A 230,686-nucleotide genomic window follows, 5' to 3' on the forward strand; every position below is an offset into this window, starting at 1 on the left:
GAAGCAGAAAGCTTAGAAAATCTGCCAATGGTCTGTTCTTTAGCGTTTTTTTATTATTTCTTTTTCCTTCTAATGCAATTGCCATGTCCCAGCTGCGATCAAAGGTGAGATTTCGCGACAGCACTAAAAGCCGGTAGCAGGTATTTTGTTCTGAATCCTTATACTTGATGAGCCAAATCTTGGGATGAAAGGAATGATCATTCGTTAAGGCCACTTCAAACACGCTGTTTTCCAATAACGCAAATACATGACTCCCATTTTGCGGAACTTTGATTTGCCCTGCTTCGCAAAAAATCACGAACTTGTCGGCGCTTTTCCTTAACCCTTCGAGGATATAAATCGGATTGTTTTGGTATGTGCGATCCATTTCTTCGGATAAACAGAGCGCCAAGGGAACACCAACAAGCGCTTCTAAGTCCAATGAATAGGTCGTCCCGATGGCGAACTCCACCTCATAGCCAGCCGGCGGCGTCAGTAAATCACTATAGTTGAGTCTATCCTCTGCTGGTTTAAGCATGATGTTCCTCCAATCCATCCATGATATCTGAGACCAACCCTCTAGCATTTCGAAACCGGTAATGGAGATTTTCCGTTCCTACCCAAACTCCTTCTTGATAGGAATAAATTTTCGTATTATGTAGTTTCGCCCTGTCTTTAGATTTCATTTCTATTTCTCGGTTGACAATAAGACGGTCGATTGTATCTTCATCTCCAGAAAGGACTGCTTTTTGCCACCCATCTAAGAATCTTTTAAGCCTGGGGTTTCTAAGCTTCAACTTTTCCATAATAGTCATGGACGAAAAAGACTGAAACTCCTTTTGAACAAACGAACTATTGAGCCAATTTGTCCATTTCTCCAGCGCCTCTTCATTGGTATTGTTAGAGAGAATGACATTATAACGAATATTGGCTCCAGATATAAACTGGGCGAATTTCTTTGCTAATCTATAGTCCTCTGATAAGTGCTCAGGCAATGGAAAATTTTTTTCAATTGCTTCAAAGTTTTCAATAGCAACCACCTTTTCGAGGTCCTGATTTAATAAAAAGGCAAACAAGCTGTCTTTCGATTTTTCAGCCTTTGTGATTCGGTCCTTTAAAAACAAGGCTTCATTATGTAACAGATTGATAGTTAGGTGGTTTTTCCAGTCGGGATCAGGGATAAGGCATCGCCAAAAAGTACCGGCAAATTCCCCATGGGCCTGTTCGTGATCCATTTCCTCATGGGCAAAAGCCATAGCCGCATTCTTATTCTGCTGCATGCTAATATGAGCTTTTGCGTAGTTATCTAAAGAAAGTGTGTCATATCGGAAAATTCCAAATGTCCGAAGTCCGTTCCAATAGATACTGGATGGTTTTCTTTTCAGCTTATTCCCTGCCCTTGCCCCAATGACTCCGCTGGATCCGTCTTTATTTAATAACTGTATTAAGGCGAGCTCTTCTTGGAACAGTTTATCGAGGAATCGATCCGGGGAAGAGAAACGTTCACTTTCGAGTTCCATAAAAAGGTATGGTACGAGTAAAAAGTATTTGGCTCTGGTCTGGATGGTCGATGTACCAGGAAACAGGATGTCGGCAAAACTATCCCTTATCAATCCAATTCCCAATTCATCCACGGCTTCTGGAGCGGACAGCGCATCAAGGACAGCCAAGACCTTGTCTCTATGTTCGCTAGAATAATCAATCCAGCCAAACTTAAGTGTATTCAATTTGGGCACTCCTTTTCTAAAATCGGTATTCATTGTTGAAGAAAACGTAGTATTTACGTTTTCATTCCACCATATACCAGTCTCTTTCGACAAAGTTTGGAAAATTTCCTCTCTAAGGAAAAAAATCCCCCATGTTGATGTGAACTGGGGGAATAAAAATGGGGCCATACATTAACAATTCTTCTACTGGTTAATAATTACATAAATTACATTTTTAACTAAAAATTCCCCCTGGCCCTCTTGATTCACTTATTCTATCTCTTAACAAGTTGTTTATAATAATCTTTTATTTCTGCGGGAAATCCTTGCTCTCCATATACAAACTTTTCTAATTCAGTGACGTGTTCCCCGTCTAACTGATGCGTTACTCCAAACGTTTCTCCTTTGCCATTTTTATTGAAGGCAACGTCAAGGTCATTCAGGACATGTTTGATGTATTCAAACGTATCTTTCACCGTCTGCTTACTCTCTGATGTGTCAATCCCTTGTTGTTCTTCAACCGATATCACATAGTCATAGTGTTGTCCCCATGTTAACAAGGCTCTCAAGTTTTCATAATCGTAAGCGGCTTCCAGGTTATAAGTAAAAGTGGACTGTTTGCCAAACTCTTGGTCTAATTGCTTAATCTTTGCCGTATATTCATTGACGTCCGTCGTATTTTTAAAGATTTCGGCCTGCTCTGCAATTAGTTGTTTCATTCTTGGGTCAATTCGATTTGATTCAACCTCGGCCTTTTTATAGTTCGCCCTATCATATTCCTTCAGTTCAGCAGGGAGTCCTTGTTCGCCATAGGCAAACTGTTCTAATTCGGTCACGTTTTCTCCGTTTAACTGGTGCAGCACACCATACGTTTGGCCTTTGCCATTTTTGTTCATGACCACGTCAAGGTCGTTCAATACTTCTTTCACGTATTCTGGCACACGTTTCGCCCGAACAATCAGTTCATCTGTTTCATTCCCTTGTTCTTGGAGTTGTTCCGAAGAAAAGTTAATCGGTGCCCCCATCAAAATCAACGTCCGCAAATTTTCCATATCGTATGCAGCTTCGACAGTCGGATATCCAGTGGACTGTTTGGCAAAATCGGATACCAATTGATTGAACTTCGCCTTGTATTCCTTCATGTCGGTGGTATTATTAAAAGCTTCGGCTTGTTCGGCAATAAATTTTTTCAATTTTGGATTGGATCCATTTGATTCCACTTCCGAGTTTGCTGTATCTCCCGCTTGCTTTTCCTGCTTTACCGTTGGACCATCTGCGTGTGCATTTAGTAATGACAGTGATGAAACAATCACTATTGCAGCGATCCCCAGTATCGACCAGCCATATGATTTCTTTTGGAATTTTTTAATCATGAGAATTCTCCTCTTTAACATCCTTTTATTTCTGCTTAAATTGGCCAAACTTGGCGTTTGATAATAATGGGAGTAGTGTTCTAAGAGACTGATGATGGTATGTCCATATGAAATTTTTTCTTCTTCCTCCATAAACGAGAGAGCATAAGCATCACATGCCAGTTCCTGATCCTCCCTCATGCAAACATAGGCAAACCATAAAATCGGGTTAAACCAATTGATGACTAGTAAACTATGCATCAGCCAGTTCACAGCAACGTCTCTTCGCTTGATGTGAGCTAATTCATGATAAAAAATATGTCGCAGCTGCTGCTCATTTAGTTGGCTCAAATAAACATTTGAAAGCAGGATTCTTGGGTGTAAAAATCCCAGAACGGTCGGACTTGATATCTTGCCCGCTTGAAGCAATGGGATCCTTTTTCGCACAGCCATCGATTGCTTACAATTCTCGAATAGGTCAACAATCCTTTGATCCGTTATCACTGGCTGCCGTTGTATGTATCGGTGCAATTGCCGGTTTACTAGATAGGTTATGAAGCCAAATCCAATCACACCCGTTAACCATATGTATAATGCAATGGTATAGAAGGAGAAGGAAATGGGTTCCTCCTTTTGCTTCTTCATCGAAATGGTGGTTTCTTCCGTATTACTTTCTTTGCTGGTTTGAAGTATACCAGCAGCAGGATATAGTTCCTCTTCAGTGACTTCCCTTATCCCAGACATACCTGAAGTTGTTTCTTGCATCGGTTCGATTTTTGGAGAAACTTCAGACTGGCTTTGTACAGATATGGCTTTTTCATAACCTCTTGAAAGAAGGGAATAAATACTATACGAACTATCTGGTGACCACGGGAGCATGAGCCGCACGATTAAAATCATCCAAAGCAGATAGTGCCACTTTGGGGTTAGCTTGTTTGAGAGTAAGGTTTTCACAACCAAGATGAGTGCGACAAGTATGCTTGCCATAATCGACGTGTTAATCACCCAGTCAAATAATCGCGGAAGATAGCTGCCGACTAATTCATTATGTAACATTCTACCTACCCTTCCTTTGATCCTCTTCTGTCTTCTCATCAAGTATGCGTTTGAGTTCGTTAATGTCTTCTGAAGATAGTTTTTCTTCTTTCAAGAAATTGACAAGTAACGGTTTAAAGGCCGCACCATAAAAACGTTTGAGGAAAGATTTTGTTTCTACTTGTAAATAGCTCTCCTGGGAAATCAATGGAAAGTATTCATACATGCGCCCTTTTTCTTGATGATAAGAAACAGCTTCTTTTTGAACCAATCTGTTAATAAGGGTTCGAATCGTTTTGGGTTTCCAGTCCATCGTGATTTCCAATTTCTCTATGACCTCGTTCGCTGTTTGTGGGGATTTTTCCCAAAGTACTTTCATGATTTCCAATTCAGCTTCCGATATTTTCGGTAATTCTTTCATGATTCTATTTGGCACCTCCTGTATTACAAATGTAATCTATGGGTCTATATTACATTTGTAATCTATTCGTGTCAACCAAGTTGTTTCAGCCGAAATAGAGAAAAAGCCGATTTTCCATTATGGAAAATCGGCTTTTTTCTGTTGACTTTCAGGTTAGGTGCTTCCACTTAGTTTTTTTATCCCTATGATCCTTTAATGGAAAATCCTAATGCCCCATAAAACTGTACCCTTCCATTCAGTAATTATTGAAGACTTTGTATGGTGAAATAATCAAATGTCATGGGTACCAGTTTACCACTAACCGTACTTGTTCCATAAAATCCCACTTTGCTAATATTAATATCCGTGATCATCGGATCGGCAGCTTTTTGCCAGTCCCCATTCGCCCAGAAGAAGGTGGAAATGACATTTCCGGTTTTCTTGATTTTCAAGTAAACCGTATCATCACCAGGATGCTGCGCCATGTTTTGAGCTTTCGTATACTTTGCCTTCTCTTCCTTAGCCGTTTCAAGCTTTAAGCCATTATCCCATACATGGCCCAATCGGACATAGTTATCTACATCCTGCCAGAGATATAACCCGCCTTGCTCATAGTTATTTCGAACAGCAGCATTTAGTTTGGTCGTTATTTCAAAATCGCCGGCAGGGGCATCCTGAAGGAAAACATTTTTCAGCGCATTGCTTCCCTCATGGGAATCGCCTTGTTGTCCTGTAATGACCAGATGGCCTTGATTTTCGGTTAAGCTCCATTTAGAAGCATCTTCCTGGAAAATCGACCATGCGGGTGACAAGGCAGCGCTATCAAACTGGTCGACTTGAGCTCCTGCTGCAATTGGCGGGTTCACCTTATCTTTAAATTCGGTTACCTGTTTTTTCAATGTGTTTGCCGCAGTATATTGCTCATCGGACGTAGCGCGCGGATCGTGGTACACCTTGTTTGCTGCTTTGATGGCATCCTTCAAAAATTCAATCGCCTCTTTTGAATATTCTCCAGGCTGGTCGCCTTGCTTAGCACCTTGTTGAGCAGCCTTTGCCTCGTCAAGCTTTTCACCTAACACCACTTTTGCAGATGATAAAGCAATGAGGGACTGATTGGCTTTACGGACCCGGTCTTCATCTAACTTCACTACTTTCCTGTCATAGGTGAGAAGCCCATTTAATTCCCCTTCGACGTCAGTCGTTTGCGTGTAAACGGCTGCGCTTAGACCATTCGCATACATAAAGCGTTTTAACGATTCAATATAGTCGACATACGTGTTGGTGACTTCTTCTTTATCCTTCATCATCACGTAATTCCAGCCGGTTGTGCCCCACTCATGACCCGGTGTCGCCAACCCAAGTCCGCCAAATTCCCCAATGACCGCTATCCGTTTTTCTTCTACTTTTGGTGAATTAGGCGCGGTGTAGGTATGCCAGTCTAACACATCTCCTGCTCCTGCATCGGTCCAACCGCTGGCATTGGAGACCAGCCGCGTTGGATCCAGACTTTTTACCCAGTTTGTCATCCGTACCGTATCATATTGGCCCCAGCCTTCATTAAAGACCGTCCATAAGAAAATCGATGGATGATTGTATCTTTCTTGAATCATTTCATTAAATTCGACTTCATATTGCTTCCGATCGGCAGCTGTCGCTCTAGCTCCGGCACCCGAGCCTTCCATGCTCGGCATATCCTGCCACACGATCATGCCTAATTTGTCTGCCCAATAATACCAGCGCTCTGGCTCGACTTTGATGTGTTTCCGAATCATATTGAATCCAAGATCTTTGGTTTTTTCAATATCAAATTTTAACGCCTCATCTGTTGGTGCAGTTAAACCACTCTCCGGCCAGTATCCTTGATCTAATGGCCCCATTTGGAAAATAAATTCTCCATTTAATAGTGGACGAAGCTGGCCATTTACTTTTCCAAGCGAAATTTCCCTCATGCCAAAATAACTTTGGACGGTATCAAGGACACCCGTATTATCCTCTACATTGACTTGCAAGTCATATAAATACGGATCCGTTGTTGTCCAAAGGTGAGGGTTCGGTACAGACACCGCAAAGCTTTCCCCTGCTTTCCCAACCGCTGTTCCTACTTTCTTTCCTTTTTCGTAGACAACGGCTTCAATCGTTTTGTTTTCCAGATTCTCGCCGTTTACCGTTACATTCACTTGATCCTGATGAATATCCGCCACTGTTTTGATGGATTCAATATGCGCTTTGCCCACTGGTTCCAGCCAAACGGATTGCCAAATTCCCGAAGTAGATTCATACCAGATGCCTTCCGGATTCGTGGTCTGCTTGCCTCTTGCCTGCCCGCCTGAAGTCTCATCATACACTTCCACAATCAATTCGTTGTCGCCTTTCACTAGCTGATCGGTAATATCAAAGCTGAAGGCATCATAACCGCCAGTATGCTCTCCTGCTTTTGTTCCGTTCACATAGACAACCGCCTTATAATCCACGGCATCAAAATTCAATTGGACTCTTTGGCCGTCCCAATCGGACGGTACGGTAAAGCTGCGCTTATACCACATATGTTTTTCTTGCCGGTCAATTCCGGATAGCTGGGATTCAGCCGCAAATGGAACAAGGATCTTCTCATTTAGGTTTTTACCCGTAGGAACCGCTTCTCCTTGTGCTGCCCGCTGAAACTCCCACTCGCCATTCAGGTTCATCCATTTGTCGCGGACTAATTGAGGACGCGGATATTCCGGCAAAACATTCGTGGAGTCTACTTTTTCAGCCCAAGGTGATGCAATGTTATATTGCGACAGGTTTTCCGCTCTGTTAATAAATTGAGCTACTTCTTTCCCCTGTTTTGTTGTGATACTCCCTTTCCCATCATAACTGACTAACACGTTATTGGCCGATCTTTCATAAATTTCCGCGGTGGTCTTAAGTATGATCGTCGAGGGATCACCTTTTTTTAACGAAACACTATCAATTGCCCATTGCCGTCCATTTAAGTTCACCTTAAAATGTTCCTGAAGATCCTTTGGCAACGCAGCAAGTTCATCTTTAAAGGCTAATTCCACCTGTTTCCCATCTTCTAGAACTTTAATCGTTTTAACATCATCACTGACACTGTACCCATCAGGAAGGTAAAAGGCACTGTTGGGAACAATTTGTTTTTCGGTACTTGAACTAGACCAATAGAGTCGAAGATTGGATCCACCATAGTTTTCAAAGTATTCGACTTTTATATCATATTCTTTCCCAGCTTCGAGCTTGATGGGTGCACTTTTTTGCTCAATATCCCATTTATCCTGCCAAAAATCGATGGCCAATTTGCCGTCAATCCAAACCCTAAATCCATTGTCCCCAATCATATAAAACGTGTAATCTTCGCTGTGCTCTGGAACAATTTTACCTGTCCACCTTACATTTACGTCGTCCTGCTGCCCCGTAAACAAATTTAGCGTTGGTTCTAAATCAGGAAAATTAATATTGTAGTCGACAATGGTAGTTTTTAGTTCGTTAAAGTCAAATTTTCCAGGACCGGAGGAGGTATAATATTCTCCTTTTAGCCCATGGGCTTTTTCAATTGTTTCCGCTTTTACAGATGAGGGTGCTGCCCCATTTAGTCCGATTGCCTGTGTAAGAGTGATAGCCATGATAGATGAAAAGACGAATAGCTTTTTTTTCATTTTCTGCTCCCTACCTCCATTTATAAACTCTTTCAAAATGAACCCGCTTACATTTTTGTGTTCACGATCTCCCCCTCTTCCTTGATTACACTAACCACTTTATCAAGAATTTGGAAAAAAATATTTGCAATATGACGCTAAGATTTGCACTTTTTTGGTATTGGCAATTTTTAATCCAATAGTACTAGAACAAAAAAAAGGGTCCATTAAGGGGTCTGACTCCACGCCATAAATAGTAGTCCTATATTTAGTGGAGTGGTGTCTGACCCCTTTGCTTTGTGGACAGCCCTTTCAATTCTGTAACTCTAGTATTTTTTCTAATCGCTGCTTCACCTCTAGCATCGAACGTCCTGAATGATAGCAAGCCTTCCACGGGTTTCCGAGGTCGCCAATCAGAATCTTCCCTTTCCTATCCACTAATTGGCGCCATTCACCTTGCTCCCAATGAATAAGATATTTCTTGGCAAATTCCCATGTTTTCTGAAAGGCCATGAAGAGTTTCTCATCCTGCGTAATTTCATAGGCATCTAAGAAACCTACTAATACCTCTTGGTTTTGCCAGAATTCCTTATCGGTTATATACGCAGGGCCATGATGTGGTCCGTCTCTGTACACCCCGCCAAAATCCTCATCGAACCCATAGGTTAAAGTGTGATCCGCTATTTTTCTAGTAAGCTCATAAAAGGTCGGTTTAGGCAGGCCAAGGACTTCAGCGGCTCGGTTTAACAGCCAGACCAATTCAAGATTATGTCCGTAGGAAGTGGTATCTCTTGGCTCTTCGATGGTTTGCGAGCCCTGTCTTTCCGCATTCCAAGTCCTTCGGATGGAGATCGCCGGGATTGGTTCAAATTCCCGGTTAAACTGATTTCTTCCGCAGCCATCCTCATGATTAATCATGTGTTTTAAAATGAGGTCGATGATTTCCTGCAATTTTCTTTTGTGATGTTCCTTTTGGGTGCATTGGGCAAGAACCGTATACGCCTCGAGGAGGTGCATATGGACATCAAGTGATTTACGGTCACCCCCGCAAAAGCCTTCAGGCGAGATGTGCCAATCGCTTTCCAAGTTTTCAAAATATCCGCCATTTACGGTATCCGTACAATAGATTTGCAACAGATTGAAGGTTTTTTCCGCACACTTTAAAGCAATCGGTTCCTTTGTCGCTTGGTAGAACTGGGATAAGGCGTAAATGGCAAAGCTTTGTCCATAGACTACTTTTCCGGCGTCAAGGAGGGTTCCATCTCGTTTCACCTTCCAATACCAGCCGCCGTGGGCATGATCCCAAAAATGGTCTAACAAAAAGTTCACGCCTTGCTCGGCAAAAGCCAGAAGGTTTTTTTCCTCCGGATACAATTGATAAAAAGCTGAAAACCCCCAAATCATCCGGCATTGGGTGACTAAATATTTGTCCATATCATCATCTAAAGTGCCTTCTGAATCAAAACAGGTGAAATACCCGCCATATTCTTTGTCGTATCCTTTGGTTAGCCAAAAAGGGATAATGCCCTTTTTTAAATGGTCGGTCACCTCATGTAGGATTTTTTTCGATTCCAGTAACAGATGTCTTCACTTCTTTCCTCTCCTTATTCAGATAAAAGGGACAGCAGCACTCCGCTATCCCTTTTAATCTAGTATTCTACTTTCCTAAGCTACTCCCATAAACGGATGAGCGACTCTGCATCTTCATTGAGAATCCGTTTAGCATCCTCGGTAATAAATTTACTCATCGCTTCGTTGTTTAGATGCATGAGAAAATCCTTCATTTTCTTAATTGCTTGCTGTTTATCACCTAGCTTCAGTTGATGGGCAGCTTGATCTAGACTGTTCGTTAATTGAGCGGCCAATGGCTGACTGATGTCTTTCGCCTTTTCATATCCTTCCACCAGTTGTTTGATGGACTCCGTACTAGTGGTTACCTCAACCGTTAAAACGTTCGATATTACAGTACGGCCGTTTATTTTTACCTTCACAAAAATGTCTGCGGTTCCTGTGTGATGTGCCACCAACTTTCCTTCCTGGATGCTGATGACCTCTTCGTTGCTAGAAACATAGGTGATGGAAGCTTTGGCCAAGTCTGCCGATGTCCCATTTCGAAGTGTGCCGCTTACCTCAAGGCTAGCTGTTTGATTACGAGTTAAGGTTGTAAGATCAGCTTTCAGGTTAACCGACTCTAGTAAAAATTTATCCGATGGCATTGGCTGCGGGGTGATCGTCGGGCCCCAAACCTCCATGATGTCCGGTCCATTAGCCTGTGGAACAAAATGGACTCGGTCAATCGCCAGTTTTCTCGGTTCTGTTGCTTTCGTACTGTTATGGGTATGGTAAACCATAAACAATTCGGACCCATCTGGAGACTGGATGAACGAGTGATGACCTGCACCCGGTACGATGATGTTCGATTTCATAATCGGGTTGTATTCGTACTTTGTCCATGGCCCCGTTGGCGTTGGAGCGGTCGCATAACCAACTCCATAATCCGGACTTTCAAAGTGATTCCCGGAGTAGGTTAAATAATAGGTACCATTATGCTTGATGACAAATGCTCCTTCATTGATAAAAGCGGAAGGCGGTTTTGGGCTCTTTTCCCAGTCCTGAGTAGCCCGCATCACAAATTTGACGGTATCTTCTTTGATGGACTTCATATCGTCATTTAACTCTGCCACATAAATCACATTTCCATTCTCAAAGCGGACAAAATACATGTACTGCTTTCCATCATCATCGGTGAAAATATGGGCATCAATTTCTTTCGTATTGGGATGAATAGGTTCCATATTTTCCTGAACAAAAGGCCCTAATGGCGAGTCGCTGGTCGCTACCGCTAAATGTTCTTCTACGGCATAATACATGTAGAATTTCCCGTTTTTCTCTACAACTTCTGGAGCCCAGAATTGTTTTTCTCCCCATGAATTATCTCGATGCAGCGCCCACTGGTCATGTTCTTTCCAGTTCACCAGATCCGTGGAGGTATACACCTTGATCCCATTTTGCATCGATGGCCAATCCGCCGTATGGGTGCCGTATAAGTAATACGTGCCTTCATAATACAGCACATACGGATCGGCGACTCCTGGCATGACGGAATTCGTATAAGTCGGGCCAGTGATTTTCTCCACATACGGAGTCACCTTTAAGTTATCGAATGTGGCATCGGCGTTGAATGTCCTAAAACCGACTTTTGCCGTACTCAAATGGGTATTGCTGACTAAATCGAATTTCGGATATGGATCTGTATTTAATGGATTGTCATTGATAAACGCCTGGATATGGCCTTCTGATATCACCACTTTCAAGTGATACGTTTCCTTGTATTTAACTGGGATTTTTCTTTGGGCAATCTCCGTCCACTTGCCTTCCTTGAATTGGCCAAGAATTGCATATTGGTTTTGTGGATTGATTCCCAGAAAATATCCTTCGAGCGCATCGGCTCCGACAGCTAAATCGGATGCTCTGAAAATCAGTCCTGCCTCCGTCCCGCTGGTAACTTGGACATCAGCCTCTAAAATATAATCTGTGAATTCGGGGTTTTCTAAAACCGCTTTATAGCCTGGGCCGCTTTTCACCGTATATTTTCCGTCATTGACAGACCAGGTGCCGCCGTAAGTCTTCCAACCGTCCGCTTCTTGGTCATTAAAATTATCTTCGAATGCAGGCGGCTGTTTGTCACTCGCAACGGTGACCACGACTTCATCCGTATAGGTGCCTGATTCATCTGTTGCCTTAATCACCGTTCTTCCTGCGGCTTTGGCTTGAACCAAACCATTTTCCGATACGGTCGCAATGGAAGGATTTTTCGAGCTCCATTTGACCTTTTCACTTGGACCTACATTCTTTAATTGCTTTGATTCCGATACGTTTAAAGTAAGCTTCTCATCTTCTAACTCTACTCCCCCAGCCATGGTCCGGACGGCAAAGTATTCAAATACCGCATCGATTCGGTCATTCGTGGCTACGATATTGTTGGCATAAAAACCGACTTTGATATTTTTAAGATCCGCCGTTAGGGAATCAGCCGCTGAAATCCATTCATACCCATTCCAATAATAGGTCGTATACAGGCTGCCTACCTTCCTTATTTTCAAGGTCATGGTATTGCCGCCAGGATGGGCCGCAAAGTTACCAGGCTTTTGATATACCCTCTTAATTTCGTAAGCCGTTTCAATGGTTGGTCCATCCACCCAAACGTGTGCAAGCTTGACTAAGTTATCCGCATCCTGCCAAACGAACAGGCCTGCCTGCTGGTGGTTTTTCGCAATTGGAAGTGTCACTTTGGTGACAATCTCAAAATCTTTCCCCTGTTCGATATTTTGGAGAAATACATTGTTCTGGCTGTTATTATCTTGATAAATGTCTGTCGGTGTCGTGCGAATCGTCATCTTGCCAGGGTTCTTCGTTAAACTCCAGTCCTGCTTATTTTCCTGGAAGATGCTCCAACGATTATCTAATGTGGTTTGATCAAATTGGTCGACTGTAAAGGCAGATAGATCGGGTTCGCCTGGTTCTCCACGGACGGTTACCATCAGCTCTGCTGCCACTTTTCCATCTGCTGTTTCTGCCTTAATGACAGCGGTGCCAGCCGCTTCTCCTTTAATCGCCAGTGAAACCGTTCCTGTAGCGGAATCTCTCCCCAATTCAGATACGGTGGCAACCTTTGCATCGGAGGTTGAAAGCTTCAGATTTTTATCTGTACCGGCAATTGGCCTAATGCTGGCTTTAACGGTAACGGTTTCTCCCTGTTTAATAGCCGTTTCTTTATTTGTAAAATTGACAGTTTCGACTGCTGCCTTGGTATCCGTCGTCTCCACCGGCTGCAGGACAATCCGATCGAGCTCGGCAAAGTTCGTTTTCTTGGAAAGTTTGATGGTGTTTTTTCCAGCATTCAGACTAACATCCATTGATGTCGGATTATAATTTTCCCAGCCATAATTCTGGTATTCGATGACTTGAGCGGGTCCGCCGTTGACCGTTACGTTATGCTGTGCCGCTGCACCTGCTGCTGTGCCGTTCGCTGCCATTACCACGAGCGTGTATAGACCTGATTCGGCCACCTCGACATCAAATTGAACAAAATCGGTTTCATTATCGATCCTGCCAACTACTTTACCACCTGATGCATTCGCAGAATTACGGACAAAAGCAATGCCTCCTACTTTTGCGTTTTCAGCTTCGTACTCATACCTTACTATATCTGGTGTACCTGAAGGTTCCAGTATGTCTGCTCCATAAGCCACTGGGGTACCAAGGTTCGGTGTTCCATCTTCATTCCACGTGAATTTCTGGGCTCTCACACTGCGGTTCGCCCAACCGCCATTGGAATTTTTAAATGCATGATAAACAATCCAATCCTCTTTTCCATCCGGTGACTTTATAAAACTGTGATGTCCTGGTCCATACACTTCACCTTGTGGATTCTTCACAAATACAGGTGTTTTCTTCTTGACCCAAGAAGCTGGGTTCAACACATTGCCGTCTGTATTGGTTAATTGTCCTAACACATAATCATCCATCCAGCTTGCATTGGCTGAATAAATCAGGTTTATCGTTCCGTTCTTGATGATGACTTCCGGTCCTTCCTGTAACGTCCCTTCCCACGGTTCCGTTGGCGATGAGATTTCCACTCTCGGTCCGCTGATGGTCCAAGGATTGCTCATCGGGGCAATATAGGTGCGCTGCGGCATGCCATCATTGGCGTTACCCCAGCCGGACCAGACAAAATACAACGAACCATCATCCTTCTGGAAAGCCATCCCATCAATTGCCCAACTGTCAGACGAATCGCTGACTTTCCCTTTAAAGGTGTAGGTGCCTTGCGGGTCTTGCGAATTCCCTTCAAGAACATACATCCGATGATTCTCATTTCGTCCATCATCGGCTGCAAAATAGATATACCATTTTCCATTGAGATATTGTATTTCAGGGGCCCAAATCTCTTTGGAGTACTGAGTCCCACTTGGCGGCGTGTACACCGTCACGCGCGGTGCACTTCCAATATCTTGAAGACGTTTGGCTTTTGCCACAATAATCGAGGCATCTTTATTCGACTTCACGTAATAATAATATCCATCCTTATAAACCAGACTTGGGTCAGCCGAACCCCCACTTCCGGAAACCTGTACAATCGGGTTTTTAAAGGTGCTTGGTGTATCCTTTTCCTCGACAGCCGCCGCCCCCGCTTTTTCCCGGGAGAACGAAGGGAGAATGGTAAAAACAACGAGAACAAACACTAAAATCCTGTGAAACATGGATTTCCTCTTTGGCTTTTTTCTCAATATGAACACCCCTATTATCTACTGAATGAACTCTATGAAACGATGAAACGAGAATATTTTAATCAGGCTCAGCTCCTTTCAATTCGAACATGGTTCAGGACTTATAATCAGTTGGTGCTGGCTGCGGATGAACAGGAAGGGGCTTCCTCACTTTATCGAGTCGAATGACTTTCTTTCTACTCCTTCTCATCACAATCAGACGCTGCAACAGGATGAATAGAAACAGCAGAAATCCGACCGCAATCTTCGTCCACCAGGAACTAAGGGTTCCTTGAAACATAATCAAGGTTTGAATGATCCCCATACTTAGGACGCCCAGTGTTGGCCCAATTAAATAGCCAAATCCGCCTGTCAACAAAATCCCGCCAATAACACAGGCAGCGATGGCATCCATCTCCATCCCCATTAAATGCAATCCATATCCTGACAGCATATACAAGGTAAAGACCAAACCACCTAAGGCAGAACAAAATCCGGATAGTGTATAAACCATGATGATGGTCCGTTTGACCGGCAATCCCATTAACTTCGCTGATTTGACGTTCCCGCCGATGGCATAGACATTGCGCCCAAATTTCGTAAACTTTGCCATATAAATCGCTATGATGACCACCACAATGGCCACAATAGAACCTATCGAAACATAACTATCTCCCGCCAGATAGACTTTGATCCCCGAGATGCTGCTATAGGTTTCATTAGAAATCACGATACTGTCTGTGCTAATCAGAAAGCTTGCCCCTCTTGCTAAAAACATGCCTGCAAGCGTGACAATCCAAGGATGTAAATCAAAACGATCAATCATATAGCCTTGAAAGGCACCAAAAAGGATTCCAATCAACAATGTCAACAGGATTACCAGATAGGCATTGACCCCCTGCTCCAATAAGGATGCGGAAACCATGCTGATAAAAGCTACTAATGCTCCGACCGATAAATCAATTCCACCTGTAATAATGACAAAGGCCAAACCAGTGGCAACGATGATTAAATAGGCATTGTCAATGAATAGATTCAAGAATACCTGGGTGCTGAAAAACCCAGTGAATGAAAAGGAACCATATCCATATAACAGAAGGATGAGCAAGGTGGTGGCAATGATGAAAATATGATTCTCTTTTAAACCAAACTTCACTGATTTCATGAGAAGGACACCTTCTTCTTTTTTAACTTTAAAAATACTTTTCTAAATTCTTGGGATTGGAATAAACAGACTAAGATGACCACGATGGCTTTTACCACCATGACAATTTGCGGATTAATCCCTAACGAATAAATCGTGGTGGATAGCGTTTGTATAAAAAAGGCGCCTATGATGGTTCCTCCAAGAAAGAATCGGCCGCCACGCATGGACGTTCCCCCAATCACAACGGCTAAAATCGCATCCAACTCGATCCATAATCCGGCATTATTGGCATCCGCGCTGCTCACGTTTGCACTCACCACAATTCCGGCAAGTGCCGCACATATACCAGAGATGGTATAAACCAATAGAATCATTTTCCTTGGCTGGATGCCTGCAAACTTACTGGCTGTCATGTTGTTACCAATCGATTCCAGGAACAGACCCATCGCGGTTCGTTTCTTTAAATACATCATGATGAGAAAAATCACCGCACCAATATAAATCGGAAACGGTAATCCTAATAAAAACCCTGATCCAAGGTATTGATAGAGGTCGTTGTCAATCGTTAGAATTTGTCCGCCCGTAATTAATTGGGCAATTCCCCGGCCAACAGTCAACAGAATCAATGTCGCAATCATCGGCTGGATTTCAAAAACGGATACTAACAGCCCATTCCAAAAGCCGCAAATGATCCCCACCGCAACTGCTGCCAGAAGCGCTGTCCAAACAGATGAGTTTTCCATCATGGATGCAGCGAGTGCACCCGAGATGGCTAAGACCGAGCCTACGGAGATATCAATTCCTTCCATCGCAATCACAAGCGTCATCCCGAGCGAAATGATTAATAGCGGCATGACCCGATTTAAAATGTCTATTAAACTTCCAAATAAATGTCCGTTTTTTACCTGGATGGAAAAGAATCCTGGTATTAAAAAAAAATTAAACAGAAGGAGGATGACGAGAGCCACCAGCGGCCAAAATATTTTCATCTGAGAAAACAGGTAAAGTTTATGCTTCATGTATCCGGTCTCCTTCCGCAATCATATCCATGATTCTAGATTCGCTCATCTCAGCGCGGCTCAATTCCCCAATTTTATTTCGATCACGAAGAACGATCACTCGGTCACAGCAGGCAACCATTTCCTCGAGTTCTGCAGAAATAAACAGTATGGAAATCCCTTGGGCGGCCAAATCCATAATCAACCTGCGGATTTCCACCTTAGACCCGACATCGATTCCCCTGGTGGGTTCATCTAAGATTAATAGTTTAGGATTGGTTGCCAGCCATCTTGCCAGGATGACCTTTTGCTGGTTTCCGCCACTCAGATTTTCAATTCTTTGCTCCATATTCGGTGTTTTAATATTTAACAACTTAATGTATTTTTGAGCGATTTCCCGCTGCTCTTTCATGGGGATATACTTCATCAATCCCCTCTTTGTTTGCAGGCCTAGAATAATATTTTCCCGGATTGATAAATCATTGACAATTCCCTCCACTTTCCGGTCTTCCGGACAGAAGCTTAATCCATTATCTACAGCTGCCTTTGGTGTCATGGAGCGGATTTGCTGGTTATCGATCATCAGCACTCCTTGGTCGGCCTTTTCAATCCCGAAAAGAACTTTGGCAAGCTCCGTTCTTCCTGAGCCTAATAACCCGGCCAACCCCAAAATTTCCCCTTTCTTCAAGTTAAAATCAATCGGGTTAATCATCCCTCTTCTGCCTACTTGTTGTGCTGAAACTAATATCGATTGAGCTTCCTTCCCTGCCCTCGCATGCTCTTGGAGAGAGTCTCCTCCCCATTCCCTGCCGATCATTTTTGACACTAGTTCGGTTCTGGAAATCTCGCTGGTCAAATATTCACCGATTTGCTCCCCGTTTCTCAAGATGGTGATTCGATCGGTAATCTCAAAGATTTGATCTAAGAAATGACTAATGAAGACAATCCCCATTCCCTCATTTTTTAGTTTCTTCATCACTTCGAATAATTGCTTGACTTCGTTTTTATCTAAGCTGGAAGTCGGCTCATCCAGTATCAGGACACCACTTGAAATATCCACAGCCCTGGCAATCGCGACCATTTGTTGGATGGCAGTGGAATAAGATGATAAGATTTTCGTTACATCAATATTGATTTTGAGCCGTTCGGATAGAATGGTCTCCGCCCTTCGATTCATTTCTTTCCAATCAATTCTTCCACGTTTCTTTGGTTCTCTGCCGATAAAGATATTTTCCGCTACCGAGAGGTTTTCACATAAGTTGATTTCTTGATACACAGTACTAATCCCTAAGCGTTGGGCATCTTGGGGCGAAACCGGATTGATTTCTTGATCATCCAAATAGAAAGTACCCTCGTCTTTTTCATAGACACCCGTTAATACTTTGATTAACGTCGATTTTCCCGCTCCATTTTCCCCCATGAGCGAGTGAATTTCCCCTCTCCGTAAATGGAAATGGACGTTCGACAATGCTTTTACCCCTGGGAACCTTTTCGATATTCCTTCCGCCCTTAGTAATATTTCAGAACTCATTCGCAACACCTGCTTTATCTCAATTTCATAGCATAAATCCAAGTCAATGAAAGCTTAGATTTAGTATAAATAAGCCATTTCTATTTGTATTTAAAATAAAGAGTCTTTTTTTATAATTTTCAGTTAAATGGAATAATAAAAAGCCAAGTACTTCACCATACTTGGCCTTTCGTCCTTTTAATAGCTTCTTTTTTTAATTTCTTTTCTTGCTTCCTCTTGCGTAAACGTTCGTTCAGCGGTGATGATTTTCATGGGAATTTCTTTTCCCAGCATTAAATCTTTTGCGGATTTCATAATCTGCGGCCCTAATAAGGGATTACATTCGACGGCGAAGTTTAATTTTCCGGTGCTCAAGGCACTGAAAGCTTTTTTCGTTGCATCGATGCTGATGACCTTAATATCGACGCCAGGCTTTAGACCAAATTCCTCTATGGCTTCAATCGCTCCAATGGCCATATCGTCATTATGAGCATAAACGACATCTATTTCTTTCCCGTACTTTTTAAGCACCTTTTCCATCATTTTTTTCCCTTTTTCCAGGGTAAAATCCCCTGGCAGTGATTCAAGGAAAGTAAAGTTTGGATTCTCATCCAGCACTTCTTCAAAACCTTGTTTTCTTCCTTCTGCCGGAGCAGAATTACGAGTCCCTTCAATTTCGATAATATGAACCGCTTCTTTCTCCTGTCCGGATTCGCCGATTAACCATCTGGCCGCTCTTCTCCCTTCTTCTACAAAATCGGAGCCAATAAACGAGGTCCATAAGGAGGAATCTCTTACCTTAATTTCCCGGTCTGAAAGAATGACGGGAATACCTGCGTCCTTCGCTTCTTGCAGTACCTCTTCCCAGCCATTCTCTATTTTCGGGGCAAAGGCAATGACATCCACTTTTTGCTTAATAAACTCTCGAATGATTTCGATTTGCTTTTCTTGATCGTTATCCGCGTTTTTTAAAATGAGTTTAACTCCTGCTTCTTTTGCTGCATTGACTATGGACTGAGTATTCGCAGCCCGAAATTCACTTTCATTCCCAACCTGGGCAAATCCAAGCGTTAGTTTTATGTTCTTCTCATTTTTGGTACTTGTTCGTATCTCCTTTTCATCGAGATATTCATCAATATTGGTTTCATTCACCTCATGGTTTCTTAAGATGATTTTTTTCGGAATCACTTCTTTATTCTCGAGAATCTCAATCGCATACTGGATGGCCTCCTTGCCGCCAGTTGGTGTAATGAAGGTGGTATTGATTTTTTTCTCTTTTACTAATTGCAGCCCGCCATTTGGCTTATTTACGCCATCACTTCCAATGATGATGATATCCTGAAGTCCTAATGATTGGATGGCGCGATAGGCTCCTAATGCCATGGCATCATTATGGGCGTACACCAAGTCTGGTGGATCTTGCCGCCGCATGAGAACTTCCTTTAATTTGTCTTCGGCAAAATCTTTTTGCCAGTTGGCAACTAGGACATCACTGATTTTATAAGCTGAATTTTGAAGCAGGGTCTCTTGAAACCCTTTACTCCTCTCCTCTGCCTGAAAAGCATTGGTTAAACCTTGGATTTCAACAATCTTCCCACCGTCTTTACCCAGCAAATCCATTGCCACTTCGGCCGCCATTTCTCCAATAAAATAATAATCCGATCCTATGTAGAGAGTATAATCGTAACCTGTAACCCCTCTTCCTAGAACAATGACCGGAATATCTTTGTACATTTCCGAAATGACGGGAGTTAAGTCGGAGGAATCATCAATCGAAACAATTAATAAATCAATGCCGTATGTTTTTAACGTTTGAATGTCTTTAATTTGTTGTTTGGTACTTTGGGCAGCATCGGTATAAATTACCCTGATGTTATCGTGCTTGGCTACTTCGGTTTTTAATTCCTCATTCATAAGGACCTGCCATGGTTCAAGCAAATTTGGTTGAGATACCCCAATCACATAATCTACTTCTTGATTTTCTGATGCACTGCCACTGGACCCCGTTTGAGTTAACATATAGAAAATGAACAAACACATGCTCGTCCCAATGAATACGGTTCCATAAATGATTTTTTTATTCATACGTTTTTGCACCGCTCCTATACACGGTGGGAGAAATACCGGTTACTTTTTTAAAGGCGTTACAAAAATAGTGCTGGGTGCTGTATCCGACCAGATCCGCAATTTCATAGATTTTGAGATAAGGGTCTTTCATTAACATCAGTGACTTATTGATTCGCACTTTGGTTAAGTAGTTAATAAATGAAACGCCTAGCTCTGTTTTGATTTTCTTACTTAAATAGGTGGGACTTACTTGAACCTTCTCAGCCACCTCATCTAATGAAAGGCTATGCTCGGAATAATGATGATCGATATAGTCTTTCGCCAAGATGACCATTGGCGATAAACTATGGTAGGCGGTGATCTCATCTTTTAACCTTTTGTACAGTGAGGGAAACTCCCTATCATTGGTCATCATTTTCTCGATGCAGATAATCATTTTACCAAAAAACTTTTGGGTGTACTCCTTAATCTCCCGGTTTACACGAATCAGTTCTTCCATTTCAATATTTGGCACAAGGAGGATCATATTCCCCAGTTGGTCTTCGAAGCATTCAGATGATGGATACGCTTTCAAGTAGTCTCGAATGATATTTTTAAATGAAAAGGTTAGCAGTGCCTCACTCCATTGTTCCTGGGTTGCACTTTCATCAATTTCGCTGACCACTTTGAACAGGCTCATTCCTACATGGTTTCCTAAATGAATATTTAGTAATTGGCTGCGTCTGGCCACTTCTTCGACCGAAACCTTACCTGCTGCCCATTCTTGTAAAAATTTTTCCTTCAGTAGAAGTTTATTATCTTCTAACTGTAAATCTAGTTGTTTACTTCTAGTATTCTTCTCGAGCATGGTGATAGCCCTCTGAACGGTCTTTACCAATTCTTCTTTATTCACAGGCTTTAATAAGTAGTCAAATGCATCCATTTTAATGGCTTGCTGTGCATAACTAAATTCATCGTACCCGCTGATGACAATAAAAATAGATTCTGGAAGATGTTCTTTTAACTTTTTCATCAAATCCAGCCCATTTAAAAAAGGCATATTAATATCCACAAATAAGATATGAGGCTTGCGTTCGATTGCCATTTCTAATGCAATCTCTCCGTCTTCGGCCTCCCCTACTATTTGAATATAGTAATCCTCCCAGTTCGCTGCAGACTTCAACCCTCTTCTTATCGTTGTCTCATCCTCGGCAATCAATAAGTTCCACAAGATGAACCCACCCCTTCATTTATCAACAAAATTGGAAACGCTTTATATTATTACAGGGAGTAATACAATGATTTCTGTCCCAACTTGGTATTCACTTTCTACCCTTATCCCAAAAGGTGCTCCATGTGTCAACTTAATTCGTTCGTTCACATTGTATAAACCATAGCCTTTTTTATGTTCATCACCCATGGTTTCTAACGATTGATTTAATTGATGGAGTTTCTCTTTATCTATCCCCATCCCGGTATCTTTGACAGATAATACAATCCCCTCATTTTCCTGCCTAATCGTAATCGTTATTTTCCCTTTCCCCCGTTTATTTCTAATCCGTGATAAATAGCATTTTCTACAAGCGGCTGCAGCGTAAGTTTCAGAATTTGGTAATGTTTCACTTTTTCATCGAGGTCCATTTCATATTCAATTTTGGATTCATAACGGGTCATCTGAATAATCAAGTAGCTTTTGACATGTTCCATTTCTTCTTCTAAGGTGATAAATTCGTTTCCTTTATTTAAGCCGATCCGGAACAAGGTGGTCAGTGCATTCACCAATTCTACAATTTTATTGGCTTTGTATTCCTGTGCCATCCATTGGATTGTATCGAGTGTATTGTACAAAAAGTGAGGTTTGATTTGCGCCTGCAAAATTTTAAGTTCTGCTTCCCTTTTGCTCTTTTGTTCCTGATAGACCATTTCAATGAGCTTTTCCACTTGCTGGATCATCTTATTGTAACTGATGCCCAGCTGGCCAATTTCATCTTTATATTTTGCCTCGAATCTTAGGTCGAATCTGCCTTCTTCCACTTTTCCCATTAAATTCATGAGTTTCTTTACTGGTTTTGTAATGCTGCTTGCAAAAAACAAGGACATTACAGAGCCCACAATCAAGGTCACAATGGCGATGATGAATGTATAGCCTTGAACTTTTGACACAACCTCCGTTGTTTCGTCTAGCGAGAACACACCCACAATCTTCCAATTGATATCTGGAATGGTGTTATAAATGATTTGGAACTTATGATTATCAATCTCTTTTTCTATCGGCGGTGACTTTTTTTGTGCAATCCAAGAGGGATGAATGTGGTAAACCGTTGAGTTGACAGGAGAGTAGACAACGTTTCCATCTTTGTCTGTTATAAAAATAAATCCACTTTTTCCAATCTTGATCGATTCAATGACGTTTTTAATGAAGTCTAACTTTAAATCAATTAAGATGACCCCAACCACTTCTTTGGTTATTGGATGTTCAACTGCTTTTACAAGGGATAGTACATTATTCACTTGATAGCTATTCTGATTTTTAAGGTTTCTGCCAATCGGATTACTAATGAGATGTAATTTTCCAGGAGCATTGACAGCCTTTTTGTACCATGACTCTTCTGTTAGTGGATCTCTCGAAACTCGAACCATTTCATTACTAACAAATTCGTCATATTGATTCACTAAAGCCGTGCCAGCTATTTCTGGATGGCGTTCCTGATATACTCGTATTTGTTCTTTTACAGCCGTCAACGTATTGGCCGTGTCATTTGGCTGTTCCATAAACTGTTTTACAGAATCTTCGTTTGCTAAATAATACATAATATTATCATTTTCTTGAATCGTCGTTTCAATGGTATTCCATACATGCTCAAGCATCTGGTCCGTATAGGAATTTGCTTGGTCTTCCAATGATTGCTTATAAATATTTCCGCCTAATATATTTAAGGTTGAAATACATAAAATAATGATGACGATAAAGTAGAATAATAGCTTATAGCGGATGCTAACGTTCTTCAAATGGGATAGCATGTTGAATTCTATACGTCTATACCTCCTTTCTGTTCATTCATTAATAATATTAACAAAATTGAATTAATTTTTAAATATTTTTAATATTATAAAATCTCTTTTGCTTGTATTCTGTAAATGTGGCTGTTGATTTCCGTTTCAATCAACAAAGTAAATAAAATCAACATGAGTCTTTATTAAAAAAAAATCGAAATTGTGGGTTCACAATTTCGATTTCTCCGAATCTATTAATATTTTCGTGAAGGTAATGCTTTTTCAGCTGCCTCTTTTCCCGCAAAGAACGTTTCTTCTGTCTTAATCCATTTCTCGATTTCTTTTCCATCTTGTAAATCCAGGGCCGCTTGCACTAGCTGCGGTCCAAGTAATGGATTGCATTCCACGATAATATTCGATTTGCCTGCTGCCACTGCTTCAAATATATCTTTGATACCATCGACTGAGACAATTTTGATGTCTTCTCCAGGTTTTAATCCATACTCTTCAATGGCTTGAATCGCACCGAGTGCCATGTCATCATTGTGTGCATAAACGGCATCGATATTCTTTCCATCTGATTTCAAAAAGGCTTCCATGACTTCTTTTCCTTTTGCCCGGGTAAAATCTCCACTTTGTGTTTTAATAATCTTATAGCTTGGGTTTTCCTTTAGGACATTCGCAAAACCTTTCATCCGGTCATTGGCCGCACTAGACCCAACCGTTCCCTGTAATTCTACGATATTCACTTCTTGATCTTTCCCCATGAGTTTGATTAATTCGTTGGCAGCGGTTTCACCTTCAAGAATAAAATCAGAACCAATAAAGCTTGTATACAGTGACTCATCTTTTACATTAATGGTGCGGTCTAATAAGATAACAGGAATTTTGGCATCCTTCGCTTCCTTCAATACAGTTTCCCATCCAGATTCGACTACAGGAGCTAAGGCAATAACATCTACTTTTTGAGCAATAAAGCTTCTAAGCGCTTTAATTTGATTTTCCTGTTTTTGCTGGGCGTCGGAGAATTTCAATTCAAATCGGGGATCTTTCCCTAAAGTATCTTTGACGGATTCTGTTTCTGCTGTTCTCCAGCCGCTCTCAGCCCCTATTTGCGAGAAGCCTACCACAATTTTTTCATCTTTTTTCCCCTCATCGCTGCTGCCATTACTGCTAGTACTGCTTGAATTACTGTTACAGGCAGCGAGTAATAGAATGAGCATGATGGATGTTATGAAGTACTTAAAATATCTTTTTGTTTTCCTCATTTTTTTCCCTCCAAATGGTTTTATCTCCTTAAGGATACAAAGAAAAGAAATAAATGTATTTATAATAAAACAGTATTATTTGTAATTTTCAGTTTTTACTTTTTAGAAATTTCAAAGGCTCTTTTTTCTTGGCTCTGTTAAATTTTGCTGTTGATATCCGCTCCAGTCGCTCGCTTTCCGCGGGCGTGCCGGGGAGCCTCCTCGGCACTTTTAGCGCCTGCGGGGTTCTCCCCAGCCCCATACTCCCGCAGGAGTCGAGCGCCTTCCGCTCCAATCAACAGAGTTAAAAAAATCAACATTATCGTTTAACAGAGCCTTTTTCTAAAGGATTGTTGCTTTGACTGCTAGGAAGATGTAATAGTGATAAACGACCGTTCGCTTGGAAAAATGACCGGTCCAGTCATTAATAGCCTTTATTAGCGACTGTTCACTCAGAAAAATACCCAGTCCGGTCGTTAATAACCCTTATTAGCTACTGTTCACTCAGAAAAATCACCAGTTCGGTCGTTAATAGCGATTTATTACCGACTGTTCGCTCAAAGAATGTGCCTGAACGGTCGCTTATACATCTTACGGAATCCCCATTATTAGAAGCTACGCTTTATCTTTTATTGGGTATTATTCTTTGATAAACGTGAGTAGGAAAATAACAATATCTACGAAAACAGCCTTTCAAAAAGATTAGTTATTATTTCATAGAAAAATTTTACAATGTAAAAAGTATTTGACATTTTTGAAGCTAATGTTACAATAAAAAGTGTCAAATACTTTTGACATCTTTTATAAGGAGGGAACAAAAATGGATTGGGTTAAAATTGTGTATTCAGGCATATTGTTGGTTTGCGGAATTTTGATGTTTTTTGCACCCTTTTCTCAAAAGGGTGATGAAAGAAGGAAGTTTATCAACACGAAAGCTCAATCATATGCCTTTATCGTCGTTATAGGTATGCTGATTTTAGAAGTGGCAGAGTCAATTTATCTCACTATTCAGGGGAATACTTCTTATAATGGTAATGGATTTTCGCCGATATCGTTTCTGACGGTGATTTCCATTATATATCTGGTAACCTTACTCTTTTACAGGAAAAGATATGGCGATTAAATGAAAAATCAAATTAAGGAATTAAGAAAATCAGCGAAGTTATCCCAGGAAGAGCTGGCTAAACTCTGTAAGGTATCCAGACAAACCATCAATGCAATTGAAAATGATAAATACGACCCTACTTTACAATTAGCGTTTGACATCGCCTCTGCATTGGGTACCACAGTAGATGAGCTTTTCATCAGAGGTTCTGCTAAAAAGTGATAAATTGACCTCCTATCGAGGTCTTTTTTATGCACTCCTCAACAATTTTACACGCTAAATTAGGCATTGGTTCCACCTGATTATTGCAAAAAGAAAAGGTGCTCCAAAAGCTCTGCTTTTGAAACACCTTCCGACGGGAATCTTGGCTCCTAAACCTAGCCTAACAGTCAGTTCATCTTTAATCCAATGACTCTAGCAATGCCTTCATATCCGTATTAAGGATTTCCTTTACATCAGCTGTAATAAATTTATCCATGGCCGGATTGTTTAAATGCTCTTGGAAATCCTTCAATTTCTTAATTGCTTGCTTATCGTGGCCCAAATCGTGCTGATGTTTGGCTTCTTCTAAAGAATTGGTTAATTGACTTGCTAATGGGTGTTGGATGGCACCACTCCCTGTATACTCTCTAACCAGTTGCTGGATTGTTTCCATGCTCGTTGTCACCTCTACTATTAACCTATTAGATTCAATAGTTAAGCCATCTAAGGTAACCTTAACAGAGACCGTTGCCGTTCCAGGATTATGGGCTGTCAATTTACCATCAGCAATCGAGATGACATTGGTGTTGCTGCTCACATATTCGATGCTGGCTTCGCTTAGATCCACTGGCTTTCCATTGCTATCTGTACCGCTAATGGTAAGGGCGGATTGATCGTTTCGATGCAGGGATAATGGCTCCGCCTCCAAGGTAACAGATGCCAAAGCTTGTTTTGTTCGAACGGTTACCAGTGTAGAAACTTTTAGGCCATCAATGGCTGCCGTGATGGTAGCGGTTCCTTCACTTTTGCCCGTTACAACGCCATTCGAATTAATAATGGCCACAGCTGGATTATCGGATTTCCATACGATTGTATTGGTAAAATTCGCTGGCTCGACTGCTGCATGGAGCTGCTTTGTTTCACCTAAATAGACCGTGTGTTTAGGGGCAAGACTTATATTGGCTGCCTTAACAGTTGGAGCAACCGGATTAGGCACATCTGCTTTATACATAGTGATATAATCTACATTCACATTCCCTATGGACCCATTGTCAATACGATAGCTGATCACATTTTTCCCTGCTTGCAAGTTCAACCGTTCCGAAGCGGTAAACCATTCCTCCCAGCTAATCGACGTTTTATCTGGTGTAATAGTTTTTACAAATACCCCATTTACATAAACATTGACTTTGGCTCTTGCAGGCAGCTGAGTCGAAGGATTGTTAGTATATTCACCATTCACTGCTTCCCCGTAGGCATATCTCACCCCGACGATATAATCGCCCGCTTCTTTTGCATTCACCACAAAACTTGCTTCTGCCCCGGATGATTTCGGTAGATTAATATACCCATTTCCTTGATAGTTTTTATACGTTTGTCCTTTTGTGATTCCACCGTAGTGTATCGCGTCTTCTGCCTGATACATGTCTCCTTGCCCTGGATCACCTGAAGGCAGTTCCTGCCAAGCATAAGGAGAAACCGGTTCACCAAAATTAGGTGTCCCATCTTGATTCCAACCAAATTTCTTTATATTGACCTGTCGCCACCAGTTACGTCCTGTATCTTTGTAGACACGTGAATGATAAATCATCCAGTCTTCCATGCCATCAGCCGATTTTACAAACCCAGCTCTAGCAGGTCCCGATACATCACTAGTGGCCACAAAAACATTATTGGTACGGTTCCAAGAGTTTGAATTCAAGATATCTCCGTCTGTATTCATAAAATAGGATAACCGATACCCATTGGATTGATAGTCCCCTTCTGATACCGTGATAAACACCTTTCCATCCCGTTGCAATACTCGAGGACCTTCTCCGCCTCCGCCTGGCAATAACGAACGGTCCGCTTTGATCGTATAAGGGTTTTCCATTGGCGCAATGGCCGGCCCGACTGGTTCTCCGGCGCCTAAAGTACCCCAAACAGCGTATAATTGTCCATTATACTCAAATACGGTAAAGTCGTTCGCTTGTTTAAACTCACCTTTTTCCCCTGTGTAGAGGGCTCCTTTACTCACATACTCACCAAGTGGGTCATCTGAAATGGATTCCAAAACCGTTGCCATATGCCGGTAACCATAATCTTTTAAATCGGCGCAGTAATAGATATACCATTTTCCGTCAAAAAAGAAAATTTCCGGAGCGAAAATACGGGTTTGGGTTCCTTTTGAATCATACACCATTACCTTTTCTCCCTGATCTGTAAGGGTGCGGGATCTCGAGACGTAAACTTTATTATTCGAATCTAAGTTGCTGGAGGAGACAAAGTAATAATAACCATCCTTGTACGTGATAAATGGATCTTGCCCTTGGTATAAGGGGTTGTTAAATTTATCAAAAACTGAAGAGCTGGTGACGCCCATTTCTTTCATGAATTCGGAACGGGTGATGGATAGCGTTTCAGCCTCTTTTATTAATAGGTCTGCCTTATCCCTATCCTCTACATTTTTGTCATCAATCGTGCGAATTAATTCCTCTGCTTTTGCTTTTGCATGATTTAAAGTCTCGATAACACTTCCTGATACTTTGTCAGCGAAGTTCTCTGTCAAATAATCGGCCTTCTGGATTTCAGCTGTTAAATCCCCCTTTTTCTCCTCTATTACCCGATTGATGGGCAAATACAGTGCAGATTCCGGGACAATTTCTCTTTTCTGGCTTGCACTTTCCCATTCCATCCGAAGCCAGGCTCCGCCCCAGCCTTGTAAATATTCGACTTTAATGTCGTAATGTTTTCCGGCTTCTAAATGAATGGGTGCACTGTCCTGTTGGATTTCCCATTTTTGCTGCCAAAAATCAATGACTAATTCCCCATTAATCCATAGTCTAAAACCGTCATCTCCAATCATGTAGAAGGTATAGTCTTCGGAATATTTCGGTACAATCGTACCCGTAAACCGTGCGGTGTTATAATCCGGCGTACCTGAAAACTGATTAAAAATGCTTAAAAAAGAATCACCGTTTAAGTTTGCAATCCTTCTTTCTCCTCGAAAGTCATTGAAATTAAATACGTTGATATCTTCGCGATTATCAGGATTTCGTTCCACTTTAAAAAATTCACCCAGTAACCCATGGCCATCCGTGGTGGGGTCTGCTGCATGACTCTTGATGGGCTGACTAAACATGCCAGCTATGAGAAAAATAGTCATGAAGATACCTAACACTCTTTTCATATCTGTTCCTCCTTAAGATATTGGACTATCTTAAGCTTACAGATATTGAAAAAGATTGTATTTATAATAAAAAGGAAATATTTATAATTTTCAGGTTTGAATTCCAAATGAATGAAGAGCCTATCTGGTATACCCCCAAGGGCCACCCTGTATTCACCAGCCTTTGATTTAAAAAGAGGCTCTTTCATCCATTTGAAGCGATTTTTGCAAGGATATCAACTCATGCTGGATGTTTGGAAACCCGTTAATTTCGGGAACGGGTTTTATGGCGGGTGACTTTTTTCGATTGGCGGCATTCGCCATCGTTTCACAAACGTAAAGCAGTTGAGAAAGAGTTTGATCTGATAAAATTGGGCGATCTTCATTTCTTGAACAATTTTCCAGCAAATATCCTAAATGCTCTATGGAAAATACGACTGGCCAGTAATATTCTAGTGCTTGTTTATCTACTGGAATCTCACCAGAAGCTGTAGCATAAAGTGTTTTTAAATTATTGATGTTCGTCCGCATTTTCATGACTTCTCTGCTTTTTCTTGCCTGAAATCCTGTTCCTTGGTCAGAAAAAAGAATGAATAAAAGCTGCGCCTGACTTCGAATCGTTTTGGTTATTAGATGCGGGAGCCGACTAGAGGCAGACTGTCTTCCTACGAAAAATACTCCTATTAAACCAATGATACTACCGATTATGATATCCATTAATCTGGCGGATGCAAAATACGTAAAGGTAAAGCTTCCATGACTCGTGCTTTCCGCCATAAGCAAGGCATTCGGCGTAAAGAACAGCGCAGCAAGCCCATAATTTTTTACAATAAACAGCTCTGTTATAAACGTTAAAAGCATTATAAAGACAACAATCTTGTATCCTGAAGGGTGAGCCATCAGAATTAGACTTGCAATCAATATCCCTAGGATGGTACCAAATGCTCGTTGAATCGCACGATGATAGGTAGCGACAATCGTAGAGCCTGACATCACCGCTACACAGGATAACGGTACCCAAAACGGCCGGGTGAATTCAAACTGATACGCAATCATCGCAGCGATAATGGTGACAAAACCAAACCGAATAGCTGTAATAAAAACAATGGAGTTTTTATCAAAGGCCCCCATAAATATAGTACTAAGTGATCGTTTGGAAATGAGAATCTCTTGATTAATCTTTGATGTAGGTTCATTCATGATCGCATCCGCATCGGTCATTTGTTTGAATAACTGTAGAACGGATTCATCCATCTCTTCCGGTAAAAGGTTTTGTATGGAACAGTTACATTCATATTTTTTAAATCAAGCGAATGAGCGATTCCCTGAAAAAAACCCCTTAATTGTGATGGCAATTTTACGTTGGTTTTTGAAAAGTTTTCAAGGACATACAAAAAAATGGTATTGGCATGATTATTTAAAAGGACTAACCGGTTAAAAATGTCCGTATTTTTCCAAGGTATATATCCCACTGCCAGTGTTTCTTCTGCTTCCTTCAAGCTTGACATGACTTTATGTCTTGACTCATGATAGTTTTCTGTACCAACAGATTCAAGAAACTCAGCAAATTCTGCATATACTTTTTTCACTACACCTGTTTCCGGCCCATAAGGATTAAAAAAACAACCAATCATGGCAACCCCAAACGAAAATGTCCCTCCTAGAAATACGAGGCCGGCACGCAGCCAAACCAGTTCTGGATGAACCGGCATACCCGTTGTCATGGCAAAAACTAATACGAAAAAAATCGCAGAAGGCCCGGTAATTTTTAAAGCTCCAAAAATAAAAATAGCTACTGCTCCAATAATTCCCATTAAAATCGCGACTGCAAACGGGTAAGGGGCAGCAAGGGTCCCTAAACAAGAGACCAACATCATTCCTAGTATGACAAAAAATAGCTTTTTGGCTCTTTGGGCATAAGGGATATTAAATACATAAAGATAGGTAAAGCCCCCCATTCCAGCGATCAACCCATATTCGAGATTCCCTAATACTAATCCAATCATGACCGGCAAAGAAGCAGCTATTCCAGCACAAAACGCCTTTACCCACGGAAACGGCTTTCTATTAACCATCAATGCCTGTTTGATAATGGATGGAGATTTGTGGGTGACGGATTTAGGTGTTTCATTCATTCCAATTGCTCCTTTTTAACATCATTTGAATGGTGCCATGGGGATGGTTCTTCTGGCGTATGAGGAGCCGTGAAAACTGCAGCCATGATTTACATTCCCTTCTTACCTTGTCTTCATATTTTTTCCGTGCAGATTCTATTTTACAACTACTTTATTCTTCCCCATTTTTTAAAAAATCAGGGCTCACTACCTTTATCTTTACGTCCTCAATATCTTCGGTGATTAGATTACTTGAAGGTATGCTTATTTGTTATTTAGGGTTTACACTTTCATGCTGAATGTAACAAAAAAAATAGCTCACACTGATCCTTTCAATAGAGTAGGTGTGAGCTATTTTTAAAGTTTTTTATTTGACTGTTAAAATAACCCGTTGGTAATGTTTCAACCCATGTGCTCCGTTATCTTGTACTTCTGCAATGATATGGATGGTATCCCCTGATTTCGCATCTTTTGGAACGGTAAAGCTAACGGTATTGGTATCGCTGCCTTCCAAAGGAATACTATCGGTCACTTCACCGTCTGCCAATTCTCGGTGAAGCCCCAGAAAACTTGAAGTGGTTTCTTTCGGAGGAACCTTTGAATCTTCATACGTATCGGCTTCAAAGTATCTCCACCATTTATACATTAATTCATCTCCATCTGGATCTTTGCCTTTCGCGTGAAGGGTTATTTTTTCTCCTTTTTTCACCTTTAGGTCTAAGCCCTCTTTTATTGAAAGAGTAGGGTTATGGTTGGCATCTTTGTATTTTGATGCCGTCACCCAATCCGCACGGGCGGCAAAATCATCTTGCATATCATCAAACCAGCGCATTAAGGAATATTCTGATTCATAGCGGTTTTTATAAGGATCAAAATCGAGAACGGTATTTTGGGAAAGGTTATTATTTACCTCGCCAAACCGTCCGCCCCAACCTCCATAGGATGGGTTTTCCATACTTCTTAATCCATTATCGACCAAGTATAAAAAGGATGGTGAATCCCCCTCGGAAATAAAATCATACCGGTTATATTGTGTATGGCTATTTAAGTAATCCTCACTTCCGCGTTGTTCATTGGGTAACTCACCAGCGAGGATTTTACCATCTCCCATTAAAGCATATAAATCCATCAAGGTGCCATGGCCGTGTTGGATATTTTCATAATTCCATGCACCTTGAAGCCTGCTGTTTACTTGGCTGGGATTCGACGTCCATGCATAAGCGAAATGCCAAAAATTTGAACGGTCATTGATTATTCTTATACCCGGCCAGTTCTGGGCAATATACGATTCATAACTAGTATCTTGGTTCAAGATAATATAAATGACTAATTTATCGCTGACTCTTTTCTTAATATCCGCCCATTGAGGAGTATTTTCGTATTCTTCTTGTATCGACTTTAAGGCCCGGGCTGTCGTATTGGTGCCGCCCCATGTTTGGACATATAAATCAGAATCATCTTTATCTAAAAATAGTTTCTTTAAAAATTCCGATCCATCCGTTACTTTTTCCATTTCCCCCGGAGATGAAATATTTCCAATTTTGGTGACGCTGCGGAGATATTCTGCGGATGGAAAACCCTTAGCATGCTTAATTAGGTTGGGATAGGCTTCCTTATAAGCGTTCAGATAATTTGTTAACCATTCAGTCCCTGTCCATCTAAAGGGTTCAATCCCCTTTTCTGCATCCCCCGCATAATGGTACACCGAACTGCTAAGGACAATTCCTTTGATGTCCATTTCATTGGAATACAAAAGGGCCCGGATCATCGAGTTCATATCATCCACTTCACCGTCTGTTGTAATGACCGTTCTGGCTTTAGAGGTTTTGTTATTCTGGCTTACCTCAGCCTTTTCACTTTTATCATTCACAACTGCATCCTGATTTTGATTAGAAAAACCTGTTCCGAAAAATACACTTCCTAACAAAAAAGCGCTAACAACCAACGGCCTTTTTTTCATCTAATTGCCTCCTCGAATATTAAGAATAGAAAATTATCCTGGTACCATTCCGAACATGATGTACATTTTTAATCGTAATATTTATTAAAACTAGTTTACTGCGGCCAGTTGAATAAAAATTTCTTCTTCCATATCGTCTTCGGAAACGATATCTCCATTTTCAACATTCTCAATATAACCCGCTATACCACTATGAATATTGGTTTCCCATTGGAACTCAGGAAAATCGCTGCTGAATGTTTCTAGTGAATACACCAATTGAAATCTAGTGAGTTCAAAAAAGAGACTGGATTGGATGTCCACATCGGTTAAACCTAGCAACGTTTCGGCAGGAATATGAACGATATTAGCCTTCTTTCCAAGTGCCTTGGCAATCAATTGAACATATTCATCCTGATTCATCACATTTGGGCTTCCGCAGTTATAGATTTTTCCATAAGACCGCTTTTCTCCAGCAAGATAGGCAATCATTCGCCCGGTATCTCTAGCATCACTTGGCTGCATGAGTGTAGTTCCATCACCCGGGACGATCACAGGTTGATCTGCTTTGATTCTATTAATCATTGAGGCTGCGTTTCGGCTAAAGATGGAAAGTAAAAAATGTGGTCCAAGGGAGTAAAGGGGTCTTACAATCGTAACAGGGAATTTCTCTTCATCATGATAAGATAGAAAGAGTTCTTCACATTCCTGTTTCTGCTTCGCATATTCCGATACTGCTGGATTATTTGGTTCTTCTTCAGATGCTGGGAGTTTTTTTAAAGGATAACCATACGTATCTACTGTGCTGACAAAAATAAAGTGTTTGACTTTAGAGTGGGAGAGTTCAATCATTTGTTTTGCTTGCTCTTTCGTAAAGCAAAAGTAATCGATTATGACTTCCGGGGTAAATTCATCCATCACCTCCTTTAAAGATTGCTCATTATTGCGATCCCCTATATAATTCTTTATCCCATGCTTTGGTTGTAAATTCGTTTTCCTTCTATTAAATATGGCCACTTCATGCTTTCTCGAAAGCAATTCATCAACCGTATGGGAAGAAATGGTGCCGGTACCACCTATGATTAGAATCTTTGTCAACATCATCATATCCTTTCATATTAAATAAAGGCAGTGTAAAACTTGGCTGTTGATTTCCCCTCCAGGCGCTTCGCTTTCCGCGGGCGTGCCGGGGAGCCTCCTCGGCGCTTTTAGCGCCTGCGGGGTCTCCCCAGCCCCGTACTCCCGCAGGAGTCTTCGCGCCTTCCGCTCCAATCAACAGGTTACAAAATTCAACATTCCCCTTTAACACAATTTAAATAATAGAAAGAGATACTAGCTTACCAAAAAGGCAAATGAACACTTTTTAGTTTTGACGCTAGTATCCCTTCTAATGGTTTGTTATCGGTTATACTAAAATGCTATTCACGGCATTTTTCCATGCTGTATAATACCCACTTCTTTCCTCTTTAGCCATAGTAGGTTCATATTCAATTGCGTTTTGATTAAGCTTGGAAATATCCTCAAAGGAATTCCAGATCCCGAATCCCAAGCCAGCTAAATAAACGGATCCCAAAGCGGATAATTCCGATACCTCGGAAACCCTGACCTTTGTTTCCAGCATATCCGCTAAAAATTGCATAAGGAACCGATTGGACGTTGCTCCGCCATCCACATTTAATACAGATATTTTATTTTGGGTTTCCGCTTCAATCAGTTCTATGACATCTTTTACCTGATAAACCATACTTTCCAATGCCGCTCTAACAATATGGGCCTTTTTCGTGCTGCGATTCATTCCCACAATGGCAGCACGTGTATCCGGACTCCAATACGGGGCTCCCAATCCGACGAAGGCCGGAATTAAATAAACCCCGCCATTATCATTTACAGAAACGGCTAATGGCTCGAGCTGCTCCACATATCGAATGAGTTCCAGATCGTCCTGAAGCCATTTGATAATATCCCCCGTCGTTCGAATGATCCCCTCAAGGGCAAATGCGGCCTTTCCGCCAATCCCCCAAGCTAAGGAGGTTACTAACCCATGGGAGCCTTCTACAAGTTCCTCCGTTTGCACTAATACAGAAGTTCCTGTGCCAAAAGTGGCTTTGGCCATCCCTTTATGAAAGCATTTTTGCCCAAATAAGGCCCCTTGAGAATCCCCAATCACACCGGAAATAGGCAGACTGATTGACAGTTCCTCAAAGTCTGTATGTCCAAAAATATCCGCTGAATTTTTCACCTCCGGCAGCATCCCTTTACTGACACTGAACAGCTCTACTAGCTCCTCATCCCAAGTTAAGGAATGAATATTATAAAGAAGCGTCCGGCTTGCATTCGTATAATCGGTGGCGTGGACTTTTTTCCCTGTCAACTTCCAAATTAACCAGCTGTCGATCGTGCCTAGAAGGAGCTTTCCCTCTTTCGCCTTCTCCGCTGCCCCTTGCACATTTTCGAAAATCCATTTCACTTTTGTGGCAGAAAAATAGGGATCAAGCGTCAATCCAGTTTTTGATTCTATGATTTTTTCATAGCCTTGACCTTTGAGCTCCTTACACAGTTGGGCGGTTCTTTGACATTGCCATACAATGGCATTATAAACAGGCTCACCCGTCTGTTGATCCCAAACAACAATGGTTTCCCTTTGATTGGTGATCGATAAACCCTTTAGTTCGTTCCGGCTCACCCCAGAAAACTGAATTGCATTGTCAATCAGTTCTTTGACGTTTTGGTAGATTTCCATCGGGTCATGTTCCACCCATCCCGGCTGCGGGTAAATTTGCCGATGGGATTTTGATTTTTTATATATGATGTTCCCTTCCGAATTCACCATTAATACCTTGGTTCCAGACGTGCTTTGGTCTATTGATAAGATATACTCGGACATAAAGGCACCTCTTCCACTAGAGGCCCAGCTGTTTGGCTATCTTGATCACGTTCTTCACACTTAGACCATAATGTTCAAATACTTCGGCGCTTTTTCCTGTGATGGCCGGTTCATCGGGAATCCCTAAAATTTTTACCCGTACCGGACAATGCTGGGATACCACTTCCGCCACGGCAGAACCCAATCCACCGTAAATACTATGTTCTTCCATCGTAATGATGCGGCCGGTCTCTTCTGCCGCCTTTATGATTGCTTCTTCATCCAATGGTTTAATGGTGTGCATATTCAAGACCCTGCAGCGAATCCCCCCGTTATCTAATGCTTCTGCCGCATCTAACGCAACCCTTACTGTTTCGCCTGTTGCAATAATGGTTAAATCACTGCCTTCCCGCATCGTGACTGCCTTGCCAATCTCAAAATCATAATCACTAGATAAATAGGAATCTTCCACAGGATTGCGTCCGATTCGAAGATACACCGGGACATCATAATCCACAAGGGCTTCGATCATGTTTTTCGTTTCATGACGATCAGCGGGCATCATCACATGCAAACCAGGAATGGCCCGCGTTACCGCAAGGTCCTGCAACGAATGGTGGGACATCCCCAACGCACCATAGCTTACACCGCCGCTAATGCCAATTAATTTGACATTGGTCCTTGAATAGGCGACATCGACTTTTATTTGCTCGATACTTCTCATACTTAAAAAACAGGCAGGTGAAGCCACAAATGGGATTTTTCCGGACGCCGCTAAACCGGCGGCAATCCCAACGAGATTTTGTTCCGCAATCCCTACTTCCACTAATTGTTGAGGCAGTTCTTTTCCAAAAGGAACTAACGAAGCAGAACCCCGGGAATCACTTGTCAGCACGATAATGTCTTTATTATGTTTGGCCATATCTAATAATGTTTCGCTCATCACCGTCCGATTCGCCACTTTATTGCCGGCTACCTTTTTCAGAGCCACATTGTTCATGCTAAAACCTCCAATTGCTTTGAAAGTTCCTCGATAGCAAGGTCATATTCTTCCTTTGTGGGGACCCGATGATGCCAGCCGACCATGTTCTCTGCGAAGGGGATTCCCTTCCCTTTCACCGTATTGGCTAAAATCAGGGTAGGCTTATCAGGAGTTTGGGGAATATTTTTCAAAGCATGGACCAATTCCTCCATGTTATTCCCGTCCACTACTACAACTTCCCACCCGAAACTTTTCCATTTTTCATCCAATGGCTCGTTAGACATGACATCCATGGTGCTTCCCGTAATCTGTAAATGGTTACAATCCACAATTCCCACTAGATTGTCTAACTTATAGTGAGCTGCCGACATCGCCGCTTCCCAAATCGACCCTTCTGCCTGCTCACCGTCTCCCATAAGGGTATACACCTTATACGATTTGCCGTCCATTTTCGCGGCCAAAGCCATTCCAACGGAAATCGATAATCCATGCCCCAATGCGCCCGTATTCATTTCAACACCTGGAACCTTGTTATTGGGATGCCCAATTAAACGTGATTGAAATTGCGAAAAGGTTTTTAACTCTTCTTTTGGAAAAAACCCTTTATCCGCCAAAACCGCCCAATACGATTCCACCGCATGACCTTTACTCTGAATATACCGGTCGCGATCTTCCCATTTGGGATTGCTAGGGTCGACATTCATGACGTCGTAATAGAGGGCTGTCAGGATATCGGTGTTCGACAAGGAGGAACCGGTATGACCAGTTCCTGCTTCAACGACCATTTTTAACAAATCCATCCGGATCTCAATTGCTTTTCTTTTTAAAAAAGTAATGTCTGCCACCATAAACTCCTCCTTGGGTTTATTGATTCACATCACTGCCGCGCAGCCAGGCCCTTATTTCACTTTCAGTCGGGTCAACAGGGTCAGGATTTAAGCCGGGAATATACTGGCATGCTTCGTATAATACAGGAATCACATTCGCATGAATGCCGACGGAATGATGGATATACGGTCCTTTGACCAAAGTTTCTTCCCATAATGGCCAGTCATTGACTTCAATCCATACATATGAGCCTCTTGAATACGGGCCTTCAATCCCCTTTGCCTGCCCAAGGAAAAGGGAATATTCCCCATGATCTCCGTCAAAACGGGCAATCGTCATTTTACCGCCCTTGATTTCCCCCTCATGAGTTCCGGGAGAATGATCTTCAAATAAAAAGTGCTTTCTGAGTTTTGGCTTATTTTCAACACTTAATGACACCGGAAAGTTGCCACAGTGGAATAAAAGCTCGCCATTGGGATTTTCCGGATGCCGAATGGTGATATCCGCAAAAAAGGTTGGCATCGTGTTTAGCGTTGCTGCTTGAACCATAATAGAAGTGATAGCCCCATGGATATCGGTTTCACATGTGACAGGTATTTGTTCATCCGTTAAAATGGCGTTGGCCAAACAAGGCATAATCCCAATAATATCCTGCAACGACGACCAGCATTGGATGGCAATGGCCGTACTTCCGGTTTCTTTCGCATATTGCTTCATCGCCACTTTTAAGGAAGCAATCCTCCTGATATGCTCTTCCCCGACTTCACTCCAGTCAAGCGTATCTTTGATATATTGAATCGCATCCAACAGTTCCTTGGAATCTGTTTTTTCTACTTTTAACGTGACCTTCTTGAGTTCATCGAGAGTAATTGGATGAATCTGAATCCCGAATCTTTCTAACAGCTCGCCTTCATTACAAATGACGGACCAGAAGTCAGAGGGCCTAGTGGAAATTTGCAGGATCCGCAAATTTTTAAAATGCTTCACCACATTCGCTGCCCCGATAAAATTCTTAAAGCCTCTTTCAAAAACGACAGAATCTACTGAACTATTGGTTATATAGGTAAACGGAACATTGAATCTCCTTAAAACTTTCCCTGTGGCAAATAACCCGCATTGGGTATCGCGTAAACGCATGCCATTTTCTAATGGGGCCTCATCTCTAGGTCCCCAAAGTAAAACCGGCTTCCCGATTGCCTTTGCGACTCTGGCAACCAAGTCCTCCGTCCCAAAGTTCACATGGGGGAAAAACAGCGCATCTACGTTCGCATCTTGGAACCTTTTAATGACCGCCGCTTCTTCCAATCTCTCAAAGAGAAGGCCTTCCTCATTGATTCCATCTAAATCAACGATTTCGATATCCATATCAAAACTATCGATTTTCTCTTTAATTAAATTCTTATATTTATACGCGTCCTCCTTACTAAAAACAAAGCGTCTTGTTGGAGCAAATCCTAGTTTCAAACGATCCATCCTCATTTCCTCCCTTTTTCATTGAAAGCTAATCTAATACCCAATCCACCGGCATATAAAAATATTTATCTGACAAACTAAATTTGTTTATTGATTTCTCAAAAAAAATATGAGAAATAAAATGTTTTAGAACTCCTTTTTACTATAGTTATTTCTTAAGCATGTTGTTGGAGTGCCATCTTATTTTGAGTTCTACCTTGTATTTGGTCCACAATGACAGCTAAGACAATGACCGCTCCTGTAATCACCATTTGCCAAAATTCCGATACGCCCATCATGACCATTCCATCACTTAATACACCGATAACAAATGCACCCATAATCGTTCCGCCAATACTGCCTCTGCCTCCAGAAAGTGATGTTCCTCCTAATACGGTCGCAGCAATTGCATTCAGTTCCCAACTTTCCCCCGTTGCAGGGTGGGCAGCACCTAACTGTGAAGCCACAATCAGCCCTACCATGGCCGCACAAAGTCCCGAAATCATATAAACAATCAATTTAATCCGCTTAACTCGGATACCCGAAATTTCTGCCGCTTTTTCATTGCCGCCTACGGCAAAAATATGCCCGCCTAGAGGAGTCTTTTTAAAAATGTAGATGGCGATGACCCCGACAATAATCATGGCCCAAATAGAAAACGGTATGCCTAAGATACTGCCAGATCCGAGGTAAGAAAAGCCTGTGTTTCCAAGTTCGGGGCTTCCACTTAAATCAGGAAACGTTTTTCCATCCGATCGTAATAAGGCCATTCCCCGGGCCACATACAGTAACCCTAATGTTGCAATAAAGGGCGGGACATTAAACTTTGTAATTAAAAAGCCATTAATGAAGCCTATGAAAACGCCAAATAAAAGCGTTAATACGATGACGTTAAAGATGTTAAAATAAATCGTCACTCCTAATGGATTGATCACGAGCCCCTGATAAATCAGACCTCCGGCAATCATTCCCGATAGACCTACGATGGAACCTACTGATAAATCAATCCCGCCCGTTACAATCACGAATGTCATGCCAATTCCTAAAAGAGCATATAAAACCACATGCTTTGTCACAATGGTTAAATTGGCAGGCTCCATAAACTCCGGCATCAGAATACCAAACACGATCAGCAGTACGATTAAAGCGATAAAAGTCCTCGCCTTTAGGAAAATCATTTTAAAGGATAAACTTTTATCTACTTTCACTTTTTCCGTGTTTTTTACGATTTCCATCTCTCTCCACCTCCTAGAACACTTCTTTCATTTCTTGAGCACAGGCTGTTGCACTAGTCGTCGCTGCTTTCATTAACGATTCCTCTGTTACTTCTTCCGCTTGAAATTCCCCTGTTAATCTCCCTTTGGAGAGCACGATGACTCGATCGGATGCCCCAATGATCTCATTTAATTCCGAAGAGACTAAGATGACCCCAAGACCTTGTTCCGCCAAATTGTTGATAATCTCAAACACATCACTTTTTGCTGAGACATCAATCCCTCTTGTTGGTTCATCTAAAAGTAAGATTTTGGGATTCGTCAGGACTGCTTTTCCAATTACGACCTTCTGTTGATTCCCGCCACTTAGGGAGCCAATGGGCAATTTCGGGTTCGACACTTTGATATAAAAGTCGTTGATAGTCTTCTTTACAGCACTATCCGTTCTTTTCTTTTCAAGGTGAAACCATTTGGCATAATTTTTTAAACTCGATAGGGTTAGATTTTTCTCTACCGAAAGCGTTTGGACCAGTCCTTCTCGCTGACGGTCTTCAGGGATATGGGCGAAGCCTAATTCAATTTGCTTCGCGGCAGATTTAGGATGGATGGGTCTTCCTTCAAATTCCACCCCGCCCTTAAGGCCCTTGTGTAAGCCCATTAAACATTCTAAAAGTTCTGTTCGGCCGGAACCTAGTAAGCCAAAGATGCCCAGTACTTCCCCTTTGCGAAGGGAAAAGGAAATATTTTCAAGTATATTTTCCGGCTCCCCAGGAAGCATGAGATCCGTTACTTCAAGAATTTTGTCTCCAATTTTTTTACTTTTTGATTTTATGATTTTCTTACCTTCATGTCCGACCATATTTCTTACAATCCATGGGAGATCAATGGAGTTCACTTCTGCATTTGCCACAATATGTCCGTCTCTTAATATCGTGACATGGTCTCCTATTTCCATAATTTCTTCCATTCGGTGGGAGATGTAAACAATCGCAATCCCCTGTTGTTTTAATTCTTGTATCAGCTTGAATAACACTCTTACTTCCGCACCACTTAGTGATGAGGTGGGCTCATCCATGATTAAAATATGTAATTCTTTTTGTACCATCGTTTTGGCAATTTCGATAATTTGCTGCTGCCCAACCCTTAGGTCCCCCACAATCGTGCTTGGGTCGATCGACTGCTCTAGTTTTTTTAAGATTTCACTGGTGTGTTTCACCTGTTCTTTCGAATCCACCATTCCATATTTCGTTTTTTCTCTCGCCATAAAGATGTTCTGTGCAACGGTTAGATTGGGAAACAAATTTAGTTCCTGGTGAATAATCGCAATTCCTTGATCGGCAGCCTCTCTGGTATTCGCAAATCTTACTTCTTCACCATTAAGAAGAATCGTCCCTTCTGTAGGCTGTTCCACACCCGCGATAATTTTCATTAAGGTAGACTTCCCTGCCCCGTTCTCGCCAATCAATACATTGACTTTTCCACGGTGTAATTGGAAATCAACATGGTTAAGGGCGATCGTCCCAGGATATATTTTGGTAATATTTCTAGCCTCAAGACATATGTCCGTTTTGGTAGGTGTCGTCATGGTATTCCCTCCTGTCTACTTTTGCTGCGCAATCACAGGCGTGAGAATTTTAGCTGAATCATTGGCTGTCATGACTCCGGTGAAGTCAATGGTTGCACCTGGAGTGAATTGCAGGGATTTAAGCTGTGTATTATAGCTTTTTTGATTGTAAGCGTCCGCTACTTGTGACCATTCGATCTGGTTTTTGAAATCGTCAAATTTCATATAATCAAGAACATCTCTTATGGCCGTTCCATTAATGACAGGGCCGATTTGCATAAAGATATCTTCTTTTCCGTCGAAAGGTTCAATATCTAGCGTAACCCGGCCTGTCCTTGATTGATTCTGGACTTGTATCACCTTTCCTGAACCTTTGACAATAAAACTCCAAGAAACGGTATTTTTCTTGCCTAAGGTTCCCCCAGCCGTTTCGACGCCATCTTTCGTAATCGCTTCTATTACGGTTGTGACATCTTTGGCGTTATCTTGTATAAAAGGAAGAACTTTGCTATCCCATGATTCATCCGCATAGTTACTTGCGTTAAAGTCAGTCGTGACACTGCTTTTACCAGCCAATTTATTTTTTAAATTCTCATCAATTTTTACGACCTTGCTTCCCAATAGCAAGGAAATGGCAAACAAAATAACCAATAAGCCCGAAAGGATCACCGAAAGTTTATTCTTAACGACTGGCTGTTTTACGTTCATCCCTTTCAACTCCGTGAACTAAATTTTTCGCTATTGTTTTACCAGAAGACCCTTTAGCTTTTCGGTAAAGGGTCTTTTGGATGATATGACTATAGAAATCTATTTGCTTAGAGCAAAGTTGTTAAGCTTATCGGCATTGTCTTTTGTAATCAGCACACAGTCGATTAATTGTTTTTCATCCTCACCGGTTTTACCGTCTTTTAAATATTTATCAGCTTGAGTGACAGCAAGTTGTGCGATATCAAAAGCAGGCTGTAATCCGGTAGCCTTAATTTCTCCTGCTTTAATGGAATCCCTTACATCATTGCTTCCATCGAACCCTGCCACAATCACGTTCGTTTTTCCTGCGGCTTTTAAGGCAGCCATAGCCCCCATTGCCATTGTGTCATTACCTGCAATCACACCATTAATATCAGGATTTGCTTGAATAATAGATTCCATTTTTGAGAAAGCTTCGGTTTGACTCCAGTTGGCGCTCTGGCTAGCTACCATTTCCATATTCGGATACTGGTCAATCACTCCATGAAATCCAGTCGAACGAACATTGGCATTCGTATCTGATTCTTTACCAAGCAGCTCCACATATTTTCCCTTTTCACCCATTTGTTTCACAAATTCCTGGGCAACCAGTTGGGCACCTTGTGAATTGTTAGCCACAATTTGGGAAACGGCAAGGCCCGTTTCATTAATTTCCCTGTCAATCAGGAACGAAGGGATACCGGCGTCTTTTGCCTTTTTAATCGGTGCGATCGATGCATCTGCACCTGCATTATCAAGAATGATAGCCGCTGCCTTTTTAGCTATAGCTGTATCAAATAGTTCATTTTGTTTGTTTGGGTCATCATCGTGGGTGAGTACTAAAGTCTCGTAGCCAAGCTCTTTCGCTTTTGCTTCTGCTGCATCTGCTTCAGTTTTAAAGAATGGATTGTCATGAGATGGTGTAATAATTACTATCAAATTGGAGTTTTTACTTGAAGTGTCCGTATTACCTTTGTTATCGCTTTCATTTTTACTGCTTGATGAAGTTTCTTTCTGAGAGGAACAGCCAACCAGGATCATGCTAAACGCTAAAAAAATCCCTACTAAAAAAATCAAACCTTTTTTCATTTGTACTTCCTCCTTTTTAATAAATCCCCTTCTCCCTAACCATTTGATTCTCATAACCTTATTGAAAACGCCGCTCTAATAAGCTATGATTTTAGGTGTTTATGTAATGGGTTAAAGCGTTTACAATAGGTACTAAAAAAACAGTTAAGCGCTTTTAAAAAACCACCTTTAAGGAAAATAGCCATAAATGATTAGGGCAACATCCTCTTTTCCATCAAATGGTTATGCAGGATATTGGGCCTAATTTTTTTGAATATTCCCATTTGAGTGGTTCCTCGTATGTATATTAGCAACATTTCCAATTTTAGTCAATGAACTTTTTTAGCATTCTACAACTTTATTAATAAATATTTTTACTAGGGATATTTAGAAATCCTAAATATTAGCTAAAATTGGGTCATTTTACTATTTTTACAGCTAGTACAACAAGGAAAAAGCAGTTTGAACAATGAAAATTCAAAATAATTTACTTTTCACCCTACTAAACATAACTAAATTTATTCGCTTTATGTTATAATTAGTCTACTTAATTTGGTAAAAATAACTCTTGATATAAGATTGGCAGGTGTATTTGTTCATGAAAATAGATGATATTGCGAAATTAGCTAATGTTTCTAAATCTGCTGTATCATTAGCCTTAAATGGCAAAAAGGGCGTCAGTAAAGCAACTAGAGATACCATTTTAAAAATTGCTCAGGATCATGGATATATTTCGCGGCCCATTGTAAAGGCCGAACAACTTTTTCAAAATAACTCAAAAATCTTAAGGTTTGTGGCATGTACAAATGCAGGGATTGTCACAGAACAATATGAATCCCTTCCTTTCTTTATGGAACTTATTCGTAATCTGGATAAACATACGGGAGATAGCGGATATTCCTTAATGGTTTCTTCCATTAATATCGAAGAACTTGAAAATGAGATTAATCGTATTGAGCAAGAACATAAATCAACAGGAATTTTATTATTAGGGACTAACCTGACACCGGAACATATTAACCTAGTATCAAAGATTCAACCCAATTTAGTTGTCCTAGATACCTGTTATGACCACTTGGATGTGAATTTTATTGTCATGAATAATGTCCAAGGTGCCTACAAAGCGGGAAAACATTTAGTCGAACTTGGACACACCGATATCGGCTATGTAGAATCTAATACAAGAATGTATAATTTCAATAAAAGAAAGGAAGGTTTTTTCCAAGCTTTAGAGGAACATAATATTAGCGTTGCTGACCATAACCTTTTTTCGCTCTCCCCTACTTTTGTTACGAAGCAAGAAGAGTTGATTGAAAAAATAAGTTCACGGATCGACTCTCTGCCAAGTGCTCTGTTTTGCGAGTGTGATTATATGGCCATCAGTGTGATTAAGTCCTTATCCGCTTTGGGAATAAAAGTACCAGAAGATATTTCGGTGGTGGGATTTGACGATATTCTAGAAGCACAAGTGATTACTCCCGAATTAACAACCATACAGGTTAAGAAGGATCGAATTGCTTCACTTGCCGTTAGAACCCTCATTAATCAGATTGAAGAAAATGATTATGATCAAATAAAACTGATGGTGGATACGGAATTAATCATTAGGGATTCTTCCATGTGTGCAGTAAATAAAGCGCTTTCTACACTAATAACCAAATAAGCTTCACTTCAGGCTAATAAAAAGAGGGGAAATTCTATGAATCTACTCGTTGTAGGGAGTATAAACATGGATATCGTAAACTATGTCCATACCTATCCTTCTCCAGGACAAACGATAAATAGTACGAATACGCTTTATTATCCAGGCGGCAAGGGCGCCAACCAAGCAGTGGCTGCCTCTTTGTCAGGGGCCAATGTAAAAATGGTAGGTGCCATTGGAACGGATGTATTCGCCAAAGAATTAACCACTTCCTTGAATAGCTTTCGGGTTCAAACTGGGACTATAACATGTAAAGAAGGGGCAACTGGAATTGCCTTCATTACTGTAGTCGACCAAGGTGAAAATTCTATCATTCTTTCCAGCGGAGCAAACGGCAAACTGCTGCCGGATGATATTAAAAAACATCAAGAGTTATTTGCTGAAACTAATGCCGTGCTTTTACAAAATGAAATACCATGGGAAACGACGCGGCATGCGATGGAATTAGCCAAACAATCAGGAGCAGTTGTCTTTTTTAATCCTGCTCCCGCCAGAGCATTGCCTGATGACGTCTTGGCTTATATTGATTGGCTTGTTATAAATGAAACAGAAGCCGAAGTGATTTCGGGTCAACCCGTGAACTATCAAAACTCCGCCCTGCATGCAGCGGAATTATTACTAGAAAAGGGAGTTAGAAAGATCGTTATTACGCTGGGAACTAACGGACTGATTTATTTAGATAACCAGGGGCAATTCATCCAAGTCCCCGCTTTTCGTGTTTCTCCAGTTGATACCACAGGGGCTGGAGATACCTTTATAGGAAGTTTGGCTACATCCATAATGGAAGAAAATGATATACAAAAGGCCCTCACATTTGCTTCTGCAGCAGCGGCCATAAGCGTGACTCGTCATGGCGCACAAAATTCGATGCCCAATCGGGAAGAAATCGAACGATTTCTTAAACAACAATCATAGTAAGGCTATTACCCGACGGTTTGGTTTTTACCATCGAATCTATTAATATACTATCTTTTTATGATATGGAAATGATTTCTAGTGGAGACAAAAAACCTTCCTCAATGATGAGAAAGGTTTTTTGTTATTCTCCTTAGGTTAGTTAGGAGGGTTTGCAATATTATCCACCATGTTCGTTAACATAGGAAGTTCGTTGTCTGCAATATAATCATATGATGCAACAACACCATCTAATGTTGCACCATTATCTCCTTCTGCCAAGGAAGAGTCTTTTGCTTGCGCTTTTCCAATAAATTCCCTCGCTGCATGTAGGTGATCCATAGCCAATTTTACCCTGCGATTAGATTCTTCCAGATACGCTTTTGCTGCTGGATTTGCCATAATATTCTCCCTCCTTTCATTTTAGGATACTCTTATTTTTATGTATATTTATTAACAATTGATTGGACAAGCGTTGAAAAAGTAAGCCTATTTTTCTCCTCTATCGAAAAAACATTCCAATGTGTTGTAGCTGTTACTGTATATAAGCCCCCCTTTAACTTCATAAAGACAATTCTGGATTATAATTTCCTCCAATCATAATCTCGTAAAGTACTAATTTACTATCACGTTTGGTTGTCGTCTTCAAGAAAAATCACATTTATTATTCATATTCCCGGGGTGTCTTGATTGCACAAAAAACAATCATGATTTAACACTCCCAACCCAGGCATGAAAATAGTTCTTCACTGACCATAATGATAGTGACACAAACAGTATGTTATACGTGGCTCTTTTTGGTGGCTCGACCCTGTACAAAAAACTGTTTGAGTGAGCTTGGTGTTCAACCCTTTGTTAGCTTCGTTGGAGGGATGACTACGTACAGAAAAATGCTTATGTTCAATCTCACTCACTGTTTGTGATCCTATTTAAGAAGGGGATTTTTATGGAGGTATTTATTGAAAGGTGTGCTGGTTTGGACGTTCATTCGGAAATGATTGTGGCTTGTGTCATGACTGGAAATCAAAATGAAGAATTATTCAAGGAGATTGAGACATTTCCTACTTTAACAAAGGATTTATATCGTCTCTTAAAATGGCTTGAAAACCATGAGGTTTCCCATATTGCAATGGAGAGTACCGGAGTATATTGGAAGCCTGTATTCAATATTTTAGAAGGCTTTTTTGATATAACACTGGCTAACGCACAACGTATCAAGAATGTTCCAGGTAGGAAAACAGATGTATCGGATGCAGAATGGATTGCTAAATTATTACGACATGGTTTAATCGAAAAGAGTTTTGTTCCACCAGTCGATCTTCGAGAGCTTCGTGATTTAACTAGACTTAGAAAGAAATGGATTGGTCACTTAACTTCTGAAAAGAATCGAATTCAAAAGGTATTGGAGTGTTCGAATGTAAAATTAAGCACGGTCATTTCTGATGTGTTTGGCGTTTCAGGAAGAAAACTTCTTGAACGACTTATAGAACAAGGATATGTGGACGCCTCCGATGTAGAAGAAAGAATTCACGGCAGAATGGCGATGAAAAAGCAGAGGATTACGGATTCTTTGTTTGGCACACTAAATGATCATCAGCGTTTTCTAATCCGTCAATCCTGGTCGCATATTGAATACTTAGAAAAGCTTATTAAAGAAATTGAAGATCGAGTCGATATCATATTACAAAACTACCAAGACGAACTCCAGTTACTTACAACGATACCCGGCATTAAAAAAGATACTGCAGCGATCATTATTGCCGAAATTGGTGTAGATATGAGTCAGTTTCCAACACCGCACCACCTAGCTTCTTGGGCTGGTGTTTCACCAGGAAACAAAGAAAGTGCAGGGAAACGGTATAGTACAAAGACTGTAAAGGGAAATCCTCATATTAAATCGGCAATGTGCGAAGCTGCATGGGCTGTTTCAAGGTGTAGGAATCGCTGGTTAGCAACGAAATACTGGTCAATAGCTGCAAGAAGAGGAAAGAAAAAAGCACTCGTAGCTTTATCGCATCGAATGCTTCGAATTATTTACTCCATGCTTATCAACAAGGAGCCATTTAGAGAAATGCAAATTAATTAGTATAACCAAAACCAAATAGATATATACAAAGTTACCCTCCTACAGGTAGCTCTGCTTTCTTATTGGCTTTTTAGGTTATTTACAGGGTTTCCAACCTCGATCAATAGTATACGGGAGCCCCGGAGGATATTTATTTTCACAGAAAAGTGCCAAGCACCTCCAGAAGTGATGGGCACTTGTTTAAAAGTGATAATTTAAAGTTGAGTTTGATTGCTAATTTCCTCCATATACTCTTTACGTATTTCTGACAATGTCTTTCCTGTTTCCTCATGTATGGTAAATGCATAGGTTTCAACGGATGACCAGCCAGTTACTTCTCTTAACCATTGCTGTATCGATTTTTCTTCGTCGTTTATTTTGACATTCCCGTTTTTCATTAATATGGCTGTATCATCATGATTTTTGGCCCGCAAAAGGTCGCCTTCTTTTACCACTCCCCATTCCAACATGGAATCGATTCTTGGCAATTGTCTCCGGATAGTTTGTCTTTTCCGTTTAATTTTTGAGGTCGACGTCTTATCAGAAAGTCCTACATAATAATCTTCATAATGGTCTAATGGCAGAATTTTTTGAGTTTCAATATAAATTTCATCCTTTATTTTGTAAGGAATCAATTTATAACAATACATTTCTACTCCATTACTGTTAAGCCAAGCAACCGCTGACTTTGTTTGGTCATCGAAATCCGAAGCAACCAATATGATTTGCTGCCGTTGATTAAAATCCTCTATGGCAATATTGTTATCTCGGAAGAAAGAGACAATATTCCGATTAGCCAGCTCGGCAATCGTTAACGAGCTATCCCTTTGACTTGATTTATTTCTTTCCAAAAATGGTGCATAGATCTTACTTATTAAATCATCGATGTCTTTTATCGTGGCAAATCCTGCAGCATACCGAATGGCTTGAAATTCAAAAGCTTCTCTTCTGGATTCAATATCTCTTCGGTCACGCTTAATCTCAATTAGTACCAGATCACCATTTTGGTTAAGGCCGACTAAATCACAGATCCCATTACTTGAGTTTCTCACCTGTTGGCCAACAATTAACATCGATTCATCTTCAGCAATTAAATTGGTATTATTCTTGATTAATTCCTCTACATCATGCTCATTCATAGCTAAATCAGAAAAACTGGTAGGCTCAATAGGCAATGCCTCATTGTTCTTTATATAAAACAATTGTCTTCCTCCATCCATTAAGAGGTGTCCGTAATGGCAATTCTTTAAGACACTCGTAATTAAATCATCCCTTATTTTAGCTTTTCCAAATGATGGTCTAAATTACTTTTTCCCCGCTCTAAATTTTCTTCCCGTAAATTAAATTCCATCTTGCGTAACCGGTATGTTTCTTGTGGCGGAACATCTTTTAGTTTTATCTTTTCTTCATTTAAAATCATTAGTAAATCTGCTTCTGACGATAATAGGTCAATATCTATTAAAGACTTCCCGGAATTTTTATAACCCCGAATAGTAAAGACATATTTTTGAAATTCTCCGCTTATGAAAGATGTTTGATAGTTCGCTGGTCGAAAATCAGGGATATCATGTCCATCGGCATTTGGATTATATGAAAATTCATATGCATCACATTCTCTATATTCCAATGTTAAAGGCCTGTTACCTTTACCATTTCGCGCGATGGCAATGATAAAGAAGTACGGCAAATTTAAATAATCCGCTGACCCGCAGTCACCATTACTCGGATTGGCCCAGCCTTCAAACGGTTCATCATACGGATGACTATGATAGGTCCCCAAACAGTTTGAGGTAGAAAATAATTGTTTAGCCGATTGAATGGCTATATCTACCTTGGAATCAGGCATCACCGAAACATCATCCCGCCCGGCTACACTTCCTACAGGAAAGGCATAATCACATTCCATCGATTTTTCTTTTTCTATCCCAAAGATGAGCCCGTGTGCCTCAGAGTGAACCGTTTTCTTATTTTGCGGGAAAAACTGAACTGCATCTAAGATAATCGTAGATAGGACATGGTGAATGAATTCTACTGGTTTTTTATTCCTCATTATATAGTGACTCCTTCTTTAACTTATCTCATAAGTTACCAATTTTGTTAAAACATTCGGTTCTTCTTCTGATATATATACCTCTTTACAAGGAACCCCAAGTAAACGGTCCGCCAAGTACATAAATCGTAATTGCGGTTCACGCAAAACATCTTTTCCTTTTTTGACTTCGGCGAAAAAACATGAGTGGGTATTAAAAACAAATAAATCTAGATTCTCAATTTTATAGCCCTGGTCATAGAAGCTTTTCCCTTTATGGGTAAAAGAATCATATTTTTCATTACCAATCATCAGACGAATCAGCTCATTATACCGTTTATATTTGGACGTCTTGGAAAATAAATCGAATTCATTATTCATGACATAATATCCTAGTGAACGGAAGTATTTCTCTGCCATCCACTCTCCAAAACCGTACCCATTCGCCACACCATTTCCTTTCCAGGCTAAAGCAAATTCTGGCACTATTTTTGGATCTCGCTCTTTCCAGCGTAGCAATGAATCTTTGTCCGTTGAAATAATCATTTGCTCAATTTCAATCTGCATTACCACTACCCCCTTAAAAAAAACGGGGAACTTCCCATTTATAAAATCATCGGAGCCCCCAGCCGTTTATAGAATTAAAATATACTTTTTGATTCCGCTTGAAACTTCTGGCGCAAAATATGTTTTACTTCACAAAAACTTACGCTTGGTTACCATTTTCGCTTCTTCTCAAATTGACATTTTACGGTGTTATAGATGGGGCAAAGCTTCAATAAACTTGCACCAGTACATGGCATTATCATATTTTTTCCTATATCCCGAACTCTCCCGCTCTACACCATTACTATTTTGAATAATGACTATTTTAATATACGGGTTCTGTAAATCTAACGTTGATATGGATAACTGCATATGTTTCACAACACTAATTCCTTTTTTTCTGCCGGTCGCACCACCAATTATTGCCCCTACTCCTCCTGCAATCATTCCGCCTAAAACTGCTCTCCCTGCGGTACTGGTAATAGATGTACTGAAATTTGTTTCACCGTCTATGTTAAGCTCGCAACCGGTAATCAGGTTAATGGGCACCCCAATTTGTTTTGCAGCTAGTGGTTTATATATCCATAGCATTCTTTTATTTTGGTCAAAAATAATCCTTTTTCCATCCTGAAATGGCTTACTCTCTTTTGTTACCGTGATATTATTGTCTTTTAGGAATTTTTCGTATTCAGCCTTTTTATCAGGTGCAAAATAGCCAATTATAGCAAGAATGATTATGAAGGTAACGATTCCCGACATTGTGTCCTTTCCCCCTTCACCCTATCTTCCGCTTAATCTCTTTGAATAATGACCTTCTCCACCATTTCCCATAACCAATTCCTTTTTCAATTGAACTTGCCTAACATGTGCTTCTTTTACCGAAGCATTGGCATGAGTGTATGGATTTAATTTATAGTAAAGCCGCTCTATTTCCTGATGTGACATCCGTTTTTCATTACTACTAATCTCTTTCTTCATCGCGGGTATTAATGCATCTCTTTTCATAACTTTCACAGTAGGAGAAGTTACGTTAATTTTCTTAAGGGAGCAGCGCTCACTGAAGACAAGATAAGACTTAAACAAGTGATCGTTTTCCGTTCCTAATACGGATTTCAGCGCGGTAATATGGGCCTTACTTTGCCAAACTGGATTGAAAAACTTTTTCTTTTGTTTATTCGGCAATGATTGCGTCCAATTTTTATTTTTCTCATCACCAAAAATCCAGCCGCTGTAGTTCTTGGATTCAAACACATACAAACCTGTTTCATGCAGCATAATTAAATCTACTTCTGTCGTGGTGCCATCTTTTTTGGGCAAATATAAATTGGTCATGAGCCGGTAAGGACCCGGCAGCTTTGCCAGCTTGGTAAAGGTTAAAAATTCACCATAATTTCCGGTATCAAGCACTGTTTTTAAGAAAGAATTGCCACTTGCTTGTTGGTATTCTGATCTTGTAAATAGCCAATATTTCGGGAACAACAAGAAAAACATTCCCAGCAGAAAACACAGTACTAAAATGCCCACCATTAAAGCCATACCTTCCTTTTCGAGGATAAAATATCTATTAATTCGACAAATCTTTCAAAAATCCCTTTATAACATAGGCTGAAACTCCTATAATTTCTCTTAGAACTAGAATATTTTAAAACTAGAGGTTGAAATGATATGAAATCACTGAAAGAAAGAGCGTTAGAATGGCTTACCCACCAATGCGAACATCATGGTATTAATGAACGAGCGAAAGTCTTCCTGAATGTTCCGGTTTATATACAGATAATCGGATTTGCTGACGAGCCTAAAATCTATATACTTCCGACAAATCTCGGTTTGGAATTTGGCTATGAGGCGGTTCAATGGGACGGGCCTATCCCCTCTCCCTATCCAGGTATGTTCAAGAAACATTTTGTAAACTGGGAAACGATTGAATCCATGAATAAGGAAAAGCAGAAACAGACATTGTTTGAACTGTTATTGAAGACGATTAACTTAAGAAAAAGACAATACCGGAAATGCAAATTTTGCGGAGAAAAGGTGGCAATCGAACATCGATTTAATCAAGATACATGCCATGGCTGCGCCACCGAGCAATATGGGGTTGTTTATTAAATAGCTGCGGTAAAATTCAGAAAAAGAATTTATCATATTAATATTTATATACTGCTCCTCAATTCAGAAATATACACCAATCGTTTCAGATGTAATATAAAGAGCAATGCTAAAGCATTGCTCTTTACTCTCGGGTAATGTGGGAAATAACGGAATGATAGAAATCCTTTAAAATAGTAACTTACCCACTTCCCTCATATTTAGTTATGGCAGTTTCCAAGCTACATTATAGTCATCGTATCCGCCATAGTACTGCCAAACTTCTGCCTTTTCATTTGTACCCGGAAAATTATCCCAATCTGGATTGCTCGTTGTTAAATCTGCAGGGATATCGCCTGGGTAATAGGCAAGCCAATATGCCCCTGGAGTGTTTGGAGCAAAGGTACCCATCGTTCGGTCCCAGTTGCCTTTCGACGAATAAGTACCTGGTTTTACACCTTGTCCATATTGATTTAGATAATTTACGAATGAGTTATAAATTGTTTGATTATTGGCATAGTCATAGTCACCCATACCGGTAATCGCCGATTCTACATCAATAAAGATAACAGGTCTGACTTTTTCACCATATACACTTTTCATAGATTCATAGGTTTCTAGTGCCAATTGTGCCTGCTGCACCCCCCAATCGCTTGGAGAAGTCCCTGCTGGCGCATATTGGATTCCGGATAAAAACCAATAACCGTACACATTGCTGGCATTTTGTGCTCTTTCACTACTAAAATAAATCGCACCGCCCGTGTTTTGATCAAATTGTACCCTGTTGCCATACCCTAACTTCCCTATATAAAAATCTTCCCCTTCAGGATTAGCTGACGAAGCGGAATCTGAACCGAATAAATAACTCGCTGTAACGTCCGTTTCAGTCGATTCTGCAGGTGAGGTTTGGGCTGCAGGTGGAGATTGAGAAAAAATGGCCGAGTTTTCTGAAGCATGCATTTTGGCTGTTTCACTGGCATGTGCACTTGCCTGCGAATTCCCGATGCTTCCTTCTGCCTTATCAGGGACCTCAGCATTGACCTCTGCATGAGGCTGAGCAGTAACCTCCAGTTGCTCAGGAACTGCAGGAGTTATTTGTTCGCTGGTTTGTACATTCGGGGTACTATTTGCTTGTACAGCATGAACCGCTTCTCCTTTTGCTTTATCCAGTCCCGCCGCTTCCGTGAAATGGCCTCCTGCCATAAGTCCAAAAGACAGAACTCCGGTTAATACGAAAGATTTCACTAGTTTATATGGTTTAAGGTAATGTTTCATTTCATTTTGCTCCTTTATCGGTAGTTACCATTGGCTAAATTAGCGGTAAACAATAAGATAAAAGGAGCTGCTTTTGGCGGTGGTGATGGCGGGGCATTGATCCATTGATGGCAAAACTTTCTCTGACGAGAAATATAAATCTGGCCAAGGGTAAGACACATATCATCCCCCCAGTGAACCCGATTGGCAATAAAGCTCATTGTGCCTGTCCCAGAACTGAACTGAGCATCGGATTGCCCTCCAAAGGATGTTGTTCGTTGTGGAGGGGTATTGATCATTTCATCGTCCCATGAAATTCTCTTGTCGTTAGACGGCCCCTTGTTTGCTTCCTCTCTATTCGGAAACTGCTGCACGGACAAGGAACTGCTCGTCTTTATGGACTCGGAGGAGTCTCCATCCTCGATAACCTTTTCTAAATTCCCATTCCTATTTGGAGGTTTGTCCATTTTGACTTCAAGATCCGTTTGATTTGAGGTGTTGGGCGCGGAAACCTCCGGAACCTTGTTCTCGACAACATCCGGCTTTGCCGGTTCCATATGTTCTGTATTTTTCACCTTTGCCGCCTGTTCTGCCGATTCATCAGCCATACTTTTCTTTTCCAAAGAAGGTGGTGCCTTTTCATTGCCGGTATTCACCTTATTAGGTAAATTTGAAACAGGCTTATTTGGTATCGATTGTTGATGACTAGGGTTCGCAGCTGGATTCTCCACCACTCCATCTTGACCCTTATGTACGTTTTCATTCGAAACGGGCATTGCTTTTTCCGAAGCGACTGGATTCTTGATTTTCTCTGAAACGAGAGTTTGCACTGGTGAATTTTTTGGTTCCGATGGATTTTCGGCTCCATTTGCTAAAGCATAACTTGGAAAGAATGCTGAAGCACCTAAAAAAATACCCATCAGAATGACATGTCGGAAGTGCATTATTTCACCTCCTTCCAAAAAAAAGTAGCTTAACTTCCAGTGACAACATTCGACATTGACGATAAGTTTTTGTCGGTTCGTCGATTCTTTAGCAAAGAAAGAGTTCTTTTAACCCACGGTGGACTTAAGAGGAATGATTCAAATCTCCTCACACACAGAAAATTGACCCATGTACCCTTGAGGACTTCTAAACTATTAAATTTAGGTGCATTCGAAACGCTTTTTTCAAAGAAGTCAGGGTGTTTTTAACACTCTATAAATGCAAAAAAACACACTAAATAAATGAGATGTTTTCATCAGCAAATAATAACATTGTATTAAAACACATTTCATATATGATGCTAATTTAACAAAAATCGTGAAATATAACCTTCAATAATAGCGGCTACAAAGATAAATGGGGTAATGACAAAGATAAAAGCATAAAAAGTTTCTTTTAATTGCTCACAAAATAATAGAAGGTTTTTTTTATTGCGGCGGTATCTATTAAGATTTTTCCCTGCGATAATTTGATTGATTTTACCATCATAAATGTATGTTGTATGTATTATTAATTATCGTTAATAAAAAGCTATCCCCTGAATGAGGATAGCTAAAGAGAATTATTCTACATTAAAATGATTTAGTTTACATAATATAATTATTATCGTTGTGTGTTCTATTTAGGAAATTTTATGTTCGAAACCATTTCAAAAGTCTCCATCACTTTGTGCTAAATAAGCACGTCACCCACTCGTTGCTTCGTTTCCTTTCCATCAGCATAAATCCAGCCTCTTTCAATAAAGTCTCGACACGATGGGAATTCCATTCAAGCATTCCGGATAATAAAAAAGTTGTCCCCTTGCATGCTAATAGTCTTTGGGAGTAAAGGATATCCATATTTTCCTGGGTTCCGATATTCAGAAAGATCCAATCATACTCTTTGTCGATTCGATTTTTATTCTTGATTAAGTCACTTTGGATTACATTGACCGGCTTTACCGCATTTAATCCGCACTGATAGAGAATTTCCCGTTCCACCGGTTGGATGTCATATGTATCAATCCAATTTGCTCCCCTAAGGGCTGCCGCGACACTTAAGACCCCTGAACCAGCCCCAATGTCTGCCACACTCATTCCTGTCAAATCGTGTTCTAATATAAAGTACAAACAATCTCTTGTGGTTTCATGATAGCCTGTACCAAAATTCCCTTGGGAGTCCAGGACAATCCGCTTTTCTTTATCGTACTGGTTCTTTCTCTCCGGTGTCGTAATGACCCAGCCATTTTCAAGGAAAATATCATCAAATGTTTGCTGGTAATTCAGCTCATTTATTTCCTTAATCATCAGACTAGCTTCATCAATGGCTAATATGTCTAATAACGTGCGTTGTTCTTTTGCTTCGATATAATCATTCAGATAGATATTAAGTTCTGTCGTTTCATTTCTCTTCTCCACAAACGCATAGCCGTTGGCATCGGTCACTACATCTAACGGTACCTCGTAATAGGTCTGGTAATAGCCTTTTTGATATAAATGAGTGATAAGTCTGTCGATTTTTTTACTTGGAAGTCTTACCGTAATTTCATACATCGCCATTTCCCCTAGCGGTTGGCCTCATCGAGGAGGAGATCACGCCAACACCATCATACTTTTTATCATTATCGCCAGTTGATTTTGAATGGAAACGGCTTCTATTGAAAAAATTAGTTCATTCTGATTATGTCACATTATCTGTTCACCCTTGCCATCTTCTTTACCAATGTACGCCAAGGGATTTACCACAACCATTGAATAAAAAGCTTAAGAAATGATAAAAAGCCAAAATATGCATTTGAATGAATAAAATACTGCATACTTTGGCTTCGTTGAAATTTAAAGTTGCTCTACTAACACACCCATATTAGGAAGGATTCCCCTTCGATAATAGTGTATCCGGCACTTTGTTTATTTGCTATACATTTTAGCGGGACGCTTTTGGCGGTTGACACACGTCACATTTACGTTGATGATTATTTTTAAATTTCGTAAAGGTTTTCTCAAAATTGTTCCCACATGAACATTTAAATAGTAACTTTTGCGAAAAACCGTGATATTCAGTGGTTAGCAACGTACTTTCCGAATTGTTCTCAACAAATTCTTTAATTTTACCGATTGTCCATCGTTTATTCATTCTCTTACACCTCGATACTTAATAAATCTGTCATCACTATTGTTAGCGATCATTTTCACCATCCGCTTTTTTTGTTCCTTTACTAACATAGGGTTTGGCACTCTTTAATTTGTTGGCACTAGCTTGCCACCGATTCCAACCCTTCTTGCCTGTTCCTCTGCCTGTTCCGCCCTTACTCTTAGCTTTACTCATATAATCCCCCCATTATTTTCTAGGTTGAGTATCTATCTTTATAGTTTTAGTCATTTTACACGGCTACTAACCAAGCTATGGCAATAAATAAAATCATATTTACTGTTTTCATGTACCCTAGTCATTTTAGAATGAAATTATTTGTTTTTCTAGGAAAAATAAATAACAGACTCTCTAAAAAAGAGTCTGTCCAAGTTTGGCATCTTCATTAAGCTTTACGAACGTTAGCTGCTTGTGCTCCACGTTGACCTTGCTCAACATCAAAAGTCACTTCTTGACCTTCTTCTAAGGTTTTGTACCCTTCGCCTTGGATCGCTGAGAAATGAACGAATACGTCTTCTCCACCTTCGCGTTCGATGAATCCGAAGCCTTTTTCGCTGTTAAACCATTTTACCTTACCATTTTCCATGCTTGTTGCCTCCTAGTGTGCTAAGCACACTCAATGTATTACTATTCCTGCTCTTTAGTGATCATCAAGACGAAAAGTTTTTACTCATACGATCCTTTACTCCGAACAAAAATAATTCTTCTTTAAAATAGCATTTTTTAAAATTATTTGCAAGGCACCCTCATTCTTTTACTATTGCCCCTTTAACTTAATTATTTTTCACATACCTTAGAAACTAAAATTGACATATCTAAAAATCTCGATATAATTGAAACTATGGAACTGATTGATGTATTTAAGGCGTTATCAAATGAAACAAGACTTAATATTTTAAAGTGGTTGAAGGAACCAGAGAAACATTTCCCTAAACAAGGCGCTCATCTACCAAAGGAGGTCAGTATCAAAGGGGGAGTATGTGTAGGGGATATTCAGGAAAAAGCTAAAGCTTCTCAATCTACCGTTTCTCAATACTTAAATATGATGCAAAAAGCAGGACTGTTGGAATCTGTTCGTTATGGACAATGGACCTATTATAGGCGAAACGAAGAATTCATTTCTCAGTTAGCTGAATATTTTAAAACGGAAATCTAAGTAGATTGTAGATTTCTGTTTTTTTCACGCCTTATATCGATTATTCTAGATATTTAATTATAAGAATGAAGGAGATTATCATTTAATGCGTTACTTATCATATATCTTAGCAGTTTTAGCAGGATCAGCGCTTAGCTTTGAAGGCGCCATATACGGTCAACTTGGAAAAACAATTGGACAGCTAGAAACCAGTTTTTATAACTTCTTTATGGGATCGATAATCATGGGATTATTATGGATATTCTTTGGGAAAGGTAAACTTTCCTATGCGGTTGAAGCACCTAAATGGTCACTACTCGGAGGTGTTTTAGGGGTTGTATATTTAACAGCTATCGTTATTAGCGTTCCTTTTGTTGGTGTTGGAATATCAATGGTTGCAGTCATTATTGGTCAATTGGTCATGAGTATGGTTATAGAACATTATGGTTGGCTTGGTAGTAAGCAAATAAGAATCAATAAAGAAAAAGTATTTGCAGTTATTTCAATGATGATTGCACTTCTATTAATTAACTAGGGGGTCTAAAAATGAATATATTAATGATTTTATTTACCTTATTAGGTGGTATCACATTAAGCGCACAGTCATCCATCAATGGAACATTTAGCCGCAAAGCTGGAACAATCGAAACTACACTATTAACCTTTTTAACTGGTTTAATGTTTCTTACCGTTATGATTCTATTTTTTGGTCATGGCAATGTACTAGGGATCCTAGGAGCACCTAAATGGCAGTTAAGTGCCGCATTTTTAGGCACTATGTACTTACTTCTCACCGTCATAGCTGTTCCTAGAATTGGAGTTATAGCAACTAATATTGCCGGTATCATTGGACAGCTTGTAATTGGTATGCTAATTGATCATTTTGGTTGGTTCGATAGTTTAGTCATACCTTTAGACTGGAAGCGTCTTGTTGCTCTACTATTTATGATTATTGCTCTTCATTTCATTTACCAAGGAAATAAACGCTCTAATCATGAAACCAATTCGCAACATATTTAATAAATATAAAAACGCTGCAAACAAAATGAGCTTGCAGTGTTTTTTTATGGGTAAATAAAGTTGTTTGTTCAACAAATTTGCACAGTTAGTGAAAGAAGTACAAATAGTATTCGACTTTAAGATATAAAGGGCGCATTAAGACTATTTAGCTGAAATCAAAATCAATCACGAACACCTCATCGGACGGATCGGTTTCTTCTAGGCAGTGCAAAGTCTCAATGTCACTCTCCAATTGCTTGCCCGAAGTCTTGATGAGAAGGAAAATGGTTTCGTTCCTTACTTCCAAACGCAGACGACGTCCCGGGAACAACTCTGCAGCCCGTTTATGTGCCTTAACGATGCGATTTTTGAGTTTTGATACATACTCCTCCATGGTTTCCCTCCTCTTCTTCCACAAAAGCACCCATTCATAATATATGAACCTTCATATCGAGGAAATGAATTTATTTTTCCTGTTCGTTTTCTCTAATAAACCTGTTGCAGTGGCTATGCCTATGCCAAACCAATCAGCTAAAATTAATTTCATTCCACTCATGAGGATGAACGTTTCCTTTTAGTATTTATACGCTATAAAAATGCAAAGTTTCATCAAATGTAATTTTGTATACCCATTTTGAGGAGTGGGTGTTTATAGCTTCCATATCTAACTATGGCGAAGGCCGCTATACATAATGAAAATGATTAGCTCCCTGCGGAGGCATTTTTTAGTGACTAAAAATTGCAACGTGGAACCTCACTGGACATTTCTTACTCAAAAAAAAGTGACCGTTAGTTGAAGAACAAACATAAAGGCAGCCTCAACATGAGACTGCCTTCATGTTTATTCTGTTATTTAAAGGGTCTATAGTTAGGGGGTTAAATCCATAACTATAATAATCATATTTATAAATACTATTTAGCTTTACGGCATTTTGCTCATATCCATATACAAAGCGTTCCACCGATGACCGTCCGGATCCGAAAACCCGCAGCCGTACATCCAGCCACCGTTTTCGCCAGGCTTGCTGAATACAGTTCCGCCAGCACGTTCCACTTTCAAGGCGAGTTCATCAACTTCATCCCTGGAGTTAGCCCCCAGAGAGAATAACACTTCAGTACCTTGCCATGGTTCTGCAACCGTATTACCAGCAAAACCGCGAAACACGGATTCCGGGAAGAGCATCAAAACAATCTGATTGTCACCGACTATCAAGCTGAATGAACCGTCTTGACTCACATACCGCTCATTCAGCCGAAAACCAAGCTGCGTATAAAACGCCTTTGCCCGTTCTGGCTCTCGCACTGGCAGGTTCAACCATAATTCTCTCGACATACTAATAACCTCCTGATAGAGATGCAATAATTACTCACGCTTAATTAAATTCAATTTTTATGATCATCTTTCCTTCTAGTCTGGAAATAAAGCCTTGTTAACTATCCGACAAATAAACACAATAAGGAAAAGTGTTCCTACGTTTTTGAAGCATCGCACCTGAATTATTTCAGTCTGTATCTATGTTGCCAAGAGAGTTTTTTTCCTAGAAAAATAAAAGGAATTAGGAGATCTACCATTTATATGGTACACTTGGTTTACCATTTGATTTACTGTTTTCATGTACCCTGCTCATTTTTGAGTGGGGTTCTTTTTTTAAAGAAAAATAAAAAACAGACTCTAAAAAAGAGTCTGTCCAGGTTTAGATTATATTAAGCCTTACGAACGTTAGCTGCTTGAGGTCCACGTTGTCCTTGCTCAACATCGAAAGTCACAGATTGACCTTCTTCTAGAGATTTGTAACCTTCGCCTTGAATCGCTGAGAAATGAACGAATACGTCTTCTCCACCTTCACGTTCGATGAACCCGAAGCCTTTTTCGCTGTTAAACCATTTTACTTTACCATTTTCCATAATTGTTGCCTCCTAGTGTGCTTAGCACACAATGTATTACTATCCTTGCTCACAGTGATCATCAAGACGAAAAGTTTTTACTCATACGATCCTTTACACCGAACAAAAATAATTCTTCTTTAAAATAGCATTTTTTAAAATTTTTTGCAAGGGAACTTCATCCTTTTACGGCAAATCCTATAATTTAAGTACAATTCATTACTATCTTCTTTCCGAATACAGGTTATGTTATAAGGAAATTAACGCAATTGGTCATGATTTTCCGATATAATTTAGGAGACGCGGACTACCTCTTTCCATTTCAACGGAGAGATAATAGTCCGCCCTCTTGGATAACCCCCACGAGGTTCTTGTTCATTTCATTTCTTTTTTTCGTGAGGTCATGGAAGTTTTTTTACCTTTACCTTGGCTCCCTTTCTTCCCTGATTCCCTATTCCCTTTATAATTTTTCCTGGATTTATCTTGTACCTTTATTTTAGATTTTCTCGCATATCTCGGCGCCTCTGAAGTTAACTGAACTGGAACATCGCTCTTATCCTTAGCCAACAATTTCAAGGCAACTGAAACTAATGCGATTGAATCGTACTGATCGAGCAATTCACCTGCAGCACGTTTAAACTGGGAGTACTGCTCCTCTTCAACCAATTCAATCATCTTTTCCACTGCCGCTTGCTGTATGGATTCCTTTGCCTCTGCTACCGTCGGTATTGGTTTTCTCTGGATCTTTCCTTTAGAGGCATTTTCAATACTGCGGATTTGTCCAGTTTCCCTTGGTGTAGCAAATGTAATAGCTAACCCTGTCTTCCCTGCTCTACCGGTTCTGCCGATTCGGTGAACATAACTTTCCGGGTCTTGAGGAATATCAAAATTATAGACGTGAGTCACTCCTGAAACATCAATACCCCTTGCAGCCACATCGGTCGCCACTAAAATATCAATGTTTCCCTCACGAAATTTATTCATCACCACATCTCGCTGTCGTTGATTTAAATCTCCGTGCAATCCATCAGCAAGATACCCTCTTTTATTCAATGCATCACTTAATTCATCTACGCGTCTTTTTGTTCTCCCAAAAATCACGGCCAATTCCGGGTTATCCACGTCTAGCAGACGGCAAAGCACTTCAAATTTATCTCGTTCATTTACCTCATAATAAATTTGTTTCACCGTTGGGGAGGTAACTTCCTTCGCTTTGATCTTTACTAACTCTGGATTGTTCATAAACCTTTCCGCAAGATTTTGAATTTGTTTAGGCATGGTTGCGGAGAACAGCAAGGTTTGTTTTTCTTCAGGAGTCTCTTTTAGAATTCGTTCGATATCCTCCAAAAAGCCCATATCTAACATTTCATCCGCTTCATCCAAAACCACTACTGAAACCCGGTCTAACTTGAGGGTTTTACGTTTAATGTGGTCCAACAATCTTCCGGGTGTTCCCGTAATAATGTGAGGTTCCTTTTTTAAGGCCTTAATTTGGCGATCAATCGACTGCCCTCCATAAATAGGAAGAGCGGTTATGCCCATGTACTTTGACAGGCGATTGATCTCTTCTGAAACCTGAATAGCCAACTCTCTTGTAGGCGCAATGGCAATCGCTTGAACAAATTTTTTGCTTGTATCCACTTTTTCCAAAATCGGTATGGAGAAGGCAGCCGTCTTTCCTGTCCCAGTTTGTGCTTGACCAATAATGTCCCTTCCAGTCAATGCTATAGGAATGGCTTTCTCTTGAATAGGAGATGCTTCTTCAAATCCCATATCTGTAATGGCTCTTTTTATAGGATCACTAATTCCCATTTCCTGAAATGTTGTCATACTCAAAAACCCCTTTTTTGTACTTCCTATTTTTTATATTGGACTAATCTCCTTGATTGAATGCACCATCTTTCTGTGAACTTTTATTATTGATTTGGGGGATTGGGTTTAAAAAATAAAAAAACAGACTCTGAAATAAGAGTCTGCCTTATTTGTTCTTCTTATTATTAGGCTTTATGAACGTTTGTAGCTTGGGGCCCGCGTTGACCTTGCTCTACGTCAAAAGTAACATCTTGACCTTCTTCAAGTGTTTTATAGCCTTCTCCTTGAATCGCAGAGAAATGAACGAAAACATCGTCTCCACCTTCACGTTCGATGAATCCGAAACCTTTTTCGCTGTTAAACCATTTTACTTTACCTTTTTCCACTTTCTATTGCCTCCTATTATGTAACATCCACACACAATTATGATGGATTGTAAAATGACCAAGATGTTATAAAATCTTGGTGGTTATATTATTATTACCTAGATGATTGAAAGTTTATTCAGATATATTTTAGCTTTATGAGAATTATACTCTATTTGGATGCTGGGTGGGGTGTTTAGTGGCCGGTCCTATTTATACCATATAGCCCATTTTTTGCTTTCAGGGGCATTTGGAGGTGCTCCTTTTTACCGTAGAGCTCCTTTTGGAGTGGACCGGGGCGTTAGGAGCCTGTCCTATTTACCCTAAACCTCATTTTTGCCTTGGTTGGAGCAATAGGAGAAGTTCTCTTAATGTTCCAATTGTTGGCTGGTAGTCTTTAAAATGATCATCATATTTAATATGGCGACCTATAAAAGGTCGCCTGGGGTTGAAGATTGCTGAACAGTGAACATCCGACCACCTAAAATCATATTTACTACTTGAATTGAGATAAGAGCAAATGTGTCCAATCTTATGAACAACATGAAGAAGAGGTTTTACTTACAACACTTATTGGTTGAATAGTGCAGCATGTCGAATCAGTCTTCATTGTCTCTACGTCAGCTTTTGTATAAAAGAACTCCCACTCGTTCCCATCTGGATCGGTTACCCAAAATTTGTCTTGAGTCGCATAACAGCAGGTAACATCCATCTCTTCCCTTGCAAAGAAACCTAGTTTTTCTAAACGGTCTTTATGTTGCCTAACCTCCTCTTGATTTTCAACTTGAAAGCCGAAATGCCCAACCTGATTTCCAAATACCTCAACTTTTAGGTTCAAAGTGAAATTAAGAGCTGGGACTTCAAGTAAGAACTTGGCATAGTCTGTTTTTACCTTTACTGGTTCCGTGTGAAAAACCTTCTTGTAGAATTGAATGGATTTTTCTAGATCCGTAACATTTACTCCAACATGCATTTTCATCACGAACAACTCCCTCATGATTATCTTATAAATCAATTTTTTTGATTTATAAGATATAGTATATTAACAAATTTTTCTAATTACAATTCTTTTATCAAAAAAATTTGACTCTTTTTTTTTATACCATTTTAGCACCTGCTTAAATCAAATTTTTTTGATTTAAATAATTGACACATGAAAATTTTGTATATAATGATTAATGTATCAAGTTAATTTGATTAATGAAGCAGGTGATAAAGATGAAAGAAGAAATTCAATTACAAGATATCTCCTTAGATAAAGTGTTTGTACAATATGAACAGAAATTTAAAGCTATTGCAGATAAAAAAAGACTTCAAATCATGAACATCTTGACTCAAAATGGTTCAATGTGTGTGTGCGATCTGGCTCCCATGATGGATATGGCTCAATCGAAATTATCTTATCATTTAAAGATTTTATTAGATGCAAACATAATCAAAAAAGAAACAAAGGGCACTTGGAGTTATTATGAATTGAATCAAGAGGAACTTAATCACTTATTGTCCCATGAACTTTGCTGTATCTTTAAACCCACTTGCTGCTAAATTTATTAATGCTTATAATCAATTTTTTTGATTAATACATCAATATTATTTGATTAATAGGAGGAAATCAGTATGTTTAATGAGTATGGAGAATATCAATTGATGAAATTTCGCAAAAAAGAGGTGGAAAGAAACGCACGAACTGCCTGGAAAGTGGATGCGTATCAAAGCGAAACATTCGTTCAAAAGTTAGTTAAGAAATATATACCGGAACAACCATTAACGATTGTAGAATCAAACGGCAATTGCATGTGCTGTTGTTAAGTTCTCGTACTTTGGGGAGGTTGCTATTTTGACTGTTAATCATGCTAGTACCCTGAAAAAGGAATATTTCCTTTCCTATCTAAATTTAGTCATGATTTCTAGAAATTGCTCGCTGCAACAGGCTAAAGATTTAACAATAGAACTGTTCTTTAAAAACAACATCGAACAATATGGTAAACAGACGTACGAAAGATTCTTAATTGCCTTTAATCAATTAAACAAGGCCAAAAATTGACAGCCTACGTCCTTTGATAAGCAGCAAAAAAGGGAAGTTACTCACTAACTTCCCTTTAGATTCGTTTTTTAACAACAGTTACTTTCGTTCCCTAATAACACGAGCCCATTGGCCTCTTTATTAAATTCAAGAGTAAGCTCCTCAGTAAATGGTTCAATATCAGGATCGATAGCCACTTTTATTTCATTCACGATTACTACTTTATCATTATTTTCTGGCTCATCCAGAGCCAGTCCCATATTTGGTCCGCCTCAGCCATAGCCTGCAAAATATACACGAATGTTTTTAGCATCGTGTTGTTGAAACAATTGCTTCAATACATCACGAGCTTGATCTGTGATAATCAAATAGTCCATCACCTTTCAAAGAATTTACTAATCTATTTTACTTGGTTTTCTTCACTCTAGAAATACAAATGCTAATAAAGTGAAAATTGGTGCTTTTCCATCTTAAACGCCTTGCTTAACATTTAAAAAATTTTTTAAGCTTTCATATCCTTTATTCTCTTCACTCAAAAGAGGAACAATGGCACTCCTTTTTGCCAATTCAGTGGTGACTTTGTTAATCCAATCCCTTTCAGCCTGTGCTCGTCCCTTTAAGATTGGATCATTCGTTTCTTTCGCATAGAGGCTTTGGTTAATTACCCACCATTTAGGTGTGATGCCAGCACGTTTTAAATCGTTTTGTAGACGGCTAGCCTCTAAAACAGGTGTTGCTTCAGCTAAAGATACAATGACCACGCCTGTTTCTTTTGGATTTCTTAGACGTGGCAGCAGTGTTTTCACACTTTCTGGTATTTCTCCTGTGGAACGAGCTAATTCTTTGTGGTAAGACTGTGCTGCATCCAAAAGAAGTAATGTATGTCCAGTTGGAGCAGTATCAATCACAACGAATTCGTCCTCTGACCTTGCCACAACCTCTGCAAAAGCACGAAACACGGCAATCTCCTCAGTGCAGGGAGAGTTTAAATCTTCTTCGATATAAGCCATTGCTTCTTCATCCAGTTCATTGCTTACTTTCGATAAAACTTCAGTTTTATACTCCTCAACTACTTCTTTTGGATTTATCCGGCTGATCGTTAATAGATGATTCAGTTGGCTATTTTGGAAAACAAACTCTAAATGTGCCGCTGGATCTGTGGTGGTTAGATGTACTTTATGACCTTTTTCCACCAATCCGATGGCGATGACAGAGGCCATAGTAGTCTTTCCAACGCCACCCTTTCCCATCGTAAAAATCACTCTAGTATTGTGTTTAGAAAAATCCTCCACCACTTCACGAAGACCTGGTAGAGATAGGGTCTTGCCTTCCACCATTGTTTCTGCAGATGGATTAGTATACTGTTTAAATAAATTTCGTAAATTCTCAATACCTGTCAATGAATACGAAACAAAAGGCAATGAATAAGTGGCAACATGTTTTAGGTACTTTGGCATTCCCTTTAATGCATTGCGTTGTCTTTCATAAAATGAAGAGGAAACTTTATCTTCGGGAAGATAGGAATGCATTAATCCATTAATAATCAATACTTGATTGGAAATCCCAATCTCTTTTAATTCTTTTGATGCACGGCTTGCCTCAAATAAAGAGGACTCATCAGGTCTTACCACTAGGATCATAGTCGTCTGAGATGAGTCAGATAATGCATCCATGGTAATGGAATAGACCTGTTTCTTTTCAGATAATCCAGATAATGGACCCAAACATGACGCCCCATGCGTATTTCCTTCTAAAAAGCCATTCCAGGCTGTTGGTAACTGAAGAAGCCGTAGTGTATGACCTGTCGGCGCTGTATCAAAGAGGATATGATCGTACGCATCAACCACAGAAGGATTTGCCAGTAAGTTTGTAAATTTATCAAATGCTGCCATTTCCACTGTACAGGCCCCTGACAATTGTTCTTCCATCGTCGCTACGACTGTGTCAGGAAGCTTTCCACGATATGGTCCAATGATTCTATCTCGGTATGCTCTTGCGGCTTCTTCAGGGTCAAGATTACAGGCATAAAGGTTAGGGACATTTGGAATTGCGATTGGCAGATTTGTTAACTCAACCTCTAATACATCCTGTAAGTTTGAAGCAGGATCTGTGCTCACAAGCAAGACCTTTTCTCCCTCGTCCGCTAACGTGACAGCCGTGGCACAAGCCGTCGAAGTTTTTCCTACTCCACCTTTTCCTGTGAAAAATAAAAACTTGGTGTTCACCATCAACTTTGGTTCGAAAGATTGAAACATTTTTTTCACTTCTTCCTACTAAATCAATTTGTGTTGAACTTTTGTATTTTTGACAAGCTCGTCAGCTTTAACTCCAAACCACTCAGCAAATTCTTCGTTGGTTGGGTAAGTTCCCATTTTAGCCATTTTGCCTTCCACTAAAGTTATAGGAAGTGAATCTGGGCCTTTTTCGTTAAGAACTTTGTTAACCTCTTCGTTCTCAACAAATTTTGCTGGTTCAAATCCAAGGTTAAATCGTTTAATGTCGCTCCCTTTCTTCTCTAATAAAAAGATTGCTGTTGCTACTCTTACAAGTTCGGGATCTACACTAGGACCACAAACTCCCGTAGCACAACATAAGGCTGGGTCAAAAATTTCCACTTTACGCATGTAACACACTCCCAATATAAGTATTTGCTTATATAAGCAACTTAAGGAAGGCCAAGAGCAAAACTCTTGGCTTTATCATTTTACTCGCCTGTTTCAGCAAAGCGTTTAATACGATTTCCGATTTCGTCACGAACACGTTGGAAAAAAGCCCATTTCTCTTCTTCTGTTCCTTGAGCTTTTGCCGGATCATCGAATCCCCAGTGAACTCGTTTTACACTCGGAGGTGTAACCGGACATTTATCAGCCGCATCACCACATAAGGTTACAACTAAATCGGAACTGTTTAAATATTCAGGGTCAATTAGGTCAGATGTATGGTTTGAAATGTCCATTCCAGCTTCCTTCATTGCTTTTACAGCATTAGGGTTCAACCCATGAGTTTCAATGCCCGCACTGCGGACTTCCCACTTATCCCCTAAGTATTTCTTGGCCCATCCTTCGGCCATTTGGCTGCGGCAAGAGTTTCCTGTACATAAGAAGTAAATTTTCTTTTTGCTTTTCATGTTGAATTCCACCTTTCATCATTCATTTTTAGGCTGCATTTTCTTTAAAGCACTTGCGTTTTAACCAAAATGCTACGTTTACCAATCCAATCATGACAGGCACTTCTACAAGGGGTCCAATGACTGCGGCAAAGGCCGTACCAGAATGGATTCCAAACACTCCAACAGCCACCGCAATCGCTAACTCGAAGTTATTGCTTCCGGCAGTAAATGAAAGGGTTGTGGTAACAGCATAGCCTGCCCCAATTTTTCTTCCCATGAAGAAGGAAACGAAAAACATCAGGACAAAGTAAACCAATAATGGAATGGCTACACGAACTACATCCAAAGGTAAACTGACAATCATATTTCCTTTTAAAGAGAACATGAAGATGATGGTAAAGAGTAAGGCAACTAAGGTAATGGGGCTTATTTTAGGAACAAATACTTTTTCATACCATTGTCTGCCTTTTGCTTTTACCAATGTAAATCGTGTTATCATTCCGGCTAAAAAGGGTATACCCAGGTAGATGAAAACCGATTTTGCCACTTCTGCCATTGTAATGTTCACGACTGCACCCTGGATGCCCAACCATCCAGGGATGATCGTCACAAATAAATAAGCATACACAGAGAAGAAGATCACTTGAAAAATCGCATTGAATGCCACTAATCCAGCAGCATATTCCGTATCTCCTTTAGCCAGGTCATTCCAAACAATAACCATTGCAATACACCTGGCTAATCCAATCATAATGAGACCAACCATATATTCTGGTTTATCAGGAAGAAAGATAATGGCTAACAAAAACATAAGAATGGGCCCTATGATCCAGTTTTGGACAAGTGATAAGACCAGGACTTTTACATCTTTAAAAACTCGCCCAATTTCCTCATATCTAACTTTGGCTAACGGAGGATACATCATTAAAATTAACCCTATAGCCAGTGGAATCGATGTAGTTCCAACTTGCAGTTTGTTCATACTGTCTACGAAACCTGGAAAGACGAAACCTAGGCCTATCCCTACTGCCATAGCAAGAAAAATCCATAAGGTTAGGAACCGATCCAGAAACGAAAGACGTTTTTTTCCAGTATTCCTCATTTTTTTCTTTACTCCCCTTTTATATGAAGTTAACAACCACAACGAAGTGTAGGGTTACTTTTTTCTATTTGTTTGATTTTTTCTACTTGATCAGGTACATGTTCCAGAATATCTTGAATAAGTTCATAAAGTTCATTTTGTGGATTCAAGGAATAATAAATCCATTGACCTCTTCGTTCTTCCTTCACTACCCCTGCATCTTTTAATTTCCGCAGATGCTGGCTAATGGACGGTTGACTCATATCAAATACCTCTAAAAATTCACAAACACAACACTCTCGCTTCTTTAAAATCCCAACGATGGATAATCGTGTTTTATCCCCTAATAGTTTTAGAATGCTCGCTGTTCGTTGCATCTCAACAGTAGATTTTATCATTAAAACACTTCCTCTTATTGTTAAATAAATTTGCTTATATGTTTAATAGAAATAATTTTTACTTATGTAGAAGAAGTAAAAAATTTAATTATATGCATCAACATATAACTATTCGCTTATATATTAGACCAATGCACGATGAAGTTCAAGTCATTTCATGTATAGTGCTTGAAAAAAAAAGACTGATAACAAAAGTTATCAATCCCATCTTTAGTATAATTTTTATTCATTGCCAAAAAACTATAGCCCGTTGTCCACTGATTTCTATAGTTAACTTATTTTAAGTTCAATTCGGTATTGATTGCTTGGATCACTGGATCTATCGGTTTCCGATAGAATCATCCACTGACGGCAAATCATGGACGATAACAATTGATATTCTGGATTCTCTAAAGTCAAGGAACTGATAACTAGCCCATCTTGCACGTAATCAAGTTCAGCTATTTTTTTAAATCGATACCGAAGGAGTTTTTTTAGTCCATTCATGTGCAGCCACTTTAATTCATAGCCGTCTCTAATGGCAGCTTCCCATTTTTCTCCTAATTCCTCTGCTGTTTGGAACCTTTCTTGAAAGTCCATATCTTTATCCTGGACCATCTCTTTAATAAACGAAAATTGGTGATTCTTCAAGGAATCAATGATTGTTTCAATAGGTAAACCACTCGTTAGGCAATTTTCAATCAAAAAGGCTACTGGCATAGATAATCTTATTTTTTCCATTTCGTACTCCTTACGCTAAATATATTCTTCAAACCAAGAAACGACTTCTTCTAACAGATGAACCCGATAGGAAGGTTTCCCATTTTTAGCCAACGAATGATTCGATTTTGGAAAACGTACAAGTTTTGTCTCCCGATTGCGCTTCTTTAAGGCGGTATATAATTGGTCGCCCTGCTCCACCGGACAACGCAAGTCTTCTTCACCATGGATGATAAGCAAAGGAGTTTCTATATCTCGTACATGTGCTAGCGGTGATTTCTCCCATAGTAAAGTGGTATCGTCCCAAGGATTTCCGCCTACCATGGCTTCCGTATAGGATGCGCCAATGTCACTCATCCCATAGAACGAAAGCCAATTGGAGATGCACCTCTGAGTGATGGCTGCCTTAAACCGATTGGAATGAGAAACGATCCAATTGGTCATTAATCCCCCATAACTTCCGCCTGCCACACCTAGCCTTTTAGGATCTATAAAGGAATAGTGGTTTAGCACATATTCCAATCCACAGATAATGTCTTGGTAATCTCCTCCGCAAATATCCCCTCGACAAGCAGTGGCAAACTCCTGTCCATAACCGAAACTTCCTCTTGGATTCAAAAACATGACACTGTATCCTTTTGATACCAATACCTGAAATTCATGATTGAAAGTACCGGTATACATGGCATGAGGACCGCCATGTATTTGTATAATTAACGGCGTTTTATCTGTTTCGACAACTTGTGTTGGACCCATGATCCAACCTTGTATTTTCGTATCGTCGAAAGAGTTAAACCAAAATTCTTCGATTTTAGCTGGATGTAAGGAATGGAGCAGTTCGTCGTGATAGTTTGTCAGTTTGATTTCCTCACCCGATAACAAATCCCTTTTGTATAGCTCTCCTGGACAATCACTCGTCACAGCCAAAAATAGTATGTATCTGCCATCCTCTGTCAGGGTGTAATGATAAACATCTTTGTCCCCTTCTGTAATGGGGCTACATGTTCCATCTTGGGAAAAGCCATAAATGTTAACACTCCCATGTTTCGTACCCAGGACGGTCCAATCACCTCGTGAATTTTCGATTGGAGCGGGATAACCACCGGCAAATTTCATATCACTTAAGGCGTAATTCCCAATCTGCAAATTAGGGAACGAGGAGGATAATGACTTTGGAGTTGGGTCATCACTTGAAACCACATAAAGTTGGTTTTGTGTTCCACTCCCGAACTCCTGATTGTTGGCAATCAAATAATATGAATTTCCGTCTGACGAAAAGTTAAATTGGTGAATCAATAAACCTGAATCTGTTCGTTTTTCTATCTGTTTTGTCGCAAGGTTGATAGAATGTATGTCATTCGTGTTCCCTTTTTTCTCAGAACCTGTTGATTCTTTAACATTGTTGAGAAGAAAGACTATTCTTTCCCCCTCTGGGGACCATCTGGGGTTCGAAACATCATAGCGGCCTGATGTTAATTGGGTTACCTGCTGATTCTTCCTATTAAAAAGGAAGAGATGATGATATCGATTATCTTTGAGACCGGTTCCCTCACTTTTGAAAGGGAGATCCTGGTAAACGTTACCCTTGTCACTTTTAGGGCTTTCCTCTTCCCTTATTTTGGAGGTAAAAAGGAAAAGATCTCCCTTCGGAGACCATTTGTAGCTGCCAATTCCATATTTAAAATGAGTTAACTGGATGGCGTGACTGCCGTCCTCTTTCACCACAAAGATTTGCTTAACCCCGTCCACTTCTCTTAAAAAGGCTAGTTCCTTTCCGTCAGGCGACCAGGCCGGCAAGAAATCCTTCCCTCCATCTGAAAGCTTGCTAATTTCGCCTCCATCAACGGATAGGAAGCCAATAGTGGTAGAATAATTATTTTTGGTCTTATCTATTCTTCTTTCTACGAAAGCAATGGTCCCTTGAGCGTTCACCACTGCATCACTGATCCAAGTGTATTGATAAAGATCCTCTGGTACAAGCCTGCGTTTTTCCACTTGTTTCAACCCCTTCCCTAAAGTAAATTTATTTCAACTGATATACCCCGCGGCGGTTCTTTTAAGTCAGAGGGAAATGACAGGCAACAAAATGGCCATCTTGTTCTTTCAGAGCCGGTTTCTCCACCTTGCATCGATCTTGCGCATAAGGGCATCTGGTATGAAATGTACAGCCGCTTGGAGGATTAGCTGGGTTTGGGATTTCACCTTTTAAGACAATCCTTTCCTTTTTTTCCTCCGGATTCAGGACAGGGATTGCTGAAAGTAAAGCCTCCGTATAAGGATGTCTGACATTTTCAAATAACTCATTTTTATCGGCCAGTTCCACAATTTTCCCCATATACATGACTGCGATTCTATCACTGATATGCTTGACGGATGGCAGCCCATGGGCAATGAATATATAGGTCAAATTAAACTGAGTTTGAAGATCCTTTAACAAGTTCAAGATTTGGGCTTGAACCGAAACATCAAGAGCGGAAACCGGTTCATCACAAACGATTAATTTTGGCTTCAAAGCGAGCGCTCTGGCAATTCCGATCCGCTGACGCTGTCCGCCACTGAACTCATGCGGGTGCCGATCCGCGTGGTGTTCACCCAGTCCCACTACTTTTAGCAGGTACATGACTTCTTCTCGTAACTTCTCACCTTTGGCAATCCCATGAACTTTTAGGGGTTCTGCAATAAGATCAAATACCTTCATCCTAGGATTTAAGGAGGAGAAAGGATCTTGAAAAACAATTTGTAAGTCTTTTCTTATTTGCCTCTTTGTTTTATCATTCATATCATTTAAGTTTTGACCATCAAACCAAATTTCACCCTCGGTTTGATCTAACAGCTGGGTAATCATTAATCCCATTGTCGATTTGCCGCAACCTGATTCTCCCACGACCCCAAACGTTTCTCCGGCCTTCACTTCAAAATCCACACCGTCCACGGCCCTAAAATAACTCTGTTTGCCCATGATTCCTTTTTTCAATGGGAAGTGTTTTTTTAGATTAACCACCTTTAAAAGGGTTTGATTATTGTGCTGCTCTTGATTCATAACGAACCTCCTCTGCCCGAATGCATCTTACTAGGTGACCTTGGGATTTTTCCATTAAATCCGGTTTGAATGATTGGCATTCTTCAACAGCAAAAGGACATCTAGGGTGAAAAGGACAACCGCTAGGCATTTCCAAAAGGTTAGGAACATTTCCTGGAATGGAGTCAAGTTTATCTGTATTAACATCCATTCTAGGGATGGATCCTAGTAAACCGATGGTGTATGGATGGGAGGGGTTCTTGAATAATTCTTTCACGGAAGCTTCTTCGACAATTTCCCCAGCATACATGACCACCACTTTATCTGCCATTTCGGCCACCACGCCAAGGTCATGGGTTATTAAGATGACACCTGTATTTTCCTCTTTACTCAATGAATCTATTAACTCTAAGATTTGGGCTTGGATGGTGACATCAAGGGCCGTGGTAGGTTCGTCTGCTATTAATAGTTTTGGCACACAGGCTAAAGCCATCGCGATCATGACTCTTTGCCGCATGCCCCCTGATAATTGATGAGGAAAGTTGCTGGCCACTTTGGCCGCATTGGGGATTCCAACCCGTTCTAACATTTCTATGCTTTTTTCTTTTGCTTCCCGCTTATTCAGCCCTTTATGCTTCCTAATGACCTCACCTATTTGATTTCCTATGGTAAAGACAGGGTTTAATGAAGTCATAGGTTCTTGAAAAATCATCGAAATTTCGTTTCCACGATATTTATTCAGTTCTTTTTTACTTAGCTTTAAAAGGTCACATTGATTAAAGTCGACTTCCCCGCCAATCACCTCACCTGGCTCGCTCAGTAAACCCATGATGGAAAGGGAGGTCACACTTTTGCCGCAGCCCGATTCCCCTACGATGGCTAAAGTTTCACCCGCTTTAACGGAGAAGCTAATTCCATTTACGGCAGGTACCACTCCGTCTTCTGTATGAAAGACTGTTGTTAACTCTTTCACTTCGAGTAAGTTCGAGGACATCCTTTTCACACTCCTTCCTTATCATTTTTTTGCTTTTAATCTAGGATCCAGCATGTCCCGCAGCCAATCGCCTAAAAAGATGACACCTAATACCGTAATGGTAATCGCAAGACCAGGAAACGTCGCTACCCACCAAGCCGTAGCAACATACTGCCTCCCGTCACTTAACATGCCACCCCATGAAATAGCAGGCGATTTAATCCCTAAACCGAGAAAGCTCAAAGACGCTTCTAAAACTATGGTTGTGGCTACATTCATCCCAGAAATAATGATGAAAGAAGAAATGACATTAGGCAGAATATGCAAAAATAAGATTCTACTTTTCTTTGCTCCAATCGCAATGGCCGATTTGACAAATTCACGCTCTTTTATACTCAAAACTTCCCCGCGCACGACACGTGCATAAGAGACCCAGTTGGTAATCCCGATGACAAATATTAACGTTGTTAATCCAGGACCGACAACGGCTAAAACAACGAGCATCAATAAGATGGTAGGTATCGCTAAAAAGGCATCCGCTGTTCTCATGATGACCGCATTCACCCATCCGCCAAAATAACCGGCAAGAAGTCCAAGGACCGCTCCAATCAATCCCGAAACAAGGACCGCTCCGATCCCGACAATGAGAGAAACTCTAGAACCATATACGATCCGACTGAAAATATCTCTCCCTAAGTTATCCGTGCCGAGTATATGTTCGGCAGAGCCCCCTTCCATCCACATTGGCGGATGAAGTCTTAATAATGGTGCCACTTTTCCAGGATCATAGGGAGCTAACCACGGTGCAAATATCGCAATAAAGCATGTGACCAATACAATAACCGCTCCCACAATCCCTGTTTTACTTTTAAACAGTTGTTTGATCCAACGCTTTGGCTCACTTCTTTTCGGACGGCCAGGATGGATCGTCGTTTCTGGCCCTTCCATACTTAGTTTAGAAACAGCAGACAATTTCACCCCTCCTTAGCTATATTTGATTCTTGGATCCAATAACCGATAAACGATATCGGTTAAAATATTGATGGAGATGACTAAGATAGCAATAATAAACACGGCAGCTTGAATGATTGCCATATCTTTAGTGTTTACGGCCGTCACGAGCAATTGGCCCAGCCCCGGCCACGCAAAAACCGTCTCCGTAATGAGAGCCCCGGATATTAAGCTAGTAAACTGTAAACTCATCACGGTGACAACAGAGATTAAACCATTTCGAAAGGCATGTTTACCTACTACTATTAATTCTATGATTCCTTTACTCCTAGCCGTTCGAATATAATCCTGGCTTAATATCTCAAGCATATTCGCTCTTATTAATCGTGTCATTTGGGCAAACAAACCTATCCCTAAAGTAAAAGCAGGTAAAATGATATGACTGACCCCACCCATTCCGGAAACAGGAAATACTCCGAGAATAACGGAAAAAAACAGGATTAACATGATCCCGACCCAAAAATTGGGCATGGCTTTCCCTAGTACGGAAATTCCCGAAATCAACAAATCCAAATAGGAGTTTCTTTTCAATGCCGACAAAATCCCCAGTGGAATGGCCATTAGTGTAGAAAATATCATGGCAACAAAAGCCAACTCAAAACTTGCTGGTATCCGCTCAAGGACCAAAGGAAGTGCTTGTTGTCCGTAGTGATAAGAAATACCAAAATCACCCTTCACGGCATTGACGATAAAAATGCCATACTGAACATAAAGGGGTTTATCAAGTCCCAGTGCTTTCGTTAACTCGATACGATCCTGTTGAGTAGCCGTTTCTGGGAGCATTAGGGCTACAGGATCACCAGTTACACGGACTAATATGAAAACTATTATCGTGATTAAGAATAATACTGGTATCATCTGCAGAAGTGACTTGATAATATACTTACCCAAAATCCTCATCCTTTCATAAAAATTTAGACAAAGGGGAAGAATTCTTCCCCTTTGTCTCTTTTCGGCCTACTTGGAAGTTGGAGTAACCTCTTGCACATAATACATCTCATCTTCTCTAGGAGCATATTTGACCTTATCATTTACTCCGTAGACACCTTCCATTTGGAATAAATAAATGGCTGGTCTTTCTTTGGCGAAAATTTGCTGTACTTTTTGATATTGACTCTCACGAGATTTTGGATCCATATTCACAAGTGCTGATTGCAGTAATTCTTCCACTTCTGGGTTATTATAATCCGTCTCTCCAGCTGCCTGATCAGCTAGATAACGCCCGTAGTTATTCGATGCATCATTTAACGAGTTGCCGATTCCAATCATGAATAATTCACCAAACTTTTTGGCATTGAACTGCTCGTAAAAAGCAGTAGATTCTAGAATATTCAAATTCACATCAAAGCCTACCTCATTTAACATGGAAGCAACTACCTCAGCATACTCTCCATATTGAGTAGCAACTGACAAACTGATCTTCAAATCTTCTTTAGAATAGCCTGCATCTTTTAATAATTTCTTAGCTTTTTCTGGATCGTATAATGACTTCTTATAAAGGGATGGATCAGAACCGAAGTTCCCTGGAGTTACAGAGGTCCTTGTCAATACACCTGCACCACCTGCAATGCTTTCGATAATCCCTTTCTTATCAATGGCTAAATCAATGGCTTCCCTTACGACTGGGTCAGAAGTAACGGTCCCTTCGGTATGGCGTACAATCATCTGTAAAACCCGTCTTGTTGGTGCTTTTTCAATTGATTTACCTTCTGCATCTTTAATACGTGCCACGTCTGTTGATGGAATGGAGGATGCAATATCCACGCCGCCGGCCAACAATTCAGACACTCTAGTAGAAGCCTCAGGAATCGTGCGGAATACAACTTTATCCCACTTTACTTTCCCGCCAAAATAATTTTCGTTCTTCACTAACTCTAAGCGATCGTCTTTTTTCCAACTGCTAAATTTGTATGGACCTGTTCCCACTGGTTTTTGCAAAAATGCTTCCATTCCGTTCTCTTGAATGTATTTAGAAGGAAGCATGCCTGAACCCATTCTTGATAGTCTATTGAGCAATAATGGATCGGGTACTTCTGTCACGATATTCACTGTATAATCATCGACAATTTGTACCTCTTTAATCTGCTTATACAGGTAATTCTGTTTAAGTGAACTGTCCTTTGCTGCTCTCTCTAATGTAAATTTAACATCGGCAGCCGTAAAAGGATCTCCATTATGGAAGGTAACATCGTTGCGTAATTTGAACTGCCAAGTGGTATCATTTACTTTCTTCCACTCTGTAGCAAGTACAGGTATTTTATTTCCTTCGCTATCATTTTGGATAAGGTAATCAAACATATTAACAAGAACGGCTTCACTCATCGTATTGTTATTATTATGAATATCAAAGCTCTCGATATCTGTTGGATTGGCTATTGTTAATACTTTTTCTTCGTTACTGCTAGACGTTTCGCCTGATTTTGCAGTTTTTTCGCCACTCGTCTTGGTGGAATTGCTGCTGCAAGAAGCCAGCATCAGTACTGCAATCAAGGAAATTACCAAAGTTAACATCATATTTTTTTTATTTTTCATTGTCCCCACTCCCCTTTAGCTGTTAATCAAATTGTTGTTATGCATCTCTAAATACCTAATGGCTGTTGCCGCTAACATGGCCACGCCATAATGCAGCCCAGATTCGTCTAAATCAAACTTAGGATGATGAAGCGGATACGAAGTTGCCTGCGTTCCATTGCCAACCCCTAACCGGAAAAAAGCACCAGGTATTTTTTCGGCATAAAAACTAAAATCTTCTCCCCCAGTGGATGCTCCCATGATCTCGTATTTTTCTTTCCCCAATACCAGTTCACTCGTTTCCGATATGAAATCCAGGAGATCTTTATCATTGTTTAAAGAAGGATAGTTCAGTTCGTAATCTAATTCATAATCTGCATCAAATGCACTTACTACCCCCTTTATCACCTGGTCCATCAGATGAGGGATTTTCTCTCTAATCTTTGGTGATAAGGTTCGAACGGTTCCCTCCATCTCTACACTTGTGGCAAGCGCTGTTCCAATGGAACCCCCTTGGATTTTCCCAATGGAAACAACTACAGGCTGCAGCGGGTCTATCATTCTACTACTTATGTTCTGTAGTGCCACTACTACCTGAGACGCAATTAAGATCGAATCTCTTCCCTCATGGGGCCGTGCTCCATGTCCACCCTTTCCAATGATTTTAATTTTAATATTATCAACAGAAGCACACGCCACACCGTATGTAACACCAATTTTTCCCACAGGCAAACTCGGGTTTACATGCAAACCAATAATCGCATCTACTTTTGGCTCCTCTAACACCCCATCTGCAATCATGGCTGCTGCCCCAGCTAATAATTCCTCAGCTGGCTGAAAAATGAATTTAATATTCCCTTTCTTTGGCTTGCCAAGACTCGTTAATAGTTCTGCAGCTGCCATCAACATACTTGTATGGGCATCATGTCCACACAGATGAGCTACATTAGAATTTGACGAACGATACGATACTTCTTTTTCATCTTGAATCGGCAGTGCATCCATATCGGCACGAATCGCAATGGTTGGACCGGGTTCTTCTCCTCTCAACAGGCCAATAACCCCTGTTTTTCCAACCTTCGTTTTGACTTCTAAGCCCAATCCTTTCAGATGATTGGCGACAATTTCTGAAGTACGAAACTCTTGATAGCCCAACTCCGGATTTTGGTGAAAGTCCCTTCGCCAGTCAATTAGTCTTTCACTGCTTTTTTCTGCTTTGATCAGTAAATCACTTAATTCCAAGTGCTCTCCTCCTTTGTTTTTCTATCTATTCATCCTTTTCAGATGTAAACACTTTTGAAAAAATGGATTTTTCTGAACTTGAAATATGTAATCTCATAATCTCTCTGGATTGTTCGCCGTCTCTTTGCTCTAGTGCCTCCAATAATTTTACGTGGCCTTCATAATTGACTGTTTTCACTCTGTCGTTATAAGGCACTAAATCTAATGCCGGGTTAATCTTCGTTCTAATCAGTCTGACAGCCTTTTCGAAGTATGAATTTCCTGATGCTTTCGCAACCGTCAAATGAAACTTTACATCTAATGAACGAAAAAGTTCCCTAGTACAGTCCGGTTCAATACTTTGATTTAGATAATCTCTTAGTCTATTTAACTCTTGTTCAGATATCCTTTCAGCTGCTAGATAGGCTGCTTCCGGCTCAATAATCGATCTAAATTCAAATACCTTTGTCATTTCGTCCCACTGTTTTCTGATTTCGAGCCTATTTCGCATGTGTGAATTAATGGTTAGCGGCAAAACGAAGGTTCCCCCTTTTGCCCCAACTCTTTTCTCAATCAGCCCCCTTTCTTCTAAAATGGATAGTGCCTCCCGAATGGCTAAACGACTTGTTTTAAAGATAGTCGCAAGTTCTCGTTCTGTTGGCAATTGTTCACCAGATAAGAGTTCTTTTAAGATAATCGCTTCTTCCAACTGATCGAATATGAAATCGCTCACCTTTTTAGGTGAAACGGTCTCAAATTGAAATTTTGGTTCCGCAAACATTTTGCTTCTCCTTTCTTAGCCATACGCTCTGTTAAAGGATATTGTTGATTTTTATAGCACTCTGTTGATTGGAGCCGAAGGCGTTCGACTCCTGCGGGAGTACGGGGCTGGGAAGACCCCGCAGGCGCTTCCAGCGCCGAGGAGGCTCCCCGGCACGCCTGCGGAAAGCGAACGACTGGAGCAGAAATCAACAGCCATGTTTAACAGAGCCAAGCCATAAAACATTAAGGTATAAACCTTAAACCTTTCAGGACAAATAAAACATTAAGGTATAAACCTTAAACCTTTATGTTCCGAGTATATTTTATTACTATCCACAAGTCAATTATGTTAATTGGAATATTCAAAATACGTTGTGAAAAATTTTTACATATATGAATATAGTAATCATCTGTAATTCCTTTTGACTTGTCTAGTAGTTTAGCGGGACCCGAATCGATCATCGTAATAGGAATGATTATCTTCCATTTCATCTTCTACTGATTCTCCATTCCTCCCTTCAGGCCAAGTCCACACAAAAAAAGTACTCTAAAATTCAGAGCATTCGCAAAATGAATGTTGAATGTATAGGTACCTTTGGTCGTCCAATCGGCTATTAGGTATTCAGTTTTGAAAGTTGTATAATATAGCATTTTTTTCTAATCAAATATTAATCCTTAAATTCTTATATGTCAACTTGGAATTCAACAAAACGAAAAAATTTATTCATTAAAATCTACATCATATGATGACAAAAAAGTATGGGCGAACAGTGTGCCACTATTCGCCATCCTTTGGACCGCTCATGTTTTTAAGTAAGGGGCAAATAGAGTGAAAAAACCTCTCAGGGAATACGCGAAGGATCAATTCAGAAGCTTCTTAATAGAAAAATATCCTGAATACAACATTTTTATAAAATAGCCGGAATAAACCTGGATATTCATCCCGGAAGCATGAATCTCACGATGCTTCCGGGTATCATTGTTAGTTATCATGATATTTTGGATGTTCATCACGTTATCGAAGGCAAAAGAATGATAAATTCTGTCCCAACATTCTTCTCACTTTTCACTTGTATTTTCCCTTTAAAAGAATGGATAATTTGATAACTTACCATCATTCCTAGTCCCGTTCCCTTTTCCTTTAAAGAATAAAACGGAGATCCAAGCCGATCGATTTGCTGTTTCGTCATGCCGATTCCTTGGTCTTTAACCGTGATTTTAATACTACCTTCCTCCGTTGAAGTACAGGAAATCCATAGTATACCACCGTTCGGCATCGATTCTACTGCATTTTTCAAAAAATTAATCAACGATTGGTTTAATTTTTGAGGGTTTGCAAATATCCAGCAATGATCATGGATATCTGTTTTGATTTCAACATTTTGGTTCAAGGTATAACTTCGGATCATATTGACAACGCGCTCGAGATGGTACCCAGCATCGATTTTTTGATTGTTATCCATCGACGGTTTTCCGAAAGACAAGAAATCCGTGATAATATCGTTGGCCCGATCTAATTCTTCAATGGACAATTGGATATAATCCTTCTTTTGTTCCGGCAAGCCTGGTTCATTTAAAAGCTGTAGGAAGCCGCGAGTTACCTGCATTGGATTTCGAATTTCATGGGCGAAAACACTTGTCAACTCACTTATCACTCGTAGTTTCTCCGTTTGTTGAAGCTCTTCCCGCAGCTGGTGGATCTCCCCAATTGTTTCATATAATCTAATGAAGAACCAAGTGCCTGCCACCGCAAAGATAAGATGGATCAATTGTACTTTTAAATTAGGGATGGAAAAACCATTTAAAATACCAAATAGCGCAATCCCTATGAGACAGTAATAATGGGAAAGAACCGCTGCTAGTTGAACCTTTTTATCTTTTTTCGATTGGACAAACCTTTTTTGAAAAAGCAAGATGACAGGCAACGAAAATAATAAAACAAGAACTGTATTGTAAAATCCTGCACCGATGCCAAAGTATAGACGATAAAAGATGATTAGGGCTGATAGAAAAATGCCAGGCCAAAAACCACCATATAAGGTCCCAAACATTAACGGAATAATCCTTAATTCCAAGCGGGCATGCTGGCCAAAAGTCACCGGAAAAGACATGCAAAGTACAATGGAAATTCCCCACAAAATGGACATGATGGCCCTCGTATTTTTATCGCTCTTTACTCTGTCCGCAATAAAGGTAAAGTAAATAAATATAGGTATTGCCAAAAGTGTCAATTGCAGCAAAAAGTCCTTAATGATACTCATCTTCGTTACCTTTCATATTGGCTGTTAGTATTCGTTCCCCTGCAAAATGGCCAATGCCTACTTTAAGAGACAGACGATTTCATAGGTATTTACTCACATTATACTTGAAAACCCTCAAAAAATGTCGTCTTTTGTAATAAAATGCAACTGTTTTCATCACTTTAAATCTATAAAAGAAACCGTCTACTATTAAGTAGCATATTTCCAAATAAAAAGTCTTCATTCAGAATGAAGACCCAACTGCTTTCTTATTTATAATCAGTCATATCACGTACTACCACCCGGCTCAAATACTTCATGCTAATTAAGCTGACCCTCACCCACAGCCAGCTAAAAACAACCGAGAATGCAAGAATACCCAGAAATAGGTTCATGCTCATCTTTGTAAACTCTGGTCCAAGGATGGGAAAATGAAATAGAGTGAGGAGCAGGAAAAGCCCAACCGTTAAGCTAATGCCGCCAATGCCTGTTACTAGGGCCCGTTTTTCAAAATACTTAAACCCAAGGCCAATACCAATGCCAAGCAAGCCAGTAGTAAAAAGGAACACCAGTATTTCCGTTGGCTGGATGATGGAAAGCAGCAGGGCCGTTAACACATACGTCAGCGAACCTATTCGGACAGACAAGATGGTCGCTAATATGATGGGACCTGTAGCCAACGTACTAAAAACGAACCCTACACCTGCAATTAATCCCGCTGATTGTAAAATGGCGGCAATCGCACCCAATATGCTTCCCATTACTAACTTGTTTGTCTGCGAGAAATGGTCTGTATTGATTTCATGGTGCCTGCTCAATAAGCGAATCACTCTGTTCATACACATCCCTCCATTATAAGGTTAGTGTGAACCCTCGGCCATTATTCCATTTAGACTTCTTCTTTATATAGAATAGAGATAGGGGCCATTTCTAGCATGTACTCCTGCAATAAAAGCTGGTGCATCGTTTTTTCATGCGTGATGGAAAAACTTATTCCGAAGATTTCTTTGATTCCCAGAGAAAGTCCCAGCTGTTCACAAACAGCGAAAGCCCCCATTGCTTGCTGATTGATGAGTAATAATTGGTGGATATTTTTCCATGAGCCAACCGCTCCCCCCATCACATCTTGGAAGCTCACTAAACCGGCTTCCAGTTTCCCCACTACCGAACCAAGGACACAATCCAAGGTTACGCTGGGTTCCCTTTGGATTATGTCAAACAGTTCCCCCACCACTTTCGTGTGGTGTTGATTCGCCTCCACTATCTTTTTCATGGCTTCTCTAATATGTGGTTCAAGGATGTCGGGTACCGTCTTTTGCAACTTTCCCTCGAGAGCATACTGAATCGTCAGTGTGTGGTTAAACCACTTCTCTACCTCTACATACTGTTTCAACAAATATTGTTCATCTACTTCAATTAAAATTGTTTCGTTTTCCATCTTTTTTACTCCCCCTCCTCTATTTTCGATATTTTCCAAAGGACCCCGGTATGGCCATAAGCTTGGACGAGCCCCTCCGTAACTGGAGAGTGTCCAAAGTCTAATACGTAAAGACTTTTACCATCTGGGTGAAACTTACAATCCACTGGTCTTTCAATCCCGCCAGTCTCATGATAGGAGGAGGCACCCGGTTGTTTATTTTTTAAAAATACTTGGGACTCTCCTGTTTCGGTATTGATCCGAACAATTTGATAGCCGTTGTTCCTATCCTTTTCATGCGGAGAGTTCAGTGGAGCGTAGGTGCCAAATTCTGCGACGAATAATTCGCCACGGAATCCGAATTCTTCTGAACGAGAAAAGTCCATTTTTGTCATACACGAATGAGGTTTTTCCAAATACATGGGAGGGCCGGCCCATTCTGGCAGATTCTCAATCAATTGTTCAGCCCGCAGTCCTTTGGCAGGCTTCGCTTTTTCATCCCAAACCGGAACACCGTCTGCTCTCATTTCAGGGAAGCCATACCAATCTGGTTTCTTGACGCTTCCATGGGCTGTTGCTGCATTCCGAATATGCCAAATGCGGTCCGGATCGCCGCCAATCGATCGCTCCCCTTTTTCTTCCAAGCAATTGTCAGAAGCAAATAATTCACCGTTTTCGTCAAACGCTAATCCATACGGGTTACGCAATCCCCAGGCAAGCAATTCGACCTCCGTTCCGTCCGGCTTAGACCTCCATAATCCGGACGTACACCATAATTCCCCTTTGATGACTTCCCCTTTTCTGGCAGGAGTCCCAAATGGCTTGAATGGTCCCGTCTCTGTTAAAAACGGAAACGGCATCAGTGGGTTTCTAGTCGACACATTGTTTCCTGTTAACGTAACGTCTTCTCCAGGGATATCATGGGCATGGGGATGCTTCGCTAAATCGACTGTAAACCCGGAAGGTAAACATACCCCATTTTGTGACACGGATCCATTGGCAAAATACATCAGACCGTCTTTCGGACTAAAAACTGGCCCTCCCGGTTCATGCCAGCCGCCGCTGGGAATGGTTTCAATGAGCACTTCCCTTTTCCGTGTCTTCACGTCGTACCGGACAATCCGTGCCAAATAACCACCTTTACAGCTAACATAGATAGATCCCTCATGGTAGGTAACCCCTCTTGGTCCCCCTAAGGTTTCCACTGCAAACACATCAAGATTTCCATTTGAATCTAATTGTAAAATACGTGGAGGAAGGGTCGGTCGAGTCGGCCAGGTGCTCCCTCCTTCAAGAATGTATAAAGTTCCATCATCAGCGAATCCCATCCCGGTGGGAAACGATAAACCCGCTGCCACTACCTCCACTTTATAGCCCTCTGGTACCCATACATCCTCTGGGTTGATGAGAGGCCTTGCACTAATGGGCAATCGAATGATTTGCCCCTTCACCTTTTTCGTTACGATCTTTTTCAGTGTGATTCCTCCCTTTTACAAATCGTAAGCCCATATTATCGGACTAGTTGTCCTTTATAGACCATTCCTTGTATCAGTATAGGCGGGGAAATTATGAACTATTCTTCCACGAATGCCCATTTTCTCCCGGACAGCCTACGATAAAAGCCTATTGTGAATATGGTATAGAAACTTTTGTGGAGGTGATCTTTATCAAAGGTTTATACAAACATGAAGCCCATACACAACATCTATTAAATGAATGGGAAAAATCGATTTTGGCATCATTTGAAGCAAAGATGACGGACAAAAAGAAACCCTTCCCCTGCATCCCGGCCACCATCGGGTTTTCAATGAATCAATTAAGATATGGATTTATCAGCGACCCTAGAGACGATTCTTCTATTATCGAGCTGGGCGAATTGCTGGAGAGGTTCACGAAAGAGGCGAAAGGTTTTGGTCCCTATACCTCTCTCATCATTTTTTATCATGTACCAGAGGAGGTGAAAGAGGATTACACCGTGGAGGAGTTTGAACAGCTTTTTTGGAAACAATTAGCTGGTCTCTCTTCCATCGATGGAATGGAGTGGCCGGAGGATATTCCAAACGATCCGCATGATCCAGTTTGGGAATTTTGTTTCCAAGGGGAAAAGTATTTTATGTATTGTGCGACCCCCGCCCATGAAAACCGCCAAAGCCGTCACTTTGATACGATGGTGCTTGCGATTACTCCTAGATGGGTATTAAAACAGTTCAACAAAAACGAATCGTTTGCTAAAAATATCAAAAAGCAGATAAGGAACCGTTTGTCCGATTACGATTCCATTCCGATTCATCCTGACTTGAACAGCTATGGGTCAGACGATAATTTTGAATGGCGCCAATATTTTTTACGGGATGATGATACTTCCTTGTCCAAATGCCCCTATCACCGTTTTCTAAATTTGTTAAAGTTAAACAAATAGCGCAGGCTAACTACCTGTGCTCTACATATTGACCACTTTCATTCAATACAAAATGATGCAGTGCCGATCAACCTTTGATGGAGATTTACAAACAATGGAAGACTTAATGAAATAGGATAATAGAATCCCCGAAATAAAATGAATAAAACCAGTGACAAATTATGGACACCATGGCAAAAAGTATAGTATTTTTATTTTGTATAACGAAATTATTGGGAGGGATCCATACTATGCAATATCGCCGTTTAGGAAATACCGGTTTAAAAGTCAGTGAAATTAGTTTAGGTAGCTGGCTTACATATGGTGGTTATGTGGAAGAGCAAAATGCCACTGCCTCGATTGATAAGGCTTACGAACTTGGCATTAACTTTTTTGATACAGCCAATGTCTATATGCGCGGGGAAGCTGAAATTGTGGTCGGCAAAGCGCTTAACAAATATCAGCGGGATTCTTATGTATTAGCCACAAAGGTATTTGGCGTGATGGGTGAGGGCCCTAATGACCGTGGACTTTCACGCAAACATATTATCGAACAATGCCATGCAAGCCTAAAGAGACTAAATACGGATTATGTCGATCTCTATTATTGCCATCGCTTTGATAAAGAAACACCACTTGAAGAAACCTTGCGGGCGCTTGATGATCTTGTCCGTCAGGGAAAGGTCCTATATGTTGGCGTCAGTGAGTGGACGGCTGAACAAATGACCGAAGCCATCCATCTTGCCGATAAAAAATTACTGGACCGAATTGTTGTCAACCAACCTCAATACAGCATGCTCGAGCGCTATATTGAAAAAGAAGTCATTCCTGTCAGTGAAAAGCACGGTATCGGACAAGTGGTATGGTCACCACTAGCCCAAGGGGTGTTAACTGGCAAGTATAAAAAAGGCGAAAAAGCTCCTGAAGGCAGCCGCGCGGCACAGGAAAACCTTAAAGGCATGATTCGTTTGTTAACAGATGAAAACCTTGATAAAGTTGAACAATTAAAAGTTGTTGCGGAAGATCACAATCTTTCTCTTTCGACCCTTGCGCTTGCCTGGATCTTGCGTCAGCCAAATGTGTCCAGTGCCCTCGTCGGTGCAAGCCGCCCAGAACAGCTGGAAGAAAATGTGAAAGCATCCGGAGTGAAGTTAAGCGACGAAACTTTAGCTAGAATTGAAGATATTCTAAGATAATAGAATGCCTCTGGTTTTTCTCGCCAGAGGCATTTTTCGTTATAGATTATTCCATAAGCAGAGGGAAAAAAATCCTACAAAAGGGAGTTTAATTTTGTGGACTAATTCATTATTGGTTATCTTTTTCATTGGGATACCACGCCACTGCTCCTAATAAAGCTGCAATGATTAATATGATCCATTTTATTGCCCTTTTCATCTTTTGCACCCCTTAGTTTCATCCGTTTACCCGATTCACATATTGCCGCAACTATTCTGTCCCAAAGGAAAACCATTTATCGCAGCCCGTTCTTTAGAAAAAATTACATTCTCTTTTTATATAGGCTTACCTTTCATACGAATTTATCCAGCAAAATGTTTCATGATGTGCTAATTATATTGTTCTTTTTCCATTGCACTTGAAAACCAACCCCGGTGACCTTTTCGCTTTTTTCTTCGGGATACAAAATATTCAGAATATAGTATAATATAATAAATTCCACGTATCCTTAAATTAGGAATTTAACACGAAAAGGATGAGTTTTATAGTGCGGGATTTTGGCAGTTTAATATCCAAATTAAATGAATTGACCTTTTCCATCTTATTAGCAGGCTACAAAACCTTTCCGCCAGGTTGGAGTAAAAGAGGAAAAAAAACCCTCTACCATTCCCTATGGTTTATTGTAAAAGGGTCTGGTGAAATCGTCATAAATGGAATAAAAAGCGAGCTTTCACCGGGAAAACTCGTCGTTTTTACTCCTGGGATGATTTGCGACAAAAAATCCTATTGCTCCGAGCCTCTTGAGTTTTATTTTATCCGGTTCACCCCTGCGGGTGCATTTGAAAGGAAAGAGCAATGGCACTTTAAAAATCCGGAGGAAATCCATTTTCCTTTGCAAGGCGTGTATACCATCAAGAACAGCCCGGGGGTTGCTTTTTTAATAGAAGAAATCATGACATTATCCAAACGAAGAGGGGCAGAGATTGCCTTTAAGAAAAAAATCTTATTCCAAGAACTGCTCCTTACGTTTACCCAAGACTTCTATTCGCAAACCATTTCCAAGGATACCAAACAAGTCATTGAAGAAACGATTGACTACATCACTCATCACTATCATCGGGCGATTACCCTATCCGATTTGGCCAAGATGGCCGGGCTAAGCAATAGCCATTATTCGAGGCTATTTAAGAAATATATTGGCTATAGTCCCATCGAATATTTAACGCATTTGCGGATTGACCGGGCGAAAGAACTCCTCGCCCATTCAGAAATCCGGATCAAGGAAGTCAGCCAAAGTGTCGGTTATGAAGATGAACTCTATTTCAGCCGCATTTTTAAAAAAATTGTCGGCGTCTCCCCTACTCAGTTTAGCGATGAAAAAAAGATGGCTAATCAATAGGTAAAGCCGTTCTCTTTTGAGAAACTAGCGGATAGAAAAAGCAGTGCATTTCATAACCGAAATTTCACTGTTTTTTCATGTTGAGATAGCTGAATGCAGCAGTGAGTAGAATAATAAAAAATGAGTGTCAATAACATTGAAAAATGATATTCTAGATAACGTGATTAATTTTTGGAAAAGAAGTGAAAGTAGTGAGAATAGGTTTTTTTGATTCTGGAATAGGCGGAATGACTGTACTTCATCAAGCATTGAGGTTTTTACCGAATGAAGATTACATATTTTATGCAGATACCCTTCACGTTCCATATGGAGAAAAACCAAAAGAAGAGGTCAGGGAATATATCTTTCATGCTGTTGACTTTATGGCTAATCAAGGAATCAAAGCATTAGTGATTGCTTGCAATACAGCAACCAGTATTGCAGTAGATGACCTTCGACAAAAGTATGATTTCCCTATTTTGGGTATTGAACCAGCCGTAAAACCTGCTGTTCAAAGCTGTGAGGGAAAACGAAAAAAGGTATTGGTGTTGGCTACTAATTTGACTCTTAGAGAGGAAAAGTTTCACAAACTTGTGGAAAGAATAGATCATCACGATCTTGTGGATAGTCTCCCTCTTCCTGGTCTTGTCCAATTCGCTGAGAGGTTTGAATTTAAGGAAGAGAAAGTGGTTCCCTATTTAAAAGAGCAACTATCTTCGTTTGATTTAAAGCAATACGGTACGATTGTTCTTGGATGTACCCATTTTCCCTATTTTGAAAATAGTATAAGGAAAGTATTTCCTGAAGAAGTGGACATCATTTCTGGAAGTATCGGCACTGCCAAAAACTTAAAACGGATTCTCGAAGCAAGAAATCAAATAAACGATGGATCCGGGGATATTTTATATTATCAATCTGGTTTTAAAGTGGAAGATCAAGAAACATTATCCCATTATAAAAAGTTGTTGGAAATGTTAAATCGTGAAGGTTCTCTATCAACAAATTAAATGAGAAGTTGATAAAGAGTTTGTGAAATTTTATAGCAAGAGGACCATTTTTTGTCCTCTTGCTATTCAGAATGTCAATGTATATTCTTTTATACTTTCTCCTTCACAACTTTCTCTTTGTTTTGATTCAAACACAATTGATAATAAGACGAGCGATTTTTGATGAGCTGCTGATGATTGCCCATTTCTATGATCCTGCCTTTATCCAAAACAATGATTTTATCCGCATGCTGGATGGTGGAAAGCCGGTGGGCAATGATAATCGTGGTCCGGTCCTTGGACATTTCCCTTAAGACGTCTTGTACAGCCTGCTCGGTTTCGGTATCGATATTCGCCGTCGCTTCATCCAGGATTAGGACATCCGTATTGGCCATCATCGCTCTTAAAAAAGATATCAGCTGTCTTTGCCCCGCCGACAAGACGGTTCCTTCTTCGCCAAGCATCGTTTCATAGGCTTGCGGCAGCATTCGGAAAAATGCATCAATGTTCAAAGACTTTGCCGCATGAATGATTTCCTCATCCGTCACATGATCATGATTTAAGCGGATATTGTCAAATACGGTCCCGGAAAACACAAACGGATCTTGTTGAATGATGCCAATGTGCTTCCTGAGGTCATCTAGAGGAACCTCTTTTATATTGACGCCATCTAGCGTAATCGTCCCTTTTTGGTTATCATAAAACCGGTTCATCAGTTGAATAATCGAGCTTTTGCCAGCCCCGGTCGCTCCCACAATCCCAACCGTTTCCCCTTGATTGATCCGAAAATTGAGGCCATTCAGTACCCATTCTTCCTGTTGGTAGGCGAACCAAACGTTTTGAAACACAATGTTTCCGCTTACTTTTTCCGGAAGCTGCTTTGGCTGTTCAGGGTTTACAATGGTTGGCTCCGTTTCCAGGGTTTCAAAGATCCGCTCAGCCGATGCCAATGCCGCCTGGATTTGGTTGAATCGGTCCGCGATGCCTCGAAGCGGTTCAAAAAACTGCCTGACATAAGAGGTAAAGGCATAAACGGTACCAAAGGTAATCGTACTTTCCAGGACACTTCTTCCCCCATACCACACCAAAAGCGCCAACGATATATTTCCAAAGAACCCGATAGATGGGTTAAAAATCGAATTGACAACGGTTTGCTTCATTCCCGCCCGGTAATGCTCTTCGTTTAACTCATTGAATTGCTCGAGCTGTTTTCCTTCCCGGGCGAACAATTGAATCACACTCATACCGGAAAGATTTTCCGCCAGATAAGAAAGAAGCCGGGAAAGAATCGTCCGAAGATGCCTTTGCGTTGTCCGCAGCACGCTTTTAAAATAAAACGTCACGACGGCGATAATCGGGATGACCAAGAAGCACACCAGCGTGAGCTTGACACTCATATAGAGCATAAGAAAAATGATTCCGATGAGAATCAGCACTTCTTTTACCAAATTGACAATCACCTGGGAATAGAGCTGGTTGAGTGATTCCACATCATGGGTAATCCTTGTGACCAATCGACCGGTCGGATTACGCCGATAAAATGCCATCTCCATTTTGGAAAAGTGCTGAAAGATGGCCTGCCGGAAATCATAAATGACATACTGTCCGGTGAATTGCAGGGCATTATTTTGAAAATAAGTACTGACCGCAGAAACCAAAATCAACAGGAAATACACAATTCCCAAATTCATGAGTCCTTGATAATCGTTCTTCATGATGTGGGAGTCAATGGCTAGTTTGATGATATAAGGCTGGGCCAGGCTTGCAATGACAATAAATCCCGTTAACGCAAGCGAAAATAAAAGGAGTTTCCAGTAAGGTTTGGCAAACGTGAGCATTCCCTTGGCCAGTTGACGGTCACCCATTTTGGGAAGTTTCCCCGCTGTTACCTTTTGTTGAATCATGTCCTCCTCCTTCTTTTTATGAGGATCTTTTGCATGTGGATGAATGGCATGGGCGGCGTCTCCAAAGATAGTTGCGTGGTCTGCTGTTGGAACATTTTTTTATATATGCCTTCATTCTTTACCAGTTCTTGATGGGTGCCTCTTTCCACGATTTTCCCTTCATTCAGCACGATGATTTGGTCCGCATGTTGGATAGTGGAAATCCGGTGGCTAATGATGATGGTTGTTCGGCCACTATTCATCTCGCTTCTGAGTGTTTCTAATATATTGGTTTCCGTCTTGGAATCAACCGCTGACAGGCTGTCATCAAAAATGATAACCGGAGACGGTTTGATCAAGGCCCTGGCAATGCTGACACGTTGCCGCTGTCCCCCTGATAAGGAGAGCCCTCTTTCCACCAACACAGTATCAAATTTTTGCGGAAGTTCCGAAATATCATGATAAACATGTGCCTGCGTTGCCGCGTGAAAGACTTGCGGTTCCTCATATGGATTCGGGTCAAAGGCAATATTTTCTTTAATCGTAGAGGAAAATAAAAAATTCTCTTGTGGGACATAAGCAACGGATGTGCGCAACGTTTTTAATGGAATGTCCCGGATATCTTGTTTATCAATAAAGATTGTATTTTTTGGAGGATTGTAGATTCTGAGGAGTAAGTTGACTAAAGTTGATTTCCCGCTTCCCACTTTCCCGACAATCGCCAAACTGGTTCCTTTAGGGATGGAAATATCAATATTTTGCAAAGCGTAACGTTTGCTTTTTCCATACTTGAAGGAGAGATCTTTGATTTCGATATCACCGTTAATGTCATTGATTGGTTGAACCCCTTCCTCGTCTTGAATTTCCGGTTCGGTCGATAAGACCTGGCGAATCCGGTTATCGGCTGCTTTCCCCTGCTGCAGCAGATTTATCACTTTTCCAATGTTCTCAATCGGGGCAATCAGCATGGACAAATACGTGTTAAAGGCGACAAATTCCCCGAGGGATATGGTGTTGCGCATGACTAAAACCGAGCCGAGCAGGATGGAGAGCAGATAACTGAGACCGACTATTCCTTGACTTAACGAAGTGAACAATGAGTTGGTGCGAATTAACCGTTTATTCACCTCCACATTGGAATCATTGTCTGCCGTAAACTTTTTAAATTGTTCTTGTTCTTGCACATACGTTTTAATGACTCCAATGCCCGAACAAAATTCCTGGACCCTGCTGGTCAAAACCCCGATAGCTTCTTGGACTTGCAACGAATACGCTTGGGTCTTGGAGCGGAAGCGATAGGCAATATAGGTTAATCCAGGCAGGGGGATTAAGACGAGTAACGTTAAAGAAAGATTAATCGTGCTGGCCATCATGAAAACCGCGATGGTAATCAGGACGGCCGCTTCCACGGTTTGAAAATATCCCTGCATGACAATTTGTCTCATGATGTTGACATCGTTGACGGCATGCGCCATCAAATTGCCAATCCGCTGATTGTGAAAATAACTCGCCTGCATTTGTTCCCAATGGGAAAACAAGGACGTCCTTAAGTCCCGCTCGAGGGTTCTGGACATCTTGAAGATATAAATGCGCCCGGATGATCGGAAAACGAAAGTCCCAAATCCTGTAACGACAAACCATAGAGCCAAGTTCCATAAACCAGACGAGGTGATCGTATCGTTTTGCAGTCCATCGGCAAACTCCTTTAAAAGATTAGGGACCACTAATTGCAACAGGAGTGAGACCGCTAACAGGGAGGTTCCAAGCAAATATGTCCATTTATGTAAAATGAAATGCTCCCGAAAAATTGATCCGTTTTTCATCCGTTCCCCCGCCTTCATAAAGGAATATGCTTAGAATACCCCAGCGATTATCCAATCACAATGGATTTCCCCATCATCTTTCATGGATTATCTTGCTCTTGGGCAAAAAACGGGCATGTTTCTATTTTTCCGCTTTTTGAGTAATAAAGAAGGTTCACCGTTATGGTGAACCTTCAATCCTACTTTGTATCATTTCTTAACGGCTTGCTAAAGATAGTTTTTAAATCCCATTTCAGTGAGCCCGTTTTTTTGTCCTTTTATAAGGTTTCGCCATTAGTTTTGATTACGTTTTTATACCAATCGAAACTCTTCTTCTTCATTCTTTGAAGTGTTCCGTTTCCATCGTTATCGCGGTCCACATAAATGAAACCATACCGTTTCTTTAATTCACCCGTTCCAGCACTTACAATATCAATTGGGCCCCAATAAGTATAACCCATTAAATCCACACCATCGCCTACTGCTTCCTTCATTTCCTCGACGTGTTTTCTCACATAATCAATTCGATAATCGTCATTGATTTCTCCGTTAACTACTTCATCGTTCGTACCCATTCCGTTTTCTACAATAAATAGGGGTTTTTGATAACGATCGTATAATTCATTACATACATAACGGAAGCCCTTTGCATCAATTTGCCAACCCCAAGGAGTAGATTCTAGATAAGGATTGGGAGTTCCCAGGACTCCGCCTGTGTGCCCGATAAATGGAGTACCCGCTTTGTGTGTTGTTGTACGATAATAAGAGAATCCTAGATAATCAGCCGGATAATTTTTGATCAATTCTAAATCTCCATCTTCCATCTGAACATTAACATTATGTTCATCCCAAATACGGTTAATATATTTTGGATATTCCCCGCGTAGAAGAACGTCGCTATAAAATAGGGAACGGCGTCTTAATTCATAGGCTTCAAATACATCATCAGGGTGACAAGTATTTGGATACACCCCACTAAGTGATAGCATCGCACCCATTTTAGCATCAGGAATGATTTCATGACATAATTTTGTGGCAATCGCACTTGCTACAAACATGTTGTGACTAGCTTGATAGATTGCTTGCAGTCGGTTTTCATTTTCTCTTATCACGATGCCAGCAGCTGCCGTTGTTATCGTATGGGCATTGTTAATTTCATTAAATCCCATCCAATATTTCACCTTGTCTTTGTATCGGTTAAAGATGGTTTCGCAGTATCGAGTGAAAAATTCGATCATTTTTCGGTTTTTCCAACCGTCGTATTCTTTTACTAAATGCCATGGTGTTTCATAGTGGGAAATGGTCACTACCGGTTGGATTCCATATTTTAATAATTCATCAAACAGATTATCATAGAACTCGAGTCCCTTTTCGTTCGGAGTTAGTTCGTCGCCATTCGGGAAAATTCGGCTCCAGGCGATGGACGTTCTGAATGCTTTAAAACCCATTTCAGCCATTAAAGCAATGTCTTCTTTGTAACGGTGGTAAAAGTCGATGGCTTCATGGTAAAGATTTAAATCACTGCTATTTTCTTGAATCCCTTTCATAAGACCGCCAGGCATAAGGTCAGCAATGCATAACCCTTTTCCATCTTCTCGGTAGGCACCTTCTGCTTGGTTAGCAGCAATTGCTCCGCCCCATAAGAAATTTTCTGGAAAACTTGTCCTACTGTTAGTCATTTTCATTTCCTCCTAAAAATTATTTTAATACATAATTTTCAATCACATAGGCAACACCGTTTTCATCGTTGGTCAATGTCACCTTGTCGCTATGTTTTTTTACTTCTTCTTCTGCATTTCCCATCGCAAAGGAAAGCCCAGCAGCTTTTAGCATGGAAATGTCATTCCGTTCATCGCCGATTGCGATGGTATCTTCTTTTGGAATACCGAAATGTTGAGCCATGTTTATGAGCCCATGCCCTTTACTCCCATTTAAATGTGTTAATTCAAGATTAAATGGAGTAGACGATGTGATGGAAATTTCGTCAATACTTTCTAATTTTTTGTACAATCGGTCTTTTTGTTCAGGAATAAGGGTCAAGACCAACATTTTTTGTATGGAAACTGTATCATTCACAATTTCATGGTGATGGTCGAAAAGCGAATACCCTCGTTCTTTGGGATGAAGCGTGAACATGTTGTAATCTCTATGTTGGAGATTGATATCCGGAACACATCCAGAATTTTCAGCTTTTTCTATGCGTTCACCCCAATCGGATGGTGCAAAAGTTCCTTTGTCTGTGATGATTTTATAGGGCGCATATTCCTGTTCGATTTCAAGAGCGATCTTCTGACATTGAGATAGATGCAAGGAGGTCCGGTTTATGATTTCATCATTTACGAATAACTCGGTTCCATTATTCGCTCCATACGGACAAACCAAATCGTATTTGGAAAGTTCCCCCAAAATGGATTCGCGGACGCGGCCGGACATGATCATCACGATATGGCCTTGGTGCTGTGCTTCCTTGATGGCTCGTATGTTTTCTTCGCTAATTACTCTTTTGGAATTTAAAGTCGTCCCATCTAAATCAAGAGCGATTAATTTCATTCTAGTTTTTCTCCATTATTTTAAAAATTTAGTACATATTTCTCAATTGCATATGCAACGCCATTATCATCGTTTGTCAATGTAACCACATCGCTATGTTCTTTGACTTCTTCGTCTGCATTTCCCATCGCAATCGATAAGCCAGCTGCCCGAAACATTGCTATATCGTTTCGTTCATCTCCAATTGCCACTGTTTCTTCTATTGGAATTTGAAAATGGTTAGCCATTGTTTGAAGACCATATCCTTTGTGTCCATTTATACTGGATACTTCAAGAACGTAAGCAGTGGAATACGTAATTGTGATGTCTTTCACTTTTTCCAATCTTTTTTCCAATCGATGTTTTTGCTCTGGTAAGGCGCAAATAACAAGGAATTTTTGTACAGAATGAACGTCAAACATATCATCTTGAAATTTGAAGCCAGGTTGTCCAAAAGCACTAGCTGGTCTGGTATACATATGAAAATCTTTATGTTCATAATTTTCCTTTGGTATTTTCCCTGAAGACTTCACATTTTGTAATCGAACATCCCAATCTTCTTGCACAAAGATGCCCTCGTTGGTTGCGATCTTGAAAGGAAGACATTCCTTTTCAATTTCTTCTGCCACAATGCGGCATTGTGATGGTGTCAATGAAGTTTGGTTTATCAAATTTCCATTTATATACAAAGAAGCTCCATTATCGGCACCAATAGGACAATTTAGTCCATAATCATCAAGTACAGCCTTTATAGATTTATAATATCGCCCTGATAATGCCATGACGATATGTCCTTCTTTTTGTGCATTTTTGATTGCCAGTAAATTTTCCCTGCTCATTTCTTTTTTTGAATTTAACGTTGTTCCATCTAAATCAAGGGCTATCAGTTTCATTAAAGAATCTCTCCATTGCTTTCGATAACTTTTCGCACCCAATCGAATCTTACACTCAAGTGTTTAATGGCTCTTCCGTGATTACGTTATGTTTTTGTAAACTGATTTGCTAAGATTCCCATAAAACCTAGATTAATAGAATGATCCTTCTATTAATCTAGATATTGCCTGATATCAAATAGTAAAGAAAATTAATCTAACTTCCCGCCATTTGTTTCGATTACTTTTTTGTACCAATCAAACGATTTTTTCTTCATTCGATTCAATGTACCACTTCCGTCGTCATGCTTATCCACATAGATAAAACCATAACGCTTAGACATCTGACCGGTCCCTGCACTGACCAAATCAATACATCCCCATGGGGTATAGCCGATTAACTCGACGCCGTCTTCAATCGCTTCTCCCATCGCCTCAATATGTTCACGAAGATATGCGATCCGATAATCATCGATGATGCTTCCATCTTCTTCTACCTGATCGTATGCACCTAATCCGTTCTCCACAATCATCAACGGAAGACGATAACGGTCAAATAACTCGTTTAACGAGATGCGAAGACCTGTCGGGTCGATCTCCCAACCCCAATCACTTGCCTTTAGATATGGATTTTTCATCCCGCCAAACACATTCCCAGCTATTTCATCATTGGCAGCTTTTACTTTCTTTTCAGTAAGAGACATATAGTAACTAAATGAAATGAAATCCACTTTTCCTTGTTTCAATAATTCCAGATCTCCGTCTTGCATTTGGACTTGAACATTATTTTCTTTCCAATGTCTTTGAATAAATCTTGGATATTCACCAAATACATGAATATCTCCACAGAAGTTATTTAATAAACGGCTGGTTTCAAGAGCGTACATCATGTTTTCTGGGTTGCAATCATAAGCGTAAACAGGAGCATAAATCAGCATGCAACCAATTTGTGAATCAGGGATAATTTCGTGACCCCATTTAACCGCTAATGCACTTGCTAAAAATTGGTGGTGGAAGGCTTGGAAAGTTGCCTGCGCGTTTTCTTCTTTATCTTTTAACGGAAGAAAACCTAAACCGAATAATGGTCGTCTTACCCCGCTATTAATCTCGTTAAATGTTAACCAATATTTCACTTTATCTTTATAGCGATTGAACACAACTCTTGCATACCGTTCGAAGAATGTGATTACCTCTCGGCTTCTCCAACCGCCATATTCTTTCACTAAGTATAGTGGCATTTCATAATGAGAAAGTGTGACAACAGGTTCGATTCCGTATTTTACTAGTTCGTCAAACACATTATCATAGAATGCCAAACCTGCTTCGTTAGGTTCCGTTTCGTTCCCATTAGGGAAAATCCGGCTCCATGAAATACTCATTCGATATGTTTTAAATCCCATTTCAGCAAAAAGAGCAATATCTTCTTTATAGCGATGGTAAAAATCAATTCCATCACGATTCGGATAAACATACTTTGATTCATCGACTACTAAATCAAAATCAGGGTTATTTCTTAAAGAATCTCTGATTTTTCCTCCTGGCAGCACATCTGCAATATTTAGCCCTTTTCCGCCTTCAAGATAAGCTCCTTCTAACTGGTTAGCAGCGGTTGCTCCGCCCCATAAAAAACCTTCTGGAAATTGATATTTTTTCGTCATACTAGTTCCTCCTCCTTAGTTAAAAAAGAAAAAACCTAAATTACCAGAAAAGGACATACAAATCCTTCTTCTAGATAATTTAGGTTTTGCCTGATTGAACAGTAACAACCCTAATGAATCATCTTCTATACTATATCATTATTTGAAAATTGGTTATATTACTTACACTCACTTTTTAAAAAATCAGTCTAAATCCTCACCATTGCTCGCAATTACCTTTTTATACCAGTGGAACGACTCTTTCTTCGTACGCTTTAATGTTCCACTGCCATCATCATGCTTATCCACATAGATATAGCCATAGCGTTTGGACATCTGACTCGTTGAAGCACTGATCATGTCAATGCAGCCCCAAGATGTATAACCAAGCACATCGACGCCGTCCTGAATGGCTTCTTTGATTTGCTTGATATGCGCCCGCAGATAATCAATACGGTAATCGTCATGGATCGAACCGTCTTCCTCAACCACATCAACAGCGCCAAGACCATTCTCTGCGACAAACAACGGCTTTTGGTAACGATCATACAACTGATTTAATGCTGCTCTCAGACCCTTAGGGTCAATTTGCCATCCCCATTCGCTTGCCGGGAGATATGGATTTTTTATTCCACCGGTGATTAAGTTTCCGACCGCACCTTCTAGTTCTTCTGGATGCGCACTGACAGCACTTGACATATAGTAACTGAATGAAATGAAATCCACCGGGTTTTCTCTCATGATTTGTTCATCTTCTGGCTCTGTTTCAAGTACTACATTCTTTTCTGCCAAAATTCTGGCCGTGTAAGCTGGATAATATCCTCTTGCTTGAACATCGGTAAAGAACAGTGATTCACGTTGTTTTTCGACTGTCTTTTGGATATCGTCCGGGTCACAGCTGTAAGGCACAAGTAACTGGTAACTAATCATTGTTCCTACTTTAACGTTTGGATTCATCTCTTTCCATGCTTTTGTCGCCAGTGCACTAGCAACAAATTGATGGTGGGCACCCTGGAACTTTGCTTGTTCAAGATGCGGGTGGTTCTCTTCAACAACTCCTATGCTTGTCCAAGGATGGTGTTTCACACAGTTGATTTCATTAAATGTAATCCAATATTTCACTTTATCTTTATATCGATTAAATACTGTGGTGGCGAACCGAACATAAAACTCAATTACTTTTCGATTGACCCACCCACCGTATTCTGTTGCAAGGTGTAAAGGCATTTCATAATGGGATAAGGACACAAGTGGTTCGATTCCATATTTATTCAACTCATCGAATACTCGATCATAAAATGCCAGTCCCTCTTCATTCGGCTCTAATTCATCGCCATTTGGGAAAATACGAGTCCATGCAAGCGACATGCGATACACTTTAAATCCCATTTCAGCAAATAAGGCAATATCTTCCTTATAATGATGATAAAAATCGATTCCATGACGTTTTGGGTAATATTTTTGGCTAGAAGGGTCCTGTGCTTCCTCTACTTGTTTGTGAGTCATCATATGCCATTGGTCGGTCCAGCGTTCTTTTGGCAAACTTTCGTCAAATGTATACACATCGGCAACAGAAAGCCCCTTGCCCCCAACATCACTACCGCCTTCAATTTGATTGGCAGCAGTGGCCCCGCCCCAAAGAAAATTTTCAGGGAATTTTTTTAAGTCAGAATAACTCTTCATTATACAAACCTCCCGTTTGGGAAAGACAAAATGATCCTTTTTATCGGACCAAAGTGTCTTTCGTATTTCACTAAACAGCTCGAATTAAAACTTGTTTTTCATTTACATTTTTTTCTTTTATCGTATCGATTTGACTGTAATCTGCACTGTTTGTAATAATAACAGGCGTAACGACTTGGTAACCCGCTTTTTTGATATTTTCGATATCAAATTCTACTAACAAATCACCAACACTCACTTTATCGCCTTGTTTTACATGCGCTGTAAAGTGTTTGCCTTCCAACTGGACAGTATCCATTCCGATATGAATAAGGATTTCAGCCCCATTATCAGATGTAATTCCGACAGCATGTTTTGTATTGAAAAGTGTGGTGACAACACCGTTTACAGGAGATACGGCACGTCCAACTGAAGGTACAATACCTACACCCTTACCCATAGCCTCTGATGCAAAAACTTGATCTGGAACTTCAGTAAGAGAGATGATTTGGCCGGCAATTGGGCTTACGATTTCTTCGCTATAAGCTGCTTTCGTTACCTTCTTTTTTTGATCATCAGTTACCGGTGCTTTTTTATTCACTCCGCCAAACACTAAAGTAAGAACAAAAGCAACAAGGAATGCTACAACCATTGCAATAATGGAACCCCAGAAACCTGTTGTAAGACCATTTTTTGGATCGATGAACAAAGGAATCTTAAATATTCCAAGGGGACCTGCACCGTAAAGTTTTGAGCCCATCACTGCTAAAATGGCGCCACCGACACCACCACCGATACAGCTCATGATAAACGGCTTTTTAAGTGGCAGCGTTACACCATAGATAGCTGGTTCTGTTACACCAAAAATACCAGAGATAAAAGCTGGAAGACTTAAAGATTTTAATTTTTTGTCTTTTGTTTTTAACCAAACACCTAATACTGCACCAATTTGGGCGAAAGATGCGGCGAATGTTAACGCGATGAATGAGTCATAACCCATTACAGACAAGTTATTGTAATAAATAGGAACTAGTCCCCAGTGTACGCCAAAGATAACGAATACTTGCCAGAAAGCACCTAAGATAAGTCCTGCTACTATTGGAGCTGCGTTATAAACAGCTAATACACCTTGTCCGATACCATTTGCGATCCAAGTAGCTACTGGACCAATCACTAAGAATGTTAACGGTACAATAATTAACATGGTAAGAAGTGGTACAAAGAATGATTTAACAACTGCTGGTATAACTTTTGCTGCCCATTTTTCAACTTTTGCTGCAAAAAACGTTGATAATATAATAGGAACAACGGAAGATGTATAACTCATTAAAATAACTGGAATACCTAAAAACTCAATTTGGATCGGTGATTCAAACATGGTGCCTTTAAACACTGTCAAAATAGGTTCAAGCGCTTTAATACCTGCAAGGCTTGGGTGGACAAGTGCAGCTGCAATCGCCATACCCAAAAACGGTGTTCCGCCAAATTTTTTCATAGCCGTATAACCTAAGAATATCGGCAAGAATACGAAGAAGCCATCGCCAATGGCATTTAATAATGCATAAATACCATATGTTGATTCAACCGCACCCGTTGTAGCATTTACTGGCACGTTGCTGATCCAATGTAGTGCAACAAATGCAGCGTTTAAACCTTTGACAATACCTGTTGCTGCCAGCAAACCTAATACAGGAGAGAAAATATTTGAAATAATATCAATGAAACGATTGAACAAACTTTGTTTTTCTTGATTTTCATCGTCTGCATCTACTGGTCTTTCAGAAGTAAATCCTCCTTCAGCCACAACGGTTTTGTACACGTCCGGAACATGGTTTCCGATTACGACTTGATATTGTCCGCCGCTTTTGATAACGGTTACAACACCGTCCATATTTTTTAATACATCTGTGTTTGCCTTACTTTCGTCTTTCAACTTAAAACGCAAACGTGTAATACAGTGAGTCACACTGTTAACGTTTTCTTTTCCACCGACATTGTTAATAATGTCTTTTGCTAATTTGTCATAACTCATGACAAGTGCACCCCCACCAGGATTTTTTTGGTTTTATCGAGCAAAATCATCAAGCCGTGTCGAATAATAAAAACAAAAAAACCTAAATCTCCTACAACATAAGACAATAATCTTATGGTATAAGTGACTTAGGTTTTGCCTGCATTACCAGTAACAACCCTATTACGGTCGAATATTTTGCTGTTGAAACTAATATAATATAATTTTATTACATTGTAAACCCTTTCTTTTAAAAAATTATTCTATATTTTTAAAAGAAGCTAACGTTTAGTGACTCTTTCGATATGAATCGTCAAATAAAGCATCTCTTCTTTGGTAAGTACGTATTGATACTGTTTTTGGAGATATTCGGCAATCTTTGTCGAACAGGAAAATGCATTTGGATGCTTTTCTTTGACGATATCAAATAAATAATCATCTTTATTTTCAATAGAGGTATGATTGAGCATTCGTTGAGCAAAAAACTTTAGGTGGGTGATGAAACGAAAATAATTTAGTGATTCCTCGTCAAAGTCGATTTTAAAATGATATTTAACGATCGTTAAAATCTCCTGGATGACTTTAGTGATGGTCATGATATTTGAGGCATCATCATTTAACTCAGCATTTAAAATATGAAGGGCAATGAAACCAGCTTCATCTTCGGGAAGTTCAATTCCAAGCTTTTCCTTTATCCTCTTGATCGCTTCTAACCCGATAGAAAACTCATCTTTATACAATTTCTTCGTTTCCCATAGGAGGGCGTTTTTAATTTCATAGCCTTCCTCTTTTCGTTGAATCGCAAAATTGATATGGTCGGTCAAAGCAACATAGATAATGTCGTTTAGTTTTTTCTGGTATTCTGTTTTGCTATACCGGATGATTTCTTCACAAATCTCCATGACTTCAATTGGGACTTCGCGAAGAAGGGTTTTATATTTTTCCGACACTTCTTTGCTGTCAAGCGTAAAAATCTTTTCAATTTTTTCCTTATTGACAGGTTCACCGGGCTTCACCTGGAATCCTATTCCTCTCCCCATGATCATCAATTCTTTGTTTTGTTCGTTGATCACGCTTATGATATTGTTATTGATGACTTTAGCTACTTTCATCTGGGCACCACCTTTCATAGAGTTTTTACTACACTTAAGGTATTTTTAATTATATAAGTATAATGAAGGTTGAAATGAAGTGTCAATTATAATTAAATCTGCTAACCTAAAAAACTACCAATTAGGGGGAGTTAGATGGAACAAGAAAATACATTAACAAAATTAAAAAACTACGCAAGAAAATTAAAACAAAATTTATTCGTACTTTATTTATCATACAAAGATCCTAGAGTTCCTTGGTACGCTAAACTGGTTGCTATTAGTGTGGTTGCTTATGCTTTTAGCCCTATAGATTTAATTCCTGACTTCATTCCTGTCTTAGGCTATCTCGATGACCTCATTATTGTTCCGCTGGGCATTTCACTGGCACTAAAATTAATACCATCTTACATTATTGAAAAAAACAGAGAAAAGGCTGAAGAAATTAGGAAAAATGGTAAACCAAAAAACTGGTTTGTTGCCTTACTATTCATTCTGATTTGGATTTTACTTATGTTTTGGGTCGGTAAATTATTGTACGGTTTATTTCATTGAAAATAGTTATTAAATAACATTTAGGGATAGGCTTCTTCGCCTATCCCTTCTTTAACTATTCGACCATTAGCCCATGAGAAAATGACCGCCGGAGCAATCATCTTCTTTAACAAAAGCTACAATTCAAATCAAACAAAAGCTAAATTACTTGAAATACCATTTAAAAGCATTCGTAAACAGGATTTTATCAGTAGCCTGGTCATCGAATAGCTGTTGAATCAATTCAATATCTCCATACTCAAAAGGTCTTTTTGCTCTTGTAGATGGTAAATCTGTTCCAAACATTAGAGCATCAGGATTTGTCTCATATATGGATATTAAAGCATTTTTAACATTCAGTTCCACACGCCCAAAACCTGTTGCTTTTACGTGTATGCCTTTATCAATTAATCTTAATAAATGTGGTAATCCTACTTCTGACAATCCTAAATGGTCAATTGAAATAGCAGGTAACTTTTCAATAGTCGATGCAATTTCGGGTAACTCTTTTGCATCAATATAAAGTTCGCTATGCCATCCAACTAAATCATAAACTCTTCTTGCAAAGTAATCGAGCTTTGATAAATCTTCTGAACCACCTCGTTTTATATTAAAACGTAATGCTTTTACCCCTTTTTCATTTAAATTTATAATTTCTTCGTCCGTCACAGTAAAAGGTAATTGCATTACGCCACAAAATTTTGAACCCATTTGTCTAAGTGCGTTTAATAAATATTCTTGGTCAAATCCTTGGAATGAACCAGATACTATTGCTCCACCTAGAACATTCAAATTATCAGTTTCATTTTGATAATCTTCTACAATATAACTAGGCGGCAAATATCCTTGGTTTTCGGTAATTGGAAAATCAAAATCAATAATATGAAAATGTGAATCAAAAATTCTCATTATATTTCTCCTTTCTTTTCTTTAATTTATCACCCCCTATACATAAAGAAAATTATAGGTTATTTATGAAAATTCATAAGTTTACCTTATTGAGGCTAAACTGAAACGTTCGTTGAATAAGAAAAAGCCACCATTATGGCAGCTCCGATTCCTAACTTTTGCACCCGTTCTTTGAACAAGGATAGTCATTAAAACTACCTGTTTCAATAAAGATTGCTTCCAAAGAAAAAATTGCCCAGCTATCATCTCTTTATGTTCCTTATTTCAAATATTTTTTTCTTGTTCCATATCTCTTTCGATAAGTGTATTTTCTTAAATCAATGTCTTTTAAATGGCCGTCATAACACAAAAACAGTAAAGATTGAAACTCCTTAAAATTCTCCATGACAAAAAGAGCAAATTCTTTTCGCTCACTCTTCATTTTCCTCTTCATCTCTTCTTTTGAAAGAATGTCGTCAAGTTGGTCTTGGTAATAGGCTTTTGTATCTTCCCATTTATCTTTGCGATCCACCAAAATATCCTTACCGTACTCCGGTAATTGATCAATCACAAGGTCGATATACCCCTCTGACCACATTACCATTTTATCTTTTTCTGGAAGTTCCAATACCATTTTCAACAATTCCGATCCGTCCCTATCTTTCTGAGTGGCATATTTTCCGACCCGATTCATTTTACCCACCTCATGTTCGAATCATTTAATCTTAGGTTGTTAATTTTCACATGATTTCATTATCAAAGTACTGGAGAAAACCTGTCTTTGTATTTAGGTCCAAGGTGCAGCGGCAGAACTCAAGCTGGTGCCATAATAAAAACTTGTTCTGCCTTCAATATAGGTGAGTCTGGGAAGAAAAAGCCAATATTTACGTCAACACGTTCTGAAATTTAAGCCTTACTTATCACGTTAACAAACAAAACCCTTTTCTTGAAATATGTTTGGTTACTGTAGAAACCTTCAATTCGGTCAAACATCATACATCTAATCAGGATTTTATCTTTTACCTTTTCTATAGGTATTTACCAAAACTCCAATTAAAAGAACAGCGGCATTTATCATTACAGGTAATCTGGAAACCTGTTTTCGATTTTTCCTCTTTATACTTAGTATAGTGATGGAAGAATTCGTTTTTGGAGTATGTTCTTGTTTCAGATTATGTGGGTCGTTATGAGATGTTTTGAAAAGGGCTTCGTCATGCCTCTTTCTTTTTTCAACAGTATTAAGTATCTCATATGCTTCTTTAACTCTTTTAAACTGATCAGCATTCCCTTTTTCTTTATCAGGATGCAGTTCTTTTACTTTTTTTCGATAAGCTTCTTTAATCTCAGTAAAAGTTGCGTTATAGGGTACATCTAAAATCTGATAGCAATTTTTAATGGATTCCACATATAATCCCCTCTCCTGTTCAAAATAGCTCCTGCTTTCCCGTTTGAATCCTTCCAAAAATAGTATTCTGGTTGTCTATAAAATATACGTGGATCGGAGTTTTACAAGTTCGCTTGATAGGAGAGTTAACATTTTAATTAGGGCTTTTTGTCACATTAAAAGCGGATGATATCAAAATAAAAATAGCGTGCCTATTGACTAGGCACGCTTTTGGAATTTTTCTCATTTTCACTTTCCCTAAATTTTAAATTTTATTATAAGGTACTTCCTTGATGATGACCTGCTTCTGACTAGCCCTGACAGGAATGGATGCAAGGATGGCAGCCAAAAAGCTTCCCAGCGTCAAATTGCAAACCATATTCGCCATCGCAGCCAGCCCTGCCAAAGGCCCAAACGTATCATTCGCCAGGACAGTCGCCAAAGCAGCATTGCAAATCCCTACTTCAAACACTATCGAACGGCATTCTGCTTCCTCATAGCGAAGGAATTTCGCAAAGGAATAGCCCAGAAGCATTTGAAGAATGATTTGTAATATGACACATAGAAATAATGACGGTAAAATAGCCGGATGACCCAGAAGCGGCTTACTGGCCTGGGAAGCAATGCCCAACACCACGACATACAAGGCAATGGAAGAAAAAATGGCTGATGCCGGTTTCACCTGCTGCTGGATTTTGGGGAATTTAAATTGAATAAAAATTCCGATTATTAATGGTAAGAAAACAATCCTTGTCATCTTCCATAGAAAAGGCAAATAAGCAAAATGCACACTGGAACCAAGAAAAAGCTTGGCTAATGCAGGTGTGATCAAAGGGCCGATCAACGTGTCCACCGCCGACATAGTGATACTTAAAGCAAGATCCCCCTTCGCAATCAAAGAGTTCAGATTAGCCGAAGTGCCGCTCGGAACAATACCCGCCATGACTACCCCTGCAAAAAACTGTGTGGATGAAAAAAATAGGTAAGCCACAAGCAGAGAAACGAGTGGAGCAATCACCCATTTTCCGGCTGATCCCACAAGCGGCGCTTTTGGTTTCTGGATTAGGACCTTCAGGCGTTCCAGGTCCAGCGTCAGTCCCATCATCAACAGGACAAAGCCAAGTGCAGGGCTGCTTATCGCACTTAGTGGAGAAAATAACTCCGGCGAAAAGACAGCCCATGCTGCAAAGGCTAAAATCCAAATTGGCATTAAGCGGGCAATCACAAAAGTTGCAACTTTCATTATGAAGCCTCCAAACATTCCAAAGGACAGTTTACTAGTATAATTATTCCAAACTGTCCAATTGTTCTAAATAGTAAAAATGATTATAATCAGCACTATCCTTCATTTAAACCCTTAAATCGTTTCCTCGTTCGTTCAACATGAAAAAATGACCACCGCAGCGATTAAGTCTTACGGTGGAACAGTGGCTTAAAAACTTCTAATAGCTGTTGTTAAAGATAACTCTTAATTAAGTTTCCTTCTTTTTAACCTAGTGGTTCTTCCCCGAATTTCCCCCATAAAACACGAAACAAATTTTCCAGATCACCTTCTTCCCAATCAAATTCTATGTCAGTTACACGCTGTAACCCCTTTTTTTCAAGACCTTCTGATAGCTCATCATATATATTGTCATCCCATTGAATATCACCTGTCTTATCAGGGTAAAGGCATCTAATCCAACTGAAAGCAATTCTTCATTTTGCGGGTACCCTTCATCATCAAGGTTATCTACATTTATGTATACTGCTAAAAATTCAGGGTCTATCATTACTTGATTAAATATTTTTTCTCCCTGTCCAATTAACCATCCTCGAAAATAATCAAATGCATCATCAGAACAGCCACCCATCAAAACAAATGCCGCTCCCCATAAGCGAGATGTATAACTAGCGTTCATTAATTTTTGAAACAAAAATTCAAAGTCTAAAACTTCCTCTAATCCTTTTTGAGCGAGTACCTCTGTTAACCATTCCGCTTGATTACCACATTCTCTGGACTTTTCAATTAAACTCCAAAATTCTTTCTGTTCCACTATAAAAACCCCCGTTAACTTTTTATAAACTCTAAATTCGACAGTAAATAAGTGGTTTCCTGCTCCTAGTTATCCTGCGCCTTAGCCTAAGTACACCCCCTTCACATTAATCAACCGAAAAGGATCTGTCTGAAACATATAGGTCGAAAAATTGCTTAAATGTTTACAATTGTTATCCAATGGAGAAGATAGGAATGATAAGTTGGAAAGGAGAAATGAAAAATGGAAGTAACATTAACTTCAAAGGAAGTCATTACTCAGATCCAGAAATTACAGAGCGAAGGTCAATCTTTAAAGAAAAAAGAAGTCAAACAACTTTTCCCCGATTTAATGCGGAGTGCTTTGTATTACTATCCAAGTTGGCAACAAGCTCTAGAAGAAAGTAATATAGGTTAGATAAATCTTTACATCATCATTTTAAAATAACTTGTTTTTAGTTAATCATTTCCATCCTTATGGGGTGGTTTTTTTTGTCCGCATTTGCCACGAAATGTACGCTTGCTGCCAACGTATTGACCAATAGAATGTATTAATGGGAAAGCCCAATCCCTCCATGTTTTTTATCAATGAATGAGGATAATAATCCAACAAAAACGCGCCCTTTAATAGAAAAGCCTTATTTTGAAGCAATGCTCATGAACTCATTTTATGATTCTCTGGCACACTGGGATTAAAAACTAATGGCCGGGCAGTTGGATGCCGCGCCAGCCCCCTACATCGCATTGGCTATATTCATTATCGCCCACAGCCACCACCGTGCCGTCCGATTTAAGCCCGACGGTATGGGCACAACCCGCCGCAATTGCCACCATATCGCGCCAATTCCTTACATTACATTGGCCAAACTCATTACAACCCACAGCCGCAACCGTACCGTCCGATTTCAGGCCGATGGTATGTTTACTCCCCACCGCAATCGCCACCATACCGCGCCAGTTGCTTACATCGCATTGACCATGTTTATTCAGACCCACAGCCATCACCGTGCCGTCCGATCTAAGACCGATGGTATGAAGATAACCCGCCGCGACCGCCACCATATTGCTCCACTCGCCTACATCACATTGGCGATACCGATTATTGCCCACAGCCGTCACCGTGCCGTCCAATTTAAGACCGATGGTATGCCAGTCACCCGCCGCGACCGCCGCCATATCTTGCCAGCCTCCTACATTACATTGCCCCTCATTATTTCGGCCCACTGCTAGCACCGTGCCATCCGATTTAAGCCCAATGGTACGACGCCACCCCGCCGAAACCGCAACAATATCGCTCCAGCCGTTAACCTCGCATTGGTCATGCTTATTCCAACCCGCAGCCGCCACAGACCTGTCCAATTTAAGACCGATTGTATGAGAATGGCCCGTGTTCGTCGCCATATGAACATTACCGGCTGCGACCGCCACCATATCGCTCCAGCCGCTTACATCACATTGGCCAACTTTATTATCACCCACAGCCATTACCGTGCCGTCTGATTTAAGCCCAACGGTATGACGACGCCCCGCCGCTATAGTGGCTTTAGGCCAACGGTTCACCTTTAACACCGTTTCCGTTGTAATGTAATCCATATTATACCTCCTTTACTTCCGAAAGATGGTAATCACTTATTGCCTATTATAAACGACTGAACGCTAGGGAAAAACGCCAATCCGGTCGCTAATAGCCTTATAAAATAGGAATTGCACTTTATCCGTTGTAAAATAATTTTCAATGCTTCACTCAAAGTATGATCTTTAACAAGACGAAAATCCGCCCTTTTTTTGTTTTACAACCATAATTGGGCTTATTTATTAGAATCAAAAAGTTCATTACCTCGTCAAAATAGATGAGGTGATATTAAAAATGAAAAAATTCAAACAGTTCCTGCAAGTGCTCCTTTGTACTGTGCTGATGGGGTCGGTCCTATTTTTCAGTGTTGGAAATGTATTTGCCAAGGAACAATATATTACTTTAAAGAAAGGTGATACCTTATATAGCATTTCGAAGAAATACCATATTTCCGTTGATGATCTAAAGGAATATAACCAACTAACAAGCAACAAGATTATCGCTGGTCAAAAGTTACTAATCCCTGATTTTGAACAAACCAAACCCTTCTATGTGGTCGTTGCTGGTTCTTTTAGCAAGAAAACGAATGCGGATAAGCGGGTCGCTTTTTTGAGAAAGAAAGGGATTGAAGCGATTGTCGTAAAAAAAGCCATCAATGGAAAAAACCTGAATCGAGTTCAGGCCGGGGTATTTTCCAGTAAAACCAAAGCGGAGAAAATGAAAACGAAGTTAAAGAATAGCGGGATTAAAGATGCTTTTCTTTTAACCGAAAAGCCTCTTCATATTAATGGAATCACAGTAAATTCTTCTTACAATCAGGTCGTTCAAAAGTTCGGGCAGCCGATTAAAACAGAGGACGATAACAAAACGAGGTCACTTTTTTATCAAAAGGACGGTGCCGGTGTTCGTGTAACATTGAATACATCAAACGATTCCATAGATCAGCTGCAAGTGTACCCGGAATTTTTAAAAACTACTTCCATCCCATCAGAGAAAAACAGACTCCTCCATACGTATGGAAACCCGAATGAAGTTAACATCGTGAGCTGCTATGAAAGTGCATCATGTGAACAAATCGTTTATCAATTTAACAAAGCCCAATTAATCGTTCAGATTGACCGAGATGGCAAGACGGTTCAATACTTAGACTTACGAAAAGCCAAATAATATAAATAAAAAGGATTCAGTAAAATACTGAGTCCTTTATTGATATTCACTATAGGAAATCTAGTATTTTTATAGTCTGGTGCAAAAATTAGCAACATCCTAATAGGATGTCTCATAAATAATTTTTCCTGTTTGAGATACATCGTAATCCCCCAGGGAATGAATCTCTGCCTGAAACTCCTTGGATGATAAAATATCTTTTACGGTCCCAATTAATGGTTCAAATTGAGGGGTTTTTAAAATCACCAAGTCATAACGTTCCGTTACTAATGGAATAAAATCGACTCCGACAATTTTAGCAGCCTTTTCATTTCCTACCCCTACATCTGCCAATCCTGAAGATACAGCGGAAGCCACACTTAAATGGGATGATTCTTCTTGATCATATCCTTTTATCCCTCTTGGTGAAATGTGGTTGATTCTAAGTTGTTCATCTAGTAGAATTCTCGCTCCCGAACCTTTTTCTCGATTCACCATTTTTATGTCTTTGCGATTGAAATCAGACCAAGTTGCCAAACTTAGTGGATTTCCCTTCTGAACGTATAGGCCAGCTTTTCTTGAAAGTAAATTGAGTAAAATATATTCATGGCCCACTAATATTTTTTTTATGTAGGGTAAATTATAATCTCCTGTTTCCCCGTCAAACAAATGCAAACTAACAATATCGCATTCTCCGTTATACATGGAAATCAGTCTATTTAAGCTCCCTGTGAAAGAACGCAATGGCTTAAAGGCGGAGGCTTTCTCGATGGATTTCACAAGGATATCCAGCACCAGATCTTGTCCACTAATGACAATTTTATCAGTATCCTTTGCCCTATTCCTGTGAGGTTCTGGGTCAGGTGCAAAAAACTTTGTATTTTGATTCACCTTCTGGCTGTTTATATAAATATCCAAATCTTTTGCATCAATTCTCATCTGTCTTCCTACCCGGAAAACGGGAAGTTCGCCTTTTTTCACAAGGTCATAGAGTGTTAATTTAGATACTTTTAAAAGCTGCGACACTTCTTCAATCGTATAGGAAAGCTCCTTTGACATTTGCATCCCTCCCCTTGTTCTTATTTTATCGTCTAAAAATGTGACATTTCTAATGCCTATCTATATTATAATTAGTTATAATTAATTATAAATGATTATAAGTAATTTGTAAGGGAGTTAGATAATGAAAAAAGGATATTTGTTATTTTTATCGTTCATGATCCTTTTACTAGCAATGGCGGGGTGTTCAAACCATGAAACATCCAAACCAACAAATGAACAGAAACAAACCACATCTAAGCAAACCGTGGAATTGACGATTTCAGCAGCTGCCAGTTTACAGAATACTTTAACTGACATTAAAGCCTCTTTTGAGAAAGAATATCCCAATGTAAAGATTTCTTATAATTTTGGAGCTTCAGGAGCGTTGCAACAACAAATTTCTCAGGGAGCTCCTGTTGATTTATTCTTTTCTGCTGCTGAGGACAAATTTCAAAAATTAGAACAAGACGGTCTCATTGAAAAGAACAATGAAATCAATTTATTAGGAAATGAACTGGTGTTGGTAGTTCCAAAGGATTCAAATAAAGGAATCAAATCCTTCGAAGATTTCACCAAAGCAGATAAAGTTTCACTTGGTACCCCAGAATCTGTACCAGCAGGACAATATGGTAAACAGACTTTAGAAAAGTTAAACATTTGGAATTCAGTTGAAGGAAAAGTAGTCTATGCCAAGGATGTCCGTCAAGTGCTTACATACGTTGAAACGAATAATGTGGATGGAGGAATTATTTACAAAACCGATGCATTAACTTCAAATAAAGTGAACATTGTGGCAGCCGCGGACGAAGACACACACGATCCTATTGTTTATCCCGTTGGCGTGATTAAAACCAGTACCCATCCTAAAGAGGCCCAACTATTCTATGATTATCTTCAAAAGGATTCTTCTATGAAGACTTTTGCAAAATATGGTTTTAAGGATCGAAGAGAATAAGATGGCAGCTAGCTTTTGGTCACCGGTTAGACTATCGATTGAAGTAGCCTTCATTTCAGGAGTATGGGTATTTATTTTTGGTCTGTTTTTTGGAAAGATAATGGCGAATCGAAAATTCAAAGGAAAGGTATTCGTGGATACAATTCTCCTGTTGCCATTGGTCTTACCACCCACCGTAGTTGGGTTTTTGTTGATTATTCTATTTGGAAGAAATAGCCCGGTCGGTCAATTCATTGAGTGGATTTTTAATCAGCCAGTCATGTTTACGTGGTGGGCTGCTGTGATTGCTTCTACAGTTGTGGCTTTTCCTTTGATGTATCAATCAGCAAGAGCAGGCTTTGAAGCAATTGACGAGGAAATTGAACATGCTGCTCGGGTGGATGGGGCCAATGAAATGAAAGTATTTCTATTAATCTCCATTCCTCTCGCACTCAAATCCATCGTTTCCGGTATCGTACTTAGTTTCGCAAGAGCCTTAGGTGAATTTGGAGCCACTCTCATGTTTGCAGGCAACATCCCTGATAAAACCCAAACGATCCCAACAGCGATATATGTAGCCATGGATTCAGGCAATATGGCATTGGCTTGGGCTTGGGTAATAAGTATCATCGTGATTTCCTTTATCATGTTACTATGTGTACATCTCATTAAAACTTAATGCAAATATGATCATTTTCCAATACTATCGGCATTCCTTTCATTAGGGATGTCTTTTTTCTAACTCTTTTGATACTTTTAAAAAAACCGTCTATAATTTAAGGATGAATTTGAGGTAGAATTTATAATGATTTTTATTATTATTTCAGGGGTGAAGAAATGTTCTTTGGTATTAACAGTATATTTCATTTCTCAACTGAGAGTAATGATTTAAATATTGTAAACGGTGAAAACGGAAAGCACGAATTAGGAGTAGTTGAAACTGTTACTGTTTTTTCAAAAGAAAATAGAGTGCTGATACTCACAAGGAATTCCTTAACGACTGACTATTTGTATGGATTTGATTTAGGAGGTCATTTAATATTTAAAGTGGCACCTCCAGAACATTATAGTTTTTGGTACTTAAGCGGAAAACAAATTGCTTGTACTGAAGCAGATCATTTGGCAAAAAAGTCTCCTTTATTCGGTTGGTGGTTTTCTATTAATTTTGAAAGTGGAAATTTGACTTTGGGGTCCCCTGCCTTCTAATACATAAAAATAGCCATTTTTTACTATGAAGACAAAAATCAAAAGGGAGAAAAATATGGTTTATCATAAAGACTATTATATTAAAATTAATTCCTCTTCCAACCAAAATACTTCGGCTTTTTATTTTGATTATATCTGCCATTTATGCAGCGAAAACTATGTTATTGGCTATGACCACAGCCGCTATGGGCAAATAGGCAGTTTTTCCTGTGAGTGTGGTGCTGCTTATTTTGTAAACGACCTAGACGCGTATTTGTCACCAGTAACTATCTATCATAATAGCATTAGAGTTGCTGAAGTTCAGCCATACCTTAGAGACTGAAAGATCATTGATGACAAATCCCAACCCCTATTTGCTCATTAAAATAACGGTCACCGCATTGGCGGCCAGATTTAGGGTAATGCCCCCTATTGTTTATGAACAAACCTTCACATCCTTTATCTAAAGCATGTGAACCTTTTCCTTACCCCAATGTTTTTTTGAAAATTGTACCTTTTCAAATGACACTAGTATAATACAATTTATATTAGCTATTGATGTTGGAGCCTATAGAAGCGAGGTAAATTCAAATTGGATCAAAAAATTATTAATTTAGCTGTTGGAAAACCAAAGGAATATAATTGGAACAATAAAAAAGAACTTTCTGGAATAGGCAAATCAGCTGTACAAGTCTTTGAGGTAAAAAAAACTGGCATTGTTGATGATGATGTGGCAAATCTCCAATTTCACGGGGGGCCAGACCGTGCAGTATGTTTGTATCCATTCGAGCATTACTCTTATTGGGAAGAAGTATTTCAAAAAAGGCTTATTCTCCCTGCTTTTGGAGAAAATATTACGGCAACCGGGATGACTGAAAAACAGGTTTGTATTGGTGACATCTATAAAGTAGGGGATACTATTCTTCAAATAACACAAGGGAGGGTACCTTGTGTCTCTATCTCCAATTATAACGAGGAAAAACAACTTTTAAAGAAAGTCGTTGAAACGACATTCACGGGCTACTTTTTTCGGGTATTGGAAGAAGGGGCCATCCATTTGGATTCAGAAATCAATCTTGTGGAAAAACACTCAAAAGAGATATCCATTTCTTTTGCTACACAAATCCTTTTCCATCAAAAGCAAGATAAAGCATCAATTGAAAAAATATTGACAGTTGATGCTCTTGCAGAGGATTGGAGAAATAGATTATTAAAATTGCTATGATTCTTTTGTTCCTCTTTTCGAAAACGTGGATAACACTAAAACCTAGCCTATAAAGCTAGGTTTTTTATGTAGGTCTTATTAAAATAAACTACCGCTTAGTTGAAAGTCTATGTTCTAACTCATCCTTTTGGCGCAAGTGATGACGAAAATGCATACCAACCAAATCATACCATTCCCTTGCATTCAACCAGCCGAACCCTCCATGCTCGACTTTATAATCTGGGTTTATATTTTTCACTTTCAATTCCCATTGGTTCAGCCTTAAAATGACTTTCTCCATTCGGTTGATAAGATGGTCCTTGCTATCTGAATTATTAGGTGGAGTATTCATTTCATCCGGTAATTTAATTTTAATTGGAGGAAACCCACCAATCTTATATAAAAGCTCTCCAAACTCCGTTTTCCCAAGGGGTTGTTCATCCATTAAGGTGGCACATGTTTCCATATTATCTAGATACTCATGGGCAACCAGGATTAAATGATCATACATTTGACCAATAGACCAAACCGCTTCTTCAGATTTATACTTCAGCTGCTCCAAAGAGTACTTTTGAAGCTCGTTTTTGTAAGAATTAATCAGTTGAAGTTCGCTCAATTTAATTCCCCCTTTGTGGTCCTTAACTCCAATCTAAAACCCTAACATTTTTGTGTATGTTACTAATTATTCAATATTCGATTACATATACCTCCTTCAAACCTGCAACCATTCGTTTCATTACCTAGAAAAAAGAGCTGCTGCCGCAACTCGATTTTTAACTCAGGTCCCCTTCCAGCGGTACATTAATAAGGAAAAAGGTTTGTTTCTTGTAAAACTTAGTATATTTTTTACATAAAATTATAGTTTATTATTAACGGAATTATCAGTAAATTGTTGTACATTAGGAAGAACTTGTATATATTTAAAGTACAACATGACCGAACGCTCACTCATATTACTTTGGATCGACTTAATATATTATTAAGGAGGATGACTGGTGGAAGAAATAATTGAAAAAGCGATACAAGATATCTACCCTGATGATTTCGCTTGGTGTTATGGGTGTGGTCGATTAAATAAAGATGGTCATCATCTTCGAACTGGTTGGCAAGGTGATAAAACTGTTACGATCTTTAAGCCTGAATCAAAGTATATGGGAATTCCAGGTTTTATTTATGGTGGACTCATAGCTTCGTTAATGGATTGTCACGGGTCAGGGTCTGCCGCACTTGCTTTACACCGTAAGAATGGGAACGAAATTGGTGATGGGTCAGTACCACCTAGGTTTGTTACCGCTAGCCTGAATGTGGAATTCCTAAAACCAACACCACAAGATGTTCCACTAAAAGCAATTGGAACTGTTGAGGAAATTCACCCTAAAAGATGGAAAGTTCATACAGAAATATTTGCAAACGATATTCTTTGTGCTCGTGGAGAGGTCGTGCTTGTCGTAATGCCTAGTACATTTATAAAATAAAATGTTAAATAAATATATACTTTGTTGCCAAAGATGAATTATAACTAGGCTAAGAGAAAATCTCTTAGCCTTTTTTAATTCAGGAAAGTGAAATTATTAGCATTAACCAATCGTTTGTTTTTTAGACTAGAGGGGAGCATAATCAATTTCCCTTCTCAGATTTCTCGGCTATCCCACCTCATTGGACAACATTTCCGGATTATCGGTCAACTTGGGGCGCCTCAAATACTTGACGCAATTCAATCTGACCTTCCCCATGTCCTTGCGGGTCCGGCATGCGCATGGCCCACCCGATGGCTTCTTCCCTCGACTTCACATCAATCAGGATGAACCCGGCAACCAAATCTTTCGATTCCGGAAATGGGCCATCCGTAACCATCGGCTTTTCCCCTGGTTTCGGGAACGAAAGGCGAATCCCATTTGAACTTGGATGAAGGCCTTTAGCCATAACCCGAACCCCTGCCTCAACTAATGCCTCATTGTACTTTGACATGGCTTCAATGAGCTCAGAACTCGGGAGATTTCCGGCTTCCGAATTCTTCGAGGCTTTGACAATCAGCATAAACAGCATAAAATCTCCTCCTTCTTTTTAGATGCAAGCCCCCGAATTGACCTTTTTAAATACAACGAACCGGTACCTTCAAATTTAACACATTCATAATCCTGTCAGTGATAAGCCAATAAATTTTTAAAGAGAGGAAATTGGTGCCTGTATATTATATATATATCATGACTAAGCGAAAATCACTTTTAGTAATAAAAACAGCAAGGCCTTGGCCCCGCTGTTTATTTGACGATTACTTTTCCAACCATTCCTTCTTGTGAATGATACCGACAGATCAGATCATATGTACCGGACTTTGTCGGTTTCACGATAATGGTTTCTTGTTTTCCAGGCTTGATTTCCGTGTCAATTCTGAGCTTTTCCACTGTGAAAGTGTGCTCTTTCATGCCTAAATTCTTTAATATCAGCGTTGTTGCTTTTCCATTTGGAATGGTGATATCCTTCGGATTAAAGTAATTATCGTTCAACACGACCTCAACTGCTTTTACTGGCTGGGTTAGTGTGCCAGATTCGGCATGAGCATCGAGTGAGCTTGTCGTTGTCACCATCACAATCATCGCTAACAAAACGACCAATCCAGTTATCCGCTTTTTAACATACATTTTAATCCCTCCTTTCCTAAAGCTATTTTTTTCAAATTTAAAAAATATTATTAAGATACCGTTGGTTTCCAATCAAATGATTAAAAATCCCTTTTATTTCAACAAAAATAGACCTCCAAATTATCATCCAATTTGGAGGCCATTTTGCATTACTTTTTAATGTTTGCGATATAAACGGAACCCGTTAGCCGAAAACATTCCATTTTGTTGCCCAGTTCAAAGTACTTTTCATGAAGTTGCCTTAGTAATTTTATAATTTTTATGATTGACTATGGTTGAAATGGGTTCGTTTTTTTCTTTATTGTATCCGTACTCAACAATAACAGAATTTTCTCTAACAACTGTAACAATTCCTTCATAGCTTTTCCCTTCACGCTTAAATGAAATATTGTCCCCGATTTTAGCTGTTGCCATTTTATCACCCCGAACTTATTATTTTCAGCAAAGATAAAAAAATACAGGAACCATTCATATACAAACTGTTGTATTGGAAAAAAAGGAGGCTGCCGCAGCAACCCTGTGCTAGGGCAAGATATTGACAATGTAAAAAATAAATCTTATTTATAAAAAGAAGTCTGTACCATCGGTACAAAGCGTGATCGTAAAGTCGATGATTTTTCTATCCTATTTTGTTCCACAGCTGGTACAACCACTGTAATGGAACCTATGTCACTAGAAGCTACGGAAATAGCTGCTTTTGTGTTTTCTTTCCTATTTTGTTCTTCTACTGGTACAATCACATTAATAGAACCTACGGCAGTAGACGTTACGGGAACTACCGTTTCATTTGCCAAGGGAGGTTTAGAGATTGACTCGGCTTTGTTCAAACCTGTAGTCATAACAAACGTCAACGGTAAAGCACCTGTCAAACAAATCGCCCCAAATTTTGTTAGTTTTTTCAATGAGAAAGCCTCCTAATCAAGATCTAAATAGCTTGTACAATTATTTATATTTTGCCGTAAATTCCAATATACTCTTTTATTTACCATAATTACTTCCATTGCCCTTCTTCAACTATATTGCCAAGTATGTTCATCAAGGAATCAACAAAAAAAGGCGGTTAATCCTTTCTGGACTAACGCACCCATTTATATTTGTGGTGTTCAATATATATCAATGTGTTAAGGAATGATAAATTGTATAATCCACTTCACCGGAGATGTTTTTCAATCCATCTTCACACAACTCCATTGCCATTAAGTTCTCCTTGGATGGCGGTAAATTTTTCTTGCATGCATATATACCAAACTCAGTTGATGTTTTAAATCCAATGCGTCGATAATATCGAAAATCTCCTTCAACAATCATTCCGTTATAACCTCTTTCAGAAGCTAATTTAATACCTTCCTGCAACATAAACGTACCAACACCTTATCGTTGCTTATTAATTGCCACAGAGACGGGGGATAACATTAAAATTTCATTTTCATATGTATTACTTATTGGAAGTTTTGAAAGTATAAAATGTCCTATAATTTTCCCTTTCTCCTCAGCAACTAAATCTAATTGTGGGATGTAATATGGTTTTTCCCGAATCTCTTTTACAAGAGATTTTTCAACTACACCATCTGAATAGCTGGTATTCTTGAATATTTCATAAACAAATTCTTCGATAAAACTATATCTTTCTGTTTAACAGCTCTAATTATCATTATTATTTCACCACCATTTTGGTAAGAAAGTTTACCGCCGCAGCGATCATTCAGCTCTTTTTATCCAGTCTACGAATTCTGTTTGGATATAAAAAACAGCCCTCAGATTTGAAAGCCGCTGGTAACCAATGCACGTGAAATGAGGAAGCTTATTTTGTTCTTTTACAAACGATTTGTATCGGGTTCCCATCGGGATCTTGTACCCAACCCGACCTTAAATCATCTAAAAAATTATGAGGATCTGATAACAGAGTGGCACCTTTTTCAATTAAATACTGTATGGCTTCATCTGTATCTTCTGTCCATACCACCATTTCACACCCCCTATTTTGGCCGGGGTTTAACCCATGAATTTCTTTTGCAGATTCTTTAGTGGCTACACCTAACGTGAAACCATCCAATACTAGTTCATAATGAACTGGCTTGCCATCCATTTCCGCCACAAAGGTCTGTGTAAAACCTAGTTTCTGATAAAACTCTTTAGATCTCTCTAAATGATCAACATACAGATTAATTTGTGGAGATGTAAATTTCATACACTTTCCCTACCTTACAGTTTTTTAATGTTTAGGCATTAGGCCTCTGTGAATATGGCTATTCGCTCTACACTTCCTTTATGTCCTTTGGCATAGATTTTTCCAAGGCTGATTTTAAAAAATCAATATAGACCAACAGTTCTTCCGGCAGTAATACATCGTTTCGTTTTACCCATCCCACTTGAATCTGATTGCTTCCTTCTAATGGAATAGAAGTAATATTGGGATTCATGTAATGATTCACGATAACAGCCGGTTCAAAGATTGTAACTATCTGTAATTCTAAAAAAATCATCACCTTGATGCATTGGATTTCGTTTCGTTTTATTTGGTTTTCACTCGTGGAGTGAAAAAAAAAAAAATACGCAGAAAGATATGGGTATGTTTTCCAGGAAATAAAATAAGGTTAAAAAGCTACCTTTTCATGAAGAGAAAGATAGCTTTTGCAGTCATACATTGGCTGAAACATTTTGCTCCTTTGAAACCACAGGATTTTTTTGGTACAGTGAACGCAGACCAGGGAAAAAGATCAGTAACAGGACAACCATAATGGCAAAAATACTTCCCGTCGTGAGCATATTGACTTTCGGTGAAATATGTTCACTTAAAGACCCATATACAAAGTTCCCTAAAGCCATGGCCCCTGAAGCCATGATAAAGTTAATACTCGCAACCCGCCCACGATATTCCTCGTTAGCTAGCCTCAATACAAATGCAAGATTGATTGCCATAAAAACGGCTTGGGAGCCCCCTACTGTAAGCCCGACAAGGAAGACGATAAATGCCGTTTTTGATAGTCCCAAGAAAAACAATGTCACACCACTTGCGATCGCCATCACAATATAAAGAATGCCTTGACCTCTACGGGTAGAAATGGATGCTGTACTTAGATTGCCGATAATGGCTCCCAATCCAATAAACATGGTGAGCGTTCCATATACACCACCATCGCCGCCAATCTCATGTGAAATATATTCCGGTAACATCGAAGTATAGGCCATTGTAAATAAACAATGAAATCCCACCATGACCATCATGAGTCCTAACATCGGAGTTTTTCTAATATAAACGAAACCTTCAAACAGTGGGTGAAATAAGTTCTTAACATTCAAACGATCTGTTTTCAAAACCGTTTGGCTGGTGCGTATCCATAATGATTGAATCCCTGCGCCGATATACAGTAAAAAGCACAGGATAAACACCGCATAAGGACCTACTATCACCAGTAACGGACTTGCAATCGCCGAACCAAGGAAACCGGCACCATGTGAGATGGTCCCTTGCAAAGCGGTTCCGTTAAACAGGGTTTCTTTAGGAATCAGGCTAGGCATAATCGCATTCGTGCACGTATTTTGGATGTTAAAACAAATTCCTAATAAGAACGAACTGGCAATAATTATCCAAGGCGTGACCACTCCGATGATACATAAAAGCGCCAATAAGCCAAGGTTACAAGCATTAATAAAGACAGCAATAGATAACAATTTCCTCCGATTGAGGCGATCGACCATTACCCCGATAATCGGTCCAAAAAGGACACCAGGTATCATGGTGGCAAACATCGATGTTCCTACCAGAGCAGACGATTTTGAAAGGGAAAAAATAAGCCAACTTGCCGCAACCGTGAACGCATATTGTCCCGAATTAGCTAAGGCAGAACAAAACCATAAAAGCCTGAAATCCCGATATCCAAGCGAAGCCAATGTTTTGGGAATCTTCATCCTTGTTCCTCCATTACAATTACTTATTGAAGGGAAATGAACAGGGGTACCCATTCGATGTACCCCTTGCACTTTATTTATAAGTGGCAAATAACCTCAATTTCGATTAAAACATCTTTGGGCAGGCGGCTGACTTCAACAGTGGACCGTGCTGGGCGATGATCTCCTAAATGTTTGCTATATTCTTCATTCACAACCGAAAATTGCTCTAAGTCCTTTAAAAAAATAGTAGACTTTACAATATTATTAACCGTAAGTTGCTCATCCTCCAGAATCGACGTTATATTTTTCATGACTTGCTTTGTCTGTGAAACGATGTCATTTTCCACTACCTCATTGGTATCGGGATTTACTGGAATTTGGCCGGATAGGAAGATAAAATCACCTATTTGAATGCCCTGAGAATATGGGCCAATGGCTTTTGGGGCATTATCTGAGTATATCGTTCGTAACAATCTGAACATTCCCTTCAATTACTATTTTTTTTATTGCCATTTAACCATGTGGAAGGACGTTGCATCCCCTTTTATCCTAATTTGATAGGTTATTTTTTAAATCCTAATTCTTCAAGAACTTCTTGAATGGATTTTTCTTCCGGTTTAAAGCCGATTTCCTTTCCACTGTTCAAGAAATCAAGTGTATATTGAACCGTCGCGGCGACGCCCAATTTTAAAACATCTTCATCGATATCAAAGTGAGGATTATGATGCTCCGCACCTGTCCCCTTTTCCTCATTTTGAATGCCTACGAAGGCAAAGATACCGGGGAAATACTTTTGATAAAAACTGAACGATTCAGAGGCCATCCAGGCAGGATAATAATAGATGGAATCTTCTCCGGTTGATTTTTTAACCGCTTCTTTGGCAATAGAAGCACAATCCTCTTGATTATAAACAAACAAGTTCATGGCTTTCGATCGTCCAATGTACTCAAACTCACAATTATGCAATTGACATGTTTTTTCTAGCAGCCTTTTAAATTCCTTTTCAGCAGCCACTCCTTGTTCATAATGTAAGTATCTGAAACTACCCGAAAACTGAATGGTTTCCGGAATGATGTTTCCTGCCGTTCCCGCATTTAAAGTTCCTATTGAAAAAGTAATGGGTTTAAAGGGGTCCAATGAATCCATTCTCATCTGCTTCACATTGTTATAAAAATCGGTAAAACAATCTAAAGGAGAATTCACTAAATCCGGACGTGACCCGTGTCCGCCTACTCCTTTTATGATGATATTAAACGGAAGAGCACTCGCCATTCTCGGGCCAGGGTCGACCGATATTTTTCCAGAAGGAATATCTGACTTCAGGTGGATGCCCCAAACCCCATCCGCCCCGATTTCGATGAGCCGTTGTAATAAATTGAATATCCCTCCACCCATTTCTTCGCCTTGCTCAAAGGCAAGGACTACCTTGCCTTTTATTTTGTCTTTGTTTTGGGATAGAATTTTTGCGGCCCCTAATAACATGGCAGTATGACCGTCATGGCCACAAGTATGTGCTGCGACCGAATTTTTGGAAACCACATTCTTTATTTGCTTCAAGTTTGTTTCTTCCTCTTTCATTGGCAGAGCATCTAAGTCTGCACGTAAAATAATGGTTTTCCCTGGTTGTGATCCTTCCAATATGCCAATAATGCCACCGTTATGGACAATTTCATATTGAATATTCCATTTTTCCAGTTCTTCCGTAACCACCTTTATGGTACGTTCCTCTTGCAAGCCAATTTCAGGGTGTATATGGAAATCTCTGCGCAAACCGATGACATAGTCTTCTATTTGAATGGCAGATTCCCAGGCATTCAGAGTATCCTTATTAGCAGATTCATAGGTTTTCATAGCTCCACCTCTTTTAGAATATTCCGTTAATTTGTGTTAAGCAAACGCCGGATCATGGCAGGCAACCCAATGACCCTTCTCAATTTCACGCATTGGTGGCTGCTCTTCCTTGCAACGTGCCGTTGCGGCAGGGCAACGGGTATGAAATCTGCATCCAGATGGCGGATTTGCAGGAGAAGGAATTTCTCCAGAAATCGCAGTAAATTCTCTACGCTGAATCGGATTGGCAACGGGTATAGACTCTAACAGCCCTTTTGTATAATGATGGGCGGGATGTTGGAAAAGCTCTTCGCTTGAGGCAATTTCGACTAATTTCCCTAAATACATGACTCCAATCCTATCGGAGATATAACGGACAATATTTAAGCCATGGGCGATAAACAAGTAAGTTAAGCCAAGATTTCTTTGTAAGTCTTGCATTAAATTCACAATTTGCGCTTGGACCGAAACGTCTAAAGCCGATACGGCTTCGTCCGCTAAAACGAAATTAGGATTTAAGGCAATGGCTCTGGCAATGGCAATTCTTTGGCGCTGGCCACCTGAAAATTCATGTGGATAGCGGTCATAAGCATGACTATTTAACCCTACTAACTCTAAAAGTCCTTCTACTTTTCTTCTTTTTTCCTGTTTGCTTAACGACTCATGAACTCTATAGGGTTCCCCAATAATTTCCCCAACCTTCCAACGGGGATTCACTGAGCCATAAGGGTCTTGATAAATCATTTGCATATGCCTTCTTTTCTCTTGCAGTTCTTTTTTACTCATTTCTGAAAGATTTTTCCCTTCAAAAATGACCTTCCCGGATGTAGCTGCCTCTAATTGAAGCAATAACCGCCCAAGGGTGGATTTGCCGCTTCCGGATTCTCCTACCAGTCCAAATGTTTCCCCTTTTTCAATCGTGAAAGATACATCGTCTACGGCACGAACAACTTTAGGCGTCCGGTTAAAAATGCTGCCTCCTATTGGGTAATATTTACTAAGTCCATGAACCTCAAAGATAGGATTGGAATTCCCTGACTCCTTTTTATTATGACTATTGATAAATGTTACTTCTGTCGAAGAATCATTAAAATGGCTATGATTCATCCATTCCTCTTCCCTAACCAGATTTTCAGCATACCAACATGCCGTTTTCCTGTTATTCACGTCCAATAAAGGAGGCTCCTCCGATTTACAACGTTCTGTTGCAAACGAGCAGCGAGGATGAAAACTGCAGCCGGTTGGTAAATTGGACAAGCTTGGGATAGACCCTTCAATCGAAAATAGCTTTTGACTCCGGTCATTATCCAATTTAGGAATCGATTGAAGTAAGCCACGCGTATATGGATGATGTGGCAGTTCGAAAAGCTGTGTAATCGTTGCTTCTTCAACAATGCTGCCAGAATACATCACAATCACTCGATCAGCCACTTCTGCTGCAATTCCCATATCATGTGTGATCAGTAGAATAGACATGCCGAATTCATCTTTTAACTCTTGCAATAGATGTAAGATTTGCGCTTGAATTGTCACATCAAGTGCCGTTGTTGGCTCATCGGCGATTAATAATTCAGGACCACAAGCAAGAGCCATGGCAATCATAGCGCGCTGCAGCATCCCGCCCGACAGCTCATTCGGGTACTGTTTTAATCTCAATTCAGGCTCAGGGATTCCAACCCGTCGCAACAAATATACAGCATGTTCATGTGCCTTTGCTTTCGTTGTATCCTTATGGGCCAGTATCAACTCGATAATTTGACTGCCAATCGTAAAAACCGGGTCAAATGCTGACATTGGTTCCTGAAACACCATCGCAATCTTTTTTCCCCGAAAGGAACGAAGCTTTTTTTGGGTTAATTTTGCTAGGTCGACACCGTCAAATTCAATATTTCCATTGGTAATCTTCCCATTCTCATAATCAATTAACCTCATGATTGTCTTTGACGCCACCGTTTTTCCACTACCTGATTCTCCCACAATACAAACCGTCTCGCCCACTTTAATTTGTAAAGTCACATCTCTTATGGCTGTCAAATACCCACTCTTCGTAGCAAAGTCCACTTGCAACTGTTTCACATCCAGCAGTTGTTTCATCCTACATTTCCCCCCTATCTAGTCCTGTTTGTTTTGGGATCTAATTTGTCTCGAAGTTTGTCGCCGATAACATTAACGGAGAGTACAAACAATGTGATGGCAAGACCAGGAAATGTAGATATCCACCAACCAACCGATAAATAGCCTCTTCCTTGGGAAAGCAGCGCTCCCCAGTCTGGAATTTCTTTGATAACACCTAAACCTAAGAAACTCAAACCTGCTCCAACTAATATGGCTGTCCCCAGCCCTATAGTGGCCATGACAAACAATGGGGACCATGAGTTGGGCAGGATATGCCAGATAAAGATACGCCAATTATTGGTACCTATTGAATGCGAAGCAGATACATATTGACGCTTTTTTATACTCATGACTTGGCCCCGCATAATCCTTGCATATCCAGGTATCGATGAAATGGCGACCGCCAACACAATATTCATTAAATTTGGCCCCAATGCTGCAGCAATCGCAATGGCTAGTAAAATTCCAGGTATTGTCATTAAAATATCAATAAATCTCATGAAGATAGTGTCAACGATTCCCCCGGCATACCCGGATATGGACCCGATTATCCCTCCAATGATTCCCCCGACGATAACGGAAGAAACTCCTATTAATAAGGAATCACGGCTTCCATAAATAACCAAACTCAAGACATCTCTTCCAAAATAATCGGTTCCAAACCAATGGGCAGCGCTTGGAGGACTTAAGATTTGGTCTGATTGCATTTGTGTCGGTGGATAAGGGGCTATCCACTGTGGAAACAGTGCAAAAACAAAAACAAAGAAAATGACGATACCAGATAATAATACGAAAACGTTTGTAACAGAGAATTGTGGTCTCGTACTCTTTATTTTAGGTAAGTGCATGGCTGATTTCGTTTCTATTACTTCCTTCATCTTGTTCCTCCTTCTTTTAAAAAATGAATCACTTTCAGACATACAGACTATTTTTTATAGAAGTCTCTGTTATAAGGCTGTTGAATTCCACTCCAGTCGAGTTTATCCTCTCCAATCAAGAGAGTTTAAAAAATCAACAATATCCTTTAACAGAGCCTATTTAAAAGGGAATAAAAGGGCTTTGTTTAAGCCCTTTTATTTCTCACACGGGGGTCAATGGCAGAATAGGATAAATCTACTAACAGGTTGACCGTTACATATACAATCGCAGAGATGAAAACTGCTCCTTGGATAACTGGCAAATCCTTGGCCATTATGGCATCCGCTATTACCCTTCCTAGCCCTTGTCTAGAAAATACCGTTTCAATGACCACCGTTCCTGCCATTAGCTCTCCGATATTGATGCCGATAATGGTAATAGCCGGAATTAATGCATTACGAAGAGCGTGGCGATACATGACGACTTTTTCAGATAGACCCTTAGCCCTTAATGTCACAATAAATTGCTCATTGATGACTTCAACCATGCTGCTGCGTACCATACGGATGATCAATCCGGCGCCGATAAATCCAAGAGAAATGGATGGGAGTATTAGTGTGATGAAACCATCCGATCCCATTGCGGGGAACCATCCCAGATTCAACGAGAAAATCATAATCAATAAGATTCCTGACCAAAAGGTAGGCATGGAAATTCCGAAAAGAGCTACCAGCCTTGCCATAATATCTATCCACCGATTTTGATGAATAGCAGACAAGACTCCTAGAGTTACCCCTATGACAACCGAAAAGGCCGCACTCAAAAGTGTTAAAAATAGGGTTGCCGGGAGGTGGGTTAATAATTTAGGGAGAACTGGTTCACTATTGGCAAAAGAAGTGCCAAAATCCCCTACTAACATACCGGAAATATAGTCCCAAAATTGTACGTAAAACGGCTTATCAAGTCCTAATTGCTGCCGAAGGGCTTCAATCATCTCAGGTGTGGCGGTATTCGGATCGAGCATGGATAATACGGGATCTCCGGGAAGCAAATACATGATGGCAAATACAAGTACCAAAGATCCAAAGATTGATATTAACGAAGTCCAGATTCGCGCAAGAATTCTCCCGGCCAATACCCAACCACTCCTTTAATCATGTAATTAAACTAATTCCACTTATTGATTTCCTGTATTGGTTTGGAGAGCTGTTTCATGAGTTTCTTTATGGTTATTTTGAAACAGATACATCGTTAAACATTGGGTAGCCCAATCTATCAAATTTCACACCCTCAACCTTTTTGCTTGTGGCAACTGTATAAGGGAAAACATAGATTGGAATCGATACCACATTATCCATAATTCGTTGCTGGGCCTGTTTATAGATTTCTTCCCGTTTTGCTTGGTCTTGTTCTACCCCGCCTTGTTCTAGTAAACTGTCAAGCTCTTTATCATCTGACTTTCCAGGAAGGAATACTTGGTTTGGCAGTGGTGAATGATAGAACTGATATAAACCATGTGAGTCAGAGTTAACGGCACTATTGCCATATACATCATAATTTTTATTGGTTAATTGGGTTGTGATGTCTTGAGTGATTTCAATCTTCACATCCACACCAATCTCTTTTAACTGCTGTTGGACCATCACAGCGATATCATTTCGTTTCTCCCTATTTGGAGAGGCATCAACATATTGCATCGTTAACTTCTTGCCATCTTTTTCACGCACTCCGTCCGAACCCTTCTTATATCCTAGTTCATCTAACAACGTATTGGCTTTTTTAATATCGCGCTTAAAGCTGCCTTCTAACGATTTGTCATATCCCAACATTCCAGGAGCAAGTGGTGACCAAGCTCTAGAATAGGTGCCTAAATAGAGTGTCTTTACAATGGCGTCAATATCTACCGCATATTTAATCGCTTCACGTGCTTTTGCATCATTCCAAGGTGCTCTTGTTTGATTAAAAAATAGCGTATACGGCAATCCCTTTGTATCAACCTGCAACAATTTTACATTGGGATCATTTTTCATGGAAACGATATTTTGCGGAGGGACAGTTTCTCCCGCCAGCACTTGTCCGCTTTGGACGCTTCCGATTCTTGTTGCCTCTTCGGGAATAATCTTAAAGGTTATTTTATCCACATAAGCAGGTCCCTGATTATCCACAATACTTGGGCCCCATTTGTAATCTGGATTTCTTTCAACCACAATTTCAGCATTTTCCTTCGAACTTACAAACTTATATGGTCCTGTCCCTACAGGTGCAAACGCAAATTGATTACCAGCCTTCTCAGCCGCTGTTGGTGATACCATTCCAATAAATGCTTGACTTAAAAAGCTTAAGAATGCTGCATTTGGGGTTTTAAGGTTAATTTTCACTGTAAACTCATCCACTACTTCTGCCGATTCATAGTTAACTAACAGATAACGAGCATACCCAGGAGGTGTTCTTTTAGGATCTGCTATGCGATCAAAATTGTATTTAACAGCCTCTGCATTAAATGGCGTCCCATCATGAAATTTCACATCTTTCCTTAGTTTAAATGTATAGCTTTTGCCATCGTCTGAAACCGTCCACTCTGTAGCAAGCCATGGACCAATTGTATTATCTTCATTTTGGACAACCAAACTGTCAAACATGGTTCGAAACGCCCGTACTGATACAGCATAACCGGCTGCATGGGGATCTAGGGAATCAGGATTTGTCGCTAAGGCAAATGTAAATTCTCCCCCTTTTGTTGGTACTGACTTATTCCCTGATTCTGTGGAAGATGTTGTGCTCTTTTGACCTGAACAGGCTGACAAAATCAGCAGTAAAGCTGTGATGATGGCTAAGAATTTTAATGGTTTTAACGACTTCATTCATTTACCCTCCTTTATCTTTTACAACCTAGAATAAAATGGCATTCTATTTGTAACTCGTAGGATGACGTAGGAAAAGTTACTTCAAGTCCTCAAATTCTCTCGCAATTCTTTCAAATGCTTCTTCAATCATAGGTCTAGGGGATGGGAGGCAAATTCGCTGAAAATATAATCCTTCCTCTCCAAACATTTTTCCATCTTCTAATAAGACATTTGCTTTGTTATAGATCCTGTTATGGACTTCTTCAGGAGAAATGCCATAGGCGCTAAAGTCCATCCACATAATGTAAGTTCCCTCTGGGATCCTTACCTTTACTTTTGGCATGCGCTCAGACAGGAATTTTTTTGCAAACAGTAGGGTACCATCAATGTATTCCTTCAATTGTTCTAACCATTCTTCCCCATCATTGTATACGGAGATTAGTGCGGCGATTGCGAAAGGGGAAGCCATTTGATGGCCTAAAGTGTCACTAAAAGCTTTACGGTGGACAGGATTAGGGATAATAACATTCGTGCAATGCAGCCCTGCCACATTAAAAGTCTTGTTTATGGCTGTACAAGTAATAATATGCTCATCGTTCTTTACAGCTTTTGCTATAGGAACAAATATTTGTTCGCATCTAATTAAATCTCCGTGAATTTCATCGGCTAGTATGAGCACATTATTTTGTTTGCAAATTTCAGATAACCTCTCTAGCTCTTGCTTATTAAAAATTCGTCCAGTCGGGTTATGAGGATTGCACAAGATGAACATTTTGGTTGTTTCCTCTCTTGCTTTTTCTTCAAAATCCTCAAAATTGATACTATAATAACCTTCTTCATCACATTTTAGCTGGTTATTGATCACTCTTCTTCCGTTTCCCTCAATCGCAGATGTAAATGGAGGATAAACAGGTCTTTGAATAATGACTCCATCCCCGGGAGAGGTAAAAGCTTTTACCGCGACATTCAATGCATGGACAGTTCCTGGACTATAGATAATCTCTTCCCTTTTTATATCCCAATCATGTCTTTTTTTAAACCAATGTTGGATAGATTCATAGTAACGATCAGGAAAAATGGAATAACCAAATATCTTATGATCTACTGTTTGATGCAAAGCGTCGATCAATGGCTGGGGTACGGGCAAATCCATGTCAGCTGTAAATAATGGAAGGGTTTCTTCATCATACCTTTCAGTAAAGCCAATTTCTTTAAGAAGTTTTCCACCATCCCATTTCACTGAGAAAGTATTCCTGCGGCCAACAAATTCATCAAAGTTATATTTCATTTATATCCCCCTTAAAAGAAAGAATTAAAGTATCAACCTTTTTAAAAATTAAAATATTTTTTATAACGAACCAAAAAATAAATGAAAAAGAATGAGGTCTACTATTTCTTAATGAGAAAATAGCGTTATTTGAAAGAGGTATAAAGGAATTTTAATTCTTAAGAATGGAAATCTTCACAGCTTGTCAATTGTGGATGGTATTTAAAAAAGTACACTAATTAGATCATGTAATAGATAGAGGTGATAGGAAAATGTGTAAAAGGAATTTGTGTGGGTTTAGTGTGGACATAAAAGCCACACTGTCTATGTTACAATGAGAGGTAATGCAGCAGATGAGTTTTTGAAATACCTCCTTTGGAGTAGGTTGGCGAGTGATAATAAAATATCTACGCTGAAAAACTTTATTAACATGATAATTATTTTTAATATATTTGATTTTCAATTCCTTGTCAACTGAATATTTAATATATTTTGTAAATTCTGTATATTTTGAAAACGCTTTTTCGTACGACAAATACACCTAGTTTACGATAATTGTGGGTATTTCAGGCTCTTTGTTCTTCTTCATTTTCCAAATTGATTAAATATATCTTCATTTAATATTTTTTGAATTTTTAAAAAATATATTGAAAATAGTTCCAATTACTGTATAATAAAATTAATCTCATGATACAAAATTATTATTACCTTAAGGATTTCTTATCCAACCATTCTGTAAAAACTCCTACGACCAAACTTTCCTTCTTCCTTAACTTTAATACCAATTCACTTTACACATCCCAGATATTTTTAATAGGTTATATAAAATTCAACTCATCTTTGATAACAACTAAATCTTTTACATTTTCAAAGATATCCACCTCTTCACCTTTCACCACCTATAAGAAAGGAAGATACTAATGAGTAAAAGCATTCCCCACCAATTGCAGCCTTTCATTCCATTGGTTGAATTTTTAGGAAGTGTCATGGGCAGCCATTGCGAAATTGTTCTACATGATGTAAGCAATGTTGAGAATTCAATCGTGGCCATAAGTAATAGCCATATCAGTAACCGCAAAGTTGGTGGATCTTTAACAGATTTGGCCTTAAAAGTATTAAAAAATAAATCCAATTTGGAAAAAGATTTCTTGATCAACTACTCTGGAAAAACGCAAGACGGAAAGATTGTCCGTTCGTCTACTTTTTTTATCAAAGATGACATTGGGGATGTAGTTGGTATGCTATGTGTAAATATGGATGTCAGCCAGTTGGTTAATACTCGGAATCTCATAGACACGTTAATCAACGGGTCTCAAGATCTACCGTCAAATGGTTTGTATCTTAACGGGAAATCTCTTGAAGAAAGTGAAAAGCCAATAGAGGACTTTCATACCTCTATCGAGGACCTTACTACATCCATTATTTTGCAAACCCTTTCAGAAGCAAAAATTTCTCCCGACAGAATGTCTCCTGATGAAAAAATGGAAATTGTGAAGCAATTAAATGAAAAGGGAGTTTTCTTGATTAAGGGTGCCGTTGCAGAGGTTGCCGTACATATGTGTACATCTGAAGCAACTATTTATAGGTATCTAAACAAAATCGATACGAAATAAATAGGTTACATTATTCATGAGCATGTTTACATTAGGCTCTTAAATTTGGCTGTTGATTGCAGCGAATGATGCTTATCGAACCCGCGGGCGTGAAGGGGGACCTCCTCGGCCCCTTACTCCCTCATGAGTCAACTGCCTTCCGCTCCAATTAACAGAGTAAAAATTCAACATTATGGTTTAACAGATACTTTATTTTAATAAAGGGGGGTGATCTGTTTTAAAAGGCCAATTCTATACAAATTATAGTTTTCCTCTATCTAAAACTTGCAGAATATTCCGTTTATTAGCGTTATTTTACTAGCAAAAGGAGTGCGAAAGAATGAAATACGATTTTGAAACGGTTATTGACCGAACGAACACTGGTTCAGCAAAATGGGAACAAATGAAAGGCTGGAATCCAGATGTCAAAAAAGGCGTAATCCCCTACTCCGTGGCTGATATGGAACTTAAAAACCCACCTGAAATCATAGAAGGCCTAAAGACTTATCTTGATACAGCCATTCTAGGTTACACCAGGCCCACTGAGGATTATTCTAATGCTGTCTGTGGTTGGATGAAAAAAAGGCATAACTGGGAAGTAAAACCGGAATGGATTGTGAATTCAGCGGGTGTGGTGTCCGCATTTTTCACTGCCATTAAAGCCCTGACTAACCCAGGGGATGGGATCATCATCAATCCTCCCGTTTATTATCCCTTCTACAGCGCAATAGAACTAAACGGCAGAAACATCATCAAGAATCCCCTCATAAATAATGGAAATACTTATATGATTGATTTTGATGATTTAGAAGAAAAAGCAAAAGATCCCGCTAATAAGGTCCTGCTATTTTGCAGCCCTCATAACCCCGTTGGGAGAGTATGGGACAAAGAAGAACTCGAGAAGATAGCAGAAATCTGTATTAGAAACAATGTTTTAATCATTTCCGATGAAATCCATAATGACCTGACTATGCCTGGTTATAAACATACTGTTTTTGCCACGATTTCTGAGGAAGCAGCGAATAATGTCATTGTCTGTACCGCTCCTAGTAAAACTTTTAATCTGGCGGGAATGCAAACCTCCAATCTTATTATACCCAATAAACAAATAAGGGACCTATACCAAAAAGAAGCTGCCAAAAATGCCGCCTTCGGTTTAAACATACTTGGCTATAAAGCTTGTGAAATAGCTTATACCCAATGTGAAGAATGGCTTGACCAATTAATCGAATTGGTCCACCATAACCATTTAGTATCGAAAAAATTTATCGCAGAAAATATTCCTCAAATCAGAGTTTATGAGCTTGAAGGAACCTATCTGCAGTGGATGGATTTCAATGCCCTTGGCTTAGATAAGGACGAATTGGAAAAATTCATGCATATGGAGGCTCAGCTGTTTATGGACGAAGGATATGTATTTGGAGAGGAGGGAAATGGGTATGAACGGATGAATATTGCCTGCCCAACCAAAACCTTAATGGAAGGCCTAGAAAGACTCTCGGAAGCTGTTAAAATACTACAAAGTAATTAATAGGAGGGGAATTTATGTCTGAAAAAAATAACACTGCACAAATGATGGAGCCAGAACACAAAGGTCCTTCAACCAAAGATTTAAAAAGGGTTTTAGGCAGAGGCGACTTGATGTCTATTGCCGTTGGCCAAATTATCGGTGCTGGAATTTTTGCTTTAACAGGGGTAGCCATTGGAATGACAGGAAAAGGCGTCAACATTGCCTTTATGATAGCGGCTGTTTTTGTCATTATTATATCGCTTACCCAAATCCTGATTAGTGGAACCGTGAGAATGAGAGGCGGGTTGTATACCCAGGCGGCTCTTTTAGTGGGCAGCAAATTTGCAGGTTTTTATACAGTCATTTATATTTTTTCTAATATAGCTATTGCGTTATATGCCATTTCATTTGCGGATTACTTCTTGGCACTCATTCCAGGAGTCAATCCAAAACTCATTTCAGTAGCGATCCTCACTCTTTTTTACTTATTCAATTTGTTTGGCATTAAGGAGGCTGCTATGGTGCAAAATGCAATGGTTATTATTATGGCTATTGCATTAACAATCTTTATTGCCTACGGTTTGCCGCAAGTAAAGCCGGGTTATTTTTCTGGAGCAGATTTTATGCCTGGAGGGGCTACTGGATTGTTTACGGCTGCCGCCCTGCTTACCTTTGCCACCGGCGGTGCTGCTGTTATCATCAACTTTGGTGCGGAGGCAAAAAATCCTACCAAGGATATTCCAATTGTATTGATAGTTTCAACCGTGTCAGTGGCTTTAGTCTATGCACTGATGGCTACAGTTGCTGCAGGAGTTTTGCCAATTAGCGAAGTGGCAAACAAGCCTTTAACTCTAGTCGCCGAAGAAATCCTCCCCTACCCATTTTATGTTTTCTTCATCGTCGGTGGTGCCATGTTTGCCTTAGCCACTACTTTAAATGCGACATTAGGCTGGGTAACCAAACCCTTACTTCAAGCATGCGTAGATGGATGGCTGCCTGCGAAATTGGGAGCTGTCAATGAAAAATATAAGACGCCTCATATTTTGTTAACCATTTTCTTTATTTTGGGTCTGATTCCGATTTTCACTGGTTGGGATCTTGGCGGTCTAGCCAACTTTGTTCTGATTCTAAATAACATTTTAACCCTCGTTCTCTCGATCGCCACCGTTAGACTACCACATGTTGTCCCAGAATTCTGGGAAAAGTCAAGATTTCGCACATCAAAACAAGTCCTTTGGATTATCAGCATCGTAGCCACTTTAGTGGCTGCCTTCCAAGTCTACCTATTACTGCAGGATTTAAGTACAACCATGGTAATCGGGAACATCGTCATGCTTATATTAGCCTACGCCTACTCTTTATGGAGATTTAAATCAGGTAAAGTAAATATGGAAATCAGCTATGAAGAAGCATGATAAACAGATAATCGTAAAGGGGTGATGCAAAAAGGGGCTTAAGCTTCCAGTGAATTTTATATTTTTCGCTCTGTAAAATGATACTGTTGATTTTTATCATTCTGTTGATGGGAGCGGAAATCAACAGCCAAATTTAACAGAGCCATATTTTATTAAGGAGGAAGAAAAAATGGCAAAATTAATGGTTAACGATAAGATGCCCAATTTTGAAGTGGATACTGTTTTTAAAAGAAATATTCAACTAAGTGATTTGGCTACTGCAGATAGAACCATCCTTCTATTTCTAAGGTACGAAGGGTGCACACTATGCAGATTCGATATGAGAAATTTAAACAAGGAGTATCATAAAATAGAAGCAGCCGGGGCAAAAGCCTTTGTTGTTCTTCAATCTGATCCTGATAAATTGGCCCAGCAAATCACCAGTGACACCCATCCTTATGATATTATTTGTGACCCAGATCAAACACTTTATAAAGAATTGGACATCCGACCTGCTAATTCCCAACAAGAGATGATTGGGCCAGATACGATGGAAAAATTAAAGAAGGTTCAAGAATCCGGATTGGTCCATGGAGATTATGAAGGCAATGAAATGCAGCTTCCTGCAGCGTTTATCATTGATAAAAATATGACCGTCCTATATGAGCATTATGCCACGAACATTACAGACATGCCGAGTGTAGATGAGCTAGCTAATTTACTCTAACTAACTTCAATCGAAAGCACCAGCCCGTGAGGATTGGTGCTTTTTTGGTATATTTTATTACTTAAATTGTTTAGTAACTGTTTTCATAAATTGAATTTGACCATTAAAAAATGTTGTTTACGGCAGTATGTTTTATTAAATTAAATAAGCCTAAAATAGGCAAGACTGAATGAAAACTTGCATAGGTTTAAGAAAAAATAAGCCTCATCTGGAATAAGATGAGGCTTATTTAATAGATACAGTAGCATCTTTTATCCACAGAAACAAACAGCACCCACAATGATTAATAAAATAAACAACACGACTATGAGTATAAATTCACCGCACCCATGAGTAGGAAAACAACCTCCATAAACAGGAGCTGCATAGGAGTAAGACAATGGAGCTTGTGGAAGAACATTTGCGCCAGCCATAATCGGTACAGCATTAGTCATCGGTAAAGCATTAGTCATCGGTAAGGCATTATCCATTTTTTCACTTCCTTTCGAATGTATGGAGAGCTGATATGACATTACTCTATATATTACACTCAGAGAGGAAGTTGGAGCCCGTCTATATGATTTATGGGCAGGAATTAGTGGCGAACTAGCTCGTGTTTTCGCAATCAAAACTCCTTTCATTTATTTGTATACTTTATTACCAATTCCATAAAATATTTTTTAGAGTAACAATTGACAAATTGGAGGTATTTCCTTTGGATATTACTGGGGGTGAAAAAACGAATGCTTTAACCGCTTCCGAAGTATCTGCTCTTTGGCTTCAATATTCGGGCGATAGTATGGCAGTATGTGTTTATAAATATTTTCTTAACATTGTGGAAGACCAAGAGATAAAAGCCATTTTAGACTTCGCATTACAGTTAGCTGAGAGCCATGTTACGAAAATTACCGAATATTTAAGAAGTGCTAATTTCCAAGTTCCCATTGGATTTACAGAGCATGACGTGAATGTGAATGCCCCACGTCTCTTTTCTGACCAATTTTTACTATTCTACTCCTACATAATGGCCATACATGGCTTAACCGCTTATAGCTTAGCTATTACTAACTTGGAGCGACAAGACCTGCAGAATTATTTTTTTGAATGTACTGCATCCACAAAAGAATTGTTCCAAAAAATAGTGATATTGGCTAAAAAAAATCCAAATTTTTCAAGTGTCCCCTCCATTCCTTCACCAGATGAGCCGAAGTTTATGGAATCACCAGGAATTATTGATAATTTAATTGGAGACAAAAGACCATTAAACAGTTCGGAAATCAGCACCCTTTTCTTTAATTCATTGAAAACTGGATTTGTCAGTTCGTTAAGTTTGGCTTTTAGTCAGGTGGCAGTACAGGAAGACGTTCGTCATTTTATGCTGAAAAACGCTAAATTAGCAGGGAAAGATGCTCAAACCTTTGATGCTATCTTACAACAGGATCATTTGCCAGTCCCTGACAAATGGGATAATGAAATTACTGATTCAACTGTAAGTCCTTTTTCAGATAAATTGCTCATGTTTCACGCAGGGTTTTTAGTGAATGCAGCTCTTACCTATTATGGTGCATCAATAGGTTCCAGCTTTAGACCAGATATCATTTTGAACTATTCTAAAATATTTACCCATGCTATGGAGGCTGGTGCATTTTCTTACAATATTATGGTTAAACATGGTTGGTTTGAAAAACAACCGGAAGCAATTGACAGAAAATCTTTGGCACAAGGTTCCGAGAAATGACAGGGGAAGGACATCATTTTCACTTCTAAAAAAGTAAGTTAAAAATGATGTCGTTCTTTTTTAGTGCTGATCAATCTAGAACTTTTTCTCGCCGTGTTCCTTAATGACATAAAAAAATGTATCCAAGTACTTATTACCAACAAATAAATGACGAATGAGTAGAAACTATTGTATCCATTTTGATAAAGAAAGACCCCGAACAGGGATCTTAGTTTCTCTCACCCGATGCTATTAAACGCAAATACAAAAATATACACCATTGAATACCTTGGTAACTTTTAAGCTATCATACAATTAAAAGAAAACGCAGGTATTGGCTGCCTCCATCACATGTGATAAAAAATCTGCCAGTTCAAATTTCGAGTTATCATTTAGGCCATCAAAGGAGTCTTTTGAATCTTGGCATGATTTTATATATGAAATTGTTATGTATACGCAAGAAATCGATAAAAACTTACATTAGTTAATAGATACTGTCACATCTTTTAACGACAGAAACAAACTGCAACACACAATAATTAATAAAATAAACGACACTACTATAAGTATAAAATCAACGGACCCATGTGCAGGAAAATAACCTGAATAAACCGGATCAGCATAAGAGTAGGACAATGGCTGGGGAAGAGGTGTAATCAGTAAGGCATTTGGTGATGAATTTGAAATCGGTAAAGCATTATCCATTTTTTACACTTCTTTTCGAATGCATGGAGCTAAGATGACATTACACTAATTACACTGAGAGAGGAAGTTGAGCCCGTCTGTATTCATTATGGGCATCGATTAGTAACGATTACTTTTAGTAACTTTTAAGTTTTTTGCTTTAATAGAAAAATGAACCCAGGAATAAGATGAATACCAAAGTATAAAAACCTCTGACATTACTTTTGAAGTATTTATTAAGACTTGCTTAATATCTTCATGCTATAATTGAACACATTTCCAGGGGATTGTGAGGGTTTTAAATGAAGAAATGGTTTCCTCATGGTAAATGGCCAAAATATTATGTATGGCTTCACCATTATTCCATTGTGTCCTTTTTGGGTCTTATGTTATCGGGACTTGTACTTTATATTCCATTTCTTCATGTAAGGCTTATAAGGTATTTATCCTTCTTTTACGATGCGCACATTTTCCTTGGCATCGTGTTCTTTCTGTCGTTATTTTCTCCTATTGTGAAAAAGCTGCCAACGGTAAACCGCATACGAAAGGTCGATTGGTTTCTTCCAATCTTTTTTGGTCCGGCCATCGTTTTAACCGGATTAGCTTTGTGGAAGGTCAATTGGTTTCCCTCTAAGCTAAGAGAGGCAGCCTTCCCTTGGCATAGGAATTTGTCTTATCTTTTAGGCATTTGGTTTATCTTGCATGGTTTCTTTAAAGCAACCGTAACCCCATATCCCCAAACTTTTGTAACGAAAAAAGTAGATTCAGAACGAAGGCAGTTTCTAAGATGGGGTGTTTCAGGCTTATTAATTGGTGCCATTGCAATGACTCCGTTTTCCAAGCTTTTCACAACGCGTGGAAAAGTATCAACAAATTCGACACCGGGTATTCATGTGTTTCCGAAATATTTTACTGTGACGGACAATTATCCAAAAGTCTTGTCTGAAAAGTATCGATTGATGGTTGATGGCCTGGTGACCACTAAACAATCCTTTACCTTTGAGCAATTGACGTCATTACCTGTCACAAAACAGGTCAAAAATTTCCAATGTGTAACAGGCTGGACGGTTTCAGATGTAGAATGGGAAGGAATTCATATTCGCGAGCTTGTTTCATTGGTAAACCCCACTTCAGAAGCTGCATTCATCACCTTCCATTCTGCTGACGGTATCTATACCGAAAGCTTGACTTTAAAAGAAGCGATGGAATCCGACGTCCTGCTTGCTTATACGATGGATGGACAATCCCTACTCGTCGAACAAGGTTTTCCGCTTCGATTAGTGGTGCCAAGAATGTATGGTTACAAATCCATCAAATGGGTAAATCGTGTTGAATTTGCCTCCACTCATATTCAGGGATACTGGGAACAACGAGGCTATCCAGCTGATGCAACGTTCTGATTTTTCATTTAATAATAAAAAACCTGCCCACCTATCCTAAAACTCCAATAAATTACGAAAAAGATATAAAAAATTTAACAGTTTGTTAATAAAATGGATACCCCAGATTCCATATATTAGGTGAAAAGGAGGAGATGGAATATGCCAAATGAACCTCAAGAACTGGAGCAGGTACCACCTCAAGAAGACAGCCTAAGTCTGAAGGATGAAGTTAAAAAGGAATTAAAAGAGGAATTTAGAAATTTGCATCAAAAAAGAAAACGCCGGATCATCCGTTCAGTTTGTATTTTCGCACTTGGAGTATTGATTGGCTTTGGAGGAGGTAGGACTATTCATACTGAACATCATTTTGAACATGGTCATACCCAAAAAATGCATCATTTTCGGAAATAAAATTGACTTCCAAGCCTGGAGAGTGTCTCTCCAGGCTTGGATTTAGAAGAGATAATGAAAATCAGGTTATAATAGAATCTTTAGACTAGAATGATAAGTTTTTTGTAATTGGTTAGAATCACCAATTACAGAGACCCATTACACAAAATTATTTATACTCTCGAAATAAAGTACCTGTTTTTTTATGGATTAGGCATTGCTAATTTCTCGGATTGGAGCACTAAGGCTGATAAACCTGTATCACTACCGCTAATGTGACCTTCGCCTTTTTCCCAAAATACTCCTTCACCACTTTTCAAAGTTATTCTCGTATTATCTTCACATTCAATCCATCCCTCGCCATGAACTACAATAAAAAGCTGAGGCACTGGTGCTCTGTGATATCCTACAATACCACCTTGTTCAATATCAATAAAACCAATATTGGTAGGTTTCTCTGTTTTTATAATCTTTGAATAATAGGCTGAAACAGAATTGTAATTACTAATACTTTGACTGACTCTTAATTTAAGCAATTGCACTAAAAATCCCCCTGCTAGTTTAGTTTCTTTATCATATTACCTTTTTTAGGTGATTTTTGGAATTAGGAATCCTTCAACTAAGCTGCTAGTTAGTTAACAAGAAAAAATGACCGCCGTAGCAATCATCATTCTTAACTAAAGCACCCGTTGAAGACATTCCTTCACAATCATATGTTTAAAATATGGGCAACATAAAAAACCCCCCTTATTATTTTAAAGTCGTATACGGCTTTCCAAATCTTACTAGAACATGCCACAATAGCTTTAATTCCTGAAGTACCTCCTTAAAAGTCCCCCGCTCTTTCCAATTTTGAGGATTACGGTAAAGGTCCATAACGGCACAACCAATTACACTTGCATTGATCCCATTATTTTGCGCAATAAATTTTGCCAGAACAGGCATGGTTGGCCCCCTAAAATCAGACGGAACTTCATCTGCCATAAGCGCAAATCCCTGATGCCAATATAATTCAATGGAATACTTAAGGCATAAGTTTTCTAAAATTGTTCTAATATTCGTCTCTTTAAAGGAAGGGTCCGCCACAAGCACTTCCACGTCTTCTTTTAGTGAAATATCCCCATGAACTTGGGCTTCGATGTAGTGATTAAGATTCCGATTTGGTTCTTTTTTTTCGGGATCGGTTAACTTATCTTGGAGTTTCACCAGTAAGTGATTGATTAGTTTTGTTGGAGTTATATCCTTTTCACCAATTGCAAATTCCCTAGTGAAGACCTCCTCTAAGAGTGCAGCCAAAATCATATCAAATTCTTCATACGTCCCCTTTTCCTTTGGGTCTTGATGGGAATCCAAGAATGTAAACGTGGAGCGATATGAAACACTGGGAGATAAAAGAAAGTAACACGAGCCAAAACGTGGAGCAGGTCCATCTGAGTGTAACATGACATTCAGTGCGCCGTATTTAGGACGTTGACTATTAGTAGTCCCCTTCGTCTGATAGGCCCCTCCAAAGATTCTTTTCTCCCAAAGGTCACGTTCACCACCTGGAAGAGCAGAAACGCTGCCGTTGGATATAAGTGTTTCAAATTGGTTCCTATATATTCCCTGTTCTAATAGTGCTTCGGCGACGCTTTTCATGGATGAATCTGGTCGATCCGGATGGAAATGGAGGCCAATTCGTGCGTTTGCTTTTAAACTGCTAACCGCTGCTTCGAAAATGTCCACTGGTATATTCGACATTTTTAGGATATGATTTATGGTTGCTTTAGCTTGAGAAGTATGATTCCTAGCATATTGGTTAATATAGTCCATAGCCAATTGTTGAGACTGAGATAATTTCTCCAACTAATTATTCCTCCTCAGTATTAATAATGTAAAGTTTATTCTCAACTACCTATTTAATTCCGCTTAACCATTTTCCTTCTTCAAGATTAAGGTAACTACCATTTGTCCAAATCCCAATAATACTCCTCCAGCTACTAGAAAGTTATTTATATAGCCTTTAAGTATAATTTGGTAACAATCCTCAATAGGTGCCGGGTAAGGGTGTTCGGAAGCTAAACGGTAAGCTACAGAAACGACCAAGCAATTGGCTTTGTTTGAAAAATTCAAACAAAGGTCATCATTCTCATCATAAGGCCCCAAAATATCCCCCCACCATGTAACCATAGCAAAGCGGGCAAGGATTCATTTACCAATTTTTGGACGGTAAATTCTTACCTGTAATGGATTAATGTTAGTGACTTATACTAGTCGTGTAATATTCTGAATTTTTGCCATCTTATAGCCAACAGAATGATTGAAATTAACTGTCATATTAACCATTTATCACCATATACACAAATTTTCAACACGATCATTTTCTGCTTAAGATTTCTTTGGTAATACGATAGATAATGAACGAAATAGAGGTATGATGATGGATTATATCAGCGGCAATTATATAAGAGGCATTCAATTAAAGAGGGATTCTATTCCTTCTTTACAAAAATATCCCTTTTCTATCCCAAGCATAAGTCAGTTGACCGATCTCTCCTTCCATCCAAATGTTACGTTTATCGTGGGGGAAAACGGAATGGGTAAGTCCACTTTGTTGGAAGCCATTGCGATTTCACTTGGTTTTAATCCTGAAGGCGGGTCGTTGAATTTTCGTTTTTCCACCTTCGATTCTTATTCCGAACTTAGCGATCATCTTCGAGTGATCAGAGGAGTAAACAAACCAAAAGATGGTTTTTTCCTTCGTGCGGAGAGACTTTATAACCTAGCCTCTAACATTGAAGAATTAGATTCGGACCCTCTTGGAGGATCGCTAGTCATTGATTCATTTGGAGGAGTTTCCCTTCATAATCAATCACATGGTGAAGCCTTTTTTTCTACCTTTATGAACCGATTCGGAGGAAATGGGATTTATATTTTGGACGAACCGGAAGCGGCGCTATCTCCACTTAGGCAGTTATCCATGTTAACCAGAATCCATGAATTGATAAACCAAAATTCACAATTTATCATTGCGACTCACTCTCCCTTACTAATGTCATATCCAACCTCACAAATTATAGAACTGACCAAAAATGGGATAAAAGAATCCACCCTGGAGGAAACCGATCATTACAAAATTACGAAACAATTTTTTGATGATAAAGATCGATTAATTCATCATTTGCTGAATGAAGAAGATTAATCCGGACAATAAAAAGATTGCCTGAATGTAGGCAATCTTTTTATAAGGGCAGCAGAGAGTATATTACTATCGATATTATTTAGCTTACTACTTTCGACCAGTACTAGGCACAACGTAATTCACACTTCCGGATATCACCAATTCATTTATTCCTCAAAATCCTATTCACCATTTCAATATCAAAGTCTTTGTAACCGTGCATGGCACCCCATTGGGTCATGTGTTTATGCTCCGGATGCTTGGGGTTCCCAAGTATTTTAAGAAATTCCTCATAGCCGTATTCTCCGCCAACATCCTCTGGAGGCGTGTTGCCCACTCCAGCAAGACACAGTGGATGATTCACGTCATAATTGTCGATTATCTTCTCCACTTTTATGTCATGTTCCCAATTATCCCCAAAATCGTATGTATACCTTAATCCTCTATAAGTTGGGACATATTCTGAAATCTTGATGCCCGTTTCAAGTTTCATTTCCATTTCATCAGGATAGGCAAATGCCTCTTCATCACAGACCAGTTTCAACATTGGCTTTAACCAGTCATCATGATCATGTTCCAAACCGGAAGCAGAAACCTCTTCGAAAATATAAAATTCATGAAGATGGGAATCCTTCCAGCCAAAAGCTGTTTGGAGAATATCGTGGAGCTTCGAAAACGTCCGATTTAGTGGAACCATGATTTGACGCCAAATATGGTAATTCTCAAGCTTAAGCGTTACTTTTAATTGAGCCGCCTTTACGCTAAAAATGGGTTCACCCGCAAAGTTCTCTAGGTCCTTATACCATTACATCCCGCGGACGTATGTAGTCGTTTTTCCCTTCACCAACCAATAAGCGACTGATTATTTTGCTTAGTTCCGTATTATAAATCGAGTTTTCATTCAATAATTCTTGATAAAAATATGTATTTTCACAAGCCTTGTTCAACCTTGCGACAGTGGTCCGGTTCTTCGTTTTGGCATAAGTAATATTTCCTGAATCCGAAAGGAATCTTTCAATGATTTCTTCCTTTACCCCCTCCTCCCGCAATGTTTCACGAATCCCTTGTAATATATGCTCGTCCAAAAGTTTAAAATTCTTCGCTTTCAATCCATACAAAACTACCACATACCTATTGTGGTCATTCACCAAGACAACCGTTTTTCTTCGATTGAGTGAAATAAGATGAGCATGCCAGGAATATAATGGTTCCACCTCTGTCGCATTCTCACTATTCATCTTCAGTTCGTCCAAAAGCTTCTTTGTACATTGTATTAACATATTAATCATCCCCTAAAATAAAAGCAACTTTATACATAATTATATAAAGCCTTTACGAAAAGGTAAAATTCCCTAATAGTATATATTTTTATCCCCCTGCCAGGGAGCTTAAGAATAATTCATAACATCGGTGCGGCAACACAAGTTGGAAATTGTTGTATAATTTATTGAGTTTTTTTATACTAGATTTAGAACTAGTATTAGAACTGACACTTATTAAAAGGAGGATGAACGATGAAACTTGGCGCTTTTTCTGTGAGTTTAACTGTCAAAGACCTACATAAATCAAAAGCATTTTATGAAAACCTGGGATTTGAAACTTTAACTGGGGATATTACGCAAAATTGGCTGATTTTGAAGAATGACAATTCCGTCATTGGTCTCTTCCAAGGAATGTTTGAAAAAAACATCCTGACCTTTAATCCAGGCTGGAATCAGAATGCAGAAAATCTCGAATCGTTTACAGACGTCCGCGAGCTTCAAAAGCAGCTCAAAGCAAAAGGAATCATAATGCTGACTGAAGCCGATGAGGCAAGTGAAGGACCAGCCCATTTTATCATGGAAGATCCAGATGGTAATCAGATTCTTGTGGACCAACACCGTTAATTTCGAAGATTAATAATGCAGTCCCCTTTTGGTCTATGTGACCCAAAACTACTTTTCGTTTATTTCTCTGTCACGTAGAACCTCTCTATGTAACCCGAATCTGCTTTTGGTCCCGTTCTCGGTCACGCAGAAGCTCTCTACGTGACCCAAAACTACTTTTGCTTCCTTTCTAGGTCACGTAGAAGAACGATTTTTCAATGGCCTGGGGGAGACAGTATTCACGTTGCCTGATAATAAAAAAGCGAAAAGTGATTAGTCACTGTTCGCCACTATGATTCATTAGGACTAACCCAACCCGTTAACCCTTAGCTTTTTTGAGAATAATATTATTGTAGATTGAAGAAAACCTGTCCGTCCATCAATTCTTCATAACGGAGCTGGGCTTTTTCTCCGGTTTTGACAAGATCTGCGATATAGCCTTCTTTTTCATTCCCCACATACATTTCAAATGAAAACTCCGGATCCGTTGTTCCGTAAAGGTCACCAGAATATATGTCGCCACTCTCGCTGACCATGTTAAAATTCATGATTCCGTCAATGGTAAAGGCTAAATCTTGTGTTTTCGATTCGTTGAATTTCACTTTCGCTTTTACTAGCACCCACTCATACCCTTCTGGTGCCGGCTCATTGAATTCGTTCATGGCTTTTAATTTTTGGTAAGCGGCTTCTCCACGAGTCACTTCTTCGACCATTAAATCAAATTTTATTGGAAAAGATTCACCGGCATCATTATACAACTCATCATCCACGGTAGCCGTTTGTTGAAATGGTACGGGATTGGAGCGGGAACCTAATTTCGATACCGGTTGCTCCTGCTTCTTTTGTTCACTCTTCTTTGGGTGCTCTTGTTTTGCCGCTGCTTCCTTCACAGTGACATCTTTCGTGTCTTGCCCGCATGCGGCAAGTGCCAAAATCGCTGTCAAAGATACTAGAACCAAACTCATTTTTTTCATTCTTGTGTCTCCCCTTTTTCATTTTGGTTATTTAATGCATCAGGATAAACAATTTGGTCAAACACTGTTTGGGTCGCTTGGTCTTTTAAGTTGATAGTTACTTTATAATCGTCCGGTTTTACCCCATTAAATAATTCATACATCATGCCCGACATAGCTAGGCCCAGTGCGGCAAAGCCATCCATACTGTTCTCGTAAGCTTCCTTATCGACAATAAGGGTAAATTCAGAGAAATCATTGTTGTAGGTAATGTCCTTAATAGATTGATAGTCTTTTCCACTTTTTGCGTCATCGATGGTTTGAATGACAGTCGTTTTCATTTCCTCCATCATTTCTTTGTGCTTCGATTTTGACATTTTATAGGTGACAGACCCGTCTGCATTTTTCGTGGCGGTAATTCCCTCTTTCTCAGCATCTGCCACTACCTCGTCCACGTTTTGGTCTTTAAACATGCTGGCTGGTAAGGTAATCGTGACATTCAACATTCCTTTGTCGACATTTACTTCCTGACTTTTGGTATTTTCTTTTTCTTTTGTCTGGTTTTCCGGCTTGTCTGCTGAACATGCAACCAAAAACATCATTGTTGCTGCAACTAATACTCTCAACATTTTCTTCATTTCTTTTCCCCCTGTTACATGATGAACTTGCTTACAAATGAATCATACTAAAAAGGGTGCACCAAAATTGGCACACCCTTACGAATATATCTGATTCATTTTTTGCACTTCTTCTTTCATCTGCTCGACCAATGAGGGCGGTGAGATAATTTTTGCCTTGCTTCCCCAGCCGCGCACCCAATTGAAAAAGCCTTCACCGATGATCGCTTTTGTTTTTAAAATGAACGTATTGTCATCCACCTTCCTGATATCCGCTTCCAATCCGAACCGATCGATGATGGGGTTGATGAGTCCTTTATCATAAAACGCAATTTCCACCCATTCCCCCTGCCCGGAGAACATGTGAAAATTGGTATGCAAGTATTCATCAATAGGATAATCCTTTGGTTTGAAACGCTGCTCCAATACTTCTACATCTCTCATTTTGTCGACCCGATAATTGCTCAGGCCTTCCTTGTTATCCTTCTGGCCAATCAGGTAATAAAAACCTTCATCCCAAATAAGTCCATATGGATGGTAGACATATTCCTGGCCATTGCGATTCAATTCAAACGTACGGTCCATCGTGAATTTTCCATATTTAAATGATATCACCCGTTTTTCATCAATGGCCTGATGGATTTTATCAATGTACACCTTGGTTAAATGATAGATGTGGTTCATGGATTTGTTGTATTTAATTGGACTAGGCAGTGTTTTGGCGATATGCTTGCTGGTCAGCTCGTTTAATTTCCTGATAATGTTTTTTGCCTGTTCCTCTGTCACAAATCGGGCCGATAGGATAGCATCGACCAGCATTCGCAGCTCATAGGTTTCAAATAATCGGGATTGATGGCTATAAACGTTTTTTCCGTACTTCTCCCCTTCCTGAAGAACTTCAAATCCGCTCTCGTTTAAAGAATCGATATACCGTTTGATCCGTCTTTTGTCCACAGGATCATTGGTGGCTAAAGCCAACTGTAGTTTTTCAATTAAATCCGCTGCTGCCAATTTGTGGTCTTCGTCTGTTTCTTCAAATAGAATTTTTTGTAGTGCCAGGATTTGTGTCGTATTGGGTACCTCTGTCAAAAAATAAACCCTCCCCTTCTAACGGTTACGTCCATTCCCTATTTATTTTAAACTATAAGACAGATTCCATTTTATCCAAAAAGGAATCAAAATTAGTACAGGTTGGAGAAAATCAGGACATTTCACATGCCACTATGCCATACTGTTTTTCAGCATCCAACTGCCTTACAAACGTTAGTAGTCTTTGAACCTTTTTATTTTGTTCAGTTGCCTTTTTGCCATATAGGTCGATAATAAATTCTGTCATTTCAGATGGAAATAGGATCGCTGTCCAGGATCCCCAGTCGGTTTGCCATCCCGTTATTTCCTTGTTATCAATCTTTTTAATGATGTTGAAAAAAATGCTGTGTGGTTCTGGAAAAAAATCACTGATCCGTTTCGGGATATTCCCTGTCCAGTTACCGTTCTGATAATTAAATTCCGGGTCATTTAAATCCCCAATAAACACTTCAATATCCATTTACCCCCGACCCTTTCATGGAAATATAGTGATGAATCATTCATTTTAGGACATACACCATTTTAAGCAATTCCTGCAAAGTTGAATTCCTCATCCCATACAGTTCTTTGATTGCAAGTCCAAGTGCTAACCAAAGTGTCGTTCCATCAGAATTTCTTTCCATTGGTCCGACAGTGGATTCAAATAGGGGAAACAATTCACTTGCCATCCCTTGCCGATAGGAATAATTGTATTGCTGCAATGCTAGTAACAGTTCAATGTAGTCATTAAAATTCTCATCTTTTAATAATTGTTTCGTTTCCTGTTTCAGATGTCCATTGACCCCATAGACACAATCAAATATTGCACTCATTGTTCGTTCGTTTAGGTGAATTAATTGTCTATCATTGGTTCTCATGTGACATTTCACTCCTGCTAGATGTTGTTATTTATCTATTTCGACAAAATCCCCAAGAATCCTTTGCCCGGACTTGTTTATAATAAGGCCAGGAAATGGCTGCAGCACCGACCACTATTTCAGCACAAAAAAGACTGCAGGTGCAAACACCATACAGTCTTAGTCCTAAAAATTCTATCTTATACCCATTGAATGGAGCCAAACTCTCCATGGGGGTGGTTAAGTGATTTGTATCTCCTATATTCATATTCTAGTTTTGAAAGTGTCATTTCATAAAGCTTTTGATCTTCTTTGTTATATACGTTTAAAAAAATTAGTTTATTGATTAGTTTTTGGCGTTTTTTTTCATCATTATTTCTCATCAGAACCACTCCTTCAGTTTTTCCAACGACTCCAGTTGACAATAAACACTCTTACATCGGTCTGATTATTTTTGTTTTATTAGATTACTTGTATTATAAACCTACAATTCCTACCTGTAAAGTAAGAATTAAAAAATAAATAAAAAAGGCACTTTCATCATGACAGTGCCTTTGCAAATTTCGTTTCCTTGTTAATAACCATGGATTGTTTCGATTAATTTTTGTGTGAACTTTTCTTGCTCTTCATAGTTAGGCGAATGGGCAGAATTTTCAAAATGCATCCATTCTTTCCTTGGTGCCTGAAGACGATCAAAGAATTCTTGTGTTGGTTGGTGAGGAACCGTTAAGTCATACCTGCCCATCATCAACGTAACGGGAACTTTGACCATTTGGACTTCATTGCTTAAGTCAAATTCCCTTAACTCACTAATCATCATTTTCATACTAAACAACTGGCCATTTAGATGTCTTACCACGTCAAGAAGGGTGTATTCCTTACTCTTGATTAGTTTTTTGGCAAAATCCCCGACTAATTTTCCATCATGGGAAATCCCGCCGCCCAAGATTTCCAGATATTTTTGATGGACCTTGTCAGATTTTAAATGATCCCAAGGCGGCTTCCCTATTTCCTTTAACTTTTTTATTGCTTCTTTATGGTTTAGTTCGGCTGCCCTTTCCAGCAAAAGGTCATATGATAACGCCTCCGCTTTGCTCATGCTGACGACCTGGGAAACACCAAAATAGTGAAAATAATGTTCAGGATATTTGCTGACTGCTAACATGCCAAGTATGCTTCCCCAAGAATGCCCGATTAAATAAATTTTCTCTTTTTGAAATTCTTGTTTCAAATAGATGGTAACTTCGTTTATATCATTTAGAAATTGGGCTATTTTCATCGTTCCCGCCGGGATTTTTTTTGAATAAGATAAACCCGCTCCTCTTTGGTCCCAATTCACCACAATAAAATGTTTTTCCAAGTCTTGCTGATAGTCTCTATTAAAACCAATTTGTGCCGCCCCCGGTCCTCCATGAACCAATAACAACATAGGATTGTTTCTATTTTCACCCCTGATTAACAGCCATTGCTCCACCCCGCCAATGATGACTTTTCTTAAATCAGATACAGCGTTTTGCCCCCTGATATTAGGCGTAGTTCTTTTGAACAATGTTCCTCCCCCTTTCTTTCTCTGTTTTATGCCACGAAAATCTAAATCACTTTTATAGTACCACCTTAAGCTTTAACTGGGATGCAAGATTTTGTGACTGTTTTACCTTTTTCTAGTAGTTTTATTCAAAAATAACTATAGTGTTTAACCCTTACTCAAATCTTACAAATTTCTTAAATGATTCTTACAACAGACATAATCCAAAGGATTGTTGCTTATTTACATTAATAGACTACTGGAAGATGTAGTATCGATTAACAACCGTACGTTCGTTAATAGCCTTTTATGGCGACCGTACGATCGGAGAAGTCGCCAGAACGGGCGCTAATAGCCCTTATTAGCGACCGTTCAATCGGAAAATGCGCCTTAACGGTCGTTAATACATATTACAGAACCCCAATTATTAGGAGATGCGTTCTAACATTTCACAAGCGTAAGAAGGGAAACAACAATCTCTACAAAAACAGCCAAACAAATAAAAAGCCTGACAACTTCATGCCAAGCCCAACTACATTATAATAGTCTTATCTTTTTCAATCTTCTCTGCTTATCCTTCTCTTCTATTTCTCTTCTTCTTTGCCTTTTATAATGTTTGCGAACCAAGGATATCAGAACCGCAGAAAGCCGTTTTTTATTGCATTTGTCGCAGACCAAACCGATTACAACTTTATCACAGTGGCTTCCCCTGCCATCCACGAGAATTTCTTCATAAATGATGTGGCCTTGTCCCTTCAATTTCTTGTGACAGTCCATGCATTGCCCAATGTTGATGATCAAACCCTTTCCCCCTAGTTACAGTTTTTTTCTTCCTTTCATTACTTCACACGTTTCATTTTCGGATTAAAATGGGCTCCTTGTTGTTCCAGCACCTGATCCAGTTTTTGTTCCACTCGTTCAAGCTGGTTATAATAACTCCTTAACTCCGTTCTAACCTCCTGGCGTCCTTCTTCCTTAAGTCCTTCCTCATAGGCGTGGATTCCCCCTGTCAGTTTTTGCTTGTGCAGCAGATGGGCTGTTCCCCCTATTTTTCTGCCCTTTTCGTTAATATGGAAATTAGTATTCATCAGACTGTTCCTCCTCAAGTATTTTTTCAAAATTGATATAATCAAACACACCCGGTAAAGGGATGTATTTTTTGACCTTTTTTGTCCACAGTTCACATATCCCAGCCGTTTCAAATATCCTTTTGTACTTATGGCGCTTCTTTGATTCCTTTTCGATTTCACCCATTTTTGTCAGAAAATCAAAGGGCTGATAAACCGGTCTCGCCCCTGCCAAATAATCAGCCACTCGTTTTGACATGGATTGATGGAGGTATTTCTCCGGAATGATTTGAAAGGCACTAATGAAATCCAACAATATCTCCGTATACATCATCAATTGAAACTTCAGCAGCTTATTAAAATTGCCAGAGTTTCGATTTAGTTCCTGTTTCGTCTGCACTATCAGCACTTCGATATACACACAAAGGTCTTCCACAATGGACAAGATATTGTTTCCGGTAAAATAATCATCCTTGAACGTCTTCTCTACTTTTACCAGCTGTTCATACTTGTTCTTTTCAATTTCTTGCCGCTCCTTTTTTAAATCTAAATATCTGCTGCTATTCTTCAAGAGCAATAGGTAGTTACGATGATATTCCGTTTTTGCCTCGTTAACCTGATGGAGGAAATCCCTTTTTTTCAGATTGTTGAGCATAATGCCCAATACGTGATTGGCAATAAAGTTTATTGTCGCGAGTTGTTCATGCATCAAATTGATTGCAGATTGAATCTCATCATAGCTGCTGTTCTCATGGATGTTTAAATTTCCATCTCTGCTCAGTTCTGTTTTAGCCTTATCATAGAATTCCCAGTCATGGCTGGGGTTGTTTTTATCCCGATAATGAGGATCAAACATAAAGTCGAAATACATATCATACCCATTCTGAATGATAGCTTGTTCATCCGCCAAGTAATGTAATCCATGCATATATTGGATGAATTTTAATATTTTCGACCCACGAATCGTTTGTTTTGGATACAGCTTCATTGTGTCCCTCCCTTTCTTTTTCATTTTAGCCAATAAAAATGGTCTTAGGTGGGGTTTGAGCAATACGTGGGAATTTACCCACAATTTTATCATATACAAAATAATTACTTGTACCTGCATAATGCTGAGGTAAAATATTCTTAATCTATTATTTTATTTAGCCGAAAAGGGGAACCACATGAAAAGGAAGTTTGCCATGAGTGACGTGCACGGCCAATTAGAAGCCATGATTCAGTTGCTCGATGCCGCCGATTTTCATCCATCTGAAGATCAATTGGTTTTCGTTGGAGATTTGATTGATAGAGGTCCTAATTCGGTCGGCGTCATCAGGTTTGTGAAGCAGCTGCGGGAAAAGCATCCTGACAATATCTTTGTCATCTTAGGAAACCATGAAATCATGATGCGGCGATATGTTTTCGGCGGAAACAGTCATATGTGGCTGCATTATGGTGGACTGGAAGTGATTGAGGAAATGAAAACACGTTTCGATGGAGAAAATGATCGGAACAACCATCTTGTTTGGCTGGCCAATCTTCCACTTGTTCACATGGATGAAGACTATTTGTATGTTCACGCAGGAATCGATGTGTCTTACGGTATCGATCAGCAGCCTGAAGATAGTACCTTTATTGGATTGGATGTGATGTATTCCATTGATCCTGTGGATTTAATGGGAGCCATCGGGAAACGGATCATGGTCCATGGCCATACCCCCTATTCCTGCGTTTACCAAGCAGGACATTTCCTATCCTGTGACACCGGCGCTTCTGTCCTTCAGGATGGCCAGCTGTCATTAGTCGATTTGTCCAACCAAATGTATTACTGTAACCATTTACAGACGGGTGAGGTTTTTCAGTTACCCATCAAACCGTTGGAAATTAACGAACGAATTAGGAACCATTAGCTTTTATAGGTACCATTTAGCTAGTTTCATATAAAAAAAGGAATACATCGTGGTATTCCTTTTTTTATATGGAACTTTGTCATAGCAGTTCATCTACCTGCTGTACAACTCACCGGCTTTTCCTTCAATGAATAGGTCAAAATAAGGATTTTGCTCGTTCGTTTCCGCATTGATATACACCGTTTTTCCAACCGTCATTTGGGCAGTTGACTAGCCGGGTACACTTCAAGACTGGTCCCAATCACGATGACCAAATCGGATTTGCTGATATGGGCGAGGGCGGCATCCCAGCTGTCCTCTGGGAGCATTTCGCCAAACAGGACCACACCTGGCCGGAGCTTTCCTCCGCAATCCTGACATTTTTCCTTCTTTAAAAATGGTTCCTTGCTTGCCGGCTTTGAGCATTCTGCACAGTAGATTTTATGAATGGACCCGTGAAGGTCATAGACATGTTGATTCCCCGCTGCCATATGGAATCCATCCACATTTTGAGTAAAAATTGCATTAATAAGTCCTTTTCGTTCCCAATCTGCTAAAATTTCATGCCCTTTATGGGGTTTGCAATGGGACAGTCCGTTGATTCGTATGCTATAAAACTCATGAAACAAATCATATTGGTCTTGAAGGGCTTTAGTTGTCGCAACTGTCCTAGGGTCAATTTGGTTCCACCATCCATCCTTTGAACGGAAGTCCGGAATGTTCGATTCCGTCGACAGCCCTGCGCCTGTTAAAACCGTGACATAGCTTGCATTTTGAAGCCAAACAACCAAAGTCACGATTTCTTCTGGATGCCCGGCAAGGCAAAGATTGGCCCATTGGGAATAGTGGGAGGAATCAACCCGTCCCTTATATCTTTGCCTGACCGTTTTTTGCAAGGCCTTCCATACCTGGAGGCGAAACGCCGGATGGACTTTTCTTGGCCGCAGCATCGGCCATGGATAAGAATCTAGCATTTCAATCGCTGTTTCAAACGATGCCGCTTCTGCGACTGGGTTTTGAAAAGAGGACTACAGGGTTCGGACTTTCTGTTTTCCTGAAACCGACTCCGATACCAATTCCTCTGTGAAGATCTCATTGACGGATCTTCGGTATACCCATTTACCTGGTTGCTCCTCTTTCCCTAAGAGTCTTATAGTTCCTCCTTCCGCACCTATTTCGATAATCGTTTCCCAATCATGATTCATCGTAACCCCCATCCCTTTCATTGAATTCCCTTATTTATGGTAGCAAAATCGCGGGTTATTGCATTCTCCCCCTATTTACCCTGGATTGCCTTTTTTCATCTTCCCGGGCTTTTGGAGCCCGCTCCTATTATTAGGTAAAAAAAGACACCCCCTATCAGGTGTCTTTGAAGTATATCAATCTATCAGTGATATAGGTGTTCTATCATTCCTAGTACGTTTCATCGGCTTGAAACTGGCCATCACCCTTCACGTAACTATTAAAGAAATCCAGCACCAGCCCATTCATGGTTTCTAGCACTTTGTATTGGTCGGCAGGATGCTCTGTATTGCTTTTATCTGTTGAACCATTAATCATATTGGCCAGAAACGGTGACACGATCGGTAAATCAGTCAGACTCAAGTGATTGGTTCCTTTAATATACACTTCATAGGCATCAGAAGCCGTATCCGAGATATACTGTTGCGGAAGCACGATATCCGGTTCCTTCACATTATCCATTAAATTTTTCATCGTATCTGTATAAATACTAAGTAACGGCACGGGGTATACTTCTTTATTAATGACAGGCTTGTCATCCTTCACAGCAAGGGTTTCTCCAAGCAGGTCGGCGTCCAGATTGATGACCGCTGCAATATCATCACGGTCCCTTCCCAGCTCAGCAGCTGCTGCGCCGCCTAGGGAATGGCCGATTAAACCGATTTCATTTGTGTCAATCAGCCGGTACACCACATCCGAAGCCTGATCGTCCGCTTTCTGCTTAATAGAATCGATAACAAAATTGATGTCGTCTGTTCGCAGTTTCAGCCATTTTTGCTCGAGCTCAAAGGACTTCTCCTCATCATACACGTCATTATTGACATCATCCACTTCCTGCATAAAGCCCTGATCCGCCAACGTCATTTTGCCATCTGCATCTCTTGTATACAAAGAATGATAAGGATGATCAATGGAAACCACGACATATCCGTTACTTGCCAGATTTTCTAAGGTGGAAGTATTACTGGCCTTAATCCCGAACGCTCCATGAGAAAATACGATAAGTGGAACCTTTCCATCCGCTTTCTTTGGATACCAAAATTCAATATTAACTTTTCTGTTCTCACCTGAATCTACGAAAGTTTCTTTTCGGCTGTCATCTGTTAATGTATACGATTTGGTCATGACATCGTAGTCACCAGTTGCCGCTACTGCCATATGCTGTGGAAAAATAACAGCAGGCATCAAAGTAATCGCAATCAACACCCACATCGCGACTGCCTTAAAGATGTTCCCAACAGGCCGGTATTTTTTCTCTTCCTTGTTTCTTAGTAATGAAATAACGGCTATGATTCCCAAAATAAACAGCACAGCTGCGGGCAGCACCCACCGGAGACTCCACTTGATGATGGTCACGAAAACAGCAAAAATAATAAAGGCGCCGATGCGTACCCAGTTTCTTAGGCGCTTCTGATTGGATTTCGTGGTGATGGCATATACAGCTAACCCAATCTCAATGATCCCTGCTACAATAAGTAAGATTATCCCCATTCCTTTCCCCCTTTATGAATCCACTATGGTATAGACTACCTATAATGGTTCGTTTTTCCTATATTTACGAAAAAAGTATAAGCTTTCTTTGATGAAATGTATATATTTTAATTCGCAACCTGCAAATTTTATTTTTTCAATTAGCATCACTCACACCATCCGTTTTTCCTTTTGCCTATTTTACCATATCCGCTTTTATTTTCCTGCCACATCTTGGCCTATCAAAAAAACAGACCACCAAGAAACTTGGCGGCCTATAACGAATCGTTTTATTTATTTCATTAGGTTTCCCGGTTTTGGGAATAATCATTGCCCGTTTTCGCTGGTTACCGGTAGGTTCTGTGTATAGCTGTGCCTTGGGTATTTTATTTCGACTTGGGCAATCGCCAACGAATCCGAAATAGATGTATCCCATATGTGATGATTTCTGGTGCCAGCTGCTGGCTCATCGCTTGTAGATGGGCATCGATATTTTAGTTGCGTGAATCCTCCGGAATTTTATAAATGTTTTCATTTTCTTGAGATCATGATCCATTATGGAGTCGACATAATCCTTAATCAGCTGAATAACTTCTTCTTTAGCTGGTCTATTTTTTTTCATTTGGACTCTTGCAACTTGATTGATGGTGGAATTCTAAAAAAAGAACTGATAAAAGTAGGGAAACAATACGGTTTAAACAGCAAAAAAGCACTCACCATGAGCTCGACAAGTACAACACTATGTCAGAGATACTGCCGAGAAAATGTAATTAATATATCAGACAAAGTTATTATTTAAAAAGACTCATTTAAATAAATCTTTTCTCTGTCCTGAAGTTTTGCCCTATCATCTGCTAAGGGCACTTGTTCAACCCACTTTTGTTTAATCATAAGTTTATATCCGTCTTTCAAAAATTCTGTAAGTTCCAATAAAAGTGCAGAATATTGTAATCCCAAATCATATCTCTGACATGTTCCAATGGCAGTTCCATACAGCCCTACCTGAGTGGAGCCTATTATTAATTTATGGTACATCATAAGACGATCAGAAAAAGGGGAAATGGTTGAGTTAGTTACCTCGGATTCTTCTGATTTTGGAGAAGGCAGTTGGTCCTGTGCCAATAATGATTCTAAACTTTTAACCTGCTTACTCACTATCTTTACCCCACGCCATAAATAATCCTTAACCTCTTGCGATTTAGCAACCTGAGCAAACCCAATACACAGTGCCTTGTCCAACTGTGCTTTTTTCAGATCCCAATAAATATTGCTAATCTCAATACAATTTAGTGTCCTCTCTACTCCGAAAATTCCTTGCAAGAAAGTCTTTGATTGGACAAACTCATAATTATCAGGTGGATTAATAACAGGTGGTCTTGACACAATCCCCTTTTCCAAAAGTAAATCTAGAGATTGGTTAAAAAGTTCCATCGTTTCAATTTGGCATTGGACAAAATAATCCCGTATATCCCGTCGCAAATTACAGGACAATGCGGCAGCATATCCGGCTAATCCGTGAATACTCGCTATGTACGTATAGGTCACACAAAATTCGTCGGAAAATAAGCGGGGGGCTTCTAAATTTACATCGTCCTCAGTAAAGCCATGAGGAACAGGAAATTTTTCTGCTATAAAAAATTCCTTAATCTTTGAAATATGACCTTTTGCTAAGCTTAAAGCTAGTTCTAATATAGGGCGAATCGATACATCCTCAACAAAATTAAGCACGTATGTATAAATACATATAGCCATCGAGTCATTTTGGAACTGTGTCCAAATATTTGCCATCTCTGGTGCCGTTAGCCTTGCATGATGGGGAGTTTCGCCATCTTTCATTAATTCAGCCACAATTTCATCCCCTTCAAAAAACATACTTGTTGTTATAGGAAAAAATTTTTTTATCTATCTTACTTTTATTTTTCCTATTCTTTATTAAAATATAATGAGGAAATAAAAAAAGCACATGAAGTGCTTTCACTTGACCGTTTACTATTTCAAAGATATGAAGAGCAGGCAATGCTGTCTACTTCTACAAACGGGTATGATGGAGGCATTTTATCAGTCGTATGTTGTTAGCTGCCCATTCTAAACGCACATCAGATTTCTTTCTTATAAGTACTAATTTAATTCAATCAATTCATATTTTCCGTGATCATCTTCTCAACAATGACACAATTAATCCATTTTCCATTTAAATTCCCGTGTTTTTCATAAATACCTACCTCTCGGAAACCGCAAGACTCACACAATTTTCGGCTTGCATGATTAAAATCAAATATTCTTGACACCAATTTCCAATAGCCTTTTTCTTTGGCATCCTCTATTAAAGCATAAAGCAATAATTTACCAATACCCTTCTTTTGATAGGCATTATCGATATACACTGAGGTTTCTCCAATACCACTATAACATGGTCGTGATCGATATTCTGAGGCATAAGAGAAACCAACTACGTTATCGTCCACTATTGCTACAACAGATGGAAAGGTTTGGTGCTCTTCCAGCCATCTTTGGCGATCTTCTACACTGCGAAGGTCAGTCTCAAAAGTTGACTTCCCTGATAGTATCCCCTGATTGTAGATTTCCGCAATCCGTTTGGCATCAGTTGGAGCAGCATGCCGAATTAATACATTCATTTGATATACCCCTTTCAATGTGATGTAAAGCATATAGGTGCCCATTGGTAAAACGAAAAAAGGCTGTCAAAGCAATAGAAATAAAACGATTGAACCAATAGTTGATAGATAAGTTTTTTTATTCGAATTGGTTTCATATTTAATTCAACTTAATTTTATCATTATTAATTCAAAAAGTTCCTCGAACATTATCTTTTATCAAATTATTGGTAATCATTGATTGTGCTTGGAGGGAAAAACTAAACTATCACGACAATCGCTGAAATGAGTCATTCGAATGGGGTAGATTCTACCCAAATTCGTTTTAATAAGCTAATTATTTAAGGAGTCGTTTCACATGAAATACCCAGTTATTTTACTCGGGGCAATGCTTGGATGTTTTTTTTCTTTTCATACGGCCCAGGCAAGTCTTTCATTAAAAACAGAGGATGTTTCTTCCATACAAGTGAGTCGATTATCTGGGGGATCACGTGTCTTTAGAGAAAACGATGGGTATGAAGAGCCCGTTGTCAGAAAGGTTGTAGAATGGCTCAACACGGCAAACCCTATAAACGCAGCAACAGATTTGCATCAACCAAAAGCACCGACTGCCGTATTAAAAATAAACATGAAAAACGGGGACGTTCTAACGGTAGAGCCAGCCTACCACTGTACTGATCAAAACAAATCCAAAACTTGTACGCTGGCAGACGGAGAAGTCCTTGTTATCCACAATAATCAAAGCGATCAATTAAAATCAACTGAGCTCTTCGATTGGCTCCTGGCAGGATGGAAATATGAAAATGTGGAACCACCGAAAGATTCGGATGAATTAATCATTAGGGACATATTAATGGTTATGTTAGATGACGAAATCGAAAAGGCGGTTGACCAATATTACTCGGCCTATTTAATATCTCCACCCACGGTTTATCTGTATATGGTTGAAAATGTCCATGTAAAAAGGATTGGCGGATTCCGCAGGTTTCATTTTTTAATTACATTGGAAACCACACCAGTCGTTGGAGCACATAATCCGGTTGGAAAAGATAGATTGACATTTGAGATTGCCCCACCGATTCCTGGTAAAATTAAGTTAAAGAAATATGAGCATCTTGAAACTCATGAGCTTCCGCCACATTTGCAAAACATATTGAAACCACGCTAACTGGGTGGTCTTCCTATCAACTCGGACCAGCCTGTTTAAACGTAACTGTCTTAGCCAGATACTTTTTTCCATCCCAAATATATTGAATCCTTAGATGCCCAAGAATCCCGCCCAGAACCCAATCATCCCTTACCACATAGGCGCCAACGATTCCGGTTAGGTTTCCATGATCTATAGAGTACTCTATTGACTCCACGTTGAAATAAGGTCTACGGGGATTCACATATGGATATTTGGAAACATCCATTGTATGTTTCTTTTTATCAGCACGAATGGTCACAACTCTACCTTGCTGCTCTATTTTGGCCAAACGATCCAGAGATGTTCTTACCTGTTCAATCGTTGCTTCCTTAAAGACCAGATCGTGCAGCTGATTGAGAATATGAATATCTTTTATCGGATTCCCCAACCCAGCTTTGTCATTATTTAAAATGACAATGATGTCATTCTGTTGGTCACCACTAACCATCTGCATAATATAAAGCGGAATCATATTTACCATGGTGCCAATCCGGGAAATAATAAAGCATCCCCTGCCCTTGCTCGCCGACCTGAACCGTGAAGTTCTCATAGTCCATCCAGGTGATTTTATCTGCCAATAAATAAATCCTCATTTCCGCTCTGTCGAGTGGCGTGCTCGTTAAGACCACGCGATCGGTTGCATAAATTCTTTCATATGGGATTATCAACCAAATTATTAAGCAAATAGCACAAATTTTTATCATTATCTTATACACTCCTCCCGCTTATCGTCTCCATCGCGAGGGATAAAAAAGCTTCATTTACAAAAAAAAACATCTCAAACACCGAGGCAGCGTCTTTATTCATTCTATAAATTGATAAATTCATTTTCATAGTTAACTTTCTTTTGCTGTTTTTATCTTATTCGTTAAATATCCCAACCCAACGACAAGAATTGTAACAGCTGTCGGAATGAGTAAATGTAAATTCTGTGGGAGAATATACGCAAATTTCGGTTCTCCCACCATCATTTCCCCTGCTGTCCAAGCTAATATGCCAGCACCGGCATAAGAGATAATGGGATACTTTTCCATAGCTACTAATATTAATTGACTGCCAAAAACCACTAGAGGAATACTAACCGTCACTCCTATAATGATGCCGGCAATGTTTCCATCAACCGCACCAGCAATAGCTAGTACATTATCAAGGGACATGATGGCATCAGCCGTAATAATGGTTTTCACAGCGGAAATTAAACTTGAACCTCCTTCTCGATGATCGTCATCCTCATCACCCACAAGAAGTTTTATCGCAATATAAACGAGAAGAAGGCCGCCTGCAAAGGTTACGAAAGGTAAACGGAGCAGATAAACAATGGCTAGTGCAAATAGCAAACGCAGAATAACAGCTCCAAATGTTCCCCAAAAGATGGCTTTCTTTTGAAGCTTCTTTGGAACATTGCGTGATGCCATTGCGATGACAACGGCGTTATCCCCACTTAATACGATATTGATGAAAATAACCTCCAAAAGAACCGAAAAAGACAATTCAAAAATCTCCAAGATCCTCACCTCATGGATAAGCTAACTAAGTCATTATATTAATCCGAGGTTTAAAAAAGACCCGATTTGTGGCAAGTGAATACTCATGTCCTTTGAAGGAAATTACTGAGGAAAAATTTTAGTTCGGTCTCCATCAATTCCCTACCTAAAAGAAGTGGATATGGTGGAAAAGCAGCATTTCTTAGCGGGGTGGTAAGGTGAACAAAGGCAGCTAACCGCCGCAGAGATTACACGCCTATACTCCAATATTCAAACAAACCATTTGAGTACAGCCGTTTCACTGGTTTTGGTCAAGTTACACAATTAAAAGTGGTCCTAGAGTATTTTTTTAGGGGAAAAGAAATCTCAAAGAAACAAATTGAGGTGTTTAGTATACTTCCAGCAAAATGATCTCCCTGCACCTGTCACCTGGGATGCCCAAGCCCAAGACACAACGGAATCTCCTTTTTCCGATAATTTAATGATGTATCAAATTACCATGATGAAAGCATCTGGGATGAGAAACTATGGAACGGCACTTGCCGCCTACCCAAGACTTGACATCATTGCTGATTATGTTCAATTACGGGGAGGGGGGGGGGGGGGGGGGGGGGGGGGGGGGGGGGGGGGGGGGGGGGGGGGGGGGGGGGGGGGGGGGGGGGGGGGGGGGGGGGGGGGGGGGGGGGGGGGGGGGGGGGGGGGGGGGGGGGGGGGGGGGGGGGGGGGGGGGGGGGGGGGGGGGGGGGGGGAAAACACGGTTAAATCTCCAAATCAAGCATGCGTGGCTGGCTGAAAGACCACCTCACAGCTGACAGAGATCAGTTGGAAATAGAGAAAGTTATAGTTACATATTTATAACTATTCATAAGTAGGAAATATGCAAGTTTTTATCCATTTCAGGCATATTTTCTGCTTTTAAATTTTTAAAAGATTCAGTAAAATTATTATGTAAATTATTTGAAGGGAGTTTCCCCATGAAATGGATAAAACTTACGATTAGAGGTTTTCTGATTGAACCTTTGTGGTTCAAAATCCTTATTTCCGTATCTTTGCTTACTTCCATTATTTTAAGCAATTCGATTTTTTCAGAACATGCTTATTTGCAAAGCGGATCTAAATTAGCCGCCGCCCTATTCTTTTTTGCATATGGTATTAGATTCAGAAAGAATTATAGAACGGCTGTAGCCTTTTTTGCTTGTACGGTTTTGTGTATTTACCTTTCCATCCAGTCCATCTTATAGAGATAATTGGATACCTCGATTAAATTCTGATCAGGATCCCTGAAATAAATGGAATCAATTGGACCTAAGGCACCTGTTCGTTTTACCGGTCCCTCCAAGATGTGAATTTCATGCTTATTTAAATGGTTGATCACATCAGGAAGAGGTTCTTTTGTAACAAAACATAAGTCTGCAGAACCAGGGGTCGGTTTGTATGCTTTCGGTTCAAATTCCCGGCCTGCCTGGTGGAGGTTTATTTTTTGATGGCCGAACTTCAGGGCCTTTCTGCCTTCGCCAAACGTAACTATTTCCATTCCCAAAGCCATCTGATAAAATTCACATGTGACATCTATATCTTTGACAGTTAGAACGAAATGGTCCAATCCTTCTACCCTCATGGAAAATCAGCTCCTTTCATCATCACTTAGGATTTTTACTGTTGAACATTCTCTAAGAAAAACTATATAATCGTTTGAAATGCTTTTCTCACCCATTTGGTGAAGCATAGCAGATACGTTTCCACGATGATAGGTTCCGTGATTTACAAGGTGCCTTAGAATCTCTTGAATCTCGTTTTGGAATACTTCCCCTTTTGTATTCTTGTATACAAAGGCTCCCTCTTTAGTACCTAATTGTTTAAACAGTTCTTGATTGATTTCAAAATATGAAATCGCTTGTAGGGGGGTTTCAAACGTGACCTCTTCAAAGTCAGGACTCTCTTCCCCTGCCATTCTTTTTAACCATATTGTATCGACCTTATAGATATGTTCAAATGTATCGGCCACAGACGGAAAAATGCTTTTTACCTCTTTTGTAAAAACATCGTTATTTAATTGATTAATATGTTCCAACAATCTCACGTTTGCCCATTGGTGATAATTGATCTCGGTTTCAAAAGTTCCAGACATTTGGCTTTCTCCTCTTTCTTCTATTTAATTAATATCAAAAAGCACTGTAGATAAATATCTCTCCCCTGTATCTGGGAGTACAACTACAATGGTTTTCCCTGCATTTTCGGCGCGTTTAGCTAACTGCAGCGAAGCGTACAGGGCAGCCCAGATGATATACCAGTAATTCCCCCTTCAGTACTGGCTAGTGTTCTTGCCGTTTCAACAGCCTGTTCCATGTTTACTTGATAGACTTCATCTACTATGGTTTGGTCAAGAACCTCTGGTATAAATCCGCCCCTATACCCTGTAATTGGTGCGGACCTTTTTTTCCCCTGATAGAACAGGAGATTCCTCAGGCTCCACACCAATAATCTTAATATTGGGGTTTTTTGTCTTTTAGGAATTGGCCCACTCCTGTAATGGTGCCCCCAGTCCCGATGCCAGCAACAAATAAATCAATCTCTCCATCTGTATCTGTCCTGATTTCTTGTGCTGTGGATTTTCGATGTATATCTGGATTCGCGGAATTCAAGAATTGTTGAGGGATAAAGGAATTTTCATAGTTGGAAGCGAGATCTTCGGCACGTCTAATGGCGCCCAGCATCCCTTCGCTACCTGGCGTAAGAACCAATTCGGCACCTAGCTGCTGAAGCAATTTCCTTCTTTCTATACTAAATGTTTCTGGCAGAGTGATGATCAATTTATACCCCAATGCCGCGCAGGTCAGCGCTAACCCGATACCCGTATTTCCGCTTGTTGGCTCGATCAGGACCGTATCCTTATTGATGAGTCCGTCCACCTCAGCTTTCTTTATCATGGCGTATCCAATCCGGTCCTTTACACTTCCACCCGGATTTAAATATTCTAATTTTGCTATGATTCTTGTGTTGTGAATCTCGTTTTTTAATGCGAAATGATTCAGTTCCAATAAAGGAGTCTTACCAATCAGTTCAGTTAGATTTTGGGCAATTTTCATAAACATTTACTCCCTTAGCGATTTTGTTTTACCAACCATTCCTTAATAATGATTGAAGAACTCCCGCTTAAGACTAAGGGGTCTAAGCTTGCAAGTTTTGTTGCTTGTTCCAGCGACTGTTCGGTCATGATATAGGCACCACCTGTTTCGTCACTAAAAGGCCCATACATTTCTAGTTGATGATTTGCTTTTAATTGATTTAGAAAGTCATAGTGTGGTTGAATATACTCAGTATTAAATTTTTCCGTTCTGTTTGTTATTACTAAATATTTCTTCATGGATCATCCACCCGTTTTCTATTTTCTTCGCAAATCCTGTTATGATACAGGTATTCCTCTAAGTTGTTTTAATAGTACCTGTTCGTTTTCTTCCGCATCCTCTGGATGAAAGACATGTGATGACTTTTCTGCCCAATGCAATTTTTTCTGGGGGGCTTCCAGTTGGTCAAAATACGATTGAATGAATTCCGGCATGATATGCTTTTCTTTTCTTCCGTGGATAAATAATACTGGGACGTTTACTATGGGTATTTGAAGGAAAAAATTCACATTGTTAAAATCTTGCACCATTTGCTCGGTATACGCCAGCTTAAAACCTCTGACCATAGAATTATAGACATCGAGAAAAGTATAATCGGGGGATTTTAACATGACATTCGTTGATTTAAACAAAGTAGGTGCTTTCTTATCTCCCGTTTCGTACACCATCGATTTGTATTTAAGTAACCATTTTCGGATCACTGTCCATGTTGCAGCCTGTTCAAAAGGCGGCTCTCCCACATTCGTCAAATCCTTGATCGCTTTTTGATCATTCGCTTCTCTTGCCTTTTCCATCACCCAACGGTAACATAACTTTTCATTTTCGATCCAGTTGGTTACTTGAGAAAATCCTGTATAAGAGTGAAATTTTTCTGGATATTGATTAATTAACGACAAACCAATTATGGTTCCCCAGGAATGAGCAATTAAATGTACTTTTTGTTGATTAAATCGTTCTAGCAAAATATCAATTATTTCATTGGCATCTTGTATAAATTGATTTAAATTCATGGTCTCTTTGGGAATTTCCTTTGAATAGGATTTCCCTGTTCCGCGCTGGTCCCAATAAACTAAGGTGTACTGGTTCACCAACTGTTTAGTGTTCGTAAATAATGCATAATCTTTGCCGCGGTTCGACACACCAGGGATTGGCATGCTAGGACCGCCATGCAGAAAGAACAGGATTGGATTTTTAATATTTTGCGTTTGAATCAGGATGGTTTGCTGGATGCCGCCCACCATCACGGTATCCATTTGACTAAACCCGCCTTTTGCTATTGTAAAATCTGGTTTCCCTGAGAAAATCTTCACCTTATCCACCTCATTTTTATTTACCTTCAGAATACTTGGTTTCATCGCTTAACGGCTTCCCAAAAGAACACAATATGGTTCGCAATTTTCGCCTCCACTTCCTTTGTGTCCATCTCATAAAATTTTAGCATGTTGTATTCGGTTATCATGGTAAAAACAGGATATTGATATTCCACGGCAAGGGTTTTAGGGTTAAATGTCTTTATTTTGTTTTGTTCAATCATTTTGCTAAAAGCCTTTTCCAAAAAACGGATGGTTCTTCCTAAAATATCCGTAAGATAAATATCCCTGGCCTTTGGCTCACGGTATTGCTCAATATAAATAATCCGCCATATTTTCTGCATGGTTGGTTGATTGATGTGCTTCATGAAGTTGGAAACTCCCTTTTCCAGAAACTCCATAGGCGTCATGGTTTTGATAATATAATCCAGATGCTCTTCAGGAGGTAAAATTTTTAAGACATCCTCCCTAAAATTAAGAAAGATGATTTCCAGTATTTCTTCTTTATTTTTAAAATGTTTATAAAGTGAGCTTTCTTTAATTCCTACTTGCTTCGTAATATCACGAATGGATGCACCGGTATACCCTTTTTTCGAAAAGAAATCCATGGCTATATCAAGTATTTTGTTTTTTGTGCTGCTTTGTATGATCTGTAAGTTACGATCTAAGTAGTTTATTTCTTGATTCAGCTGTTCCAAGTGATTCACCTCAGGTTCATTATCATGATTCTTGTTGGATGGTATAAAAGGTTAAACTTTTCGATTAACGACAGTTTCCCCTCATTTCTTCTTGGTTTGTCGTTAAGATGCATAATCAGGCTAACGAACGTTATCACCCCTTCGAAGCAATATTAAGCTAACAACTGTTTTCCTGTCAAGGATATTTTTACCAATAATTTCGATGTTCCATGATTTATTTTTCCTTCAATGGGATGGAGCTGCGCGTGACAAACTGTTGCCTCCATTCGTTTTTCTTATTAATCCTAGTCTAATGAGTGATTCTTACAGAAAATTAACAGATTACTACTTTTTTCTTACACATTTTTATCCCCTAGTAACAACATATTTCCAATCAAAGATTGATGTTTTTTATCCTTCTGGCATAACCTAAGTTGCTAAAAGAAAACACCCAGCCAAAATACAATGCTAAGTGCCCCAAAAACAAAAAAACTCCGGCCACATATTGAAGGCGGAGGAAAAATATTGTATGCAAGCTAAAAAATTTTTGTTAATAAATCACTATCAATTTTATGGATTATTTGTTACCTGGAGCTGGATGATCGACTCCTTTAACATGGTGTCTGTGCCCATCGTTTTCAGTGGTAAAAAAGTCATAATAATGCACATGCATCCCATTCCCTATTGGGATGGCTGGCCCTGAATACGCCTTATAATAATGGGTATGACCGTTTTCGAACATGACATATCCTTCAGTATAATGCACATGATTACCATCTTGTGTCTGAATAGGCGGCGAGGTGACATCTAAGCACTGATGAACATGTCCCGCATCCACTGAGGTATAGTCGACAGAGCCATGAGTATGATGGGGCACAAAACCATTCACAAAATCATCTTTCCCGACTTTCGCCATTTATGCACTCTCCTTTACCGTTGTTCACCCATCTGTTTTGCTTTCAACCTTTCTTCTAAAATATGAATCATATATAAGAAATGGTCAGCTTCCCGTACAACATGGTCTGCTAATAAAGGATTAATCACGTTCCTAATCTGACAAGACTTGATTAGATCTAAACCGGTTTGCTTAAAGGCCCGGATTTCTTGAGCAGCATTTTCACTGTCTTTATTCATTTTTCCGATAATAGGATAAGTAGGCTGTTTTTGAAACAACATGGACTCTACATCTCGAGCTTGATTCAAAAGAACTTCAAAATCATCGCCAAATTTAAGTGCAGTCCTGACTAAATTCCTTTCTGATTGGTCAAGCAATGAAGCGATAAAACGGGAGTGCTCCATCATAATCCGCAGCCAAAATACATTTTCATTTATAATGGCATCCTGGATTGGCTCCAAAATTCCCTGATTAAACTTCATTAGTGTCCTCATAAAATATTCTGCTTCCCGTGCAATATGGTCCACTAACAAAGGAAAATTAAATCCACTTATCTTGCAATTAATAATCATAATAAGTAAGTTTCTTTTAAAATTACGAAAACCATGGACCAACTCGATACTTTCTTCATTTAATTTCCTTACCAAGGTGACATTGTTTGGTACTTGGTAGGCCTTTTTCTCCTGCTGTTCAAAGTAATAATGGAATCTGTCGGTTTGCTGGATTAGTTGGGTATCTTTTCGATTAAACCCTTCTCCCAAAAATAAGGCATGCTCTTTCATAATTCTGAGCCAAAACCTATTTTCAGTCAGTGAACGATCAACAAATAACTGTTCCGTAAGTGACTCCGGTTTCGCAGCAAATGATTCAGGAGCAACGAGCATCTGATTAAACTGATCCATGCTAACATGACCAGGTATTTGAGGTTGATTCTGGATGGTATCTCCCCCTTTGATGCAACTTTATTACTAATCATATTAAAAAAAAATAAAATTATGTCTTTCCTTCCATAGACTAGCATAAATTAATAAATTGGCCTCTAGGACATGTCATAGAAAATGGAAGGTACAGGCCCTTACAAGGCTTGACTTTAGAATAAAAGCATAAAACCTGCAAACATGGAAAAAATACAAAAAAAATACCAAAGGAGACAAATTATGAAGAGAACCATTGCAGATTCACTTGTTGAAGCATTGATAAATGCAGGTGTGAAAAGAATTTATGGTATCGTAGGAGACTCACTGAACGCGGTTCTCGATTCCATTCGGCGTTCAAAGGAAATTGAGTGGATTCATGTTCGCCATGAAGAGGTTGCAGCCTTTGCGGCAGGTGCCGATGCCGACATGAGCGGCAGTATTGCTGTGTGCGCCGGAAGCAGTGGCCCTGGCAATATGCACCTCATCAATGGCTTGTACGACTGTCATCGCAACCGGGTGCCTGTGCTTGCCATTGCAGCGCACATTCCTAGTTTCGAAATCGGTACCAATTTTTTTCAAGAAACACGCCCCGATCATCTATTTAAGGACTGCAGCTATTACTGCGAGGTTGTGACGACCTCTCACCAAATGCCCCGCTCCGTAGTCGTCGCCATGCAGAATGCCGTTTCGCGTAAAGGTGTGTCTGTTCTTGTTCTGCCTGGGGACGTTGCTGGTTTGGAAGCAGACGATACCCCTGTACCTAAACATGTCCTGCATGTGACAAAGCCGGTCATACGCCCTTCGGATGAGGAAATCAACCAGCTGGCGGATTATTTGAACCGCGGCAAGCGCATCACCCTGCTGTGCGGAGCCGGCTGTGCGGGCGCCCATGCGGAACTCTTGCAACTTTGCGAAAAACTGCAATCACCCATGGTCATTGCTTTGCGGGGGAAAGAACACCTAGAGTATGATAATCCATACTCTGTCGGACTTACAGGCCTAATCGGTTATGCCTCAGGATTTCATGCGGTTAAGGAATGCGATGTCCTGCTGATGCTTGGTACCGATTTTCCATACAGGCAATTCTATCCAAAAGATGCCACCATTTTGCAGGTCGACATTGAGCCGGGACATCTAGGCCGCCGAACCCACCTTACTTACGGACTGTGCGGTGATGTGAAAGCAACCATTGAAGCACTGCTTCCTTTCCTGACAGAATCACATGATGATGGCCACCTGAAAAAATTAACTGACCACTATCGCAAAGTGCGCGAAGATTTGGACGAGCTGGCTATCGGTAAACCGGGCCGGAAACCAATCCATCCTCAATATCTCACAAAAGTCGTCAGTGATCTGGCGAGTGAGGACGCGGTATTTACATGTGATGTCGGTACCCCGACACTTTGGGCTGCCCGATATCTGCAAATGAACGGTAAAAGGCGGTTATTGGGATCCTTTAATCATGGAACGATGGCAAACGCCCTGCCACAGGCAATCGGGGCACAACTTTCCCAGCCGGGACGCCAGGTGATATCGCTTTCGGGAGATGGAGGCCTTGCCATGTTGATGGGCGACCTTCTCACGCTAAGGCAGCATAAATTGCCGGTAAAGGTCGTCGTATTCAATAATGGTGCGCTCAGTTTCGTTGAGCTAGAAATGAAAGCAGCTGGCTTTCTTGAAACCGGCACCGGCCTTGATAACCCTAACTTTGCGTCGGTGGCGCAAGCAATAGGCATGGAAGGAATTCGCGTGGAGGACCCCGAAGAACTGGAGGAAGCAATTCAGCGAGCCCTACAACATGACGGACCGGTTCTCATTGATGTGGTTGTGAACCGCCAAGAGCTGGCCTTACCGCCAAAAATCACCTTTGAACAGGCGCATGGATTTAGCCTATGGATGATGAAAGCTGTTCTGAACGGAAACGGCAGCGAGCTCATTGACCTTGCCAAAACGAACCTTTTCCGCTGATATGCTAGCAGTGCAAAAATATAAATTATTTAAAAAAACTAATCGGATTGAGTTTCCGATTAGTTTTTTCTTTATTTATTGGTTAGCTTTTTTTACCCACTCCGCAACTGTCACAGTGCGTTTTGCTTGATGTTTTACTGCTGCTTCCGCTTGTGCTGCATCTTTCATCTTTCCATCTTCCCCAACTGTCACACTGGTACCATAAGGATTTCCCCCTGCAGCAAATAATACTGGATCTGTATAACCTGGCGGTGCAATGATGGCCCCCCAATGCATCATGGAAGTATATAGTGCCGAAATAGTTGCCTCTTGTCCACCATGCGGGTTTTGTGCAGATGTCATGGCACTCACTACTTTATTGACCGTTTTCCCTGTTGCCCACGATCCTCCTTGTGTATCAAGAAACTGCTTCATTTGTGAAGCAATGTTACCAAACCGGGTCGGGCAACTAAATATAATGGCATCTGCCCATTCGATATCATTCGATGTAACCACCGGAATGTCCTTTATAGATTCCGTTGTCCTTTTCCAAACTTCATTTCCTTGGACAACTGATTCCGGTGCTAATTCCTGGACTTTTAATAACTTAACTTCAGCCCCGGTTTCTTTTGCACCTTCTTCAGCCCACTTAGCCAATTGTACATTTGTGCCACCCATGCTGTAAAAAATCACCGCTAATTTTACATTCGTTATTTTTTTATCTTCCTTTTCTGGTGAACCAAATAGTCTGGAAAGCCAACCCAAATAAATCACCACCCTTCCACTCTTGGATTTTACAATTATTATTCCTATTTTCGCTTACCAAATTCATTTAAATCTAAATCGTCAAATATTTTTTAATGTTTGAGCCCTTCTATACGGATCTGCACCGGTGCTTTCATATTTTTGGGTTTTATAAAATTTTGGACAATCAAATTTTGGAATTTTTACTCCGCTTAATAAAAAAAGATTCGGTTAAGTACCGAATCTTTTTTGAAGGGGGTTTGGTTAAAAGGGTTGCCAATTGTCCTAGTTTGCAGAATTTATAGTACCCCTTAATTATGAATATCATATGAACAAAGTATAACCATACCATTAATTATTCCAAAATAATATTTTTCTTTAACTTAGTGACTAATTTTTAAAGTAAGGGTTCAAGTGAATAAGAACCTCTTCAATATTATCATGGTTTTTCATTAACTCACGTTTGATTTTCCTCGTAAGGTCATGACCCTCTTTGATTGTTTTCCTGTGATCGATTGAAATTCTGAGGTCCACTAATACATAGTGGCCATGTTCCCGTGCCCTAATCCTATCGATACGTTTAACGTCCGGAAATGTTGAAATAATTGAACGATAGTCCATCATGATTTGAGAATCTATATTCCTTTCAAGCAAAATATCAAAGGATTCTTTCAGCATTTCAACAGCTATTTTAAAAATTAAAATGGCAACGATTATACTAGCTATTTTATCGCTGAACAAAAAAACATGTACATTAAGTTTGTCTCCAATAATGGATAAAATTACTCCAGCTGCAGCCGCAATGGACGCTACAATATCTGCTTTATGGTCATAAGCAATGGCCTCAATCGCTTTACTATTATGCACCTTGGCTGCCCTTAAAGAGTACCGAAATAGAAGTTCTTTCAAACCATAGGACACAATCGCCACCCACATCGCAAGAATATTTGGTGTAGCAATAGGATGGAAGAACCCAACCATTCCCTCATAGACTAGGTAAAGAGGTATGATTAGTAATATGATTCCAACCATTCCTGAAACAATGATTTCTGCTTTTCCGTGGCCATAAGGATGCTCTTGGTCTGCAGGTTTATTCGCGATTTTTATAACCAATAGTACAATAACTGAAGCAAAGACATCGGCAGCTGAATGAATTCCGTCAGCAAATACAGCGTTACTATTACCGTAAAAGCCGACAATTAATTTTCCAAATGTTAGTAGCAAATTACTTATTACGCTTATCCAAGCAACTTTTTTTGCAAGTGATTCTCTGGTCCCCATAATTACCTCCTAAAAAAGACACGTTTGTATCGTATCAAATGGGAAATGAGTGGGTCTAGAGAAAAATTATTGGAATTAGCTATTAGTTTATCGTTTATAAAACAGTTTAATAGAGAGCTAACAAATTTGCGTTTAGGAAAAAACGGCATTCCCAAAACAAAAAGGTCAAATCAGGATATATAAGCCGCCTCTATATAAAGAACCTGTTGGCCATTTATGGTTGGCAGCGGTCATAACCATTCTCTTATTCCTCCTCATATTGTTTTGAACAAATTTAGTAGGATTTTGGAGAATTAAAAATATACAATTAAATCACAAGAAAATTCCTGTTTTACGGATGAAACAAATATTTTGTTTTTTTTAAATAATTCCATGTTTGTCCTTTTCAAATTTTAAAGAATTGCATAACATGTACTATCTAAATAAAAAGGGGGTGACACACTATGACATACGGATATGGTAATTCCTTTGTTTTAATCGTTGTTCTGTTCATCCTCCTAATTATAGTGGGAACATCCTTTATGGGCTCATACTAATCTTTAACGATATGTAGGTTAGCCGCCTAACCAAAGTAAAAGCCTCCTGATCGGTCTTGTCTTGAAGCGTGAACACGCTTCTTTTTTTATTATGTTTGCGCTCTTGGCTATTGCTATATTATTTGGATAAATTATAATTGTGATTTTCCCATGCGCTTAATTAATTCAATGAGTTGCCTGTCTTTACAAAAGAGTTTGTTCATTTTTTTTTGAACAACACATGAAGCCACTAGGACAAGTTATAAACATAAATAATCATTACTTTTTTTGAAAATTGGTCATTTTAATTAGGATTAGCACCCTCCCCTCTTTCTGTTATGTGCATACAATGTATTGACAAATGGAAAGGAGTGGTAAAAAATGTCTGATGGTGCACACGGTTCTAGTTTTGCTTTAATCGTTGTATTGTTCATCCTACTTATTATTGTAGGGACAGCTTTTGTCGGAGGTTTCTATTATTAATATTTAAATAAATCTTGTTAAAGGAGGATTTTACTATGGGCTTTTATGGTTGCGGCTTTGGCGGCGGCTTTGGTTACGGCGGCGGATTCTATGGCGGCAGTGCTTTTGTGTTGATCGTAGTATTGTTTATTCTGTTAATCATCGTAGGAACTTCTTTCTATTAATCCAGCATTTAACGGCAGTTGAAGGTGTTCCTCTTTTAGGTTACTGGCAGTATTGTCATTCTCCTTACTTTCAAAGGAGTTTTTTCCAAAAATAAAAATTGAGCCAATCGACCATTGTCGATTGGCTCTTTTTTAAGGATTTTTTATATCATGTAAATGGATTTATGCAGCTTTTTTTACGTTATTTGATTCTTTCTGGTTCTGGTTAAATAGTTGATGAATGGACAATAACTTGCTGCCGTTCATTGTAAGATAGACAGCTATGACTAAAAATGCAAGGTCCAGTTCATATCCTGCCATCTGTCCATTACCTAATAAACCAACAGAAAGTTTTACTTTTAGGATAGCACCAATCATTAACAATACATACAAAGCAGATACATATCTAGTAGCGAAACCAATAATTAACGCCACGCCACCGATGATTTCAAGTAAGGCAACCGCATATGCCATAAAACCAGGTATTCCAATGCTGCTGAACCAGCCAACGGTATTCTCAATTCCACCCTGAAACTTTACAATCCCATGTATTAAAAATAATGCGCCTAATGTTAATCGTAAAATCAATGCTCCGATATCGTTTTTAAATTCAAAGTTATTCTCCCTTATGATGATTTTATTTCAAAATTAATTATTATGAATTCAAGATAATAGTAATGACTTAAGCAAATTGCCAAACGCTGTGACTAAGGCTGCCATATCGAAAACTACGATGAAGTAAAGTTGCTTTTTGACTGTCATCTGCTGCACCCATTGCATAAAAAATGGGAATAAAATGCTCTTTTCCATATGGAGGTACCGCAACTGATGCATGAGGTGCAAGAGAATCATAGCGAAATAAGGACTGTAAATCCCAGTTTTCAAGTTTTTCTGCCAACCACCCATCAAATTCTAGTGCCCATGAATCGTCCTTTCCATTGTCAGACCAATTTAAAGCTCTTAGATTATGAACGGTTCCCCCGCTGGCGATGAATAAAATATCCTTTTCCCTTAACTCCGAAATAGATTTTCCAATTTTATATTGCTCATCAGGTGTAAGAGTTGGATTCACTGACATGGAAATAACCGGAATATCCGCATTCGGGTAAAGCATTCTTAGTACAACCCATGCCCCGTGATCAAGACCACGAGTTGTATCATTTGCAAATGAAATACCATTATTCACAAAAAGTGTCTCTATATCTGCCGCAAGATCCTTATTTCCGCGGGCAGGATACTGGATCGTGTATAATGATGGGTCAAATCCACCGAAATCATAGATAGTACTGTATTGTTCGACACTGCTTACTTGTTGAACCTTGGACTCCCAATGGGCCGAAAACAAAACAATCGCTTTTGGCCGAGGCAGGTTTTGACCTAATTGATTTAAAAATTGCGTGTACTCGTTGTTTTCAATCGCAAGCAATGGTGCACCATGTGCGATAAATAATGATGGCATCATTTTATCTTTCCCTCCCTGTTTTTATCTTTGTATATCCTTTAAAATCCAAGCTCGAAAATCCTGAAGGTTTTTTTCGGATACGGTATGTCCTTCCGGATAAGATTGAAAAGTGACAGGAACCCCTAGCTTAGTAAAGTAATTGTCATTTTCCTCTCCCCATTCATATGGGAGAACCTGATCATATTCCCCGTGTGATATAAACACTGATAAATACTTACCCGGGTTGATCTTGTACTCTTCCTTTACAAATTGAGGAATATAACCACTGAGCGCAACTACACCCTTTATTTTGTTTCCAAGGGTGAGTGCTAAGGTCATGGAAACAATGGCTCCTTGGCTAAAGCCCAACAAGTATATTTGCTCTGGGTCGATTTCATATTTGATTGATGCATTATCAATAAAGTTTGCCAATCTTTTGATCCCATCATCGAATACTTCTCGATGCGGTTTTCCATAGCCTTGTATCGTAAAGTAGGCATATCCCGTTCCTTGGGTTAAATGTCCCCTAATACTAAAAATAAAGAAAATATCCTCTAAACCATTTACGATTGAAAGCATATTTTGTTCATTACTGCCTATACCGTGCATCACAAATAACGCAGGATACTTTTGACCAGGAATTGCGTTTTTAGGACGGCGAAGTTCATAAATCATTTCAGTTTCCATTTGCAAATCCTCCTTGTATAATACCGAAATAAATAACAAAAGATAACAGTATGCTGTTTTGATGTTTCCTTATATGAAACTTTGTTCTTTTATAAAATACCAAATATAATTGTAGCTTGTCAATGATTTTATTGCTAATATGAAACTAAGTTCACTAATAGAAAACATCATTGAGGTGAGAAACATGGATATTGGTTCTAAAATACGTTCGATTAGAAAAAGAAAAAAATTAACTATTGCACAAATGTGCGAGGAAACCGGTCTTTCAAAGGGATTCATCAGCAATATTGAAAACAACAACACGTCTCCATCCATCAGTACCTTACAAACCATCGCAGCTGTTTTAAAAGTTCCTTTACCTTATCTTCTTTTAGAAAAAGATGAACACATGACGGTAAAGCGTAAAAATGAACGAGAAGTATCAACATTTAAAGAGTCCAATTTAAAAGTAGAGCATATAGCATCAAGAGGAGGTTTAAGCGTTAGATTGGTGGAATTCCCCCCTGGGGCTTCCACTGGTGAAAAAAATGCGCATGAAGGGGAAGAATGCCACGTGGTTATTAAGGGAAAAATTCTTGCAGAACAAGGAGAAGACTCCTATATCTTGGAAGAGGGAGATTCGTTCAGCTGGTGTGCAAGTGTCCCTCACTATGTGAAAAACATTGGAGATGACATTGCCAAAGTTTTAATTGCTGTCTTTACCGAAGGATCAGAATAGTAATGAGTCAAAAGCTAGGATTTGGTTATGATCCTAGCTTTTTTATATAGGTTCAAGGCATGCTTTTATTAAGTTTCGAAAAAATATGGAAAATTTCTAATACATCAATTGTTTCCCTAAAGAAACTCTTTTTCATGTCTATTACTTAGTTTGAATCATGACAAAAGGTTTCTCTAGACCCACTTGATATTCTTGTATCATAATGATTAAGGATAGTAATTGGGGGTCTAAAAATGGAGGAACAAGCGTATTTGGACTTAAAACGTGGAGAACGGGGAGCAATCATTAGTATTATTGCATATATTTGCTTGTCCACTCTAAAACTAATTATCGGATATATCTCAAACTCCGAAGCCTTAAAAGCAGATGGTTTAAACAATGCCACTGATATCATAGCATCCATTGCTGTATTAATAGGATTAAAATTATCTCAGCGGCCTGCAGATGACGACCATCCGTACGGACACTGGAAAGCCGAAACCATTGCCTCTATGTTTGCTTCCTTTATTATGTTGGCTGTGGGAATAAAAGTGACCTATGAAGCCATAACCAGCATGTTTAATGGAATAACTAAATCTCCTGATATCATTTCCGCCTGGACAGGTCTCTTTTGTGCATTAGTCATGTATTTTATTTACCGATATAATAAAAAATTGGCCAAGGAAATCAATAGTCAAGCCGTTATGGCAGCTGCAAAGGATAATCTATCGGATTCATGGGTAAGTGTAGGAACATTCATTGGAATTATTGGCACTCAGTTCGGTTTTCCTTGGCTCGATCCTTTAACTGCTGTCGTCGTTGGTTTGCTAATCTGCAAAACAGGCTGGGAGATTTTCAGAGATGCTTCCTATAATTTGGCGGATGGCTTTGATGAAAAAACAATAGAAGTATATAGAGAGTCCATTATTAAATGCTATGGTGTAAAAGGCGTAAAGGATATAAAAGCGAGAAACTATGGAAATAACGTTGTCGTAGACATCGTTATTATCGTTAACTCTAATTTGGATATTCGAGAAGCCCATGATATTTCGACCCGGGTGGAGCAAAAATTAATAGATGATCATAACGTTTACGATGTTCATGTCCATGTGGAACCAAATTAACATTAAAACAACAAACATAGCGGGTACAACAAAAAGGAGGCTTTCCCTGAGGTCTCCTTTTTGTTGTATTTGGCAAAGCTCCAAGCTCTAATAATAGTCTCTTCATACAAATGATTTATTTTTTGTTTTGTTCTAAAATCGCAAACTCATAGCCGTTAAATATCAACTCATTGTCAACCAGTTCATTCCCCCGGTAGGATGAGTACCCTGCAGGTATTGTCAGCTTCCGTTCTTGGGTACTGAAGTTCATGACAAAAAGATATTTTTTATCTTGACTTTCTCTTTCCCGGATCATCACATCCGGACAATGCTCAGTATCTACGATTTTTCGTATGTTCTTCCGATTTACTAGTTCCTGATAGAAATCAACTAAGAACTCTCCATCACTATGAAACGCGACGTAATAGGCATGTCCTTCCCCATAAGCATGTTCTGTTAATGCGGGCTGTCCCTGATAAAAGTCACTTCCATATTCCGCCAGTACCTTTGCTTGAGTGGCCTTGATTAAATCACAGTAATCAATGGCACGGTACTGTTTTCCATTCCAATTCACGACGTTATATTCGTCATCACAAAGGGCATCCACCTCTTCTGACTCAATCCCAAAGACATCCTGAAGACTTGCAGGAGGGTTCTCTAAATAAACCATATCATTTTCATTCACAAGCCCACTATAGTATGTCATCACGACTGTTCCGCCATTTTTAACAAACTCTCTTATTTTACTTGCGGTCTGTTCTTTAAATAAGTAAAGTACTGGAGCGATGACCACTTTGTAGGAAGAGAAATCCCATTCCTGACTGATGATATCCATGGATACATAGTTTTTCATCAGTGCTTCATAATGTTGAAGGGCGATCTCATCAAAATTCTTATTTTGGTTTTTAAGGCTCTTTTGTTCTAATAAGGCCATCCGGCTATCATAATCAAAAATAAGAGCCACATCACTTTTCGTTACTGTATTTTTTAATTGCCCTGACTGTTTTAAAAATGTGCCCACATCGCATACATCTCGGAACACTCTCGTTTCCGCACTGCCATTATGACTGACAACAGCACCATGGAATTTTTCATAAGCCCCGCGGCTTTTCCGCCATTGAAAATACTGCACGCTGTCTGAACCGCACGCCACCGCCTGAACTACTGACAACATATGCATCCGAGGCCGTTTTAATTTGCAAACCTCAGAAGCATTCACCGTACTAGGGGTGCTTTCCATCAGCAAAAATGGCTGTTTTTTCAAACTTCTGCAAAACTCAAATTGAAAAGCAGCCGTGATCGCTTCACTCCATTCCGTCGATTTGTCCTTCCCGCGATGCCATTTAGGGTAACTATCCCATGAAGCGACATCGATGATTTCGTGTAACTTGTGATAGTCAATTCCACAATTTAAATGAAACATATTGGTCGTGACCGGTAAATCGGGATTATAACTTTTGACGGCTTCGATCTCTTGTTTTAAAAAATCGATGCTTAGGTCCGAATAAAACCGCTTGTAATCCAAAGCTAACGCATGTACAGCGGTTTCCCCATGTGGCGCCGGAGATTCGATTTCATCCCAATCCGAATAAGTGTGGCTCCAAAAATGACTCCAATATTGCTCATTCAATGTTTCAATTGACTGGTATTTTTGCTGTAACCATAACCTGAAATTTTGTTGACACAGTTCACAATGGCATTCCCCATACATTTCATTGGAAATATGCCACATTATCAGCCCCGGATGATGGGCATACCGATTGGCTAATTCTTGATCAATTTCTTTGACTTTGCGACGGAAGGTTGGATGGCTATTGCACTGGTTTTCTCTTTCCCCATACAAGTGGCGTACCCGCTCTCTTCTTGTCCGCATGATATCTGGATATTTTTTCACCAGCCATGGAGGTTTTCCCCCGCTCGGTGTCGATAAAATGGTATAAATCCCATTTTCATAAAGCCGATTCATGATATCATCCAGCCATTGAAAGGTATATACTCCTTCTTTGGGTTCGAGACTGGACCAAGAAAACACGCCTAATGTGACCACATTGACGTTTGCTAGTTTCATTAGACGGATATCTTCCTTCAGTATGTCTGGGCGGTCAAGCCACTGCTCTGGATTGTAATCCCCTCCGTGTAGAAGATTTTTAATTTTAGAATATCCCACTCGGATCCGCTCCCTCTTAAATTATTATTATATTTAAATCATACGGTTGACGAAAACCGCTTTCAATCTAATAATATTAAGTATCATATAAGGATATTAAGGTACAGTGATGAATAATAGAACGATACCTATACTTACAGAATCGGATAAAAAGCTGCCCTATTATTGTTTAGGTGCCGGCTATGATTGGGAGCAAGAACATGTGAATTGCCCGAATGGCTACTTTTATCAGTTCATTTACAGCGTGAAAGGCGAAGGAGAATTGCGGACAAATGGAAAAACGTATCGTATAGGAGAAGGGACTGCGATGCTGCTTCTTAAAGGGGTCGGTCATGAGTATTTTGCCAGAAGTTCAGCATGGATTACCCATTGGGTGGTTTTCGATGGCCATCAAGTGGAACATTTTTTAAAACATACCGTTGGAATGGAGACCTCCTGTGCCGTCCATGTCACCCAGCCCCATGTGTTTGTATCCAACATCCGTGCCATAATGGAAATGGAAAAATCGGATGTACCGTTAAAGAGCATCAAAAACTCTAGTCTAACGTACTCCCTGCTCTTGGATATTCTCCAATACACGTCCAGGAATCCTAATAGCAGTGTGGCAAGCCAACATTCCAGATTGGCCCCATTGTTTGCCTTTATCGAACAGAACTATCATAAGCCGCTGGTTTTGGACGAACTGGCGGATGTCGTTGGCATTACGCCGCAACATTTATGTACCATTTTCAAAAGAACCACGGACAGTAGAATCTTCCAATATATTCATTCGGTAAGAATTCAAAAAAGCAAGGAACTCTTATTGCAAGATTCTCAAATGCCTATTAAAGAAATCGCTCAGTTGGTTGGTTTTGAACATGTGAACTATTATTGTTCTGTCTTTAAGAAACTAGAACACATCAGTCCAACGGAATACAGGAAAATGTATACAGTTTGAGCATGCAAAAAGGCGAACAGTGACTGTCACCTGTTCGCCGGTTTTATCTCCACTTACATCAATATATTCAAATTCAAGGGCCTAAGCGGTTCATAAACCCTTCATTCATTAACCAAAGAATAAATCCAGGACATTGGATGCTGTTGAAGTTTGTTTATTATAGAACTCTGAATAACCACATTTTTTGCAATACACGACAACAAACGTATTATGCTGAAGATCAAAGATTTTGGATATTCCGGTTCCGGTCATGGCCACTTCCTTTGTTCCTGCATCCCTGCTGCCACATTTGACACAACCCTTTTCCGACATACTCTTTCTCCTCCCCCATTAGAGATTTATGTACTTTATACGTAGACTGCTTGAAAAGGTTTCATGGGAACGATACTAACGACTCCGTTGAACCATATCTGCCTATTTGACTATCGAACTTAATTAAAGATAAGCTCCTTCTTAGCTAAAAAAGCATATCATGATAGAAAAAAGCAGGTGAAACCAAATGTTCCCTTCTTATGGCTTTATGCAGTTGCCCCCTCCCTATTATGGATTGTTTATGGGACACGGGTATCCATTGTCATGGTATCATCATCATTCCCATCACCACCATCTTCCTCAGCCCGTTCACCATTTTCTGCCGCATAATCAACTTTTTGCCGTGCCCTTACAGGCGCCGGTCAGATGGTAGGACAATCCTACAAAACTAATGGAGATTTCTACAATGTAAAGAGTTATCAACAAAATTTAGGAAACATCTCCATAGGTCTTTAGCTCAGCACATGTCATTGTTGCCTATTAAAGGACTATTCGCCTATAATTCTCGTATGATTAATGATATTTCCGACAAATCATTGATAGTAAAGTCTGCTTCAACATTCTCCCGATGCAGGTCCTTTTTCCATATTCCTTTCATTCCTACCTTTTGAGCAGCTTTCACATCATTCTCCGGATGGTCCCCAACAAATATGGCTTGTTCAGGCAGTACTTTCAGTTTTTCAAGGGCTCTTTTAAATATTTGGGGATCTGGTTTTTTTATTTCTTCCCATTCAGATACCAAAATGATATCAAGGTGCGATTCAATCCCTAAAGCAATTATATTATCCATTTGAAATTGCCCGTACCCATTTGTAATGATACCTAAAAGGATATTGAGTCTTTTTAGGTCCTTTAACATTTCTAATAAATGAGGAAAAGGTATACAGTGATTCTTAAACTCTCTAATATAATCCTGAAGCAATTCTTCTGGAGTAATCCCAGCAATTTGAAATTCCTGTGTTAATAGTTGATAAACCTTATCCTTCCAAACATAGCCTCGGTTATCGAGTTCAATAAATCTTGAGATATAACTATCTTTTGGGATATGTCCTACCCATTTATTTAGCCGATCATATTGGCTGCTAATGAATCTTCTCACCGATTCATCTCTATTTAACAACGTTCCATCTAAATCAAATAAGACAGCCTTAATCATTTCCGCTATTCTTCCGCCCTTCCTTTTTCATCACAGCATATATCTCATTATCCGTCGGGTAATTCCGTTCATTTGTCAGGAGCATAATTCTTTGATCTTCTTCCGTATAAAACAGTTCTCTTTGCCAATTAAAAAATCTGGGCCCGTCACCGATCACACGGATATAACTCATGAGATTTTTTAATACATAAGCGGTAAACTTACAGTTACTAAAACAATCATTTTCATAAAAGCCGTCCCAAATGCCGTATTCGCTATTCCGCATTTCCGTATTGGCTGCCAAAAACTTTTCGGATGCGAGACCTGCCTTGAAAAAGGCATCCATGAAGTTTTTCCCGGCAAAAGCCTCATATGCCTTACAAAATTCCAATACTCCCTGTAGGCAATACAAATGGATCTTTGTCTGCAAAAAGATGGTGGAATCGAACAATAATTTTTGCTTACCGGCCAATGTATTACTTACGCGACTGCACTTATCGTATAAATCTGTAAACTTCTCCGGCCCGGTCAGGCAAGTATTTTTGAAATATTGAATCTGCCTGTCAAACGAATCATTTCCCGCTGCCCAGATAAATTGAGGCGCATGGTTTTTGTGGTCTTTCATCCATTGACTGGCTAAAATTCTGACTCCGTAATTATAAAACTGTTCACCCGCATGGTCATCTTCATTCTCTCCGTATTCCACTGTACATTGGGCATATTCCGAAAAACATTCGGCAACACCTTCCGCCCCTTCGAAATACTCTGCTGCAAATTGGAGCGCATGCTCATTTTTCTCGATATCGCTGCCTTCCCAAATCTTTCTAACTGCGTCCAAATAAAATACATGGGGGCGTATATTGGAGCAATTGACAATCAAAAAGTCCCTTACGCCTTTGGAAAACGCATGGTGCAGTTCATCATTCACCATATCCACTGAATTTGGAAGCATGGTCATATGGTTCGCCGCCTGTAAATCATAAAACGATACATGATAATAGATTCCATGATGTCCTTCGCTGTCTGGCAGAGCCGATACCCGTAAATTGGTGTTTCCCTGTCTTCTGGAAACCATTTTACCATAGCCGTTATCCGCCCAGATTTTTATGATTTCCGGATTTAGGTGAATATGGCCGTCATTATACAACTCCATAATCTCACCATATAAATTAGTACAGCACACTGGATCCTTTACATGTTTTTTTACCATTTCATACTGAATATTGATGAGGTCGCTAATGAGCCCCCCTCTTTTTTGTGGCGTGTCATATTCGGGGTCGTCGGACCAGAAAGGGTAATCTCCTTGGCCGCGAAACCCTAAATTATAGATGGTGTGATGCTCTTTTTGTTCCAAAATCCCCTTTTCCCATAAGTCATGGAACAGGTCAGGGTATTTCTTGAAAGACGGTTCTAATTTGGGGTATGCCCTTGTAAACATTTCTGCCCCTAAAGGTTCCGCATGATGGTGGGTGATCCAAAGTCCTGTATCCGCTGCCTTTTGTCGGTATTTTCTTGAATTACGGTCGGTCCCTGGAATCACCATGTTTCCCCCGCACCGGAGGAGCGATTCAAACGCCATGTCCCAAAGTACATCCGATTGATTTTTTTCACTCATATAATCAATCAAAACTTCATCATTAATAAACCAGCCTCTATATTTGACAGCTTTTTTGGGTGATAGGTAAGTCTTTAATGGGATTTCTACTCTATCCATCGGATCCATTTCCTGGTCCATCCAAAACCAAAACGGCTTTATTTTCAAAAATTCACGGCTGATAAAAAGTAAGGCAAAGACAAAGCCCAAATCATCAGATGCTTTTATTTCCACAACCTTTGGGGATAATACATTAATTTGATATTCTTCTTGATTTAGATTACTGTCAGTTATCAGGTTGATACGATTTTCTATTGGTTCCTCATGAGCCATTCTTTTTTCGATATCACAATTTAAGATTCTAATGGCGTTATGTATTGGCTGCGAATCTATCTCTGATATTATTTTTGTTCCCCTATGTAAAAGAAACCCACTATTCATTCCGTTTAACCACCCTTATCCCATTTTAATCCTCTATTTTTAATTCGATTCAGTTACTTGTACATCCTGCTTTTGAAAAAGAATTTGGCGAACAGTGTCAGGCACCGTTCGCCAATGAATGAAAAGTTAGTGTGTTATTTGGAGATTAGCCTACAAGCTAATTTACTAGTTATTCTACAAAACAACGAGGTATTCTACAAAATTTCAAGTTATTCTTCAAAACCAAAGGGGAATTCTACACAATCTCGAGTTATTCGACAAAAGATGGATTAAATTCCCACAAGCAGAAAAAATAGTGTCTATTCACTGTTCGCTCGCTAAGGCCTGTGCTTTCGTTACATGAACTGTACCAGGTGGGTGTTGTGGAGGAGCATATATGGAATAGAGTTTTAACGGAGTATATCCTGTATTGGTAACATTATGCCAAGTGCCGGCAGGAATCATGATGGCAAAATCATCATGTACTCTTTGAACAAAGTCTAAATGATCTTTACTTTTGCCCATTTGCACAATCCCCTGACCTTGTTCCACCCGTAAGAACTGGTCAACGTTAGGGTGAATTTCCAAACCGATGTCTTCACCGACATTAATACTCATCAATGTCACCTGCAAATGCTTCCCGGTCCATAAAGCGGTACGATAGGTAGTGTTGCGCTTGGAAGCGTCATTAATATTCACAACAAATGGTTTCCGGCCGTAATCTTTTACCGGGATTCTTGCGTTCTGATTCAAATTCCAATAATCAGGATGATTTACATAATGGTTATATATTGGGACATTCGTGCTATAAGTAGTAGGTTGATATGGGTAAGGATACATCCAGGGGGTGTGGTACATTTCATTCAATCCCTTCACAGATTTATACAAATTATCGTATGCTCTATTTATGGGAATGTACCTATGGACGGAGCAAACTAAGCGTGTCCTTTTTCATTTGCAAGCGAGTCAGAATAAAGGAAGTTTTACTGTCAACACTAATGTAAAGACACCAGCGATAAAAATAGATGCTTTTATTTTAAAATTTTCTAAAAATAAACATGCCTATTATCATCGGAATAATCATTAAGGAACCTACTGTTAAAGTTGGAATGGGCAGCCTTGAAGCAAAAATGGCACCAAATTCCCCTAAGAATCCGCCAATAATAAAAGGAATAGCCGAAGTTGTTTTATTTACCTCTTTTTTTGCATAATACCAAGCATCCCAGACTGTAAATACATAGAAACCCGGATAGAATAACATTCCATCATAAACAACGGTTTCTAATGCCTGCTGATGAAGACCATTTAAATCAAGTTGTATGGCCTTGTTAATTTTTCCAAATATATTGTCAAAATGTTCAATGATAAGAAAGATTACACCTTTTATGAATTGCCTATTATAAAACTGCCCCACACCAGGCATTAACAATGAAAATAATGCGGCTATAATCCTCATTCATCATCTACCTCTTCCAATCATTTGAGGTTATTTTCTCCTTAAGGAGCCCCCCTATACCACCTTTGAACTCACTAGTCACTTCTCGATAGAGATTTTATGTACATATTTAATGTATTTGTAAAACAGTACAGTGAAGGTTTGGACTATTAAATAAACGGTGAATGAATAGGATATCAACCATCCTTTATAAGTAAAAACATTAAAATACTTGGCTATCCATTCAAATCCTGTACCTCCGAATGAACAAATAACAATATATACGGCTATCCAAAGCCCCTTAATATTTAATCTTTCAAAAAAATAGACAAATAAATAACCGAATGGCGCATATAAAGCGTAAGAGAATAAATCAAATAGTTCAAATTTCGGTCCATCCATTACATCATATAAATCTGATTGAGGTATTGACAACAAGTGATCCGAAAATCTTGCCACTGTTGCGGAATAGACCATCATTAATATTGTGATACTTAATGGGTACCGTTTGGGCAGAAACCAAACGATGGTACAAGAAATCACTAACCATAAAATAATAAACCATTCATTCTGGTCAAAATTTTGTGGAAGTGTCATTTAGATTCTATCCCCTCTTTCCTTAAAACCATTTGGAAACACTTTTGAAAGAAATAGGCAACCAATAAAATTCCCAAATATGAAGCAAGTGCTTTCCAATAATCCCAATTTATAAAAATAAATACCTTCCATTTGACAAAAAGCACTTCAAAACCATAAAAAATCCCCAATAAAATGATTGTCAGCATCACCTTTGAAAATAGAGATTTTAAAGTATACAGAAAATTAAAATACGCAACGTATAGTAAAGGAACCATTACGGATTATTTCATATATGAATAGAATGATGAATAAATGACAATCTTTCGCCACTTTCCAAAGGTTAAAATTGACACCTAATACCCCAAAATAACTTGTAATTAGGATTCCTAAAACAAAATAATTAAAGATGTTTATCAACACGTGGAGGCTTTTTTTGGTGACGAAGAATGAAATTAAAAAAATGATTGCTAAACTTAGTATGAAAAGGAGTTTCAGTACCATCAGCTCGCTATATTTTAAGATTTTGTCCTTTATTAGGTTTAAGGAAAAGAGGGTTTTTATTCCTCCACTTCAGCAAAATTTGATTTTGTACTTTTTCTTTTTTATACAGCCTAAAAACTGGAAGTCTTTAACCCCTTTACAATTCACTTCGCTTGTATTAGTATAGTAAAGCATTTTAAATCATACTAACCCAATAGGTTATAGAGGTGAACGAATTTGTCTCAAACAGTAGTAAGCACTACTAAACCGTTGAATTATAAATCCCAATCAACCACTGTTGTAACAAAGCTTAGCCCAATGCAAAAGGGATTGGTTGCAGTCGGGATTATTATATCTCTAATTTTATTATTTGCTATCGCCCAATCTTCCAATTGGATACAAGGCAGCCTATTCATTATCGGTTTATTTTTAGGAGCCACATTGCTTTACGCCCGCTTCGGATTTACTTCAGCTTTTCGAAGACTGGTTTCCGTGGGAAATGTCCAGGGACTCCAAGCGCATATGCTGATGTTTGCTGTCTCAACGACGCTTTTTGCTATTATCCTAAGCACTGGCTTTAGCTTTACCGGTATTGTACCAAAGGGTTATGTTTCTCCAGTTGGTATTAGCGTTATTTTGGGAGCTTTTCTTTTTGGAATCGGAATGCAGCTTGGAAATGGATGTGCATCTGGGACCTTATATAATTTAGGTGGAGGCTCATCTTCCATGATCTTGACTCTGATTGCCTTTATTGCGGGTTCCACTCTTGGAGCTTATCACCTGCCATTTTGGAACAATACTCCTGCCCTCCCGCCCATTTCATTTGCAGAAACAACTGGTCTGGGTTATTTTGGCGCTTGGCTTCTTCAAATGGTGGTATTTGTCGCTATCTACTTGATTACCATTCAGATGGCGAAAAAGAAAAAACCTCCAATGATGAAACCACTTCCGACAACAACTGGTTGGAAAAAGGTTTTACGAGGTTCATGGCCATTATTTACGGCTGCGGTTGTTTTAGCCGTGCTAAATGCTTTAGTCCTTACGGTTCGTGGAAATCCATGGGGAATCACTTCTGCCTTTGCTCTATGGGGTGGAAAATTCCTAAATGGAGTAGGTATAGATGTTTCCAGCTGGGGTTATTTTGCCGGGCCAAACGGACAGGCACTTAAAGACACCGTCCTGGCCGATTCCACCAGTTTGTTGAACTTCGGAATCATCTTGGGAGCCTTTATTGCAGCTTCCTTCCAAGGTACTTTTAAGCCTAAAAAAATAAAACCAGGTGTAGCCGGTGCGGCTATTCTTGGAGGCTTATTAATGGGATACGGTTCCCGCCTTGCATTCGGATGTAACATCGGAGCTTATTTTGGCGGCATTTCTTCTTTTAGCCTTCACGGATGGGTTTGGGCTATTATGGCTATGCTTGGAACATTCGTTGCCATGTATAGCCGGCCATTATTTGGGTTAAAGGTTCCATCATCAAAAGACACATTCTGTTAATGAAATTGAGCCTGCAGAATTACTTTTTCTGCAGGCTTTTTCATAAAATTTTTCCCTGCTGGTTTTCCTCTAAGTAGTAACTGATCACATTCATCTTTCTACCTGCCAACTATATATTACCCTATCACTTTTATAAACTCGGAATTTTTATTTTCACACTTTATTGAGATAGCCATTCATATTGAATATCATCTAAATTTTCTTCATTTTCATGTCCTCTATCAATGATTTTAAATCCATTCTTTACATAGAATCGTTGTGCGTTTTCATTTACTTCGAATGTATATAAAGTTAATCTCCCACTTGATTGTTCTTTTGCCTTGTCAAGCAAGGTTTTGCCTATACCGATTCCTTGATAATCAATATGAAAATAAAGTTGGCTGATCTCCCTTTCATTATAGGCAATCATCCCAACAACTTTGTCGTCCATTAACGCTAAATTAATTTGGTATTGATTGGGCAATATATGATTTAGAAAATGAAGATGACTTTCAAAGCTATGAATTTCTTTCTGCCCAATAGCCCGTTCCTTACTATCCCGCCACATTTCCACTGTCTGTTCAGCATACATAGGATTATATTGAGTTATTGTGAATTCCTCTTGCATCACTGCAAATAGCTCCTTAAGACTTGTTTTTGAAGGGCTGTTGAATTGAGAGACACCCTAAGTTTTCGGCCATTTACCCCTTTACCGTCAGGTGTTACAATATCGGATGAAAAAAATGCGGTCGAGGAGCTTTCCCATAGGCCGTTCGGCTGCTGGTACAACTGCCAGCGCGGGAAGGGTCCGAGCGGAGTATGAGGATCATTATAATCAAGAATTTCTTTAAAGCCTGTTGCCGCCTCCAATATGAGAACGGATGTTTCTTTATCATCCGTAAGCGACTTGGCGATTACTGCACCGGCAGGGCCTGTCCCAATAACGATGTAGTCGAAGATTCGTTTGTTTCGTCTTACTCCCATCCATCTCCTTTCTATTCATTTATCTCAAGATACGTATTATCATATGTAAATGATAAATAAAAACAAAGAGTTTAAAATAGTTAAAGAAGTGAAAAAGAAGAAGCTGAGATTATTTTTGATTTTTTATTTGAACAAAATGGGGCTAATTCACTTATTCATCACTTGGTTTTGTTACATCAACTGTTACACTCACGTCCCAAGAAATGATGGTTGTACTATCTCTTACGTTATTTTCTTTGATGGTTTGAAGCAGGCGCATGATTCCATCGTTTATCTGATGTTGTTTCAATACATTGTAAATTTCCTTTGGGTTTGAGAAGGGTTCATTAGGGCATTCAACTAATCCATCAGTTGTCAAAAATATACGATTTATTCCTTTTCTTAGTTCTCTTATTCCACTACTATAGCAAGGAACCACTTGGTCAAACGTGTTGACTTGTCCAACCCATTCATAAAATTGTCTTTGGTTTATTTGATACTGGCCAAGATTGGCAAGTTCCAAATGAAATAGGTAGGAAATACAATCGCCTATTGAAAACCACCAAACATATTTATCTTTTCTTAGGATAATTAAACATGATGTTTCACCATTAACTTTTCGACAATCGGAAATAAATTTTTCATCTTGGAACAAGTTTAGTATTGTTCCTTCAAGGCTCATGAAAGTTTGCTCATAGGGAAGTATTAATAGATTTTGTATCTCAGTCTTTCTCTTAGAGAATTGCTCTAATACTAATTCAGCACTTTCGGAGGAATTATGTGCATCTAGAATAACGACAAACTCCCAATTTGCTTTTTCATCTGCCCATATCAAACAACCATCTTCATTTTTGTACTGTCCTGCAACAGAATTTCCACCAAAACGACCAATTGATACGTGGTTCATAAAATAAATATTTATTTTGTCTACGAAGTTCATTTGGCTCCCAATCCACACGAATTCACTAATGGTATGTTCCTCCATTGGTACTCCCCCTGTCTCGTTAATATCGGTAATCTGAACGTACTTTTTTCTATTATATTAGAACAAATATCAGTTTCTCTATTAGATAGAACTAAATATGAAGAATTTTTTCATAATCCGACTGACCGTCAAAACATATATCTCTAGATGCATACGGCATTTTTTTATATACTAGGAAATAATATTCCTAGATTAGAGGTATGATATGTTACCATTAAAAATTGGTTATCGGACCGTTAAGACGGCTATCGGTGCCGCTGCAGCCATCAGTATTGCTCAATTTTTCGGATTGCATTCTTTTGCTTCCGCAGGAATACTGACGATCCTTTGTGTGCAGAGTTCCCAAAAGAAATCGCTGCATGCCGCATATGCCCGGTTTTTAGCCTGCCTGATTGCCATCGCCTTTTCATTTATTTTCTTTGAAGCCATTGCCTACCATCCCGTTGTGATTGGTCTGCTGCTTTTAGTGTTTATTCCCGTTACCGTCCGTTTAAAGGTAAGTGAAGGGATCGTCACCAGTTCGGTCATTATACTTCATCTGTATACAGGCAAGAATATCACTCTTGATATTATATGGAACGAGTTGGCGATTATTGTGATTGGGATTGGAGTGGCACTGCTGGTCAATCTATACATGCCGAGTCTTGATAAGAAAATGAAACAATATCAGGTGGAAATAGAAAAAAATTTCCGAACGATTTTCCAGGAGATGGTCTCTTACCTTCGGACCAATGAAAGCCGCTGGCTGGGTGAGGAAATCATTGAAACGGCCCGCTTACTCGAAGAGGCAAAGAGTTTAGCGTTTCGTGATGTTGAAAACCACTTCCTAAGGACACAGAATTATTACTACCACTATTTCCAAACGCGTGAAAAACAATTTGAAATTATTGAACGGATTTTGCCGATGGTGACTTCAATTGGCCCGCTCGTTGAACAGCGGTATATGATAGCGGACTTCCTGGAGGCATTAAGCGAAGCGATTCACCCGGGAAACACGGCACAGCTTCATTTAAATCGTCTGCGTGAATTGCAAGTTCAATTCAGGGAAGAACCCCTCCCGGAAACCAGAGAAGAATTTGAGGCAAGAGCCCAGTTATACCAGATCTTAAATGAAATGGAACAATATTTACTGATTAAAAAGTCGTTAAAAGTATAATCCATTGGACTGTTCTGTATTTTTTTCATGTATATTAAAAGCCCACAGAACCGTCGGCATATCTGTTGGAATTCCCTAAAAAATTAAACTACTCCCATATGCAGGAGTAGTTCATCATCCCTAATTAATCTTCGTATTCCTTATCAAATATTTTAGTACTTCTTACTGTATCAATTGGCCGTACCAATTTTTCAATTTGTTCTCGTTTTGATTCAAAGAATGGCGGCAGCGACAGCTTTTCTCCAAGTGTTTCATATGGTTCATCTCCCATGAAGCCTGGCCCGTCTGTCGCTATTTCGAACAGGATTTGCGGATAAACATTGGTGTACAAGGAACCGAAATAATACCGTTCCACATAACCGGAATTCGGGAGACGGAAGGATTCCATCCGGTTCTTCCATTCATCCAGTTCAGCCCGATTCTCGACACGGAACGCAGCATGGTGTACGGTTCCAAACCCCTGGCGTGCCCGAGGTAAAACCGTATTATATTCCACGATGACCGAGGCCCCATTCCCGCCTTCCCCTGTTTCAAACAAATGAAAAGAAGCCTCTTTCGCAGTTTCTTTAAATAACAATACCTCTTCCATCAGCGCTTTGAAGTAATCAATGTTGGAGATCCGGACGAAGACCGGTCCAAGTCCTGTGATGGCATATTCTAAAGGAATCGGTCCTTTTTGCCATGGTGTACCGGCGGCCACACCTTTATTGTTTTCATCTGAAATCAATTGGTACGGCTGATCGTCGAAATCAACAAATGACAGTGTTTTTTTTCCAAACTGTTCTTTCATTCCTGTATGTTCCACCTTTAAGCGGTTAAACCGTTTTTCCCAATAAACTAACGCTGCATCATTTGGTACACGGAAGGATGTTTTGGAAATCTCGTCTGTTCCATGTACCCCTTTTGAAATTCCTGGAAAATCAAAAAATGTCATATCCGTTCCTGGGCTTCCAACATCATCGGTAAAATATAAATGATAGGTTTGGATGTCATCTTGGTTCACGGTTTTCTTTACTAGCCGCAGTCCCAAAACGTAAGTGAAAAATTCATAAATCTTTTCTGCACTGCTTGTAATGGCTGTAACGTGGTGTACCCCTTTTAATTCGTTCATTTTTATTTCCTCCTTATTTTTCATACATTGAGCATTTTCTCCCAAGTTTTTCTCACCCATTGGTCAATTAATGCTTATTATGCCACTTTTTTCAAAGTCTAAATGTCTTGAATGAATATATCTTGAATTCGAGATAATTTTAAATCTTAAATCCCTATTTGTCAATAACGATTTCTGGTGACGTGAATGTTTATGAAAGAAAGGCATTAGATATAAGTATTGAATTTGGTCCAATCTGTTATTCCGATTTTCGTCAATTGCTGTGATGCTTCTTTCGGACTCATATGGAATTGATTTTTAGCCCAATGTGTCAGAAATCCTATGGTTCCATAACTGGCAAAAATGGCATAACCAGTGTCGGAGTATACGTTCATCAATTTTTGAGCTAATGCATCAGAAAGGCTTTGAACGTATTCTGGTTCATTCAGTTCATGTTTATAAAAGTTGCGGTTTTCATGAATATGCTGACATAATTTTAGCGTCGTCGTTCCAATCAGCGAGCCGCTTTCCTTTTCCTGATGGTCATTTTCATAAAACGATAAAAACTTATTCGTGTTCTGTTCTCGAACCGTTTCCATCAGTTGATATTTATCTTTGAAGTGCAGATAAAAGGTTGAACGGCTGATCCCTGCTTTTTTAACAATATCTTTGACAGAAATCAATTCCATATTAGTCGACTCGAGAAGATCCATAAATCCCCAAATAATATAATGCTTCGTTGTTATCTGATCGTATGTTGCAGTATACATAAAGGGCCCCCTTGCGAATGGACATTTCATGGCAAAATGTCGTTTGTACTTAGCCAAATTATACCATACGATTAAGATGTAATAAGAATTTAAGGGGGAAAAAGGATGACCAACGTATATGTGATTACCGGTGGTTCAGGCGGAATGGGGAAAGCGGTTGCAGAATTGGTTGGCACAAAAGGAACCGTTCTTTTAGCCGACGTAAATGAGGAACATTTAGCCCAAACAAAAGAAGACCTCGCAACAAAAGGAATCACGGATGTACACTACCAAACGGTGGATATTACAGACGCGGCTAACGTGAAAGCACTAGCTGATAAGGCGGCTTCTTTAGGGGAGCTAAAGTCCATTGTTCACACAGCTGGGTTATCACCTACCATGGCAGATTCTAGGCGGATTACCGAAGTAAACCTAGTTGGAACAGGTATTGTTTTAGATGAGTTTATTAAACTAGCGGTGCCAGGTACGATAGCTGTCTGCATCTCTTCGATGAGTGCCCACTTTGTTCCAAAAGAAGGCCCCTATACAGCGGCATTAAAAAACCCATTAGCCGAAAATGCTATCGAAACAATGGAACAATTTTCACAAGGAAATCCAGGCGCTGCCTACAGCTTCTCGAAATTGGGTGTGAACTTATTAGTAGAAGATCAAGCATGGGCTTGGGGGCAAAAAGGTGCCCGGATTGTTTCTGTTTCTCCCGGATCCATTAATACGCCTATGGGACGGCAAGAAGCCGCCCATCAAGCACAAATGAAAATCATGTTGGACAACACTCCGCTTCAACGGGAAGGTGAACCGATGGAAATCGCCACAGTAGTCGACTTTTTAATAAGTGATTCTGCCTCTTATATTACCGGTACTGATATCCGGGTGGATGGCGGGACAACCGCCAATATGCAAAAGCTCCAGGCTCTTAGCATGCAATAGTAAAGGAGGAAAATCGATTTGAAATCTGCAATCTATCAAGGAAAAAATGATGTTCGTGTAGAAGAACGCCCAATGCCTAAGATTGGCAGCCACGATGTTTTAATCAAAAACTTATATGGTGGAATTTGTGGGACAGATATCAATATAATTAAGGTTGGATCGGAATTAGGGATTCGGTTTGGCAGAGAATTCGGTCATGAGATGGCGGGGGAAGTGATAGAAGTTGGCGCAGATGTATCAGAAGATATCCAGGTCGGTATGTTAGTAGGCGTCAATCCGATCACCGCTAAACGTGTCGGCCGGGCACTATCATTAGAATGCGGCGGTTTCTCGCAGTATGTCGTAATTGAAGATGCCAAGTTGAATGTCAATTTGTTTGCTTTTGGTTCACCTGTTCCGGCTAGAACGGCAGCTTTAATGGAACCAGTGAGCGTCGGGCGTCATGGTGCCTTTAGCGTGAACCCGCAGCCACATGAACATATTGTGGTGTTAGGTGCCGGTCCAATTGGTCTTTCGGCTGCAGGATGTTTATTGGCAGAAGGAATCGAAAATGTTTGTGTCGTGGACATCGATGAGTGGCGGTTACAAAAGGCCACAGATCTGGGTGCCAAAACCATCAACACAAAAAGCGAAGATTTAACGGACGGTTTAACAAGACATTTTGGTGAAGTGAATGTTTACGGAAAAATGGTTCCAAATGTAGATGCCTATGTGGATGCCGCAGGTGCAGCAGGATTATTCAAACGTGTGATGGAAATCGTCAAGCCAAAAGCCAGAATTGCCATTGTTGCCGTCTATAAACAGGAAGTCCCTGTTAGTTTAATAGATGTAATGTCAAAGGAAGTAAATATGGTTGGAGCCAGCGGTTATACTTCGGAAGATATTCTTAAAGTGGTGGAACATTTATCCAATCCTAAAACCAAATTGGACAGCCTCATCACACATGTATATAAACTTGATGATGTCCAAGAAGCTTTTGATGTGGCTATTTCCGCCAAAGAAAAAGTAAAGGTATTAGTGGAATTACATTAAAGTGGCTTTATCCGCCTTCTATTTTTAACCCCATGGAATAAATCTCCCCCATGGTCATTAGCATAATTCGTGATTATGTGTTACACTTTGTTTACCGTTTGATTTACTGTTTTCATGTGCCCTGCTCATCCGTGAGCGGGGATTTTTTTATAAATGGCTGTTATAACTGAATGTTGATTTTACTGTGTCTTCAAAATAAGCAGTAAAAATTTGTTTTAAATTATCCAAGGCTTTGGATTTTGTTTTATTTGGAGCAGTTAATCGGAATATCTCCGCTTACATCTGCTTCTTATGCTTTCTCTATATACATTAGCCGGAGATTCTCCGTCCTATGAATTTTCATACCTACTTGAAAATAAACAATGAATAATAACAGAGCCATATAAATAAAAAAACAGACTCTGAAAAGAGTCTGTCTTTTTATTTTTTCTAATTAAGCTTTACGAACGTTAGCTGCTTGAGCTCCACGTTGGCCTTGCTCAACATCGAAAGTAACTGTTTGACCTTCGTCTAAAGTTTTGAAACCTTCGCCTTGAATAGCTGAGAAATGAACGAATACGTCATCTCCACCTTCACGCTCGATGAATCCGAAGCCTTTTTCGCTGTTGAACCATTTTACTTTACCTGTTTCCATTAATATTGCCTCCTAGTGTGCAAAACACACATTGTGTTACTATCCTTGCTCTCAGTGATCATCAAGACGAAAAGTTTACCTAATACAATCCTTTACACCGAACAAAAATAATTCTACTTAATATTACCCTATTTCAAATGTAATTGCAAGCTTATATCCCATAATATTTGAAAAATCCGGGTGACGTATAAATTAACTGTTACAACATACATTATCTCTATGCCAATATCTAATGATATTTATAGAGTATAATGGGGTGTTTATATGAATTTTGATTGTGTGAAGGAAATTCTATTATCTGATAAAGAAATTGCCGTACACTATCATGGAATCCCTGTTTGGATCGAGAGCATTGACGAGACATCAACCAAGGCCATAATCTCTGAGCGAGGTGTTCATAGTGAAAGACAAATCGTGACCATCAACGATTTGGAAGAAACGGGAGAATATTATACGGACAAATAAACGATATTTGCTTATAACGAGAACTGGATATTGATACAAATATGTCGGAGGAACGATCTATGAGTGACAAACTGACAGAGAAAAAGTTACATGAGATTATGGAAAGAAGAAGCACCGGAAAGACCAGTTTTTCTGAATTTTTGGAGGAATTATCAAGCATTGGAGTCGGCAGATACGATATAAATGTTGCTACAGGTCAAGCCACTTACAGGGGCGAGAAATCCAAGATAAAAACTGAACCACAGGTTAGCTTTGTGATTGCCGATCACTTTGAAAGAGGACAGGCTGTACAAGCCATCGCAAACATAACACTCCCCTTTTTAGATTTTCTTAGAGAAATGGCTAACGCAGGTATTGAAACATATAACGTGAATATTGCAGAAAAAAGAGCTATTTACACTGGGAAGAATGGTGAACAGATCGTTGAACCGCTTCAACTTTAAAAATCAATGGTGATAATGATAAATGGTTACAAAAACAACTCCTAAACCTTTTAAGTAGTTGAATTTTCCCTATTAATTAGTGATGGACTAGAAAATTTTTTTATTATCGACCAACCATTTTTTCAAACTTAATTTTTAAAAAATCCGAGTAGTGTTCTAAACGATACTCCGCTTCAGCACTATAACCTTGGAAAATACACGTAGAAATTCCTAATTCCTTTGCTGGCAATAAATCTAACTCTCTGTCCCCAATCGCTAAATCGATACCGTGTTTTGTGTGCAAATAACTATATGAGGCTGGATCGGGTTTACGAGGGAATCCATCATCAATCGTCACCATATCCACAAAGTATTGGTCCCAGCCGTAGTACTCCAATATGGCTAAAACACCTTCACGATGTTTATGGGTCATAATGACATTTTTATCTGCAAATTTTAAGACGTCTTCCACGTTTTCAAAGGGTTTTATATCTTTGGGAGACAAATTCTTCCTCAGCACTTTTAACTCTACTTCCTGTTGCGCGGAAATGTTGTAGAATTGAATGGCATGCGAATACGAAACTTTTAACTTTTCATAGATTTCCTGCCGATCCACTTTATCTCCCAAAACCTGAGAAAGTAGGTTAGTATACGCAGGATATGTATCAAATAATGTACCATCAAAGTCCCATAAAATGTTCAATTCCAATCATCCTTTTTATCTTTATGTAGCTTTACTTTCGAAGAAAACATTGTTCAACTTTCCTGCTCTGTACTTTCATTGTCAAAATATTTCCTTTATAAAAACAAAATTCTTACCAAATTCACTTTCATTAATTGATATCCTATTAGTCAAATCCTTTGTCCTCAAGACAAACTCTTTAACCCCGATAAATTCTGATTCAGCAATCAAATAAAACTGCGTTCCTTTTTTATATCCATTAAACTGCTTTTTTAATCTATATACCTTCATTCCATACCCTCTTGTGATGTGCCTTCCTATGTTCTAACTATACATCAGTTTACCAGTCGAATATAGTTTTTATCCCTTATGGTGTATTTGCGCAATGTACTTTTCCACTTTAAGTTACACTAAGTCTCTTTTGAAAAATAGGATTGATTTTTAGGACCGGGGACCGGATCCTACAAATGAATCAGCGTATTCTACAAACTGACTTCGGAATTCTACAAAATATTTATAGGATACTACAAAAATCGGATAAAATATCCAAATAATAATAATCCCCAACAAATCTGCGCCATTCCATTACAAGAAGGCAGTCAATAACTCTTCCCGATTAAAAATATTAGGTCGAAACAGCAGTAATATTTAGCTAAAAACCTTATTTAAGTCTAAACAGAACGTACGTTTTGGTATAGAATAGTTAAGTCTACATTAATTATTTTAGAGGTGGAATGAAATTGAATGGTACATCACACGCAGTAATTGGATCGGCAACTGGATTTATGGTTGCCAATACGTTTCAATCCTCTCCTTCCGTGACACTCTTGTTTGTCGGATTAGGAGCTGTCTCAGGATTAATCCCGGATCTGGATATTGACGGAAAGCTTCGCGGAAAAATTACTCTGTCGCATAAGGTGATTCGGCTATCTGCCCTGATCATTGGGATCATGATGATTTTTTATAGTTTCCTAGAGAAATCAGCTTCAGAGCGATGGCTGGGGATTGGAGTCGGGTGTTTAATTATGGTGGTTTCCTCCCTTATTAAGCAAAAGCATATGTTAACGATCACCGGGATGGCTGTCCTAGTCGGAGGATTTTCATTACAGGAACTATGGATTATTCTATTTGGAATTTACATAGTCATAGCTTCTTTTAGCTCTCACCGAAGCTATACTCATTCAATCTTGGGAATTGTTTTCTTTGGGGTTATTGCCTCCAATTTCGAGGCATCCTTAGGAATTCAAGGAGTCTTTTATACCTGTCTCGGAGGATACATTAGTCATCTGGTCGCGGATTTAAAGATCCTTCCCTTTAATAAACGGGGTGTTAAGCTATTTTTGCCACTTTCATCTATGGAATTATAACTCTAACTACATAGTTCAAAACGGCTTTGCTGGTTCATCCGGCAAGGCTTTTCGTTATCTATATATGCAATTATCATGGGACAAGGAGCAGGTCCCCTGTTCTACTCTCCCTCAGTAACACTTTAATTTTCCTAAGTAAATTTCCTTCACTTAGTAATAAAGCAATTGAGCATTTAATACTTTATTTCTAGGATTCCTAGAAATGCTGTTTATTCTAAATGTTGAGTAAGCTTACTAACGTTATTGGGAAGGAAGTTGTTCTATGAATCAGCAATTACACCGGCAAGCCGGCATGTTGTTTATTTTGGGATCTTTGTTGCTCTTTGTACCTTACATTACGCTTACCTTCATTTTTGATTACCCCGCCATCCTTAGAAAGCCGGTAGGTGAAATCCTAACCAATTTTCATCAGGGAGGTACTCCATTAATCTTCGTTTGGTGGGTGTTTTCCCTTGCCGGACTTCCACTCTTTTGGGCTGTTATTTTTTTAAGAAAAATCATCGGTGAGGAATATCAGTCTGTAAGAGTTGCAACCTACTTTATGATCATTGGAGGAATGACTCAGATTATAGGATTATTAAGATGGGTATTTGTCGTCCCCATCCTGTCTAATTATTACGCTAATCATTCCAGTCTTTCTGAGGAGACCTTATCTATCCTTTTCCTTGTCGTTCACCAATATGGCGGCGTTATTCTTGGAGAACATCTGGGCCAAATCTTCACGATTATTTGGACTTTGACTGTTTCTATTCATTTCATCAAATATAAAACCATGCATCCATTGATCAATTGGTTCGGCATTATTGCATCCCTTATTTATGTACTCGGACAAACTGAACTTTTTGCCACAGTCATACCTGGCTTCCCTGTAATCGGGTGGGCGGCCCCCATCGGCAGCACACTGTGGCTTATTTGGATGACCATTCTGGGAATTGCGCTCATAAGAAATCAAAAAAATCCACAGGAAGCTTAACAGAATCAACGCTTGCCTCCCCGCACCAAAAGCTCATCATTCCTTTATCAAGGGCTAGGGTTTAGGGGCTCTGCTCCTATTTACCCTACAGCTCTTGTGGCAATGGCTAGGGGCTTTAGGAGCAGTTAATGAAGCGTGGACACTTATGAAAAAAAACGGTATTTTGAAAAATTAATAATATACATGAAATGAAACAAAAAAACGCCACGTCATTTTACGGGACCGTCATCATACTTCTTTTTGACATTTTGCCATTAGAAATTTAAATGGAGGTTTTGTTTCCATATTCTTATGTGGCTCCACAATTTCCGAAACTTCTATTAGTCCATAATTTCCAAATTCCTGTACAATCGAGTCATTGTCATAAAAAAACATTTTTACCCCATCTTTTGTCTCGAAATAGTCTTTCCCCAGTTGTTTGCCCTTTCCATACATGGGGGCCTCTTTTGAAATGGCAGTAAAAATCATATATCCGTTTGGCTTTAACTGATTATAGCAATCTTTAATAAACTTCTCTCTCTCACGTTGATTCAATAAGTGAATAAGCGCATAACAAAATATGCCATCATAAAGTTTGTTATCAAAAGGCATATCGGTTACTGAACCATGAAAAATAGGAATATCGAGCTCACTTTCCCTTGCCAATTCAATCGCTGTTTCTGAAATCTCTATCCCTGTTACATTTATTCCGCTTTCAATAAAAACCTTTGCATTTCTGCCATATCCAATGCCAGGAATCAATATATCCTTCACTTTCTTTTCAAGAAAAAAGTCCTTAGTCAAGATGGCGGAGTCTGAAGGTTCAAATCCCCACATCTTTTGATTTTTAATAAAACTTGATTCCCAAAATTCCGTCATACCTCAATCTCCTTTACAAAAATTAGCTCTCTTTCTTCATTCTAGTGTTAACCGTGATAAATTTGATTATGTTCAGGTTGTAACTTTTATCCCACAACCGTTTGTTATAAGTTTAGGTTTTTTGAAAAGTTAGTTAAAAAACAAAAAGATGGGATTCTCACCAATCCCAACTTAAAAGTAACGTAATCGTTATTTGAATAAGACATAAAAAAGAGTTATTACAGCTCAAAAAAGTTTTGTCGCTCGACTTTACTCACCCGGAGAGCGAAATTTTGGTACCAAATGGTTTTGCCCTTTTCTTGTGCGAGTTTGTGAACAGCGTTATCTCTCCATTTCTTAATTGATTCTAATGAATCCCAGTAAGAAACGGTAATTCCTAATCCTTCATCACGAGCACTTTCCACTCCTAAAAATCCTTTTTGCTTTGATGCTAACTCAACCATTTTATCTGCCATTTCCCCGTAACCGTTGTCACCTTGAGTACGCTGTGATGAAAATATTACTGCATAATAAGGTGGTTCTGGAGTTTTTGCATAATCACTCACAATTCTCCCCCCCCTAAAAATAGTTTGTAATCGATTTTTCAAGAGAATCATACTCTTTCTTTTAAAAAATCCGGCTGAAATGGGAGCTGGATTTTTACTATTTTCCCTTTAGTGACACAAAGCTGCCCAAAACAGCTTAATCTTTAATTCTTGGGCTCGTTACTAGAAGAATAGCGATACAATAGTAAAGCCAATTACGATGACAAAAATAAGAAGCCCCGTGCCTTTCCAACCTAAGCTGCCTACTAAATCCACTAGATTTCCGCTGTTCGCCTATTATAAGCATCGTTCATATTCCCCGTTGGATGGCTTTTCAATTCTTTTTGTCTTAAATTCTCTCTTCTCTGTTCTAGAGTTTCTTTGTTATCCCGCACTTCAGCACCCCCTGTGAATGAAAGCAGCCAATTTCGCACATGAACTTTTTATGGGCGAACAGTGACAGTTAACGATATCCATATACTGGTACTAAAGTCGGCAGAACTCCACAAGGCTCCTTATTTCAAAAAGAAAAACACCAGCAATAACAGGAGGGAAACTCCCTGTCCCACAGCCAGCCCGATGAACCATTTTTTAAACCGGTCCTCCTCCTTGGCAGCCCTGCCCTCGCTCAGCTTCCATTTTTCTTCCCACTTCTCCAGAAGCTCCTTTTGGTCTTGCTGATACAATAATTTCCATTGTTCCGCCTCTGCCACAAAGTTAGCTTCAACAGAAGTAAGGTGATTATGAATAAAGGATAACCTTTCACTTATCGAATCATATTTGACATTCAGGATGGACGCCTGTTCGTTGATCTCTCTTGCCACCAGCACATGGACTTGCTCCTGTGATGACCGAATGACCTCCAGGACCTTTTCGGTTTGCATTTCGATGAACTGATAATCATTCCGCTGCCGGTCTTTTAAATCTTCCAGCAACTGTTCCGTCATCGTGACATATTCTTGATATCGCTGATCCCACAAGGCAATCTTTTCATCCAGCAGAAGGATTTTGTCATTGAGCTGCCTCATCCCGCTATCGAACAGTTCCGACTGCGGTGTAATGACGGCTTCCTTCAGCTGTTCACTGATATTCAGCGGAACATTGTTTAACGATTTCTGCATTTTTTCAACGGACTCGTATACTTCTTCATTCAACTCGGACATCGTTTGTTCACGCTGTTCTAACAGTTTTTTTAATTCATCGTAAAATAAAAGGTCATTAATTTTTTTTAACGATTGGATGGCTTCCTCATATTTTTCATCCACGATTGTTTTAGACGTGTTCATTTCAGATAATCCTTTCTGCTTGCTTTAAAATAACCTGGCAGTATTGATGATACATCCATCGTTCCACATCCGTTGCCTCTTCAGCAAACATTTTTTCCTGCCATTTAGAGACAGCCTCCACAAATTCTTCCTTTAAAAATTCATCCAATTTCAACATTTGGTCCAAGCCCCGATTGCAAACCGATTGTACCCTTGTTCGTTTCTCTTGTAGTTCTGCCACAGTCTTTTCCTTTTGCTGTCTTTGTTTTTGTGTTTCCTCAGCATCTTGTAACGCAATTTGTTGATGCGCTCTCTTCGCATCACAAAGCCCCATGAGCTCTTGTTTTCCAATCTGTTTCACACGTTCCACTTGGCTGAGATAATAATCGTAAACGATGGTATTCTGTTCGTTTAACGTATCTTGGGCAATCTGATAATCTTCTTCAAAATTTTTCAGCAATAAATATTGATCAAGCCCGCGGCCATGGTTCAATGAAAGTTCAACTACCGGAGGATTGGCATGAAACTCTATTTTGGCGGAAGATGCGGTTTCACTCCGCATTTGTTTAAACTTCTTTGTAATCTCATCGAGCTGCTGCTTATAGGATTCCTTCATTTCCCTCTCTACTTCATGAAAGCTTTCTACGAGCCTCGACGTTTTCCTGTGCTTAAACACGACTTGGATTTTTTTCGCATCAAACTCGAATTTCTCGTATAATAGGCAATTAAATTTATAGAGTTGGATGTCATCCATTTCTGTTATCAGGCTTTCAAACTGGTCTATTTCCTGTTGTATGTATCGGGCGGCATCGGCTAGATTCCCATCCCTCTGCACATCTTCCTTGATGCTTTTCATTAACAACCCGATTTCGTTATCCAATTGTTCCAATTCAAGGGTAATCTGCCTGTACATGGTTTGCTGGATGTTTTTTAGCTGCAGGATTTGATTTTCTGGCGATTTTTCTCCATTTATTTCATCCAGCTCCTGTTCCTTCTCGTGGCTTTGCCCTTCAAAACGGAACCTTCGATTAAATCGGCCCATTGCCTTGGCAATCCATTGGTCCTTTTCTTCCTCAATCATTGTAAGCAAATCGATGCTCATACTTCATATCCTCTTTAACTAAATCTTATTTATCTTTTACCATCTTACTAAATTTTCCGGAACTTTCTAAACTAACAGTTGAATTTTTTTAAAATATTTATTGAATTGTATTATATCATTCTTAAATTTGTTTTAATAAAACTATTATGTACAAAACTTCCATATAAGTCGCAGCCTTCGGATTGGCAGAATGGACAGGATTTTTCTGTTTCAATTCATCAAGTGCCCAATGAATCCGCTCCAGTACAACAGTCTGTGAGCTAATACCTTCCCCCATCTGTTGAATTCTCTAGATTTGCACACATGACCTCGGCTCTCATGGCTCACTTCTTTCAACCACAAAAAGACTTGGAAGCCAATGGCCATTTCCAAGTTGGTTAAAAGCTAATTCTTAAAACATAGACTGCAAATTTTTAAAAATAAATATTATCATACTTCTAATTTATCCATTTTATTTATAATATTCTGAAATAAGTCAATGTATTTAACCTCATTTTCGAATTCCTTTTCAAGAATACGTGAGTACCGAATCCAACTTCCGACAAAGAATTTTTGAATGTCCTCAAAGGAATCAAATAAAATTTGCATTTTTTCCCCTATTTCATCGTTGTATACAGGTAAATAAAATTGCTGATTAGCTGGGGCAAAGCATATAAAACTTATTCTTTACCATGTTCAGAATCATACAACTGAATTTCAGGATGTTTTTTACCAATACTTTTCTCAAAAATTAAACTATCATTTAAGTACTCTATACAATGATAATAACTTTCCATGCGATCGTAAGATTGATCTTTTTTTAATTCCTCAAACACTCGTTCATACCAATTTAGGAATTTGTTCATATTACTCCTTTCTTTTGATAAATCATATTTTACCTTCTTCATACATCGAATAAGTTAATTTCTATTTCACCCAAATTTTGTCGTAAATCCACTACTTAGGTTTTAGAATTAATTTTTTAATCCAATTACTTTTATTTAAATTATAGGGAACAGGAATCCTATATACAATGACTCAGAGAATTAGTTTTATTGACTCAATTAATATTTTTTTAAATCTTAAGCATCCATGTGCTTCTTGGATTACGGAATTGCATTTTCCTTAATTCAAGGATAATCCCATTCTTTCTTTGTGAAATACAAAGAAGACCCACTAATGTTTACTTTTTCGATACTGGCTAGGGCTTGTTCCGAAGTTTCTTTTAAAAGCCCTGATAAAAGTATCTGGATGTTCACATCCAACTTTATCGCTGATTTCAGCCATGCTTAATTGGGTTAGCAACAGAAGACTTTCTCCTTGTTGCATACGGATGCTTGTTAATAATTCTGAGAAACTGTATCCAGTTAAAGATTTAATAAGTTTCGAGCAATAAGGAACAGAAAAGTTAAAGTGTTCGGATAACTCTTTCAAAGTAACGGTGGGATAATTGTTAAGAATATAATTCAAAAATTGGTTTTCATAGGCTTTGCCTTTCTGATTAACCTCAGGAATTTCCAAGGATTTTTTATGGCGTCGTGTCAGTTGCATAAAAAATATGGTCAATATACTGCAGATAATCCGGTCTGAATACTCATCCGTGTTTAGCTGTTCCAAATACATGTCTAGAATATAATTTCGGATTAGAACGTCCCCATTTGTGTGATAAATCAGGTATCTAACCTTTTGTCTGGAATATATATTTTCTAAAAAGAAAAAAGAAATTTCCGTTTTATGACGTATGGTATTAATAAAAATATCCAGAAATGTACTTCGTCTAATGAGGATATTTAGGATGAGACTATCATCGAAAACTTCTATACCGTGTTCTACATTTGGTGGGATCAGACACAAATCTCCTTGTACAAAGGTAAAAGTTTTACCACGCATACGTTGTTTACAAGCCCCAGAAAGTATATATACTATTTCAAAAAAACTGTGTTCATGAAAAAAGAAAGGAATAAATCGAGGGTGCTTTATAATAGCAACATTATGGTTATTAGATATAAATTTATCTTCATAACGATACTGAGGTATATTCTCGGGGTGTACCATAATATCTTTTAATTCAGGTTCATCATGGATTGCTTCTAAAAATTCATTTAATGCTTTTGTATTATCTTTCAACTGAGAATATTTTCGATATAACGATTCATCTTTTCCCCATTTGGATAGATTATTGATGGTAAGGTCATATTTCATCGTCATTTTCCCCTTTAGCTTTCTAGTCAGCATCACTTATAATCTAATAGTATATCAACCGCTAATATGTTCTTAATTAATTCCCCCATTCACAAAATTAATCCTTCCTTTTCAATAACTGTTAACAGGCAGCCAAACTAACTGCCATTCCGGAACCGCAGGTTAACTTCCGTCAGAACATGAAGGAATGTATTTTAATGTGCCTAATTTTTTTAGAAAAAGTAACCATAATGTTTCTTCTTATGAAGGAATGGCAAGAGAATATGCAAACTAGAAAGAACCAAAGACACAAAGAAAAAAGGTCAGGATATATTACACACCTGACCGAGACCGTAAAGTGAATCAGCTTCATTTTTTTAGTTAAATGTAATAAGTTAAGTTGAATTTCTAGCCTTGAGACTAGAGTTAACATTATTCCGAAGCTCAGATAGAAATTTTTTATCAGCAGCTTTGGATAATACTCGATATAACTAATGTTACCAATCGATTCTTTTACCATCCCTGAAGAATCCCCCGTTAGGTCCTTCTTTTCCAATCGTTGCTAACCACAAGAAGGACTCTGCTGCTTGCTTTGGCGATCTTGGTGCAGACGGCCCACCCATATCGGAGCTTACCCAGCCCGGATCAATTGCATTTATTTTAATATCACCTTTAGCTTCCGCAGCCGCCAAACGTGTCAATCCATTTAGGGCATATTTAGTTAACTTATAAGCGCCTACCCCTGGATAGGACAATTCATTCATCGCCCCATATTCTGAGGAAACATTAATAATTCTCCCATAACCTTGTTTTTCCATAAGGGGAATAAACGAACGGATCACATGGTATACACCAAAAAAGTTCGTTGCCATCGTTTTCTCCACGATGGCAGGGTCCATCGCCATTAACTTTTCATTTTCATCCAAATACACGCCTGCATTGTTGATTAACACATCTAATCTTCCAAACTCGTTGTTTATGGCAGCCGCAGCTTGATGGATACTATCTTGATTCGCTACATCCATCTCAACACACGAAACATCCAGATCAAGCTCCTCCTTCAGCTTTTGCGCAGCTATATTCCCCTTTTCTAAATCCCGGCTTGCCAAAATCACCTGAAAACCATTCAAAGCCAATTGTTTGACCAACTCGTAACCAATCCCGCGATTTCCGCCAGTTATAAGTGCAACTTTTTTATCCTGAAACATGTTACCCCTCCATTTTTCAGTATCTGATTATCAAAAAATTAACTTATGTTGAAAGTTGTTTTGCAGGACTATTCAAATAGTTTCTTAGGAAGATAGTTACCAAACCTAGAATCAATGAAATAATTCCAACCAATACGACGTATTGTGTTCCCAGCTCAGATATAAATAACCCGCCCACCGCTGCACCAAATGTCGTTCCTAAGTTAGCGGATGTTAGAAATAAACCATTGGCAAAATCAGGAGCTTCAGGTGCAGAAGACAAGATCCAATATTGATTGATATTTCCCCCAATACCTCCTAATATCCCCCAAATGAGAGTAATCAGTGCCATAGGTACAGTAAACTGTCCCGTGAAAAATAATAGGATATAAACAGCCCCCAATACAAAAGGAAAAGATACGACAAGTTTATTTGCATTTTTGGTCAGTAATTTCCCTGCCACAATATTGCCGATCATATTGGCTCCGCCGTATACGAATAATAGTAAACTAATGATGTTCGATGGCATATCCGTAACCGTTGTTAGATAATCGGCAAGATAACTATACACTCCAAATACCGCAGAGTTTAATAAAATAACCGTCATGATGGATAGCCATGTGGTGGATTTTTTTAATACGGAAAATTGCGTGCCATAAGAAAGTCTTTCTTCAACAGGCATAGAAGGTACAAACAGTAAAGTAGCGATGAAGACAAAAATATTAACAATAGCAAACAATGCCATAGCCATTTCAAACGAAACGGCACTTGCAATCAAACTGGCGACTGGCACGCCAACCACCATACCGGCAGATACTCCTATGAATATTTTCGAAACTGCTTTGGGGGCTTCTTCTTTACTAACGGATGCCGCCGCTACTGTAAACGCCAACGAACAATAAATCGGATGAAAAAAGGCTGGGATGACCCGAGCAAGTAAGAGAATGGTAAAGTTAGCAGTAAATACGGATACGATGTTCCCCAAAACGAAAACACCCAGTACAAGCAGCATGACCTTCTTCCGGTTGAACCCTGAAAACAATAACGGCATCGTTGGGCCGGATGCTGCAACAACAAGGGCAAAAAGGCTCACCAGCCATCCTGCTTTTGAAATGCTGACATGAAACTGTTCAGAGATGGCAGGCAAGATTCCGATTACCCCCATTTCCGTATTTAAGATGCCGAAAACTCCTACCGTTAATATAAAAATGAGCAATTTGCTTTGTTTCGCCAAAAAATACACCTCCCAAAAATGCCCCTATTGCAAATCCATTTTGGGCAACCTATATAAACGATGTCCCAAAAGCTAGGCTTTAGGGACACCATCGAAATTACCATTTTATAAAATTACGCTTACTTACATGGTGCTGATGTCAATCACAAATCGATACTTCACATCTGAAGCTAATACCCTCTCGTAGGCTTCGTCAATTTGATTGGCAGAAATAACTTCAATTTTAGGTGCAATGTTATGTTCTGCACAGAAATCCAACATTTCCTGAGTCTCTCGGATGCCTCCAATCATAGAACCGGCAAATGAACGGCGATGGCCGATTAAATTAAACACGTTAAGTGACAACGGTTCTGCAGGAGCACCGACGTTTACCAAAGTGCCGTCAAGAGTAAGCAGTCCTAAATAAGCATTCAGGTCAATCTTTGCACTTACCGTATTAATAATTAAATCAAAGGTTCCGGAAAGTCTCTTGAATGTTTCCGGGACGCTTGTTGCATAGTAGTGGTCTGCGCCCAATTGCAACCCATCTTCTTTTTTCTTCAATGTTTGTGACAGAACACTGACCTCGGCACCCATAGCATGGGCAATTTGGACAGCCATATGGCCAAGGCCACCCATACCTACCACAGCTATCTTTTTACCAGGACCAGCTCCCCAATGGTTAAGTGGCGAATACGTCGTAATACCTGCGCAAAGTAATGGGGCTGCGATGTCAAGCTCAATGCTATCAGGAATACTGAGTACGAAATCTTCCTGTACAACAATGTGAGTAGAATAGCCGCCTTGAGTGGGCTCGCCGTATTTGTCAACACCAGCGTAGGTTGGGATATTTCCTTCAAGACAGTATTGTTCTTCTCCCTTACGGCAGTTCTCACATTCGCCGCAGGAGTCCACCATACATCCGACCCCTGCCCGGTCACCGAGCTTGAACTTGGTAACCTCATGTCCAACAGCCGTGACAATCCCGGCAATCTCGTGTCCAGGCACGAGTGGATAGTTAACAGGACCCCATTCGCCATGAGCCGTATGGATATCAGAATGGCAGATGCCTGCATATTTAATTTCAATTAGAACATCATGTGCATCAAGATCGCGTCGTTTAATTTCAGCTGCTCGAAACGGTTTGTCTGGACCGTCTACAGCTCTTGCTTTTGCAGTTATCATGGATAAACCTCCTAGAATAGTACTTTTTTAAAACCTATAATCACTGGTTTGTGCCGGGAGGCTGAATTTAGGTATTTAATGTTTTTCACCCTCTGTTGATTATTTTAGCCGTACGTTCAGCATATAACAAATACCTATATCTTATAACAAGATATGCTTGAAGAGCATTTCTAAAATAGATATACTTAATCATTATGTAGGAGGGTGTCATATGGAATTAAGAGTTTTGCGCTATTTTCTAACGGTTGCAAGAGAAGGAAGCATTACGGGTGCGGCTGATTTTTTGCATGTAACACAGCCAACTTTGTCCAGACAATTAAAAGACCTTGAACAAGAGTTAGGGAAGAAACTCTTTACTCGCAGCAGTCACCATATCATTCTTACAGAGGAAGGCTTGCTCCTGCGAAAAAGAGCAGAAGAAATCGTTGATATGGTCGGTAAATTAGAGGCAGAATTTCATAGCATGGAGGAAACTATAAGCGGTGATGTTTATATAGGCGGCGGGGAAACCGACGCCATGAGACAGATTGCACGGGTAGTAAAAGAATTACATGTAAGCAATCGGTATATCCGGTATCACCTATACAGTGGAAACGAAGATGATGTGACGGAGCGGCTTGACAGGGGTTTGCTAGACTTTGGGCTCTTAATACAACCAGCTGATTTATCCAAATACAATTATATCCATATCCCAGCCAAAGATGTTTGGGGCGTGGTGATGAGGAAAGACAGTCCCCTTGCTTCAAAAGCTACCATCCAAGCAGAAGATTTATTAAATGTTCCGGTAATCTGTTCCCGGCAGGCTATGAAACAGACATTTTCCAAAAATGAGTTTGCGGATTGGTTTGGTGAAGATTTTGACAAATTAAACGTCGTGGCGACTTATAATCTTGCTTATAATGCTTCCATTATGGTTGATGAGGGAATGGGTTATGCCATAACCCTTGATAAAATAGTAAATACCTCTAGTGATAGTAACCTTGTGTTTAGACCACTAGAGCCAAGACTGGAATCGGGCTTGAATATTGTTTGGAAAAAGCATCAAGTTTTTCCCGCTGCCGCAAATTTGTTTTTAAAGGTCATTCAAGCGAAATTTTAATTTCATAGGCTGGCCCCCATAAATGAGTAAGGCCGACTAATTATAGCCGGCTCTTTTACTCAACCCATTGGTCATTTTTCTTTTGTTAAAAGATAATGATAGAGTGCCCCATATAGGTTAGCATCATTTCTGAATTGACAAGTAACTACCTTTGGATTGGCTGTATGGAATGGATATTTCTGTTTCAATTCATTAATGGCCCATTGTATCCGCTCAAGAACCACAGGTTGCGAGCTAATACCTCCCCCAATGGCAAAAATCTCCGGGTCCAATATATACTGCAAATTAAGGATCAATGTGCCTAAGTGAATGCAATATTCATCAAAGATGGCATTGGCTTCTTTGTCATGTCCATTTATGAAATCAAATACCGCCTCTCCATCCGTTGGATTGTCCAGCTTCTTCAATTCTGCGATGCGGGAGACCATTCTGACGGCAGAAGATTGTGATCCGACAAACTCCCCTTCTTTTGTTTGTCCATTGACTTCGCTCATCACAAAACTTACTTCTCCAGCAGACAAATTAAAACCTCTATGGAGTTTTCCATCGACGATTATCCCACCTCCAACCCCACTTCCCAGGACTAAAACGACCGCATCTTTGGCATCCTTCACACTACCCAGCCACAACTCGGCAAGGGCTGCACATTTTGCATCATTCTCTATTGATACATCAATTCCAAACCTATCATAAATTACTTTGACTAAATTGACCTCATGTAAAAACGTAAGAAGTCCCCCGTGATAGATGACCCCGTTTTTTACATCAATCGTTCCTGGACAGCTAATGGCTGTCCCTTTCACCTTACTTAAATCCTGCTCCTCTATTATGGAAAAAATCAAACTCGTAAAGGCGGATAAGTCGGCATTTGGGGTTGGTCTTTTTCCTTTTTCTATGATATTGCCAGACGAGTCCATAAGAGCAAATTTTACAAAAGTCCCTCCGATATCGATTACAATATACATGATTTTATCTCCTTCATTTTGATCCAATATATATTAGTAAATTATGTATTGAGTATATATTAATTAAGTTGATACATAAAAGGAAATACCTCTGTAAAGATGAAAAAGGGACATTTTCTTCACGTCTGTACATCAGTTGGATTTTTGTAAGAACTTCTCTGCTGTTTCCATCTTAATATTCTCGCTTAAATAGCAGAAGGGATCTGCCGTAGCAGACCCCTTCAATGATAATTTTGAAAATTTAATAGTTCTGTTAGTTTTTCATCTTTTGTATGAACAAGATTACCAAGGTTGTTTTGTAGGGCCAAGTGTAAATTCATTAATATTCGTATCTTCTGGTTGATCCATCGCGAACGCCACAACATTGGCCACCCGATCAGGTGTAATACCAAATTGCTCGTACAACGCAGTCATACCTTCAGCCGTATTCTTGTCCGTTATCGTATCCAACAATTCCGTATTGATGGCTGCTGGATAAATCGTTGCGGTGCGAATGTTGCTGCCTTCTAGGGCAGATTCCATACGCAAAGCTTCCATCAAATTACGTACAGCCCATTTCGTTGCGCCATATACAGCTCCACCCGGGTAATTTTTAAGCCCGGCTACTGATGAAGTAGTAATGATATGTCCTGATTTTTGTGCTGTAAACGTTGGCAGTACTGCAGCAATACCGTTTAAAACGCCTTTAATGTTAATGTCAATCATACTGTTCCACTCGTCCATTTTTAATGCAGAAAGTGGTGAATTAGGCATAATACCAGCGTTTAAGAAAATCGCATCAACGCCACCAAAATTATCTATTGCTAGCTGAACAAGTTGTTTACTATCTTCTGGATTAACCACGTCTGTAACGCGATAAGCCGCTTGTCCACCATTCGATTTGATTTCATCAACTAACTTTGCTAAACGCTCTTCACGTCTTGAACCGAGTACCACTTTTGCTCCTTTGGCAGCTAACAGCTTTGCTGTAGCTTCCCCTATACCTGAACTAGCGCCAGTAATGACGACCACTTTATTTTCAAGTGTCATTTCCTTTTCTCATCCTTTCAAACATAATGTCATTTCTAAGCCTTAGATATATATAAGAAAAATTTTTAATTACAGATGGTTTATTCTTGTTTTGCTACATATCTCATCCATAACCCGCCACCATCCAATTTTTCGACTTCTTTCAAAAATATAGTTACCTGTTAGTGGCATTCCTATTAACCTCTCTTCTTTTTGAAAATGTGACTCTTTCATCAAAGAAAACACCATTGATTGGTTAAACAACATCTGTTTATAATTATAGTTAGGTAAACCATGCATTCCATGGTTAATTAAACGCAATTCGTTGTTTAGTCAACAAATCAATAAAATTTGTTGACTATTTTTAAGATTTTAAGTTTCCTATTCAAAAAAAAGTGTACTTGGTGGACAATATGTTTTTGAAAAGTTTGGTGATAAATAATGGCAAAAGTAGATAGAAGAGTAGTCAAAACTCAGGAAGCGATAAAAAAAGCATTGCTGGAACTGATGAATGAAAAAAATTTTGATGACATAACCATACAGGATATTTCTGACAGAGCAAATGTGAACCGAAGTACGGTGTATCTTCATTACTTGGATAAATACGATCTACTGGATAAGATGATGGAAGAACATATCAATGAGCTAAAGGAAACAAGTGAATGGGCCTGTCAAGAGGAATGGGTCGATGCGACCGAGGTCTTTTTCGAATACTTTGAGAAACATTTCTTATTTTTCTCGACCATGTTAGCCAGCAAGGGAGCAGCCCCTTCTTTTCGTAGTAAGTTCATAGAGTACATTATGGAAGGGTTCAAAGATGAGTTGACCTATACAAATGGAAAAAATGATGGTTTAAGCGATGAGGTGATAGTTCGATTCGCTGCAAATGCCTACGTAGGGGTTCTGGAATCATGGTTAAAAGAGGGAATGCCTTCTCCTCCCAAAGTGATGGCAAAAGAATTGGGGATTTTGTTAGAAAGGATTCTATAATATTCCTTAGATTTCCAAAAGATAAAATGAATCAAAAACGGCTAGGTATCGTATACTTAGCCTTTTTTTGATTCATATTTTTCTATTACTTTGAGTTGCTTATAGAGAAAACATCTATAGCGATAAACTAAATATGCCCCACAATTGGGTGTGGTACATATGGCTCTTCCAGATAGGCAACTTCTTCTGCTGTTAACTTAATGGAAAGAGCACCTACAGCATCTTCCAGATGAGATAGTTTTGTAGCTCCGATAATAGGAGATGATACTGGTTCTTTCTGCAGCAACCAGGCAAGGGCGATATGGATACGTGGAACATCAAATTTTTCAGCAAGGGCTGCCACGCGTTCCACAACCAACCTGTCAGCATCAGCGGTGCTATCATATTTATTTTTTTGGATTTGATCCGTTTCTGACCGGTACGTTGTTTCTGACCAATCACGCGTCAATCTCCCTGATGCGAGCGGGCTATAAGGGGTAACACCAATTCCTTCTTCCTTACAAAGCGGCAGCATCTCCCGTTCTTCTTCCCGGTAAATGAGGTTGTAATGATTCTGCATCGAAACAAATTTGGTCCAACCATGTTTGTCCGCTGCATGTAATGCCTTTTGGAATTGCCAAGCATACATGGAAGAGGCTCCTATGTATCTTGCCTTCCCCGCCTTCACCACATCATGCAATGCTTCCATGGTTTCTTCAATCGGAGTATGGTAATCCCAGCGGTGGATGATATAAAGGTCTACATAATCCGTGCCAAGCCTTTTAAGGCTCTTATCAATCTCACTCATGATGGCCTTTCTGGAAAGGCCGGCACCATTTGGTCCCTCATGCATCCGTCCATGAATCTTCGTTGCAATCACCACTTCATCACGATTCGCAAAGTCTTTTAGCGCTCGTCCAAGAAATTCCTCACTTGTTCCCATAGAATAAACATTTGCCGTATCAAAAAAATTAATCCCATGCTCCAGGGCTTTTTTAATAATCGTTCGACTTTTCTCTTCATCAAGAACCCATTGATGAATCCACTTTTCTGCCATACCAAAACTCATGCAGCCAAGACAAAGCCGAGATACATCCAATCCTGTATTTCCAAGTTTGACATATTCCATGTGATTATTCCTCACTTTTTTACCCACAACCGGCCATTTCCGTTGCAGTTTATGATTCGTCAACCATTGCTCATTATGCCACATATTAAGTCCTTATTTCACTCGGTGCCACATATGGATTATCGTGGCTTAACCTTGACTGTCGCCGATTGGGCGCGGGTACTGATCATCGAGCTAAGATATGGGCTATTATTGTACTTCTTACGGTAGGCATTGTCGATCAGGTCGTTGATGGGCCAGGTTACCGGTTCGAAATGGACTTCCTTCGTCATGCTGGCGACCGTAATCCTCCCCGCCTTCTGCTTTACCGCGGCCTGGTACCAACGGGAGTTTTGCCCGTAGTAGGCGCGCACATAGAGGTCTCCATCCACCACGACTGACCAAATCCAGGTAGGAGTGCCGTAGGTAACTCCATCTTCACGGAACGGTGAAATGTGCAAATCATCAGCCTCCGCCATCTTGTACAGTTCTTCTTTCAACCATTCGGTCATTGTGAACATCCTCCTTAAATATATTTATAGTAATAATTTTAAATAGAAACGGAATGCTTTCAATGGTTAGATGATTTGTAATTGTTGATTATTGAACAAATGAATTATAATTGTTCATTATCATCCATACATGGTGAAAACAGTGGCTTAACTTTTTGGATAGGCCCGTCTTATTTTTAAGTGGTGTTTTATTCGATATCATGGAGAAAATAAGTATATAAAACCCCTTCACCGATAATGGAAGGGGTTTTGTTATGTATATGGAGCAAGCTCCCCATTTACGTTAAGAGCTTTCCCTCGTTTTGAGTTTCCCATTGCTTTTTATTCAAGATTCCGATCTAACAATGCCCCTGTTTGTTCTGCCATAACACGAGCTGGCAAAGGCATTCCCTTCTTGAACCACCATTCCACTGCCCCTACGATGGCTGAGCCGAAAAATTGAAGGATAACCTCTTGATTTAAACCTTCATTGTTTCCACCTGTTACATCCACTTCCGCTTGATACTCTTCGATTACCAAATCAAGAAACCGACAACGAAAATATGGGGCACCTTTACTGGCCAACATGGTTGAAAAGAATAAATAATGATTTTCGAAGTATTCGAACCAGACATAATTTCCTTCTTGAAACGTCATATCGGCTGCCGATTGGCAAAGTTCCCGGAGATTGTTCATATGTTCTTCAATCATCTTATCCAATAAATCGTATTTATCCGTGTAATGGAGATAAATGGTTCCTCGATTCACATTAGCTCTGTCAGCAATATCCTGAATGGTAATGTCGTCAAAACTTTTTTCCGACATCAATTCCGTTACAGCATTTTTTATCGCTACTTGGCTTTTGGCAATTCTTCTATCTATTTTAGCCATGTTCATTCACCAATCTTTCTAAAGATAATCAACAATTTATATGAATTTGTTGAGTAAACAACAGATTGCACTCATTTAACCATTGAAAGCGTCTCGTTACTTTTTATAATTATAAACAGGTGTTGATTAATCTATCAATATTGAGTTTATCAAATATACTATTAAACATCTTCGGAACAATAGAACCGAATTCCAATTCAAACGGGAGGTTTCATTATGGACCGCATTGAAAAGAGCAAGGAAAAATACAATCAGCTATTTGGCGGTGGAATACCTGCCGCCTACGCAACCGATCCTGATTTTCAGGACATCTTAAGTCGTTTCATATTTGGAGAAGTATTTTATCAAGGTAATCTGGACGACAAGCAACGTGAGCTGATTACGCTGGTCGTGCTTACTACTAACCAGACGCTGCCTCAACTCAAGGCACATGTTGGTGCTGCTCTAAACGTTGGACTGACACCAGCAGAAATCAAAGAGGCCGTTTACCAATGTGCTCCGTATATTGGAATTCCCAAAACCTTAAACGCCATCCATGAAGTCAATGAGGTTTTCACATCCAGAAATATTGCATTACCAATTGAAAGCCAAAAGACTGTAAATGAGGAGCAGCGTTTTGAGAAGGGACTTGCCACTCAAATTGAGATTTTTGGTGAAATCATCGCAAAAATGCAGGAGAGTGCTCCATCCAATCAAAAGCACATTCAGGAATACCTTTCTGCTTTTTGCTTCGGAGATTTCTATACTCGAGAGGGACTTGATTTGAAAACACGAGAATTGCTGACACTTTGTATCGTAAGTAGTCTCGGAGGCTGTGAAGGTCAAGTAAAGTCACATGTGCAGGGGAACAAAAATGTGGGAAATGACAAGGAAACATTGATCACCGCCATCACCCACTGCCTTCCTTATATGGGCTTCCCGAGAACATTGAACGCATTAGCTTGTGTTAATGAGGTTATACCTGAAAATTAAACTAAAGATTTTGGAGGAATGAAAAATGGCAAAACATGAAGAAGTAAAGAATGGCGTTATTTTCCCTGGGGGCGAAAAAAATCCGTTTTCACAATTTTTTGTGGGACAAAGCTATCTTCAAGGATTAGTAGCTGACCCAAAAGTCAACGTTGGTGTTGGGAATGTGACGTTTGAACCGGGATGCCGAAATAACTGGCATATTCATCATGATGGATTTCAAATTTTATTGGTAACGGGTGGCGAAGGTTGGTACCAAGAAGAAGGAAAACCAGCTCAATTATTAAAAGCTGGCGATGTTATTGTCACTCACGATGGTGTGAAGCACTGGCATGGCGCTACCAAAGATAGCTGGTTTGTACACATTGCCATCACTGCAGGCAGGCCGGAATGGTTAGAACCGGTCGATGATGAAGCCTATAATCAATTATAAACATTAACTCACGAATCACTTGATTCGATCATTTATCCATATCTCTTAAAAGATACTAGTTAAAAATAGAACCATGCAAAGGAGACAATAACATGTTTAATGAAACATTCAAATTATCAAATGGTGTAGAAATTCCAAAATTAGGTCTTGGTACCTGGCTTCTTGACGATGCACAGGCTGCACAAGCTGTTCGTGATGCAGTATCAATTGGATATCGTCATATTGATACAGCTCAGGCTTATATGAACGAAGCTGGTGTAGGTGAAGCCATCCGTTCCTGCGGTGTGGCTAGAGAAGAACTTTTCATCACGACAAAAGTTGCGGCAGAAGCAAAGACCTATGAGGCAGCAGCAAAGTCAATTGATGATTCATTAGAAAAATTGGGACTGGATTACATTGATCTAGTGATTATCCACAGCCCACAGCCTTGGGTGGAGTTCCGTGAGGAGAACCGTTACTTCGAGGAAAACAAAGAAGTATGGAGATCTTTGGAGGATGCTTATAAGGCAGGAAAGGTAAAGGCAATCGGTCTTTCTAACTTCCTTCAGGATGATTTAGAGAATATTCTTGCAAGCTGTGAGATCAAGCCTATGGTCAATCAGATATTGGCACATGTGAGCAATACACCTTTTGAATTAATTGAATTCTGCCAGAAGAATGACATCCTGGTAGAGGCCTATTCACCAATTGCACACGGTGCAGTTCTCAATCATGCAGGGGTGAAGGCAGTAGCTGATAAGTATGGAGTATCTGTTGCCCAGCTTTGCCTGCGTTATTGCCTACAGCTTGATCTTGTCGTCCTTCCCAAGACGGCAAATCCAGATCACATGAAAAATAATGCTGAGCTTGATTTTGTTATTCAAGATGCAGATATGGAGACTTTGAAAAATGCAGACCACATCCAGGATTATGGTGAGCATAGCTTCTTCCCGGTATTTGGCGGAAAATTAAAATAAACAGGTTTGTCCAACGAAACAAGATATCTAACTGATGTAGCTGCATTGAAATCATTTTTCGCCCAATAGTGGCCCTGATGTGATACTACACTGGGTTTTTTTACCAAAAGAGTCGGTTCTGGGAATTTCTAAAGGGGTGAAAAGATGAAAAACACTTGGAAAATTTACATGCTGGCCATAATTACCTTTATGGTCAGTACATCAGAGTACGTCATTGCAGGTATTCTGGATAAGGTGGCTGCCTCCAATCATGTCTCGGTATCAGCGGCAGGACAACTAATCACCGTATTTGCTCTTGCGAATGCGTTCGGATCGCCACTTGTCGTGATGGCGACGACCAAAATGAATCAGCGTAAGATATTGATGCTTTCTCTTGTTTTCATGGTGCTCGGCAGCCTTATGACCATCACCCTTCCAGGCTTTGGCTATCTTATCGTTTCTCGCGTCATACTTGCTCTAGGCAGTGGAGTTTTTGCTATTGCTGCGAAGACTGCCGCAGTAAAATTAGCGCCGCCCGAAAAACAGGCCGGGGCGATTGGAACTGTTATTCTAGGGTTTAGTGCGGCCATCATCATTGGTGTCCCAATTGGTCGTCTTGTAGCGCTCCTCTATAATTGGAAGCTAATCTTCGTAGGAATCGGTGTTCTTAGTCTTCTATCAATCTTTCTTATTATGCGGACAATTTCTGACACAAATAACATGGCTGGCGTACCTTTGGGCAAGCAACTCTCTTATTTAAAGAACCCGAAAATCTTGATGGGTCTTGGCATGACGTTCTTTTGGCAGTTAGGATATGGAATGATGTATTCCTATATTGCCCCCTTCCTGCTAGCCGTTACATCTATGAGCGGACGTGAGGTGAGCGGTGCCCTATTCGCCTTTGGTATCGCTACCTTAATAGGATCCAAGTTTGGTGGATTCATGACGGATCGGATCGGCAACCCCAAAACACTTGTCTGCGGTTTGGTTGTACACGTTATCGCTTTAGTGCTGTTATCCACTATTGCAAGTTCAACCTACGTAGCCATTCCGTTGCTTATGCTGTGGTCCTTTTCGGCGTGGTCGTCGGGACCGGGAATGCAGTATAATCTAGTCTGGCTTGCTCCAGAAGCTTCAGGCATCATGCTTAGCCTATATGGCTCTTTTATACAGTTAGGCATAGCAGCAGCAGCCGGAATTGGAGGTATTGCGGTAAAAAGCACATCGGTGGCGGCAGTCAGTTGGATTGGAGCTTTATCAGTCGCCATTGCCGCAATTATTGCCGTGGTCTCGTTTAGTCTTAAAAATAAACCTATGAAATACGGGAAGGCCATATAATGCAGCTATATTTTATCGGAGCTTCGGTTTTGCGAATGAATTGATTAAATTAGGGAAGATTGAATCTGGTATAGAAAAGCATGCATATTTTACTGTTTCACTTAAAAAGATGGATTAAAGTTAAACCGGAGGCATTTAAATATGGAATATCGCACAGTAGGAAAAACCGGGATTCAAGTTTCAAATCTATGTTTTGGTACCATGTCTTTTGGTGCGAACGCTGATGAGGAGACATCTAAAGCCATGTATCACCGTTGTCGTGAAGCTGGCATCAACTTTTTTGACACGGCTGATGTCTATGCTGGGGGACGTTCTGAACAAATTTTAGGAGAATGCATGGCACATGAGCGTGACTCCATCGTCCTAACAACAAAGGTGTTCTGGCCAACAGGTGCTGATGTAAATGCACGAGGATTGTCTAGAAGACATATTATACAAGGCGTTGAAGCTAGTCTTCGCCGTTTGAATACGGATTATATTGATTTTTATTTTGTACATGACTTTGATCATCATACGCCAATGGAAGAAACCCTTCGTGCACTGGACAACTTGCAACGGCAAGGAAAGATTCTCTACCCTGCTGTGAGTAACTGGGCAGCTTGGCAAATGACTAAAGCATTGGGCATTTCTGCAAAAGGGCAATTGGCTCGTTTTGAATTAATCCAACCTATGTATAACCTGGTTAAACGTCAAGCCGAGGTGGAAATTTTGCCGATGGCTGCTTCCGAACAACTTGGGGTCATTACTTATAGTCCTCTTGGGGCTGGTTTATTAACTGGTAAATACGGTGTAAATAAACGCCCTGAACAAGGTCGCCTTGTAAATGATGCACGCTACTGTGATCGTTATGGTGCCAATGAAGATTTTGTCACGGCTGAATTATTCACGAAATATGCACAAGATCATAATGTGAAACCCGCAACTTTAGCTGTGGCATGGGTGAAAGCGAATCCCGCTGTTACGGCTCCAATCATTGGTGCACGTAATTTAGATCAATTGGAAGATTCTCTAGCAGCAGCCGATTTAACATGACACCGGAAATGTATGTGGAAATTTCACGTTTGTCAAGGACCCCTGCACCAGCAACCGACCGGACGGAGGTATTGACCGGCAAATGGTCTTAAAACAAAGGTGCAATTAATACTGCTCTAAAAAATAAAGGTGTAAATTAAAACTACACCTTTATTTTTTTTATCCTCTTTTATAATCCATCAAGCTCCTTGTTTCCTAACCTCACCACATCATGAATCCCGTAACAATATGCTATAATGTGGTTGGTAAAATAAAGATTGAGGTGACCTTTCTTGGCAATACATGTAGTCTTATATCAACCAGAGATTCCGTCGAATACGGCAAATATTGCGCGTACATGTGCCGCAACGGATACATCCTTGCATTTTATCCGGCCACTCGGCTTTTCAACAGATGAAAATATGATAAAACAAGCCGGCCTTGATTACTGGCATCTTGTAAACATTAAATATTATGACTCGTTAGATGACTTTTTTTCAAAAAACCAAGGTGAGTTTTATTATATTGAGACGTTTGGTGAAAAAACACATTCAGCCTTTGATTTCAGTGATCAGTCAAAGGACCATTATTTTATGTTTGGAAAAGAAACAACCGGTTTACCAAAAGATTTACTAAAAAATAATAAAGACCACTTTTTGAGAATCCCAATGAGTGACCATGTTCGTTCACTGAACCTTTCGAATACGGCCGCTATATTAGTCTATGAGGCATTAAGACAGCAAGGATATCCCAATTTAAAATAAAAAAATCTTCCTTCATGGAAGATCAGATTGTCGAGAAAGGGTATCTTTCTCGGCAATTTTTTATATTGTCGAAGTCTAACCACCAGATTTTTCATTAAATATTGTGCCTGCTCAAAGTCCTGTTGATTTCCGCTCCAGGTGCTTCGCGGACCTTAGGGTGCCGGGGAGCCTCCTCGGCGCTTAGGCGCCTGCGGGGTCTCCCCTGCCCCGTACTCCCGCAGGAGTCTTCGCACCTTCCGCTCCAATCAACAGGGGAAAATAACTTTAAGTATTGCCACACACATTTTCCAGCTTGGTTAAGTGGTTGGCAAGCTTTTTCATGTTCTGGCAGGCGGCAGTAAGAAGAGCCTGTTCGCTCGCCTTCTTTAATCCCCGTAACCGACAGTAGCGAAGCCCATGCAGCTCTTTTGAGTCTGCGAAGCTTCGCTCAATTTTTTCCTTCCTAAATTTATAAAGCATTTTTCCCGATTTAGATAAGCGATTTAATCTTACCTTTTCTTTGTGCTCCTCCCAAACATGTCGTGTTACGACTTTTACCTTATTTTTTGAACGCGTCCATTGGGATAGAAGCGGGCAGTTCACACATTTCTTTGAATCAAACTTGTATTCTCTATAACCCTCACGGGTTGTTGTTTTGTACATTAACTCTTGGCTATTGGGACAAACGTACAGATCATGGTCCTTGTCGTATGTAAATCTCCATTTAGGAATAAGCCGGTAGTAGGGTGATATCTCCTATGGGCAATTACCCCAAAGATTTTCCGATCAGAAAGTCCCCTACAAATAGGGCTAGTAAGATAACCAGAATCTAATGCAACGGCTTCTACTTTAAATCCAAATCGCTAGACCTGACGGTCCAAACGATTCAGATATGGAACAGAATCATGAACATTTCCAGGTGTAACATAAACATCGGTAATGATATTAAGCTTCATGTCTGTGTGCTCGGGTGATCAAGATAACAGAACATTTCTCGCTTGTTTTCACGGGACATAAATCCACATTCAGGGTCTGTTGTACTAACGCGAATTTCTTTAGTCTCTTTCACTTCCTCTCTTTCCTTTAATGGCTTTTTTCCATGATTAACTCTATCCTCCTCAACTGCTTTGTTTAAATCATCAAAATATTCGCGAGTCTCTACTTCGACCTCTTTCTTTGAAAAACTTGTTCTTATTTGCGTTTGCCTTTAAATGAGTAGAATCCGTAAATAAAACACGACCACCAACCATTTTGTGGTTCATTGCCTGTAGAACAATTTCATCAAAATCTCCTGAAAAATATCTGTATCTTTAAAACGATGTTGGCGATTCCAACTGATTGTTGAATGATGGGGCACAAGGTCATGGAATTTCAAACCTAAGAACCAGCGGTAAGCGATATTCATTTTTATTTCTCTTTCTAATTGTCGCCCGGAACGAATGCCGTATATATATCCAATAAACATCATTTTAAAAAGAATAAGTGGATCAGAGGGGCGGCCATTATCATCACTATAATAAGGACGTACTTTTTCTAGAAGAAACGAGAAATTAATATATTTATCAATTAAACGAAGAAGGTGATTGTCTGGAACCATTTCATCTATAGATACAAATTCATATTCGTTTTGAGAGGACTCTTTAGGTTTGAACATTAGGTTTCACCACTTTATTAATAATTTTGTTAATCATATTATAACAAATTAACGCGGTGAACAGTTAAAGTTAATGAACAAAATAAAGGACTGTCGAAGGTTTTTCGACAGCCTGATCTTCCTTCATGGAAGATTTTTTTATTTATACAAACATAATATTTTGCTTATTTCTTAGGTTTAACGTTTCTGGCTATTCTAATTATAATACCTATAAAAGATTCCTTTCCGTGTCCAATTTGACCGAAAACCAAATCTTCCATAAACCTTTCTTCCTTCAACAAATGACCACAATCTTGCTCTCTTTGCACCCTGTTTTTTTACAAAAAACCAATCCATTTTTTAACGTATTTAACAATTACACTATTACGATATACCCTTCAGTTCCATGCACTCGAATTCGTTGCCCATCTTTTATCAATTTGGTGGCATTCTCTACCCCAACAACTGCTGGCAAACCATACTCACGCGCAATCACTGCTCCATGTGTCATCAGGCCACCCACTTCGGTTACTAGGCCTTTTATGGATACAAACAATGGTGTCCAGCTAGGATCCGTAAAGGAGGTGACTAATATATCTCCATTATCTAAATCCGCATCTTCCAATTTTAAGATGACACGGGCACGTCCCTCGATAACTCCTGATGAAACAGGCAGGCCTTCAATAGCTTCTGGTGGGAGATTTTCTCGTTTGTATTCACCTGCAATGATTTCACCATCAGATGTGATTACACGCGGGGGAGTTAGTTTTTCATATAATTTGTACTCGTCTTTTCGCTCGTTGATGATCTGGTAATCCAGTTTATTTGTGCGTACAGCCTCGCGGAATTCTTCAAATGAGAGATAATATATATCTTCTTTTTCATGAATAACGCCCGCTTGCACGAGTTGTCCTGCTTCCTTCAGTAAAGCTTGCTTATAAACGAAGTAGCGATTAATCATGCCGTATTTTGGATATTCACGATACCCGATGAAATTCCGGATTAGGTCAATCATTCGTTTTGTTTCTATGGCCTTTTGTTCACCCTCCGGCAATTGTGTTAATCGTTCTAATAACTCTTGTTCTTTTTTCAAAGCCTCCAGCCGTCCTTGCTCAAATTTCCGCTTGCTGGCATTCGGCTTAAAGTTTTTAATGTTAGTAAGAATCATCGTGACAAGTGTAATGGGTTTTTCACTCCATCGTGTTCTAGTCAAATCGATTTCCCCGGCACATCGCATTCCGTATTTGTTGAGATAAGCATAGATAGCGTCTTGGGTTTCCCTTCCACCGTCAAACTCCACCAGTTCATTCATAAAGTTATCTTCTTTAACGTTTTCTAAGTATTCTATCACTTTCGGATAAGGTCGAATCACATCGGCAACATCCATTAGCGCCAGGCCCATTTCCGAAGTAATATTGTTTGGTACAGACTGAGAAAGAGTGTCCGCTGCGTTTTTCTCACCTAACCACTCGTTCATTTTTTCATTAATCCATGTTGAAGCATTTATAGCAGCCATAAATACAACTGTACTTTGCGGGTCAAATAAAATCTTCTTTAATTCCTGAATATCTTCAAGAATAAAATCGAATAAATCAGATCCTGATTTCGTTTGGATGTTTTGTTTTAACTCTTCTATGGATGTTTGACTGCGGTTAATCAAATCAGAAACGATGGATGGATTGATTTCAATTTGTGCCGGCATATTTGTATTTCTTTCGTTGGGACTTGGTGCTTTAGAATCACTTGGCGTCGATTTTATTAAATCTCCTCGCTTAAGTGTGTTCATAAGTGCGTCTTTCATGAGTGGGTCATGTTGTCCCATCGCGTTTAATAACATGTTTCTTCTGACGGGGGAAGCCAGTTGATGAGTGACCTCTACAAACAGCCATCCACCAGCTCTACGCATGGGTGCGTTCGTCGTTAACAGGAAAAAAGACAATCCCAATGGTTTGATGGGGTCTGTCATCATTTGTTGATGACCGACAGAGATATACACGTGATTTTCTTGATCATTCGTTTCAGGGATGGGAAAAAGAGTCGTGACTGGACGGCTCTGGACAATATAAAAGGTATTATCAACCAAACACCATTCGATATCTTGCGGGCGGCCAAAATAAGCTTCAATCTTTCTTCCGATACGTGCCAGTTGTAAAATTTGTTGGTCCGTAAGAGTTTGTGTTTTTTGCAGATCAGGAGCAATTTCGTGTGTCTCGGTCCCTCCTTCTTTTCGTCCATAGATAGCCAATTCTTTAGCTGCTACCATCTTATCGACAATTTTATTCTCTTTCACCTTATAACAATCTGCAGAGACCAAGCCTGAGACCAGTGCTTCTCCAAGTCCAAAACTAGCATCGATTGACAACAGCTTGCGGTTGGAGGTAATTGGATCAGCGGTGAATAAAACCCCTGATGCCTGTGGGAAAACCATCCGTTGAATGATAACGGATAGAGACACTTGTCTGTGGTCAAATCCATTTTGCATACGGTAAATGACCGCGCGTTCTGTGAATAGGGAAGCCCAACATTTGCTGATATGCAGCAAGATGGCTTCTTTTCCAATGATATTTAAATAGGTGTCTTGTTGACCAGCAAAAGAGGCATGTGGCAAATCTTCGGCAGTCGCACTTGAACGTACTGCATAAGCATGTTCTACGCCAAACTGGGAGAGATAATGAGCAACTGCGCACGCAACACCGGAAGGAACTTCAACTTCCAAAACGATTTTGCGAATCTTCCCGCTGATTTCACCAATTTGGTCTCGATCGTCGATCTTTAGCATAGTTAGTTGATCCAACAAAGCTTGAAACGTTTTGTTTTGTTCGATGGCTTTTTCAAATCCTACTGTCGTAATACAAAACCCTTCTGGTACTTGTATACCTTTAATTCTTGTTAATTCCCCTAAATTCAACCCTTTTCCGCCAACGAGCAAATGCTGCGTTTTATCGATTTCCTGAAAATCGAGAACGAAAGAACTCATTCTACATCTCTCCTAAGCAGTAGTTCTATTGATATTAACAGTCTTTTAAACAAAGAAAAAGTTCCATTCTTTTAATAAAAATGGGACTTAAGATTTTTCCGTTTTGATGGTCACCAACATATGATAAAGTACCGATGATTCAAATTGGAAAGGAGGAGAAGATGTTGAGTGAGGAAAAAAAGCGAAAATCAAACAAATCACTGTGGCGGCCGCTTTTGGCAGCACCCGCTTTATTCTTCCTTGCCCCTCTTGGCATTGGAATTTATCTCACCCATCCCTTTCCCGCAAAAACCACGAAAAACCCAAAGGATTACGGCCTTGATTTCGAAGAGGTTGAATTTTTCAGCCGTAAAGATCAAGTAAAGCTATCTGGATGGTGGATCCCCGCTGTTTCCAAGCAAAGCAGGAAAACCATCATCACGGCACACGGTTATATGAATGAACGGGCCATGGAAAGGATTGAAGGCCTGCGGCTGGCTAAAGTACTTTCGAAACAAGGCTACAATGTGCTGATGTTTGATTTTCGCAATGCAGGCAAATCGAAAGGAAGAACCACAGGGTTGGGATACTATGAAAAACACGACCTATATTCTGCCATCGAGTATGCCATTCAGAAAAAAAGCCAGAAAAAGATTGCTCTTCTGGGCTGGAGTATGGGGGCCTCCACTGCGCTTATTGCCGGATGTGAACATCCTGCGGTGTCGGTCATTATTGCCGACAGTCCCTTTAGTGATCTAGAGCCTTTTTTAAAAGAGAACCTTTCCTATTGGTCTAAATTACCAAAACTGCCGTTTACACCAATTATTTATCATTCCATGCGGAAACTCCTTAATATTGACCCCAATGAAGTTTCACCTATTAGAAAAGTGATCAATACGAAGGGAAAAACTTTTTTATTGATACACAGTAAGTCAGATGAGGCGATTCCTTATACCGAGAGCGAACGACTATATAAATCTATTCCATCAGGTAACCATAAAGAATTGTGGCTGACCGAAAAGGCTAAACATATACATTCCTATTTTTTGTATAAGAGAGACTATGAGCACCGTGTTCTCCGGTTTCTCCATAAGCATTTCAAACTTGACTGAAGCCGGAGACATGCCCTCTTCCTCTTTTCAATGGTTAGAAACCTTCCCTTGTTCTATCACTCTCCTTAAGTACTCATATTCGGTGGGATCCAAGATATCGACTTCGTTGTTCGTGGCGGAGAGAATCTGGTCCCTGCACTTGGCGATGCGCTGAATCATGGGATGAATAGTCAAACTGGATAGATTCACAAAATCATATAAATCGCCTAGGCTGACTGGCAATTTATAGCCTTTATTGCTGCTGGCGATTATGATTCCGCTGTCCCGCAGTTTAGAGACAATATTGGACCGAAAATAATGCTGATTCATTTTGACATCTCTCAGGGCATTCAAGTTATCCAAAATTTCTTGGGTATAAACATATTCATCAGGATTTTCTTTTAGGTTAAATAATAAAAACTTTAAAAAATCCATCCGAAGCTTTTCCTCTTCTTCTTCACTTTTTCGATGTTTCTCAAGATATTGATACGTCAGGTTGACTGCCTGCTTGATAATCATTTCATTGTATTTGGCCTCATGGCTGTTGGATTTGTAATCATAGATGAAGTTCTTGTAGTCTAGGGGCAAAAGCTGAATGGCGGATATTTTTTGTTTGATGATTTCATAATAAGAACGGTACTGCTTAGAATGATGTGTACAGTCGTATCCCTTCGCCAGGATTCCGGAAATAAGGCGGGCTAATCTGAGCAGAACATCCGACTCTGTTTGATTAAAGCCAAAAATGGAATAGTTGAATAAATCCGGAATGGTCTTTGTTTCCACGTAGTTTCTGAATTGCATTAAAAATTCGGCTTGGTCACTCACCACCAGATCAAGCTGTTCGAAGCTCCGGTTCAAGTCTTCATAGACCATTCGATTCGTATAGCGGAAAAACGGCTTTTGATGCATGATGCCGCTGTCTTCTCTGATTTTCCGCTTATCCATTACATATGCATAGATACTGAAAGGAAGTTCCTTCAGGTCGTTAACGATCTGAAGCATTTGATTGTCATCACGAATGTCTTTTTCTTGGAGAAATGGGACTTTGTCCAGATGCTCTTCCAGTCTTTCCTTATGGGAGCCTTTTACCAGGATGGCCGTGATGATCAAATGGGTCGACACTCCCTGTTTTACAAAATCAAATAGATAATCACCAAATTCATTGATAAAAGCGTATTGTACCTCTTCCAAATTGCCACCACCCGAGTTTAAAAGTTTTCTCTCTATACCATTTCAACATAATTTTCCATAAACCCTCCAACAATCACGTTTTTTTATAGTATGTGAATGAAATACGCTTCTCTCGGTTTAAAGGTATTCAACCTGGAATTGCTACTGGATTAGGTCCCCTCGTGTCAAAGCCCATCGTTGACCTGTATGCCCATCCTTCATCTGACACATGATTAGACAACTGAAATATCTCCGTTTAATATAAGTAATAGAGTTCTCCACTTAAGTATCTGAACGAAAAGGGGTTATCAATACATGCAAGAACATGCTGAAAAGACGGCTTTATTAGTGATGGATATCCAAAACGGTATTGTATCCCGTTACGCCGAAGCCAAAAAATTATTACATAACATTCAGGAAGCTATCGCAAGTGCGCGCAAACACAATATTCCGGTCATTTTTGTCCGTGTTGGATTTAGCACAGGCTACCCGGAGGTCAGTCCACGAAATAAGGTATTTGCTAGCTTTGCCGCTCATGGAGGCATGACCACGGCGGACGAAGCCACACAAATTCATGAATCGGTTAAGCCCCAAGAAAACGAACCCATTGTAACCAAGTACCGCTTTAGTGCTTTTGCCGGCAGTACACTGGATATGACCCTTCGCTCACGCCAAATTGATACACTCATCCTTTGTGGTATTGCGACAAGTGGCGTGGTTCTCTCTACAGTGCGAGAAGCAGCCGATAAAGATTACTCCTTGACCGTATTAAGTGATGCCTGTCTTGATCAAGACCCTGAAGTTCACCGCGTCCTAATGGAGAAAGTATTCCCTCGTCAGGCCAGTGTTCTGACCGTCGATGCTTGGATTGAGTCATTAGCTTAATATCATGAGGGCTGCTTTGCAATTGCAGAACAGCCCTTTTGTTTTCCAATTTCTTGTTTATTGATGATGGATACCCTGATTTTTGGGAGCGTTCAAAAACGGAATAGTCAATAAAAATATATACCTACCTGTTCTCCCCTTAGAAAAGGAAAGCAAGCGGAATTATTCGTTAATGAGTATTCATATAAAATTCCCTCAACACATGGGCTAAATCAGGAGCAGCCGCACCAATTTCATGAGTTTGCCCTTCCAATAGGCAGTAACGGGAATTGGGAAGATGTTGAAATGCTGTCTCTACACCAAGCTGCATCCATGAAGGACTTGCTCCTCCAGCGACCACCAGTGTTGGAACCGTTATAGAGTCAGCGATGTCGTTAGGGAAAGACTGGTCTCCCAATATGGCCAACTCATATGCTAGTGTGTGTGCCATTTTCTCCAAGGAAGCCCTAAACGGTGCAGTCCGAAGCTGGACTACTACGTTTTCCGGTATCCCCACCCCTTCCCTTTGAAAGAGTTCAACAGCCTCTCCACGCCGATCAGCAGCTACCAACTCTTCAAGCCGTATTTTTAAATCTGCAGGTGGCCGCTGACGGCTGCCCTCAACTATGAAAGGTGGTTCGTACAATGCTAACTTGGAAATGTTGAGTTGCTTAGCAGCTTTCAGAGATAATACTGCGCCAGATGAATAGCCGAATACATACGCTGTCCCCCCGGCTTCACTAATGAGTGCGTCAATGTCCTCTATTTCACGGTCTACGGTATATGGCGGGGTATCGCCGCTGTCCCCTCTCCCCCGGCGGTCGTACATATAAACCGTGAAGTGGGGCGTAAGAAGTTGTGCAAGAGTTGCAACAGTGGAGCGGAGATTAAAAGCACCGACTACCATGATAATTGGGGGGCCATGACCAACCTTGTCAAATACGATGGTGGTGCCGTCCGTTGAAAAGACTTGTGGCATTTTATACTCCTCCATTCCTTTTTATTTTTCTAAAACAGTATAAAAGTTCTATATATTCAAATTATTACCTTTTCTAATATAGGGAATTCGTTCGACAAATAGTTAATACCAATAAAAACCAAAAGGACCAATAGTTTATTGGTTAATATATCGATGGCGGTGTTACATTATCATGTAAACAAGGTTACCTGCATTTATGAGAGGAAATTATAGCATGAGTCGAAGTTGGATTTTAATGACATTGTTATTAATGATTCTTGGACTGGCTTCATTTTTCATTTTAAATGACCAGGATTCTTACTTTACAAATGAAACAGAATCCAATCTTTTAAATAAAAAACAAACAAAAGCAAAGAGTATATCAACACCCAAAAAGGTTGTCCCTTTACCAACCGAAACTTATCCAGCTGTTAAAGAACAATTCGGCCTTTTAGTGCAGCAAGCCTCTGTCAAAGGAATTGCTGTTGTGATTACAGATGGCTATCGTAGTTTGGAGGAACAGGAGCGCCTTTATGAAAAAGGTCGAACTACAGCAGGAGAAATTGTGACTAATGCAAAAGGTGGGGAATCTTATCATAATTATGGGCTGGCGATTGATTTTGCCCTTAATACCCCCTCTGGTAAAACCATTTGGGATATGAAGTATGACGGAAATAAAAACGGTATGGCTGATTGGACGGAAGTGGTTGGAATAGCAAAGTCACTGGGGTTTGAATGGGGCGGAGATTGGGAACAATTCCCAGATTATCCCCATCTGCAAATGAACTATGGATTGACGATTGCCGACCTGCAAGACGGACAGCGGCCCTTCAAAGCATCCCTGACCGCGGATTCATCTAACTAAGGGGGATTATAGAAGTTGCTCTATCTCCCCCTTCTTTTTTAGTGTAATAAATTTCTCAGTTCCTTCGCATGCCTGCGGTTTGTATCAATAACTTCCTCGACCACTTTCTTGGATGCTGGATCAAGGTCCCCTTTTACGATTTCCTCTGAATACTCGACTCCATATTGATCCAATCCTTTTAATGCATCCTTAATAATTTCCTTTTCATCATCGGATATCATCATCTTATGCATATAGCTGTGCATCTTACCGGTGAACCCTTCGTTGTCAGCAGGAACCCCATTCAAGTTTTGAATCCGCTCCGCAAGCTTTTGGGCATTTTCCTTGGCCTCTTGCTGCAGGAATTGAAACTTTCGCTTTAACTCGGGATCCTCCAGCTTTTGGATATGATGTTCAAAAGCATGGATCCCCATGTAGGTTCCTCTTAATAAGGTGTCTAATTCCTCCACTACAATTTTGTCATTCATCCATTTCACACCCTTTTCCCTTTTGCTTTTTATTATGTTTACCTAAAAGCCTGTACCCCTTCCAGTCGCCGTACGGAATTTTGTATTTTAATAAGTCTGGCTGGTTGGCAATATAGATGTAGGCGGCAATGGGGCCTTGATCGGTATTTATGGTTTGTTGGATTCGTTCATAAAGATTATCGCTTCTGCCTTCTGTGTAGTCTTCTAACCAATCAAGTCTGGCTAACTCACTGTCCGTGACTTCGTAGAGTTCACCATAAAC

Annotated in this window: 229 protein-coding genes and 5 pseudogenes (2 of these 234 only partly in view); 62 read left to right on the top strand and 172 right to left on the bottom strand. The window is 39.6% G+C overall.

From position 1 onward, the window contains the following. The 15 genes from ACY8D0_RS15400 to ACY8D0_RS15470 form a co-directional block, all read right to left on the bottom strand. Positions 1-517: the 5' portion of a phospholipase D family protein gene (locus ACY8D0_RS15400; RefSeq protein WP_462411413.1), read on the bottom strand. Its footprint begins 1,256 nt before the window's first position; the window shows 517 of its 1,773 coding nt (coding positions 1-517); its start codon is at positions 515-517; the stop codon falls past the left edge of the window. Next, positions 510-1,706, bottom strand: a complete 1,197-nt coding sequence (locus ACY8D0_RS15405; RefSeq protein ID WP_462411414.1) for a DUF6361 family protein — start codon at positions 1,704-1,706, stop codon at positions 510-512. The genes ACY8D0_RS15400 and ACY8D0_RS15405 overlap by 8 nt, the downstream gene beginning before the upstream one ends. Before the next feature lie 254 nt (positions 1,707-1,960). Next, positions 1,961-4,093, bottom strand: coding sequence for a M56 family metallopeptidase (locus ACY8D0_RS15410; RefSeq protein ID WP_462411415.1), 2,133 nt, complete (start codon positions 4,091-4,093; stop codon positions 1,961-1,963). 1 nt (position 4,094) lies between these two features. Then, on the bottom strand, positions 4,095-4,496 hold the full coding sequence (locus ACY8D0_RS15415; RefSeq protein ID WP_462412471.1) for a BlaI/MecI/CopY family transcriptional regulator: 402 nt from the start codon (positions 4,494-4,496) through the stop codon (positions 4,095-4,097). Between the two features lie 239 nt (positions 4,497-4,735). Then, complete coding sequence (locus tag ACY8D0_RS15420; protein WP_462411416.1) at positions 4,736-8,128, bottom strand: PA14 domain-containing protein; 3,393 nt, start codon at positions 8,126-8,128, stop codon at positions 4,736-4,738. Positions 8,129-8,419: 291 nt separating this feature from the next. Then, positions 8,420-9,655: an AGE family epimerase/isomerase gene (locus ACY8D0_RS15425; protein ID WP_462411417.1), complete on the bottom strand. Its 1,236-nt coding sequence runs from the start codon at positions 9,653-9,655 to the stop codon at positions 8,420-8,422. A gap of 122 nt (positions 9,656-9,777) precedes the next feature. Continuing rightward, entirely contained in the window at positions 9,778-14,370 is a 4,593-nt protein-coding gene (locus ACY8D0_RS15430) for a family 43 glycosylhydrolase (RefSeq protein ID WP_462411418.1), read from the bottom strand. A 121-nt stretch (positions 14,371-14,491) separates the two neighbouring features. Further along, the gene (yjfF, locus tag ACY8D0_RS15435) at positions 14,492-15,541 is read right to left on the bottom strand and encodes a galactofuranose ABC transporter, permease protein YjfF (RefSeq protein ID WP_462411419.1); all 1,050 of its coding nucleotides are present in this window, start codon (positions 15,539-15,541) and stop codon (positions 14,492-14,494) included. Further along, positions 15,538-16,542, bottom strand: coding sequence for an ABC transporter permease (locus ACY8D0_RS15440; protein WP_462411420.1), 1,005 nt, complete (start codon positions 16,540-16,542; stop codon positions 15,538-15,540). Before ACY8D0_RS15440 ends, yjfF begins: the two co-directional genes overlap by 4 nt. Continuing rightward, positions 16,532-18,052, bottom strand: coding sequence for a sugar ABC transporter ATP-binding protein (locus ACY8D0_RS15445; protein WP_462411421.1), 1,521 nt, complete (start codon positions 18,050-18,052; stop codon positions 16,532-16,534). The genes ACY8D0_RS15440 and ACY8D0_RS15445 overlap by 11 nt, the downstream gene beginning before the upstream one ends. A 177-nt stretch (positions 18,053-18,229) precedes the next feature. Next, positions 18,230-20,116 carry a substrate-binding domain-containing protein gene (locus tag ACY8D0_RS15450; protein ID WP_462411422.1) on the bottom strand — a complete coding sequence of 629 codons (1,887 nt, stop codon included), beginning with the start codon at positions 20,114-20,116 and terminating at the stop codon, positions 18,230-18,232. Then, positions 20,109-21,308, bottom strand: coding sequence for a response regulator transcription factor (locus ACY8D0_RS15455; protein WP_462411423.1), 1,200 nt, complete (start codon positions 21,306-21,308; stop codon positions 20,109-20,111). Before ACY8D0_RS15455 ends, ACY8D0_RS15450 begins: the two co-directional genes overlap by 8 nt. A 42-nt stretch (positions 21,309-21,350) precedes the next feature. Then, positions 21,351-21,635, bottom strand: a complete 285-nt coding sequence (locus ACY8D0_RS15460; protein ID WP_462412472.1) for a sensor histidine kinase — start codon at positions 21,633-21,635, stop codon at positions 21,351-21,353. Beyond that, positions 21,605-23,086, bottom strand: a complete 1,482-nt coding sequence (locus ACY8D0_RS15465) for a cache domain-containing sensor histidine kinase (protein WP_462411424.1) — start codon at positions 23,084-23,086, stop codon at positions 21,605-21,607. The genes ACY8D0_RS15460 and ACY8D0_RS15465 overlap by 31 nt, the downstream gene beginning before the upstream one ends. 239 nt (positions 23,087-23,325) lie before the next feature. Next, positions 23,326-24,339 carry an ABC transporter substrate-binding protein gene (locus ACY8D0_RS15470; protein ID WP_462411425.1) on the bottom strand — a complete coding sequence of 338 codons (1,014 nt, stop codon included), beginning with the start codon at positions 24,337-24,339 and terminating at the stop codon, positions 23,326-23,328. Positions 24,340-25,138: 799 nt separating this feature from the next. On the opposite strand from ACY8D0_RS15470, the gene ACY8D0_RS15475 reads away from it, so the two are divergent. Together ACY8D0_RS15475 and ACY8D0_RS15480 are read left to right on the top strand one after the other, a co-directional pair. Next, entirely contained in the window at positions 25,139-25,441 is a 303-nt protein-coding gene (locus tag ACY8D0_RS15475) for a hypothetical protein (RefSeq protein ID WP_462411426.1), read from the top strand. Further along, positions 25,442-25,645 carry a helix-turn-helix transcriptional regulator gene (locus ACY8D0_RS15480; RefSeq protein WP_462411427.1) on the top strand — a complete coding sequence of 68 codons (204 nt, stop codon included), beginning with the start codon at positions 25,442-25,444 and terminating at the stop codon, positions 25,643-25,645. Between the two features lie 178 nt (positions 25,646-25,823). Here the strand turns inward: ACY8D0_RS15480 and ACY8D0_RS15485 are convergent, their stop codons facing one another. From ACY8D0_RS15485 to ACY8D0_RS15545, 13 genes are all read right to left on the bottom strand, one after another. After that, on the bottom strand, positions 25,824-28,793 hold the full coding sequence (locus ACY8D0_RS15485) for a family 43 glycosylhydrolase (RefSeq protein WP_462411428.1): 2,970 nt from the start codon (positions 28,791-28,793) through the stop codon (positions 25,824-25,826). Between the two features lie 168 nt (positions 28,794-28,961). Beyond that, positions 28,962-30,026 (bottom strand): FUSC family protein, encoded by a 1,065-nt coding sequence (locus ACY8D0_RS15490; RefSeq protein WP_462411429.1) that lies wholly within the window; start codon positions 30,024-30,026, stop codon positions 28,962-28,964. Then, positions 29,990-30,907, bottom strand: coding sequence for a hypothetical protein (locus ACY8D0_RS15495; RefSeq protein WP_462411430.1), 918 nt, complete (start codon positions 30,905-30,907; stop codon positions 29,990-29,992). Before ACY8D0_RS15495 ends, ACY8D0_RS15490 begins: the two co-directional genes overlap by 37 nt. Positions 30,908-31,253: 346 nt before the next feature. Continuing rightward, a complete protein-coding gene (locus ACY8D0_RS15500) occupies positions 31,254-32,846 on the bottom strand; it encodes a DUF1593 domain-containing protein (RefSeq protein WP_462411431.1) in 1,593 nt (530 codons plus the stop codon). 90 nt (positions 32,847-32,936) lie between these two features. Further along, entirely contained in the window at positions 32,937-33,923 is a 987-nt protein-coding gene (locus ACY8D0_RS15505; RefSeq protein ID WP_462411432.1) for an NAD-dependent epimerase/dehydratase family protein, read from the bottom strand. 307 nt (positions 33,924-34,230) lie between these two features. Continuing rightward, on the bottom strand, positions 34,231-35,709 hold the full coding sequence (glpK, locus tag ACY8D0_RS15510; protein WP_462411433.1) for a glycerol kinase GlpK: 1,479 nt from the start codon (positions 35,707-35,709) through the stop codon (positions 34,231-34,233). Between the two features lie 16 nt (positions 35,710-35,725). Then, entirely contained in the window at positions 35,726-36,688 is a 963-nt protein-coding gene (locus ACY8D0_RS15515) for a transketolase family protein (protein WP_462411434.1), read from the bottom strand. Continuing rightward, positions 36,685-37,518: a transketolase gene (locus tag ACY8D0_RS15520; protein ID WP_462411435.1), complete on the bottom strand. Its 834-nt coding sequence runs from the start codon at positions 37,516-37,518 to the stop codon at positions 36,685-36,687. Before ACY8D0_RS15520 ends, ACY8D0_RS15515 begins: the two co-directional genes overlap by 4 nt. A 16-nt stretch (positions 37,519-37,534) precedes the next feature. Then, positions 37,535-38,971: an L-fucose/L-arabinose isomerase family protein gene (locus ACY8D0_RS15525; RefSeq protein WP_462411436.1), complete on the bottom strand. Its 1,437-nt coding sequence runs from the start codon at positions 38,969-38,971 to the stop codon at positions 37,535-37,537. Positions 38,972-39,126: 155 nt separating this feature from the next. Then, entirely contained in the window at positions 39,127-40,185 is a 1,059-nt protein-coding gene (locus ACY8D0_RS15530; RefSeq protein WP_462411437.1) for an ABC transporter permease, read from the bottom strand. Positions 40,186-40,198: 13 nt separating this feature from the next. Beyond that, on the bottom strand, positions 40,199-41,749 hold the full coding sequence (locus ACY8D0_RS15535) for a sugar ABC transporter ATP-binding protein (RefSeq protein WP_462411438.1): 1,551 nt from the start codon (positions 41,747-41,749) through the stop codon (positions 40,199-40,201). A gap of 15 nt (positions 41,750-41,764) precedes the next feature. Continuing rightward, positions 41,765-42,436, bottom strand: a complete 672-nt coding sequence (locus ACY8D0_RS15540) for a DUF2291 family protein (protein WP_462411439.1) — start codon at positions 42,434-42,436, stop codon at positions 41,765-41,767. A gap of 99 nt (positions 42,437-42,535) precedes the next feature. Continuing rightward, positions 42,536-43,543, bottom strand: coding sequence for a D-ribose ABC transporter substrate-binding protein (locus ACY8D0_RS15545; protein ID WP_462411440.1), 1,008 nt, complete (start codon positions 43,541-43,543; stop codon positions 42,536-42,538). A 577-nt stretch (positions 43,544-44,120) separates the two neighbouring features. On the opposite strand from ACY8D0_RS15545, the gene ACY8D0_RS15550 reads away from it, so the two are divergent. After that, entirely contained in the window at positions 44,121-45,185 is a 1,065-nt protein-coding gene (locus ACY8D0_RS15550; protein ID WP_462411441.1) for a LacI family DNA-binding transcriptional regulator, read from the top strand. Positions 45,186-45,221: 36 nt separating this feature from the next. Then, positions 45,222-46,139 carry a ribokinase gene (gene rbsK / locus ACY8D0_RS15555; RefSeq protein WP_462411442.1) on the top strand — a complete coding sequence of 306 codons (918 nt, stop codon included), beginning with the start codon at positions 45,222-45,224 and terminating at the stop codon, positions 46,137-46,139. Between the two features lie 138 nt (positions 46,140-46,277). On the opposite strand, the gene ACY8D0_RS15560 is transcribed toward rbsK, so the two are convergent. After that, complete coding sequence (locus ACY8D0_RS15560) at positions 46,278-46,520, bottom strand: hypothetical protein (protein ID WP_462411443.1); 243 nt, start codon at positions 46,518-46,520, stop codon at positions 46,278-46,280. A gap of 544 nt (positions 46,521-47,064) precedes the next feature. Between ACY8D0_RS15560 and ACY8D0_RS15565 the strand changes: the two genes are divergently transcribed. Then, positions 47,065-48,204, top strand: coding sequence for an IS110 family RNA-guided transposase (locus tag ACY8D0_RS15565; RefSeq protein WP_462411444.1), 1,140 nt, complete (start codon positions 47,065-47,067; stop codon positions 48,202-48,204). A 194-nt stretch (positions 48,205-48,398) separates the two neighbouring features. Here the strand turns inward: ACY8D0_RS15565 and ACY8D0_RS15570 are convergent, their stop codons facing one another. The 5 genes from ACY8D0_RS15570 to ACY8D0_RS15590 form a co-directional block, all read right to left on the bottom strand. Continuing rightward, positions 48,399-49,385 (bottom strand): hypothetical protein, encoded by a 987-nt coding sequence (locus tag ACY8D0_RS15570; protein ID WP_462411445.1) that lies wholly within the window; start codon positions 49,383-49,385, stop codon positions 48,399-48,401. Between the two features lie 71 nt (positions 49,386-49,456). Then, the gene (locus tag ACY8D0_RS15575; RefSeq protein ID WP_462411446.1) at positions 49,457-50,233 is read right to left on the bottom strand and encodes a hypothetical protein; all 777 of its coding nucleotides are present in this window, start codon (positions 50,231-50,233) and stop codon (positions 49,457-49,459) included. A gap of 18 nt (positions 50,234-50,251) precedes the next feature. Further along, positions 50,252-50,779, bottom strand: a complete 528-nt coding sequence (locus ACY8D0_RS15580) for a hypothetical protein (protein WP_462411447.1) — start codon at positions 50,777-50,779, stop codon at positions 50,252-50,254. A gap of 189 nt (positions 50,780-50,968) precedes the next feature. Continuing rightward, a complete protein-coding gene (locus tag ACY8D0_RS15585) occupies positions 50,969-51,517 on the bottom strand; it encodes a hypothetical protein (protein ID WP_462411448.1) in 549 nt (182 codons plus the stop codon). A gap of 21 nt (positions 51,518-51,538) precedes the next feature. Further along, positions 51,539-52,285 (bottom strand): nuclease-related domain-containing protein, encoded by a 747-nt coding sequence (locus ACY8D0_RS15590; RefSeq protein ID WP_462411449.1) that lies wholly within the window; start codon positions 52,283-52,285, stop codon positions 51,539-51,541. Between the two features lie 138 nt (positions 52,286-52,423). Between ACY8D0_RS15590 and ACY8D0_RS15595 the strand changes: the two genes are divergently transcribed. Next, positions 52,424-52,864, top strand: coding sequence for a hypothetical protein (locus ACY8D0_RS15595; protein WP_462411450.1), 441 nt, complete (start codon positions 52,424-52,426; stop codon positions 52,862-52,864). A 204-nt stretch (positions 52,865-53,068) separates the two neighbouring features. Here ACY8D0_RS15595 and ACY8D0_RS15600 read toward each other — a convergent pair whose 3' ends face one another. From ACY8D0_RS15600 to ACY8D0_RS15625, 6 genes are all read right to left on the bottom strand, one after another. Beyond that, positions 53,069-54,118 carry a glycoside hydrolase family 25 domain-containing protein gene (locus ACY8D0_RS15600; protein WP_462411451.1) on the bottom strand — a complete coding sequence of 350 codons (1,050 nt, stop codon included), beginning with the start codon at positions 54,116-54,118 and terminating at the stop codon, positions 53,069-53,071. A gap of 14 nt (positions 54,119-54,132) precedes the next feature. Further along, on the bottom strand, positions 54,133-55,041 hold the full coding sequence (locus ACY8D0_RS15605; RefSeq protein ID WP_462411452.1) for a hypothetical protein: 909 nt from the start codon (positions 55,039-55,041) through the stop codon (positions 54,133-54,135). Between the two features lie 702 nt (positions 55,042-55,743). Then, a complete protein-coding gene (locus ACY8D0_RS15610; RefSeq protein ID WP_462411453.1) occupies positions 55,744-56,613 on the bottom strand; it encodes a 50S ribosomal protein L11 methyltransferase in 870 nt (289 codons plus the stop codon). A 370-nt stretch (positions 56,614-56,983) separates the two neighbouring features. Continuing rightward, positions 56,984-57,193 carry a hypothetical protein gene (locus tag ACY8D0_RS15615; RefSeq protein WP_462411454.1) on the bottom strand — a complete coding sequence of 70 codons (210 nt, stop codon included), beginning with the start codon at positions 57,191-57,193 and terminating at the stop codon, positions 56,984-56,986. A gap of 42 nt (positions 57,194-57,235) precedes the next feature. After that, positions 57,236-57,385 carry a DUF3934 family protein gene (locus ACY8D0_RS15620; protein ID WP_462411455.1) on the bottom strand — a complete coding sequence of 50 codons (150 nt, stop codon included), beginning with the start codon at positions 57,383-57,385 and terminating at the stop codon, positions 57,236-57,238. Between the two features lie 208 nt (positions 57,386-57,593). Next, on the bottom strand, positions 57,594-57,794 hold the full coding sequence (locus ACY8D0_RS15625) for a cold-shock protein (RefSeq protein ID WP_159862181.1): 201 nt from the start codon (positions 57,792-57,794) through the stop codon (positions 57,594-57,596). Between the two features lie 255 nt (positions 57,795-58,049). On the opposite strand from ACY8D0_RS15625, the gene ACY8D0_RS15630 reads away from it, so the two are divergent. From ACY8D0_RS15630 to ACY8D0_RS15640, 3 genes are all read left to right on the top strand, one after another. Then, positions 58,050-58,364: an ArsR/SmtB family transcription factor gene (locus ACY8D0_RS15630; RefSeq protein ID WP_462411456.1), complete on the top strand. Its 315-nt coding sequence runs from the start codon at positions 58,050-58,052 to the stop codon at positions 58,362-58,364. Positions 58,365-58,449: 85 nt separating this feature from the next. Beyond that, on the top strand, positions 58,450-58,878 hold the full coding sequence (locus ACY8D0_RS15635; RefSeq protein ID WP_462411457.1) for a DMT family transporter: 429 nt from the start codon (positions 58,450-58,452) through the stop codon (positions 58,876-58,878). An 11-nt stretch (positions 58,879-58,889) separates the two neighbouring features. Next, positions 58,890-59,363, top strand: coding sequence for a DMT family transporter (locus ACY8D0_RS15640; RefSeq protein WP_462411458.1), 474 nt, complete (start codon positions 58,890-58,892; stop codon positions 59,361-59,363). A gap of 145 nt (positions 59,364-59,508) precedes the next feature. Here ACY8D0_RS15640 and ACY8D0_RS15645 read toward each other — a convergent pair whose 3' ends face one another. The 6 genes from ACY8D0_RS15645 to ACY8D0_RS15670 all read right to left on the bottom strand — a co-directional run bounded on the left by ACY8D0_RS15645 (position 59,509) and on the right by ACY8D0_RS15670 (position 64,385). Continuing rightward, positions 59,509-59,736: a hypothetical protein gene (locus tag ACY8D0_RS15645; protein WP_462411459.1), complete on the bottom strand. Its 228-nt coding sequence runs from the start codon at positions 59,734-59,736 to the stop codon at positions 59,509-59,511. Positions 59,737-60,264: 528 nt separating this feature from the next. Next, positions 60,265-60,675, bottom strand: a complete 411-nt coding sequence (locus ACY8D0_RS15650) for a VOC family protein (protein WP_462411460.1) — start codon at positions 60,673-60,675, stop codon at positions 60,265-60,267. 371 nt (positions 60,676-61,046) lie between these two features. Beyond that, positions 61,047-61,247 (bottom strand): cold-shock protein, encoded by a 201-nt coding sequence (locus tag ACY8D0_RS15655; RefSeq protein WP_462411461.1) that lies wholly within the window; start codon positions 61,245-61,247, stop codon positions 61,047-61,049. A gap of 354 nt (positions 61,248-61,601) precedes the next feature. Further along, the gene (locus ACY8D0_RS15660) at positions 61,602-63,056 is read right to left on the bottom strand and encodes a degradosome RNA helicase CshA (RefSeq protein WP_462411462.1); all 1,455 of its coding nucleotides are present in this window, start codon (positions 63,054-63,056) and stop codon (positions 61,602-61,604) included. A gap of 167 nt (positions 63,057-63,223) precedes the next feature. After that, positions 63,224-63,424 carry a cold-shock protein gene (locus ACY8D0_RS15665; protein ID WP_462411463.1) on the bottom strand — a complete coding sequence of 67 codons (201 nt, stop codon included), beginning with the start codon at positions 63,422-63,424 and terminating at the stop codon, positions 63,224-63,226. 511 nt (positions 63,425-63,935) lie between these two features. Then, a complete protein-coding gene (locus tag ACY8D0_RS15670) occupies positions 63,936-64,385 on the bottom strand; it encodes an ArsI/CadI family heavy metal resistance metalloenzyme (RefSeq protein ID WP_462411464.1) in 450 nt (149 codons plus the stop codon). A gap of 236 nt (positions 64,386-64,621) precedes the next feature. Between ACY8D0_RS15670 and ACY8D0_RS15675 the strand changes: the two genes are divergently transcribed. The 3 genes from ACY8D0_RS15675 (at position 64,622) to ACY8D0_RS15685 (ending at position 65,447) form a co-directional block, all read left to right on the top strand. Beyond that, positions 64,622-64,948 (top strand): ArsR/SmtB family transcription factor, encoded by a 327-nt coding sequence (locus ACY8D0_RS15675; RefSeq protein ID WP_462411465.1) that lies wholly within the window; start codon positions 64,622-64,624, stop codon positions 64,946-64,948. A gap of 72 nt (positions 64,949-65,020) precedes the next feature. Beyond that, the gene (locus tag ACY8D0_RS15680; RefSeq protein ID WP_462411466.1) at positions 65,021-65,212 is read left to right on the top strand and encodes a hypothetical protein; all 192 of its coding nucleotides are present in this window, start codon (positions 65,021-65,023) and stop codon (positions 65,210-65,212) included. Positions 65,213-65,240: 28 nt separating this feature from the next. After that, a complete protein-coding gene (locus tag ACY8D0_RS15685) occupies positions 65,241-65,447 on the top strand; it encodes a hypothetical protein (protein WP_462411467.1) in 207 nt (68 codons plus the stop codon). A gap of 68 nt (positions 65,448-65,515) precedes the next feature. Here ACY8D0_RS15685 and ACY8D0_RS15690 read toward each other — a convergent pair whose 3' ends face one another. The 19 genes from ACY8D0_RS15690 to ACY8D0_RS15780 all read right to left on the bottom strand — a co-directional run bounded on the left by ACY8D0_RS15690 (position 65,516) and on the right by ACY8D0_RS15780 (position 85,297). Beyond that, on the bottom strand, positions 65,516-65,686 hold the full coding sequence (locus tag ACY8D0_RS15690; protein ID WP_462411468.1) for a hypothetical protein: 171 nt from the start codon (positions 65,684-65,686) through the stop codon (positions 65,516-65,518). A 210-nt stretch (positions 65,687-65,896) separates the two neighbouring features. Next, complete coding sequence (gene arsA, locus ACY8D0_RS15695) at positions 65,897-67,681, bottom strand: arsenical pump-driving ATPase (RefSeq protein ID WP_462412473.1); 1,785 nt, start codon at positions 67,679-67,681, stop codon at positions 65,897-65,899. 18 nt (positions 67,682-67,699) lie between these two features. Further along, positions 67,700-68,050 (bottom strand): arsenite efflux transporter metallochaperone ArsD, encoded by a 351-nt coding sequence (arsD, locus tag ACY8D0_RS15700; protein ID WP_462411469.1) that lies wholly within the window; start codon positions 68,048-68,050, stop codon positions 67,700-67,702. Positions 68,051-68,130: 80 nt separating this feature from the next. Further along, positions 68,131-68,553, bottom strand: coding sequence for an arsenate reductase (thioredoxin) (gene arsC / locus ACY8D0_RS15705; RefSeq protein WP_462411470.1), 423 nt, complete (start codon positions 68,551-68,553; stop codon positions 68,131-68,133). A gap of 28 nt (positions 68,554-68,581) precedes the next feature. After that, positions 68,582-69,637 carry an ACR3 family arsenite efflux transporter gene (gene arsB, locus ACY8D0_RS15710; RefSeq protein ID WP_462411471.1) on the bottom strand — a complete coding sequence of 352 codons (1,056 nt, stop codon included), beginning with the start codon at positions 69,635-69,637 and terminating at the stop codon, positions 68,582-68,584. A 29-nt stretch (positions 69,638-69,666) separates the two neighbouring features. Continuing rightward, positions 69,667-70,014, bottom strand: a complete 348-nt coding sequence (locus tag ACY8D0_RS15715) for an ArsR/SmtB family transcription factor (protein ID WP_462411472.1) — start codon at positions 70,012-70,014, stop codon at positions 69,667-69,669. Between the two features lie 270 nt (positions 70,015-70,284). Continuing rightward, positions 70,285-70,734, bottom strand: coding sequence for a hypothetical protein (locus tag ACY8D0_RS15720; protein WP_462411473.1), 450 nt, complete (start codon positions 70,732-70,734; stop codon positions 70,285-70,287). Between the two features lie 15 nt (positions 70,735-70,749). Then, complete coding sequence (locus tag ACY8D0_RS15725; protein ID WP_462411474.1) at positions 70,750-72,708, bottom strand: S9 family peptidase; 1,959 nt, start codon at positions 72,706-72,708, stop codon at positions 70,750-70,752. 61 nt (positions 72,709-72,769) lie between these two features. After that, positions 72,770-73,753, bottom strand: coding sequence for an ABC transporter ATP-binding protein (locus ACY8D0_RS15730; RefSeq protein ID WP_462411475.1), 984 nt, complete (start codon positions 73,751-73,753; stop codon positions 72,770-72,772). Next, positions 73,731-74,726, bottom strand: coding sequence for an ABC transporter ATP-binding protein (locus ACY8D0_RS15735; protein ID WP_462411476.1), 996 nt, complete (start codon positions 74,724-74,726; stop codon positions 73,731-73,733). Before ACY8D0_RS15735 ends, ACY8D0_RS15730 begins: the two co-directional genes overlap by 23 nt. Positions 74,727-74,747: 21 nt before the next feature. After that, positions 74,748-75,677, bottom strand: a complete 930-nt coding sequence (locus ACY8D0_RS15740; protein WP_462411477.1) for an ABC transporter permease — start codon at positions 75,675-75,677, stop codon at positions 74,748-74,750. A gap of 12 nt (positions 75,678-75,689) precedes the next feature. Continuing rightward, positions 75,690-76,607 (bottom strand): ABC transporter permease, encoded by a 918-nt coding sequence (locus ACY8D0_RS15745; RefSeq protein WP_462411478.1) that lies wholly within the window; start codon positions 76,605-76,607, stop codon positions 75,690-75,692. Positions 76,608-76,673: 66 nt separating this feature from the next. Further along, positions 76,674-78,248 (bottom strand): ABC transporter substrate-binding protein, encoded by a 1,575-nt coding sequence (locus ACY8D0_RS15750; RefSeq protein ID WP_462411479.1) that lies wholly within the window; start codon positions 78,246-78,248, stop codon positions 76,674-76,676. 15 nt (positions 78,249-78,263) lie between these two features. After that, positions 78,264-79,469: a M20 metallopeptidase family protein gene (locus ACY8D0_RS15755; RefSeq protein WP_462411480.1), complete on the bottom strand. Its 1,206-nt coding sequence runs from the start codon at positions 79,467-79,469 to the stop codon at positions 78,264-78,266. Positions 79,470-79,494: 25 nt separating this feature from the next. Further along, positions 79,495-80,229: a FadR/GntR family transcriptional regulator gene (locus tag ACY8D0_RS15760; RefSeq protein WP_462411481.1), complete on the bottom strand. Its 735-nt coding sequence runs from the start codon at positions 80,227-80,229 to the stop codon at positions 79,495-79,497. Between the two features lie 991 nt (positions 80,230-81,220). Beyond that, positions 81,221-82,471 carry an ATP-binding protein gene (locus ACY8D0_RS15765; RefSeq protein WP_462411482.1) on the bottom strand — a complete coding sequence of 417 codons (1,251 nt, stop codon included), beginning with the start codon at positions 82,469-82,471 and terminating at the stop codon, positions 81,221-81,223. Positions 82,472-82,719: 248 nt separating this feature from the next. After that, the gene (locus tag ACY8D0_RS15770; RefSeq protein WP_462411483.1) at positions 82,720-83,289 is read right to left on the bottom strand and encodes a hypothetical protein; all 570 of its coding nucleotides are present in this window, start codon (positions 83,287-83,289) and stop codon (positions 82,720-82,722) included. A gap of 50 nt (positions 83,290-83,339) precedes the next feature. Further along, positions 83,340-83,888, bottom strand: a complete 549-nt coding sequence (locus ACY8D0_RS15775) for a hypothetical protein (RefSeq protein WP_462411484.1) — start codon at positions 83,886-83,888, stop codon at positions 83,340-83,342. A 5-nt stretch (positions 83,889-83,893) separates the two neighbouring features. Then, entirely contained in the window at positions 83,894-85,297 is a 1,404-nt protein-coding gene (locus tag ACY8D0_RS15780; protein WP_462411485.1) for a PQQ-dependent sugar dehydrogenase, read from the bottom strand. 227 nt (positions 85,298-85,524) lie between these two features. Between ACY8D0_RS15780 and ACY8D0_RS15785 the strand changes: the two genes are divergently transcribed. From ACY8D0_RS15785 to murI, 4 genes are all read left to right on the top strand, one after another. Continuing rightward, positions 85,525-86,286 (top strand): YqcI/YcgG family protein, encoded by a 762-nt coding sequence (locus ACY8D0_RS15785; RefSeq protein ID WP_462412474.1) that lies wholly within the window; start codon positions 85,525-85,527, stop codon positions 86,284-86,286. 230 nt (positions 86,287-86,516) lie between these two features. After that, positions 86,517-87,461, top strand: a complete 945-nt coding sequence (locus ACY8D0_RS15790) for an aldo/keto reductase family protein (RefSeq protein ID WP_462411486.1) — start codon at positions 86,517-86,519, stop codon at positions 87,459-87,461. A 527-nt stretch (positions 87,462-87,988) separates the two neighbouring features. After that, positions 87,989-88,840, top strand: a complete 852-nt coding sequence (locus ACY8D0_RS15795) for an AraC family transcriptional regulator (RefSeq protein ID WP_462411487.1) — start codon at positions 87,989-87,991, stop codon at positions 88,838-88,840. Positions 88,841-89,031: 191 nt separating this feature from the next. Then, positions 89,032-89,826 carry a glutamate racemase gene (gene murI / locus ACY8D0_RS15800; RefSeq protein ID WP_462411488.1) on the top strand — a complete coding sequence of 265 codons (795 nt, stop codon included), beginning with the start codon at positions 89,032-89,034 and terminating at the stop codon, positions 89,824-89,826. An 89-nt stretch (positions 89,827-89,915) separates the two neighbouring features. On the opposite strand, the gene ACY8D0_RS15805 is transcribed toward murI, so the two are convergent. The 9 genes from ACY8D0_RS15805 to licT form a co-directional block, all read right to left on the bottom strand. Continuing rightward, positions 89,916-91,709, bottom strand: a complete 1,794-nt coding sequence (locus ACY8D0_RS15805; RefSeq protein WP_462411489.1) for an ABC transporter ATP-binding protein — start codon at positions 91,707-91,709, stop codon at positions 89,916-89,918. Then, positions 91,706-93,511 carry an ABC transporter ATP-binding protein gene (locus ACY8D0_RS15810; protein WP_462411490.1) on the bottom strand — a complete coding sequence of 602 codons (1,806 nt, stop codon included), beginning with the start codon at positions 93,509-93,511 and terminating at the stop codon, positions 91,706-91,708. Before ACY8D0_RS15810 ends, ACY8D0_RS15805 begins: the two co-directional genes overlap by 4 nt. A gap of 257 nt (positions 93,512-93,768) precedes the next feature. After that, positions 93,769-95,169, bottom strand: a complete 1,401-nt coding sequence (locus tag ACY8D0_RS15815; RefSeq protein WP_462411491.1) for a glycoside hydrolase family 1 protein — start codon at positions 95,167-95,169, stop codon at positions 93,769-93,771. Between the two features lie 19 nt (positions 95,170-95,188). Continuing rightward, positions 95,189-96,040, bottom strand: a complete 852-nt coding sequence (locus tag ACY8D0_RS15820) for a Cof-type HAD-IIB family hydrolase (RefSeq protein WP_462411492.1) — start codon at positions 96,038-96,040, stop codon at positions 95,189-95,191. Positions 96,041-96,060: 20 nt separating this feature from the next. After that, entirely contained in the window at positions 96,061-96,912 is an 852-nt protein-coding gene (locus ACY8D0_RS15825; protein WP_462411493.1) for a Cof-type HAD-IIB family hydrolase, read from the bottom strand. Positions 96,913-97,103: 191 nt separating this feature from the next. Continuing rightward, a complete protein-coding gene (locus tag ACY8D0_RS15830; RefSeq protein WP_462411494.1) occupies positions 97,104-98,549 on the bottom strand; it encodes a glycoside hydrolase family 1 protein in 1,446 nt (481 codons plus the stop codon). 183 nt (positions 98,550-98,732) lie between these two features. Beyond that, complete coding sequence (locus ACY8D0_RS15835; protein ID WP_462411495.1) at positions 98,733-100,211, bottom strand: glycoside hydrolase family 1 protein; 1,479 nt, start codon at positions 100,209-100,211, stop codon at positions 98,733-98,735. 70 nt (positions 100,212-100,281) lie between these two features. Next, positions 100,282-102,222: a beta-glucoside-specific PTS transporter subunit IIABC gene (locus tag ACY8D0_RS15840; RefSeq protein WP_462411496.1), complete on the bottom strand. Its 1,941-nt coding sequence runs from the start codon at positions 102,220-102,222 to the stop codon at positions 100,282-100,284. Positions 102,223-102,482: 260 nt separating this feature from the next. Then, positions 102,483-103,313, bottom strand: coding sequence for a BglG family transcription antiterminator LicT (gene licT, locus ACY8D0_RS15845; RefSeq protein ID WP_462411497.1), 831 nt, complete (start codon positions 103,311-103,313; stop codon positions 102,483-102,485). 135 nt (positions 103,314-103,448) lie between these two features. Here licT and ACY8D0_RS15850 point away from each other — a divergent pair, with 135 nt between their 5' ends. Further along, positions 103,449-103,847, top strand: coding sequence for a YkvA family protein (locus ACY8D0_RS15850; RefSeq protein ID WP_462411498.1), 399 nt, complete (start codon positions 103,449-103,451; stop codon positions 103,845-103,847). A 144-nt stretch (positions 103,848-103,991) separates the two neighbouring features. Here ACY8D0_RS15850 and ACY8D0_RS15855 read toward each other — a convergent pair whose 3' ends face one another. From ACY8D0_RS15855 to ACY8D0_RS15875, 5 genes are all read right to left on the bottom strand, one after another. Beyond that, the gene (locus tag ACY8D0_RS15855; protein WP_462411499.1) at positions 103,992-104,735 is read right to left on the bottom strand and encodes an amidohydrolase family protein; all 744 of its coding nucleotides are present in this window, start codon (positions 104,733-104,735) and stop codon (positions 103,992-103,994) included. Positions 104,736-104,994: 259 nt separating this feature from the next. Then, a complete protein-coding gene (locus ACY8D0_RS15860) occupies positions 104,995-105,408 on the bottom strand; it encodes a hypothetical protein (protein ID WP_462411500.1) in 414 nt (137 codons plus the stop codon). 318 nt (positions 105,409-105,726) lie between these two features. After that, positions 105,727-106,119 (bottom strand): J domain-containing protein, encoded by a 393-nt coding sequence (locus ACY8D0_RS15865; protein ID WP_462411501.1) that lies wholly within the window; start codon positions 106,117-106,119, stop codon positions 105,727-105,729. A 244-nt stretch (positions 106,120-106,363) separates the two neighbouring features. After that, positions 106,364-107,341, bottom strand: coding sequence for a bile acid:sodium symporter family protein (locus tag ACY8D0_RS15870; RefSeq protein ID WP_462411502.1), 978 nt, complete (start codon positions 107,339-107,341; stop codon positions 106,364-106,366). 334 nt (positions 107,342-107,675) lie between these two features. Further along, on the bottom strand, positions 107,676-108,134 hold the full coding sequence (locus ACY8D0_RS15875) for a DUF4240 domain-containing protein (RefSeq protein ID WP_462411503.1): 459 nt from the start codon (positions 108,132-108,134) through the stop codon (positions 107,676-107,678). 222 nt (positions 108,135-108,356) lie between these two features. On the opposite strand from ACY8D0_RS15875, the gene ACY8D0_RS15880 reads away from it, so the two are divergent. Further along, positions 108,357-108,530: a hypothetical protein gene (locus ACY8D0_RS15880; RefSeq protein ID WP_462411504.1), complete on the top strand. Its 174-nt coding sequence runs from the start codon at positions 108,357-108,359 to the stop codon at positions 108,528-108,530. A 281-nt stretch (positions 108,531-108,811) separates the two neighbouring features. Here the strand turns inward: ACY8D0_RS15880 and ACY8D0_RS15885 are convergent, their stop codons facing one another. Further along, positions 108,812-109,705 (bottom strand): RCC1 domain-containing protein, encoded by an 894-nt coding sequence (locus ACY8D0_RS15885; RefSeq protein WP_462411505.1) that lies wholly within the window; start codon positions 109,703-109,705, stop codon positions 108,812-108,814. Between the two features lie 274 nt (positions 109,706-109,979). Between ACY8D0_RS15885 and ACY8D0_RS15890 the strand changes: the two genes are divergently transcribed. After that, positions 109,980-110,852 carry a LysM peptidoglycan-binding domain-containing protein gene (locus ACY8D0_RS15890; protein ID WP_462411506.1) on the top strand — a complete coding sequence of 291 codons (873 nt, stop codon included), beginning with the start codon at positions 109,980-109,982 and terminating at the stop codon, positions 110,850-110,852. Positions 110,853-110,951: 99 nt separating this feature from the next. Here the strand turns inward: ACY8D0_RS15890 and ACY8D0_RS15895 are convergent, their stop codons facing one another. Further along, positions 110,952-111,890: a helix-turn-helix transcriptional regulator gene (locus tag ACY8D0_RS15895; protein WP_462411507.1), complete on the bottom strand. Its 939-nt coding sequence runs from the start codon at positions 111,888-111,890 to the stop codon at positions 110,952-110,954. Positions 111,891-112,014: 124 nt separating this feature from the next. Between ACY8D0_RS15895 and modA the strand changes: the two genes are divergently transcribed. The 4 genes from modA to ACY8D0_RS15915 all read left to right on the top strand — a co-directional run bounded on the left by modA (position 112,015) and on the right by ACY8D0_RS15915 (position 115,216). Continuing rightward, entirely contained in the window at positions 112,015-112,827 is an 813-nt protein-coding gene (gene modA / locus ACY8D0_RS15900) for a molybdate ABC transporter substrate-binding protein (protein ID WP_462411508.1), read from the top strand. Position 112,828: 1 nt separating this feature from the next. Next, entirely contained in the window at positions 112,829-113,485 is a 657-nt protein-coding gene (modB, locus tag ACY8D0_RS15905) for a molybdate ABC transporter permease subunit (protein ID WP_462411509.1), read from the top strand. A 158-nt stretch (positions 113,486-113,643) separates the two neighbouring features. After that, positions 113,644-114,012: a hypothetical protein gene (locus ACY8D0_RS15910; RefSeq protein ID WP_462411510.1), complete on the top strand. Its 369-nt coding sequence runs from the start codon at positions 113,644-113,646 to the stop codon at positions 114,010-114,012. A 571-nt stretch (positions 114,013-114,583) separates the two neighbouring features. Continuing rightward, a complete protein-coding gene (locus ACY8D0_RS15915; protein ID WP_462411511.1) occupies positions 114,584-115,216 on the top strand; it encodes an MOSC domain-containing protein in 633 nt (210 codons plus the stop codon). An 88-nt stretch (positions 115,217-115,304) separates the two neighbouring features. Here ACY8D0_RS15915 and ACY8D0_RS15920 read toward each other — a convergent pair whose 3' ends face one another. Then, complete coding sequence (locus ACY8D0_RS15920) at positions 115,305-115,811, bottom strand: DinB family protein (protein ID WP_462411512.1); 507 nt, start codon at positions 115,809-115,811, stop codon at positions 115,305-115,307. A 379-nt stretch (positions 115,812-116,190) separates the two neighbouring features. On the opposite strand from ACY8D0_RS15920, the gene ACY8D0_RS15925 reads away from it, so the two are divergent. Further along, entirely contained in the window at positions 116,191-116,670 is a 480-nt protein-coding gene (locus tag ACY8D0_RS15925; protein ID WP_462411513.1) for a PaaI family thioesterase, read from the top strand. A gap of 199 nt (positions 116,671-116,869) precedes the next feature. On the opposite strand, the gene ACY8D0_RS15930 is transcribed toward ACY8D0_RS15925, so the two are convergent. From ACY8D0_RS15930 to ACY8D0_RS16000, 15 genes are all read right to left on the bottom strand, one after another. Then, positions 116,870-117,241, bottom strand: a complete 372-nt coding sequence (locus ACY8D0_RS15930; protein ID WP_462411514.1) for a YciI family protein — start codon at positions 117,239-117,241, stop codon at positions 116,870-116,872. 215 nt (positions 117,242-117,456) lie between these two features. Then, the gene (locus ACY8D0_RS15935) at positions 117,457-117,837 is read right to left on the bottom strand and encodes a cupredoxin domain-containing protein (protein WP_462411515.1); all 381 of its coding nucleotides are present in this window, start codon (positions 117,835-117,837) and stop codon (positions 117,457-117,459) included. 228 nt (positions 117,838-118,065) lie between these two features. Beyond that, entirely contained in the window at positions 118,066-118,251 is a 186-nt protein-coding gene (locus ACY8D0_RS15940; RefSeq protein ID WP_462411516.1) for a DUF2187 family protein, read from the bottom strand. 143 nt (positions 118,252-118,394) lie between these two features. After that, positions 118,395-118,739, bottom strand: coding sequence for a hypothetical protein (locus tag ACY8D0_RS15945; protein ID WP_462411517.1), 345 nt, complete (start codon positions 118,737-118,739; stop codon positions 118,395-118,397). Positions 118,740-118,950: 211 nt separating this feature from the next. After that, a complete protein-coding gene (locus ACY8D0_RS15950; protein ID WP_462411518.1) occupies positions 118,951-119,193 on the bottom strand; it encodes a hypothetical protein in 243 nt (80 codons plus the stop codon). Between the two features lie 445 nt (positions 119,194-119,638). Further along, positions 119,639-120,025, bottom strand: a complete 387-nt coding sequence (locus tag ACY8D0_RS15955; RefSeq protein ID WP_462411519.1) for a VOC family protein — start codon at positions 120,023-120,025, stop codon at positions 119,639-119,641. A gap of 67 nt (positions 120,026-120,092) precedes the next feature. Continuing rightward, positions 120,093-120,320 carry a hypothetical protein gene (locus ACY8D0_RS15960; RefSeq protein ID WP_462411520.1) on the bottom strand — a complete coding sequence of 76 codons (228 nt, stop codon included), beginning with the start codon at positions 120,318-120,320 and terminating at the stop codon, positions 120,093-120,095. 154 nt (positions 120,321-120,474) lie between these two features. Then, the gene (locus tag ACY8D0_RS15965; RefSeq protein ID WP_462411521.1) at positions 120,475-121,746 is read right to left on the bottom strand and encodes an MFS transporter; all 1,272 of its coding nucleotides are present in this window, start codon (positions 121,744-121,746) and stop codon (positions 120,475-120,477) included. Positions 121,747-121,823: 77 nt separating this feature from the next. After that, entirely contained in the window at positions 121,824-122,201 is a 378-nt protein-coding gene (locus ACY8D0_RS15970; protein ID WP_462411522.1) for a RidA family protein, read from the bottom strand. A gap of 89 nt (positions 122,202-122,290) precedes the next feature. Continuing rightward, the gene (locus ACY8D0_RS15975) at positions 122,291-123,580 is read right to left on the bottom strand and encodes an amidohydrolase (RefSeq protein WP_462411523.1); all 1,290 of its coding nucleotides are present in this window, start codon (positions 123,578-123,580) and stop codon (positions 122,291-122,293) included. 36 nt (positions 123,581-123,616) lie between these two features. Further along, positions 123,617-125,653 carry an ABC transporter ATP-binding protein gene (locus tag ACY8D0_RS15980; protein ID WP_462411524.1) on the bottom strand — a complete coding sequence of 679 codons (2,037 nt, stop codon included), beginning with the start codon at positions 125,651-125,653 and terminating at the stop codon, positions 123,617-123,619. A gap of 14 nt (positions 125,654-125,667) precedes the next feature. Continuing rightward, positions 125,668-126,552 carry an ABC transporter permease gene (locus tag ACY8D0_RS15985; protein ID WP_462411525.1) on the bottom strand — a complete coding sequence of 295 codons (885 nt, stop codon included), beginning with the start codon at positions 126,550-126,552 and terminating at the stop codon, positions 125,668-125,670. Between the two features lie 185 nt (positions 126,553-126,737). Next, a complete protein-coding gene (locus ACY8D0_RS15990; protein WP_462411526.1) occupies positions 126,738-127,667 on the bottom strand; it encodes an ABC transporter permease in 930 nt (309 codons plus the stop codon). Between the two features lie 94 nt (positions 127,668-127,761). Beyond that, a complete protein-coding gene (locus tag ACY8D0_RS15995; protein WP_462411527.1) occupies positions 127,762-129,393 on the bottom strand; it encodes an ABC transporter substrate-binding protein in 1,632 nt (543 codons plus the stop codon). Between the two features lie 79 nt (positions 129,394-129,472). Continuing rightward, entirely contained in the window at positions 129,473-130,663 is a 1,191-nt protein-coding gene (locus ACY8D0_RS16000; RefSeq protein ID WP_462411528.1) for a MalY/PatB family protein, read from the bottom strand. A gap of 899 nt (positions 130,664-131,562) precedes the next feature. Here ACY8D0_RS16000 and ACY8D0_RS16005 point away from each other — a divergent pair. The 4 genes from ACY8D0_RS16005 (at position 131,563) to ACY8D0_RS16020 (ending at position 135,865) form a co-directional block, all read left to right on the top strand. Further along, entirely contained in the window at positions 131,563-132,255 is a 693-nt protein-coding gene (locus tag ACY8D0_RS16005; RefSeq protein WP_462411529.1) for a helix-turn-helix transcriptional regulator, read from the top strand. Between the two features lie 319 nt (positions 132,256-132,574). Then, complete coding sequence (locus ACY8D0_RS16010) at positions 132,575-133,765, top strand: MalY/PatB family protein (RefSeq protein ID WP_462411530.1); 1,191 nt, start codon at positions 132,575-132,577, stop codon at positions 133,763-133,765. 14 nt (positions 133,766-133,779) lie between these two features. After that, positions 133,780-135,159 carry an APC family permease gene (locus ACY8D0_RS16015; RefSeq protein ID WP_462411531.1) on the top strand — a complete coding sequence of 460 codons (1,380 nt, stop codon included), beginning with the start codon at positions 133,780-133,782 and terminating at the stop codon, positions 135,157-135,159. 169 nt (positions 135,160-135,328) lie between these two features. Continuing rightward, complete coding sequence (locus ACY8D0_RS16020; RefSeq protein WP_462411532.1) at positions 135,329-135,865, top strand: peroxiredoxin-like family protein; 537 nt, start codon at positions 135,329-135,331, stop codon at positions 135,863-135,865. A gap of 251 nt (positions 135,866-136,116) precedes the next feature. On the opposite strand, the gene ACY8D0_RS16025 is transcribed toward ACY8D0_RS16020, so the two are convergent. Beyond that, positions 136,117-136,335, bottom strand: coding sequence for a YjcZ family sporulation protein (locus ACY8D0_RS16025; RefSeq protein WP_462411533.1), 219 nt, complete (start codon positions 136,333-136,335; stop codon positions 136,117-136,119). 224 nt (positions 136,336-136,559) lie between these two features. On the opposite strand from ACY8D0_RS16025, the gene ACY8D0_RS16030 reads away from it, so the two are divergent. After that, a complete protein-coding gene (locus ACY8D0_RS16030) occupies positions 136,560-137,582 on the top strand; it encodes a DUF3231 family protein (protein ID WP_462411534.1) in 1,023 nt (340 codons plus the stop codon). A 459-nt stretch (positions 137,583-138,041) separates the two neighbouring features. Here ACY8D0_RS16030 and ACY8D0_RS16035 read toward each other — a convergent pair whose 3' ends face one another. After that, positions 138,042-138,266, bottom strand: a complete 225-nt coding sequence (locus ACY8D0_RS16035; protein ID WP_462411535.1) for a YjcZ family sporulation protein — start codon at positions 138,264-138,266, stop codon at positions 138,042-138,044. A gap of 281 nt (positions 138,267-138,547) precedes the next feature. On the opposite strand from ACY8D0_RS16035, the gene ACY8D0_RS16040 reads away from it, so the two are divergent. Together ACY8D0_RS16040 and ACY8D0_RS16045 are read left to right on the top strand one after the other, a co-directional pair. Further along, the gene (locus ACY8D0_RS16040) at positions 138,548-139,645 is read left to right on the top strand and encodes a molybdopterin-dependent oxidoreductase (RefSeq protein WP_462411536.1); all 1,098 of its coding nucleotides are present in this window, start codon (positions 138,548-138,550) and stop codon (positions 139,643-139,645) included. Positions 139,646-139,786: 141 nt separating this feature from the next. After that, positions 139,787-140,038: a hypothetical protein gene (locus ACY8D0_RS16045; RefSeq protein WP_462411537.1), complete on the top strand. Its 252-nt coding sequence runs from the start codon at positions 139,787-139,789 to the stop codon at positions 140,036-140,038. 182 nt (positions 140,039-140,220) lie between these two features. Here the strand turns inward: ACY8D0_RS16045 and ACY8D0_RS16050 are convergent, their stop codons facing one another. The 3 genes and pseudogenes from ACY8D0_RS16050 to ACY8D0_RS16060 all read right to left on the bottom strand — a co-directional run. Next, a complete protein-coding gene (locus ACY8D0_RS16050; protein ID WP_462411538.1) occupies positions 140,221-140,559 on the bottom strand; it encodes a cupin domain-containing protein in 339 nt (112 codons plus the stop codon). Between the two features lie 208 nt (positions 140,560-140,767). Next, on the bottom strand, positions 140,768-141,829 hold the full coding sequence (locus ACY8D0_RS16055) for a DUF3626 domain-containing protein (RefSeq protein WP_462412475.1): 1,062 nt from the start codon (positions 141,827-141,829) through the stop codon (positions 140,768-140,770). 204 nt (positions 141,830-142,033) lie between these two features. Continuing rightward, positions 142,034-142,249 (bottom strand): annotated as a pseudogene (locus tag ACY8D0_RS16060) (alpha/beta hydrolase); the annotation flags it as partial. Positions 142,250-142,436: 187 nt separating this feature from the next. Here ACY8D0_RS16060 and ACY8D0_RS16065 point away from each other — a divergent pair. Further along, positions 142,437-143,198, top strand: a complete 762-nt coding sequence (locus tag ACY8D0_RS16065; RefSeq protein WP_462412476.1) for an AAA family ATPase — start codon at positions 142,437-142,439, stop codon at positions 143,196-143,198. A gap of 142 nt (positions 143,199-143,340) precedes the next feature. On the opposite strand, the gene ACY8D0_RS16070 is transcribed toward ACY8D0_RS16065, so the two are convergent. Together ACY8D0_RS16070 and ACY8D0_RS16075 are read right to left on the bottom strand one after the other, a co-directional pair. After that, positions 143,341-143,874: a plasmid pRiA4b ORF-3 family protein gene (locus ACY8D0_RS16070; RefSeq protein ID WP_462411539.1), complete on the bottom strand. Its 534-nt coding sequence runs from the start codon at positions 143,872-143,874 to the stop codon at positions 143,341-143,343. Positions 143,875-143,974: 100 nt separating this feature from the next. Further along, complete coding sequence (locus ACY8D0_RS16075; protein ID WP_462411540.1) at positions 143,975-144,457, bottom strand: DUF6933 domain-containing protein; 483 nt, start codon at positions 144,455-144,457, stop codon at positions 143,975-143,977. A gap of 234 nt (positions 144,458-144,691) precedes the next feature. Between ACY8D0_RS16075 and ACY8D0_RS16080 the strand changes: the two genes are divergently transcribed. Continuing rightward, a complete protein-coding gene (locus ACY8D0_RS16080; RefSeq protein WP_462411541.1) occupies positions 144,692-145,063 on the top strand; it encodes a VOC family protein in 372 nt (123 codons plus the stop codon). A 326-nt stretch (positions 145,064-145,389) separates the two neighbouring features. Here ACY8D0_RS16080 and ACY8D0_RS16085 read toward each other — a convergent pair whose 3' ends face one another. From ACY8D0_RS16085 to ACY8D0_RS16130, 10 genes are all read right to left on the bottom strand, one after another. Further along, positions 145,390-146,016 carry a hypothetical protein gene (locus ACY8D0_RS16085; RefSeq protein ID WP_462411542.1) on the bottom strand — a complete coding sequence of 209 codons (627 nt, stop codon included), beginning with the start codon at positions 146,014-146,016 and terminating at the stop codon, positions 145,390-145,392. Beyond that, positions 146,013-146,633: a hypothetical protein gene (locus ACY8D0_RS16090; RefSeq protein ID WP_462411543.1), complete on the bottom strand. Its 621-nt coding sequence runs from the start codon at positions 146,631-146,633 to the stop codon at positions 146,013-146,015. Before ACY8D0_RS16090 ends, ACY8D0_RS16085 begins: the two co-directional genes overlap by 4 nt. Positions 146,634-146,711: 78 nt before the next feature. Continuing rightward, positions 146,712-147,701 carry a helix-turn-helix transcriptional regulator gene (locus tag ACY8D0_RS16095; protein WP_462411544.1) on the bottom strand — a complete coding sequence of 330 codons (990 nt, stop codon included), beginning with the start codon at positions 147,699-147,701 and terminating at the stop codon, positions 146,712-146,714. A 112-nt stretch (positions 147,702-147,813) separates the two neighbouring features. Continuing rightward, on the bottom strand, positions 147,814-148,161 hold the full coding sequence (locus ACY8D0_RS16100; protein WP_462411545.1) for a hypothetical protein: 348 nt from the start codon (positions 148,159-148,161) through the stop codon (positions 147,814-147,816). 40 nt (positions 148,162-148,201) lie between these two features. After that, a complete protein-coding gene (locus ACY8D0_RS16105) occupies positions 148,202-148,558 on the bottom strand; it encodes a hypothetical protein (protein WP_462411546.1) in 357 nt (118 codons plus the stop codon). 179 nt (positions 148,559-148,737) lie between these two features. Continuing rightward, positions 148,738-148,920, bottom strand: coding sequence for a Fur-regulated basic protein FbpA (locus tag ACY8D0_RS16110; protein WP_462411547.1), 183 nt, complete (start codon positions 148,918-148,920; stop codon positions 148,738-148,740). Positions 148,921-149,111: 191 nt separating this feature from the next. Then, positions 149,112-150,086: an alpha/beta fold hydrolase gene (locus tag ACY8D0_RS16115; protein WP_462411548.1), complete on the bottom strand. Its 975-nt coding sequence runs from the start codon at positions 150,084-150,086 to the stop codon at positions 149,112-149,114. A gap of 513 nt (positions 150,087-150,599) precedes the next feature. Continuing rightward, complete coding sequence (locus tag ACY8D0_RS16120; RefSeq protein ID WP_462411549.1) at positions 150,600-150,863, bottom strand: hypothetical protein; 264 nt, start codon at positions 150,861-150,863, stop codon at positions 150,600-150,602. Between the two features lie 38 nt (positions 150,864-150,901). Beyond that, positions 150,902-151,150: a hypothetical protein gene (locus ACY8D0_RS16125; protein WP_462411550.1), complete on the bottom strand. Its 249-nt coding sequence runs from the start codon at positions 151,148-151,150 to the stop codon at positions 150,902-150,904. Beyond that, positions 151,140-152,117, bottom strand: coding sequence for a hypothetical protein (locus tag ACY8D0_RS16130; RefSeq protein WP_462411551.1), 978 nt, complete (start codon positions 152,115-152,117; stop codon positions 151,140-151,142). Before ACY8D0_RS16130 ends, ACY8D0_RS16125 begins: the two co-directional genes overlap by 11 nt. A 178-nt stretch (positions 152,118-152,295) precedes the next feature. On the opposite strand from ACY8D0_RS16130, the gene ACY8D0_RS16135 reads away from it, so the two are divergent. Beyond that, positions 152,296-153,021 (top strand): metallophosphoesterase family protein, encoded by a 726-nt coding sequence (locus ACY8D0_RS16135; RefSeq protein WP_462411552.1) that lies wholly within the window; start codon positions 152,296-152,298, stop codon positions 153,019-153,021. A 194-nt stretch (positions 153,022-153,215) separates the two neighbouring features. Here the strand turns inward: ACY8D0_RS16135 and ACY8D0_RS16140 are convergent, their stop codons facing one another. The 5 genes from ACY8D0_RS16140 to ACY8D0_RS16160 form a co-directional block, all read right to left on the bottom strand. Next, a complete protein-coding gene (locus ACY8D0_RS16140) occupies positions 153,216-153,974 on the bottom strand; it encodes an SIR2 family NAD-dependent protein deacylase (RefSeq protein ID WP_462411553.1) in 759 nt (252 codons plus the stop codon). A gap of 54 nt (positions 153,975-154,028) precedes the next feature. After that, positions 154,029-154,205: a hypothetical protein gene (locus ACY8D0_RS16145; RefSeq protein WP_462411554.1), complete on the bottom strand. Its 177-nt coding sequence runs from the start codon at positions 154,203-154,205 to the stop codon at positions 154,029-154,031. A gap of 208 nt (positions 154,206-154,413) precedes the next feature. Next, a complete protein-coding gene (locus tag ACY8D0_RS16150) occupies positions 154,414-155,733 on the bottom strand; it encodes an alpha/beta hydrolase family protein (RefSeq protein WP_462411555.1) in 1,320 nt (439 codons plus the stop codon). 774 nt (positions 155,734-156,507) lie between these two features. Further along, a complete protein-coding gene (locus ACY8D0_RS16155; protein ID WP_462411556.1) occupies positions 156,508-157,560 on the bottom strand; it encodes a DUF3231 family protein in 1,053 nt (350 codons plus the stop codon). A 284-nt stretch (positions 157,561-157,844) separates the two neighbouring features. Then, positions 157,845-158,348, bottom strand: a complete 504-nt coding sequence (locus ACY8D0_RS16160; RefSeq protein WP_462411557.1) for an arsinothricin resistance N-acetyltransferase ArsN1 family A — start codon at positions 158,346-158,348, stop codon at positions 157,845-157,847. A gap of 337 nt (positions 158,349-158,685) precedes the next feature. Between ACY8D0_RS16160 and ACY8D0_RS16165 the strand changes: the two genes are divergently transcribed. Further along, a complete protein-coding gene (locus ACY8D0_RS16165; RefSeq protein WP_462411558.1) occupies positions 158,686-159,495 on the top strand; it encodes a DUF3888 domain-containing protein in 810 nt (269 codons plus the stop codon). Positions 159,496-159,511: 16 nt separating this feature from the next. Here the strand turns inward: ACY8D0_RS16165 and ACY8D0_RS16170 are convergent, their stop codons facing one another. The 3 genes from ACY8D0_RS16170 to ACY8D0_RS16180 all read right to left on the bottom strand — a co-directional run bounded on the left by ACY8D0_RS16170 (position 159,512) and on the right by ACY8D0_RS16180 (position 161,024). Then, the gene (locus tag ACY8D0_RS16170; RefSeq protein ID WP_462411559.1) at positions 159,512-159,997 is read right to left on the bottom strand and encodes a hypothetical protein; all 486 of its coding nucleotides are present in this window, start codon (positions 159,995-159,997) and stop codon (positions 159,512-159,514) included. Continuing rightward, positions 159,957-160,220, bottom strand: coding sequence for a hypothetical protein (locus ACY8D0_RS16175; RefSeq protein ID WP_462411560.1), 264 nt, complete (start codon positions 160,218-160,220; stop codon positions 159,957-159,959). Before ACY8D0_RS16175 ends, ACY8D0_RS16170 begins: the two co-directional genes overlap by 41 nt. Positions 160,221-160,352: 132 nt before the next feature. Beyond that, a complete protein-coding gene (locus tag ACY8D0_RS16180) occupies positions 160,353-161,024 on the bottom strand; it encodes a TerC family protein (RefSeq protein WP_462412477.1) in 672 nt (223 codons plus the stop codon). 355 nt (positions 161,025-161,379) lie between these two features. On the opposite strand from ACY8D0_RS16180, the gene ACY8D0_RS16185 reads away from it, so the two are divergent. Next, positions 161,380-161,793 (top strand): DUF3231 family protein, encoded by a 414-nt coding sequence (locus tag ACY8D0_RS16185; RefSeq protein ID WP_462411561.1) that lies wholly within the window; start codon positions 161,380-161,382, stop codon positions 161,791-161,793. A 420-nt stretch (positions 161,794-162,213) separates the two neighbouring features. On the opposite strand, the gene ACY8D0_RS16190 is transcribed toward ACY8D0_RS16185, so the two are convergent. The 8 genes and pseudogenes from ACY8D0_RS16190 to ACY8D0_RS16225 all read right to left on the bottom strand — a co-directional run bounded on the left by ACY8D0_RS16190 (position 162,214) and on the right by ACY8D0_RS16225 (position 167,909). Continuing rightward, positions 162,214-162,618, bottom strand: a complete 405-nt coding sequence (locus tag ACY8D0_RS16190; protein WP_462411562.1) for a VOC family protein — start codon at positions 162,616-162,618, stop codon at positions 162,214-162,216. A gap of 6 nt (positions 162,619-162,624) precedes the next feature. Continuing rightward, positions 162,625-163,128: a DinB family protein gene (locus ACY8D0_RS16195; protein ID WP_462411563.1), complete on the bottom strand. Its 504-nt coding sequence runs from the start codon at positions 163,126-163,128 to the stop codon at positions 162,625-162,627. Between the two features lie 24 nt (positions 163,129-163,152). Beyond that, positions 163,153-164,086: pseudogene (cysK, locus tag ACY8D0_RS16200) on the bottom strand (cysteine synthase A). Between the two features lie 14 nt (positions 164,087-164,100). Continuing rightward, positions 164,101-164,364, bottom strand: a complete 264-nt coding sequence (locus ACY8D0_RS16205) for a YciI family protein (protein WP_462411564.1) — start codon at positions 164,362-164,364, stop codon at positions 164,101-164,103. 39 nt (positions 164,365-164,403) lie between these two features. Next, positions 164,404-165,480: an alpha/beta fold hydrolase gene (locus ACY8D0_RS16210; RefSeq protein ID WP_462411565.1), complete on the bottom strand. Its 1,077-nt coding sequence runs from the start codon at positions 165,478-165,480 to the stop codon at positions 164,404-164,406. Further along, on the bottom strand, positions 165,477-166,133 hold the full coding sequence (locus tag ACY8D0_RS16215) for a TetR/AcrR family transcriptional regulator (protein ID WP_462411566.1): 657 nt from the start codon (positions 166,131-166,133) through the stop codon (positions 165,477-165,479). The genes ACY8D0_RS16210 and ACY8D0_RS16215 overlap by 4 nt, the downstream gene beginning before the upstream one ends. A 556-nt stretch (positions 166,134-166,689) precedes the next feature. Further along, complete coding sequence (locus ACY8D0_RS16220; protein WP_462411567.1) at positions 166,690-167,028, bottom strand: YmaF family protein; 339 nt, start codon at positions 167,026-167,028, stop codon at positions 166,690-166,692. A 14-nt stretch (positions 167,029-167,042) separates the two neighbouring features. Next, entirely contained in the window at positions 167,043-167,909 is an 867-nt protein-coding gene (locus tag ACY8D0_RS16225; RefSeq protein ID WP_462411568.1) for a DUF2935 domain-containing protein, read from the bottom strand. A 255-nt stretch (positions 167,910-168,164) separates the two neighbouring features. Here ACY8D0_RS16225 and poxB point away from each other — a divergent pair, with 255 nt between their 5' ends. Beyond that, positions 168,165-169,892, top strand: a complete 1,728-nt coding sequence (gene poxB, locus ACY8D0_RS16230; RefSeq protein WP_462411569.1) for a ubiquinone-dependent pyruvate dehydrogenase — start codon at positions 168,165-168,167, stop codon at positions 169,890-169,892. 75 nt (positions 169,893-169,967) lie between these two features. On the opposite strand, the gene wrbA is transcribed toward poxB, so the two are convergent. Together wrbA and ACY8D0_RS16240 are read right to left on the bottom strand one after the other, a co-directional pair. Continuing rightward, positions 169,968-170,585, bottom strand: coding sequence for an NAD(P)H:quinone oxidoreductase type IV (gene wrbA / locus ACY8D0_RS16235; RefSeq protein ID WP_462412478.1), 618 nt, complete (start codon positions 170,583-170,585; stop codon positions 169,968-169,970). 420 nt (positions 170,586-171,005) lie between these two features. Continuing rightward, a complete protein-coding gene (locus tag ACY8D0_RS16240; RefSeq protein WP_462411570.1) occupies positions 171,006-171,896 on the bottom strand; it encodes a cation diffusion facilitator family transporter in 891 nt (296 codons plus the stop codon). Between the two features lie 443 nt (positions 171,897-172,339). Between ACY8D0_RS16240 and ACY8D0_RS16245 the strand changes: the two genes are divergently transcribed. From ACY8D0_RS16245 to yjcZ, 3 genes are all read left to right on the top strand, one after another. Continuing rightward, positions 172,340-172,432: a YjcZ family sporulation protein gene (locus ACY8D0_RS16245; protein WP_462411571.1), complete on the top strand. Its 93-nt coding sequence runs from the start codon at positions 172,340-172,342 to the stop codon at positions 172,430-172,432. A gap of 360 nt (positions 172,433-172,792) precedes the next feature. After that, entirely contained in the window at positions 172,793-172,894 is a 102-nt protein-coding gene (locus tag ACY8D0_RS16250) for a YjcZ family sporulation protein (protein ID WP_462411572.1), read from the top strand. 35 nt (positions 172,895-172,929) lie between these two features. Continuing rightward, on the top strand, positions 172,930-173,058 hold the full coding sequence (yjcZ, locus tag ACY8D0_RS16255; protein ID WP_462411573.1) for a sporulation protein YjcZ: 129 nt from the start codon (positions 172,930-172,932) through the stop codon (positions 173,056-173,058). A 162-nt stretch (positions 173,059-173,220) separates the two neighbouring features. Here the strand turns inward: yjcZ and ACY8D0_RS16260 are convergent, their stop codons facing one another. The 3 genes from ACY8D0_RS16260 to ACY8D0_RS16270 all read right to left on the bottom strand — a co-directional run bounded on the left by ACY8D0_RS16260 (position 173,221) and on the right by ACY8D0_RS16270 (position 175,165). Continuing rightward, positions 173,221-173,625 carry a DoxX family protein gene (locus tag ACY8D0_RS16260; protein WP_462411574.1) on the bottom strand — a complete coding sequence of 135 codons (405 nt, stop codon included), beginning with the start codon at positions 173,623-173,625 and terminating at the stop codon, positions 173,221-173,223. Positions 173,626-173,719: 94 nt separating this feature from the next. After that, the gene (locus tag ACY8D0_RS16265; protein ID WP_462411575.1) at positions 173,720-174,499 is read right to left on the bottom strand and encodes a DODA-type extradiol aromatic ring-opening family dioxygenase; all 780 of its coding nucleotides are present in this window, start codon (positions 174,497-174,499) and stop codon (positions 173,720-173,722) included. A 21-nt stretch (positions 174,500-174,520) separates the two neighbouring features. After that, a complete protein-coding gene (locus ACY8D0_RS16270; protein WP_462411576.1) occupies positions 174,521-175,165 on the bottom strand; it encodes an alpha/beta hydrolase in 645 nt (214 codons plus the stop codon). 184 nt (positions 175,166-175,349) lie between these two features. On the opposite strand from ACY8D0_RS16270, the gene ACY8D0_RS16275 reads away from it, so the two are divergent. Together ACY8D0_RS16275 and ACY8D0_RS16280 are read left to right on the top strand one after the other, a co-directional pair. After that, positions 175,350-175,883, top strand: a complete 534-nt coding sequence (locus tag ACY8D0_RS16275) for a helix-turn-helix domain-containing protein (protein WP_462411577.1) — start codon at positions 175,350-175,352, stop codon at positions 175,881-175,883. A gap of 233 nt (positions 175,884-176,116) precedes the next feature. Continuing rightward, positions 176,117-176,986, top strand: a complete 870-nt coding sequence (locus tag ACY8D0_RS16280) for a cation diffusion facilitator family transporter (protein WP_462411578.1) — start codon at positions 176,117-176,119, stop codon at positions 176,984-176,986. A 115-nt stretch (positions 176,987-177,101) separates the two neighbouring features. Here the strand turns inward: ACY8D0_RS16280 and ACY8D0_RS16285 are convergent, their stop codons facing one another. Then, entirely contained in the window at positions 177,102-179,132 is a 2,031-nt protein-coding gene (locus tag ACY8D0_RS16285) for a beta-galactosidase (protein WP_462411579.1), read from the bottom strand. 109 nt (positions 179,133-179,241) lie between these two features. Between ACY8D0_RS16285 and ACY8D0_RS16290 the strand changes: the two genes are divergently transcribed. Next, positions 179,242-180,069 (top strand): AraC family transcriptional regulator, encoded by an 828-nt coding sequence (locus ACY8D0_RS16290; RefSeq protein ID WP_462412479.1) that lies wholly within the window; start codon positions 179,242-179,244, stop codon positions 180,067-180,069. 108 nt (positions 180,070-180,177) lie between these two features. Here ACY8D0_RS16290 and ACY8D0_RS16295 read toward each other — a convergent pair whose 3' ends face one another. From ACY8D0_RS16295 to ACY8D0_RS16320, 6 genes are all read right to left on the bottom strand, one after another. Further along, positions 180,178-180,381: a zinc ribbon domain-containing protein gene (locus tag ACY8D0_RS16295; RefSeq protein WP_462411580.1), complete on the bottom strand. Its 204-nt coding sequence runs from the start codon at positions 180,379-180,381 to the stop codon at positions 180,178-180,180. A 496-nt stretch (positions 180,382-180,877) separates the two neighbouring features. Next, positions 180,878-181,537: an HAD family hydrolase gene (locus tag ACY8D0_RS16300; protein WP_462411581.1), complete on the bottom strand. Its 660-nt coding sequence runs from the start codon at positions 181,535-181,537 to the stop codon at positions 180,878-180,880. Next, a complete protein-coding gene (locus tag ACY8D0_RS16305) occupies positions 181,530-183,551 on the bottom strand; it encodes a glycosyl hydrolase 115 family protein (protein ID WP_462411582.1) in 2,022 nt (673 codons plus the stop codon). Before ACY8D0_RS16305 ends, ACY8D0_RS16300 begins: the two co-directional genes overlap by 8 nt. A gap of 303 nt (positions 183,552-183,854) precedes the next feature. After that, on the bottom strand, positions 183,855-184,388 hold the full coding sequence (locus ACY8D0_RS16310) for a cupin domain-containing protein (protein WP_462411583.1): 534 nt from the start codon (positions 184,386-184,388) through the stop codon (positions 183,855-183,857). Positions 184,389-184,566: 178 nt separating this feature from the next. Beyond that, a complete protein-coding gene (locus tag ACY8D0_RS16315) occupies positions 184,567-184,986 on the bottom strand; it encodes a hypothetical protein (RefSeq protein ID WP_462411584.1) in 420 nt (139 codons plus the stop codon). Positions 184,987-185,064: 78 nt separating this feature from the next. Beyond that, positions 185,065-185,562 (bottom strand): hypothetical protein, encoded by a 498-nt coding sequence (locus ACY8D0_RS16320; protein WP_462411585.1) that lies wholly within the window; start codon positions 185,560-185,562, stop codon positions 185,065-185,067. Between the two features lie 780 nt (positions 185,563-186,342). Between ACY8D0_RS16320 and ACY8D0_RS16325 the strand changes: the two genes are divergently transcribed. After that, a complete protein-coding gene (locus ACY8D0_RS16325; protein WP_462412480.1) occupies positions 186,343-187,521 on the top strand; it encodes a YeeE/YedE family protein in 1,179 nt (392 codons plus the stop codon). A 160-nt stretch (positions 187,522-187,681) separates the two neighbouring features. On the opposite strand, the gene ACY8D0_RS16330 is transcribed toward ACY8D0_RS16325, so the two are convergent. The 3 genes and pseudogenes from ACY8D0_RS16330 to ACY8D0_RS16340 form a co-directional block, all read right to left on the bottom strand. Next, a complete protein-coding gene (locus tag ACY8D0_RS16330; protein WP_462412481.1) occupies positions 187,682-188,128 on the bottom strand; it encodes a GNAT family N-acetyltransferase in 447 nt (148 codons plus the stop codon). A gap of 29 nt (positions 188,129-188,157) precedes the next feature. After that, positions 188,158-188,484, bottom strand: a pseudogene (locus tag ACY8D0_RS16335) (hypothetical protein); the annotation flags it as partial. A 151-nt stretch (positions 188,485-188,635) separates the two neighbouring features. Next, positions 188,636-189,448, bottom strand: a complete 813-nt coding sequence (locus ACY8D0_RS16340) for a PP2C family serine/threonine-protein phosphatase (protein ID WP_462411586.1) — start codon at positions 189,446-189,448, stop codon at positions 188,636-188,638. A gap of 205 nt (positions 189,449-189,653) precedes the next feature. On the opposite strand from ACY8D0_RS16340, the gene ACY8D0_RS16345 reads away from it, so the two are divergent. Continuing rightward, a complete protein-coding gene (locus tag ACY8D0_RS16345) occupies positions 189,654-190,604 on the top strand; it encodes an aromatic acid exporter family protein (protein WP_462411587.1) in 951 nt (316 codons plus the stop codon). 124 nt (positions 190,605-190,728) lie between these two features. Here ACY8D0_RS16345 and ACY8D0_RS16350 read toward each other — a convergent pair whose 3' ends face one another. Together ACY8D0_RS16350 and ACY8D0_RS16355 are read right to left on the bottom strand one after the other, a co-directional pair. Next, positions 190,729-191,715 (bottom strand): ring-cleaving dioxygenase, encoded by a 987-nt coding sequence (locus ACY8D0_RS16350; RefSeq protein ID WP_462411588.1) that lies wholly within the window; start codon positions 191,713-191,715, stop codon positions 190,729-190,731. Between the two features lie 206 nt (positions 191,716-191,921). After that, on the bottom strand, positions 191,922-192,464 hold the full coding sequence (locus ACY8D0_RS16355; protein WP_462411589.1) for a TetR family transcriptional regulator: 543 nt from the start codon (positions 192,462-192,464) through the stop codon (positions 191,922-191,924). 105 nt (positions 192,465-192,569) lie between these two features. Here ACY8D0_RS16355 and ACY8D0_RS16360 point away from each other — a divergent pair, with 105 nt between their 5' ends. Together ACY8D0_RS16360 and ACY8D0_RS16365 are read left to right on the top strand one after the other, a co-directional pair. Beyond that, the gene (locus ACY8D0_RS16360; protein WP_462411590.1) at positions 192,570-193,391 is read left to right on the top strand and encodes an SDR family oxidoreductase; all 822 of its coding nucleotides are present in this window, start codon (positions 192,570-192,572) and stop codon (positions 193,389-193,391) included. 18 nt (positions 193,392-193,409) lie between these two features. After that, positions 193,410-194,423, top strand: a complete 1,014-nt coding sequence (locus tag ACY8D0_RS16365; protein ID WP_462411591.1) for a zinc-dependent alcohol dehydrogenase — start codon at positions 193,410-193,412, stop codon at positions 194,421-194,423. A 433-nt stretch (positions 194,424-194,856) separates the two neighbouring features. Here ACY8D0_RS16365 and ACY8D0_RS16370 read toward each other — a convergent pair whose 3' ends face one another. Beyond that, positions 194,857-195,057, bottom strand: a complete 201-nt coding sequence (locus ACY8D0_RS16370; protein WP_462411592.1) for a cold-shock protein — start codon at positions 195,055-195,057, stop codon at positions 194,857-194,859. Positions 195,058-195,321: 264 nt separating this feature from the next. On the opposite strand from ACY8D0_RS16370, the gene ACY8D0_RS16375 reads away from it, so the two are divergent. Together ACY8D0_RS16375 and ACY8D0_RS16380 are read left to right on the top strand one after the other, a co-directional pair. Then, entirely contained in the window at positions 195,322-195,522 is a 201-nt protein-coding gene (locus tag ACY8D0_RS16375; RefSeq protein ID WP_462411593.1) for a small, acid-soluble spore protein, H family, read from the top strand. Between the two features lie 59 nt (positions 195,523-195,581). Then, positions 195,582-195,965 carry a DUF1398 family protein gene (locus ACY8D0_RS16380; RefSeq protein ID WP_462411594.1) on the top strand — a complete coding sequence of 128 codons (384 nt, stop codon included), beginning with the start codon at positions 195,582-195,584 and terminating at the stop codon, positions 195,963-195,965. Positions 195,966-196,068: 103 nt separating this feature from the next. On the opposite strand, the gene ACY8D0_RS16385 is transcribed toward ACY8D0_RS16380, so the two are convergent. Both ACY8D0_RS16385 and ACY8D0_RS16390 read right to left on the bottom strand, forming a co-directional pair. Further along, positions 196,069-196,647, bottom strand: coding sequence for an HAD-IA family hydrolase (locus ACY8D0_RS16385; protein WP_462411595.1), 579 nt, complete (start codon positions 196,645-196,647; stop codon positions 196,069-196,071). 81 nt (positions 196,648-196,728) lie between these two features. Further along, positions 196,729-196,917 (bottom strand): hypothetical protein, encoded by a 189-nt coding sequence (locus tag ACY8D0_RS16390; RefSeq protein WP_462411596.1) that lies wholly within the window; start codon positions 196,915-196,917, stop codon positions 196,729-196,731. A 449-nt stretch (positions 196,918-197,366) separates the two neighbouring features. On the opposite strand from ACY8D0_RS16390, the gene ACY8D0_RS16395 reads away from it, so the two are divergent. Beyond that, on the top strand, positions 197,367-197,993 hold the full coding sequence (locus ACY8D0_RS16395; RefSeq protein WP_462411597.1) for a metal-dependent hydrolase: 627 nt from the start codon (positions 197,367-197,369) through the stop codon (positions 197,991-197,993). Positions 197,994-198,255: 262 nt separating this feature from the next. Continuing rightward, on the top strand, positions 198,256-198,966 hold the full coding sequence (locus ACY8D0_RS16400; protein WP_462411598.1) for a DUF4386 domain-containing protein: 711 nt from the start codon (positions 198,256-198,258) through the stop codon (positions 198,964-198,966). A gap of 228 nt (positions 198,967-199,194) precedes the next feature. Here ACY8D0_RS16400 and ACY8D0_RS16405 read toward each other — a convergent pair whose 3' ends face one another. The 11 genes and pseudogenes from ACY8D0_RS16405 to ACY8D0_RS16455 form a co-directional block, all read right to left on the bottom strand. Beyond that, a complete protein-coding gene (locus tag ACY8D0_RS16405; RefSeq protein WP_462411599.1) occupies positions 199,195-199,824 on the bottom strand; it encodes a class I SAM-dependent methyltransferase in 630 nt (209 codons plus the stop codon). 218 nt (positions 199,825-200,042) lie between these two features. Beyond that, positions 200,043-200,369 (bottom strand): antibiotic biosynthesis monooxygenase family protein, encoded by a 327-nt coding sequence (locus ACY8D0_RS16410; protein ID WP_462411600.1) that lies wholly within the window; start codon positions 200,367-200,369, stop codon positions 200,043-200,045. Positions 200,370-200,531: 162 nt separating this feature from the next. Continuing rightward, positions 200,532-200,743 (bottom strand): annotated as a pseudogene (locus ACY8D0_RS16415) (DUF6366 family protein). A 120-nt stretch (positions 200,744-200,863) separates the two neighbouring features. After that, positions 200,864-201,634, bottom strand: a complete 771-nt coding sequence (locus ACY8D0_RS16420) for a hypothetical protein (protein ID WP_462411601.1) — start codon at positions 201,632-201,634, stop codon at positions 200,864-200,866. A 1-nt stretch (position 201,635) separates the two neighbouring features. Then, complete coding sequence (locus tag ACY8D0_RS16425) at positions 201,636-202,715, bottom strand: hypothetical protein (RefSeq protein WP_462411602.1); 1,080 nt, start codon at positions 202,713-202,715, stop codon at positions 201,636-201,638. Between the two features lie 121 nt (positions 202,716-202,836). Then, the gene (locus ACY8D0_RS16430) at positions 202,837-202,992 is read right to left on the bottom strand and encodes a hypothetical protein (RefSeq protein WP_462411603.1); all 156 of its coding nucleotides are present in this window, start codon (positions 202,990-202,992) and stop codon (positions 202,837-202,839) included. 382 nt (positions 202,993-203,374) lie between these two features. Further along, positions 203,375-203,560, bottom strand: coding sequence for a hypothetical protein (locus ACY8D0_RS16435; RefSeq protein ID WP_462411604.1), 186 nt, complete (start codon positions 203,558-203,560; stop codon positions 203,375-203,377). A gap of 310 nt (positions 203,561-203,870) precedes the next feature. Next, positions 203,871-204,896, bottom strand: coding sequence for a helix-turn-helix domain-containing protein (locus ACY8D0_RS16440; protein ID WP_462411605.1), 1,026 nt, complete (start codon positions 204,894-204,896; stop codon positions 203,871-203,873). A gap of 476 nt (positions 204,897-205,372) precedes the next feature. Further along, positions 205,373-206,083, bottom strand: a complete 711-nt coding sequence (locus ACY8D0_RS16445; RefSeq protein WP_462411606.1) for an SDR family NAD(P)-dependent oxidoreductase — start codon at positions 206,081-206,083, stop codon at positions 205,373-205,375. A gap of 43 nt (positions 206,084-206,126) precedes the next feature. Continuing rightward, positions 206,127-207,296 (bottom strand): MFS transporter, encoded by a 1,170-nt coding sequence (locus ACY8D0_RS16450; RefSeq protein ID WP_462411607.1) that lies wholly within the window; start codon positions 207,294-207,296, stop codon positions 206,127-206,129. A gap of 123 nt (positions 207,297-207,419) precedes the next feature. Beyond that, entirely contained in the window at positions 207,420-208,460 is a 1,041-nt protein-coding gene (locus tag ACY8D0_RS16455; RefSeq protein ID WP_462411608.1) for an NAD(P)-dependent alcohol dehydrogenase, read from the bottom strand. Positions 208,461-208,671: 211 nt separating this feature from the next. Here ACY8D0_RS16455 and ACY8D0_RS16460 point away from each other — a divergent pair, with 211 nt between their 5' ends. Next, positions 208,672-209,559, top strand: a complete 888-nt coding sequence (locus ACY8D0_RS16460; protein ID WP_462411609.1) for a LysR family transcriptional regulator — start codon at positions 208,672-208,674, stop codon at positions 209,557-209,559. 71 nt (positions 209,560-209,630) lie between these two features. Here ACY8D0_RS16460 and ACY8D0_RS16465 read toward each other — a convergent pair whose 3' ends face one another. After that, positions 209,631-210,524, bottom strand: a complete 894-nt coding sequence (locus tag ACY8D0_RS16465; RefSeq protein WP_462411610.1) for an ROK family protein — start codon at positions 210,522-210,524, stop codon at positions 209,631-209,633. A gap of 282 nt (positions 210,525-210,806) precedes the next feature. Beyond that, positions 210,807-211,553, bottom strand: a complete 747-nt coding sequence (locus tag ACY8D0_RS16470; RefSeq protein WP_462411611.1) for an SDR family oxidoreductase — start codon at positions 211,551-211,553, stop codon at positions 210,807-210,809. A gap of 420 nt (positions 211,554-211,973) precedes the next feature. Between ACY8D0_RS16470 and ACY8D0_RS16475 the strand changes: the two genes are divergently transcribed. After that, entirely contained in the window at positions 211,974-212,522 is a 549-nt protein-coding gene (locus ACY8D0_RS16475) for a TetR/AcrR family transcriptional regulator (RefSeq protein WP_462411612.1), read from the top strand. A gap of 127 nt (positions 212,523-212,649) precedes the next feature. Here the strand turns inward: ACY8D0_RS16475 and ACY8D0_RS16480 are convergent, their stop codons facing one another. The 3 genes from ACY8D0_RS16480 to ACY8D0_RS16490 all read right to left on the bottom strand — a co-directional run bounded on the left by ACY8D0_RS16480 (position 212,650) and on the right by ACY8D0_RS16490 (position 214,991). Then, entirely contained in the window at positions 212,650-213,630 is a 981-nt protein-coding gene (locus ACY8D0_RS16480; protein WP_462411613.1) for an aldo/keto reductase, read from the bottom strand. 119 nt (positions 213,631-213,749) lie between these two features. Continuing rightward, complete coding sequence (locus ACY8D0_RS16485; protein WP_462411614.1) at positions 213,750-214,121, bottom strand: DUF2255 family protein; 372 nt, start codon at positions 214,119-214,121, stop codon at positions 213,750-213,752. A 321-nt stretch (positions 214,122-214,442) separates the two neighbouring features. After that, positions 214,443-214,991, bottom strand: a complete 549-nt coding sequence (locus ACY8D0_RS16490) for a TetR/AcrR family transcriptional regulator (protein WP_462411615.1) — start codon at positions 214,989-214,991, stop codon at positions 214,443-214,445. 216 nt (positions 214,992-215,207) lie between these two features. Between ACY8D0_RS16490 and ACY8D0_RS16495 the strand changes: the two genes are divergently transcribed. The 6 genes from ACY8D0_RS16495 to trmL all read left to right on the top strand — a co-directional run bounded on the left by ACY8D0_RS16495 (position 215,208) and on the right by trmL (position 220,441). After that, complete coding sequence (locus tag ACY8D0_RS16495) at positions 215,208-215,963, top strand: carboxymuconolactone decarboxylase family protein (protein WP_462411616.1); 756 nt, start codon at positions 215,208-215,210, stop codon at positions 215,961-215,963. Positions 215,964-215,988: 25 nt separating this feature from the next. Continuing rightward, positions 215,989-216,393 carry a cupin domain-containing protein gene (locus ACY8D0_RS16500; protein WP_462411617.1) on the top strand — a complete coding sequence of 135 codons (405 nt, stop codon included), beginning with the start codon at positions 215,989-215,991 and terminating at the stop codon, positions 216,391-216,393. A gap of 92 nt (positions 216,394-216,485) precedes the next feature. Continuing rightward, entirely contained in the window at positions 216,486-217,349 is an 864-nt protein-coding gene (locus ACY8D0_RS16505; protein ID WP_462411618.1) for an aldo/keto reductase, read from the top strand. A gap of 144 nt (positions 217,350-217,493) precedes the next feature. Next, positions 217,494-218,666, top strand: a complete 1,173-nt coding sequence (locus tag ACY8D0_RS16510; protein ID WP_462411619.1) for an MFS transporter — start codon at positions 217,494-217,496, stop codon at positions 218,664-218,666. Between the two features lie 141 nt (positions 218,667-218,807). After that, positions 218,808-219,698, top strand: coding sequence for an aldo/keto reductase (locus ACY8D0_RS16515; RefSeq protein WP_462411620.1), 891 nt, complete (start codon positions 218,808-218,810; stop codon positions 219,696-219,698). 272 nt (positions 219,699-219,970) lie between these two features. Then, positions 219,971-220,441 (top strand): tRNA (uridine(34)/cytosine(34)/5-carboxymethylaminomethyluridine(34)-2'-O)-methyltransferase TrmL, encoded by a 471-nt coding sequence (gene trmL, locus ACY8D0_RS16520; RefSeq protein WP_462411621.1) that lies wholly within the window; start codon positions 219,971-219,973, stop codon positions 220,439-220,441. A 264-nt stretch (positions 220,442-220,705) separates the two neighbouring features. Here trmL and ACY8D0_RS16525 read toward each other — a convergent pair. Further along, positions 220,706-222,074 (bottom strand): annotated as a pseudogene (locus ACY8D0_RS16525) (IS1182 family transposase). 355 nt (positions 222,075-222,429) lie between these two features. Beyond that, a complete protein-coding gene (gene ppsA / locus ACY8D0_RS16530; RefSeq protein WP_462411622.1) occupies positions 222,430-225,030 on the bottom strand; it encodes a phosphoenolpyruvate synthase in 2,601 nt (866 codons plus the stop codon). A 161-nt stretch (positions 225,031-225,191) separates the two neighbouring features. Between ppsA and ACY8D0_RS16535 the strand changes: the two genes are divergently transcribed. Beyond that, positions 225,192-226,121, top strand: a complete 930-nt coding sequence (locus ACY8D0_RS16535; protein ID WP_462411623.1) for an alpha/beta hydrolase — start codon at positions 225,192-225,194, stop codon at positions 226,119-226,121. A 27-nt stretch (positions 226,122-226,148) separates the two neighbouring features. Here ACY8D0_RS16535 and ACY8D0_RS16540 read toward each other — a convergent pair whose 3' ends face one another. Continuing rightward, positions 226,149-227,291: a hypothetical protein gene (locus tag ACY8D0_RS16540; RefSeq protein WP_462411624.1), complete on the bottom strand. Its 1,143-nt coding sequence runs from the start codon at positions 227,289-227,291 to the stop codon at positions 226,149-226,151. Positions 227,292-227,585: 294 nt separating this feature from the next. On the opposite strand from ACY8D0_RS16540, the gene ACY8D0_RS16545 reads away from it, so the two are divergent. After that, positions 227,586-228,155 (top strand): cysteine hydrolase family protein, encoded by a 570-nt coding sequence (locus tag ACY8D0_RS16545; RefSeq protein ID WP_462411625.1) that lies wholly within the window; start codon positions 227,586-227,588, stop codon positions 228,153-228,155. Between the two features lie 169 nt (positions 228,156-228,324). Here the strand turns inward: ACY8D0_RS16545 and ACY8D0_RS16550 are convergent, their stop codons facing one another. Further along, on the bottom strand, positions 228,325-229,113 hold the full coding sequence (locus ACY8D0_RS16550) for an alpha/beta fold hydrolase (protein ID WP_462411626.1): 789 nt from the start codon (positions 229,111-229,113) through the stop codon (positions 228,325-228,327). Positions 229,114-229,327: 214 nt separating this feature from the next. On the opposite strand from ACY8D0_RS16550, the gene ACY8D0_RS16555 reads away from it, so the two are divergent. Continuing rightward, positions 229,328-229,957 (top strand): M15 family metallopeptidase, encoded by a 630-nt coding sequence (locus ACY8D0_RS16555; RefSeq protein WP_462411627.1) that lies wholly within the window; start codon positions 229,328-229,330, stop codon positions 229,955-229,957. Positions 229,958-229,995: 38 nt separating this feature from the next. On the opposite strand, the gene ACY8D0_RS16560 is transcribed toward ACY8D0_RS16555, so the two are convergent. Together ACY8D0_RS16560 and ACY8D0_RS16565 are read right to left on the bottom strand one after the other, a co-directional pair. Next, a complete protein-coding gene (locus ACY8D0_RS16560; RefSeq protein WP_462411628.1) occupies positions 229,996-230,424 on the bottom strand; it encodes a DUF2383 domain-containing protein in 429 nt (142 codons plus the stop codon). Continuing rightward, on the bottom strand, positions 230,417-230,686 hold the 3' portion of the coding sequence (locus tag ACY8D0_RS16565) for a gamma-glutamylcyclotransferase family protein (protein ID WP_462411629.1). Its footprint extends 159 nt past the window's final position; only the last 270 of its 429 coding nucleotides appear in the window; the start codon falls outside the window, past its right edge — the gene reads right to left on this strand; its stop codon occupies positions 230,417-230,419. The genes ACY8D0_RS16560 and ACY8D0_RS16565 overlap by 8 nt, the downstream gene beginning before the upstream one ends.

It is taken from the genome of Neobacillus camarae, assembly GCF_054950115.1.

Bases quoted from the DNA above. Each gene is read 5' to 3' on its own strand.
- ACY8D0_RS15615 (WP_462411454.1), bottom strand. From the start codon at position 57,193: ATGAATAAACGATGGACAATCGGTAAAATTAAAGAATTTGTTGAGAAC.
- ACY8D0_RS15930 (WP_462411514.1), bottom strand. From the start codon at position 117,241: ATGCTGTTTATGCTGATTGTCAAAGCCTCGAAGAATTCGGAAGCCGGA.
- ACY8D0_RS16130 (WP_462411551.1), bottom strand. From the start codon at position 152,117: ATGAAGCTGTATCCAAAACAAACGATTCGTGGGTCGAAAATATTAAAA.
- ACY8D0_RS16505 (WP_462411618.1), top strand. From the start codon at position 216,486: ATGTTTAATGAAACATTCAAATTATCAAATGGTGTAGAAATTCCAAAA.
- ACY8D0_RS15950 (WP_462411518.1), bottom strand. From the start codon at position 119,193: ATGTTGCAGGAAGGTATTAAATTAGCTTCTGAAAGAGGTTATAACGGA.
- ACY8D0_RS16295 (WP_462411580.1), bottom strand. From the start codon at position 180,381: ATGTCGGAAAAGGGTTGTGTCAAATGTGGCAGCAGGGATGCAGGAACA.
- ACY8D0_RS16400 (WP_462411598.1), top strand. From the start codon at position 198,256: ATGAATCAGCAATTACACCGGCAAGCCGGCATGTTGTTTATTTTGGGA.
- ACY8D0_RS16515 (WP_462411620.1), top strand. From the start codon at position 218,808: ATGGAATATCGCACAGTAGGAAAAACCGGGATTCAAGTTTCAAATCTA.
- arsD (WP_462411469.1), bottom strand. From the start codon at position 68,050: ATGCGTAAAGTGGAAATTTTTGACCCAGCCTTATGTTGTGCTACGGGA.
- ACY8D0_RS16315 (WP_462411584.1), bottom strand. From the start codon at position 184,986: ATGAGGATTATAGCCGCATTATTTTCATTGTTAATGCCTGGTGTGGGG.
- yjcZ (WP_462411573.1), top strand. From the start codon at position 172,930: ATGGGCTTTTATGGTTGCGGCTTTGGCGGCGGCTTTGGTTACGGCGGC.
- ACY8D0_RS16160 (WP_462411557.1), bottom strand. From the start codon at position 158,348: ATGAATGTATTAATTCGGCATGCTGCTCCAACTGATGCCAAACGGATT.
- ACY8D0_RS16455 (WP_462411608.1), bottom strand. From the start codon at position 208,460: ATGATAACTGCAAAAGCAAGAGCTGTAGACGGTCCAGACAAACCGTTT.
- ACY8D0_RS15530 (WP_462411437.1), bottom strand. From the start codon at position 40,185: ATGGAAATCGTAAAAAACACGGAAAAAGTGAAAGTAGATAAAAGTTTA.
- ACY8D0_RS16205 (WP_462411564.1), bottom strand. From the start codon at position 164,364: ATGAAGAAATATTTAGTAATAACAAACAGAACGGAAAAATTTAATACT.
- ACY8D0_RS15830 (WP_462411494.1), bottom strand. From the start codon at position 98,549: ATGACGAAAAAATATCAATTTCCAGAAGGTTTTTTATGGGGCGGAGCA.
- ACY8D0_RS16085 (WP_462411542.1), bottom strand. From the start codon at position 146,016: ATGAAAAAAATGAGTTTGGTTCTAGTATCTTTGACAGCGATTTTGGCA.
- ACY8D0_RS15815 (WP_462411491.1), bottom strand. From the start codon at position 95,169: ATGACTAACAGTAGGACAAGTTTTCCAGAAAATTTCTTATGGGGCGGA.
- ACY8D0_RS16495 (WP_462411616.1), top strand. From the start codon at position 215,208: ATGGACCGCATTGAAAAGAGCAAGGAAAAATACAATCAGCTATTTGGC.
- ACY8D0_RS16150 (WP_462411555.1), bottom strand. From the start codon at position 155,733: ATGGGGATAATCTTACTTATTGTAGCAGGGATCATTGAGATTGGGTTA.
- ACY8D0_RS15525 (WP_462411436.1), bottom strand. From the start codon at position 38,971: ATGGATCGTTTGAAACTAGGATTTGCTCCAACAAGACGCTTTGTTTTT.
- ACY8D0_RS15760 (WP_462411481.1), bottom strand. From the start codon at position 80,229: ATGTTTGCGGAACCAAAATTTCAATTTGAGACCGTTTCACCTAAAAAG.
- ACY8D0_RS15690 (WP_462411468.1), bottom strand. From the start codon at position 65,686: ATGGGACTGGCTCTGGATGAGCCAGAAAATAATGATAAAGTAGTAATC.
- arsA (WP_462412473.1), bottom strand. From the start codon at position 67,681: ATGTTTCAATCTTTCGAACCAAAGTTGATGGTGAACACCAAGTTTTTA.
- ACY8D0_RS16370 (WP_462411592.1), bottom strand. From the start codon at position 195,057: ATGGAAACAGGTAAAGTAAAATGGTTCAACAGCGAAAAAGGCTTCGGA.
- ACY8D0_RS15775 (WP_462411484.1), bottom strand. From the start codon at position 83,888: ATGGAAAACGAAACAATTTTAATTGAAGTAGATGAACAATATTTGTTG.
- ACY8D0_RS15955 (WP_462411519.1), bottom strand. From the start codon at position 120,025: ATGAAATTTACATCTCCACAAATTAATCTGTATGTTGATCATTTAGAG.
- ACY8D0_RS16510 (WP_462411619.1), top strand. From the start codon at position 217,494: ATGAAAAACACTTGGAAAATTTACATGCTGGCCATAATTACCTTTATG.
- ACY8D0_RS16040 (WP_462411536.1), top strand. From the start codon at position 138,548: ATGAAGAAATGGTTTCCTCATGGTAAATGGCCAAAATATTATGTATGG.
- ACY8D0_RS16430 (WP_462411603.1), bottom strand. From the start codon at position 202,992: ATGGGGGAAGGTATTAGCTCACAGACTGTTGTACTGGAGCGGATTCAT.
- ACY8D0_RS16025 (WP_462411533.1), bottom strand. From the start codon at position 136,335: ATGGATAATGCCTTACCGATGACTAATGCTTTACCGATGACTAATGCT.
- ACY8D0_RS15880 (WP_462411504.1), top strand. From the start codon at position 108,357: ATGGAAGTAACATTAACTTCAAAGGAAGTCATTACTCAGATCCAGAAA.
- ACY8D0_RS15855 (WP_462411499.1), bottom strand. From the start codon at position 104,735: ATGAGAATTTTTGATTCACATTTTCATATTATTGATTTTGATTTTCCA.
- modA (WP_462411508.1), top strand. From the start codon at position 112,015: ATGAAAAAAGGATATTTGTTATTTTTATCGTTCATGATCCTTTTACTA.
- ACY8D0_RS16225 (WP_462411568.1), bottom strand. From the start codon at position 167,909: ATGGATCAGTTTAATCAGATGCTCGTTGCTCCTGAATCATTTGCTGCG.
- ACY8D0_RS16325 (WP_462412480.1), top strand. From the start codon at position 186,343: ATGCAAAAGGGATTGGTTGCAGTCGGGATTATTATATCTCTAATTTTA.
- ACY8D0_RS16550 (WP_462411626.1), bottom strand. From the start codon at position 229,113: ATGCCACAAGTCTTTTCAACGGACGGCACCACCATCGTATTTGACAAG.
- ACY8D0_RS15450 (WP_462411422.1), bottom strand. From the start codon at position 20,116: ATGAATAAAAAAATCATTTATGGAACCGTATTCATTGGGACGAGCATG.
- ACY8D0_RS16560 (WP_462411628.1), bottom strand. From the start codon at position 230,424: ATGAATGACAAAATTGTAGTGGAGGAATTAGACACCTTATTAAGAGGA.
- ACY8D0_RS16440 (WP_462411605.1), bottom strand. From the start codon at position 204,896: ATGAAATATGACCTTACCATCAATAATCTATCCAAATGGGGAAAAGAT.
- ACY8D0_RS16490 (WP_462411615.1), bottom strand. From the start codon at position 214,991: ATGGCTAAAATAGATAGAAGAATTGCCAAAAGCCAAGTAGCGATAAAA.
- ACY8D0_RS16275 (WP_462411577.1), top strand. From the start codon at position 175,350: ATGGATATTGGTTCTAAAATACGTTCGATTAGAAAAAGAAAAAAATTA.
- ACY8D0_RS15975 (WP_462411523.1), bottom strand. From the start codon at position 123,580: ATGAAAACCTATGAATCTGCTAATAAGGATACTCTGAATGCCTGGGAA.
- ACY8D0_RS15520 (WP_462411435.1), bottom strand. From the start codon at position 37,518: ATGGTGGCAGACATTACTTTTTTAAAAAGAAAAGCAATTGAGATCCGG.
- ACY8D0_RS15515 (WP_462411434.1), bottom strand. From the start codon at position 36,688: ATGAACAATGTGGCTCTGAAAAAGGTAGCCGGCAATAAAGTGGCGAAT.
- ACY8D0_RS15870 (WP_462411502.1), bottom strand. From the start codon at position 107,341: ATGAAAGTTGCAACTTTTGTGATTGCCCGCTTAATGCCAATTTGGATT.
- ACY8D0_RS15820 (WP_462411492.1), bottom strand. From the start codon at position 96,040: ATGAAATTAATCGCTCTTGATTTAGATGGGACGACTTTAAATTCCAAA.
- ACY8D0_RS16270 (WP_462411576.1), bottom strand. From the start codon at position 175,165: ATGGAAACTGAAATGATTTATGAACTTCGCCGTCCTAAAAACGCAATT.
- ACY8D0_RS15965 (WP_462411521.1), bottom strand. From the start codon at position 121,746: ATGAAGATTCCCAAAACATTGGCTTCGCTTGGATATCGGGATTTCAGG.
- ACY8D0_RS15980 (WP_462411524.1), bottom strand. From the start codon at position 125,653: ATGAAACAACTGCTGGATGTGAAACAGTTGCAAGTGGACTTTGCTACG.
- ACY8D0_RS15545 (WP_462411440.1), bottom strand. From the start codon at position 43,543: ATGAAAAAAGGTTTGATTTTTTTAGTAGGGATTTTTTTAGCGTTTAGC.
- ACY8D0_RS16475 (WP_462411612.1), top strand. From the start codon at position 211,974: ATGGCAAAAGTAGATAGAAGAGTAGTCAAAACTCAGGAAGCGATAAAA.
- ACY8D0_RS16080 (WP_462411541.1), top strand. From the start codon at position 144,692: ATGAAACTTGGCGCTTTTTCTGTGAGTTTAACTGTCAAAGACCTACAT.
- ACY8D0_RS16345 (WP_462411587.1), top strand. From the start codon at position 189,654: ATGTTACCATTAAAAATTGGTTATCGGACCGTTAAGACGGCTATCGGT.
- ACY8D0_RS16145 (WP_462411554.1), bottom strand. From the start codon at position 154,205: ATGAATCATGATTGGGAAACGATTATCGAAATAGGTGCGGAAGGAGGA.
- ACY8D0_RS15885 (WP_462411505.1), bottom strand. From the start codon at position 109,705: ATGGATTACATTACAACGGAAACGGTGTTAAAGGTGAACCGTTGGCCT.
- ACY8D0_RS15810 (WP_462411490.1), bottom strand. From the start codon at position 93,511: ATGAAAAACGGATCAATTTTTCGGGAGCATTTCATTTTACATAAATGG.
- ACY8D0_RS15680 (WP_462411466.1), top strand. From the start codon at position 65,021: ATGTTTAATGAGTATGGAGAATATCAATTGATGAAATTTCGCAAAAAA.
- ACY8D0_RS16405 (WP_462411599.1), bottom strand. From the start codon at position 199,824: ATGACGGAATTTTGGGAATCAAGTTTTATTAAAAATCAAAAGATGTGG.
- ACY8D0_RS15640 (WP_462411458.1), top strand. From the start codon at position 58,890: ATGAATATATTAATGATTTTATTTACCTTATTAGGTGGTATCACATTA.
- ACY8D0_RS16035 (WP_462411535.1), bottom strand. From the start codon at position 138,266: ATGGATAATGCTTTACCGATTTCAAATTCATCACCAAATGCCTTACTG.
- ACY8D0_RS15835 (WP_462411495.1), bottom strand. From the start codon at position 100,211: ATGAAGAGTTATTCTGACTTAAAAAAATTCCCTGAAAATTTTCTTTGG.
- ACY8D0_RS15790 (WP_462411486.1), top strand. From the start codon at position 86,517: ATGCAATATCGCCGTTTAGGAAATACCGGTTTAAAAGTCAGTGAAATT.
- ACY8D0_RS16420 (WP_462411601.1), bottom strand. From the start codon at position 201,634: ATGAACACGTCTAAAACAATCGTGGATGAAAAATATGAGGAAGCCATC.
- ACY8D0_RS15720 (WP_462411473.1), bottom strand. From the start codon at position 70,734: ATGGAAAAAATAAGATTATCTATGCCAGTAGCCTTTTTGATTGAAAAT.
- ACY8D0_RS16110 (WP_462411547.1), bottom strand. From the start codon at position 148,920: ATGAGAAATAATGATGAAAAAAAACGCCAAAAACTAATCAATAAACTA.
- ACY8D0_RS15675 (WP_462411465.1), top strand. From the start codon at position 64,622: ATGAAAGAAGAAATTCAATTACAAGATATCTCCTTAGATAAAGTGTTT.
- ACY8D0_RS15750 (WP_462411479.1), bottom strand. From the start codon at position 78,248: ATGAAAAATAAAAAAAATATGATGTTAACTTTGGTAATTTCCTTGATT.
- ACY8D0_RS16210 (WP_462411565.1), bottom strand. From the start codon at position 165,480: ATGAAACCAAGTATTCTGAAGGTAAATAAAAATGAGGTGGATAAGGTG.
- ACY8D0_RS16250 (WP_462411572.1), top strand. From the start codon at position 172,793: ATGTCTGATGGTGCACACGGTTCTAGTTTTGCTTTAATCGTTGTATTG.
- ACY8D0_RS16000 (WP_462411528.1), bottom strand. From the start codon at position 130,663: ATGAAATATAACTTTGATGAATTTGTTGGCCGCAGGAATACTTTCTCA.
- ACY8D0_RS16010 (WP_462411530.1), top strand. From the start codon at position 132,575: ATGAAATACGATTTTGAAACGGTTATTGACCGAACGAACACTGGTTCA.
- ppsA (WP_462411622.1), bottom strand. From the start codon at position 225,030: ATGAGTTCTTTCGTTCTCGATTTTCAGGAAATCGATAAAACGCAGCAT.
- ACY8D0_RS16100 (WP_462411545.1), bottom strand. From the start codon at position 148,161: ATGGATATTGAAGTGTTTATTGGGGATTTAAATGACCCGGAATTTAAT.
- ACY8D0_RS15500 (WP_462411431.1), bottom strand. From the start codon at position 32,846: ATGAAAAAAAGGCCGTTGGTTGTTAGCGCTTTTTTGTTAGGAAGTGTA.
- ACY8D0_RS15565 (WP_462411444.1), top strand. From the start codon at position 47,065: ATGGAGGTATTTATTGAAAGGTGTGCTGGTTTGGACGTTCATTCGGAA.
- ACY8D0_RS16290 (WP_462412479.1), top strand. From the start codon at position 179,242: ATGAATAATAGAACGATACCTATACTTACAGAATCGGATAAAAAGCTG.
- ACY8D0_RS15625 (WP_159862181.1), bottom strand. From the start codon at position 57,794: ATGGAAAATGGTAAGGTAAAATGGTTTAACAGCGAAAAAGGCTTCGGA.
- ACY8D0_RS15635 (WP_462411457.1), top strand. From the start codon at position 58,450: ATGCGTTACTTATCATATATCTTAGCAGTTTTAGCAGGATCAGCGCTT.
- ACY8D0_RS16125 (WP_462411550.1), bottom strand. From the start codon at position 151,150: ATGAATACTAATTTCCATATTAACGAAAAGGGCAGAAAAATAGGGGGA.
- licT (WP_462411497.1), bottom strand. From the start codon at position 103,313: ATGAAAGTAGCTAAAGTCATCAATAACAATATCATAAGCGTGATCAAC.
- ACY8D0_RS15715 (WP_462411472.1), bottom strand. From the start codon at position 70,014: ATGATAAAATCTACTGTTGAGATGCAACGAACAGCGAGCATTCTAAAA.
- ACY8D0_RS16170 (WP_462411559.1), bottom strand. From the start codon at position 159,997: ATGGTAAATATGATTCCGCTTTATATTATGCAGATGGTTAGTGGTGAC.
- ACY8D0_RS15445 (WP_462411421.1), bottom strand. From the start codon at position 18,052: ATGAGTTCTGAAATATTACTAAGGGCGGAAGGAATATCGAAAAGGTTC.
- ACY8D0_RS15805 (WP_462411489.1), bottom strand. From the start codon at position 91,709: ATGATTCAACAAAAGGTAACAGCGGGGAAACTTCCCAAAATGGGTGAC.
- ACY8D0_RS15765 (WP_462411482.1), bottom strand. From the start codon at position 82,471: ATGAGTATCATTAAGGACTTTTTGCTGCAATTGACACTTTTGGCAATA.
- ACY8D0_RS15610 (WP_462411453.1), bottom strand. From the start codon at position 56,613: ATGTATGAAATTACGGTAAGACTTCCAAGTAAAAAAATCGACAGACTT.
- ACY8D0_RS16105 (WP_462411546.1), bottom strand. From the start codon at position 148,558: ATGAGAACCAATGATAGACAATTAATTCACCTAAACGAACGAACAATG.
- glpK (WP_462411433.1), bottom strand. From the start codon at position 35,709: ATGTCCGAGTATATCTTATCAATAGACCAAAGCACGTCTGGAACCAAG.
- modB (WP_462411509.1), top strand. From the start codon at position 112,829: ATGGCAGCTAGCTTTTGGTCACCGGTTAGACTATCGATTGAAGTAGCC.
- ACY8D0_RS15840 (WP_462411496.1), bottom strand. From the start codon at position 102,222: ATGAGTTATGACAAATTAGCAAAAGACATTATTAACAATGTCGGTGGA.
- ACY8D0_RS15735 (WP_462411476.1), bottom strand. From the start codon at position 74,726: ATGTCCTCGAACTTACTCGAAGTGAAAGAGTTAACAACAGTCTTTCAT.
- ACY8D0_RS15605 (WP_462411452.1), bottom strand. From the start codon at position 55,041: ATGCACTTCCGACATGTCATTCTGATGGGTATTTTTTTAGGTGCTTCA.
- ACY8D0_RS16310 (WP_462411583.1), bottom strand. From the start codon at position 184,388: ATGTACCACACCCCCTGGATGTATCCTTACCCATATCAACCTACTACT.
- ACY8D0_RS15655 (WP_462411461.1), bottom strand. From the start codon at position 61,247: ATGGAAAATGGTAAAGTAAAATGGTTTAACAGCGAAAAAGGCTTCGGG.
- ACY8D0_RS15645 (WP_462411459.1), bottom strand. From the start codon at position 59,736: ATGGAGGAGTATGTATCAAAACTCAAAAATCGCATCGTTAAGGCACAT.
- ACY8D0_RS16220 (WP_462411567.1), bottom strand. From the start codon at position 167,028: ATGGCGAAAGTCGGGAAAGATGATTTTGTGAATGGTTTTGTGCCCCAT.
- ACY8D0_RS16305 (WP_462411582.1), bottom strand. From the start codon at position 183,551: ATGAATAGTGGGTTTCTTTTACATAGGGGAACAAAAATAATATCAGAG.
- ACY8D0_RS15730 (WP_462411475.1), bottom strand. From the start codon at position 73,753: ATGAATCAAGAGCAGCACAATAATCAAACCCTTTTAAAGGTGGTTAAT.
- ACY8D0_RS16480 (WP_462411613.1), bottom strand. From the start codon at position 213,630: ATGGAATATGTCAAACTTGGAAATACAGGATTGGATGTATCTCGGCTT.
- ACY8D0_RS15650 (WP_462411460.1), bottom strand. From the start codon at position 60,675: ATGTCGAGAGAATTATGGTTGAACCTGCCAGTGCGAGAGCCAGAACGG.
- ACY8D0_RS15575 (WP_462411446.1), bottom strand. From the start codon at position 50,233: ATGAGGAATAAAAAACCAGTAGAATTCATTCACCATGTCCTATCTACG.
- rbsK (WP_462411442.1), top strand. From the start codon at position 45,222: ATGAATCTACTCGTTGTAGGGAGTATAAACATGGATATCGTAAACTAT.
- ACY8D0_RS16375 (WP_462411593.1), top strand. From the start codon at position 195,322: ATGAATTTTGATTGTGTGAAGGAAATTCTATTATCTGATAAAGAAATT.
- ACY8D0_RS16340 (WP_462411586.1), bottom strand. From the start codon at position 189,448: ATGGAGGAACATACCATTAGTGAATTCGTGTGGATTGGGAGCCAAATG.
- ACY8D0_RS15475 (WP_462411426.1), top strand. From the start codon at position 25,139: ATGGATTGGGTTAAAATTGTGTATTCAGGCATATTGTTGGTTTGCGGA.
- ACY8D0_RS15490 (WP_462411429.1), bottom strand. From the start codon at position 30,026: ATGGATGAATCCGTTCTACAGTTATTCAAACAAATGACCGATGCGGAT.
- ACY8D0_RS15580 (WP_462411447.1), bottom strand. From the start codon at position 50,779: ATGCAGATTGAAATTGAGCAAATGATTATTTCAACGGACAAAGATTCA.
- ACY8D0_RS15540 (WP_462411439.1), bottom strand. From the start codon at position 42,436: ATGAACGTAAAACAGCCAGTCGTTAAGAATAAACTTTCGGTGATCCTT.
- ACY8D0_RS16135 (WP_462411552.1), top strand. From the start codon at position 152,296: ATGAAAAGGAAGTTTGCCATGAGTGACGTGCACGGCCAATTAGAAGCC.
- ACY8D0_RS16445 (WP_462411606.1), bottom strand. From the start codon at position 206,083: ATGTTTCAGGATAAAAAAGTTGCACTTATAACTGGCGGAAATCGCGGG.
- ACY8D0_RS16485 (WP_462411614.1), bottom strand. From the start codon at position 214,121: ATGACCGAATGGTTGAAAGAAGAACTGTACAAGATGGCGGAGGCTGAT.
- ACY8D0_RS16280 (WP_462411578.1), top strand. From the start codon at position 176,117: ATGGAGGAACAAGCGTATTTGGACTTAAAACGTGGAGAACGGGGAGCA.
- ACY8D0_RS16245 (WP_462411571.1), top strand. From the start codon at position 172,340: ATGACATACGGATATGGTAATTCCTTTGTTTTAATCGTTGTTCTGTTC.
- ACY8D0_RS15620 (WP_462411455.1), bottom strand. From the start codon at position 57,385: ATGAGTAAAGCTAAGAGTAAGGGCGGAACAGGCAGAGGAACAGGCAAG.
- ACY8D0_RS15770 (WP_462411483.1), bottom strand. From the start codon at position 83,289: ATGAACAGAGTGATTCGCTTATTGAGCAGGCACCATGAAATCAATACA.
- ACY8D0_RS15850 (WP_462411498.1), top strand. From the start codon at position 103,449: ATGGAACAAGAAAATACATTAACAAAATTAAAAAACTACGCAAGAAAA.
- ACY8D0_RS15910 (WP_462411510.1), top strand. From the start codon at position 113,644: ATGTTCTTTGGTATTAACAGTATATTTCATTTCTCAACTGAGAGTAAT.
- ACY8D0_RS15485 (WP_462411428.1), bottom strand. From the start codon at position 28,793: ATGAAAAGAGTGTTAGGTATCTTCATGACTATTTTTCTCATAGCTGGC.
- ACY8D0_RS16355 (WP_462411589.1), bottom strand. From the start codon at position 192,464: ATGTATACTGCAACATACGATCAGATAACAACGAAGCATTATATTATT.
- ACY8D0_RS16425 (WP_462411602.1), bottom strand. From the start codon at position 202,715: ATGAGCATCGATTTGCTTACAATGATTGAGGAAGAAAAGGACCAATGG.
- ACY8D0_RS16545 (WP_462411625.1), top strand. From the start codon at position 227,586: ATGCAAGAACATGCTGAAAAGACGGCTTTATTAGTGATGGATATCCAA.
- ACY8D0_RS16005 (WP_462411529.1), top strand. From the start codon at position 131,563: ATGAGTAAAAGCATTCCCCACCAATTGCAGCCTTTCATTCCATTGGTT.
- ACY8D0_RS16075 (WP_462411540.1), bottom strand. From the start codon at position 144,457: ATGTTAATACAATGTACAAAGAAGCTTTTGGACGAACTGAAGATGAAT.
- arsC (WP_462411470.1), bottom strand. From the start codon at position 68,553: ATGAAAAGCAAAAAGAAAATTTACTTCTTATGTACAGGAAACTCTTGC.
- ACY8D0_RS15550 (WP_462411441.1), top strand. From the start codon at position 44,121: ATGAAAATAGATGATATTGCGAAATTAGCTAATGTTTCTAAATCTGCT.
- ACY8D0_RS15560 (WP_462411443.1), bottom strand. From the start codon at position 46,520: ATGGCAAATCCAGCAGCAAAAGCGTATCTGGAAGAATCTAATCGCAGG.
- ACY8D0_RS16190 (WP_462411562.1), bottom strand. From the start codon at position 162,618: ATGAGGGTAGAAGGATTGGACCATTTCGTTCTAACTGTCAAAGATATA.
- ACY8D0_RS16435 (WP_462411604.1), bottom strand. From the start codon at position 203,560: ATGAACAAATTCCTAAATTGGTATGAACGAGTGTTTGAGGAATTAAAA.
- ACY8D0_RS15630 (WP_462411456.1), top strand. From the start codon at position 58,050: ATGGAACTGATTGATGTATTTAAGGCGTTATCAAATGAAACAAGACTT.
- ACY8D0_RS16300 (WP_462411581.1), bottom strand. From the start codon at position 181,537: ATGATTAAGGCTGTCTTATTTGATTTAGATGGAACGTTGTTAAATAGA.
- ACY8D0_RS15535 (WP_462411438.1), bottom strand. From the start codon at position 41,749: ATGACGACACCTACCAAAACGGACATATGTCTTGAGGCTAGAAATATT.
- ACY8D0_RS16265 (WP_462411575.1), bottom strand. From the start codon at position 174,499: ATGATGCCATCATTATTTATCGCACATGGTGCACCATTGCTTGCGATT.
- ACY8D0_RS16195 (WP_462411563.1), bottom strand. From the start codon at position 163,128: ATGTCTGGAACTTTTGAAACCGAGATCAATTATCACCAATGGGCAAAC.
- ACY8D0_RS16070 (WP_462411539.1), bottom strand. From the start codon at position 143,874: ATGGTTCCACTAAATCGGACGTTTTCGAAGCTCCACGATATTCTCCAA.
- ACY8D0_RS15895 (WP_462411507.1), bottom strand. From the start codon at position 111,890: ATGTCAAAGGAGCTTTCCTATACGATTGAAGAAGTGTCGCAGCTTTTA.
- ACY8D0_RS15495 (WP_462411430.1), bottom strand. From the start codon at position 30,907: ATGAATGAAACACCTAAATCCGTCACCCACAAATCTCCATCCATTATC.
- ACY8D0_RS16380 (WP_462411594.1), top strand. From the start codon at position 195,582: ATGAGTGACAAACTGACAGAGAAAAAGTTACATGAGATTATGGAAAGA.
- ACY8D0_RS16020 (WP_462411532.1), top strand. From the start codon at position 135,329: ATGGCAAAATTAATGGTTAACGATAAGATGCCCAATTTTGAAGTGGAT.
- ACY8D0_RS16175 (WP_462411560.1), bottom strand. From the start codon at position 160,220: ATGATAAAAATTTGTGCTATTTGCTTAATAATTTGGTTGATAATCCCA.
- ACY8D0_RS15590 (WP_462411449.1), bottom strand. From the start codon at position 52,285: ATGGTGGGCATTTTAGTACTGTGTTTTCTGCTGGGAATGTTTTTCTTG.
- ACY8D0_RS16140 (WP_462411553.1), bottom strand. From the start codon at position 153,974: ATGCTAGATTCTTATCCATGGCCGATGCTGCGGCCAAGAAAAGTCCAT.
- ACY8D0_RS15825 (WP_462411493.1), bottom strand. From the start codon at position 96,912: ATGAAACTGATAGCCCTTGATTTAGATGGAACAACGTTAAATTCAAAA.
- ACY8D0_RS15440 (WP_462411420.1), bottom strand. From the start codon at position 16,542: ATGAAGCATAAACTTTACCTGTTTTCTCAGATGAAAATATTTTGGCCG.
- ACY8D0_RS16240 (WP_462411570.1), bottom strand. From the start codon at position 171,896: ATGGGGACCAGAGAATCACTTGCAAAAAAAGTTGCTTGGATAAGCGTA.
- ACY8D0_RS16470 (WP_462411611.1), bottom strand. From the start codon at position 211,553: ATGACACTTGAAAATAAAGTGGTCGTCATTACTGGCGCTAGTTCAGGT.
- ACY8D0_RS15940 (WP_462411516.1), bottom strand. From the start codon at position 118,251: ATGGCAACAGCTAAAATCGGGGACAATATTTCATTTAAGCGTGAAGGG.
- ACY8D0_RS16535 (WP_462411623.1), top strand. From the start codon at position 225,192: ATGTTGAGTGAGGAAAAAAAGCGAAAATCAAACAAATCACTGTGGCGG.
- ACY8D0_RS16065 (WP_462412476.1), top strand. From the start codon at position 142,437: ATGGATTATATCAGCGGCAATTATATAAGAGGCATTCAATTAAAGAGG.
- ACY8D0_RS15595 (WP_462411450.1), top strand. From the start codon at position 52,424: ATGAAATCACTGAAAGAAAGAGCGTTAGAATGGCTTACCCACCAATGC.
- ACY8D0_RS16465 (WP_462411610.1), bottom strand. From the start codon at position 210,524: ATGTATATTGTAATCGATATCGGAGGGACTTTTGTAAAATTTGCTCTT.
- ACY8D0_RS15995 (WP_462411527.1), bottom strand. From the start codon at position 129,393: ATGAAGTCGTTAAAACCATTAAAATTCTTAGCCATCATCACAGCTTTA.
- ACY8D0_RS15660 (WP_462411462.1), bottom strand. From the start codon at position 63,056: ATGACAACATTTCAGGAAATGGGAATTAGTGATCCTATAAAAAGAGCC.
- ACY8D0_RS16360 (WP_462411590.1), top strand. From the start codon at position 192,570: ATGACCAACGTATATGTGATTACCGGTGGTTCAGGCGGAATGGGGAAA.
- ACY8D0_RS15890 (WP_462411506.1), top strand. From the start codon at position 109,980: ATGAAAAAATTCAAACAGTTCCTGCAAGTGCTCCTTTGTACTGTGCTG.
- ACY8D0_RS16320 (WP_462411585.1), bottom strand. From the start codon at position 185,562: ATGACACTTCCACAAAATTTTGACCAGAATGAATGGTTTATTATTTTA.
- ACY8D0_RS16165 (WP_462411558.1), top strand. From the start codon at position 158,686: ATGAAATACCCAGTTATTTTACTCGGGGCAATGCTTGGATGTTTTTTT.
- ACY8D0_RS15935 (WP_462411515.1), bottom strand. From the start codon at position 117,837: ATGTATGTTAAAAAGCGGATAACTGGATTGGTCGTTTTGTTAGCGATG.
- ACY8D0_RS15470 (WP_462411425.1), bottom strand. From the start codon at position 24,339: ATGAGGAAAACAAAAAGATATTTTAAGTACTTCATAACATCCATCATG.
- ACY8D0_RS15480 (WP_462411427.1), top strand. From the start codon at position 25,442: ATGAAAAATCAAATTAAGGAATTAAGAAAATCAGCGAAGTTATCCCAG.
- yjfF (WP_462411419.1), bottom strand. From the start codon at position 15,541: ATGAAATCAGTGAAGTTTGGTTTAAAAGAGAATCATATTTTCATCATT.
- ACY8D0_RS15985 (WP_462411525.1), bottom strand. From the start codon at position 126,552: ATGAAGGAAGTAATAGAAACGAAATCAGCCATGCACTTACCTAAAATA.
- ACY8D0_RS15410 (WP_462411415.1), bottom strand. From the start codon at position 4,093: ATGTTACATAATGAATTAGTCGGCAGCTATCTTCCGCGATTATTTGAC.
- ACY8D0_RS16090 (WP_462411543.1), bottom strand. From the start codon at position 146,633: ATGAAGAAAATGTTGAGAGTATTAGTTGCAGCAACAATGATGTTTTTG.
- ACY8D0_RS15430 (WP_462411418.1), bottom strand. From the start codon at position 14,370: ATGTTTCACAGGATTTTAGTGTTTGTTCTCGTTGTTTTTACCATTCTC.
- poxB (WP_462411569.1), top strand. From the start codon at position 168,165: ATGAAGAGAACCATTGCAGATTCACTTGTTGAAGCATTGATAAATGCA.
- ACY8D0_RS16460 (WP_462411609.1), top strand. From the start codon at position 208,672: ATGGAATTAAGAGTTTTGCGCTATTTTCTAACGGTTGCAAGAGAAGGA.
- ACY8D0_RS16390 (WP_462411596.1), bottom strand. From the start codon at position 196,917: ATGAAGGTATATAGATTAAAAAAGCAGTTTAATGGATATAAAAAAGGA.
- ACY8D0_RS15585 (WP_462411448.1), bottom strand. From the start codon at position 51,517: ATGTCGGGAATCGTTACCTTCATAATCATTCTTGCTATAATTGGCTAT.
- ACY8D0_RS16015 (WP_462411531.1), top strand. From the start codon at position 133,780: ATGTCTGAAAAAAATAACACTGCACAAATGATGGAGCCAGAACACAAA.
- ACY8D0_RS16330 (WP_462412481.1), bottom strand. From the start codon at position 188,128: ATGCAAGAGGAATTCACAATAACTCAATATAATCCTATGTATGCTGAA.
- ACY8D0_RS16055 (WP_462412475.1), bottom strand. From the start codon at position 141,829: ATGGACTATATTAACCAATATGCTAGGAATCATACTTCTCAAGCTAAA.
- ACY8D0_RS16045 (WP_462411537.1), top strand. From the start codon at position 139,787: ATGCCAAATGAACCTCAAGAACTGGAGCAGGTACCACCTCAAGAAGAC.
- ACY8D0_RS15420 (WP_462411416.1), bottom strand. From the start codon at position 8,128: ATGAAAAAAAAGCTATTCGTCTTTTCATCTATCATGGCTATCACTCTT.
- ACY8D0_RS16555 (WP_462411627.1), top strand. From the start codon at position 229,328: ATGAGTCGAAGTTGGATTTTAATGACATTGTTATTAATGATTCTTGGA.
- ACY8D0_RS16500 (WP_462411617.1), top strand. From the start codon at position 215,989: ATGGCAAAACATGAAGAAGTAAAGAATGGCGTTATTTTCCCTGGGGGC.
- ACY8D0_RS15600 (WP_462411451.1), bottom strand. From the start codon at position 54,118: ATGAAACATTACCTTAAACCATATAAACTAGTGAAATCTTTCGTATTA.
- ACY8D0_RS15960 (WP_462411520.1), bottom strand. From the start codon at position 120,320: ATGATTTTTTTAGAATTACAGATAGTTACAATCTTTGAACCGGCTGTT.
- ACY8D0_RS16350 (WP_462411588.1), bottom strand. From the start codon at position 191,715: ATGAACGAATTAAAAGGGGTACACCACGTTACAGCCATTACAAGCAGT.
- arsB (WP_462411471.1), bottom strand. From the start codon at position 69,637: ATGAGGAATACTGGAAAAAAACGTCTTTCGTTTCTGGATCGGTTCCTA.
- ACY8D0_RS15860 (WP_462411500.1), bottom strand. From the start codon at position 105,408: ATGAATCGGGTCGGAAAATATGCCACTCAGAAAGATAGGGACGGATCG.